The 176153-nt window shown below is 61.6% G+C and carries 187 protein-coding genes and 3 tRNA genes; 87 read left to right on the forward strand and 103 right to left on the reverse strand.

From position 1 onward, the window contains the following. Both DM826_RS04910 and DM826_RS04915 read right to left on the reverse strand, forming a co-directional pair. Positions 1 to 908 (reverse strand): NAD(P)H-hydrate epimerase (locus DM826_RS04910; protein WP_120102458.1); only part of this gene is annotated, 908 nt, incomplete at its 3' end. A gap of 282 nt (positions 909 to 1190) precedes the next feature. After that, positions 1191 to 2519 (reverse strand): sodium-dependent transporter, encoded by a 1329-nt coding sequence (locus DM826_RS04915; protein WP_120102093.1) that lies wholly within the window; start codon positions 2517 to 2519, stop codon positions 1191 to 1193. Between the two features lie 120 nt (positions 2520 to 2639). Between DM826_RS04915 and DM826_RS04920 the strand changes: the two genes are divergently transcribed. The 4 genes from DM826_RS04920 (at position 2640) to DM826_RS04935 (ending at position 7441) form a co-directional block, all read left to right on the forward strand. Beyond that, the gene (locus tag DM826_RS04920; RefSeq protein WP_120102459.1) at positions 2640 to 4184 is read left to right on the forward strand and encodes an acyl-CoA carboxylase subunit beta; all 1545 of its coding nucleotides are present in this window, start codon (positions 2640 to 2642) and stop codon (positions 4182 to 4184) included. Continuing rightward, entirely contained in the window at positions 4184 to 4465 is a 282-nt protein-coding gene (locus DM826_RS04925; RefSeq protein WP_120102095.1) for an acc operon protein, read from the forward strand. Before DM826_RS04920 ends, DM826_RS04925 begins: the two co-directional genes overlap by 1 nt. Positions 4466 to 4558: 93 nt before the next feature. Continuing rightward, positions 4559 to 5458: a methyl-accepting chemotaxis protein gene (locus tag DM826_RS04930; protein ID WP_120102097.1), complete on the forward strand. Its 900-nt coding sequence runs from the start codon at positions 4559 to 4561 to the stop codon at positions 5456 to 5458. 162 nt (positions 5459 to 5620) lie between these two features. Then, the gene (locus DM826_RS04935; protein ID WP_120102099.1) at positions 5621 to 7441 is read left to right on the forward strand and encodes an acetyl-CoA carboxylase biotin carboxylase subunit; all 1821 of its coding nucleotides are present in this window, start codon (positions 5621 to 5623) and stop codon (positions 7439 to 7441) included. A 31-nt stretch (positions 7442 to 7472) separates the two neighbouring features. Here DM826_RS04935 and DM826_RS04940 read toward each other — a convergent pair whose 3' ends face one another. After that, on the reverse strand, positions 7473 to 7805 hold the full coding sequence (locus DM826_RS04940) for a hypothetical protein (protein WP_120102101.1): 333 nt from the start codon (positions 7803 to 7805) through the stop codon (positions 7473 to 7475). Between the two features lie 36 nt (positions 7806 to 7841). Then, positions 7842 to 8351, reverse strand: a complete 510-nt coding sequence (locus DM826_RS04945) for a phosphate-starvation-inducible PsiE family protein (protein WP_120102104.1) — start codon at positions 8349 to 8351, stop codon at positions 7842 to 7844. Between the two features lie 143 nt (positions 8352 to 8494). Here DM826_RS04945 and DM826_RS04950 point away from each other — a divergent pair, with 143 nt between their 5' ends. The 7 genes from DM826_RS04950 (at position 8495) to DM826_RS04980 (ending at position 17278) form a co-directional block, all read left to right on the forward strand. Then, positions 8495 to 9718, forward strand: coding sequence for an HD domain-containing protein (locus DM826_RS04950; protein ID WP_120102108.1), 1224 nt, complete (start codon positions 8495 to 8497; stop codon positions 9716 to 9718). A gap of 61 nt (positions 9719 to 9779) precedes the next feature. Continuing rightward, positions 9780 to 10385, forward strand: coding sequence for a YIP1 family protein (locus DM826_RS04955; RefSeq protein WP_120102110.1), 606 nt, complete (start codon positions 9780 to 9782; stop codon positions 10383 to 10385). A 54-nt stretch (positions 10386 to 10439) separates the two neighbouring features. Beyond that, positions 10440 to 12767: an OB-fold nucleic acid binding domain-containing protein gene (locus DM826_RS04960; protein WP_120102112.1), complete on the forward strand. Its 2328-nt coding sequence runs from the start codon at positions 10440 to 10442 to the stop codon at positions 12765 to 12767. Between the two features lie 169 nt (positions 12768 to 12936). After that, positions 12937 to 13527: an archaellin/type IV pilin N-terminal domain-containing protein gene (locus DM826_RS04965; protein ID WP_120102114.1), complete on the forward strand. Its 591-nt coding sequence runs from the start codon at positions 12937 to 12939 to the stop codon at positions 13525 to 13527. Between the two features lie 142 nt (positions 13528 to 13669). Then, a complete protein-coding gene (locus tag DM826_RS04970; RefSeq protein WP_120102116.1) occupies positions 13670 to 13939 on the forward strand; it encodes a hypothetical protein in 270 nt (89 codons plus the stop codon). Between the two features lie 87 nt (positions 13940 to 14026). Continuing rightward, entirely contained in the window at positions 14027 to 16162 is a 2136-nt protein-coding gene (gene rqcH / locus DM826_RS04975; protein ID WP_120102118.1) for a ribosome rescue protein RqcH, read from the forward strand. A 69-nt stretch (positions 16163 to 16231) separates the two neighbouring features. Next, a complete protein-coding gene (locus tag DM826_RS04980; protein ID WP_120102120.1) occupies positions 16232 to 17278 on the forward strand; it encodes a DUF4013 domain-containing protein in 1047 nt (348 codons plus the stop codon). A 10-nt stretch (positions 17279 to 17288) separates the two neighbouring features. Here the strand turns inward: DM826_RS04980 and DM826_RS04985 are convergent, their stop codons facing one another. Further along, entirely contained in the window at positions 17289 to 17828 is a 540-nt protein-coding gene (locus tag DM826_RS04985; protein ID WP_120102122.1) for a CBS domain-containing protein, read from the reverse strand. Positions 17829 to 17887: 59 nt separating this feature from the next. Further along, a complete protein-coding gene (locus tag DM826_RS04990) occupies positions 17888 to 18256 on the reverse strand; it encodes a DUF555 domain-containing protein (protein ID WP_120102124.1) in 369 nt (122 codons plus the stop codon). A gap of 306 nt (positions 18257 to 18562) precedes the next feature. Between DM826_RS04990 and DM826_RS12990 the strand changes: the two genes are divergently transcribed. Further along, positions 18563 to 18727, forward strand: a complete 165-nt coding sequence (locus tag DM826_RS12990) for a hypothetical protein (RefSeq protein ID WP_165853252.1) — start codon at positions 18563 to 18565, stop codon at positions 18725 to 18727. Positions 18728 to 18777: 50 nt separating this feature from the next. Here the strand turns inward: DM826_RS12990 and DM826_RS04995 are convergent, their stop codons facing one another. Next, entirely contained in the window at positions 18778 to 19260 is a 483-nt protein-coding gene (locus DM826_RS04995) for a cupin domain-containing protein (RefSeq protein WP_120102126.1), read from the reverse strand. Between the two features lie 96 nt (positions 19261 to 19356). On the opposite strand from DM826_RS04995, the gene psmB reads away from it, so the two are divergent. Beyond that, on the forward strand, positions 19357 to 20088 hold the full coding sequence (psmB, locus tag DM826_RS05000) for an archaeal proteasome endopeptidase complex subunit beta (RefSeq protein WP_120102129.1): 732 nt from the start codon (positions 19357 to 19359) through the stop codon (positions 20086 to 20088). A gap of 123 nt (positions 20089 to 20211) precedes the next feature. Then, positions 20212 to 20484 (forward strand): DUF2061 domain-containing protein, encoded by a 273-nt coding sequence (locus tag DM826_RS05005; RefSeq protein ID WP_394338540.1) that lies wholly within the window; start codon positions 20212 to 20214, stop codon positions 20482 to 20484. 55 nt (positions 20485 to 20539) lie between these two features. On the opposite strand, the gene DM826_RS05010 is transcribed toward DM826_RS05005, so the two are convergent. After that, positions 20540 to 22690 carry a PAS domain S-box protein gene (locus tag DM826_RS05010; RefSeq protein WP_120102131.1) on the reverse strand — a complete coding sequence of 717 codons (2151 nt, stop codon included), beginning with the start codon at positions 22688 to 22690 and terminating at the stop codon, positions 20540 to 20542. Positions 22691 to 22790: 100 nt separating this feature from the next. Here DM826_RS05010 and DM826_RS05015 point away from each other — a divergent pair, with 100 nt between their 5' ends. Continuing rightward, positions 22791 to 23426 carry an IS6 family transposase gene (locus DM826_RS05015; RefSeq protein WP_120102134.1) on the forward strand — a complete coding sequence of 212 codons (636 nt, stop codon included), beginning with the start codon at positions 22791 to 22793 and terminating at the stop codon, positions 23424 to 23426. A 27-nt stretch (positions 23427 to 23453) separates the two neighbouring features. On the opposite strand, the gene DM826_RS05020 is transcribed toward DM826_RS05015, so the two are convergent. Continuing rightward, a complete protein-coding gene (locus DM826_RS05020) occupies positions 23454 to 24986 on the reverse strand; it encodes a hypothetical protein (protein ID WP_120102137.1) in 1533 nt (510 codons plus the stop codon). Between the two features lie 261 nt (positions 24987 to 25247). Then, complete coding sequence (locus DM826_RS05025) at positions 25248 to 26276, reverse strand: ATP-binding protein (RefSeq protein ID WP_120102140.1); 1029 nt, start codon at positions 26274 to 26276, stop codon at positions 25248 to 25250. Between the two features lie 426 nt (positions 26277 to 26702). Here DM826_RS05025 and DM826_RS05030 point away from each other — a divergent pair, with 426 nt between their 5' ends. Then, complete coding sequence (locus tag DM826_RS05030; RefSeq protein WP_133304636.1) at positions 26703 to 27329, forward strand: hypothetical protein; 627 nt, start codon at positions 26703 to 26705, stop codon at positions 27327 to 27329. 200 nt (positions 27330 to 27529) lie between these two features. Here the strand turns inward: DM826_RS05030 and DM826_RS05035 are convergent, their stop codons facing one another. The 8 genes from DM826_RS05035 to DM826_RS05070 all read right to left on the reverse strand — a co-directional run bounded on the left by DM826_RS05035 (position 27530) and on the right by DM826_RS05070 (position 33184). After that, positions 27530 to 28603, reverse strand: a complete 1074-nt coding sequence (locus DM826_RS05035) for a methionine synthase (protein ID WP_120102144.1) — start codon at positions 28601 to 28603, stop codon at positions 27530 to 27532. Further along, positions 28600 to 29619: a 5-methyltetrahydropteroyltriglutamate--homocysteine methyltransferase gene (locus DM826_RS05040; RefSeq protein ID WP_120102146.1), complete on the reverse strand. Its 1020-nt coding sequence runs from the start codon at positions 29617 to 29619 to the stop codon at positions 28600 to 28602. Before DM826_RS05040 ends, DM826_RS05035 begins: the two co-directional genes overlap by 4 nt. Before the next feature lie 75 nt (positions 29620 to 29694). Further along, positions 29695 to 30315: a HemK2/MTQ2 family protein methyltransferase gene (locus DM826_RS05045; RefSeq protein ID WP_120102148.1), complete on the reverse strand. Its 621-nt coding sequence runs from the start codon at positions 30313 to 30315 to the stop codon at positions 29695 to 29697. Further along, a complete protein-coding gene (locus DM826_RS05050; protein ID WP_120102150.1) occupies positions 30308 to 31177 on the reverse strand; it encodes a 16S ribosomal RNA methyltransferase A in 870 nt (289 codons plus the stop codon). Before DM826_RS05050 ends, DM826_RS05045 begins: the two co-directional genes overlap by 8 nt. A gap of 100 nt (positions 31178 to 31277) precedes the next feature. Beyond that, positions 31278 to 31874, reverse strand: coding sequence for a DUF655 domain-containing protein (locus DM826_RS05055; RefSeq protein ID WP_120102152.1), 597 nt, complete (start codon positions 31872 to 31874; stop codon positions 31278 to 31280). A gap of 75 nt (positions 31875 to 31949) precedes the next feature. Next, positions 31950 to 32306, reverse strand: a complete 357-nt coding sequence (locus tag DM826_RS05060) for an RNA polymerase Rpb4 family protein (protein WP_120102155.1) — start codon at positions 32304 to 32306, stop codon at positions 31950 to 31952. Further along, positions 32303 to 32596 carry a 50S ribosomal protein L21e gene (locus tag DM826_RS05065; RefSeq protein ID WP_120083275.1) on the reverse strand — a complete coding sequence of 98 codons (294 nt, stop codon included), beginning with the start codon at positions 32594 to 32596 and terminating at the stop codon, positions 32303 to 32305. Before DM826_RS05065 ends, DM826_RS05060 begins: the two co-directional genes overlap by 4 nt. A gap of 111 nt (positions 32597 to 32707) precedes the next feature. Further along, positions 32708 to 33184, reverse strand: coding sequence for a GNAT family N-acetyltransferase (locus DM826_RS05070; protein ID WP_120102157.1), 477 nt, complete (start codon positions 33182 to 33184; stop codon positions 32708 to 32710). 190 nt (positions 33185 to 33374) lie between these two features. Between DM826_RS05070 and DM826_RS05075 the strand changes: the two genes are divergently transcribed. Next, the gene (locus DM826_RS05075; RefSeq protein WP_233735683.1) at positions 33375 to 34520 is read left to right on the forward strand and encodes a DoxX family protein; all 1146 of its coding nucleotides are present in this window, start codon (positions 33375 to 33377) and stop codon (positions 34518 to 34520) included. 80 nt (positions 34521 to 34600) lie between these two features. Here the strand turns inward: DM826_RS05075 and DM826_RS05080 are convergent, their stop codons facing one another. Further along, a complete protein-coding gene (locus DM826_RS05080; RefSeq protein WP_120102161.1) occupies positions 34601 to 35272 on the reverse strand; it encodes a DUF4013 domain-containing protein in 672 nt (223 codons plus the stop codon). Positions 35273 to 35525: 253 nt separating this feature from the next. Here DM826_RS05080 and DM826_RS05085 point away from each other — a divergent pair, with 253 nt between their 5' ends. Next, on the forward strand, positions 35526 to 35852 hold the full coding sequence (locus DM826_RS05085; protein WP_120102163.1) for a DUF4870 domain-containing protein: 327 nt from the start codon (positions 35526 to 35528) through the stop codon (positions 35850 to 35852). Between the two features lie 64 nt (positions 35853 to 35916). On the opposite strand, the gene DM826_RS05090 is transcribed toward DM826_RS05085, so the two are convergent. The 4 genes from DM826_RS05090 to DM826_RS05105 are packed head-to-tail and all read right to left on the reverse strand — an operon-like array spanning position 35917 to position 39868. Further along, positions 35917 to 36723: an ABC transporter permease gene (locus tag DM826_RS05090; protein ID WP_165853253.1), complete on the reverse strand. Its 807-nt coding sequence runs from the start codon at positions 36721 to 36723 to the stop codon at positions 35917 to 35919. Next, complete coding sequence (locus tag DM826_RS05095; protein ID WP_165853254.1) at positions 36720 to 37637, reverse strand: ABC transporter permease; 918 nt, start codon at positions 37635 to 37637, stop codon at positions 36720 to 36722. Before DM826_RS05095 ends, DM826_RS05090 begins: the two co-directional genes overlap by 4 nt. Continuing rightward, positions 37637 to 38752: an ABC transporter ATP-binding protein gene (locus tag DM826_RS05100; protein WP_120102170.1), complete on the reverse strand. Its 1116-nt coding sequence runs from the start codon at positions 38750 to 38752 to the stop codon at positions 37637 to 37639. Before DM826_RS05100 ends, DM826_RS05095 begins: the two co-directional genes overlap by 1 nt. Beyond that, positions 38753 to 39868 carry an ABC transporter substrate-binding protein gene (locus DM826_RS05105; RefSeq protein ID WP_120102172.1) on the reverse strand — a complete coding sequence of 372 codons (1116 nt, stop codon included), beginning with the start codon at positions 39866 to 39868 and terminating at the stop codon, positions 38753 to 38755. It abuts the gene before it with no gap. 213 nt (positions 39869 to 40081) lie between these two features. On the opposite strand from DM826_RS05105, the gene ribH reads away from it, so the two are divergent. Together ribH and DM826_RS05115 are read left to right on the forward strand one after the other, a co-directional pair. After that, entirely contained in the window at positions 40082 to 40486 is a 405-nt protein-coding gene (gene ribH / locus DM826_RS05110) for a 6,7-dimethyl-8-ribityllumazine synthase (protein ID WP_120102174.1), read from the forward strand. Beyond that, on the forward strand, positions 40483 to 41634 hold the full coding sequence (locus DM826_RS05115; protein ID WP_120102177.1) for a pyridoxal phosphate-dependent aminotransferase: 1152 nt from the start codon (positions 40483 to 40485) through the stop codon (positions 41632 to 41634). Before ribH ends, DM826_RS05115 begins: the two co-directional genes overlap by 4 nt. A 93-nt stretch (positions 41635 to 41727) precedes the next feature. Here DM826_RS05115 and DM826_RS05120 read toward each other — a convergent pair whose 3' ends face one another. The 3 genes from DM826_RS05120 to DM826_RS05130 form a co-directional block, all read right to left on the reverse strand. After that, positions 41728 to 42693, reverse strand: a complete 966-nt coding sequence (locus tag DM826_RS05120; RefSeq protein WP_120102179.1) for a nucleotidyltransferase family protein — start codon at positions 42691 to 42693, stop codon at positions 41728 to 41730. Between the two features lie 82 nt (positions 42694 to 42775). Next, positions 42776 to 43549, reverse strand: a complete 774-nt coding sequence (locus DM826_RS05125; protein WP_120102181.1) for an Nmad3 family putative nucleotide modification protein — start codon at positions 43547 to 43549, stop codon at positions 42776 to 42778. 6 nt (positions 43550 to 43555) lie between these two features. Continuing rightward, positions 43556 to 44476 carry an acyltransferase gene (locus DM826_RS05130; protein WP_120102184.1) on the reverse strand — a complete coding sequence of 307 codons (921 nt, stop codon included), beginning with the start codon at positions 44474 to 44476 and terminating at the stop codon, positions 43556 to 43558. 122 nt (positions 44477 to 44598) lie between these two features. Here DM826_RS05130 and DM826_RS05135 point away from each other — a divergent pair, with 122 nt between their 5' ends. The 5 genes from DM826_RS05135 (at position 44599) to DM826_RS05150 (ending at position 47061) form a co-directional block, all read left to right on the forward strand. Beyond that, positions 44599 to 45045 (forward strand): CBS domain-containing protein, encoded by a 447-nt coding sequence (locus tag DM826_RS05135; RefSeq protein ID WP_120102186.1) that lies wholly within the window; start codon positions 44599 to 44601, stop codon positions 45043 to 45045. A gap of 105 nt (positions 45046 to 45150) precedes the next feature. Beyond that, a complete protein-coding gene (locus tag DM826_RS12995) occupies positions 45151 to 45318 on the forward strand; it encodes a hypothetical protein (protein ID WP_165853251.1) in 168 nt (55 codons plus the stop codon). Between the two features lie 167 nt (positions 45319 to 45485). Continuing rightward, complete coding sequence (gene srp19, locus DM826_RS05140; RefSeq protein ID WP_120102188.1) at positions 45486 to 45761, forward strand: signal recognition particle subunit SRP19; 276 nt, start codon at positions 45486 to 45488, stop codon at positions 45759 to 45761. 1 nt (position 45762) lies between these two features. Then, a complete protein-coding gene (locus DM826_RS05145; RefSeq protein WP_120102190.1) occupies positions 45763 to 45990 on the forward strand; it encodes an H/ACA ribonucleoprotein complex subunit GAR1 in 228 nt (75 codons plus the stop codon). 72 nt (positions 45991 to 46062) lie between these two features. Further along, positions 46063 to 47061, forward strand: coding sequence for a presenilin family intramembrane aspartyl protease PSH (locus DM826_RS05150; RefSeq protein WP_120102192.1), 999 nt, complete (start codon positions 46063 to 46065; stop codon positions 47059 to 47061). A gap of 18 nt (positions 47062 to 47079) precedes the next feature. Here DM826_RS05150 and DM826_RS05155 read toward each other — a convergent pair whose 3' ends face one another. The 6 genes from DM826_RS05155 to DM826_RS05175 all read right to left on the reverse strand — a co-directional run bounded on the left by DM826_RS05155 (position 47080) and on the right by DM826_RS05175 (position 52341). Beyond that, positions 47080 to 47610: a PUA domain-containing protein gene (locus DM826_RS05155; protein ID WP_120102194.1), complete on the reverse strand. Its 531-nt coding sequence runs from the start codon at positions 47608 to 47610 to the stop codon at positions 47080 to 47082. Positions 47611 to 47673: 63 nt separating this feature from the next. Next, positions 47674 to 47841, reverse strand: coding sequence for a hypothetical protein (locus DM826_RS13000; RefSeq protein ID WP_165853255.1), 168 nt, complete (start codon positions 47839 to 47841; stop codon positions 47674 to 47676). Then, the gene (locus DM826_RS05160) at positions 47842 to 48339 is read right to left on the reverse strand and encodes a LabA-like NYN domain-containing protein (RefSeq protein ID WP_120102196.1); all 498 of its coding nucleotides are present in this window, start codon (positions 48337 to 48339) and stop codon (positions 47842 to 47844) included. A gap of 75 nt (positions 48340 to 48414) precedes the next feature. Next, on the reverse strand, positions 48415 to 48930 hold the full coding sequence (locus DM826_RS05165) for a hypothetical protein (protein ID WP_120102198.1): 516 nt from the start codon (positions 48928 to 48930) through the stop codon (positions 48415 to 48417). Between the two features lie 135 nt (positions 48931 to 49065). Continuing rightward, positions 49066 to 51021 carry a DEAD/DEAH box helicase gene (locus tag DM826_RS05170; protein WP_120102200.1) on the reverse strand — a complete coding sequence of 652 codons (1956 nt, stop codon included), beginning with the start codon at positions 51019 to 51021 and terminating at the stop codon, positions 49066 to 49068. Between the two features lie 51 nt (positions 51022 to 51072). Then, a complete protein-coding gene (locus tag DM826_RS05175; RefSeq protein ID WP_120102203.1) occupies positions 51073 to 52341 on the reverse strand; it encodes a TIGR00341 family protein in 1269 nt (422 codons plus the stop codon). 188 nt (positions 52342 to 52529) lie between these two features. Between DM826_RS05175 and DM826_RS05180 the strand changes: the two genes are divergently transcribed. The 4 genes from DM826_RS05180 (at position 52530) to lwrS (ending at position 56096) form a co-directional block, all read left to right on the forward strand. Beyond that, positions 52530 to 53453, forward strand: coding sequence for a manganese-dependent inorganic pyrophosphatase (locus tag DM826_RS05180; protein ID WP_120102205.1), 924 nt, complete (start codon positions 52530 to 52532; stop codon positions 53451 to 53453). A gap of 139 nt (positions 53454 to 53592) precedes the next feature. Next, entirely contained in the window at positions 53593 to 54252 is a 660-nt protein-coding gene (locus DM826_RS05185) for a precorrin-2 dehydrogenase/sirohydrochlorin ferrochelatase family protein (protein WP_120102207.1), read from the forward strand. After that, complete coding sequence (gene hemA, locus DM826_RS05190; RefSeq protein WP_120102210.1) at positions 54249 to 55691, forward strand: glutamyl-tRNA reductase; 1443 nt, start codon at positions 54249 to 54251, stop codon at positions 55689 to 55691. Before DM826_RS05185 ends, hemA begins: the two co-directional genes overlap by 4 nt. An 18-nt stretch (positions 55692 to 55709) precedes the next feature. Further along, entirely contained in the window at positions 55710 to 56096 is a 387-nt protein-coding gene (gene lwrS / locus DM826_RS05195) for an LWR-salt protein (protein ID WP_120102212.1), read from the forward strand. A gap of 84 nt (positions 56097 to 56180) precedes the next feature. On the opposite strand, the gene DM826_RS05200 is transcribed toward lwrS, so the two are convergent. Then, the gene (locus DM826_RS05200; RefSeq protein WP_120102214.1) at positions 56181 to 56714 is read right to left on the reverse strand and encodes a type 1 glutamine amidotransferase domain-containing protein; all 534 of its coding nucleotides are present in this window, start codon (positions 56712 to 56714) and stop codon (positions 56181 to 56183) included. Between the two features lie 109 nt (positions 56715 to 56823). Here DM826_RS05200 and DM826_RS05205 point away from each other — a divergent pair, with 109 nt between their 5' ends. Then, the gene (locus tag DM826_RS05205; RefSeq protein WP_120102216.1) at positions 56824 to 57513 is read left to right on the forward strand and encodes an HAD family hydrolase; all 690 of its coding nucleotides are present in this window, start codon (positions 56824 to 56826) and stop codon (positions 57511 to 57513) included. A gap of 10 nt (positions 57514 to 57523) precedes the next feature. Here DM826_RS05205 and DM826_RS05210 read toward each other — a convergent pair whose 3' ends face one another. Then, positions 57524 to 58285 carry a Nif3-like dinuclear metal center hexameric protein gene (locus DM826_RS05210; protein ID WP_120102219.1) on the reverse strand — a complete coding sequence of 254 codons (762 nt, stop codon included), beginning with the start codon at positions 58283 to 58285 and terminating at the stop codon, positions 57524 to 57526. Positions 58286 to 58336: 51 nt separating this feature from the next. Further along, entirely contained in the window at positions 58337 to 58708 is a 372-nt protein-coding gene (locus DM826_RS05215; RefSeq protein WP_120102222.1) for a 30S ribosomal protein S8e, read from the reverse strand. An 89-nt stretch (positions 58709 to 58797) separates the two neighbouring features. On the opposite strand from DM826_RS05215, the gene DM826_RS05220 reads away from it, so the two are divergent. The 3 genes from DM826_RS05220 (at position 58798) to DM826_RS05230 (ending at position 60102) form a co-directional block, all read left to right on the forward strand. After that, positions 58798 to 59253 carry a DUF2240 family protein gene (locus DM826_RS05220; RefSeq protein WP_120102225.1) on the forward strand — a complete coding sequence of 152 codons (456 nt, stop codon included), beginning with the start codon at positions 58798 to 58800 and terminating at the stop codon, positions 59251 to 59253. A gap of 54 nt (positions 59254 to 59307) precedes the next feature. After that, positions 59308 to 59781, forward strand: a complete 474-nt coding sequence (locus DM826_RS05225) for a hypothetical protein (protein WP_120102228.1) — start codon at positions 59308 to 59310, stop codon at positions 59779 to 59781. A gap of 96 nt (positions 59782 to 59877) precedes the next feature. After that, positions 59878 to 60102 carry a hypothetical protein gene (locus DM826_RS05230; RefSeq protein WP_120102230.1) on the forward strand — a complete coding sequence of 75 codons (225 nt, stop codon included), beginning with the start codon at positions 59878 to 59880 and terminating at the stop codon, positions 60100 to 60102. Between the two features lie 250 nt (positions 60103 to 60352). Here DM826_RS05230 and DM826_RS05235 read toward each other — a convergent pair whose 3' ends face one another. Then, positions 60353 to 61012 carry an HAD family hydrolase gene (locus DM826_RS05235; RefSeq protein WP_120102233.1) on the reverse strand — a complete coding sequence of 220 codons (660 nt, stop codon included), beginning with the start codon at positions 61010 to 61012 and terminating at the stop codon, positions 60353 to 60355. An 89-nt stretch (positions 61013 to 61101) separates the two neighbouring features. On the opposite strand from DM826_RS05235, the gene DM826_RS05240 reads away from it, so the two are divergent. Beyond that, the gene (locus DM826_RS05240) at positions 61102 to 62382 is read left to right on the forward strand and encodes a DNA double-strand break repair nuclease NurA (RefSeq protein ID WP_120102236.1); all 1281 of its coding nucleotides are present in this window, start codon (positions 61102 to 61104) and stop codon (positions 62380 to 62382) included. Here the strand turns inward: DM826_RS05240 and DM826_RS05245 are convergent. From DM826_RS05245 to DM826_RS05260, 4 genes are all read right to left on the reverse strand, one after another. Continuing rightward, positions 62379 to 62720, reverse strand: a complete 342-nt coding sequence (locus DM826_RS05245; protein WP_120102238.1) for a DUF7113 family protein — start codon at positions 62718 to 62720, stop codon at positions 62379 to 62381. The two genes, DM826_RS05240 and DM826_RS05245, sit on opposite strands and share 4 nt — an antisense overlap. Positions 62721 to 62782: 62 nt before the next feature. Further along, positions 62783 to 63691 carry an alpha/beta fold hydrolase gene (locus DM826_RS05250; protein WP_120102241.1) on the reverse strand — a complete coding sequence of 303 codons (909 nt, stop codon included), beginning with the start codon at positions 63689 to 63691 and terminating at the stop codon, positions 62783 to 62785. A 54-nt stretch (positions 63692 to 63745) separates the two neighbouring features. Next, entirely contained in the window at positions 63746 to 64234 is a 489-nt protein-coding gene (locus tag DM826_RS05255) for a hypothetical protein (RefSeq protein ID WP_120102243.1), read from the reverse strand. A 90-nt stretch (positions 64235 to 64324) separates the two neighbouring features. Beyond that, positions 64325 to 64633: a hypothetical protein gene (locus DM826_RS05260; RefSeq protein ID WP_120102246.1), complete on the reverse strand. Its 309-nt coding sequence runs from the start codon at positions 64631 to 64633 to the stop codon at positions 64325 to 64327. Positions 64634 to 64727: 94 nt separating this feature from the next. On the opposite strand from DM826_RS05260, the gene ilvD reads away from it, so the two are divergent. Beyond that, the gene (gene ilvD, locus DM826_RS05265) at positions 64728 to 66473 is read left to right on the forward strand and encodes a dihydroxy-acid dehydratase (RefSeq protein ID WP_120102248.1); all 1746 of its coding nucleotides are present in this window, start codon (positions 64728 to 64730) and stop codon (positions 66471 to 66473) included. A gap of 26 nt (positions 66474 to 66499) precedes the next feature. Here the strand turns inward: ilvD and DM826_RS05270 are convergent, their stop codons facing one another. The 3 genes from DM826_RS05270 to DM826_RS05280 all read right to left on the reverse strand — a co-directional run bounded on the left by DM826_RS05270 (position 66500) and on the right by DM826_RS05280 (position 69430). After that, positions 66500 to 67408: a hypothetical protein gene (locus DM826_RS05270; RefSeq protein ID WP_120102251.1), complete on the reverse strand. Its 909-nt coding sequence runs from the start codon at positions 67406 to 67408 to the stop codon at positions 66500 to 66502. 93 nt (positions 67409 to 67501) lie between these two features. After that, positions 67502 to 69028: a hypothetical protein gene (locus tag DM826_RS05275; RefSeq protein WP_120102253.1), complete on the reverse strand. Its 1527-nt coding sequence runs from the start codon at positions 69026 to 69028 to the stop codon at positions 67502 to 67504. A gap of 24 nt (positions 69029 to 69052) precedes the next feature. Next, the gene (locus tag DM826_RS05280) at positions 69053 to 69430 is read right to left on the reverse strand and encodes a DUF7471 family protein (protein ID WP_205738801.1); all 378 of its coding nucleotides are present in this window, start codon (positions 69428 to 69430) and stop codon (positions 69053 to 69055) included. Between the two features lie 143 nt (positions 69431 to 69573). Between DM826_RS05280 and DM826_RS05285 the strand changes: the two genes are divergently transcribed. Next, positions 69574 to 70083 carry a winged helix-turn-helix transcriptional regulator gene (locus tag DM826_RS05285; RefSeq protein ID WP_120102258.1) on the forward strand — a complete coding sequence of 170 codons (510 nt, stop codon included), beginning with the start codon at positions 69574 to 69576 and terminating at the stop codon, positions 70081 to 70083. Here DM826_RS05285 and DM826_RS05290 read toward each other — a convergent pair whose 3' ends face one another. From DM826_RS05290 to DM826_RS05300, 3 genes are all read right to left on the reverse strand, one after another. After that, positions 70084 to 70347, reverse strand: a complete 264-nt coding sequence (locus DM826_RS05290) for a DUF7385 family protein (RefSeq protein ID WP_120102261.1) — start codon at positions 70345 to 70347, stop codon at positions 70084 to 70086. Between the two features lie 38 nt (positions 70348 to 70385). Further along, positions 70386 to 71318, reverse strand: a complete 933-nt coding sequence (locus DM826_RS05295; protein ID WP_120102263.1) for a thiamine-phosphate synthase family protein — start codon at positions 71316 to 71318, stop codon at positions 70386 to 70388. A 539-nt stretch (positions 71319 to 71857) separates the two neighbouring features. Next, on the reverse strand, positions 71858 to 72049 hold the full coding sequence (locus tag DM826_RS05300) for a DUF1922 domain-containing protein (RefSeq protein WP_120102266.1): 192 nt from the start codon (positions 72047 to 72049) through the stop codon (positions 71858 to 71860). A 338-nt stretch (positions 72050 to 72387) separates the two neighbouring features. Here DM826_RS05300 and DM826_RS05305 point away from each other — a divergent pair, with 338 nt between their 5' ends. Next, positions 72388 to 73803 carry a PQQ-binding-like beta-propeller repeat protein gene (locus DM826_RS05305; protein ID WP_120102268.1) on the forward strand — a complete coding sequence of 472 codons (1416 nt, stop codon included), beginning with the start codon at positions 72388 to 72390 and terminating at the stop codon, positions 73801 to 73803. A 68-nt stretch (positions 73804 to 73871) separates the two neighbouring features. Here DM826_RS05305 and DM826_RS12805 read toward each other — a convergent pair whose 3' ends face one another. From DM826_RS12805 to DM826_RS05315, 3 genes are all read right to left on the reverse strand, one after another. Further along, positions 73872 to 74225: a hypothetical protein gene (locus tag DM826_RS12805; protein WP_133304638.1), complete on the reverse strand. Its 354-nt coding sequence runs from the start codon at positions 74223 to 74225 to the stop codon at positions 73872 to 73874. 144 nt (positions 74226 to 74369) lie between these two features. Next, a complete protein-coding gene (locus tag DM826_RS05310) occupies positions 74370 to 75362 on the reverse strand; it encodes a GLUG motif-containing protein (protein WP_165853256.1) in 993 nt (330 codons plus the stop codon). A 318-nt stretch (positions 75363 to 75680) separates the two neighbouring features. Then, positions 75681 to 77048 (reverse strand): outer membrane protein assembly factor BamB family protein, encoded by a 1368-nt coding sequence (locus DM826_RS05315; protein WP_120102273.1) that lies wholly within the window; start codon positions 77046 to 77048, stop codon positions 75681 to 75683. 522 nt (positions 77049 to 77570) lie between these two features. On the opposite strand from DM826_RS05315, the gene DM826_RS05320 reads away from it, so the two are divergent. Beyond that, complete coding sequence (locus DM826_RS05320) at positions 77571 to 78914, forward strand: RNase J family beta-CASP ribonuclease (protein WP_120102275.1); 1344 nt, start codon at positions 77571 to 77573, stop codon at positions 78912 to 78914. A 29-nt stretch (positions 78915 to 78943) separates the two neighbouring features. Here the strand turns inward: DM826_RS05320 and DM826_RS05325 are convergent, their stop codons facing one another. Further along, positions 78944 to 82630 (reverse strand): PAS domain S-box protein, encoded by a 3687-nt coding sequence (locus DM826_RS05325; protein WP_120102277.1) that lies wholly within the window; start codon positions 82628 to 82630, stop codon positions 78944 to 78946. A gap of 107 nt (positions 82631 to 82737) precedes the next feature. On the opposite strand from DM826_RS05325, the gene mobB reads away from it, so the two are divergent. The 6 genes from mobB to DM826_RS05355 all read left to right on the forward strand — a co-directional run bounded on the left by mobB (position 82738) and on the right by DM826_RS05355 (position 85932). Then, entirely contained in the window at positions 82738 to 83214 is a 477-nt protein-coding gene (gene mobB / locus DM826_RS05330) for a molybdopterin-guanine dinucleotide biosynthesis protein B (protein ID WP_120102279.1), read from the forward strand. A 50-nt stretch (positions 83215 to 83264) separates the two neighbouring features. Next, positions 83265 to 83954, forward strand: a complete 690-nt coding sequence (locus DM826_RS05335; protein ID WP_120102282.1) for an RNase P subunit p30 family protein — start codon at positions 83265 to 83267, stop codon at positions 83952 to 83954. Beyond that, a complete protein-coding gene (locus tag DM826_RS05340) occupies positions 83951 to 84430 on the forward strand; it encodes an Rpp14/Pop5 family protein (RefSeq protein WP_120102285.1) in 480 nt (159 codons plus the stop codon). The genes DM826_RS05335 and DM826_RS05340 overlap by 4 nt, the downstream gene beginning before the upstream one ends. Position 84431: 1 nt before the next feature. Continuing rightward, entirely contained in the window at positions 84432 to 85166 is a 735-nt protein-coding gene (psmA, locus tag DM826_RS05345; protein ID WP_120102287.1) for an archaeal proteasome endopeptidase complex subunit alpha, read from the forward strand. 106 nt (positions 85167 to 85272) lie between these two features. Beyond that, positions 85273 to 85497 carry a DUF7543 family protein gene (locus tag DM826_RS05350; protein WP_120102289.1) on the forward strand — a complete coding sequence of 75 codons (225 nt, stop codon included), beginning with the start codon at positions 85273 to 85275 and terminating at the stop codon, positions 85495 to 85497. 39 nt (positions 85498 to 85536) lie between these two features. After that, a complete protein-coding gene (locus tag DM826_RS05355) occupies positions 85537 to 85932 on the forward strand; it encodes a hypothetical protein (RefSeq protein ID WP_120102292.1) in 396 nt (131 codons plus the stop codon). A gap of 15 nt (positions 85933 to 85947) precedes the next feature. Here DM826_RS05355 and DM826_RS05360 read toward each other — a convergent pair whose 3' ends face one another. Both DM826_RS05360 and DM826_RS05365 read right to left on the reverse strand, forming a co-directional pair. Continuing rightward, complete coding sequence (locus DM826_RS05360) at positions 85948 to 86343, reverse strand: PIN domain-containing protein (protein WP_120102294.1); 396 nt, start codon at positions 86341 to 86343, stop codon at positions 85948 to 85950. Further along, positions 86340 to 86624, reverse strand: coding sequence for an AbrB/MazE/SpoVT family DNA-binding domain-containing protein (locus DM826_RS05365; protein ID WP_120102297.1), 285 nt, complete (start codon positions 86622 to 86624; stop codon positions 86340 to 86342). Before DM826_RS05365 ends, DM826_RS05360 begins: the two co-directional genes overlap by 4 nt. A gap of 186 nt (positions 86625 to 86810) precedes the next feature. Between DM826_RS05365 and DM826_RS05370 the strand changes: the two genes are divergently transcribed. Continuing rightward, positions 86811 to 88181 (forward strand): geranylgeranyl reductase family protein, encoded by a 1371-nt coding sequence (locus DM826_RS05370; RefSeq protein ID WP_120102299.1) that lies wholly within the window; start codon positions 86811 to 86813, stop codon positions 88179 to 88181. Positions 88182 to 88203: 22 nt separating this feature from the next. Here DM826_RS05370 and DM826_RS05375 read toward each other — a convergent pair whose 3' ends face one another. After that, positions 88204 to 88836 (reverse strand): histidine phosphatase family protein, encoded by a 633-nt coding sequence (locus DM826_RS05375; protein ID WP_120102302.1) that lies wholly within the window; start codon positions 88834 to 88836, stop codon positions 88204 to 88206. A 60-nt stretch (positions 88837 to 88896) separates the two neighbouring features. Here DM826_RS05375 and DM826_RS05380 point away from each other — a divergent pair, with 60 nt between their 5' ends. Beyond that, positions 88897 to 89181: a glutaredoxin family protein gene (locus DM826_RS05380; RefSeq protein WP_120102305.1), complete on the forward strand. Its 285-nt coding sequence runs from the start codon at positions 88897 to 88899 to the stop codon at positions 89179 to 89181. A gap of 67 nt (positions 89182 to 89248) precedes the next feature. Then, a complete protein-coding gene (locus DM826_RS05385) occupies positions 89249 to 91141 on the forward strand; it encodes a hybrid sensor histidine kinase/response regulator (RefSeq protein ID WP_120102307.1) in 1893 nt (630 codons plus the stop codon). A gap of 23 nt (positions 91142 to 91164) precedes the next feature. Here the strand turns inward: DM826_RS05385 and tatC (DM826_RS05390) are convergent, their stop codons facing one another. Then, positions 91165 to 92175: a twin-arginine translocase subunit TatC gene (gene tatC, locus DM826_RS05390; protein ID WP_120102309.1), complete on the reverse strand. Its 1011-nt coding sequence runs from the start codon at positions 92173 to 92175 to the stop codon at positions 91165 to 91167. A 125-nt stretch (positions 92176 to 92300) separates the two neighbouring features. On the opposite strand from tatC (DM826_RS05390), the gene tatC (DM826_RS05395) reads away from it, so the two are divergent. Further along, on the forward strand, positions 92301 to 94517 hold the full coding sequence (gene tatC, locus DM826_RS05395; RefSeq protein WP_120102311.1) for a twin-arginine translocase subunit TatC: 2217 nt from the start codon (positions 92301 to 92303) through the stop codon (positions 94515 to 94517). Here the strand turns inward: tatC (DM826_RS05395) and DM826_RS13395 are convergent. The 6 genes from DM826_RS13395 to DM826_RS05425 are packed head-to-tail and all read right to left on the reverse strand — an operon-like array spanning position 94433 to position 99742. Continuing rightward, complete coding sequence (locus tag DM826_RS13395) at positions 94433 to 95413, reverse strand: EamA family transporter (RefSeq protein WP_449405069.1); 981 nt, start codon at positions 95411 to 95413, stop codon at positions 94433 to 94435. The two genes, tatC (DM826_RS05395) and DM826_RS13395, sit on opposite strands and share 85 nt — an antisense overlap. A gap of 33 nt (positions 95414 to 95446) precedes the next feature. Next, the gene (locus DM826_RS05405; protein WP_120102461.1) at positions 95447 to 96112 is read right to left on the reverse strand and encodes an HAD family hydrolase; all 666 of its coding nucleotides are present in this window, start codon (positions 96110 to 96112) and stop codon (positions 95447 to 95449) included. A 46-nt stretch (positions 96113 to 96158) separates the two neighbouring features. After that, on the reverse strand, positions 96159 to 96953 hold the full coding sequence (gene phnE, locus DM826_RS05410) for a phosphonate ABC transporter, permease protein PhnE (RefSeq protein ID WP_120102314.1): 795 nt from the start codon (positions 96951 to 96953) through the stop codon (positions 96159 to 96161). Next, the gene (phnE, locus tag DM826_RS05415; RefSeq protein ID WP_120102316.1) at positions 96953 to 97753 is read right to left on the reverse strand and encodes a phosphonate ABC transporter, permease protein PhnE; all 801 of its coding nucleotides are present in this window, start codon (positions 97751 to 97753) and stop codon (positions 96953 to 96955) included. Before phnE (DM826_RS05415) ends, phnE (DM826_RS05410) begins: the two co-directional genes overlap by 1 nt. A 1-nt stretch (position 97754) precedes the next feature. Beyond that, positions 97755 to 98588, reverse strand: a complete 834-nt coding sequence (phnC, locus tag DM826_RS05420) for a phosphonate ABC transporter ATP-binding protein (protein ID WP_120102319.1) — start codon at positions 98586 to 98588, stop codon at positions 97755 to 97757. Then, entirely contained in the window at positions 98588 to 99742 is a 1155-nt protein-coding gene (locus DM826_RS05425; RefSeq protein WP_120102322.1) for a substrate-binding domain-containing protein, read from the reverse strand. The genes phnC and DM826_RS05425 overlap by 1 nt, the downstream gene beginning before the upstream one ends. Positions 99743 to 100090: 348 nt before the next feature. Here DM826_RS05425 and DM826_RS05430 point away from each other — a divergent pair, with 348 nt between their 5' ends. Both DM826_RS05430 and DM826_RS05435 read left to right on the forward strand, forming a co-directional pair. Beyond that, complete coding sequence (locus DM826_RS05430) at positions 100091 to 100264, forward strand: ribbon-helix-helix domain-containing protein (RefSeq protein WP_120102325.1); 174 nt, start codon at positions 100091 to 100093, stop codon at positions 100262 to 100264. Continuing rightward, the gene (locus DM826_RS05435; RefSeq protein WP_120102328.1) at positions 100257 to 100997 is read left to right on the forward strand and encodes a queuosine precursor transporter; all 741 of its coding nucleotides are present in this window, start codon (positions 100257 to 100259) and stop codon (positions 100995 to 100997) included. The genes DM826_RS05430 and DM826_RS05435 overlap by 8 nt, the downstream gene beginning before the upstream one ends. Before the next feature lie 41 nt (positions 100998 to 101038). Here the strand turns inward: DM826_RS05435 and epsC are convergent, their stop codons facing one another. The 5 genes from epsC to DM826_RS13140 all read right to left on the reverse strand — a co-directional run bounded on the left by epsC (position 101039) and on the right by DM826_RS13140 (position 106141). After that, a complete protein-coding gene (gene epsC, locus DM826_RS05440; protein WP_120102331.1) occupies positions 101039 to 101914 on the reverse strand; it encodes a serine O-acetyltransferase EpsC in 876 nt (291 codons plus the stop codon). An 80-nt stretch (positions 101915 to 101994) separates the two neighbouring features. Then, positions 101995 to 103569, reverse strand: a complete 1575-nt coding sequence (locus DM826_RS05445) for a serine/threonine-protein kinase (RefSeq protein WP_120102333.1) — start codon at positions 103567 to 103569, stop codon at positions 101995 to 101997. Positions 103570 to 103619: 50 nt separating this feature from the next. Further along, positions 103620 to 104327 carry a hypothetical protein gene (locus DM826_RS05450; protein ID WP_120102335.1) on the reverse strand — a complete coding sequence of 236 codons (708 nt, stop codon included), beginning with the start codon at positions 104325 to 104327 and terminating at the stop codon, positions 103620 to 103622. After that, the gene (locus tag DM826_RS05455; RefSeq protein ID WP_120102338.1) at positions 104324 to 105481 is read right to left on the reverse strand and encodes an ATP-binding protein; all 1158 of its coding nucleotides are present in this window, start codon (positions 105479 to 105481) and stop codon (positions 104324 to 104326) included. The genes DM826_RS05450 and DM826_RS05455 overlap by 4 nt, the downstream gene beginning before the upstream one ends. 3 nt (positions 105482 to 105484) lie before the next feature. Beyond that, entirely contained in the window at positions 105485 to 106141 is a 657-nt protein-coding gene (locus DM826_RS13140) for a hypothetical protein (RefSeq protein ID WP_205738802.1), read from the reverse strand. 385 nt (positions 106142 to 106526) lie between these two features. On the opposite strand from DM826_RS13140, the gene DM826_RS05465 reads away from it, so the two are divergent. After that, a complete protein-coding gene (locus DM826_RS05465; protein WP_120102340.1) occupies positions 106527 to 108101 on the forward strand; it encodes a hypothetical protein in 1575 nt (524 codons plus the stop codon). 26 nt (positions 108102 to 108127) lie between these two features. Here DM826_RS05465 and DM826_RS05470 read toward each other — a convergent pair whose 3' ends face one another. Together DM826_RS05470 and DM826_RS05475 are read right to left on the reverse strand one after the other, a co-directional pair. Further along, positions 108128 to 110500: a sensor histidine kinase gene (locus tag DM826_RS05470; protein WP_120102343.1), complete on the reverse strand. Its 2373-nt coding sequence runs from the start codon at positions 110498 to 110500 to the stop codon at positions 108128 to 108130. A 139-nt stretch (positions 110501 to 110639) separates the two neighbouring features. Further along, positions 110640 to 110710 (reverse strand) — tRNA-Gly (locus DM826_RS05475). A gap of 212 nt (positions 110711 to 110922) precedes the next feature. Here DM826_RS05475 and DM826_RS05480 point away from each other — a divergent pair. From DM826_RS05480 to DM826_RS05495, 4 genes are all read left to right on the forward strand, one after another. Further along, complete coding sequence (locus DM826_RS05480) at positions 110923 to 111762, forward strand: NAD+ synthase (protein ID WP_120102346.1); 840 nt, start codon at positions 110923 to 110925, stop codon at positions 111760 to 111762. 108 nt (positions 111763 to 111870) lie between these two features. Then, on the forward strand, positions 111871 to 112254 hold the full coding sequence (locus DM826_RS05485; RefSeq protein ID WP_120102348.1) for a DUF5611 family protein: 384 nt from the start codon (positions 111871 to 111873) through the stop codon (positions 112252 to 112254). An 86-nt stretch (positions 112255 to 112340) separates the two neighbouring features. Beyond that, positions 112341 to 113309: an ROK family protein gene (locus DM826_RS05490; RefSeq protein ID WP_120102350.1), complete on the forward strand. Its 969-nt coding sequence runs from the start codon at positions 112341 to 112343 to the stop codon at positions 113307 to 113309. A gap of 83 nt (positions 113310 to 113392) precedes the next feature. Continuing rightward, entirely contained in the window at positions 113393 to 113719 is a 327-nt protein-coding gene (locus DM826_RS05495; protein ID WP_120102352.1) for a NifU family protein, read from the forward strand. A gap of 35 nt (positions 113720 to 113754) precedes the next feature. Here DM826_RS05495 and DM826_RS05500 read toward each other — a convergent pair whose 3' ends face one another. Next, complete coding sequence (locus DM826_RS05500) at positions 113755 to 115221, reverse strand: DUF402 domain-containing protein (RefSeq protein WP_120102355.1); 1467 nt, start codon at positions 115219 to 115221, stop codon at positions 113755 to 113757. Positions 115222 to 115354: 133 nt separating this feature from the next. Here DM826_RS05500 and DM826_RS05505 point away from each other — a divergent pair, with 133 nt between their 5' ends. The 14 genes from DM826_RS05505 (at position 115355) to DM826_RS13005 (ending at position 126174) form a co-directional block, all read left to right on the forward strand. After that, the gene (locus DM826_RS05505) at positions 115355 to 115786 is read left to right on the forward strand and encodes a universal stress protein (RefSeq protein ID WP_120102358.1); all 432 of its coding nucleotides are present in this window, start codon (positions 115355 to 115357) and stop codon (positions 115784 to 115786) included. 39 nt (positions 115787 to 115825) lie between these two features. Continuing rightward, complete coding sequence (menE, locus tag DM826_RS05510) at positions 115826 to 117604, forward strand: o-succinylbenzoate--CoA ligase (protein ID WP_120102360.1); 1779 nt, start codon at positions 115826 to 115828, stop codon at positions 117602 to 117604. Positions 117605 to 117655: 51 nt separating this feature from the next. Then, entirely contained in the window at positions 117656 to 118231 is a 576-nt protein-coding gene (locus DM826_RS05515) for a tRNA (cytidine(56)-2'-O)-methyltransferase (protein ID WP_120102363.1), read from the forward strand. A gap of 64 nt (positions 118232 to 118295) precedes the next feature. After that, on the forward strand, positions 118296 to 118829 hold the full coding sequence (locus DM826_RS05520) for a transcription factor (protein WP_120102365.1): 534 nt from the start codon (positions 118296 to 118298) through the stop codon (positions 118827 to 118829). Beyond that, positions 118830 to 119501, forward strand: coding sequence for a DUF2110 family protein (locus DM826_RS05525; protein ID WP_120102368.1), 672 nt, complete (start codon positions 118830 to 118832; stop codon positions 119499 to 119501). It begins immediately after the preceding gene. A gap of 1 nt (position 119502) precedes the next feature. Beyond that, a complete protein-coding gene (locus tag DM826_RS05530) occupies positions 119503 to 120252 on the forward strand; it encodes a DUF5803 family protein (RefSeq protein WP_120102370.1) in 750 nt (249 codons plus the stop codon). Continuing rightward, complete coding sequence (locus tag DM826_RS05535) at positions 120249 to 120959, forward strand: competence/damage-inducible protein A (RefSeq protein WP_120102372.1); 711 nt, start codon at positions 120249 to 120251, stop codon at positions 120957 to 120959. The genes DM826_RS05530 and DM826_RS05535 overlap by 4 nt, the downstream gene beginning before the upstream one ends. Positions 120960 to 121168: 209 nt before the next feature. Then, on the forward strand, positions 121169 to 122269 hold the full coding sequence (locus DM826_RS05540; RefSeq protein WP_120102375.1) for an ATP-NAD kinase family protein: 1101 nt from the start codon (positions 121169 to 121171) through the stop codon (positions 122267 to 122269). A gap of 114 nt (positions 122270 to 122383) precedes the next feature. After that, entirely contained in the window at positions 122384 to 123412 is a 1029-nt protein-coding gene (locus DM826_RS05545) for a phosphate signaling complex PhoU family protein (protein WP_120102377.1), read from the forward strand. A 75-nt stretch (positions 123413 to 123487) separates the two neighbouring features. Continuing rightward, positions 123488 to 123673, forward strand: a complete 186-nt coding sequence (locus tag DM826_RS05550) for a DUF7525 family protein (RefSeq protein ID WP_120102380.1) — start codon at positions 123488 to 123490, stop codon at positions 123671 to 123673. Between the two features lie 63 nt (positions 123674 to 123736). Then, complete coding sequence (locus tag DM826_RS05555) at positions 123737 to 123961, forward strand: DUF7123 family protein (RefSeq protein ID WP_120083382.1); 225 nt, start codon at positions 123737 to 123739, stop codon at positions 123959 to 123961. 54 nt (positions 123962 to 124015) lie between these two features. After that, positions 124016 to 124435, forward strand: a complete 420-nt coding sequence (locus DM826_RS05560) for a CoxG family protein (RefSeq protein ID WP_120102383.1) — start codon at positions 124016 to 124018, stop codon at positions 124433 to 124435. 2 nt (positions 124436 to 124437) lie between these two features. Further along, on the forward strand, positions 124438 to 125250 hold the full coding sequence (locus tag DM826_RS05565) for a nitrilase-related carbon-nitrogen hydrolase (RefSeq protein WP_120102386.1): 813 nt from the start codon (positions 124438 to 124440) through the stop codon (positions 125248 to 125250). A gap of 753 nt (positions 125251 to 126003) precedes the next feature. Continuing rightward, entirely contained in the window at positions 126004 to 126174 is a 171-nt protein-coding gene (locus DM826_RS13005; protein ID WP_165853257.1) for an HVO_0758 family zinc finger protein, read from the forward strand. Positions 126175 to 126178: 4 nt separating this feature from the next. Here DM826_RS13005 and DM826_RS05570 read toward each other — a convergent pair whose 3' ends face one another. Next, positions 126179 to 128104 (reverse strand): beta-CASP ribonuclease aCPSF1, encoded by a 1926-nt coding sequence (locus DM826_RS05570; protein WP_120102388.1) that lies wholly within the window; start codon positions 128102 to 128104, stop codon positions 126179 to 126181. 277 nt (positions 128105 to 128381) lie between these two features. On the opposite strand from DM826_RS05570, the gene DM826_RS05575 reads away from it, so the two are divergent. Next, positions 128382 to 128867 carry a hypothetical protein gene (locus DM826_RS05575; RefSeq protein WP_120102391.1) on the forward strand — a complete coding sequence of 162 codons (486 nt, stop codon included), beginning with the start codon at positions 128382 to 128384 and terminating at the stop codon, positions 128865 to 128867. Here the strand turns inward: DM826_RS05575 and DM826_RS05580 are convergent, their stop codons facing one another. Beyond that, positions 128868 to 129860: a VOC family protein gene (locus DM826_RS05580; RefSeq protein WP_120102393.1), complete on the reverse strand. Its 993-nt coding sequence runs from the start codon at positions 129858 to 129860 to the stop codon at positions 128868 to 128870. It abuts the gene before it with no gap. Between the two features lie 116 nt (positions 129861 to 129976). Here DM826_RS05580 and DM826_RS05585 point away from each other — a divergent pair, with 116 nt between their 5' ends. Next, positions 129977 to 130483, forward strand: a complete 507-nt coding sequence (locus DM826_RS05585; RefSeq protein ID WP_120102396.1) for a macro domain-containing protein — start codon at positions 129977 to 129979, stop codon at positions 130481 to 130483. Positions 130484 to 130745: 262 nt separating this feature from the next. On the opposite strand, the gene DM826_RS05590 is transcribed toward DM826_RS05585, so the two are convergent. Both DM826_RS05590 and DM826_RS05595 read right to left on the reverse strand, forming a co-directional pair. Next, a complete protein-coding gene (locus DM826_RS05590) occupies positions 130746 to 130940 on the reverse strand; it encodes a cold-shock protein (protein WP_021038510.1) in 195 nt (64 codons plus the stop codon). 77 nt (positions 130941 to 131017) lie between these two features. Then, the gene (locus DM826_RS05595; protein WP_165853258.1) at positions 131018 to 131764 is read right to left on the reverse strand and encodes an SHOCT domain-containing protein; all 747 of its coding nucleotides are present in this window, start codon (positions 131762 to 131764) and stop codon (positions 131018 to 131020) included. Between the two features lie 112 nt (positions 131765 to 131876). Here DM826_RS05595 and proS point away from each other — a divergent pair, with 112 nt between their 5' ends. Together proS and gltB are read left to right on the forward strand one after the other, a co-directional pair. Then, positions 131877 to 133340 (forward strand): proline--tRNA ligase, encoded by a 1464-nt coding sequence (gene proS / locus DM826_RS05600; RefSeq protein WP_120102398.1) that lies wholly within the window; start codon positions 131877 to 131879, stop codon positions 133338 to 133340. A gap of 242 nt (positions 133341 to 133582) precedes the next feature. After that, positions 133583 to 138130: a glutamate synthase large subunit gene (gene gltB / locus DM826_RS05605; RefSeq protein WP_120102400.1), complete on the forward strand. Its 4548-nt coding sequence runs from the start codon at positions 133583 to 133585 to the stop codon at positions 138128 to 138130. Here gltB and DM826_RS05610 read toward each other — a convergent pair. From DM826_RS05610 to DM826_RS05620, 3 genes are all read right to left on the reverse strand, one after another. Next, a complete protein-coding gene (locus DM826_RS05610; RefSeq protein ID WP_120102403.1) occupies positions 138127 to 138546 on the reverse strand; it encodes a GIY-YIG nuclease family protein in 420 nt (139 codons plus the stop codon). The two genes, gltB and DM826_RS05610, sit on opposite strands and share 4 nt — an antisense overlap. Beyond that, on the reverse strand, positions 138546 to 139847 hold the full coding sequence (locus DM826_RS05615) for a M48 family metallopeptidase (protein ID WP_120102405.1): 1302 nt from the start codon (positions 139845 to 139847) through the stop codon (positions 138546 to 138548). Before DM826_RS05615 ends, DM826_RS05610 begins: the two co-directional genes overlap by 1 nt. A 96-nt stretch (positions 139848 to 139943) precedes the next feature. Then, on the reverse strand, positions 139944 to 140657 hold the full coding sequence (locus tag DM826_RS05620) for an HD domain-containing protein (protein ID WP_120102408.1): 714 nt from the start codon (positions 140655 to 140657) through the stop codon (positions 139944 to 139946). Between the two features lie 204 nt (positions 140658 to 140861). On the opposite strand from DM826_RS05620, the gene DM826_RS05625 reads away from it, so the two are divergent. Continuing rightward, entirely contained in the window at positions 140862 to 141623 is a 762-nt protein-coding gene (locus DM826_RS05625; protein ID WP_120102411.1) for a hypothetical protein, read from the forward strand. An 8-nt stretch (positions 141624 to 141631) separates the two neighbouring features. Here the strand turns inward: DM826_RS05625 and DM826_RS05630 are convergent, their stop codons facing one another. From DM826_RS05630 to DM826_RS05655, 7 genes are all read right to left on the reverse strand, one after another. Next, positions 141632 to 142426, reverse strand: a complete 795-nt coding sequence (locus DM826_RS05630) for a hypothetical protein (RefSeq protein WP_120102413.1) — start codon at positions 142424 to 142426, stop codon at positions 141632 to 141634. A 172-nt stretch (positions 142427 to 142598) separates the two neighbouring features. After that, the gene (locus DM826_RS12810; protein WP_133304639.1) at positions 142599 to 143486 is read right to left on the reverse strand and encodes a hypothetical protein; all 888 of its coding nucleotides are present in this window, start codon (positions 143484 to 143486) and stop codon (positions 142599 to 142601) included. Then, entirely contained in the window at positions 143486 to 144358 is an 873-nt protein-coding gene (locus DM826_RS05635) for a hypothetical protein (protein ID WP_133304640.1), read from the reverse strand. The genes DM826_RS12810 and DM826_RS05635 overlap by 1 nt, the downstream gene beginning before the upstream one ends. Positions 144359 to 144422: 64 nt before the next feature. Beyond that, entirely contained in the window at positions 144423 to 144956 is a 534-nt protein-coding gene (locus tag DM826_RS05640) for a hypothetical protein (RefSeq protein ID WP_133304641.1), read from the reverse strand. A 111-nt stretch (positions 144957 to 145067) separates the two neighbouring features. Beyond that, a complete protein-coding gene (locus tag DM826_RS05645; RefSeq protein WP_120102419.1) occupies positions 145068 to 145667 on the reverse strand; it encodes a hypothetical protein in 600 nt (199 codons plus the stop codon). Between the two features lie 135 nt (positions 145668 to 145802). Further along, positions 145803 to 146276, reverse strand: a complete 474-nt coding sequence (locus tag DM826_RS05650; RefSeq protein WP_133304642.1) for a hypothetical protein — start codon at positions 146274 to 146276, stop codon at positions 145803 to 145805. Positions 146277 to 146365: 89 nt separating this feature from the next. Further along, complete coding sequence (locus DM826_RS05655; RefSeq protein WP_120102423.1) at positions 146366 to 147091, reverse strand: nucleoside phosphorylase; 726 nt, start codon at positions 147089 to 147091, stop codon at positions 146366 to 146368. A 57-nt stretch (positions 147092 to 147148) separates the two neighbouring features. Between DM826_RS05655 and DM826_RS05660 the strand changes: the two genes are divergently transcribed. After that, entirely contained in the window at positions 147149 to 147457 is a 309-nt protein-coding gene (locus tag DM826_RS05660; RefSeq protein WP_120102424.1) for a transcription initiation factor IIB family protein, read from the forward strand. Positions 147458 to 147465: 8 nt separating this feature from the next. On the opposite strand, the gene DM826_RS05665 is transcribed toward DM826_RS05660, so the two are convergent. From DM826_RS05665 to DM826_RS05700, 8 genes are all read right to left on the reverse strand, one after another. Then, positions 147466 to 147951, reverse strand: a complete 486-nt coding sequence (locus tag DM826_RS05665) for a phosphopantetheine adenylyltransferase (RefSeq protein WP_120102425.1) — start codon at positions 147949 to 147951, stop codon at positions 147466 to 147468. 24 nt (positions 147952 to 147975) lie between these two features. Beyond that, positions 147976 to 148605, reverse strand: coding sequence for a winged helix-turn-helix domain-containing protein (locus DM826_RS05670; protein ID WP_120102426.1), 630 nt, complete (start codon positions 148603 to 148605; stop codon positions 147976 to 147978). 64 nt (positions 148606 to 148669) lie between these two features. Then, on the reverse strand, positions 148670 to 149743 hold the full coding sequence (locus DM826_RS05675; protein ID WP_120102427.1) for a glutamate--cysteine ligase: 1074 nt from the start codon (positions 149741 to 149743) through the stop codon (positions 148670 to 148672). Between the two features lie 71 nt (positions 149744 to 149814). Beyond that, complete coding sequence (gene phnE, locus DM826_RS05680) at positions 149815 to 150711, reverse strand: phosphonate ABC transporter, permease protein PhnE (RefSeq protein WP_120102428.1); 897 nt, start codon at positions 150709 to 150711, stop codon at positions 149815 to 149817. Then, on the reverse strand, positions 150704 to 151408 hold the full coding sequence (locus tag DM826_RS05685) for a phosphonate ABC transporter ATP-binding protein (RefSeq protein WP_120102429.1): 705 nt from the start codon (positions 151406 to 151408) through the stop codon (positions 150704 to 150706). Before DM826_RS05685 ends, phnE (DM826_RS05680) begins: the two co-directional genes overlap by 8 nt. Positions 151409 to 151444: 36 nt before the next feature. Then, positions 151445 to 152452, reverse strand: a complete 1008-nt coding sequence (locus DM826_RS05690; protein ID WP_120102430.1) for a phosphate/phosphite/phosphonate ABC transporter substrate-binding protein — start codon at positions 152450 to 152452, stop codon at positions 151445 to 151447. A gap of 55 nt (positions 152453 to 152507) precedes the next feature. Then, positions 152508 to 153140 (reverse strand): fibrillarin-like rRNA/tRNA 2'-O-methyltransferase, encoded by a 633-nt coding sequence (locus DM826_RS05695; RefSeq protein WP_120102431.1) that lies wholly within the window; start codon positions 153138 to 153140, stop codon positions 152508 to 152510. Beyond that, complete coding sequence (locus DM826_RS05700) at positions 153137 to 154027, reverse strand: NOP5/NOP56 family protein (RefSeq protein WP_120102432.1); 891 nt, start codon at positions 154025 to 154027, stop codon at positions 153137 to 153139. Before DM826_RS05700 ends, DM826_RS05695 begins: the two co-directional genes overlap by 4 nt. Positions 154028 to 154231: 204 nt before the next feature. Here DM826_RS05700 and DM826_RS05705 point away from each other — a divergent pair, with 204 nt between their 5' ends. Then, complete coding sequence (locus DM826_RS05705) at positions 154232 to 154675, forward strand: RNA-binding protein (RefSeq protein ID WP_120102433.1); 444 nt, start codon at positions 154232 to 154234, stop codon at positions 154673 to 154675. Between the two features lie 16 nt (positions 154676 to 154691). Here the strand turns inward: DM826_RS05705 and DM826_RS05710 are convergent, their stop codons facing one another. Further along, entirely contained in the window at positions 154692 to 155255 is a 564-nt protein-coding gene (locus DM826_RS05710) for a thioredoxin family protein (RefSeq protein ID WP_120102434.1), read from the reverse strand. A 122-nt stretch (positions 155256 to 155377) separates the two neighbouring features. Here DM826_RS05710 and DM826_RS05715 point away from each other — a divergent pair, with 122 nt between their 5' ends. Beyond that, complete coding sequence (locus DM826_RS05715) at positions 155378 to 155638, forward strand: MarR family transcriptional regulator (protein WP_120083428.1); 261 nt, start codon at positions 155378 to 155380, stop codon at positions 155636 to 155638. 8 nt (positions 155639 to 155646) lie between these two features. Here the strand turns inward: DM826_RS05715 and DM826_RS05720 are convergent, their stop codons facing one another. Continuing rightward, positions 155647 to 157368: a glutamate--tRNA ligase gene (locus DM826_RS05720; RefSeq protein ID WP_120102435.1), complete on the reverse strand. Its 1722-nt coding sequence runs from the start codon at positions 157366 to 157368 to the stop codon at positions 155647 to 155649. A gap of 125 nt (positions 157369 to 157493) precedes the next feature. On the opposite strand from DM826_RS05720, the gene DM826_RS12815 reads away from it, so the two are divergent. The 5 genes from DM826_RS12815 to DM826_RS05750 all read left to right on the forward strand — a co-directional run bounded on the left by DM826_RS12815 (position 157494) and on the right by DM826_RS05750 (position 162499). Next, on the forward strand, positions 157494 to 158360 hold the full coding sequence (locus tag DM826_RS12815; RefSeq protein ID WP_133304643.1) for a hypothetical protein: 867 nt from the start codon (positions 157494 to 157496) through the stop codon (positions 158358 to 158360). A gap of 628 nt (positions 158361 to 158988) precedes the next feature. Beyond that, on the forward strand, positions 158989 to 159345 hold the full coding sequence (locus DM826_RS05735) for a MarR family transcriptional regulator (protein WP_120102437.1): 357 nt from the start codon (positions 158989 to 158991) through the stop codon (positions 159343 to 159345). Next, positions 159342 to 159683 carry a type II toxin-antitoxin system PemK/MazF family toxin gene (locus DM826_RS05740; RefSeq protein ID WP_120102438.1) on the forward strand — a complete coding sequence of 114 codons (342 nt, stop codon included), beginning with the start codon at positions 159342 to 159344 and terminating at the stop codon, positions 159681 to 159683. The genes DM826_RS05735 and DM826_RS05740 overlap by 4 nt, the downstream gene beginning before the upstream one ends. A 94-nt stretch (positions 159684 to 159777) precedes the next feature. Further along, a complete protein-coding gene (locus DM826_RS05745) occupies positions 159778 to 160935 on the forward strand; it encodes an MFS transporter (RefSeq protein WP_120102439.1) in 1158 nt (385 codons plus the stop codon). 121 nt (positions 160936 to 161056) lie between these two features. Then, the gene (locus tag DM826_RS05750) at positions 161057 to 162499 is read left to right on the forward strand and encodes an ATP-binding response regulator (protein WP_120102440.1); all 1443 of its coding nucleotides are present in this window, start codon (positions 161057 to 161059) and stop codon (positions 162497 to 162499) included. A 63-nt stretch (positions 162500 to 162562) separates the two neighbouring features. Here DM826_RS05750 and DM826_RS05755 read toward each other — a convergent pair whose 3' ends face one another. From DM826_RS05755 to panB, 3 genes are all read right to left on the reverse strand, one after another. Beyond that, positions 162563 to 164836 carry a CDC48 family AAA ATPase gene (locus DM826_RS05755; RefSeq protein ID WP_120102441.1) on the reverse strand — a complete coding sequence of 758 codons (2274 nt, stop codon included), beginning with the start codon at positions 164834 to 164836 and terminating at the stop codon, positions 162563 to 162565. Next, positions 164833 to 165081, reverse strand: coding sequence for a DUF7127 family protein (locus DM826_RS05760; protein WP_120102442.1), 249 nt, complete (start codon positions 165079 to 165081; stop codon positions 164833 to 164835). The genes DM826_RS05755 and DM826_RS05760 overlap by 4 nt, the downstream gene beginning before the upstream one ends. 151 nt (positions 165082 to 165232) lie before the next feature. After that, entirely contained in the window at positions 165233 to 166039 is an 807-nt protein-coding gene (gene panB / locus DM826_RS05765; protein ID WP_120102443.1) for a 3-methyl-2-oxobutanoate hydroxymethyltransferase, read from the reverse strand. A gap of 97 nt (positions 166040 to 166136) precedes the next feature. Between panB and DM826_RS05770 the strand changes: the two genes are divergently transcribed. Then, the gene (locus DM826_RS05770; protein ID WP_120102444.1) at positions 166137 to 166427 is read left to right on the forward strand and encodes a DUF5822 domain-containing protein; all 291 of its coding nucleotides are present in this window, start codon (positions 166137 to 166139) and stop codon (positions 166425 to 166427) included. A gap of 2 nt (positions 166428 to 166429) precedes the next feature. Here the strand turns inward: DM826_RS05770 and DM826_RS05775 are convergent, their stop codons facing one another. The 4 genes from DM826_RS05775 to DM826_RS05790 all read right to left on the reverse strand — a co-directional run bounded on the left by DM826_RS05775 (position 166430) and on the right by DM826_RS05790 (position 168789). Continuing rightward, on the reverse strand, positions 166430 to 166954 hold the full coding sequence (locus tag DM826_RS05775) for an HAD family hydrolase (RefSeq protein WP_120102445.1): 525 nt from the start codon (positions 166952 to 166954) through the stop codon (positions 166430 to 166432). Next, entirely contained in the window at positions 166951 to 167946 is a 996-nt protein-coding gene (locus DM826_RS05780; protein WP_120102446.1) for an AIR synthase family protein, read from the reverse strand. The genes DM826_RS05775 and DM826_RS05780 overlap by 4 nt, the downstream gene beginning before the upstream one ends. Positions 167947 to 167979: 33 nt before the next feature. Further along, positions 167980 to 168525, reverse strand: a complete 546-nt coding sequence (locus tag DM826_RS05785) for a helix-turn-helix domain-containing protein (RefSeq protein ID WP_120102447.1) — start codon at positions 168523 to 168525, stop codon at positions 167980 to 167982. Positions 168526 to 168704: 179 nt separating this feature from the next. After that, positions 168705 to 168789, reverse strand: a tRNA-Leu gene (locus tag DM826_RS05790). Between the two features lie 170 nt (positions 168790 to 168959). Between DM826_RS05790 and DM826_RS05795 the strand changes: the two genes are divergently transcribed. Next, positions 168960 to 169517 carry a DUF420 domain-containing protein gene (locus DM826_RS05795; RefSeq protein WP_120102448.1) on the forward strand — a complete coding sequence of 186 codons (558 nt, stop codon included), beginning with the start codon at positions 168960 to 168962 and terminating at the stop codon, positions 169515 to 169517. Between the two features lie 32 nt (positions 169518 to 169549). Here DM826_RS05795 and purF read toward each other — a convergent pair whose 3' ends face one another. The 3 genes from purF to DM826_RS05810 form a co-directional block, all read right to left on the reverse strand. After that, positions 169550 to 171067 carry an amidophosphoribosyltransferase gene (gene purF, locus DM826_RS05800; protein ID WP_120102449.1) on the reverse strand — a complete coding sequence of 506 codons (1518 nt, stop codon included), beginning with the start codon at positions 171065 to 171067 and terminating at the stop codon, positions 169550 to 169552. A gap of 285 nt (positions 171068 to 171352) precedes the next feature. Then, positions 171353 to 171529: a 50S ribosomal protein L37e gene (locus DM826_RS05805; protein ID WP_120102450.1), complete on the reverse strand. Its 177-nt coding sequence runs from the start codon at positions 171527 to 171529 to the stop codon at positions 171353 to 171355. Next, on the reverse strand, positions 171526 to 171774 hold the full coding sequence (locus DM826_RS05810) for an LSM domain-containing protein (RefSeq protein ID WP_120083446.1): 249 nt from the start codon (positions 171772 to 171774) through the stop codon (positions 171526 to 171528). Before DM826_RS05810 ends, DM826_RS05805 begins: the two co-directional genes overlap by 4 nt. 163 nt (positions 171775 to 171937) lie before the next feature. Here DM826_RS05810 and DM826_RS05815 point away from each other — a divergent pair, with 163 nt between their 5' ends. Then, positions 171938 to 172660 (forward strand): acyl-CoA synthetase family protein, encoded by a 723-nt coding sequence (locus tag DM826_RS05815; RefSeq protein WP_120102451.1) that lies wholly within the window; start codon positions 171938 to 171940, stop codon positions 172658 to 172660. 55 nt (positions 172661 to 172715) lie between these two features. Here DM826_RS05815 and DM826_RS05820 read toward each other — a convergent pair whose 3' ends face one another. Beyond that, positions 172716 to 174053, reverse strand: a complete 1338-nt coding sequence (locus DM826_RS05820) for a putative ATP-dependent zinc protease (protein ID WP_120102452.1) — start codon at positions 174051 to 174053, stop codon at positions 172716 to 172718. A gap of 96 nt (positions 174054 to 174149) precedes the next feature. Here DM826_RS05820 and DM826_RS05825 point away from each other — a divergent pair, with 96 nt between their 5' ends. Beyond that, entirely contained in the window at positions 174150 to 175154 is a 1005-nt protein-coding gene (locus DM826_RS05825) for a succinylglutamate desuccinylase/aspartoacylase family protein (RefSeq protein ID WP_120102453.1), read from the forward strand. Positions 175155 to 175263: 109 nt separating this feature from the next. Then, a tRNA-Leu gene (locus DM826_RS05830) sits at positions 175264 to 175348 on the forward strand. Positions 175349 to 176153: the final 805 nt, after the last annotated feature.

Here is a 176153-nt window from a genome sequence, read left to right on the forward strand (position 1 = left end):
CCCCCGGCAGCCCGTGTCAACAGGTCGTCGACAACACTTCGTGTTACCAACTCACCAGCGAGGGGGTGGACGATCAGGTTCTCGCTGTACCCCTGCACCTGCGGGGCGACCGACTCGGGGCAGGCAACATGGACGAGGTCGGCACCCGCTCGGAGAGCAGCCTGGCCGGCCAGCGCTGGCGCGCCGGTGTAGGGACCGCCACCGATCACGAGTAGTTCGCCGTGGTCGCCCTTGTGGCTCCCGGCGGCTCGTTCGCGGCCCAAGAGGTCGCCGGGGCCGACGAACCGCTCGGCGGCCGCCGGAATCCCGATATCGGCGACGGTCACAGCGGCATCGAGGGTGTCGAGACCGGGTTTTGTGTCGTGGAAGGTGACGACGTGATCGGCCGCGACCGTATTGCCGGCGGCTTTCCCGGTGTCGGCATCGACGCCGGAGGGGACGTCGACGGCAACGACCGGTGTGGCGGCATCAGTGATCGCGCTGGCCGCTGTCGCCGCCGGCTCTCGGAGCGCGCCGGTGACGCCGGTGCCGAGCATCGCGTCGACGATACAGTCGGCTGCTTCAAGATCGAGGTCGTCGATGGCGGTCGAATCGGTGACCGTTGTTGTCGTGATCTCGGCGGCTTGGAGGGCGGCCCAGTTTTCGCGGGCGATATCGCTGCCGATGCGATCGGGGTGACCGAGCAGGGCGACTTCGACATCGTAGTCTTTGAGGAACCGGGCGGCGACGAAGGCGTCGCCCCCGTTGTTCCCGCGGCCACAGACGAGGATCACGCGGTCGTCGGGATCAACGTACTCTCGGACGACGCGGGCGACGGCGTTGCCGCTTGACTCCATCAACTGCTTGCGTGGGACACCGAGGGCCGCCGCGTTCGCGTCGACGGCTGCCATGCGGTCGGCGGTGAGCATACGCTTGCTGGGTAGTCGAGGGAGTTAATCGTCGGGGTCAGTTACTAGATTATGCTCAGATACGGTGTTGTGTACGACGAATAGATATTGAAAGCCTCGACCCGCTCGGCTCCCGGGCCTCGCTGCGCGCTTCGTCGCTCACTGCGTTCACTCCTGCAGTGCTTACGTCGGCCGGGTTCGCCGAGCGCGCCTCGCCCTTTCAGTCCACCAGGTAAGCGGTTGATCGGCCAGTCTGCTCACCTGTTTGGCTGTTCGTCTCTAAAACCGGATTACTGGTTAGCGTCAGAGGAACGATTCCTGCAAGAACCCGATGTAGTCCCGCACCGACAGCGCGAGCGTGATCGCAAGCACGATCGGCACAACGTATCGCAGTGTCGTCAGCCAGATAGCTTCGATGCGGCCGTCGCTGGCTCGTCCCTTGCCAAGTTCTTCGACTGCCTCGCCGGCGTACACCCAGCCGATGAAAATCGACAACAGGAGTCCACTCAGAATCAGGAGGATGTTGTTAGCAAAGAGGTCGTAGGCATCGAGATAGGTCAGATCGAGGGCGGTCGGGATCCCAACGACGAACAGTACCGCCGCCATCCCGAGCGCTGTCGGCACGCGGTTGACATCGAATGTGTCGGTGATATAGGAGACGACGACCTCGAAGATGCTGAACGCACTGGTCAACGCGGCGACCAACAGCATGAGGAAGAAGACGCCACCGAGGAGCTCACCGCCGGGTAACTGTTGGAACGCGCCCGCGAGGCTGATAAAGATCGAACCAGCCCCACCCTCGCCGGGTTCGATCCCCTGGGTGAAGAGGAACGGAAAGACGACCAATCCAGCCAACAGCGCGATCGCCGTATCGAGGACGACGATGACGCCCGCGTCTTGCAGAAGATTGCGATCCTCGCCGATGTAGGAGGCGTAGGTGATCATGATCCCCATCCCCAGCGACAGCGTGTAGAACGCCTGGCCGGCCGCCGCCGGGAGGATCGAGACGGCGTCGCCGACGATCGTACTGAGATCCGGTGCGAGATAGTAACTGTAGGCGGCTCCCGCGCCGTCGAGCGTTGCTCCGTAGCCGGCCAGCCCGACGAGCAAGACGACGACTGTCGGCACCATCACCGTGGCCGCCTTTTCGAGTCCGTTGCGAATCCCAAGCGCGACGATGCCGGCGACCGTCGCCATGAACAGCCCGTGGTAGGCGATGGCGTTGGTGCCGGATGCCGTACTCAGGAAGAACGCCTCGGCGTCAGCACCGTAGCCGCCGGTGAAGCTGGCGACGACGTACTGGATCACCCAGCCGCCGACGACGCTGTAGTACGAGAAGATGATGAACGCGGCGATCGCGCCGACCGCGCCGGCAGCCTTCCAGCCGGGGTGGCCGAGTCGTTCGAAGGCCCCGATCGGGTTGCGATTCGATCGCCGACCGATAACAAACTCGACGAGCAACACCGGGACGCCGACCCCGACGACCAACAGCAGGTAGACGACGAGAAACGCCGCCCCACCCGACTCACCGGTCAGGAACGGGAATCGCCAGATGTTGCCCAGCCCGACCGCGCTGCCGGCCGCGGCGAGGATGAAGCCGATGCGTGTCGCCCAGGTTGCGCGTTCGTCCATTAGGTGCCTGTTTTGCGAACAGGCAAATAAGGCCGTTTGTTGCCGCCGACAATTGGTTGCGGAACCCTTTTTGCGCCCGTCGGTGTCGGAGATAGCAATGACTGGTGGTCGCCGATGACGATGGACGACCGCATCGATGAGCTGCGGGCCAAGCGTGCGGAGGCCCGCCAAGGCGGCGGTGAAGACCGCATCGCCAAACAGCACGACAAGGGCAAAAAGACCGCCCGCGAGCGGATCGATTATTTCCTTGATGACGGCAGCTTCCATGAGTTCGACCAGTTCCGCACCCACCGAAACCATACCTTTGGGATGGAGGAACAACAGCTCCTCACTGACGGCGTCGTCACCGGCTATGGCGAGGTCAACGGTCGCACCGTCTTCGTTTTCGCCCACGATTTCACCGTTTTCGGTGGCTCACTCGGTGAGGTGTTTGCCGAAAAGATCTGTAAGGTGATGGATAAGGCGATGGAGGTCGGCGCGCCCGTCGTCGGGCTCAACGACTCCGCAGGAGCCAGAATCCAGGAAGGCGTCGGCTCACTCGGCGGCTTCGGCGAGATCTTCCAGCGCAACGTTGACGCCAGCGGCGTCATCCCCCAGATATCAGGCATCTTCGGGCCGTGTGCCGGTGGCGCGGTCTACTCGCCGGCGATTACGGACTTCGTTTTCATGGTCAAAGAGACGAGTCACATGTTTATCACCGGCCCCGACGTGGTCGAGACGGTCACCGGCGAGGAGGTCAGCTTCGAGGAGCTCGGCGGCGCGGTCACCCATGCCTCGACCTCCGGGTCGGCCCACTTCGCCGAGGCAAGTGAGGAAGAAGCCCTCGACAACATCGCGCGTCTGCTGTCGTACCTACCGCAGAACAACGTCGAAGATCCACCACGGATCGATCCGTGGGACGATCCCGACCGCGACACCACGGCGGCCGGCGAGATCGTCCCCGACGCGCCGAAGAAACCCTATGATTCGACCGCGGTCATCGACGAGATCGTCGACGAGGGCTCGTTTTTCGAGGTACACGAGGACTTTGCGAAAAACCTCGTCGTCGGCTTCGCCCGCCTCGATGGCCGCTCGGTCGGCGTCGTCGCCAACCAACCCCGGGTCAACGCCGGCACGCTCGATATCGAAGCCAGCGAGAAGGGCGCACGATTTGTTCGGTTCTGTGATGCGTTCAACATCCCGATCGTCACCTTCGAGGACGTCCCCGGCTTCATGCCCGGTACCGACCAAGAGCACGGTGGGATCATCCGCCACGGTGCGAAGTTGCTGTATGCCTACGCCGAGGCGACCGTCCCGCTGTTGACCGTCATCACGCGGAAGGCCTACGGCGGGGCCTACTGTGTCATGGCCTCGAAACATATCGGCGGCGACGTGAACTACGCTTGGCCGACCGCCGAGATCGCCGTCATGGGGCCGAAAGGCGCGGTCAACATCCTCTATCGGGAGGAACTCGCCGACGCCGACGATACCGAGGCCCGCCGTCAAGAGCTGATCGACGAATACCGCGAGGAGTTCGCGAATCCCTACACCGCCGCCGACCGCGGCTTCATCGACGACGTGATCGAACCCGCTGAAACCCGCCAGCGACTGGTCGACGATCTGGAACTGTTGCTCTCGAAACGCGAGGAGAAACCGTCGAAGAAACACGGGAATCTCCCGATCTGATGTCGCCGGAAATTGAAATCGACGCCGACGCACTCGACGGGCTTGCCGCCGCCAGCGACGAGGAAGCCGCCGCCATCGTTGCCGCGATCAGTGCCCACATCCGAACCCAGGAAGCCGCCGCGGCCGCTGCCGCCGCAGCCGACGCCGATGGTGAAGACGCAAGCCAGCGGTCATGGCAGTTTGCCGGCCGGCTGTCCGGGTTGGGTGTCACCGCCAACCGGCCCCCGTCGTCGACGCCGTCGGATGGCTGGACAGCCGCGGATCGCGCCGATCGGTTCTGACGCCGATGCTGTTGGGATAGCCACCACGCCGCTTCTATCAGCTTCGAGACCGTTACCCCGAGCTATATTACGATAGCCTACGTTCGTCCAGCAATGACAGCGAACCAGCCTGACATCGATGCTGAGGGGGCCTTCGAGTTCGGTGCTGACACGAACGGGGCCAGCGATGCAACCGTTAGCGGTGATGTCGACGACACGATCGCCGACGTGTACACCGCCTCCCAAGATGTTGCCGACGGCGTCGAAGAGATCTCGAACCGAGCCCACAAACAGTCGAACAACATGCGGGAGGTCTCCGCGGAGGTCTCGGATCTCAGCGCGGCCGTCCAGGAGATCGCCTCCTCCGCCGAGGAGGTCGCCTCCGCTGCCGAACAGGCCGACGACCGCGCCCAGGAGGGCGAGGCAGCGACCCAGGAGGTCGTCGAGGCGATGTCCGAGATACAGGATGCGACCGAGGAGGCCGTTGATGAGATCCGGACAATCCGCGAGGGCGTCGAGGAGATTACCGCACTGGCCGACGTGATCGACGAGATCGCCGACCAGACGAACCTGCTGGCGCTCAACGCCTCCATCGAGGCCGCCCGGGTCGGCGAGGAGGGCGAAGGCTTTGCGGTCGTCGCCGACGAGATCAAATCCCTTGCCCAGGAGTCCCGCGAACAAGCAGAAGATATCGATGCGACCGTCCAGCGAGTCACCGAGGACGCCGCGGGCGCGGTCGACACGCTGGAATCCAGCGTCGACGAGGTCGAAACCGGGATGAGCCGCGCCAACGAGGCGAAATCCAGTCTCGATGAGATCACGGATGCTGTCGGCGAAGTGTCGGCCGGTGTCGACGAGATCGCCGCCGCGACCGACGAGCAGGCCCAAAGTGCAAGCACCGTTGCCTCGATGGTTGATGAGACCGCCAGCAACGCCGACAAGATCGACAGCGAGACCGAGACGATCAGCGACCGGATCGAAGAGCAGATCGCCATGCTCGATCGACTTCGGTAACCTCGCCGGGGTTTCGTCGACGTCGACAGATTCGTTCGACAGATTCGCTGTGTTGCGTTCGATCAGCAGTTTCACCCGCCGGTACCCTGTTTTCCACCAACTACATCGCGTCGGGATCGACCGATAGAATCAGGTAACCCTTCGGTCAATGGGGCGGTAAGAATGTTCAGGAAGGTGCTGGTTGCCAACCGCGGGGAGATCGCGGTTCGGGTGATGCGTGCCTGCGAGGAGTTGGGCGTCCGAACCGTGGCTGTCTACAGCGAGGCCGACAAACACGCCGGCCACGTTCGCTACGCCGACGAGGCCTACAATATCGGCCCGGCCCGCGCCGCTGACTCCTATCTCGACCAGGAAGCTGTGCTTGAGGCGGCCTCGAAAGCCGGCGTTGACGCGATCCACCCCGGCTATGGCTTTCTGGCCGAAAACGCCGAATTCGCCCAAAACGTCGTCGACAGCGGCTTTGTTTGGATCGGCCCGGATCCGGCGGCGATGGAAGCCCTCGGCGAGAAGACAAACGCTCGCACGCTCATGCAGGAAGCCGATGTCCCGGTCGTTCCCGGGACGACGGAGCCGGTCTCGTCGGTCGAGGAGATCACCGCTGTCGCCGACGACTACGGCTATCCCGTTGCGATCAAAGCGGAGGGCGGCGGTGGCGGTCGCGGGCTGAAGGTTGTCCACAGCGAGGATGAGGTCGAAGCCCAATTTGAAACCGCCCAACGAGAGGGCGAAGCTTACTTCGACAACAGCTCCGTCTACGTCGAGAAATATCTCGAAGCGCCCCACCATATCGAAGTCCAGATCCTCGCCGACGAACACGGCAATGTCCGCCATCTCGGCGAACGCGACTGTTCACTCCAGCGTCGCCACCAGAAGGTCATCGAGGAAGCGCCCTCCTCGATTCTCGACGACGGCCTCCGCGAAGAGATCGGTGAAGCCGCCAAACGCGGCGTCGACGCCGCCGGCTACACCAACGCCGGCACCGTCGAATTCCTCGTTGAGGACGGCGAGTTCTACTTCATGGAGGTCAACACGCGGATTCAGGTCGAACACACCGTCACCGAAGAGATCACCGGCCTCGACATCGTCAAATGGCAACTCCGCGTCGCCGCCGGCCAAGCGATCGATTTCACGCAGGACGACATCACCTTCGACGGCCATGCCATGGAGTTCCGGATCAACGCCGAGAACGCCGCCGCCGACTTTGAGCCCGCGACCGGCACGCTGGAAACCTACGACCCCGCCGGCGGCATCGGCGTCCGCATCGACGACGCGGTTCGGCAGGGCGACGCAATCGGCGGCGATTATGACTCGATGATCGCGAAGCTGATCGTCTCAGCGAGCGACCGCGAGGAGTGTCTCACCCGCTCGGAGCGCGCCCTTGCCGAATTCGAGATCGAGGGGTTCCACACGATCATCCCCTTCCACCGCCTCATGTTGACCGACGAGGCCTTTTCGAACAGCGAGCATACGACAAAATACCTCGATGAGGAACTGGATCACAGCCGCATCGAAGAAGCGGTCTCCCAGTGGGGCCCACGCAATGTCGGCGACAGCGACGACACCGATGGCGACGACAGCGACGGCGACGAGGAGCCAACCGAACGCGAGTACACCGTCGAGGTCAACGGCAAACGCTTCGATGTCAACCTGGAAGCACCCGACACGCCGGCGATCGACGTTGGCTCGGTCGCTGTCGACGACAGCGGGGGGATGGATCGCCCGCCGCAAGCCGACAGCGACGACGAGGACGAGGCGGTGAGCGTCGAGGGCGGCGACACCGTCACCGCTGAGATGCAGGGGACAATCCTCTCAGTCGACGTGGCGGCAGGCGATGAGATCGCCGCCGGCGATGTGGTCTGTGTGCTGGAGGCAATGAAGATGGAAAACGACGTGGTGACCGAACGCGGCGGCACCGTCACCGAGATCATGGTTGACGAGGGCGACAGCGTCGATATGGGCGACGTGCTGGTCGTCGTAGAATAGCTCGCTGCTGCGGTCGGCGTCGACGAACTACTTACGCGCTGTCGGGGAGTGGTTCGACGCGGAACACGTAGTCCTCATAGACGGCATCGAGATTAACTGGACTCTCTTCTGCGGTGTGAGTTTCACACAGTTCGACTCGGGCCTCGACAGCCCCGTGGCCGCCCTCTTCCTGATACCGTTCGAGGACGACAAACGCCGCGGGCTCGGCACAGTCACGGCGGTAACACGTCGCCGGCGCGTCGCCGTCCTCGGCGTCGGGTTCGGCCTCATCGCCTCGCTTGCGGGCCTCCTCTAAGTCGCGCTCGCGCTGTCGTTTGGCTTCGTCGTCGGCCTGTTTGTCTCGTCCTTGTTTGGTATCTGCCATACAGAGGGGAGGCGTGGCAGCGGCATAACGTTGTGGCTACCCGCTCTGGCTCCCGGTGGCATCGAGTTGTCGCGTCCGCCGCTCGACGATGAGCAGTGTCGCCAACCCCAGAATAATCAGCGTGTAGGAGCCGGCAGCCATCAGGGCCGCGCCCTCGTCGGCGTACTCGCCGGTACGGAAGATGATCGCTTTCCGCACCATGGCGATCACGCCCGTGTAGATCACCAGCCGGACGATCCGTCGGGTTTCGCTCTCTTGGGTGTAGGCGACGACTGTCTGATAGACCTCAACGATGATGAACAGCAGCAAAGCGGTGTCGATGAAGCCGACGACGACGAGTGGATCGGTGATGCTGCCGTCCAGCGCGCTGTTGAATATCTGGAGGCCCAGATCGAAAACGCCGATCGCAAATAGGATGACAAGCACCACCGCGGCGATCACCTCGACGTAGCGCAGGAGGTGCTCGCTGGTGCTCAACACTCGCTCGTCGAGCGACTCAGCCGGCGGGAGCGGGCCCCCGACCGGCTCTGTCTCCTCGTCGTCCATACCGTCCCATGGTGGTCACGCGGCATTAGTGTCGTCCCTAACGTGGCTTGTCCAGTCCAGCGATGTGACCCTCCAGATGCGACGACCGGTGCCGTCGGTTGCGCTGGCAACGATTTTTCACCCGAGCCGCAAATAGCTCGCCTATGGCCACAATCAAGGACAGCGTCCACGACCACATCGAGATCAGCGGCGTCGCCGAGGCCCTGCTCGATACGCCGACCGTCCAGCGGCTCCGCCACATCAGCCAACTCGGGACGGTGCAACTCGTCTACCCCTCCGCAAATCACACCCGCTTTGAACACAGCCTCGGTGTCTACCACCTTGCCGACCGCGCGCTCGCCGAACTCGGCATCGAGGGCCGAGAGGCCGAACGCATCCGGGCGGCCGCCTTGCTGCACGATGTTGGCCACGGCCCGTTCAGTCACAATATCGAGGAACTCACCTACCGCAAGACCGGCAAATACCACGACGACGTTGAGGAACTCCTCGCGTCGGGCGATGTCGGCGAGATCCTCCGTGAGCATGATCTCGATCCCACCCACATCGCCGGTCTCGTCGCTGGCGACGGCCAGTTTGGCCAACTCGTCTCCGGCGAACTCGATGTCGACCGGATGGACTACCTCGTCCGGGATGCCCACCATACCGGCGTCCCCTACGGCACCATCGACGCCGAGCGACTCCTTCGGGAGCTCACATTCGTTGACAATGAGTTGGTGCTCACGGAGGGCAACGTCCAGACCGCCGAGAGCCTGCTGCTCGCCCGCGCGCTGATGAACCCGACTGTCTACATGCATCCTGTCGCCCGCATCAGCAAGGCGATGTTGCGTCGGGCCAGCGAGCGACTGTTGGCGACAACCGATATCGACGCCCATGAGCTCCGGCGGATGGATGACCACGACCTGCTGGTCGCGCTTCGTACCACGCAAGCGACCGAGGCCTTCGCCGAGCGATACGACGAGCGCCGGCTGTTCAAACGCGCTATCTGGACGGAACTCCAACACGTCCCTGACGATCTGCTCGATCTCGACCACGACGAGCTCCGCGAGTTGGAGGCGACGATCGCCGACCGGGCCGACGTGCCCGAGACGAACGTGATCATCGAGATTCCCGACGAGCCCTCGATGCGGGAGTCCTCGACGCGTGTCGTCGTCAACGGCGAGATCCGGAACCTCGGCGCACAGTCGCCGCTGGTGAATGCGCTCCGAACCGCCCAGCGCGGCCAGTGGCGACTCGGCGTCTACACGACGCCGTCGGCCGCCGAGCGTGTCGGTCGGCTCGCCGCTGCGGAACTTGGCCTCGATATCCCCGGCGGGCTCGTGACTGAATCCCGGCAGGGAATCCACGCAACGCTGGACGAGTTCGAGTAACGGGGTCGACGACGACGCCGACTAGTAACAATCATACCGGCTCCAGCCCCTACAGTCGGGTGTGACTACATGGGTTGAGACGCCGACCGACGGTCGGGGTCGCGGACCGGTCGGGATCGCTCGTGCGTGGGCTGCGGTGCTCCGCAGCCCCCGGCAGTTTTTCACGAACGGTGTCGCCCCCGGTGATCAGGCCCCTGGCCTTGCCTTCGCGGTCGTCGTCGCCGTTGTCTATGTTGCTGGGCTGTTAGCCGTCCAACCCGAACTCATCCTCGGCACGTCGGTTGTACCGATTCTCGGCGGGAGTACCGCGGTGACGATGTTGTTAGTTCTGCTCGTGACCGCTGTCGTCGCTGCGCCCGCCGGACTGCATCTGATCGCGGCGATCCAGACGGTGTTGTTGATGCTGACAGTCGATGATCGTGCCGGCGTCAGCGAGACGGTACAGGTGGTCGCCTACGCGACCGCACCCTGTGCGCTGGCATGGATTCCGGTGCCGGCGGTGGCGGCGACCTGCACGCTGTATGGGGCCGGATTGTTGCTCTTTGGGCTCGCAACCGTTCACGAAACGTCGCTCCTGCGGGCGATTATAGCGGGCGGGATCCCGGCTGCCCTCGTTTTCGGGGTTGGCTTCCGTGGGTTCTGGCTGTTGGCGTCACTCGTGGGATAGCTGACAGCCGCGTTTCGACAACCGTTAAAGGGAGGCACCCTAGTTCGGGAACAAATGGGTACCTGTATCATCTGTGGCACGCCCGTCGACGGCGGCCACGTTTGTGCGAGTCATCAAGAAGACGTCCTTTTCGAGTTCCGTGGCAACAACGCCGCTCAACTCGTTCCAAGCCGTTTCTATGAGGGAACGGTCGACGGCTACGCCGATTTCGGTGTCTTCGTCGATATCGCTCCCGGCGTGACCGGCCTCCTGCACCGGAGCGAACTTGATCGGCGACTCGATAGCCTTGATTGGGAGCCCGGCGACACCGTCTGTGTCAAGGTGACCAACGTCCGGGACAACGGCAACATCGACCTCGCCAAATCGATCCGCCAGTCCGAACGCGAGTTCCGCGGGAAGATCATCCTCGATGGCGACGGCGAGACGCTTCCGAGCGACGAGGACGACGATGCCGACGCTGACGCCGACGAGGAGACCCCCGACCCGGAGTCGACACCGGCTGAGTCCGCCAGTGACTCAGCCGATACCGACGACACCGCTATCGACACCGACGACACCGCGATTGACACCGACGCCGACGAGTCATCACCGACGGAGAACGACCCATCGCCGACCGACGCGACGGCCGATCCGACACCGGCCGAGACCGATGGCGATGCGGCAGCCGTCACTGAATCAACCGGCGACGATGTCGCATCCGAATCCGTTGCCGACACGGCTGGTGGCACCGCAGACGCTGCTGTCGACGCCGAAGCTGTCACCGATACTGACGCCGACACGAACGGCACGGCGGCCGTCGCTGTCGCCGAGTCTGACGACGCCGACGCCGAAACCGTGGACGCAGACGATGCTGACCCCGCTCCCGACACCGTGAGCGCTGACGATGCCGACGCTGACAGCGACACAACGGTCGCAGCCCTCACCGATCAGGTCGGCGAGGCGGTTCGCCTCGACGGCGAGATCGTCAGCGTCCGCCAGACCGGCGGCCCAACCATCTTCGAACTCCGCGATGAGACCGGTGTCGTCGACTGTGCGGCCTTCGTTGAGGCTGGCGTTCGCGCCTATCCCGACATTGAGGTCGGCGATGTCGTCCGTCTCGACGGCGAGGTGGAACAACGGCGTGGTGAACTCCAGGTTGAAACCGAAGCACTCGTTGCGTTAGAGGGGTCGGCCCGCGATGCTGTAACCGATCGGCTGGCCGACGCGCTGACCGATCGCGCCCGACCCGATGAGCTCGATCCGATCGGCGATCACAACACTGTCGCCGAGATGGCCGAGTCGCTGCTGGATGTCGCCGAGGCGATCCGGCGAGCGATCTTGGAATCGCGGCCGGTCGTCATCCGCCACCCCGCGACCGCCGCAGGCTACGTTGCCGGGGCGGCCATCGAGCGCGCTGTGTTGCCCCTCGTTCGTGAGGAACACGCCCGCTCGGACGCCGAGTACCACTACATCGTCCGCCGCCCGCTGGAGAACGCGGTCTACGACATGGACGATGCGACTAACGACGCCACCCAGATGCTGCAGGATCGGGATCGACACGACGAGAAGCTACCCCTGTTCTGCTTCGTCGGCGCGGGCTCGACGGCTGACTCCGTCGACGGGCTTGGGCTGCTCGGTGTGTACGGTGCCGAACGGATCGTTCTTGACGCCATCGCCGCCGACCCCGAGATCAGCGACGTGGTCGAGCAGGTTGTCACCGGCGACGCCGCCGACCTCTCGATCGGCGCGCTGACGGCGACGCTTGCGGCCGCGCTCAACCCCGAGGTAAGCGAGGAGATGCAGCACCTCCCCGCGGTCAGCTACTGGGAGAACACGCCCGCAGCGTACACCGAGGCCGCCGAACAGGCTGGCTACGATGCCGAACAGGTGCGACACCTTCGGGAAGCCATCGCGCTTGAGGCCTACTACCAGTCCTACCAGGACAAACGTGAGTTGATTACGGATCTCCTGTTCGACGATGCTGGCGGGCTTGCGGGCCACATCGCTGAGCAGTTCCGACAGAAACTCGACGATGAGCTTGCAACCGCTCAAGCCAACCTCGACCGCCGAGAGCACGATGATGTTGGTGTTGCGGTACTCGATACCGACCAGTTCACCCACCGCTTTGATTTCCCACCGACGACGCTGCTGCTTGATGAGCTGCATTACGTCGAACGCGACGAGGGTGCGTTCCTCACCATCGGCGTTGGGATGGATGAACTGTATCTTCGGAGCAGCCAGTCTCTCGATGTTCGTGCGATCGCTGAGGCGGCCGCCGAGGCCGCGCCTGAAGCCGACGTCACCGCTCGCGGCATCCGCGAGGGCCGCATTGAGTTCCTCTCGGGCCGACGCGAGGCTGCCCGTGAGGCCGTTATCGACGCGGCTGTCGATCGTTTCGAGTAGCTGTCGCGTCTCGGCGTTTGCGACACCGGGTTCAACAGCGGTGTGTCACAGTGTCGCAAACGTATCGTGCCGCTGGTAAGTACATGAAACGTTTTATACCGTCATATCCATAGTTGTAGATAAGGTACCGGTGTCGTATCGGCTGCGGTGATCGCACCCCTCAACCACCATGTTCAGCACCAACGAGCGCGGTCAGGTCGGGATAGGAACCCTTATCGTTTTCATAGCTATGGTGCTCGTTGCCGCGATCGCCTCCGGTGTGCTGATTACGACCGCTGGACAACTGCAGTCTCAAGCCTCCCAGACCGGCGAGGAAACGACCTCACAGGTCAGTGACGTACTCCGGATTACAGATATTATCGGCACCGCCAATGCGAGCGGTGGGACGACAGAGATCGAAACCATCGAAGCGAAGATCCGCCTTGCCTCGGGTGCTGATTCTGTTGAGATGAATGAAACCTCGTACACAATTGCCACGATGGGGGACACAAACGCTGCGACGGTTGTTTCTGGCAATGAAAGCACCACTGGGGTCAGTTACAATCAGTCACAGGGATTGGCCGACGGCGAGACGACACTGACTGACCAAAGTCAGGTTATTATTGCGAAGTTTGATCTTACAAATATTTCTGGCGTGAACACGCTTGCTGCTGACGACCGTGTTTCGATCAGTGTCGAAGCCCCCGCCGGCGGTCGAACTGTCACCGAAAAGCAGGCACCTGGACAGCTTGAAGACGGCAGCTCCTACGTTCTCAGGTAACCGGCTCGCGGTGGTATTGGTCGTTGTTGCTGTCTAGCTTCGCGTAGACTACGATTTCTGTCGGTACACCTCTTGATTTCCATGGTGAGGTACAGTCTCACACCAGCGGTATCTTTTTGCGCTCTGACTATAATATATTATCATGAATGTTTCTCAGACCACACAGCAGGTTCGGGGAACCGTCGTGACCGAATTAAACCGGCACAGCGCGATGACACTCCGGTCTGAGGACGATCGCACGTATCAGATCGTCGACTGCGCGTCACCAGGGCTTGCCGACGAGCTCGCCGCACTGACGGTCGGCGACACTGTTTCGGTCACCCTCACCGAGGCCGCCTGCCGTGGCAACGGATGGCGGGTAACCGCTGTTGACACCGACTGTGCGGTCGTTGACGCATCGCTTGTCGCCTGAGCTCGTCGACGCAGTTGACGTCCACCCCACCCCTGGCGACGCATACCGGAACGACACCCCTTTTTCCCGTCGTCGTGAGAGGTCGGTATGAACGCCAAGCGGGAGCTCTCTAGCATTGATCTCGCCGCCCTCGTCACCGAGATGGGCCGCTACGAGGGCGCGAAGGTCGACAAGGCGTATCTCTACGGCGATGATCTGCTCCGGCTCAAATGCCGGGATTTCGACCGCGGTCGCGTCGAGTTGCTGCTTGAGGTCGGCGAGGTCAAACGCGCGCACATGGCCGACCCCGAGCACGTTGCTGACGCCCCCGGCCGGCCGCCAAACTTCGCGAAGATGCTGCGCAACCGCCTCGGCGGCGCGGATTTCGCTGGCGTCACCCAGTATGAGTTCGATCGGATTCTTGTCTTCGAGTTCGAACGCCCCGACGCCAATACGACCCTTGTCGTTGAGCTGTTCGGCGAAGGCAACATCGCCGCCCTCGATGAAACCGGCGAGGTCATCCAGAGCCTCCAGACCGTCCGGCTGAAATCTCGCACGATCGCTCCCGGCAGCCAGTATGAGTACCCCGACTCCCGGATCGATCCGCTTTCGATCGGCTACGATACCTTCGTCCGAGAGATGGAGGACTCCACCAGCGACGTGGTGCGCACCATCGCTACCCAACTCAACCTCGGCGGCCTCTACGCTGAGGAGGTCTGTACGCGGGCTGGCGTCCCGAAAGAGACCACAATCGACGAAGCCGACGAAGATGACTACCAAGCTCTCTACGACGCCCTCAACGAGCTGGCCACCCGTGTCGATACTGGCGATTTCGAGCCACGAATCTACCTCGATGACGACCGCGTTGTCGACGTGACACCGTTCCCGTTGGCCGAACGCGAAGCTGAGGGGCTTGACGAAGCCCACTACGACGATTTCACCACCGCCGTCGACGACTACTTTCACCGGTTTGATCGCTCCGATGACGACACCGACAGCTCCGAGCCACACGATGGCAAACCGGATTTCGAGGCCGAGATCGCCAAACAACAGCGCATCATCGACCAACAGGAGGGTGCTATCGAGGGGTTCGAGCAGCAGGCCGCCGCCGAACGCGCCAAAGCCGAAGCCCTCTACGAGCAGTACGACCGCGTTGATGAGATCCTCACAACGATCCAGGATGCCCGCGAGGATGGCGTCCCGTGGGACGAGATCGATACCACCCTCCAGGAGGCCGCCGACTCCGGCCTGCCGGCTGCTGAGGCCGTCGTTGAGGTCGATGGCTCCGAAGGAACGGTCACGGTCGATCTTGGTGAGACACAGACGACCTTAGACGCGACTGTTGGCGTCGAAAAGAACGCCGACCACCTGTATCAGGAAGCCAAACGTATCGAGGACAAAAAGGAGGGCGCGAAAGCCGCGATCGAAAACACCCGCGAGGAACTTGCGGCGATTAAAGCGCGCCGCGATGCGTGGGAAGCAGACGACGCAGACAGCGACGATGACGATAACGAGGGTGACGACAGCGATGCCGATACCGATGAGTTCGCCGAGACTGACTGGCTCGCGCGGTCGTCGATCCCGATCAAACGCGATGAGGGCTGGTACGAACGGTTCCGCTGGTTCCACACGACCGACGACTTCCTCGTTATCGGCGGCCGCAATGCGGATCAAAACGAGGCTCTCGTGAAAAAATATATGAGCAGCGGCGACCGCTTCTTCCACGCCCAAGCCCACGGCGGCCCGGTGACCATCCTGAAGGCAACCGGCCCGAGCGAACCCGCCAAATCGGTCGATTTCCCCGAGACAACCCTCCGACAGGCCGCACAGTTCGCTGTGTCGCACTCGTCGGTCTGGAAGGCTGGTCAACACGCCGGCGACGTGTACATGGTTGAGCCTGACCAGGTCTCGAAAACGCCGGAGAGCGGCGAGTATATCGAGAAGGGAAGCTTCGTGATCCGGGGCGACCGCACCTACTTTACCGATCTTGCCGTCGACCTCGCGGTTGGGATTCAGTGTGAGCCACAAACGCGCGTCGTCGGTGGGCCGACCGCCGCTGTCGCCGACAACGCCGCGACACACCTTGAACTGCAACCCGGCAAATACGCCCAAAACGATATGGCGAAACGCTGTTATCGCTCGCTCAAGGGTCGCTTCGCCGACGAAAGCTTCGTCCGCTCGGTTGCCAGCCCGGATCTGATTCAGGAACACCTGCCTGCAGGCGGTAGCGAAATCGTCGACTGATCGATCCCGCCGGGGTTGTCGTCGCCGCGACGCGCAGGTATAACTGCCCGGAGCGTCTGGGCTGAGGTGATGCTCAACGAGGCCCTCCGCGTCCCCTACCGCGCTGTCGACGCAACAGGGACGCTGCTTGTCGGGGCGGTGCTGACAGGACTCACCGTTGTTGCCGCCGCCGGCTGGTTCGCGTTGCTGGCGGTCGATCCCCTGATCGGTGCCGCGGTGACGCCGCTCATCTTCCTGTTGAGTCTGGTGGTGCGGGGGTATCTGGTTCGTGTTGTCGCCGCCGGGATCAGCGAGCGTTCCGACGCGCCTTCCTTTGTCCGGTGGGGGTCGCTGCTCCGTACTGGGACACAATCAACGTTTGTCTCGGTGATCTACGCGCTCCCGGCGGCGGTGTGTGTCGGCCTTGCTGGGGGAGCGGCCGCAGCCACGATCATTGACCCACCCGGCTTCGAGGGGATTCCGCAGGTGCTTGCGGCGGTCGCAATGCTGATCGGTGGGTTCGGGCTTCTCATCTATGGGCTCGTCTATCTGTATCTTCGCCCAGCCGCGCGGGCTGTCTTGGCGGCGACCGGGTCGCTGTGGGCGGCCGTCAACCCCCGCCGCGTGGTCGGCGTTTCGCTGTCGGGATCCTATCTCGCCGGCTGGCTGATCGCAATGGGATTGTTGACCGTCGGCCCGCTGTTGGTGACGCCGTTGGTCGTGATCTCGGTGCTCGCTGGACTGTACGATATCGCGTTGGCTGCCATCGGTGGCCTGCTCACCCTGCTTGTCACGGTGGTGCTGTTGTTTTCGTTGCGGATGTCGGCAGCGTGGGCGACAGGACGGGGGGCTGCCGACGCGTTGCGACCCGACACTGGCATCGGATTCGTTGCTGATGCGTTGCCGGATTCACCCACGGTCGTCGATACCGGGCTCCCGGATCGTCCGACCGAGGCGCCGCCGTCGGTACAGGTCGGGCGTGAGGTTGACGCCGGCACGGGCGGTGTCGCCCAGCACACCGACGGCGGTGCCGACCAGTCGATCGAGTTCGGGATGCCGGAGTCGACGACACCGACGACGGCCGTGGGCGACGACGAGCCCGGGGATTTCGACTGGGACGTTGCTGAGCGGGAGTAGTCGCCGCGGCTCAGGAAAACTGAGCGGCGATATCGGCTTCGGTGATGATGCCGACGGTCGCGCCACCCTGGGTGACCATCACGGCCTTGTAGTGTTCCAAGAGATTCCGGATCTCGTCGACGGTGGCGTCCTCGCTGACCGTCGGGAACGATTCGCTCATGACCTCGCTGACCGGGTAGTCGCTGACGTCCTCGCCGGCTTGGATCACGTCGTGTTGGCTGATCGAGCCGACCGGGACGCCGTTCTGCAACACCGGGAGTTGGGAGTAGGCTTCCGACTCCATCGTCTCGACGGCGTCGCCGACGGCGTCGTCAGGGGCAACGCTGATAACGGTCTCGTTCATCAGATCAGCAGCGCGAACGACCTCGCCTTCGGCCTCGTCTAAGGCGTTGACGATCCGGCGAAGCGTCGAGAGCCGTGGGTCGACATCGCCGCCCTCGATGCGGGCGATCAGCGGCTGTGAGACGCCGGCGGCCTCGGCGAGTGCACTCTGGGTAAGTTCCAAGGCGGTGCGGCGTTCCTTGAGATCCTGTGGCGTCGGCAGATCCATACAGGCCTATTACCCCAAGTTATTGAAAAGCTTTCGTCGGCAACGCCGGGTGGCGACAGTTATTCCGTAGCCTCTGGGTTGTCCTCGTCCTCGTCGATCACGTCGATAACCGTCAGCGGCACGTCCCGCAGCGCGCCGCCGACCTCGCTTTTGGCGATCCGGGAGGCGTGTTCGACGCTGTCGGCGTTGAACACATCGATCTCAAGCAGCAGGCCGACCAGCGCGGTGTCGGCGGCGATAAACGCCGAGTCGAAGGGCTCGCCGCAGGCCGGACAGCCGGTGACGCCGACCTCGACGTCGACGTACTCCTTGTCGGCCTCGTTGAGCCGCTTGCCGGCGGAGCTCACGGCGACGCCGATGGCGTCGTCGACATCCTCAACATCACGAACCAACCAAGCCGCTTCCATGGCGACGAGATAGTTGCTCATATACGTTCCTTGGGCCGGAGGGTTTCGTGTCTTGTGATTCGTTCCTGCTAGGAGAGCGGGGTCTACTGGTCGGCTATATCGAGGCTCACACACTGGTTTGGATAGGCGCAAGAGCCCTGTTGGTTTCCCATAAGTTACGACAATCAGGCCGGTTTGTCACACGGTTTACGTCGGATGAGCGGCCGTTCGACGGTCACGCGGCTCTGTTCGCGGCGACAACCCAAAACCGCACGACAGCGTTGATGTTGACGCAGATCTCGCCTCCAAACACTTATATACCGCTACTGGCCAGGGGTGAGTACGGACATGATCGAAACGGTTTCGCGGTTCACTGCGTTCGCGCTGTATCAGCTCACGGTGCTGCTCGGGATCGTCCTGCTGCCGGTCGCGTTGGCGACCCGTCGCCTTGGCGTCCAGCCGCCGGTTGCCTCACTTCTCGACCGTCTGGAAGCCACCTACAAGTCGATCTAATTACAAGTCGATCTAATTACAAGTCGATCTAATTTATTCGGCCGCAGCCGTTAGCGTTCATCCTGCCAGTAGTTGACGGCAGCGTCCTGCTCGAAATACCCTTCGAGGTCGCGTTCTTCGCGGCCACCGGGTGGAGAGCCCACGTAAACGCCGAATTTCTCCGAATCGGGATAGACAGTCACGTCCGGCTCGGTCATCGTTGAGACCGCCAGATACCGGAGCGGCTCGTCGGTGTCGTTGATGACGCGATGGCCGCCCTCGGCGTTGGCTGGGAAAGTGAGATAGTCGCCCTCGCTGATGGCGGTTTTCTCACCGTCACACCGCACCGTTCCCCCGCCCGACAGCACGAAGATGGCCTCCTCGTTGGCCGTGTGATAGTGGTAGGGCCACGACCGGCTGCCGGCCGGCAGTTCATAGAGGCTACAGCCGAGTTGGTCGCCGCCGGCGGCCTCGCCGAGGTGTTTGCGCTTGAAGTTGGTCTCGCCGTTTTCAGTCGTCGACCACTCCATGTCGTCGGCGTTGACGCGTCGCATAGGCTGCGTTGTGCCGGCGGTGCCATGGGCTCGCTGGGTTGCGGCGAGGGTTGCCGAATGGTTGCATTTATCCGCTCGCCGACCGAATAGGTAGTAATGCGAACTCCGACAAGCGGTTTTGCTGATGAGTTGGGTCAGCTTGATGGTGACAACAGCAACGTCTTCGGCCCGGAACTCGGCGAGTTCAGCGGTGAGGGCAACCAGCATGCGGGCGACGCTGACGACGCCGGGATGAAAACAGGGACGACGACGGTCGGCCTCAAAACTGACGAAGGCGTCGTGCTCGCCACAGACATGCGTGCGAGCCTGGGCAACATGGTCTCCAGCAAGGATGTCCAGAAGGTCGAGGAGATCCACCCGACGGGCGCGCTCACGATCGCGGGCTCGGTCTCAGCGGCCCAGAACCTGATCAGCTCGCTGCAGGCCGAGGTGCGACTCTATGAGGCGCGCCGCGGTGAGGACATGAGCATGCAGGCACTCTCGACGCTGACCGGGAACTTCCTCCGCTCGGGGGCGTTCCTCATCGTGAGTCCGATCCTCGGCGGCGTCGACGACGAGGGCAGCCACATCTACTCCATCGACGCGCTCGGTGGGACAACCGAAGAAGAATACACGGTCACTGGCTCCGGCAGCCAGTTCGCCCTCGGTGTGCTCGAACAGCACTACGAGGATGACCTCTCCTTGGACGAGGCCGAAGAAGTCGCCGCCCGCGCGATCAAGAGCGCGGTCGAGCGCGATCTGGCCTCCGGCAACGGGATCAACGTTGCCGTCGTCACCGAGGACGGCGTCGATGTCAGCAAGTACAAAGACATCGACCAGTTGTTGTAAGCGACGCTCTCAATCCTGATCCTACAGTTGGGTTTTCCGCACGACTCAGTGATATCAGTTTCGGTTGCATCCGCGAGCAACGCAACCGTGTGTTTTAGTAATCGCAGTCGCCAGCCTTCAGCAATGGCTGTCTTCGACCGATTGCGGGAGGCTGGGGCAGGCGTCTTCACGCGGGCTCCCCACCAGCAGATGTCACGGGCACTCGCCAAGACGCTTGGCTACCGTGCGTTGATGATCGTGATCACTGTCACCGTCGCCTTCTGGTTCACCGGCGACACCGGGCAAGCCCTCAGCATTGGCCTCGTTGCCAACGTCGTGAAAACGGGGACATACTACGGCTATGAACGGCTCTGGGATCGGATCTCGTGGGGAGTTCACCACGAAACCAGTGAGTGAGAGCCCTGTCAGATACCACTGATGGATCCCCCGACAGCACGCCGGATCGCTCTGTTCACGCCGCTGGGTGTGGCAGGCTCACTGCGATTGTGTTGCCGTCTTCGTCTGTCTCAACGAACTGAACGGTACCACCTGATCGAGACACAATCAGCTTCACGAGCCACAGCCCGAGTCCACTTCCGTGATAGAGCGGACTTCGATTCTCCGGATGTTGTATCACATCACGTTCCATCTCGGAGATACGCGGCCCGTTGTCGGCGACCGTTATCCGCACCTGTTCGGCGGTTTGTTCGACTGTCACGGTAACGCTTGGGTCGTCGCCGTCATTGTGAATAATCGCGTTCGTGATGAGTTCCTCCAGCGCATAGACAAACTTATCGCCTACCTGCAACCGAACTGGGGTCTCACAATCGACGCGTATCGTTGCCTCCGGATGGGTCGACTGGAGGCGTGACTGCACCTCATGCAGTATCGTCTGGAGGTCGATCTCAGATTGGGTCGGCGGCTCACGCAGTAGCTGGGTGATCTCCCGCTGTTTTTCGGTTGTTGCGAGCAGTTTATTACACATCTTTTGAATCTTCCCGGCGAGCCACGCGACATCCCCTGATCCCGTTTCCTGAATCGTATCAGCAGAGCCGCGGATGACGTTCATATCGTTGCGAAGGTTGTGCCGGAGGACGCGGTCGAATAGCGCCAACTGTTGTTGGCGTTCCTTGCGGGCGGTGATCTCTCGGCTGTTGATCAGATAGCCGCTGACACCAGGGGTTTCGGTATGGGCTCGTCCGCTGGCCTCCATCCACCGCCATGAGCCATCGGCGTGTCGTGCGCGATACTCGATCGACTCAAGGCTTGTTTGGTCGGTTGTTACCCACGACGTGAACGCTGTTTTCACCCCGTCCCTGTCGTCGGGGTGGATGTATTCCCAGGCGAGCTCGCCGATCGTGTCAGCCGGTGAGTGCCCCAAGATCCGTTCGATCGAGGGGCTCTGATACTGAAACCGGCCATCGGTGTCGACGACAGAGATGATATCGTTTGTCTCCTCGATCAGTGCTTGGAAGCGGTGCTCTCGTTGTCGCTGCTCGGTGATATCACGGAGCGTCCCAACCGAGCCCACAAACTCCTCGCCGTCGTACGGAAGCACCGCCATCTGATCCTCACAGAGGATCGTTTCGCCGTCTGCCCGCTGTATCGGAACCTCGAATGTCACCGTCTCCGGCCCCTCACTGGAGAGCAGTCGCCCGAGATGTTGTTCCGCTCGCTCAATTGCCTCCGCGTCTTTCAGCAATGAGGGGGTGCTTCCGATGATCGTCTCCCGGTCATAGCCGACCAACTCGACGAACTCGTCGTTGACAAAGGTAAATCGGCCGTCGGCGTCAAGGACATAGATCCCGTCGGTCAGTGCCTCGATGATCGTCTCGTTTTTTTCGAGTTCGGATTTCCGTTCGATACTTTCGGTGACATCATGAAACTTTGAGAAGATCGATTGTACGGTTCCATCGGGGTTCGTCACCGCCCGGTTGTGCCATTTGTAGATGCGCACCTCGCCGTCTTTGTGGACGTTTTTGTTTACGACGTGAACCCCGCCGTCGGCACTGAGTAGGTTCTCAACGGCCGCTCCAACGTGTTCTCGATCCTCTTCGGCGACAATGCGCTCCCATGATTCGCCTGTGAGCTCTGCTTCGGTGTAGCCGAGCATCGCTTCGGCTCGTTTGTTGATGCGTTCAAACCGAAACGACTCGTCCCACTGGACGGCACCGAGCGGTGACTCCTCGAAAAAGTGTTTGAGCGTCTGTTCCTGTTGGGCCGCAACTCGCTGTGCCCGGTCGGCTGCAACCGCGTTTTCGATCCGGTTCAACAGCACGCTCGTCGGCGGCTGCTCGCCGCTGGTATCGACATACTCTGTGACTCCGGCAGCGAGCAGTTCTTGGACGACTGATTCGCTTGGCTCCGACACGACACCGATCACCGGAAGCGTCGAATGCTGCGTGCGAACGCGTTCGATAAACGTTGTCGTCGCGTCCTCCGGGAGTGGTACCCCAACGAGAACGCAGTCAGGCCGGCGGTCGACAAGCGTCGCTAGTGCTGCGTCGGCGTCTGCGGCTGTTTCGACGCGACCGGCCGCTTCACCGTCTTCGACCGATGCGATGACCGCTCGCTGCACACCCACAGCGAGCATCGTGATCGGCGCATCGGCCGGGGTTGTCATACCTCAGCCTGGTGTTCCATGGATAAAACAATTGGTACGCACCCGCAGGCGGTGTTCAGATAAGGATTGAAAAGTGAGGCGTCGAGTTTTCTGAGTGCCTATGCTCGAAAACGGACGCCTCAGCGGTAGTATCAACCAGATTGAATTAGGTTTTGTGGAACGAGAAGCGACACCGGAGTTTCTGATGAAGCTCAGTATTCAGCTGTATCTGTCCGGTCTTTCACTTTCGAATACTGTTCGAGTGTGTGAGATATTCGGTGTCCAACGTGCTCGATCAACCGTTCATAATTGGGTTCACAAGGCCGATCTACAGCCGGAAGCTGGGAAGAATCCGGATCACGTTGCGGTTGATGAGACGGTGATCCAGCTCAACGATGAGAAGTACTGGCTGTATGCTGCAGTCGATGCCGAGACAAACGAATTACTCCATACAGCGCTTGAATCGACCAGAAACACAATGATCGCTCAGCAGTTTCTTACTGAGATTGGCGAGAAACATGACGTTTCTGAAGCGGTGTTTCTCATAGATGGAGCACAGTCGTTGCAAGCTGCGTGTCATCGAGGAGGCTACGATTTCAGATATGAAAAACATGGAAATCGGAATGCTATCGAACGTGTCTTCAGAGAGATAAAACGTCGAACTGTCTGCTTCTCGAATTGTTTCAGCAACGCCTCAGCAGAGACTGCCGATGACTGGATCAGATCACTCAGCTTCGCTTGGAACCAGCTTATCTGAACACTACCCACCCGCAGGGGCGTCGTGTTACCAGTCGCGGAAGTCGCCGTCGATCAGCGTCTCGGATTGTTGTTGGATATATGTTCGCTGCATCCCGTGGATCGCCTCCTCGAACCCCTCGCCGTCGTTGAGCCGCTGTCGCACCTGCTTTCGCTTCCAGCCGGCGGGTGTCAGTTCGTTGTCGACGCGCCACATCAGCGGTTGGAGGTAGGCATCGACCGCCTCATCGGTGAGGCCGACCGCGCGCAGCCCCTCGGCAGCGTGATCTAAGAGATCAGTGATCGCGGCGGTGCTGTCACTCGTCTCGGTGCCATCGGCGAGGATCCATTCGATATCGGCCTCAAGCCCGTTGCGCATCGCGGCGTAGAAATTGTCGCGGGCGGCGTCCCACGGGAGGTCGCCGACCGGGTGTTCGGTGCGGGTAAGGCCCTCCATCGCGCCGGCAAAGGCGACTGTCAGAGCCATCGAGTCCCGGACGGTCGGCTGAGCGGGCAGCGGTCGGAACTCGATTCTGGCGTTGGCCGCCGATCGGGAGGGGCCGCCGAACACCGGTCGCACCCACCGCCAGAAGGTGCCGTGCTTGCGGCGGAGCGTGGCAAAGTTGTCGTGGAAGCGGTCGCTGCGGTCGACATCCATCGGGACGATCACCTCGTCGTCGACGACGCGGCGAATCGCCGCCTCAAGGGTGTCGATATCCTCGGGGAAGGCCACCTTGTCGGTCTCGGTGGCAGTGTTGAGCACCGACTCGAAAACGGCGATCCGATTTTCGTGCCAGCCCTCAGCGAGGACCTCGTCGGGGTCGACACCGTCCTCGTAGAGATCCGGCGGGAAGAACGGCGCGTTGACGCCGAGGGCGAGCAGCGGCCCGGCAAGGCGGAGCGCGTAGGTGAAACACCGCGGGAGATCCATCGCCTGCTGCATCTGGTAGTGTGGCTGAATGGATGTGATCAGGCTCTCGGGCATCAGTGTCTCGGCGGCGATATCGACGTGCGGGGCCTCGACGCGGAACGTGTCCGCGAGATTCCCGTTGGCCATCGCGTGGTACCGGACGGCGTCGGTCATGTTGGTGGCGATTCGGACGCCGTCGTCGTCGACGCTGTCGGTGAGATACTCCCGGGCGGTTTCGCCGGTCGGTGGGATCGTCCACAGCCCGTCGCTGACCAGCCGCAGGCCCTCGGGGGCCGTACAGTCGAGGGCGGCTGTGAGCTGGCTGCGAACCTCCGATTCGATGGCGCGGACGCCGTCGGCGTTGAACGGTTGGGGGGTGGCGGTCATCTCGGCGTTATGCAGGCCGAGTTCCTTCTCGAAGCCGATCAACTCCAGCAGGCGGCGCGGGACGCGAGCCAGCCCGTAGGCCCCGTCGTCGCCGGGGTTCCAGCGATTCTCGGAGACGGCGTAGAACTCGTATTCGAGGCCGAGGATCGACTGGTGGTTGTCGAAGGTACCGTCGCTGAGCTCCGACAGCACGAAGTCGGCATCGGTCGCGGCGTCCGTCCGGTACGATTCGGGGTCGACGGCCAGCACGTCGCGGACGGCGGCGGCCAGCGAGGACTCTGTCATCGCACGGGTGTGTGTTTTCAAGCCTCTTGAAGGCATCTAGCTTCGTCGGCGTTGCTATCGAGGGTTGGGGTGTGTCGTCGGCGGGGTACTGGATCACGATCAGCGGGGATGGTCGTTGGTTGTCGCGTGATCGGTGTCGATTCCCGATCAGCGGCGGTCAATCGTTGAATCGTCGCACTCGCTGGCTTGTGGAAACTGCCATGTAGCAGCGGCCTAGATACAACATCGCTATCGAGGCGTCGATCCGCCACCGAACTCTGGTTATTTCGGATCGGCCAGTGGCAGTGTTATTTCGATCACCTTTCGGTCTGTGTTATTTTCCTTGAGTTTCAGGATTCCTTGATGCCGATTTACGATCGTTTGCACTTCCCACAAGCCGATTTTGTCGCCGTGTTTCAGCTGATTAGGTTCATCGCTATTTAGCAGGGGTGCGATCTCGATATCCGGGATCGGTTCGCCGGTATCGATGATCTGAATATCTATCTGTTGATCAGCGACGTTTTCGCTTGCAGACACCGTGATCGCCAAATCCTCGTGAGCATTGTGTCTCACCGCGTTATCAATGAGTTCGTGAAAGGCTTTCTGTAACAGCGGATTCGCATCGATATACAGGTTTTCGCTTGCAAGCTCCCAGTTGATATCAGGGTAGTTGGATCTGTATTTTTCCACCTCCGTTTCCAACAGCGTATGCACATTCACTCGGTCTGTGTTCTTCTCATCGCCGGTGAGTGATGTGATCTTGTTCACCCAGCTGGTTAGCCGCACCAATTCGGCGATGGCCCGTCGCATCTGGTCGAAGACCTTATTCCCATTCGATTGGTTGTCGATCTGTGAGAATCCGCCGCTCACGATTTGCAGCTTATTGCGGAAATTGTGGCGAATAATCCGATTTAGGAGATAGAAGTGCCGAAGCTTCATCTTGTAATCGTCGATATTCTGGATGACCGCGATAACGTACGACTGATCCTCTACCGAGAGTTCCGACAGGCGCATCTCGATCCACAGTATTTCGCCTGATGGGCGTGTCACGCGCCATTCGAACTGCTGGGGATGGCCCGCTGCTGCCGCCCGGATCTGTTTGATGAATTTTGATTTCGACAGCGAATCGGTGCTGACATCGACGATATCGATTGTCCTGAGTTTCTCCGCTGGATAGCCATACACGTCTTCAGCATACTCGTTCGCATAGCAGATGTCCCCGGTCGTCGAATCATGAACCGTCACACCGACCTCTAAGCTACTGTAGAACTGGTCGGCTTCGTCGTCAAATTCAAATGATGTGGTTGTCATCTGCGTTGCTGTTATCGTTTAAATACCGGCGGTCTGTGTAAATAATTAATGATAGCAAAGTGACTATAATCGGCCGTAGCGGCTGTGCAATGCCTGCTAGCACTCGCCGCTATTCTGCATTTCAATCGCCGCGTCAGAGTTGGCTCTGCTAGCCCGCCGGAGTCATCACCGCCTGCGCGCGTGGGTGCGGGAGCACGGCTACGACGGCGGCGACGTACTGCGATTCGGGTACTGATCACTGTGGTGTGAGAGCGACTATTTGCGTAGATATGAAATCTGACACTAAGGAGTTTAGAGTGATGAATATAGGGGATTGTAGTTAGCATCTGAGAAGCAGATACAGTAGCGGCGGGATAGAGAAGATGATAGAAAATCATAGCCACAGACTGGGAATATGTTAAGTATCCTGCCGATTGTCATACCATTATGTCAGACAAACAAATAAAATTACTTCCGTTAGGTGGATGGCACAATGGGGATTCAAGCGACCGATTTGAATTAACGAAGAAAACTTTTGATTCTGTTGACACTGTATACATTGAAAATATTGCAGGAAATGAGTCCCTCAACGCTAAAATTATTAATTTTTTCAGAGCACCACTCATTCTTCCCGTAGTATGGTTAGTTACGTACCTAATGAACAAATTAGCGAGCTTAACTGGAAAAGGAGACGGTAAATTAAAAGAGGATATTATTGAAGAGTATGATGCGGAAGTCGTGGAGATAGATAAGAGCCTTCACCCGACGATTAGTGCTTCAGCACGCTACTGGCTCCTCTCAAATTACGCACCTTTATTTGGTGTATACATTCTATTACGTGGGAACCTAATTATAGCCGTCATGTTTTTCGCTCTCGTTGAGGTGAGCATGTTTATTTTTTATTTGGCCGTTACGCTGTACGGGAGAGATTCGAAGATGGCACTTGACATTGAACAGCATGCGCAGAGTCACTCGGGGAATGCATGTGCAATTGTCGGCAAGCATCATGAAAAAGGTATAATTGACAAATTAGCGAATAGTTCTAACGTTCAAATCGTATCACAGGACAACTAAGTTTGGCAACATTATTCAAGCTTCTCTCGTACAGGTTCTATCAGTGGGATACGTTCTTTAACAACTACCAGCTGCGAGATCCGTGCCTGTATATTCAGCACAGATCGACTCATCAGATATATGACTTATACGCTGTTTCACCATGGTAAACAAAAGCGATCCAACGGAGCCACAAAGAACAAAAACCGCGATTCAACCGGTTAGTCGGCCGTCGGCACCGGCTCTTCGAGGTCGATCTCGCCGCTGTCGAGTTCGGCTTCGACCTGGCGGGTCGCCTCGACCATGTTCTCCATCTTGCCGTAGGCGACATCCCGCGGGAGGAGTTTCAGACCGCAGTCGGGGCTGATCGTGAGCCGTTCCGGCGGCACGACCTTCAGGCCCTGTTTGATGTTCTCCTTGATTTCGTCGACTGGCTCAACCTCGGCGGTGTGGACGTCGACGACGCCGAGTGCGAGATCCGGCACGAATTCGGGGTCAGTGAACACCTCGATTTGCTCGTAGTTGCCGTTGCAGAGTTCGAGATCGACCTCATCGACCGGGTAGTCGTTGAGTTCGGGGTAGATCCGCGAGTAGTCGCCGTAACAGACGTGCAGGCCGATGCGTACGTCCTCGTCGATCCCGCTGACGATCCGGTCGAGGGCTTCGCCGACGATGGCGTGGTCGTCCGGCGTCGTGGCGAGGGCGGGCTCGTCGATCTGGATGTACTGCGCGCCGGCGTCGACGAGGCGTTCGATCTCGATGTTGACGAGCTCGGCGAGCTCGTAGACGAGTTCCTCTTCTGTGTCGTAGGCCTCGTTGAACGCCCAGTTGCCCAGCGTGTAGGGCCCCGTGATCGGCACCTTGACCGGCTTGCTGGCGACGTTGTTCGTGAACTCGAACTCGTCGACGAGCCACGGTTCGTCGTAGGCGACCTCCGACGAGACGGAGGGTTTGTCGAAGTAGTTGTGGCCCCAGACTTTGACCGGCCCGTTGAACTCGTAGCCGTCGATCCGCTCGGCGAAGTACTCGACCATCTCGTTGCGCCGAACCTCGCCGTCGACGACGGTGTCGAGCCCGCAGCGTTCGTGTTCGTGGGTGATGACGCGGGCGGCGTCGTCGTGAGCCTCCTGGAGATTCTCCTCGTCGAACTTCGAGTCGGCGTCGTCGACGAGATCGTCAGCGCGGTTCAGCCACTTCGGCTTGGGGTAAGAGCCGACGACGGTCGTCAGCAGGAAGCTGTCGTTGGGGTGGTCGTCGGGACGGAACTGCGCGCGGTTGTCGGCGGGGCGGCTCATGCTGTCACCTCCTCGGCATCAACATTGCCAGCCGCGGCCGCAATCGCCGCCAGCTTGGCGCGGTGTTTGTTCACCGGCAGGTAGAACGGCTCCGTGTTGGTCGACAGATACAGGCGGTCGAACTCCTGAACCGGTATCTGATCCTCGAACCATTCGACGCGCTCTTCGAGCGTGTCGGCGGATTCGACGAGGGTGTTCTGGCCGTCGGCGATCCCGAGGGCGGCGGCGTCCTTCGTCCCGAACTCGGTGATATTCGACAGCGTCTCATCGCGGTCGCCGGCGACGAGATCGAAGCCGAGCGCCTCCACGTCGGCGTCCATCAGGTGCGCGTAGGTCGTCTCGTCGAGTGCGCCGAAGTAGGTGTGGACGACCACGTCGGCGTCGGTCTCGCTGGCGACGGTGTCGACGGCGTCGGCGAGTCGTTCGACGAGATCCTCGTTCGGCGGGTTCTCGACCAGCGAGGGCTCGTGCAGCGTGAGCGTCTTATGGGCCGGAAACGCCTCAACCTCGCCGGCGAGGAAGTCCGCGATCGCGCCGAAAAAGTCGGCGTCGTCGCCGTAGTGTTCGTCGGAGGCGAGATCGAACAGCGAGTACGGGCCCGGGAGGACGGCCTGCAGCGAGTCGGCCGGATCGTCGACGATCTCGGCAGCAGCGTCGAGTTCGTCGGCGACATCACCGGAGAAATCCAGGTCGCCACGAACCTGCGGATCGCGGTAGAAGTTGTTGTTGTCGTAATAGCGAACGATCCCGTTGGGGTCGACGTTGTCGTGGGTCGTCAGCGGATGGGCGAGCATATCGTCCCACCGGAGCTGGCCCTCCGTAATCCGGTCGAGGCCAGCGGACTGCTGGTCGTCGATTACTTCGCGGCGATACTCGGCGTAGGCACCCGCGATCTCCTCGCCTTCGGTGCCGGAGATCAGATCGTGCTTTTGGTGGCCTTTGAGGTCGGAGAGCTCCGATTTGGCCGGGTCAGGAAGGGGCAGTAGCCCCGTCGTCGTCGCAACGCGTTCAGTCATCTATCTGAACTTGGTGATTCGGCTGCTTAATATTTACTAATACAGAATATGTTTGAAGGTAATTTTAATGGCGGATCACGCCGTCAGTCGCAGCACCGACAGCACCTCGAACGGGTAGGATTCCTGTGTGATCTCCGTGGTCTCGAAGCCAGCGTCCTCCGCGATATCGACGACGATCTCATAGCCGGTGAGGCTGCTGACCAAGAGATAGACCGCGCCGTCGGTGGTCAACACGCGACCCACGTCGTCGAGAAACGGGACGATCAGCCGGCGGCCATCAGTTCCACCGGACAGGGCGTGTTCCATCCAATCGTCCCACTCGTTGTCCGGCTCGGTCGGCAGATACGGCGGATTGAACAGGATCGCATCGAAACTGTCGGCCGCAAACGGAGCGAGGAGATCAGCGCGAACAGTGTCGATCCCGCGCTCGCGGGCCTGCCGACAGGCATGGGGATTCAGGTCGCTGCCGACGACGCGTGCGGTGGTCTCGTCGGCGACCTGTTCGGCGACCCAGCCCGAGCCGGTACCGACCTCCAACACATGCTGTGGCGAGTCGAGATCGTCAATCGCTGCCTTCGCCAACAGCGCGGAGTCCTCAGCAGGCTGGTAGACGTGACCGTCAACGCCGCGCTGCTCGGCGAGCGACGGGCGGTCGTCGCTGTCGTCTGTCTCGCCGCCGTTGTCGGCGTCACCCATCGTCGGAGTCGTCAAAACCGTGTTTGACCGCGGTCTGTGCGAGGGCGGCGAACTCCGCGGGCGCGACGTTGCCGGCTCGTCGTCCCAACAGTTCCTCGTCGGCCGCGTCGACGACCGCGTCGGCATCGTCCAGCCCGGAGATATGCGCCGTGTTGCGGATCGCGTTGCGGATCGTTTTGCGGCGTTGGGTGAAGATCGCCTTGACGAACCGGAGGAAGAATTCTTCGTCGGCGACGCTGTACTCGGGGTCGCGGGGCGTCAGCCGGACAAGCGCGCTCTGGACAGCGGGCTGAGGGTCGAAGGCGGTGTTTGGGACTGATTCGACGATCTCGCAGTCGGCGTAGTGTTGGGCACTCACCGAGAGCCGGCCGTAGTCCTCGTCGCCAACGCCGGCGACCATGCGCTCGGCGAACTCCTGTTGGAACATCAAGACCAACGGAATATCGAGCGGCAACAGTCGAAAGGCGATCTCGCTGGACGCGCTGTACGGGAGGTTCGACACGCAAGCGGTCACATCCGGCAGCGCAACCTCGAGGGCGTCGTCTTCGATCACGGTCAAGCGGTCGGCATCGATGGCATCAGCGAACTCCGCGCGGAGATGCGCGGCGAACGTCGGATCGCGCTCGATCACGGTCACGCGGTCGGCGACTGCAAGCAGGCGGTCGGTGAGGACGCCCGGCCCGCCGCCGATTTCGAGAATGTGGCTGCGGTCAGCGTCGTCGGGCAGATAGCCGGGGATACGGTCGACGACGCGGTCATCGACGAGAAAGTGCTGGTCGAAATCCGGGTTGCCGCGGTCGCCGGCCCGCCGGATCAACGCGTCGGGATCGCGGCTTCCCGCGGGCGGTTCGAAACGAGTCATGCCACAGCGTTCGCCGCCGTCGGCCTAAACATCCCGTTTTGCTGTCGCTGTGGGGGACGGGGGCGGGAGTATCGGTGGTGTCGTTGCTGCAGGACTATCCCTATGCTTCGTCGTTGCGGACGAAGATCTTGTATTTCAGATCTTCATCGCGGAGCTCTTCCATGATCCGCTCGGCGATTACCTCCTTCGGATTGTGGAGGCCGCCGACGCGGTCGGCGAGATCCTCGAAGCTCTCGAAGGGCTGGCGTTTTCGCTTGTCGATGATCTTGTTGCGGAGTTTTTTCCCGATCCCGGGCAACAGATTCAGTTGGTGGAGCCGGAGACTGATCGGCTGGGCGCCGTTGTAGAAGTCGACGAATCGCTGTTCGTCGGCGTCGATGATCGCTTCGACAGCATATTCGAGCTCTGAGACCCCGGAGTTCGAGAGATCGTCGTACTCGATGTCGGTGACGTCCTCGATAACTGCGTCGTCGGCCGCCTCGTCGATTGGAATGCGGTCGACGATGTTGACGTCGGCATCCTCAGTGAGAGTCAACTCCAGCAGATCGAAGGTCTCAGTTTCGAGGGCGTAGGCCAGCGCCGCCTTCTGGTACTGCGGACGGGTGTCGTCGGGCCGGCCGTGGGGGAGGTAATCGACGATCACGGCCTCGCGGCTCGCAGCCTCGGGCTCGCTAGCATCGTCCTCGGTGTTGGACATATCAGTCCCTATGCAAACGAGCTATTTAAAAAATCGCCTCGACCGGCCGGCCGCGATACCGTCGACGGGTGTGGGTTAGACGTATTTCGCGACAACATCAAGGATGTCGTCGAGTTCCTCACCGTCGAGGGTAAACCGCTCGTTGGCGTAGATCGCCCGCAGCTCGGTGCGATCCTCGGGCAGCAGGTCGGCGATCCGGTGGGCGATCTCCTCGGAGACCTTATCGAGTTCAAGGAGATCGTCGACGAGTTCGCGGGATTCCTCGGCCTCCAAAACCGCGTGTCGGTTGACGTGCTCGATGGCACGGGCGAGTTCATACCGCAGGTCGCGATCCTCGTCGTCGGCACGCTCGTCTTCGACCTCGTTGAGGAGTGACTTCGCTTCGGAGATGGTGATGTACTCCTCGTCGAGTTTCTCCTTGAAGATCGTCATTCCTCTTGGGCGCGCAGGTGAGCCGGGCGGGCGATGATGGTCTTCTCTTTGCCGCCGTCGGTGATCGACACGGTGTAGGCACTGCCCTGAGTGCCGGTGACCTCACCGGTGTGGCCGTTAAATCGTGGGTGGAACCGACCCTCCGGCACGCTCGGATCCAGCGTCAGGTGGACGCTTTGGCCGACATCGAACTCTTCGATCGCTCGCTGCGGTGGTGAGGTGCCGCTTTCGCGGGGTGGATTTGAGAGTTTACCGCGCGTCGTGTTCAGGGGCCCGTTGGAACTTGGCATAGTAGTACCGGCGGTTGTCCGCGTCGGGGTATAAATGGTGCGTTCCGTCGCCCCCACGTGAGGTCGTCACACGGCGTCGCCACGGTGGTGTCACCCGCGGCGCTGCGACCACTACCGGCGCAAAAATTCCGAGAGTCGCTTACGAATTCCGTCTTGTTCGCCGAGTTTGAGATAGAAGGCGTCGCCGTTGTCCTCGTAGTAGCTGTCGATCCGCCGGTCGATCTCGAAGCCGAGATGCTGATAGAAGCCCAACGCCGACTCGTTGGTCGTGCGGGCGTGACAGGTGATCGTTGTGTGTTCCTCGGCGATCTCTGCGACCAACCGCTCGCCGTACCCCTGTCCGCGGGCTTCGGGGGCGACAGCCAAAAACAGAATATAGCCGTCACGCCGCACCGAGCCGAAGGCGACGAGTGTGCCATCCTCGAAGTACAGCAGCGTTGTCGCCCGGCGGTAGGCGTCGGTGAAAAAGCCGCGTCGCTGTTTGAGTACACCCTCTTTGCGGTGGATGCGCTCTTTGAGTTGCCACGCGCGGTCGACGTGGTCGGTCTCACCCGGCCCGTCACGCCGCCGTTCGAGATTGACACTCACTACCTGTGGTATGCACCACGAGAGTATTAATTCCACCGTCCCGGCAGCCGATGGGGGTGACCGGCCTGGTGGGTTCCGACATACTGCGTGGACTGACGGCCCCCAGCGCGACGAGTGCTCGGGTAGTGTAAGGACTGATCAGTGCATCATCGACCGGTGGTATTAGGAGGTTCACGCCCATATGAGACGTATGCACTACCGCTTGCGTCGCGTGGTTGGAGCGCTGACCGCCCTCCTTGTCGCCGCCCAGGTTCTTATTGGGTCGGCAGCCGCCCACATCGAGTACGTCACGCCTGGCGGCGAGCCACAGGACGTCGTCGCCTTCCTGACTGATGCGCTGACAACGCCGTTTATCGTCGCCGTCTTGCTCGGTGGCTTTCTCGTCATCGTTGCCGGTCTGGCCGCCTATCTCTATGTCCGGCCATTCCCGGCCGACATTGCTGCGTTTCGGGCGATCATGGACGACTACGAGGATCTGTTGCCGTGGCTCTTCCGGCTGAGCATGGGGATGCCGATGATCGGCGCGGGCTTCGGCGGCTACTTCTTCAGTCCCGCTGTTGAGTTGCCCTATCCGACCGCACTCCGGCTGTTCGGGATCAGCGTCGGCTTTCTGCTGTTGTTCGGGCTGGCGACCCGCGTTGTTGCCGTCGGCACACTCCTGCTCTATCTGGCTGTGTTGCCATCGGAGCCGGGACTGCTGTTGGCGTTTGAGTACATTCCCGGCCTCTTGGCGATCGCCTTACTCGGTGGCGGCCGGCCGAGTGCTGACGCGATGATCGCCCGGATGGCCGATGACGACCGCACCGTCTACTCCGATATCGACCCCTTCTACCGGCGGGTTGCGGTGCCGTTCGCCGAGCGGATCGAGCCCTACACCGCGATGGTACCGACGCTGCTGCGGGGCGGGATCGGTGTCGCCTTTATCTATCTCGGCATCACCCAGAAACTGCTGCGCCCCGGCCAGTCGTTGGCCGTGGTCGCGAAATATGATCTCACGGCTGTCGTCTCCGTCGCTCCAGAGCTCTGGGTGATCGGGGCTGGGTTGACCGAAGCCCTCGTCGGGGTGATGTTCATCCTTGGGGCGTTCACGCGCGGGTTCTCGCTGGTCGCCTTCGGGCTGTTCGTGACGACGCTGTTCGGGCTGCCGGACGATCCGGTCGTCGCCCACATCTCGCTGTTCGGGCTGGTGTCGGCCCTGCTGATCACCGGGGCTGGCCCGTACTCGGTTGACGAGTGGCTCAAATCGAAGTTCGGGGCTGCCGCCGATTTCGTCGGCCCTGACGACAGCGACCGACGCGAGCCGCCGACAGCAGAGGAACCTGTTGGCGACGATTAGATCTGAATAACTGATTTTGATTTTCCGATCCGAGGCTTTGCCGTGATCCTCAACTTACTCGGTAAACAGCCGTAACGATATTATATTGTTGATGTCGCTGATCCTGTTGCTACATCTCTGTACGCGAGTCCAAACATTCGGAAGATTGCAACTTGTCCGTAGAACTGAAGGAATGGAACAAGTAGTAATCCGATAACCGTTATAGCAAGCACGGTCGTCGCTATCCAAATAACGACTGCAACGAGAACCGGTGTCAGTACTGCGATGAAATAACTCCCATTCAGCAGAATCGGTTTGAGAATACTAAAACTGAACGCCGCACTGATCTTATCTTCCGTTGCATATGCTGTGATCGCGGCTGGAACGATGTAATAGATAACAAAAACGAGCGGGATGAGCAATAATAATGTGAGAAATCCGAGTCCTGCAAGTGCTCCCCCACCGTCTCCGCCGAGGGCAGCCCCGCCACCCAAGAACACGGTTGAGATTATCCCAACGATTCCGAACGGAATGATCGCATATACGATGGAAATAACGAGTCCGATAACCCCATCTTTGATCATTTCGCCCCAATCATCAAACTCTGGGGCTTCGTCTCGTCCTCGTGCTGTTGTTCGTAGCACTTCCACAAAGTAGCCATACAAGATAATCGCTGGTAGGATTAGAACCGAAAAGTAGCCAAGTATTCCACCGATTATTGTTCTCCCGACCCATTCTCCTCGTAGTGGATATGAGAATCCATCTTCTAACATTGTAATCGGCGCAAATCAATGGTGTCATAAATAAATAAATAACTAAACAGTGTTTGACATTTCTTATTAATAAATTAATACATATGCTCGCGGATTACAATTTTCATATATTCGTCCAGCATTAACCATCAATTAAACCATCTAAGCTTCATCACCTTTTCGGCTGATGTTGCCTCTGATGAGGTTTCGACACGAGTTTCTTGATCTGAAACGTGGATAGGGGTTTAACGTGCTTCCGATATAATAAACTGGTATGACAACACAAGCAGACGATGATACCACCCTCGCAGCCTTAGCGCATGCGTCCGCCCTCGTCGCAGCGTTTTTCGGGCCGCTGTTGTTCCTGATTCTCGCTGATGACGACGACGAACTGGTTCGTGAGAACGCAACAAACGCCCTGAACTTTCAGATCGTGCTCTTCATCGCTACGGTGATTGCGGCCATCTTGGTGTTCGCATTCATCGGTATTCTGCTGCTCCCGATTCTCGGCATAATCGATATCGTCCTCGTCATCATCGGAACGGTCAAAGCCAGCAACGGCGAGATCTACACCTACCCATTGACGCCAGATATCATCTGAGCAGTCTCAATGGTCGGTGGTCGTTCGTTGCCCGCGATCCTTCGGCACGCTAGTTCCCGGCTGGCTACAACAATCGCGCCAATCGATCAACCCCAAACACGACCACAACAGGCACCGCAAGCGCCAGTGCAGCCAAAATAAGCAGCGTCGAGACAACACTGACCATCGGATCAACGAAGTTTCGCAGGGCTGTCCACTCTAACACCGGCAGCGTTCGGGTGCCGAAATCGGAGAGAAACAGCGCGATCAGAAACTCATGGAGGCTGAGGATCGCGGCAACGAAGGCCGCAGCGATCACACCGCTCCGAATCTGTGGGAACACAACCTCCCGAAACGTCTGCCAGCGCGTCGCCCCAAGGTCGCGGGCGGCCTCATGGGTCTGCCAGTCGACACGGGTCAACACCGCCCGAACGACGATGAAGACGAACGGCACGGTCACCAGCGTGTGCCCAAGGATGAGCGCGAGATAGCTCCCACGAATCCCCAATCGAGCGAAATACACCGACAGCGCAAGCGCGAGCACAATGAGTGGTGTCGGCAACGGCAACACGAGTAGCGTCGTGATGGCTTTCCGGAAGCGGCCCGCGGATAGCGTCCACGTTCCGTATGCGCCGGCTGTCCCAAGTGCTGTCGCCAGTATCGCTGTTCCGGTCGCGACAATCGCACTGTTGAGGAAGGCCGCCTGCCATTTTGCCTCCTCCAAAAAGAAGGCCCGATAATACCGCACCGACAGCTGTTCCGGTGGAAACACCACGTCGGGTGTCGCTGAGATCGAGGTGGCCACCACCACCACAATCGGGAGGAGCACGAACCCAAGTAACAACCAGATGCTCGCCCGAAACAGGCCGGTACCGAGCTGTCGCCGTCTCACAGCACCCCCTCCGTTGTGTCGGCTGGGCCGAACCGCCGAACGAGTGCAACCGCCAGACCGATGACGAGGACGACGACAACGACAGCCTCGATGCCGAGGGCGGCCGCCCGCGGCCAGTCAAACGTGGTGTTGACGAACCGCCCCGCCTCGCTGGCGACGGTTCGCTCACTCGGCGAGCCAAGGATGCTCGGTGCGGCAAACGCGACCGTGCTCCACGAAAAGGCGGTGATCCCACCCGCAAGCAATCCAGGCACCGCCTGTGGCACCACGACCTCTAGCACCGACCGTGGCCGCGAGGCCCCGAGATCGCGGGCGGCCTCGACGTGTGACCAATCGAGGGATGTCAACACGGCGTACACAGCAAGCACAACGTACGGCAGCATCGAGTACACCAGCCCGATGACGACGCCGACCCCATTGCCAAGCAGTGCGACTGGCGATTCCGCGAGTCCACTCCCGACGAGCAGGCTATTGAACGTGCCATTCGGGGCGAGCAACGGCACCCATGCGTACACCTTGATGACGATCGAGATGAGCAACTCGACGAGCACCGCCCCGAGCAACACCGCCCGGAACCGGCCGCTGGCCCGCCAGGCGGCGTACGCGTAGATGAACCCAACCACGAGCGTGATCGCAGTAACAACCGCCCCCAGTTGGAGACTGAACAGCAGCCGCCCTTGGAGATAGCTGTCAGTCAACAGCTGGGTGTAGTTGGTGACCGTCCATGTTCCGGGCTGGTAGAGGCCGTCTGGGGTTGACGCATAGAAGCTCATGCGGAGGAGATAGCCCAGTGCGCCGGCGAAGACGACCAACTCGAACCCAACCACCGGAAGCACTAACAGCCCGGTTCGGGTACCGACGCGGTCACGTGCCATCGATAGCGCCGCCGCCAACCGTGTGCGTGCCTGCGCCATTATCCGATGCGATCTCCACTGTTGTCGAAGTAACGGAGGGCAGCCGGTGGCCATCGAAGCACGACCGACGCCCCGCGGTCAAAGCCCGGATCTGCGCGGCTGCTGTACTCGACGAATGGATTTGCCTCACCGACGGCAACGTAGTACCGCACCATCGATCCACGGTATAGCACGTCGGTCACCTCGCCGTGCACCTGTTGGGTGCCGTTGCCATCTGCCTGGATCTCTCCTGGCGGTTCGGGCTGGTCGGCTGCGACCAACTCGGCGTCTTCCGGGCGCAACGAGACGGCGATCGGGCCGGAGAGCTCACCCGCGTCTGCTTCGTCCGGTAACCGAAGCGACCCCAGCGGCGTCTGGACGGCTGGCGGCTCACCAGCAATCGGCCCCGAAACTATGGTCACCTCGCCAAGGAACGCTTCGACAAATCGCGTGGCTGGATTCTGATAGACCGCACGGGGAGTTCCAACCTGTACGACGCGACCATCGCGCATGATCCCGATCCGATCAGCCAAGGTGAACGCCTCATCCTGATCGTGTGTTACGTGTACCATCGTCGTCGCCACGCGCTCGTGGATCCGTTTGAGCTCCAACTGCATCTGCTGTCGGAGCCCCTTGTCGAGATTCGACAGCGGCTCATCGAGCAACAACACGCCGGGATCGACCGCCAGCGCGCGCGCCAGCGCGATCCGCTGTTTCTGGCCGCCGCTGAGTTCGGCTGGCCGCTTGTCGGCGTGGGCGGTCATATCAACTGTCGCCAGCAGCTCACGCGCTCGTTCGCGACGCGTGTCCGCATCGACGCCCGCCATCCGTGGCCCAAAGACGACGTTTTCCAGCGCGGTTCGCCGCGGAAACAGCGCCCAGTCTTGGAACACCATCGCCGTCTCTCGGTCGGCGGCTGGGCGGTCGGTCACATCGTGGCCGCCGAGTTCGATCCGCCCGCTCGTTGGCGTGGTGAGCCCACCGATCATCCGGAGGGTTGTCGTTTTGCCACAGCCCGACGGCCCGAGCAGGCAGAACAGCTCGCCGGGCTCGATGGTGAGGTCGACCCCATCGACGGCGGTGGTGTCGCCGTAGGTCTTCCGTAGCTCCGAGAGGACGATCGGCTCGGCGGACATCTATGCGGTGGTAATCTCCGTAAATCGATCTGAGAGGTCGCTTTGATACGGCGATAGCTCTTCGGCGTTGCCGATGACGAAAAACGACTCCATCTCTGCGTTCGTCTCGGGGTAGACGCCTTGGAGCCGCTCGGCGTAGTTGCCGGCGACCTCCTTGTTTGCGGGCACGTAGTAGCCGTTCTGATTCCACGCGGTCTGGATGTCGGTTCGAAGCATGAAATCTAAAAACCGCTCGGCCTCGTCGCGTTTCTTCGTGTTGGTGACACAGAAGTTGGTAAAGTATCCCGGCGATGTTTCCGGCAGTACCATCTGATAGTTTGAATCTGGGCGGTTGTCGATTCCAGCGAGCCCGGAGGCATAGTAGAACGCACCGTAGTCGATTGTTCCGCCGCTTAGTGCTGACCAGACATCGGCCCCACCACGATACCAGGTGGCGATATTTTGGGCCAACGCCTCCAGCGTGGTGAACATCGCATCGTGCATCGACGGATCGTAGATCTCCTCGACACCGTCGGCTTCGTCGGTCAGCAACGCGGCGATAAGCAGCGGGTTCTTCCAGTAGCCGCCGTTCATCCCAGCGGGGGCATCGACCTCCATGAACTCCGACCAGGTGGTCGCATGCGGGCTATCCTCTTTGTAGACAATACCAAGCACGCCACCCTCACCGGGAACGCCGTACTCGTCGGATCGGTACTCCCGGAAGAACGGCCACACTTTCTCCGCATTGGGGACGTTCTCGTAGCGAACAGGCGTCAAGAGGTCTTCGTTGCGGGCGGTCAGATAGTTGAACCCTGACAGGCCAATAATATCGTATGGCGGCCCGCCGTTGCCCTGACTGGCCGAGCGCAGTTTGCTGACGCGGTTGCTCCACGCCTTCGAGACGTTGACTGTCGTCCCGGTTTCTTCCTCGTAGGCGGCGGCAACGGTCTCCTCGAAGACGTTGCCGTAGGCACCACCGTACACCGAGACGGTGAGTGAGTCCTCAGTAGAACTACTGCTGCCGCCAAGACAGCCAGCAACAGCGGCGACAGATCCCCCGACCGTGCCAAGCATGGTTCGTCGGCTGACCCCCCGTCGGTTTGGGGGTGTTGTCGACCGCCCCTCGTTGTCGGACATGAATACCAATGCAAGGGCACGCGCAAACCTAAACCTCACGTCCCGACCCCGCTCGGTCGTTACTGTACCGATCGTGTGTCTCCCTGTATGGGCCAGCGAGGAGTCTGTGATCAACAGTGTCGAACGCACCTCCCGCGAACGCCGCAGGACACAGCGTGGTGTGTCAGCACTCCCGAACGGTAGTTCTTTTGCCGAACCGAGTGACCTCCCTTCATGCCCAGTTTAGGACTGGTGGTCGCCCAATTCAACAGCGCGGTCACCACCGAGATGCAGGCGGCCGCTGAAGACGCCGCCGCCGAGCGTGACGCCGAGCTCAGTGAGGTACTGGAAGTGCCAGGGGCCTACGACGCGCCGCTGGCGGCCGACCGCCTCGCTCGCCGCGAGGACATCGACGCTGTCGCTGTCATCGGTGCGATCGTCACCGGCGACACCGACCACGATCAGGTCATCGCCGACGCCGCCGCACAGGGATTGACCGACGTGAGCCTTGACCGGGATACGCCGGTGACCTTCGGCGTCAGCGGCCCGGGGATGAGCGGCGCGGAAGCCCGCGAGCGCGAACAGAAAGGAGCGGAAGCGGTAAACGCCGCCGTGGACATGGTCAAGGTACTACCATGAACATGGAGTTCGCAGACCGCGTTCAGCGGGTTGAACCGAGCGCGACGCTGGCGATCAGCAACCTCTCCAGTGAGCTTGAAGCCGAGGGGATCGACGTCGTCGATCTCTCGGTCGGCGAGCCTGACTTCCCGACCCCCGAGAACATCGTCGAGGCCGGCAAGGAAGCGATGGACGCCGGCCACACCGGCTACACGTCCTCGAACGGGATTCTCGAACTCCGAGAAGCCCTCGCCGACAAACTCACCGGCCAGGGCGTCGACGCCGACGCCGACGAGATCATCGTCACCCCTGGCGGAAAACAAGGCCTCTATGAGGCGATCAACACCCTGATCGACGATGGCGACGAGGTCGTTTTGCTTGATCCGGCGTGGGTGTCCTATGAGGCGATGGTGAAACTCTCCGGTGGCTCGCTCAACCGCGTCGATCTCTCACCGTACGACTTCCAACTCGAACCAGGCCTCGACGACCTCGCCGACGCCGTTTCCGACGACACCGAGCTCCTCGTCGTCAACTCGCCGTCGAATCCCACTGGAGCCGTGTACTCCGACGAAGCCCTCGAAGGCGTCCGCGATCTCGCGGTCGAACACGACTTTGCGGTCATTTCGGATGAGATCTACGAGCGGATCACCTACGGCGTCGAACAGACCGCGCTGGGCTCCCTTTCGGGGATGGAAGACCGCACGATCACGCTCAACGGCTTCTCGAAGGCGTTCTCGATGACTGGGTGGCGGCTCGGCTACATCCACGCCCCACAGGATCTCATCGATCAGGCCGGCAAACTCCATTCGCACTCGGTGTCCTGTGCGGTCAACTTCGTCCAGCGCGCCGGGATCGAAGCGCTCTCGGAGCGCACCGATGATTCGGTCGTCGAGATGCGTGAGGCCTTCCGCGAGCGACGCGACATGCTGGCCGACCTCTTCGCCGAGCACGGCGTCGATGTCCCGGTCGGCGACGGCGCGTTCTACATGATGATCCCCGTCGATGACGACGATCAGACGTGGTGTGAGGAGGCGATTCAGGAGGCCCACGTCGCCACCGTCCCGGGCAGTGCCTTCGGCGCGCCGGGCTACGCCCGCATCTCCTACGCTGCCAGCGAAGAGCGACTCCGTGAAGCGGTCGACCGCCTCGTCGAAGGCGGCTTCCTGTAAGCCGGGTTCGTACCACGATCGCCGCCAGCGGTTGTCGCTTCTTTCTGCTCGCTACGCTTCTCGCCTCGAAAAAATCGGAAAACGGGAGCCGCGTTACTCGTCGGCGACGACGCTGTAGGAGCCGATCAGGCTCTCGGTGAGGTCGATCCCCTCGACGGTTGCCTTCTCGTCGAAGACCGTGTCGGTAAGTTCGGCGTCCTCGACGTGGGCGTCGGGGAAGACGAGCGTATCCGTCAGCGTCGCGTTCTTGACGGTCGCGCCGTCCATGACGTGCGTTGAGCCGTTGAGATCGCTGTTTTCGACGGTCGCGCTGTCGGCGATCTTCGGCTCGCCACCGAGCTTCCAGTCGACGGCATCGAGGTAGGCCGCGGCTTCGCCGATGTCGAACCACACGTCCTCGAAGGTGAAGGCGTAGACGGATTGGCGATCCTGCAGCCACTGGAGGAACCAACCGGGCTCGTCGGGGTTCTCGTCGTTGGCGAGGTAGGTATCGAATTTCGGCAGTACGTCCGCCGGGAAGGCGTAGCAGGCGATCGAGGCCAGCGTCGTGTTCGGCTCGTCGGGCTTCTCCTGGAAGTTGATGACCTCGTCGCCGTCGAGTTCGACCAGTCCGTAGGATTTTGCGCGTTCGCGGTCGCCGACATCGTAGGCCGCCAGCACCGGCGACTCCTTGTCCTCGAAGAAGCCGACGAAGTCCTCGATATCGAAGCCGACCATGTTGTCGCCGGCGATGATGAGCAGGTCGTCGTCGAGGCCTTCGCGGTCGATCAGTTGGGCGAGCGCGCCGACGACGCCGAACTTCTCGTCCTCGTCGCTGGTGTCCTCGACGGAGAGTTCGGGCTTCTCGTAGCCCTGCTCGTCGACGTAGTTCTTGAAGTCGGCGGCGAACCGCTCGTTGGTGCTGATATACACGTCCTCGACATCGTCGTTGTCGTCGAGTTGGGCGAGCGTTTTGTCGATCACCGTGGTGTCGCCGACCGGCAGCAGCATCTTTGGTCGGTTCCGCGTGATCGGCCACATTCGCGTTGCATAGCCACCTGCAAGAACAATTGCGTCCATAAACTGACAAGCTACCGCCGGTGACTTATACTCTGTTATTGTCATGGTATGCCGTAACACTCACCGCTGCCGGCTGTTCGTCTCAGCGGTCGAGCCGGTCGGCGATCGGTCGGCTGTCGTCGCCTGTGGCGGTGATCGATCTCAGCCTCGTCGTTGCCTCGGTGTCGAACCACAGCCGTCGTCGCCACCACGGCCCGGCCCCGGAGTCGTTTGAGAGCTCGGTGACGATCCGATTGGCTGTTGCCCCGGCGTCGGGCGTGCTCAGCGGCACCGCCCGATCGAAAAGTCGTGACTCGTCGCCCCCACGAACCAACACCTTCGCGTCGAACTCGGCACGCTTGTAGTGGGCGTTGCTGGCGAACGCCGCCTTCTCGGCTGGCGACAACGATCCGCAGGCGTCGCTATCGAGCACCTCGGCGACCCGAAATTCGCCGATCAGATACGCCCCCCACTCCGGGGCGACCCACTCAACAGCCGGGGCGGTGTCGACCTCTGCGGGCGGCTCGTGGCGCGTCAGCGTCGCATAGAAGAACAACGAGTCGCCCGGCTGCAACTCGCTGATCGGGCCGGCCTTGACCCCATGTTCGTCGCCGTAGGTATAGCTTTCACAGCAGGGATAGCCCGCAAACTCGGGGTCGAGATGCACCGAGGTATCGCGGCTCTCACTCGGCAACTCGAACGGGAGCGGTGAAAGCTCGGCCTGCAGGTCGTCGTAGGTTGGCACCTCTGCGGCCGGATCAATCGGTTCGCGTTCGGGAATCGGGAGGTAGACAAAGCTTCCATCGGGATAGATCGGCCCTCTCACGCCCGGAAGGTTCGTGTTGGCGGCGACGTTGATGGCGAGGGCACGGGCCATGACTACCTACTCACGCGCCGGCGGCGCGTCCGGCGGCGACAGCGTCCGCTGGAACTCATCAAAGATCTCGACCTCGTCGTCGATCTCGTGATCGATCTCGCGGTCGTCCTGTCGGTTCGGGAGTCGGCCATCATCGATCGGCTCAGCGACCGCCTCCCAGCCGGGTTTGATCTTGACGCTGTTGGCAGGGGTGCCGACGACGACGTGGTGGGCCGGCACGTCGCCTTGTACCATTGCTCGCGCGCCGACCACTGCGTTCTCGCCGACCCGGCAGCCGGCCCGCACCATCGCATCGTAGGTGACGCGGGCGTCGTCGTCGATGATTGTATGGTAGTTGTCAATATGTGTCTGGTCGACCAGATCGTGATCGTGGCTGTAGATGTGGACGCCATCGGAGATGGAGACGCGGTCGCCGACGGTCAGTTTCCCGCGGTCGTCGAGGTGGACATCGTCGTGGATGACGACGTTGTCACCGATCGAGATGTTGTGGCCGTAGGTGAACGTGATCCCCTTGAAGAATCGGCAGTTGTCGCCACACTCATCGAAGAGGTGGTTGGCGAGCATCTGGCGGAACTGCAGCGCGAAGGCGACGTTGTCGGCCATCGGCGTCGCGTCGAACTGTCGCCAGAGCCACTGGAGATGTTTTGATTCCTCGAATCGGTCTTCGTCTTTCTCGGCATAGTATTCCGATTCCAGTGTCGCGTTACAGGGGTCATACCCTTGGAGCCGAACCCGGGTTGCTGGCGAGACGTCCTCGCCACGCTGCCATGCCTCGTAGGCCTCCCGATCGCCGAACAGATCGACGAGTACGTCGGTGACGACCTCGCAGGTATCTTCCGGCCCCGAGAGCCGTTCATCCACCGACTCGATAAAGCGATCAACCCCGTCGGCCGCCGCGGCCGGCAGGGAGACGTGTCGCTTGGTCATTGGCGTGCGTTGCCTACGAGTAAATAAATGGATTCGGTTGTGTGGGTGTTACCGGCTCCACCATCCGAGTCACCGAGAGAGACGGCGAATCAGTTTTCTACCTTGCGATATAATATCACACAATGCTCGTCCGTGAGTTGATGACAACTAACCTCGTGACTGCCCCGATCGAGGCCGATATGCGGACCGTCGCCAAGCGCATGCTTGAGGAGCGGGTCGGGAGTGTCATCATCACGAACGACGGGACGCCAACCGGGATCGTCACCGAATCCGACGCGCTACTGGTCGGCTATGCCGCCGACAAACCCTTTTCGGCGGTGTCGGCACAAGCGGCGATGAGCCACCCGCTTGCCACTATCGAGCCGACGACGACGATCAGAACTGCCACCGACCGGATGGTCGATGATGGGGTGAAGAAGCTCCCCGTCGTCTCGGAGTTGGAGCTTCAGGGGATTCTCACGATGACCGACATTGTTCGTGCCCACAGCGACCTCCTCAAGGAGGTTCGACAGATCGAACGTGGACGGGGCCTCCACGATCCTGACGATTGGCAACTCTCCGAAGAGTAGCCCCAGCAGCCAAAACAGACCGGCTAACTGTCTCGACCGATATCGATTGGGCATGTACTCGCACCCCACAATTGAAACACTGCACGTCAACCGCGGAGGCGGTCGATGATATCACTGCCACCCGTTCTTGGCATCACCGTTGTCGCCCACACGTTGCTTGCGGTCGGTGTGGTCATCCATGGCCGTCGCACCGACACTGATCCCGGCTACTGGACGCTGGCGACGCTGTTGGTCGGCGTTATTGGTGTCGCCGGCTACCTGTGGCGCCGCTAACACACCCACTGCACCCCTCTCTCATCTGGCCTCTGAACCCCTCAGCTTCTGCTCGAAATCGCCAGCCAACGAGCCGACGGGCCGACGCAACACCACTTTCACTCCGCCGTCAGACACGCGGCACAGTAGTCGTAACGGTATTACCCTCGGCCCCGTCTTGATTGGGTATGGTCGAAAACGTACTCTGGCCGGCGTATTTTGACGCCGACCTGACGCGATCCGAGGGGCGGCGGGTCGCAACCGATCTCGCGGTCGACGAACCCGCTGTTGACGAGATCGCCACCGCCGTCCAGCAGATCGGCTACGACGCCGTGATCGAACGCGACAAGACGTATCCCCGAGCCATCGAGCAACGCGGTCGCGTACTCGTCACGGGCGCAGAGGATACGAAAAACGATCTTGTCCAGGCCGTCGGTGCCTATCTCGGCGTCCTCCGGGAGTAAGATGCAGCGGATCGGCACTGTCGACAAAACCGCCCAAGGTCTCGGGATCGTCGCCCTCGATACTGAGGATACGCCCGACATCGGGCTGATGGTAATCGACGAGTCGCTGTCGACGGTCGGCCGGATCGTCGACATCTTTGGCCCGGTTGCCAGCCCGTATGCGGCGATCACACCGACCGATAGCGCGTCGCTGACGGATCTGGTCGGGACGACGCTGTACGCAGAGTAGCACCACCAACCCCGTTTTCTCAGGTCGGGCTGCAAACACAACGGCCAAACCCCCCACCGTCCAAAGGCGACCATGTTCCCCCGGGAGTATCGCGGCGTCGCCGTCGCCGTCGTGTTGTTCCTCCTCGTCCAGCTCGGCGCGCTCGCGTTGGTGGAGACGTTTTTCCAGCAGGGCTATCAGCCGGTCGAGGATCCGAGCGACCCGACCAACAGCCTGTTTTATATCGGGGCGGTGTTGGTCGCGACGGTCTTCTTTCTGGCGGCGTTCAAGTATGATCTCGACTGGGTCGTCCGCGTCGTCATTGTCGCCACCAGCGGGATGCTCTCGTGGTACGTCTTCAGCGCGATTGTTCCGCCCGGCGTTGCCGCAGTTCTCGGTGCCGGCATCGCCGTCGGGCTGTGGGTCTACCCTGAGTGGTACGTCGTCGACACCGCCGGGGTGTTGATGGGTGCGGGCGCGGCAGGCCTGTTCGGTATTACCTTTGGACTCCTGCCGGCGATCGTCCTGCTGTCGGTGCTGGCGGTCTACGACGCCATCAGCGTCTACAAAACCGAACACATGCTGGATCTCGCAGATGGCGTCATGGATCTCAGAATCCCTGTCATCCTCGTGATCCCACTATCGTGGTCGTACTCACTGTTGGACGACGTTGGCGACGACGCGGACGGCGATAGCGACGACGTTGGTGAGCATGATGCCAACGAGGCTGACGACACAGACGACGAAAATACCGATCCGAGCGATGACATCGCCCCCGGCGACGACGAGCGCGAGGCCTTTTTTATCGGCCTCGGCGACGCCGTGATCCCTGGTGTGATGGTCGCCAGCGCGGCCTTTTTCTCGTCGGCCCCGCAGTACGCCGTGCCTGTTATCGAACTCAACACGCCTGCGCTGTTCTCGTTGGTCGGCACGCTCGCTGGACTGTTCGTGCTCATGTCGATGGTAATGAAAGGGAAACCGCATGCCGGCCTACCCTTGCTCAACGGCGGCGCGATCGGTGGCTATCTACTTGGCGCGCTGTGGGTCGGCATCCCGCTTGCTGAAGCGGTCGGGATCACTGGATTCCTCTGACTCGCGGTTAGCACCCCATCAGTTGTCGACGCCTTCCCGCACTTTGACCGCCATCCCGCTGTCGAAATCAGCCATCGCGTCCGCCGAGAGTTCGGCCCGCCCAACCGCCAGCAGGTCGCCGCGCTCGTGGACAACAAGTACCTCGTCGCCGGGTCGGATCTCGGGGTCGACTTCGCTGACGAACTTGGCGAAGGCGTTCTTGCCCTCCCGCACAAACGGCTCGGAGTCGTCGCCGACGACGACACGGCATCGCGGTCGATCGAAGGCCGCCGCCAGTCGCCGACCGCCGGCGATGCCGAGCGTGAATCGGCCGTCGACACCGTAAGAAACGAGGCGGTTGCCGTCGGCAACAAGTTGCCGCGGGCGACCGCTGCTGGAGCGGCGGATCTCGATGGCCTCGCCGGGTGGGAACAGTACCGCGCCCGCGCCGGCACCGAACTGGTAGTCGGCAATCGTCCGGAGTTCATCGAGGCCGCGGTCGTGAGTGCTGTCGTCGGGTGTCTCGTCGCTTGGGGGTGTCGCCCCCCGGCTGGCTGCCTCATCGCTCATACAGTTGGTGTCTCGTCGGGCGTACAAAAGCGGGGTTGTCTGTGGCGACGATACCGGGTGTAGCTATGAAACGAGTCGCTGCCGAACCCACGCCAACAGCGCGAACAGGACAAGCCCGATGGCGACGCCGGCGAGCGTGCTCTGGAGCAGGGTTCGGCCGAGTGCAAGGCCGATCGCCACGCCGAACGTAAACGGGAGGGCAAGCCCCTCAATCTGGGTGCTTGTGGGCATCTACAGGAGGAACTGCTCTTTGTTGTCGGCGAGATCGGTGAACTCATCTGTCGCGTCGATCAGCTCCTCAGCTGTCGAGGAGCCAAAGGCCATCACCTCAACGCGGACGCCCTCATGACGGAGGTGCGAACAGAGCCGCGAGAAGTCGCCATCGCCGGTACACAACACAACCGTGTCGACGTGGTCGGCCAGCGTGATCGCATCGAGGCTCATCCCGACATCCCAGTCGGCCTTCTTGCTGCCGTCACCAAACGTCTTGATCGCCTTGATCTTGGTCTCGAAGCCGATGTCGACGAGCGCGTCGAAGAAATCCTCCTCGTTGGGTGCGTCCGCCCGGATCACATAGGCGATCGCCCGGGTCAACTCGCGGCCGGCGACCGCCTCGGTCAACAGCCCCTCGTAGTCGATGTTCCGTGAGTAGTCGCTGTGGGCCGTATGATACAGGTTCTGGGAGTCAGCGAGCACGGCAACCCGCTGATCAGGGTGAATGTCGGTCATATCGATCCACGACCGGCCGGCGTGTTGAGCCTGTCGCACCGCTGGTCGGTCGGCTCCCCTCGGCCGCTCTCGGGCTCAGCGATTGAATTTCACGTTCGCGTCGGTGATCGACTCTCGAAGAAACGGGTGTTCAACGGTTTTCTCGATCGACCCGTCTCGTGCGTGCACCGCCAATTCCTTAAAATCAAACTGCTCTTGGGCCTGTTTGCCGTACTCGTAGGCCTGTTTGACCGCGCTTGCGGAGCCGAACACGTAGCGTTCGCCCTCGGGGACGACGAGCCATTTTTTCAACAGCTGGCTGTAGGTGACCCGCAGCGTGCTAAACAGATCGTTCCAGTAGACATCGCCGACGCTTGTTGCTGAATCCCACCGCAGCGTACAGGGGTGGCGGTCGGCCTCCAACCGATCTGAGGCGGCCGCCATCGCCTCCATCCGCCGGCGGTGAACCGAAAAGATCGTCGCCTCCTCGGGGGTGCGCCGGAACTCACGACAGACATAGCCCTGCTCGGTCTCGATGACCTCTAAGGGCTGCTTGCAGGGCGGAGCGTCCCCGCCGCCGAGATGCCCAACGGCGGATCGGTTGTTCGACACGGATACAGATAGCTCCGCTGGAACGCATAAATAAGTTCCCAAGAACTGATCGATCGGGCTGCAGTCTGCCGGATCGTCAAAGAAATAGTATTGAGATACTACTCTCCTCGTCTTCCCGACGGCGACTCACCAAGCTTAGAGCTGTGTGCGGACGCGGCTGATCGCCGGCAACGAGACCCCAAGCACGTCGGCAACGGCGTCGGCCGCGCTCAACAGCCAGTCGGCGCGCTCGATCCGTGAATCAAGATCACCGGGCCCGAGGCGATACCGTTCGACGAGCGTCTCGATCGTGGCGCCCTCGCTCCACTCCGCGAGGATCCGGGCGGTTTTGACCGCCTCAAGCCATCGCTCGAAGTCCTCGGCGTCGCCCATCGCCGTCGTGAACTCGTCGGCGTGCTGGCGGGCGTACTCGTAGATCGCCGCCCGCTCCTCGTTGCCGAGATAGGTATCGTGCATATCCGGCGTGTCACAGATGATCTCCAAGGCGGTGAGCGCGGTCGGCTCGGCCATTTCTCCGGCTGTCCGCAGTCCCTCAACGATCCGCACCCCGGTTTCGGGGGTGATGTACTGCGTTGAGACGGTCGCGCCGATCTCGGTCGCCGCCAGGACGTTACCGTCCGTTGGTTCGTTGTCGCCCGAATCACGGACGACCAGCCCCATCTCGATCAACTCCTCGATGACGGCGGCGACGATGCCAGCGAGGTCGTCGACGGGTGTCTGGTGGGCGTAAAACGTCGCCGCCAGTACGTCCAAGATTCCGGATTCGGTCTCCGCGAAGCCGGAGGCGATAATCGACAGCACGTGGGTTCGCAGCGCGGCCTCGCTCGCCAGCTTCGATTCGACGGCTTCGGGGTCGGTACCGAGATACCGCTCGGCCAACGCCTCAGGGTCGTCGGTATCGACGAGGATCGCCTCGCCGTAGGGGTCGAGATGCGGTCGACCGGCCCGCCCGCACATCTGGTGGATTTCGAGGACGGGCAGCCACTCCGTTCCCGAGCCGGTGTAGCGTTGCTGGTCGCGGACGACGACCCGGCGGGCAGGGACGTTGACACCGGCGGCCAGCGTCGGCGTCGCACAGATGGCATCCAGCGTCCGCTTCCGGAATGCCGACTCGACAAGCGCGCGGTGGCCGCTTCGGAGCCCGGCGTGGTGGAAGGCGACGCCATCGCGCACACAGTCGGCGAGCCGCTGACCGGTGACGGTGCCGTCGAGGGTTTCGATCTCGTCGGCGACGGCCTCGCGGTCGGCCTGCGTGGTGTCGCTGGTATCGTCAGCGTCGCCGCGCAGTCGCTCGGCGAGCGATTCGGCTTCCCGCCGGGAGCGGACAAACGCCAGCGACTGGCCGCCGTCGGCGAGGGCGTCGTCGACAAGCTGGGCGGTCGTTTCGGTGTCGAGATCCGCATCCGGTGGTAGTTCCGCGGCGTCGATCCCGAGCGGGTCGGACGTCTCGTCATCGTATGTGATGGCGTCGCTGTCGGCAACGCCGGTGCGGAGATCGACGGGTCGCCAGTCGGATTCGACGAGTTTCGCGCCGAGCCAGTCGGCGATCTCGTCGGCGTTGGCCACGGTTGCCGACAGCGCGACCAGTTGGACACCCGGTGTGAGACGCCGGAGATGGGCCAGCGTGACCTCCAGTGTCGGCCCGCGATCCGCCTGGCCGAGCAGGTGGACTTCGTCGACGACGACACAGCCGATGTCGTCGACCCAGGAGGCACCGTTGCGAATGGCGGAGTCAACTTTCTCGCTTGTGGCGACGACGATATCGTGATCGGCGAGTTCCGCGGCCGGCGAATCATAATCGCCGGTGGCGATGCCGACATCGACGCCCGGCAGCTCGCTGAAGGTTGCGTGTTTTTCTGTGGCGAGGGCGCGCAGCGGGACGATATACAGCCCCGGCCCGTCGGCGGTGAGCATGGCGAGTTGGGCGATTAGGGTCTTGCCGCTGGCGGTCGGGATCGCGGCCATGACGTTCTCGCCATCGCAGATCCCAGCCTCAACCGTCTCGGCTTGCGGTGGGTACAGCTCTTCGATCCCCTGTCGCTGGAAGTGGGCGACGTGTGGCATCGCAAGCGGCAACGCATCGACCTGCATCTATCGCTTCCTGCGGCCTACTGCCCTAAAAGCCTATGCGGGCCAACCGGCTCAGGCGCGGCTGATCTGCTCGGTGACAACGCGCACGCCGACATCGACGCCGGTTCGCTCCCGGATACGCTCCCTGAGTGCGGCTGCTGTCGGTGGATTCTCACCGTAGACACGCACTGTCACGGTGTCGGGCTGTTGGGTCAGGAGGTTTGGCTCGTAGGTGAACTCCACAGCAAGCAGGTTCTCGGTTGCATCGTCGGCGATCGTCTCAACCTCGGTCTCGAACTGGGCGTTTTCGCGGGCTGCCAGCGAACTGGTCGCCAGAAACGACGTGAGAATCAGGATCGACACCCCAAAGATCAGGAGCCGTCGTCCGGTGAGCCGGCGGGCCTCTTTCTCATCGTACCAGTGGGTCGGTTTGTACCGCCGCACCCAGATTGTCGTCACGCCGGCGACGTTGATCGACAACAGATTGACCGACACCAACACACCCGCGCCGACCGCAAGCGTCGGATCGACGTAGGCGATCCCGAGGCCGACCGCCGCCGCCGGCGGCATCAACGCGACGGCGATCATGACGCCGACCAACGCCTCGTCGGCTCCGGAAGTCAGCGACAGCGCGCCGGCGATCCCCGCGCCCAGCGCGATCGCCAACGAGAGCAGGCCGGGGTGGGCGCGCTCGGCGACCTGCTGAATAAGAAGTAGTTCAAGCTCCGGGGCGAGGACGGCCCGATAGCCAGCGGCAAACAGTGTCGCGCTGCCGACCGCGACCGCGAGGCCGATCGCCTGCGAGCGCATCCCCTCCCAGAACAGCGCGTCGTCGCTGACGACGGTGCCGACACAGGAGGCCATCGCGGGTCCGATCAGCGGCGCGATCACCATCGAGCCGACGACAACCGCCGCGCTGTCTTGCAGCAGCCCGGCGGTGGCGACGATCGCGCTGATCAGCGTCAATGCGATGTAGTTGGTGGTGCTCCGGGAGAGATTTCGCGCCTTCGTCTGGAGTTCCTCTCTGGAGATCCGTTCGTCCTCGGCGACGCCGTTTGTCTCCTCGTCGTCCTCATCGTCGGCCTGCTGCTCTTCGAAGCGGTCGGAGACGATGGTCTCGACATCGGAGACGATCATGTAGCCGTCGCGCTCGACGCCGACATCCCGGAGCTCATCGAGGATCCCCTCGACGCTGTCGACATCGGTCGGGATGTAGACGATGTCGCTGTAATCGCTCCGGGAGGTCTCGCTTGTCATCGCGTAATCGATCTCCGCGTCCTCCAGATACTCGATGACAAGCTGCCGTTTCCCCTCCGGGACGAGTGTTTGGATCAGGCGCATGGCTGATGGCTGGTTGGTGGCGGCCCTCTCGATCGACTCGGTGTGAACACTACAGGCTCGTTTCGGAGCCGGGAGTAAAACAGTCGTGGGTGTTGGTGTCGACGCCACCGGCGGCCGGGCTGGATCTACGTAGCTCGCGGCGCGGTCGTTTGGGAACGTTCTTACAACTGTAGTGCCGTCACTCGGGCATGTCACAATCCACCTACGCTATCGGCCACCAACAGCCCGACACGGATACGGTCATTTCTGCGATCGCCCTCGCCCGCCTGAAACAGGCCCAGGGCACCGATGTCGTTGCCGCCCGCGCCGGCGAACTCAACCCTGAAACCGAATTCGTCCTTGATCGGTGGAGCGTCGACTCGCCGACGCTGCTGGAGGACGCAACCGACGAGGAACTGCTGCTCGTCGATCACAACGAATACAGCCAGACTGTCGCGGGCGCACGCGAGGCGACGATCACCCAGGTTGTCGACCACCACCGCATCGGCGACGTGACGACCGGCGATCCGATCTCCTTCCGTGCCGAACCGGTCGGCTCGACGGGGACGATCCTCACCGGGCTCTACGATGAGGCCGGCGTCGATATCGACGAAGAAACCGCCGGACTGCTGCTCAGCGGCCTCCTCAGCGACACCGTCGTGCTCCGGTCGCCGACGACGACCGACACCGACCGTGAGGTCGCCGAGCGACTGGCCGACATCGCTGGCGTCGACTACGAGGAGTACGGCAAGGAACTGTTGGCCCAAAAGAGCAAACTCGGCGAGAAAAGCCCCCGCGAGATGGTGCTTGGGGATTTCAAGGAGTACGACATCGGCGACGACGTGCTTGGAATTGGTCAGATCGAGACCGTCGAACCCGAAACCGTCCTCGACCAGCGCGATGCGGTCATCGAGGCGATGGACGAGGTTGTCGCCGAGCGCGGCTACGCCGTGTTACTCGTGCTCGTCACCGACCTGCTCGAAGAGGAGTCGACGGCCTTCATCGCCGGCGATCACACCGAGGCCGTCGGCGACGCCCTCGATTCGACATTCACCGACCGGGAGGCGTTCCTGCCGGGCGTGATGTCCCGCAAAAAACAGGTCGTCCCGCCGGTCGAAGACGCCCTGAAATAAGCGGATTTCGACGGGCCTACCAGCACACTCATCCGCTGTCATCCCCGACCTATGGCCAGTTGTGAGCCAGACCGTCCGGCAGCCGACCAGCGGGCTGACAGCAGTCTGTGGGGTGTCAACTCCCCCACGCCAGCGCACAATGATTCCACTCTATCACGATTTCACTGACGCGACGGTGCTCATCTTCGGCGGCGGCAGCGTCGGCGCGCGGAAAGCCAAGCGGTTCGCCGCCGAGGCCGACGTGGTCGTCGTCAGCCCAACATTCGACGGTCGGTTCGATGACGCCGACTTCCCGACGGTTGAGCGGATTCGAGCCGCACCAACGTCGGCGACTGTCGCCGACTGGTTCGACCGCGTCGACCCCGCGTTGGCTGTTGCGGCCACCGACGACAGCGAGCTCAACGCCGCTGTCGCCGAGACAGCTGCCGACCGCGACGTACTTGTCAACCGCACCGATCGCGCTGGCGAGCGGTCGGTCGGCAGCGTCGTCGTCCCTGCCACTGTCGACGACGGGCCGGTTTCGGTGGCGATCTCGACCGGCGGGCAGAGCCCCGCGCTCGCCCGTTACCTCCGCGAGCAGATCGACAGCGAGATCGACGAGGCAGGGAACATGGCCGAGCTGACGGGTCGGCTTCGGGCTGAGTTGAAGGAAACTGAGTCCCCCGAGACGCGGCGGGCGATGCTCCGTGCGGTCGTCCGCTCGCCGGCGGTTTGGAAGGCTTTACATACGGGAATCGCCAACGCTGAAAAAGAGGCAGCACGCGTAATGCAGGATCACCGCACAGGGGAGGATACATGATACGCAACGGCGTCATCACCGGCGTTCGGGTTGCCCACGATACGGCGACCGTCGACGAGATCGAGGCCGCCAGCGCGGACGATGTTGCCGATCGGATCGCCGACCTGCTGGCGACGCCGGGCGTCCGGGAAGCGTTCGCTATCCAGACGTGCAACCGCGCGGAGGCCTACGTCGTCACCGACCGTGCCGATCAGGGCCGAGACGCCCTCGCGGAGATCGCCGACCCGGTTCGCTCCGGGGCGGTCGTCACGATGGCCCACGAGGCGAGCCTGCGCCATCTGATGCGACTGGCCGCCGGGCTCGAATCGCTCGTCCTCGGCGAGGATCAGATCATCGGGCAGCTGAAAGACGCTATCGAGCTCGCCCGCCGCGCTGAGGGGCTCGGGCCGATGTTAGAGGACGCGCTGATGAAGGCCGTCCACGTCGGCGAGCGCGCCCGCACCGAGACCGCGATCAACGAGGGTGTCGTCTCGCTTGGCTCGGCCGCCGTCACGCTCGCCGACCGCGAAATCGATCTCGACGGCGCGACCGCCCTGATTCTCGGGGCCGGTGAGATGGGGACGATCGCCGCCGAAGCGATCGCCGAAACCGCGGTTGATCGCCTGTTGATCGCCAACCGAACGATCCCCCATGCAACCCACGTCGCCGACACCGTGTCGACCGACGCAAGTGCGATCGGGCTGTCGGCAGCACCGGCTGCCGCCGACCGAGCCGATGTTGTGATCGCCGCAACCGGGAGCCCAGACCACGTCCTCGCAGCCGAGGAACTGGCGAGTGCCGGCGAGACACTCTGTATCGACCTCGCCCAACCGCGGGATATCGATCCCGCCGCCGACGCCGAGGCCGGGGTGACGATCCACGATATCGACGCCCTGGAGGCGATCACCGCCGAAACCCACGCTCGCCGGGAGGACGCCGCCGCCGAGGTTGAGGCGATGATCGACGAGGAGTTCGACCGCCTGCTCGCGTTGTTCAAACGCAAGCGCGCCGATGAGGCGATCAGTACGATGTATGAGAGCGCCGAACGCGTCAAAAACCGAGAGGTCGGCACTGCGATGGCCAAGCTCGATGCCAACGCCGAGCTGACCGAGACCCACCGCGAGGTGATCGAGTCGTTGGCGGACTCGCTGGTCAGCCAACTGCTGGCCGCGCCGACGAAGAGCCTCCGTGAGGCCGCCGCCGAGGACGATTGGACGACGATCCAGACGGCGATGCAGCTGTTCAATCCTGAGTTTGACGGCCCGGTTCCGACAGACGACGCTGTCGACGAGTTGGACGTCGACAACGCTGACACCGAGGCCGATGACAACGACGAGACGCCTGCTGGCAGTGACAGCGAGACACCGGCTGGCCCGCCGGAGTCACCTGCGGGACTTCCTGACGGCGTCGATCCCGAAGAAATCCCTCAGCACGTGCTCGAACAGCTCTCTGATAACTGAGCCTGCGGGGAAGCCAGTATGCAGGCGAACTACGTGTTTCGGGTAACGGTTCAGCTTGATCCACCGACAGCACATCTCGATCCTGATCGCTTTGAGACAGTGTGTCGACTCCCGGCTGCGACGCCGGGAACCGATGGCTGGCTGTTTTTCCAGTACAATCTCTGGCGCGGCGATATCGCCGACGCCGACCATATGCAATCTCTCTTGATGGAGAAACTCGGCGTGGAGGTTATTGAGGCCAGCTTCAGCGAACTCGAAACCGATTCGGCCTACCGGGCAGCACTTGAGAGCGAAATCGAGACCGATCTCTCGCGGTTCAACGCCGACTCAGTCGATGCCGTCGTCCACCAACATCTCGGCAGTTCGATCCACGTCCGGGATGCCGAGGCGATTCCCGACGCCTAACGAATGGGGCTGTCGCCTGTCAACTGTCGCGCGAAGCGAGCGAGCATGCTATCAGAAGTCACGATGGCCTCGTTGCCATCGCCTCTATGATGAGTGCTCGGCCAGTGTCTCAACCAGCACGCGGTTGTAATCGGGGATGTCCGCGACGACGCGGCCCCAGACGATGTTGCCGTCCCGAAACGCCGGTTCGTCGACCCAGTTCGCGCCGGCGTTGATGAGGTCGTCTTTGATGCCCTGCGACCCTGTCGCGTCCGAGCCTTCGACGATGCCGGCGGAGATCCCGACCAGTCCGGCGTGACAGATCAGCCCGATGATCTTGCCGGCCTCGTGGGCTTCCCGGACAAGCGCACACACCGACTCATCGCGGCGGATCTTGTCAGGTGTCCAGCCGCCGGGCACCAGTACCGCATCAACAGCCGTCGGGTCGACATCCGCGGCAGCGAGCTCGGTTTCGGCGGTGAGCCCGCCGCTTTTGCCTGTATACTCGACGCCGGCCTCTGTGCCGACAACATCGATCGTTGCGCCTTCCTCTTGCATGCGCATGTAGACGGCCCAAAATTCGAGGTCTTCGAAGCCCGGCCCGACCAACATGGCGATATGTGTGTCATCAAGTTTCATCTGTGACCACTGTCCCGATATAGCTCCTATCTCGGGATAACGTTTTGTCCCGATTCGATTCCTGGCTCGCCACAACACAAATATAGCTGCCCGCCGTAGCTTTCGGTCGATGGTCACCGACGAGTACGACTTCTGGCTGTTCGACCTCGATGGCACGATCATCGACGCGGAGTGGGGGTATATCCGCGATATCTTCGATCGTGTTGGCCAGCGACTCGACCGTCGGTTCACCGATCGGGAAGCCGAGATCCTCTGGCATGGCCTCGGTGGCCCACGAAACGCAACGCTGCAGGAGTTCGGTGTCGACCCTGATCCGTTCTGGGCGGCCTTCCACGAGATCGAAGAGCCACAGCAGCGCGCGGAAGCGACCTACCTCCACGACGACGCTGCCACGCTGCTCCGGACGATCACTGACCGATCAACACCGGTCGGTCTCGTCACCCACTGCCAGGAGTTTTTGACGACCCCTGTGTTGCAGCATCTCGATATCGCCGACTGGTTCGATGTGGTTGTCTGCTGTACTGACGAGCTGGGCTGGAAGCCCGATCCCGACCCGGTACGGCAGGCGATGGCTGGATTGGGCGTCGACGACGACGACCACCACGGCGCACTCGTCGGCGATGCGGCTGTCGACATCGGCGCGGCGTGGAACGCCGGCCTTGATGGTGTCCATGTCGAACGCCACGGCCACGACACCCGCGGGCGGTGTGTCCTCGGCGACTATCGCGTCAGAACGCTTGAGTCCTTGCTGGCCGCACCGGCGACTGATGGCGGTGTCGACAACGTGGCCGACGAGTAAGCGCCGTCAGTCAGAGCCCTGTTGGGTGGCTGTGATAGCTTGTCGTTAGTCCCCACTCCTCGGCGAGGGCCTGGAGTCGCTGGACGCCGCCGGTCTCGGTGGCGTAGTGGCCGGCCAAGATGACGTTGATGCCGGTCTCTCTCGCGCGATGGTAGACCTGCTGTTTGCCCTCGCCCGTAATCAGCGTGTCCGCGCCGACCTCGCGGGCTTCATCTAGCCAGTCCGTCCCGCTGCCGGTGACGATGGCGACTTGGTCGATATCCTCGGGACCAAAATCCAGCACCTGCAGGTCGTCGCCTTCGAGTTCGGCTTCGAGCGTCGCCGTCAACTCCGCCCGCGTCAACGATGCTGGCGCGGCCCCCTGCTGGCCGACGGTGACCGGCCCCATCGAGCCGAAGGGCTCGGTCTCATCGAGATCGAGCAGCTCGGCGAGGACGGCCGCGTTCCCCAGCGTCTGGTGGCCGTCAAGCGGGAGATGCGAGACGTACAGCGCGATGTCGTTGTCGACGAGGCCGGCGATCCGGTCATACTGGCGGTCGGTGACGCGCTCGATCCCGCCCCACGAGAGCCCGTGGTGGACGACGAGGACATCGCTGTCAGCGTCGGCCGCGGCGCTGATCGTCGCCTCGGCGGCATCGACAGCAAAGGCCGCATGCTCGACGGTCGCGTCGGTCGGGCCGACCTGCAGGCCGTTCGCGCTGGCGTCGACATCGCTGTAGGCATCGGTGGCAAGACGGTCGTCAAGTCGGCTGACGAACTCGGCGAGTTCCATACCAGTTTCTCGACGTGGGTCGGCTTGTAAGCGGCGAAAGAAGAAACCCCGTCAGTCGAGGGCGACGGCGTTGACCTGGCCGACTTGGCCGGGCCGGGAGGTGACACGGGCCTGGCCCTCGCTGGTCTCGATAATTGCGCCCTTGGTGATGATGTTTCGGCGGGCGTAGTTGACGTTCGCCGGGTTCTCGACGACATCCTCGATTTCGACCTCGGTCGTCTCGCCGCCATCAGCGAGCTGGGCGACATTCGTCGAGAGGGCTCGCAGTTTGTCATCGGTGCCACGGGCGTCGATGACGCGGAACCGGGGGTCGTCGACGGTTGTCTCGGCTGGTTCGCGTCCGAGCTGGTGTCGTTTCTTCTTGCTGGCGTGCTTGAGTCGGCCGCCGGTGCGTTTCCGCGCCGAGCGTCCCTGATCTTTCATACCCATCACAACCCCCAGCAGCTACTTGAATCGCTCGGAACGCCCCCGGAGTCGCAAGCGTTAGGTTCCTCTCGCTGTCTCCCTTCGCTATGAGCCTGCAGGTCGCTGTCGCGGTGCCGTTTCGGCAGGAGGGAACCGACCGGCTGGGCGAGGGGGCCTTTGTCGTCGCGCTCTCGCTTGACCGGGAGTGGTTCTCGCCGGATCAGGCCAAACGGCTGGTCGATGTGGCGGTCGGCCGTGGCCTCTTGGAGAAGGCCGATGGTGATCTCGTGGCCACGTTTGATCTCGATGCCGTCGATATCCCGGCGGACTACACGCCCGACACCGATATTTTCCGTGAGCAGTCGACCTTCGAGCAACTCTTAGATCGCATGACCGACGCTGGGATGGCCAAACAGGAGGCTGTTGCCGCCGCCAATGAAACCCAACGCCGCCTTGGGATCACACTTGAGGCGGCGGCGGTGCTTGTCGCCACCCGCGAGGGGATCGATGTTGCTGCCGCCGCCAACGCGGTTCGGACAGAGCTGGCGACCGACGATGAGTAAGCCTCGCGGCCAGCAAACACGACCCATTTGCGTGTGGATCACGCATTCGCAGCTATGGTACAGGATCGCCTCCGCGACGGCAAACGCATCGCGCAACTACTGGCCAGCGAACTGACCGGCGACCAGTCCGCCCTCGCCCATGTTGTTGTCGCCGACGCCGACCCGGATGTCGAGGCGACCGACGAGGGAGCGTTCGCCTACCGTGTCGTCCATGTCGCTGACAACGACGCCCTCACAACCGACGATCGCGGTCGACCGACGCTCGCCGCCGACTCCGCAAGCGATGTCGACGCCGAAACGACTGAGATTGCGACTGTCTCCGTCCAGCCAGCACGTGCCCAAGTCGAGTTCAGTGTCGCGGCTGATCGCGCTGCCGAGGCCGCGACGACGGCTGCTCTCGATGTTGGATCGACTGTCGATGCTGACGACGACACCGCACTGATCAGTATTACCGACGGCGTGGACGCAAAACGGGTGATTCCGGTGTTTGAGGCTGTCGTCGTCGCAGTCCCGACGACCGCAGAGTAAGTGGCGGCTGTGCGTCACCTGCCCCCAACCGCAGTACATACAAATCGAATGGGTCGCATCGTTTGGCCAGCGGTGCGGACTACCCAGTGGTGAGCTATGACACGATACATTCGGACTGCCGACGACGGGCGAATCACCGACACACAAACCGACCAACCCGCGGGCGACGACTGGATCGAGATCTCTGAGTTGGCGTATCTCAGCGATGCCGCGCCCGATGGCCACGAGGCGATCCGGTACTACAAGCCCGAGGCCGAGGAACCGGATGACGGGTGGGGGATCGAATCCGAGACGCTGGGCAAGCAGTTTGTTGAAGCTTAGGTGGCTGACGCTGGTAGATCACACCCGCGAGTGCTGTCGCTCTGCGTGTTGAAACCGCCCGGACGTGGATTATGGCAACACCGGCGTGTGCCGATGTGGGTTCGTCCTCCGGGCAGACAGGACGACCACCATAACAATTCGAAACCGGTTATATAAACCCTGTAGGCGATGACACGACTTGCCAGTAGTATCTGTCGTCAGCTGAACAATACTGTTGCCGTCGCCGATCGGCTGACTGGTTACGATGCTCTCAGAAGGCGGCGAGTAGTCCCGGAAGATCGGCGGCAAGCCGGTCGCGTTCGATGTAGGCATCGGCTCGTGTATCCTTCTGTGGCCCGCCGTCGAACAGCACCTGGACGGTGTGAATCCCAACAGCGTCGGCACCGGAGATATCCTCATCGGGTGTGTCGCCTATAAACACCGTCTCTTGGGGAGTTGTTCCGAGTGCGTCCAACAGCGCGTCGAAGGCGGCCGCGTCGGGCTTGCCGGCGTCGAGTTCGCCGGTCACGAGTGTCGTATCAAACAGCGGCTCCCAGTCGAGATACTCGATCTTCGATCGTTGCGCGCGAACCGGCCCATTCGTGAGGAGGCCAACACGGTAGTCAGCCCGAAGCTCACGCAACAGGGCTTCGGCATCGGGGATCGGCACGAGGGCGTTGGTGACAGCATCACGGTAGGCGGCGGCCAACTGGTCGGGATCGGTCTCTGTGGTGTCGTCGGCCAGCAACTCGGCGAAGATCGGCGCGCGGCTGTCTGTCGTGAGGTGATTGCGGTGGGCTTGAATGTACTCGCCTCGGGAGATCGGCGGCGCGTCGGCTTGCTCGACAGCCTCCGCCAGTAGCGTCTCCCGGTCGCGATCAGGCACCGCGAGCGTATAATCGAGGTCGAAGGCGACCCCGCGTATCGACATGGATGGTCGTTCTGGCTCCAACGGTATGAGGCTAGCGACACCGGGGGCTGACCACCGTTCTTTTCACGATCCCTCACCCCGGTAGGGGTATGACACTTGATCCGATCCACGTCGACGCCATCGCCCGGCTTGCGGGATCGGTCGCCGACTCGGTCGACGACAGCGACCACGACGATGTCGCCGAAACCGTCTGGGAGTCGTGGCTCGATCCGCTTACCGACGCCCGCGGCCGCACCGTCGTCGAACCGCTCGGCGAGCAACAGCGGGCCCGTGTCGCTATCGACGATATCGCACTGGCGGAGCGACCGTTTCCGACCGTCCACGGCATCGACTCGGGGACGATCAACCCGACCTCGTTCAAAAATGGGCTCGTGCTGGATCTCGCCCACGCCGCGATGGCGGTCGATCCGTCGGATCTTTCGATCCATCGTGCTCGGACGATTGTCGCAACTGTCCACACGAACGACCGAACTGAGCCACTGGGATCCGACTGGGTATCGATAGACGGGGGCCACAGTCAGCGACGCGTGATCCGCGCGCCACAGGTCAACCGATATGCGGAGGCGGTCGTCCACGCACTCTCGCTGTATCTCGCGGAGGGACACCACGCCAGAAAACACGCTAACACGGTTGAGGATCTCCTCTTACTCGATGGGCCACTGTATCCAAAAGAGATCCTGACGTGGCGAGATCGCAACCCGGAACTCGACGCGTTGACCTATGAGGCGCGTCCGAAAAACGTCCTCAAAAACTACGTTCGGCTTGTCGAACGGTTTGTTGCGGAAGGAACCCCGATTGCAGGGTTCGTCAAGAACCCCTCGGCTCGTGTGATCACCGGTGCGCTCGCCGACAAAGAGGTCGGCTTTGACGCGCCGTGGCCTGACGATACCGGCTTCTTCACCCGGTTGCTCGAACAGCAGGTTGACGACACTGGATCGGCTGTCGAAGCCGAACCCGGAGCGAACCGCCGCACAGACGAACTCACCGTCACCTCATGGTTCATCTCTCGCGGCGGGCCTGATGGCGCAATGGCGGCTGACGGCGACGCCCTTGGTGTTGAGAGAACACTTGAGCCCGAATGCTACGAGGTGACGTTCTTTGTGATCTACGATCCCCGAACCGACCTTTGTTACAAGGTCGAAGCCCCCTACGCGGTCAGTCGTGACCCGGAGACGCGCCAGCAGCTTCAAACGCAGATTCTTTCGGAGGTAGCCGCTGAACGCGGGCCGCCGACGGCCGTGGATAAAGCCGACGAACTCGCCAAAATCAGTGCCTCGGAGAAGGCAGCCCTCCGCAGGAAGTTCGAAACCATCCTCCACAGCGAACAACAGGCAACCCACGACAAACGCCGCTGGGGAGACGAATATTAGTCGACTGTTGGTTCGGCGGATTCGACCTCGACATCGACGGTGTCGCTGTCGACGCCGATGCGGACGAACTGCGTGACGACGTGTTCTTTGGCCGCCTCGACGGCCTGCTCTTTTGTCTCGAAGCCGCGCGGCATCGGCGACTCGAAGGCGATCCGCACCTCCTCGCCGTCGACCTCGATCGGCGAGCCACCGCTCTCGACCGCATAAAAGGAGTCACAGACCCAGACGTAGGGCGCGTCGGCGTTGGGGGTGCCCTTGTAGCTCGGTGGCTCCTCGCCGCGCTCGAAGACCGTGCCCGTGAGATCCGTCCCGCCGCCGTGACCGCGCACGAGTAGCATACCCGATGTTACGGGCTCAACTGTAAAAAGCAGGCCGTCGGCGACTGTGTTCACACCGACCGCTACATCGTCGCATCGAGATGTGCCAGCAACGCTTCGGTCGTTTCTTCAGGTCGCTCATGCAGTACCCAATGCGTCGCCGACGGAAACGTCACCAACTGCCCCGAATCACAGTAGTTCAGACTCTCCTCGGCCATCGTCGATTCCAGAAACTCGTCTTGCTGTCCCCACATGACGAGCGTCGGCACCGACACCTGCTGCTGTGGCGGCCGCGGTCGATACCGCCCCATCGCCCGATACCAGTTGATCATCGCGGTTACCGCCCCCGACTGTGTCCACGCCTCGCGGTATCGCCGAAGATCCGTCGCCGAGAACGTGCCGGGGCGACTGCTTTCTGTCAGTCCGCGCTGCAGTGCCCGACAGTCGTTGGCCGTCGCAATCGTCTCCGGCAGCACCGGGAGCTGAAACGCAAACATGTACCAGCTTTTCCGCAGTTGTGAGAGACTGCGCCGGAGTGTGTCCTCCATCACCGTCGGGTGCGGTACGTTGACCGCGGTCAGCGACGCGATCCGCGCAGGATAGCTGAGCGCGAGCCACCAGGCGACGGCCGCCCCCCAGTCGTGGCCCGCGACCGCCGCAGTCTCACGGTCGGCATCGTCGATAAGGCCGATCACATCGGCGGCCAGCTCCTCGATGTGGTAGCTGGCGACGCCGTCAGGTTTGTCGCTGCGGTTGTAGCCGCGCTGGTCGGGGACGATAACACGGTAGCCGGCATCGGCCAGCGGCTCGATCTGGCGGTGCCAGCCGTCCCAAAACTCCGGAAACCCATGGAGCAAAATCACGAGCGGCCCGTCTTCGGGGCCGGCCTGTCGTGTGTGGAGCCGAATCCCGTTGGTCTCGACGACGACCGATTCGCCCGGCCGGTCGTCACCTCTGGCGGTTGCTGCGTCCGACGGTACAGAAGCGTCCATACGATACCAACGGGCTGGACTGCGTAATACCTGCTGCCGGCGTGCGTCAGTGACTCACTCCGACGATGGCGTCAACAGTTCCTCGGCATCGAACTTCTGTTTCTCATAGAAGCCGCGACCCTTCAGCCGCGGGACGGTGTGGGTGTGCAGCGTTTCGCTGTCGAGATCATACAGCAGCGGAAAGACGTTTGTTCGTCGGTTGGCGACAGTGAACTCCTCGGTGGCAAACTCGATCAACTCCGCGTCGGGTGAGGCCCGTGGGTAGACGATGTAGCCAAAGAGATTCTGGAAGGAGCCGTCGGTCGGCGGCGAGGCCGAGCCGACAAGCGTTCGGAAGGATTCGGTCGTCGTCTCGACGGTCTCAGGATCAAGCTCAAGATCCTCGTTGATCGTCACGTAGACCTTTGTTCGGCCGATCGTCGGATCTTCGTCTTCCTTGTACCATACCGGATCGAACGGGTTTGCCTCTTCGGGCGGCAGTGGGTCGTACTCGTGATCTACCACCTGCGCTTCGACGTGATCACGATACTCGTCGATGTCCATGTGACGTACTCTGTGGGTCGTTGTATATGTTATTCGGTATCCGAGTGCGGCCCACCCAGATGCGGATTAGCTCACGTCCCCCTCGCGTGTTCAGGCGGCCGCCCGCATCGACCATACAGCCAACAACCCGAGTAGTACCGCCGGTACCAGCGGGAGGATCAGAAATGTCGCAAAGAACGGCAACCCCGCGGCAGCCGGGATGGCTGGCCGGAGATAGATGAGTCCAGGTACAACTAAGAAACAGGCCACGACACCGGCGACCAGCACCCAGCCGTGTCGATCGAACCCCTCGCCGTCTGGTTCTTCGTCTGCGCCTACCTGCGTCACATCGCCATCGGGCGCATCCGACTGGCGGACTGGATCGTCGGCCGTGTCGTCCCCACCGGCTTCGGAACTCACTGTTTGTCGTTTTTGCCCGGCGGGCAAAGCCCTCACGGTTCGACACCACACCGCATGCGAGCAGTTTTAACACATCCAGGGGCTACGAGAGCGTATGAGCAAACAGGAACCCAAAGCAGAGTCGGGGAAAGACCCTGAGTTGCGGAGCAGCGAAGTCACCGAGGGCGTCGATCAGGCTCCCTCGCGGGCGATGTTCCGCGCGATGGGATACGACGACGCGGATCTCTCCTCGCCGATGGTCGGCATCGCCAACCCGGCCGCCGACATCACGCCCTGTAACGTCCACCTCGATGATGTCGCCGACGCAGCCTACGAGGGTGTCGACGACGGCGACGGCATGCCGATCGAGTTCGGGACGATCACGATCTCTGATGCCGTCTCGATGGGGACTGAGGGCATGAAGGCCTCGCTCATCTCCCGGGAGATGATCGCCGACAGCGTCGAACTCGTCTCCTTCGGCGAGCGGATGGACGGCCTCGTCACCATCGGTGGCTGTGACAAGAACATGCCGGGGATGATGATGGCCTCGATCCGAACCGACCTCCCGAGTGTCTTCCTCTACGGCGGGTCGATCATGCCCGGCGAGCATGACGGTCGGGAGATTACCATCCAGAACGTCTTCGAGGGCGTCGGCGCGGTTGCCCAAGGCGAGATGGAGGAAGACGAACTCGACGAGATGGAACGCCACGCCTGTCCCGGTGCGGGCTCCTGTGGCGGCATGTTCACCGCCAACACGATGGCATCGGTTTCCGAAGCCTTGGGCCTCGCGCCGCTCGGCTCGGCCGCGGCCCCCGCCGAACACGAGGAACGCTACGAGATCGCCGAACGCGCCGGCGAGATCGCCGTCGACGCCATCGAAAACGACCGCCGACCCTCCGACATCCTCTCGAAGAAGAGCTTCGAGAACGCCATCGCCCTGCAGGTCGCCACCGGCGGCTCGACGAACGCGGTGCTGCACATCCTGGCGATGGCCGCCGAGGCTGGCATCGACCTCGACATCACGGAGTTCGACGAGATCTCCCGGCGCACACCAAAGATCGCCAACCTCCAGCCCGGCGGCGAGCGCGTCATGAACGATCTCTTCGAGATCGGCGGCGTCCCGGTCGTCCTCCGTCGCCTGCTTGAAGCCGATCTGATCCACGGCGACGCGATGACCGTCACCGGTCGCACGATCGCCGAGGAACTCGCCCATCTTGAAGAGGAAGGACGAATTCCCGACGACGACGAGATAGAGGCCGACTACCTCTACACCGTCGACGACCCTTATCAGGAGGAGGGCGCGATCAAGATCCTGACGGGCAATCTCGCCCCCGACGGCGGCGTCCTCAAGGTGACCGGCGACGACAAGTTCCACCACGAAGGCCCCGCTCGCGTCTTCGAAAACGAGGAAGACGCGATGGCCTACGTCCAGGAGGGCCACATCGAATCTGGCGACGTGATCGTCATCCGCAACGAGGGGCCGAGCGGCGGCCCCGGCATGCGGGAGATGCTCGGCGTCACCGCCGCGGTCGTCGGCGCGGGCCACGAGGACGACGTGGCCCTGCTGACCGATGGTCGTTTCTCGGGTGCGACTCGCGGCCCGATGATCGGCCACGTCGCGCCCGAAGCCGCCGACGGCGGCCCCATCGCGCTGCTCGAAGAGGGTGACACTGTCACCGTCGATATCCCCGAACGAGAGCTGTCAGTCGACTGCTCTGAGGAGGAACTCGACGCCCGCCGCGAGGCGTGGGAACCACGCGATCCAGCTTACACCAGCGGCGTTCTCGGCAAGTACGCTCGCGACTTCGGCTCAGCCGCGAAGGGTGCAGTGACGAACCCCGGACTCGTCGACAACGACTGAGTCGGTCGTTGTGTTTGCTGGATCGATCAGGCACGGTGGGCGTGCATGAGCGCGAAGTGTGCGACGATCGCGGAGGGGCCAACAGCGATCGCCAGAAGCGCACCTTCCCCAAGCAGGATGTACAGCAGTGGGCCCATCAACAACATCGACGCGCCAACCCCACCGATAATGAGCCGCTCGCTGCGATCGATCCGATCGGGGGTGCCGTTCTCCGCAGCCATCCTTCGGAGCCGCGGTGCAACTTCCGGAGCGACCGCCGCGGGCACGGCAAGCAGATGTGGGCCTTTGTACCACTGTTTTCCCCGGTTTGCGAAGACAAACAGGCTTCGACCGAACAGCTCACCCCTCCGAATCTTCACCGTGTTGTCGAGTGAACGACGCTTCGTTCGGTTCGGTTGCTCCCGTTCGATAACGCCAGCTTCCGGATCGACTGTCGTGGTCGTCCCCCGGTTGTTCTGGACGAGCAGCGATGCAAACACCACCGTCAGCTGTATCGCGTAGAGTCGTTCTTGTATACCGGTGAAGACCCACAGGACTCCGCCACCGATGGCAGCACCACATCCGACCCAGCCAAGCCGAACCGACGACCACTCCAACTGTTGACGTAGTTGATGGGTATCGGGATCGACTTCCTCAGCAGCCCAGTCCCGCGCGTGAATGATAAACGGCGTCAACACGAACAGCACCACTCCAAGGGTCAACACGACATCAACCGATATTTCGCCAACGAGAGCTGGCAGCGATCGGCCAATCAGCAGACATCCGACGCCACCGAGCCCGAGTAGTCCCCCGATCCCGACTGATCGGAGACGATTCCAGTTGCCGGCCGTCGTTTCCCACGAGATCGCGCTGTCGGCTTCGGCGTGTCGGTCGGCCGGCTGCTCATCCGCTGTGGTAATTGTGCTCTCGCCGGAGTCCGACGCGACTGAACGCATTCGCGGTATGCTATCGTGTTATCCGTCAAGTAAGTTCGGTTGGCGACCGTTGCTGCAGACGGGTCGCCGTCACCATGCGGCTACTCGTTGCCCTCACCACGTTGCAAACGAGTCGTGTTGGTGAGACAGCCGGTTGTACGTCGTCTGCATTTCGGTAATCGCCGCGGCCAGCGACGCGCCGTCTGATAGTGCGTCCGCCACCTGTGTTTTTTTCCACTGGCTCGGTGTCATCTGTTGCTCCCAGCGAGCCCGAATCGGTGCGATGCGGTCGGCGGCCTCGGTATCGCTGAGCCCCTGTTCGCGAAGCCCACGCTCGGCGAGTGTGAATACCTCACTGTAGATCACATCGTGGTCGGTCGTTTTCTCGCCGTCGGCGGTCACCCAGTGTAACTCGGCATCGAGCCCATTGTCAACCGCATCGTAGAAGCTGGTTTCTGCCGCGTCCCACTGCAACGTCGTCAGTGGGTGGTCGGCGGCAACGAGTCCGCGCAGCAGGCCGACGACCAGCCAGTGCAGCGCGAGGGTGTCCTCGACGGTCGGTTGTGTTGGCAGCGGGCGGTATTCGATCCGAAGCGTCCCCTCGCTGGCCGAACTCTCGCCGGTCTGCGTGCTGGCGTCGTCGCCAACGATCCCACGCACCCACCGCCAGTAGGTGCCGTATTTGTGTTGAAACTCCCAGTAGGGGTCATCACGGGTCGTATGCTCCCATTCGTGGAGAAACGGCCCACATGTCCAGTCGTCGACAACGCGATCGATGATGTCGGTCGGTGTGTCAATATCGGCTGGACAGCCGGCCTTCTGATAGCCGGCACTGTTGACTGTTCCCTCGAAGACCGGCACCCGGAGTTCGTGTGGTGTGGTTTCGATCAGTTCCTCGGGGTCGTCGACCGCGGTGTACAGATCGGCTGGGAGAAACGGTGAGTTGGTTGCCAGTGCCACTACCGGCCCGAGCGTCCGGATGGCGGCGTTGAAATACGCTGGAAACGCTGCCGCCGCGGGAATCTGAAGATGCGGCTGGATCGAGGTCGTCAGCGATTCGACGAGGATTGTTGGAAATGACGCGTCGGTGCCGGGGACGGACAGCGGGATTGTACCGCCAGCCTGCTCGATGAGTGCGTTATCGATCGCCTGGTACCGTGGCTTTGGCTGCATATTCTCAGCAATAACCAGTCCGTCGTCTTCGCTGACAGCGCCAAGATACGCTTGACTCCCTTCGATCGGTGGGATCGTCCACATCCCATCGAGTATAATTTGATGGTCGGCGTCGCCAGCGGCCGCCTCGTCGCGAATGTCGTCGATAGCTGTCCGCAACTCGGTGGCCTGTGCGGTGAGTCCTGCGGGATCGAATGGCTGTGGTGTGCTGTTGAGTTCGATGTTGTGCCGGCCGATCTCCCGGGTGCGACCCGAAGTCGCAAACAGCGTTTCGGGCACCGTTGTTAGCTTTCCGTCATCATCGACGGCGTAGCATTCCACCTCAAGCCCGACTGCGAACCCCTCGCCATCGAAGTCGCCATCGTGGATCGCCGCCCGGAGCGCCGCCGCCTGCTCGTCTACCCGCCGGTCGAACGTCTCGCGGGTGTCGGCAGCAAGTGCCTGTCGAACCATCGCCCGGTCGTCCATACCCGGTGGTTCGTGGCTCGACTGTTAGGTGTTTGGTCGCCGCTCCGCGCTCGTCGTTGTCGTGCTATCGTAGACTGCTGCCAACAGCAGGATGGCGATCAGGGCGTCAAGCCCGTGTTCGAGAAAATGATGGCTGCCGGGCGACAGCAGTCCGCGAAGGGTCAGCAATCCGGCGATCGATCGGGAGAGCAACGCCGCTAGCGTCGCACTCACAAGGAAGTACCGGCGGCTTCGACGGCGGTATGCGACGATCAGACTCAGTCCGAACAGCACGGTCGTCACCCCTGCGGCGGTGAGCAAGACCCACGAGAGCACCTGCTCGCCACTACCAGCATGCAACAGCGGTGGCGACGCCAGCGACGGGGTCGATGCAGGCGACACACCCACCGGTATCCAACCCATTAGGGTCGTTTACCGTTGCTGTCTTCAAATCGGTTGTGGCTGGATCATGAAATGTTGGTGGCGATCGCTGTTCTCACTCAGTGGGAAGCTATCTGGTATACTTGTAGTCGTACCAACTACAGTGTTGTGAGGCGAACACACCCATGACAACCACGCGGGAGCAGATCAAAACCCACGTCACCGAGCATCCCGGCGTCCACTTCAATGAGATCGGCCGGGCCCTCGACATCGCAACCGGACAGACACAGTATCACCTCCGCCGGCTGATGAATGATGACGCGATCGACTCCCAGTCACTTGTGGGACGCACCCACTACTATCCTGCCGGCTACGAGCCTTGGGAGCAACGCGCCCTCGCATTGCTGCGCCGGGAGACGGCCCGCGAGATTCTCCTGACACTGCTGGAAACCGGGACGCAATCCGCCCCAGCACTCACCGACGAGATCGGGATCGCCCGCAGCACGCTCTCGTGGCATCTCTCAAATCTTGAGGACGCCGACCTGATCGAAACTGAGACCGTCGACGGCGAGGTTCGCGTCACCCCGCGTCGCCCGGAGCGACTCGCCGACCTTGCTCGCACTGTCTCGCCGTCGCTGCCGAGTCGGTTTGTCGATCGGTTCGAACGCCTTGTCGACGACGCCCTGGTCGGCTGACTACTCGTGGGTAAAGAGGAACGCCCGATCGTCGTCGCTGACGGAGACACAGAGATCCATCACCTCATCCAACGACAGACTGCTCTCGGGGCCTTTTGAGGCGATGAGGTAATCGAAGGGCTCCTCACAGACGGGACAGGCGATCGCGGTGGTGTTCTGGTAGGTGGCGATCATCTCGTTGTCCCGCCGCGGCGTGAGGTAGTTGACGAGTTCGGTCAGTGGTTCGTCGGACGGATCGTCTGGATCGGCGGGCTCACTGTCCATGCGAGTACTAGCCACGGCCGCGAAAATAAAGACTCCGCTCACTCCGATGAATCGGGAGTTGCTGTTACCACCGCACGTAGCGTCGTCACCGCATCGGTCGCGTCGTCGCCGAAGACGTAGGTGATCGGTTCGATCCCGAAGGCCCCCTCGTGGTAGAGCACCTCGGGGGTCGGCTCCGTCGACGCTAACAGATCGGTGAGTCGCTCGTATCGATCCTCGTAGCCGGCCTCAAATTCGGCTGTCGACAGCCCGGCCGCGGTGAGGGCATCCAACAGCGCGTCACTCGTTTTGAGGTTGAGCGCGCCCCGTCGCTCGGGGGCGACGGTGCCCATCGCCAACACAGTGGTCGCAACGTGTTCCGAGGCGCCGAACTCTGGGTCGGCTGGGACGTTCGCCTGCCCACCCATGGCGTGAATCCGGCCTGGGACGGCCGCCACATCTGTTGTTCCCTCAGCGTCGGGCATCGCCATGGCGATGTTGGTGCCGACGTTTGGGATGTGGTCGACGACCGCCGCCGTGTTGGCAAACGTTCGCACCGCGCCCCGGACGTTTCGCAACACCTCGCGTTCGGTTTCGACGCGGGGATCCTGACCGCGCACACAGAGATCACAGCCCAGTCCTTGGAGGGCTGGCATCTCCTCCTCGTGCACTGCACAGATCGGGCCGCGATCCTCGAAGGATTCGATCAGTTCGAGCAGCTCGGCGAGGGCCTCGTACTCATCGACGCTGCCGTCGGCGAAGCCGCTGGCGATATACTCGATGGTCGCCTGCATCTCGGCGTTGTCGGCGAACCGCGGGTCGCCGGACTGCTCGCCGCTGAGATACTTGCTGACGGCCGCCTGTGAGAGGCCGAGCTTGTCGGCGATCGTCTGCTGGGAGCAGCCCTCAGCGGCGAGTTCTCTTGCCAACATCGCGCGGGCGGTCGGCAGAAACCGCTCGACGACGATCTCGCTGGGCAGCTGCAGCGTCACGGCGGCCCCACCCGCCGATCGGCGTCATCTCTGCGTATCATAGCTAACCATTCCGGGCAACGGCGTATGTAGCTTTGGCGATCATGACATGGCGTCGATGTCTGTTGCTGTGGTTGTGTCCGATCCGAATCTTGGTACCGTTCACTCTGTCTGGGTGTCGAGACCGCGTATAACGCACCTGTCACACCACGCAATACAATATTCCTGTCCGAGGGGTATTACTACATGTTCCGCGACACAGACACCCCATACTGTCTACGCGGGACGTATCATAGTCATCACACCGTCTGGATCACTGGCCACCGTTCCACCGTGGCCTTTCAGGTAACTCCGATAGCGACTGCTCTTCGTCGGTGGACTGCTGGCGATGTCAACATGGATACGGTACCGACACACAGCTCCCAGTAAATCGTCAATCCTGCTTGTCAGGCCTCATACAACCGCATACCCGACAGACTGGCATCGATTCACAAGCGGGTGTGGAGAATCAGCAGTCGAGCCACTAGTTTGCGCGATGAACCTCTGAAACTGATAGGTGGCTACTCAACCAGTATCGGGGCTACTGTCTCGCCTTCATCGGTTTCAGTAACTGCCAGCACCCTCCCGCACTCACAGCTCACCCGTTTGTGTTGTGTATCTGCGTCGAGCCACCTGCCACAGCCGCACTGTACGTGGATCGTCGTCGCCGCAGATTCGGGATCGGCTTCGGATTGTGGCTGTTCTGTTCCCATACTAGTACCACTAACCGTTCACAGGGATGAGACTATGCGCTTGTCTACCAAGCTGCTTATGTCACCTGAGCCGAGGGCGGAAACGTCGATAGCAAACGCGTCTGAATCGCGCTCACATCCTCTTGAGGCTCTTGCCTAGCTGAGCAACAAGGGTCAGATAAGCGATATTGTGACTAATTAGCGTGCAAGATGGAGCGCGCATATCTTGCACAGAAGCTTTTTTGAAAACCAGTTGGCTGTGTCGGTCAATACAGTGGACTCACGTATCGCTACGTACGAGCGATGAATACAGCACTCTATACCAATGGTTAATTAGCTTAGTAACAGTATGATTAGATATGAAAAATGATTCAACGGAGAACTATTCGAAAATCAGTAGACGGCGGGCTTTGCGGGGGGTCGGGGGTCTTACTGCGCTCGGTGTTACCAGTATTGTGTCCTCCAATACGGCTGCTGCTGCTGATCCCGGTACCCAACTGTGGTCTTTCGAAACTGAAGGTAGTATTGAATCATCGCCGACGATAGTTGATGGGACTGTCTTTGTTGGGTGCAATGGGAGTGCGTACCATAGTGAGAGTTCGTTCAAGAGTGGGAGTTTCTACGCGGTGAACGCAGAGACAGGCCAAGAGGAGTGGAGTTTTGAAGCTGGACAAGGGTTTGACTCGTCGGCAACGGTAGCCGATGGAAGAGTATTTTTTGGTAGTTTCGACGACAACCTGTATGCCTTAGATACTGAAACTGGCCGAAAAGAGTGGGTCTTCGATGCTCACGGTATTGGTTCATCCCCCACGGTGTTTGAAGGTACAGTCTTCATTGGGAGTTATAATAATCTGTATGCGGTGGATGCTGAAACAGGCGATCAAGAGTGGGTTTTTGAGACCGACATTGCTTCCTCACCTACAGTGAGTAGCGGGACAGTCTTCGTTGGAAGTGGTGATAATAATTTGTATGCGGTGGATGCTGAAACAGGTGATCAGCAGTGGGTTTTTGAGACCGGTGATAGCGTTTATTCGTCACCCACCGTAGCTAATGGAACCGTCTTTGTCGGGAGTAGAGATAATAATCTCTACGCCGTCGATACAGAGACAGGCCAAGAGGAGTGGGCTTTCGAGACTGGGGGAGTTGTTGACTGTTCGCCGACCGTATCTGATAATGTAGTCTTTTTCGGTAGTGGAGATGAAAGATTCTATGCATTGGATGCGGAGACAGGTCAAGAGGAGTGGGTTTCATATGTCCCATATCCTGTTCGTTCGTCGCCAACAGTGGCCGATGGGACTCTCTTCATAGCTGCCGACAACGAGCCTAATAGCTTGACACTGGCTGAAACTAGTGATGACGGCATCATAGGCGCACTAGATCTCGAGACAGGCGAACCGAAATGGAGTTTGAACATAGGAATTGATTTTTCGTCGCCGACAGTGGCCAACGGGACGCTCTTTATTGGTAGTAGTAATGATACTGACGGCAATATCGAAGGTGGAAAGCTAGTTGCGGTGGATACGGACGTTACCGGTTCTAGTGATGGGTCTCGTGCGAAGTTAGGAACACTTGGTCATCACGGTGACCGAAAAAATGCTGGTCAGGCAACAACTACACTCGAAAATTTGGGATTACCTGAAAGTCTTTCCTTATCTGGGGTGCCCACACCTGCAGTAATCGCAGCCGGAGGTGGAACCATTGGAGTAGGGATATATGCTTACCGCCGCTGGCGTCGATCAGACGATACAGAATCAAACGATACCGAAGAAAACTGACACCAATCCAACGGCATACACCTGACAATCTGATTGGATTGCATACGAGTGCGAGTGTCGTTGGCAATCTAGTCTCTATTCAGCTGCCGTTTAAGTACGTAACCAGCAGCACCGATTGCAGCAATACTACCTGTTATTACGAATCCAGGGGTTGAGTCACTAGATGTATCATCTGTTGCCTCCTGTTGGGTGGACTCATTTACAGTCCCAGATCGCTGATTTCCTGACCCGTTGAGTTCCTCTGAATCTAGCCCGGAAGATTGACTGTTATCATCTGCTTGCTGTTCGGTTGATTCATCGTCCATATAGGATTGATCTTGTAGGTATTGAATTTCTCTGTTATCCATTAAGACCGATAACACGGGATAGTCAGCCGGATCCGTAACGACCTCCCATGTCCCGTCGAAATCAAGTGCCGACATATTGTCCTCGGCCCCTTCACCCTGCATTTTTGTAGTTGTCAACCCAGTAATATCGTTACTGTCGCCATTCTGTCGACCAATACTTTCAGATTGATCATTGACGGTTGAGTCCCAGTAGCTCGCTGTTACCTGCCCAGAATTACTTCATATGAACCCGCCAATCTGTTGGTCTCCAGTGACGTTACCACACGAGAAGGAGGTGCGTATTGTATTTCTGTTATATCCAGCAAAGCCGCCCACATATTCCGTACCAGTGACCTGACCAAGAGCCACAGAATTTGTAATTATTGTACTGGCACCAATTGAGCCGATAAGCCCCCCGACCTCAGATTCACCAGTTATCGCACCGCTTGCTGCTGACTTCATAATTTCACCGTTCAAATCGTTATGGAAGCTATCACCCACAAGACCGCCAACGGCACTGTCTCCGTCAACATCACCACTGGCCCATGACTCTATTATCGTCCCCGGCGTGAAACCTGTATAATTGAGGAGTCCAACAAGACCACCAACACTTGATTCGCCAGTGACCTTACCAGTAGCCCACGAATTTCTGATTTTATTATCGTTTTTGCCTACAAGCCCGCCGACATTTGATTCACCAGTGATCGTGACACCAGCTGCTGAGTCTCTTATTATGGCCTTCCTATTTCTGCCAACAATACCACCGACATTACGCCTGCCAGAAACGGCACCAGTAACCGCTGAGGTGTTAATAGTACCATTGCTACCACCGATGAGAGCTCCGACATCGTAATCGCCAGTGATTTCGACATCGACAAGTGTGATATTTTCTATAATTGCCCCGTCACCAGCTAACCCGAACAGACCGACGAGTTCGCTATCTGGTTTTTCGATTACTAAGTCTCGAATTTCATTTCCTTGGCCGTCGAATGTTCCGGTGAACTCTGTCTGAGTTTTCCCAATCGGTTCGAACCCAGTTTCGGGATCAGCGACGTACTCCTCATATCCGGCAGTGCTCTCGTCAAGATCGGTGGTCAATATATATTCACCGTCGAGACCATCCCGTATCGCATGGAGATCATTCCAATCGGTGATTTGTTGTGTTTCTGATTGGGCATTAACTGTCCCAGTTCCGAGGCCTCCTACGATCCCAATCGTACCAATCGTCTTCACGACTCCTCGCCGACCCGGTTTTAGTAGATTTTGTCTTCCGTTACCCATAACATGAATTTAATTTACCATTTGAAAACAACTTTGCAATCGACTCGGGGCAGTCCCGCGGCAGCTGTACACACCGATGTCGAGGATGCACTTCAAGTCCGTGTCAATGGCTGAGGAGAGACATTTTGCTTCGCCAGTAACCTCGGTTTGTATCTTGCCAACAGCGATTCGGGGCGGTTCCACCGTTGGCGGGTCGAGTTGTATTTCGGCAAGATCGTGTGTCCAGTTTCACACAGCCTCACCAGAAATAATTAGTGTGAGTCGGGGCTCTCAATCATCCGATTGTCGTCGTCGGTTGAGCATGTAACCAGCCCCACCAAGTGTGGCGATCGCTCCACCAATTCCGAGCCAAGGTAGCGTTTCGTTATTCTGGGTTTCACTGGATTGGTCTTGAGTGTCTTGTGCCTCCGTCGGGTCAGTACTACTTTGTTCTTCAGGAAGTTGAATATCGAGCTCTTGATCGGCATACTCCCAATTTGCGTGATGCCCAAGCGTTCCAAGCGTAGTGCGAGATCCATCACTGGAGCCCTCGTTAGTAGTAGTAATCGCATAGAGATTTCCATCACCACTACCAACGAAGATGGTTCCATCTATGACCGTTGGGGAAGAATATATTTCGCCATCTGTCTCAAAGACCCACTGTTCAGTTCCTGTGTCAGCATCGAGTGCATACAGATTGTTGTCATTACTTCCTACGAAGACAGTATTCCCGACAGTGGTTGGCGATGATTGAATCCCATCGTTTGTTTCGAATGTCCATACTTCTTCACCACTTTCTGCATCTACAGCATAAAACGTACTATTAGTACTGCCGACAAAGACTGTCCCATCAGATACTGTGGGAGATGATTCGATCTCAGAACCCGGACCAAAATCAGCCGCATTTGAGAAAACCCATCGTTCTGTTCCATCTTCGGTATTCAGAGCAGACAAAGAGCCATCATCACTGCCGATGAAAACCGTGTCGTCGACGACGGTAGGAGAAGATTTGATATAAAATCCGGTGCGATAATCCCACAGTTTGTCTCCAGTTTCAGCATCAAATGCGAATATTTTATCATTGTGATTACCCACAAAAACCGTCCCATCAACTACAGTTGGAGAAGATTCTACACGAGTTGCGGTATCGTAAGCCCATTTTTGTTCACCCGTTTCAGCATTGAGAGCATATAGATTGTTATAGTTTTCCCCAACAAACACAGTTCCATTAACCACCGTTGGTGAGGATTTAATCGACGAATTCCCCTCGAACTTCCAGAGTTCCTCACCTGTAGTCATATCAATCGCATAGACGAAATTATCTAAACTGCCGACGAAAACCACTCCATCGACAACTGTTGGTGACGAAACAACACGGCCATTGGTTTCAAATGCCCACTTTTCAGTCCCAGTTGAAGCATCAATTGCGTAGAGTGAGTTGTCATCGCTTCCAACATAGACTGTCTCATTTACAACGGTTGGTGATGATTGCACGCTGTCTCCTGTTTCAAAGACCCACTCTTCATTGGAATCTTGTTGGCTGGTTACAGGGGCAGTAAAAGCGTTTGCCGCCACAATACCAGTTAGACTCAATTTGAGTGCTGTTCGTCGAGTAACACTGGACTCATCTCCTTGAAAACAACCATAGTCAAACGGCATAGCCAATAACAATAATTAACCAATAAAAGCATATTGATATGTAAGTAAGATCGTCGATACGCTTTTGTTTTATATAATACCGTTTTCGATAACTGGGTAAGTGAGTCCGATTGTTACCATCGACGACTCCTCATGCAGAATTCTAACTTTCTGATTGAAAATCGGTGTCGCTAGTTCACTGAGTGGATAACTTGTAGGGAAATATACGAAGCAAAGGTTGCTGTGCTGCATACAATCTCTATATCTTGCACAGCGTGATCTCCCAGCTTCGAGATAGATCCCGCTGTTTCACTGTTTTCAGGAGGAGCCATCCGTCATTGTCGCCGCAGGGCTCGTTGTCGACGACAAGTCATCGGCTATTTATATCTCGGGCCCAGCTATTCGGATAACCAACGCGCTGTTCCCTGTGCGTCGGTGCGTTCGCTTCGGCTGTCGCTCCCTGCGGTGCGGACGGTTCCGCTGGTTTGACACGGCCGGGCGTCGCCCGCGCCACCGGCGGAACAGCTCTTGTTTGGACTACCTATGGAAATCGAAATTGCAACCGTCGGCGGCTACGAAGAGGTTGGACGACAGATGACGGCCGTGCGGATGGACGACGAGATCGTCGTCTTCGATATGGGCCTCAACCTCTCGCAGGTACTGATTCACGACAACGTCCAGACCGAGACCATGCACAGTCTCGATCTGATCGATATGGGTGCGATCCCCGACGACCGCATCATGAGCGAGCTTGATGGCGAGGTCACGGCCATCGTCCCCACCCACGGCCACCTCGACCACATCGGCGCGATCCCGAAGCTCGCCCACCGCTACGACGCGCCGGTCGTCGCCACGCCGTTCACGATCGAACTCGTTCGCGACCAGATCGCCGACGAGGACAAGTTCGATGTCGACATCGACCTGCAGGTCATGAACGCCGGCGAGCAGATGCGGATCAGCGATCAGGTGCAGATGGAGTTTGTCAACGTGACGCACTCCACGATCGACGCCATCAACCCGGTGCTGCACACGCCGGAGGGCGCGATCGTCTACGGGCTGGACAAACGCCTCGATCACGACCCCGTCCTCGGCGACCCGATCGATATGAAACGGTTCCGCGAGATCGGCCGCGAGGGCGACGGCGTCCTCTGTTACATCGAGGACTGTACGAACGCCAACCAGAAGGGCCGAACCCCCTCGGAGTCGGTCGCCCGCAAAGAGCTCCACGACACAATGTTGAGCCTCGAAGATTACGACGGCGGGATGGTGGCGACGACGTTCGCGAGCCACATCGCCCGCGTGTCGAGTCTGCTTGAGTTCGCCGAGGAGATCGGCCGCGAGCCGATTCTACTGGGTCGCTCGATGGAGAAATACACCGGTACTGCGACCAATCTCGATGTCGCGCTGCCGGACAACATCGAGATGTATGGCCACCGGCGCGCCATTGACCAGAGCCTCGAACGGATCATGGAGGACGGCAAGGAAAACTTCCTGCCGATCGTGACGGGCCACCAGGGCGAGCCGCGCGCGCTGCTCACCCGGATGGGCCGCGGCGAGACCAACTACGACTTCGACAACGGCGATAAGGTGATCTTCTCGGCCGGCATCATCCCCGAGCCGACCAACGAGGGCAACCGGTATCAGTCCGAACGCCTCCTCAAAATGCAGGGTGCCCGCATCTACGACGACATCCACGTCTCCGGCCACCTGAGCCAGGAGGGTCACTACCAGATGCTTGAGGCACTTCAGCCCCAGCAGGTCATTCCGGCTCACCAGGATCTGAAAGGGCTGTCGGGCTACGTCAACACGGCCAACGCCTTCGGCTACGAGGTCGGCCGCGACCTCCATCTCACCCGGAACGGAAACATCATCCAGCTGACCGAGTAACGCCCGCAGTTCTCCCCCAGGGCTCGCTGTTATTCTGCTGTTTCGTCACTGTCGACAGCGATAGCACCCTCATTCTCACTGTCGACAGCGAGATCATCCTTGTCGACCGCGGTAGCGTCAGCCTCGCTGTTGGTGTCGACGAGCGGCAGTTCGATCACGACGCTCGCGCCGTCGCCGTCGACCTGGCGATCAAGCGTCCCGCCGTAGCCTTCGACCACCCAGCGGACGAGCCACAGCCCGAGGCCGCTGCCGTGTTCCAGCTGTGAGATCTCGGCGTCGCCGGTGACGATCGCCCACTCCGCGGCCGGCACTCCCGCGCCGTTGTCGCTGACGGTGATCGAGGCCGTGTCTGCGTCGGCCGCGACGGTAATCTCGACGCTCGGGGTCGCTGCCGTGGTGTGTTCGATCCCGTTTTCGATTAGTTCGCCGACGGCGGTTGCGAGGTGGTCGCCCGCCTCGACCGTGATCGGTGTCGACTGCGAGAGCGTGACTGTTGCCTCGGGATTGTCGGCTTGGTAGTCCGTGATTGTCGGCTCCAAGAGCGCGCCCAACTCGACCGAGGTGCGATCGAGACTCCCATGGCCTGCAACGGCCTCGATCGTTTTTGCGGTCTCGCTGAGCTCGATCAGCGCGCTGGTGTTTGTGACGATCCGGTCGGCGAAATCGCGGTGTCGCTCTCCCTCAAGTTCGGCCGCAAGGATCTCCGCGAACCCGGAGACCACGTTGAGATCGTTTCGAAGATTGTGTCGCAGCAAGCGATGGAGCACCTGCAGCTGAAGCTCCCGCTGTTTGAGCGTCGTGATATCGGTGTACAGCTCGAAGCGACGGCGCTCATCGTTGAGTTCGTAGGGCACCTGTCGGAAGAGGAAGTATCGGATCCCATCCTCTGTCCGCAGTTTGAGCTCCCGGTCGCCATCCTGTCGTTGCCCCGGCGTGTCGGTGTCGACGATCCGGTCGGCGTCGATCGCCAGCGGCTGTGGCGTCTCGCTGTCCGGGATCGCCCCCTCAACCGTCGGCTCGCCGAACAGCCGCCGGAACGCGCCGTTGACGGTCTCGACCCTCGGCTCTCGACCCCCGATATCGATCTCGTTGATCGGATCGGTGAGATTCTCGAACAGATAGCTGAACCGCTCGCGTTCGGCGGCGGCCGCCTGCTTGGCCGACAACAGCTCCGAGCGGTCGTGAATCGTAATGATGACCTCGCCCTCCCCACCGGCTTGGGTGAGTCGAGCCGCCTCGATCGTCACCGGAAGCGATTCGCCGTCGCTCGGTGTCAGCGTCGTATCGATGGTGATCGTTTCGTCGTCGCCGAGTTCCTGGAAGGCATCGGTCACACGCTGTTGTTCTTCGTCGGCAACGAACTCGATGGCGGGCTCACCGAGCAGCCCAGCCCGGCTGTGACCGAGGCGATCGGCCAGCGGCTCGGTGAGCAGCTTAAACCGGCCGTCGGCGTCGATGACACACAGCATCTCCCGGACGGTTTCGACGATCGACTCGTAGCGACGCAGGCTCTGTTGGCGGTCGGTACGGGCGAAGGCGGCCTCGGCGTTGGTCGTCACCAGTTGGATCAGCTGTCGTGTCTGCTGGGAACACTCCTCGGGATCTGGGACACCAACGACGAGGACGGCCGTTTCGCCGATCGGCACCGCCGACAGCGTTGCGGCCTCGCCGGCGTCAGTGCCTTCGCCGACGGGCTCACAGACGGTGGCCTCGCCACTTGCAAACGCCTTCCCGACCAGCCCGTCGCCGGGGGCGATCGGCTCACGCGGGTCGGTTTCGGCTGCTAGCCGTTCCGATGTGGCTGCCGGCACCAACTGCTCGGTCTCGTCGTCGTACCACCGAACCATCGCCCGCTCGAAGCCGAGGGCTTCGGTCACCGTCTCAACGACCGTTTCAGCGACCGACGCCGGCGTTTCGGCGACCATCAGCTCCTGAGTTCTGGTCAGCAGTTCGTTGAGCGTTGCCTCGCGTTCGACCTGGTCGCTCACATCTCGGATCGTCCCGACACTGCCGCGGAACTCCTCCTCAAACGGCAGCAGTGCGATGTGATCCTGACACGGCACCTCCCGATCGTCAGCGGTCTCGACGGTGAGGTCGATCTCGGTTTCGCCGTCACCGTCGCCGGTTCGTTGCTCGTGGAACGCCTCGGTGACCGCTTCGCGGGCACTCTCGATGGTTGATTCGCTTTTGAATATCCCGATATGGGAGCCAACCAACTCCTCGCGGTCGTAGCCGGTGAGATCGGCCAGTCCATCGTTAACGTAGGTGAACTGTTCGTCCTCGTTGAGCGCGTAGACGCCATCGGAGACGGTATCAAGGATCTGCTCGTAGCGTTCGAGTTCGTCACGCCGCTGTTTGCGGTCGGTGACATCCCGAAAGTACACTGACAGCCCGTCGTCGTCGGGGTAGGCGGTGACCTCGAACCACGCATCCAGCGGCTCGAAGGGGGCCTCAAAGGAGACCGACTCCTGGCTGTCGACGGCGCGGGTGTATTGCTCCTCGAAGATGCTGCCCTTGGCGGCCGGGAAGGCATCCCAGACGATCTCGCCGACAACCGCCTCAGCGTCGATACCGAGCAGTGATTCCGCCCGATCGTTGACGTAGACAAATCGCCAGTCGTCATCAAGCGCGAAGAAGGCGTCGTCGACCCGGCTGAACACCGCTTGAAGCTCGTTCTGTGTCGCCCGAAGCTCCTCTTTCTGGAGGTGGTGTTGGAGCTCGTAGGTCACTAACTGGGCCATAAACTCAACGAGCAGTTGATCGTCGTCGGTGAGCGATGGGCCGTCGGTGTCGGTGCCGTGGAAACACAGCGTTCCGTACGTTGCGCCGTCGATCTGGATCGGGGTGCCGATATACTGGACGCTGCCGTAGGTCTCGGCGGCCGCGAGATCAGTCAACTCCGGGGCGTCGACGTGGACGTTGTCGATCCGGTAGGTCGCCTCCCGATCCAGCGTCCGGTCGCAGTAGGTCTCCGACAGCGGGATCGCTGTCCCGGTGGGGATCGAGCCGAACAGTTCGTCGTCGCTGTCGATGATCTCGACGCGGTAGCTGTCGTCGCTCACCGAGGCGACGATGCCGGCGTCCATCCCAAGATACGTTTGGCCGACATCGAGCATCGCCTCGACGCGATCCTCGAAGGTGCCGCTGGTCTCGGTCAGGGTTCGGTGGAGCGCAGCAAACGGATCGGTGTCTGCGTCTGTCACCGGTGGTGTCGCATCGTCGGGGGCGGCGGCCTCAGTCGAGTTGCTGGTCGCCGCCTCGTGGCTTGCGCCTTGTTCATCGGTCGACTCTCGCTCACTGACTGCTCGAAGCCGATCCAGGAGGGCGACCGTGTCGTCTTCGGTGGCTGCATGGCGGAGATGAGCGTCGACGACGCCGCGATCACGCGCCGCTGACAGTGCCGTCGCCGACTCACAGTAAGCCACACAGGGAGCACCCGCGTCAGTGGCGACGCGCTCACAGGCGGTCGCGGCTGCCTCGGATTCCCCGTAGGGCACGACGACGCAGTCGACGCCCGCCGCGTTTGCGGCTGCTATGAGTTCTTCGGGGTCGGTGATCACGGTGAGATCGACGGTCGCTGTTGCGGCGAGGTGATCGAACACGTCGGGGCTTCCGTGGTCGTCGTCGGCACCGCTTGCTGCATACCCGAGGACAGCGAGTGGCGCTCCTGTTGTCTCGGTGGCCGCATTCTGCCCGGTCATGTCGCTTCCCTCCATCTACACGTGTCACGTAGTTAAACTTCGCTCTGAATATCACGGGTGGGAATCGGTGGCCGCTGATCTCTCGCCACAGCGGTTTTGGGAGTCTGGGTGCCACCCTTGGTATGCATCCCCCACTCTGTATCGTCGGCCCCAGCGATGCCGGCAAGACCACGCTGCTGGAATCGCTGGTCGCCGAACTCGCCGACGCCGGCCGGGTCGGAACGATCAAATCCATCCACCACGACATCGAGATCGACACGCCCGGAAAGGACACCCACCGCCACCGCACCGCCGGGGCCGACACGGTCGTCGGGCTGACGCCGTCGCTGTCGTTCGAGATCACCCCCGGTGGAAAGGACGCCGCCGACAGCGAGGTCGATCTGCTGGAATCGACAGTCGACGATCTCCGAGCGGCCGGCTACGAGTTCGTTCTCATCGAGGGCTTCCACAGTGCACCCTACCCAAAACTCGTCGTCGGCGACCGCCCGGTTGCTCCGCCGGTCGTCGCTCGCGGCCCGCCGACGGCCTTCGACGTCGCGGCGCTTGCGACCGCGATGATCGAGGGGACGCTCGTCGACGTCGACGCCGACTCGGTGTGACCGCGGCCCCGACCGGAACGCCCAAACCACCCAGCCGCCAACACGGGCGCATGTACGAGGCGGTCGCGGCCTATCCTGCGGGTGACAGCACCGTCAGCCGGCAGGCGCGGACGGCCGCCGACTACGGCTACGACGGCCTTGTCGTCCGCACCCGCGAAGCCGACTTCGATGCCGAGGCGATCAGCGACCGCTACGGGATCGAGGTCGTCCGCGGGATCGAGGTCGACGCCGCCGATCCCCAATCCGCGGCGGGGGCGGTCGGCAACTACCGCCCGGAGTGTTCCGTTCTCCTCGTTCGCGGCGGCACCGACGTGCTCAACAGATACGCTGTCGAAACCGACCGAATCGACGTGTTAACGCGCCCGATGGTTGGTGACGGCGATTTTAATCATGTGCTCGCTCGCGCCGCGAAGACCCACCGCGTTCACGTGGAGTTCGATTTTGGCCCGGTGCTGCGAGCGAGTGGCGGCCCCCGCGTGCAGGCCCTCCAGGAGCTCCGGAAGCTTCGTGAACTCGTCGAGCAGTACGACGTACCCTTCGTCGTCAGCGTGACCGCCGACTCCCACCGGCAGCTTCGTGCCCCACGCGAGCTGCGGGCGGTCGGCGAACAGATCGGGTTTAGTCCCGACCAGCTCACCGCGGGCCTCGACGCGTGGGGTGAGATCGTCGCTCGCAACCGTGAGCGCGCCGATGAGCGCTTCATCGAACCCGGCGTTCGGCGGGGGCCATATGAGCAATGAAGCATCTTCCAAAACACATCCGGCCGCGGTGGCGGTATCTCGCTGTCGAGATCGAGGCCGCACCCGACGCCGACATCGACCGTGGGGCGTTTCAGCGCGCGCTGTGGTATGCCGCCGGCAATCTGCTTGGCGACGCCGGGAGTGCCGACGCCGACCTGACGGTGTTCGGCTTCGAGTACGCCGACGGTATCGGCGAGGCGATCGTCCGCGCTCGCCGCGAGGAGACGGCTGCCGCCCGAGCCGCTCTGGCCTGTATCGACAGTGTCGACGGTGACTCGATTGGGCTTGTCGTTCGCGGGATCTCCGGGACGGTACGTGCCTGTGAAGAAAGCTATTTACGCGACCGGAGCCCAGATTTGACAGAGGAATCCGTCGCGTTTGCGGACGACCAACGGCCGGCGATTCGCCGTGACGATGTCGCCGAACTCTCGCTGCCCGAGGGGTTCGTGGCGGCGACGGAACTCGATTTCCACTAGTATGCAGGGACAACAACAGCAGGCCTACGACCGTGGCACCACGATCTTCTCGCCGGACGGCCGGCTCTACCAAGTCGAATACGCCCGCGAAGCCGTCAAACGCGGGTCGGCATCGATCGGCGTCCGAACGCCGGAGGGCGTCGTGTTGCTCGCCGACAAACAGAGTCACTCGCCGCTCCTTGAGCCGTCCAGCGTCGAAAAGCTGCATAAGGCCGACGACCACGTCGGGATGGCCTCTGCGGGCCACGTTGCCGACGCCCGCCAACTCATCGATTTTGCCCGCCGACAAGCACAGGTCAACCGCCTCCGGTTCGGCGAGGTGATGGGCGTTGAGACGTTGACGAAGACGGTTACCGACTTCATCCAGCGATACACGCAGGTCGGCGGAGCCCGCCCGTTCGGTGTCGCCCTCGTTGTCGGTGGGATCGAAAACGGTGAACCGCGGCTCTTCGAGACCGACCCCTCGGGAACACCCTACGAGTGGGAGGCCCTCGCTATCGGCGAGAGTCGGGATACGATTCAGGACTACTTCGAGGAGCACTACGAGCCGGATCTCTCGCTGGAGGAGGGGATCGAACTCGCGCTTCGCGCACTGGCGTCTGTTAGCGACGATGGAATCGAGGCTGCTGGCCTGGGCTTGGCGACGATCGATGTCGACACCGAACAGTACCACCAGTACTCACTCGACGAACTTGACGACGTCCTCGCTGAACACGAGCTGTTAGCCGACGACTAATATCGCCCGGCTCCGTTTGCTCACCGTCTGTTGTTTTTCGCTGTCTGCTCCCGTGTGAGTCGCCGTCGAAGCGAATCCTGAAAGGAGCCGCCGACCACGTTGCGGTATGGACTACGAGCAGACGACCGACACCGACGAGTTCACCGAATGGGAGCGCGACGACGGCCATGCCACGATCCGCCTCCGCAAGCGCGCTGATGGCCAGTTTGCGGTGCGATACGATCAGTTGCATCAGGCCGACGCTGGGCGGGCCTACGCCTACGAAACCGTCGAGAGCCGCGAGGCCGCCGAGGCGTTGGTCGCCGAGTGGCGGAACGATTCCCCTGCCTAACTCCCGGGAGTTTTACTTGTCGCCGTTGTCGCCATCTGTATGACCAGATTTGACGCCACCGAGGCCGAGAGCCGCAAAGAGTTGTTCGCGGCGACCGTCACGGCCCACCGTGAGCGCGGCAGCGAATTCTGTACGCTCGAACCCGATGAAACACCACCTGACAGCGACGACGACCTGGTGCCGTGGATTCAGTTCGGCGGCACCACAGTTGCTCTTGATTGCACTGACTGCGAACTTGATCGCCTGAAAGAACTCCTCGGTGAGTATCCCGATTTTCGTATCGACGATCTCGAAAGTCCCGAGGAAGCTGAGGGCACCCACGTCAACATCACGACCCATTCCGACGCAGAGCGGCTGGCTGAGTTTTTCGATGCTGTGTTTCAGCAAGCCTTCGGCTACCCCGCGGACTACCGAGCCTGGGCGGTGTCGATATAGCAGTCAGCTGCTTGCTTACCCATCGGATTCGGCGTTGTCCGGTTCCAGTGGTCGTCGGTCGGGATCGACTTCCTCGTAGGCACCGTCGGATGACTGAATCGGAAGCCCGCGTGTTTCGGCGGTCGCAGCGTGGAACGCATCAAACGGTGTCAGCCCCTCCTCGAAGTACGTCACTGCCTTCAGCACCACCTGTCGCTCCTCGTCATCACTAACAGGAACAAGATCAAGGAGGTTGGCGAACAGCCGTGCGTAGTCGAACTGATGGCGTTCCAACACGAGAAGCAATTCGAGATACGCCAACGGCGACGTAACGACTTCTTTGGACGCCAAAACTGACTCGGCGCTTTGCTGTAACCAATCATCGTCCTTTGCGAGCGCGAGCAGGAAATCGGTCTCAACGAAGACCGTCATTTAGTGGGCTCCGTCGCACCCTCAGAAACGTCCCGAGCATCGCCGACATCGTCGATGGCTTCGGCTTTTGCTGCACTGTGTGCAGCCTCACGAAGGTCAGCTCTCGACTGGCCGTCGAGGGCATCCCCGATCTCCTCGCGGATCGCAGCCAACGGGTCATCCGCAATCGGGATGAGTTCGATCCGATCCTCGTATTCGACGACGTGAAACTTCTCGCCGTACTTTTGGCGCAGTGTCGCCGGTAAATAGAGCCGACCGTTGGCGTCCGTTTCGACTGACATAGCAGTTCGTTTGTATGGAACGAACAAAGATATTTCCCATAGATATCAAATTCATACCACAACACTGTCGCCGAACCCGACGCTGGAACTGTTTCGGAACGACCTGGCTGACGCTGCTGACAGTGCTGTGGACTGACCAGTCTGTCGAAATAAAGAGTTTTCGCCCTCGGGTGTTCAGTCGTCACAATGACGACTCACGAGTACGACGTTGCCATCGTCGGCGCGGGTACCTCCGGCTGTTATGCGGCGGCGACCATCGCCAACGCAGGCCTCGATGCCGTTATCATCGAGCGTAAAGACGCCGAGGAGGCCGGCCATATCGCCTGTGGTGACGCGCTGAAAGGGGCGGATAAGTTCCCGAGTGCGATCCCGAAATCAAAGATCGAACCCGCCTTCACGAACACGGGCGTCGATCACGGTCGCTTCGAGATCCCGAGCCACGACACGGTACTGGAGATCCCTGTCCCGGGTGAACTCGCGGTTATCGACCGCCTCAAATACGGCAAGCTCCTGATCGAAGGCGCTGAGGAGGCCGGCGCGGAGCTCCACTACGACACCGTCGTCAACGATGTGAAACAGACCGACGACGGCCAGGTCACGGGCGTCGTCGGCAAGCGAAAAGGCGACCCCGTCGAGTACGACGCCGAGGTCATCATCGACGGCGCGGGCGCGCTTTCACTCTTGCAAGACAAAGCCGACTTTGAGGACGCCACCTTCGACACCAACGTCCGGTACTCGCAGTTCTGTTCGGCCTACCGAGAGATCGTCGAGGTCGACGAGGAAGTTGAGTGGGACGACGCCCTCGTGTTCAAACCGACCGAGCGCGCCGCGGGCTACCTCTGGTATTTCCCGCGTACGTCGACGGAGATCAACGCCGGACTGGGCTTCCAGATGAACGAGGAGCCGATGCAGATGATCGACGACCTCAAAGACGACCTCCGCGACCGCGAGGAGTTCGAAAACGCCGAGGTCACCGACAAACTCGGCGCGGCCCTGCCGACCCGCCGCACCTACGACTCGGCGGTCGCACCGGGCTACATGGCCGTCGGCGACGCCGCCGCCCACGTCAACCCGACGACCGGCGGTGGGATCGCCGGCGCAGCCTACGCCGGCCAGTACGCCGCCGAGCAGGCCGTCGAGGCCATCGAAGACGGCGACGTGAGCGAGGACGCGCTCTGGCACTACAACGAGCGCGTTATGGAGCACTTCGGCGCGCGCTACGCCGGCCTCGACGTGTACAACATCCTCTCGACGGCGGTCGATGTCGACGACCTGATGGGCCTCCTTGCCGCGCTGCCGGGCAAGAAACTGGCCGAGGCGCTCTACGATGGCAAGACCTCAATGGGCCCGCTGCTGGCAGCCCGAACCGCGATCAACAGCTTTGGCTACTGGCGACAGATTCTCGATTTCTACAAGGTCAAACAGGTCGCCGAGCAGGTGATCGATCACTACGAGCGATACCCATCCAGCCCTGACGCGCTCGAAGCCTGGCAACGACAGCGCGACGAACTCATGGAGACAGTCTACGACGTGACGGGCGCGGAGCCGAAGTACTGAGATCGACCGGCTATTTTCTGATCTACGTGTCGTTGTCGACGTGCCGAGTATCGTTCTCGCGTTGAACCGCTAACCTCCCGCTCTCTGTATCGACCTCGATCTCGTTGATCGCGCAGTTGCCCTGTTCTTGTTCCATGATCGTCGCCACGATATCGAGGTTTTTGATCCATCCCAGTAGCAGATACAGCGGCCCGCCGTGGGTGACAACGACGACGGTTTCGTCGCTGTCCATATCGTCGACGAGAGTGGTCAGCGCGTCGATGATGCGGTCGCGCTGCTCGATGAGACTCTCGCCGCCCTCAGGGCGTGCCTCTGCGGCTGTGTACCCAACCTCAGTGAGGGCAAACTCAGGATAGCCGAGAAACAGTTCGCCGTAGCTGAGCCCTTGGAGAACGCCAAAATCCCGCTCTCGCCAGCGACGATCCGGCGTCGGTTCACAGTCGACGGCTCGACCCAGTGGCCGCGCGGTCTCTAGTGTTCGCCGGAGATCAGAGCTTATCAGCCGGTCGACCGCGTACTGATCGGTAACAGTTGCCGCGAGCGCGTCGGCTTGACGGCGACCCGTCTCTGTTAGGGCGACCGGTGCCCATCCTTGCACCCGCTGTTCGCGGTTCCACATCGTCTCGCCGTGCCGAACGGCAACCAGCGTCGCCATACCACCGCTCGCGGCCGACGAGTCGTAACGTTTGCTACCCTCCCTGCCCTCTGGGTCGCTATGAGCGATCCGGTCGAGATGACGGTCTACAGCCGCGAGAACTGTCACCTTTGTGCGTCAGCCATGGAGACGATCGACCGCGTCGTCGACGATACCGATGTCGCCGTGACGGTCGAGGAGATCGATGTCGACGCCGATGCGGAGCTAGCCGACACCTACGGCGACCGCGTACCACACATTCTGATCGACGGCGAGGACGCCTTCAGCTATCGTGTCCACGCCGCTGAACTCCGAACGAAACTCCGGGCGGCCGCAGACTCTGTTGATTCATCACCAACAGAATAGTGAATTCATAGGTCAGCTCGCTTACGACCTGCTTTATGTGGATGGTGGTGTAATCCTTGGCTGTCTGATGTTTCGTCCGATCCGGGTGCTCCATGTTGATGACAGACCGGAGTACGGTGAGATCGTCACCGCCTATCTTGCGGAGCACGACGAGCCGTTTACCGTCGTCACCAAGACCACCCCGAACGCCGCCCTGGAAACTCTCGCCGAGGAGCCCTTTGACTGTCTGGTGACTGATTATGAGATGCCGGAGATGGACGGGCTTGAACTGCTTTCGGTGGTACAACGCCGCTATCCCGACCTGCCGGTGATACTGCTGACCGCAAAGGGCAACGAATCGATCGCCAGCGACGCGATCGCCGCCGGCGTCACAGACTACATTCCGAAAGACGACCTCACTGAGAGCCCCGCTGTCTTGGCGAAACGCATCACCAACGCGGTCGAACGGCAAGCCTACAGCCGCCAGTTTGAGACGCTTGTCGAGACGCTACCCGGGGTTGTCTACCGCACCCGGGAGACCCCCGAGTGGGACACTGAGTTTGTCGGCGGCAACTGCGAATCCTTGATCGGCTACCCGGCTGACGCGCTCGTCGCCGGGGAGGTCACCTGGGGCTCGGACATCATCCACCCTGACGACCGGGCGGCTGTCCGCGAGGCGGTCGATTCCCAACTCGAAGATGGTGACACCTTCGAGTTGACCTACCGGATTGTCACCGCTGACGGCGACGAGAAGTGGGTCAACGAGCACGGCCAGCAGGTCGCCATCGAGGACGGCGAGGGCATCTTCGAGGGGTTCATCACCGATGTGACCGCCCTCAAAGAGAATGAACGCCGGTTGGCGAAGTACACCGTCACCCTCGAAGGACTCCAGCGAACCACCCGGCGGCTGTTGGAGGCGACGACGTCGGAAGCCGCCGCGGAGATTGTCGTCGACGGCCTTGAGTCTGCCTTCGCGTTCGATACCGCCGGCGTCTGGCTGGCGACTGACGACCAGCTTGAACCGATCGCACAGACCGAACGCGGCCAGTCATTGATCGACGAGCCACCGACGTACTCGCCGGATACGGAGTCGCTGTCGTGGACGGCCTTCGAGGAGGGGGCGACCAAGCGGATCACCACGATGGCCGACCACCCCGACCGGGCGAACCCGGAGACACCGATCAGCAGCGAACTGATCGTCCCGCTGGGTGAGTACGCGCTGATAAATATCGGCTCGACGGAGCCCGACGCGTTCAGCGAGGCCGACGCCGAGCGCGTCCAACTGTGGGCCGACACCGTCACCGAGGCCTTCACCCGGATCGACCAACTCCAGCGGCTCAAAGCCCGCGAGGACGAACTCACTCGCCAACGGGATCGCCTCGACCAGTTCGCCAGCGTCGTCTCCCATGACCTCCGCAATCCGATCAACGTTGCCAGCGGGCGGCTCAAACTCGCTGCCGACGACTGCGACAGCGATCAACTCGACGTCATCGACCGCGCACTCACCCGCATGGAGGAACTCATCGACGACGCGCTACTGTTGGCGCGGCAGGGCCAGACCGTCGGTGAGACCGAACCTGTCGCCCTGGCTGACCTCGTCAGCCAGTGTTGGGGAACGGTTGCGACTGCCGACGCGACAATCGAGGCGGATTGTGACGTCACGTTTCAGGCCGATCCCAGCCGGCTGGCTGATGTCTTCGAGAATCTGTTTCGGAACGCGGTCGAACACGGTGACGAGAACGCGTCGATCACCGTCGCGACGACCGACGACGGCTTCTACATCGCCGACGATGGCTCGGGGATCCCCGAAGACAAACGCGAGCAGATCTTCGAAACCGGTTACTCGACCAACCGGGATGGCACCGGCTTCGGGCTAGCGATCGTCCGGGAGATCATCGAAGCCCACGGCTGGGAGATCAGCGTCGGCGACAGTGAGACTGGTGGTGCCCGATTCGATATTACCGGCGTCGCGTTCGAGTGAGCGCTGACACGTCCGGTCGCCGCTCAGTTGCCCGTCCACCGGAGCAACGCCAGGGTGCCCTCAAACAGGACAACCATCGTGAGCGCGACGATGATCGGTGCCATCCCGGTCGGATCTGGGCTGAAGAGGAACGCGATCCCGAGGAACGAGCCCCAAAATATGAGTCGCTTGGCCTCAAGCCACTGTCGAGTCACGAGGTTCATCATGATCGCCAACATGATAAACAGCGGAATCTGGAAGATGATCGCCATCCACCCCATCAACACCAAGATCAGGTTGAACGTCTCTTGGAGTCCGAAGGCGATGACGGCGGCCTCGGCGGTGTAGGTCGTAAAGTACGCGAAGACGAACGGAAGGACGACAAAGTGGGCGAACAACACGCCGAGTGTTCCTAACACGAGGCTCGTCGGCACGGCTGCGAGGTAGTAGCGTCGCTCAGTCGGATACAGCCCGGGCCGCATGAAGCGGTAGGTCTGATAGACAAACATCGGGAGTCCGACGATCAACCCGGCGAGCCCGGCGACCTTGAGCTTCGTGAGGATGAACTCCAGTGGCCCATACAGCCGCGGGCGATTTGTCACCGGTTCGGGGATATGCACCGACCACAGATAGTTGACGAGATCGCCCGCAAACGGGTAGGCGATCGCCAAGGCGATGCCGCCGATGAGGAACACGAGCCCCAACCGCCGCATCATCTCTTCGATGTGGTCGGCCAGCGGCATCTCCTCGTCGGTGGCCGGCCCCTCACCGGTGAGGCCCTCCTCGACGGTCGCATCGCCGGCCGTGGCTGGCGGCTGGTCGGCGGCAACCGAGTTGCCGGTGCCGCCGTCGGCGGCCGGGTTCGCTGGTGGTGTCGCCTCAGCAGTCGACGCTGCAGCCGCCTCGTCGGTGGTTTCTACCTCGTCGCCCTCGGCGGTAGCATCGGCAGTATCGGCAGCGTTGCCGTCAGCCGCGGGCGCCGACGGCTCACCGTCCGCTGGTGGTGACTCCTCGCGGTCGGGTGGATCATCGCTGCCATCCGGCGACTCGGCCATACGACTAGGCAAGGCTTCCCTGTGGGTATATGCCTTTTCGGATTCGGCTGGCGGTGGTTGTTGTCGCTGACCACTGCTCGCGCCGAGAGACAACGTTGATAACGCCGACCCGACTGGGTTCCGGTATGGCAAGCGCGCTCGACGACGACACCCAACGCGCGCTCGGCGAGGCGACCGCAACCGGGCGGGCGATGTTGCGGTCGGCCCAGAAGGATCTCCAGAAGGTCTTTATCGTCTTCCTTCTCGGCTTCCTCGGCACGTTCTATGCCCTGCGGCTCTACATCTGGGATTTTCTCCGCACCGTCACCGAATCCCGCATGCGGGCAGAGGTCGGTGAGAGCTTCGAGATCATCGCCCAAACCCCGTTTGATGTGATTCTCCTGCAGGCGAAGATCGGCCTTGTTGTCGGGTTGATCGTCGCCCTACCAGCATTTTTGTACTTCGCCCGCGACGCGCTCAAGCGACGGGGTGTTTGGCGACAACTGCCGGCGGCCCGCTGGAAGGTGGCCACGGTTGTTGGCTTTGCGGCCGCGTTGTTCATTGGCGGGGCAGCCTACGGCTACGCTGTCTTCTTCCCGGTGATGTTCAGCTTTCTGGCGGAGTTTGGCTTCGAGGCCGGCTTCGCGCCGCGGTACTCGATCGTGTTGTGGACGGAGTTTATCGTCCTGTTGACGCTGTCGTTTGGCCTCGCGGCGCAGATGCCGCTGGCGATCACTGGCCTCTCCTACGCCGAGATCGTTCGATATGAGACGTTCCGCGACAAGTGGCGACACGCCGTCGTCGGCATCTTCGTCTTCGGAGCGGTCTTCTCGCCGCCTGACCCGTTCACCCAGATCATGTGGGCGATCCCGCTGGTCATTCTCTACGGACTCAGCCTCTATCTAGCGAAGGTGATTGTCACGACCAAACGCGGCAGCGACCAGATCGACATCCGAGCGACGCTTCGTGCCCATTGGAACGTCCTTGCCGGGCTCGCTGTCGTCGGCGCGATCCTGCCGTATGCGTTCTACATCTACGGCGGCCGCGGCGCGGTCAACGCCGTGTTATCGTATCCGCTGATCGACAGCCGCTACCGGGTTCTCCCGCCTGGCGCGGGCCTCGGCGTCGACCCACAGACAGCGATGGCGATCTACGGGGGAATCGTCGCCGTGCTCCTCGCGGTCGGCGGTCTCGCCGCCCTGATCTACGCCGGGCTTGAGGTTGATCCCGATGGCGAGTTCGGCGATCCGACCGCGATAGATCTGACGACGCTGGATGCTGGTGGGATCAAGGCGGCCCCGCCTGAGGCGTTTATCGAACTCAGCGAAGACGAGGCGATGCGGTACGCCAGCGAGGCCATCGACGAGGGCGACGAGGCCAAAGCCCAGGCGATCCTCGATCGCTTCGACGAAACGGCAGAGGCCCGACAGGCAGCCCAGGACGACGGCGAGGGTAGTGGCGATGCGGACGGCGGCGATGGGGCGGATGACGCTGCCGCTGAACCGGGACTAGGTGATCGCGCCAGCCGCGCCGGCGATTCGTTCCTCAGTGAACTCACCGACGGCGAGCAGGACGCCGACGACATCGGCGGCTACTACACCGATATCGCCTTCGTCGCCGGCAGCTTGCGATCAAAATCCTTCCGGCTGGTAGCGACGTTTATGATCGTGCTGGTGGCGACGTTTACCTGGTTCTACATCGGCGGACTGGGGGCCGTCCGCGAGAACTTCCTGAGTCGACTCCCGCCGGAACTTGTCGGCGAAACTGCCTTAGAGATCATCACGCTCCATCCGGTCGAAGCCCTGCTGTTCATGGTGAAGTTCTCGGTGCTGGCCGGGGCCGTTGCCGTAGTGCCGATGGTCGCCTACTACGCCTGGCCCGCACTGCGGGAAATCGGTGCGGTGCGCGGCCGCCAATCGGTGGTCTTCCTGTGGGTTGGCTCGTTGACCGCCGGTCTGCTCGGCGGTCTCGCGCTCGGGTACTTCTACATCGCGCCGGCGATCATCTCCTATCTTGTCGCCGATGCGCGGGCCTACGACATGCTGCTTACCTACCGCATCAACGACTTCTTTTGGCTCATCTTGTTCACGACCGTCGGGATCGGGCTGCTGGCTGACGTACCGATTCTGATGCTCCTGCTCAATCGAGCCGGTATCCCCTACCGGGCGATGCGAACGCGCTGGCGGGAGGTCACCGTCGGGATGCTCACCGTCGGCGCGCTCATGACTCCGGCCGACATCGTGACGATGTTCCTTGTGACGGTGCCGCTGATGGCGGCCTACGGCGTTGGCCTGCTCGTGTTGTTCCTGGTGACGGGTGGCGGCCGGCGGAACCTCGCGCCGCCGGCTGATATCGTCAGCTGATCGGTGGCGTCGATTCGGTTGATCAGCCGATCGAGACGAGCACCACACCTACAACCGCCAACCCGCCGGCCAGCAGCCGTAGTCTCGGATGTGGTTCTCCGAGTAGCAGGCTTCCGAGCACGACCGCGATGACGGCCTGGGTGTTCACGACCGGCGAGACAACGCTGGCCGGCAGCGCGACGAAGGCCACCGAAACGAGGTGTTGACCCGCTGCGAGGACGCCACCAGCAAGGAGGAGTTTCCAGCGGTCGCCGCGAAGGCCCCCCGCCTCGCCGGCGGAGAGCCCACGGCAGCAACGCGATCGGGACGATCGCCAGCGTCAGGATCACAAACGCACGGGCGGGGACGGCCAACTCCTGCATGCTTACCCGTTTACCGACATCGACAACGCCGAAAACGGCCGCGCTGGCGAGCGCAAGCAGCGCGTCACGCCGCCGAACCACCGTTCGAAGCGGTGCCAGCAGCGACCCGCCGCGGTAGTTAGCAACATACACCGCAGTCGTGGCGACGAGGACGCCGATGACCTGTACCCCCGAGAGGCGCTGGCCGAGCAACAGCACCTCAAGCGGCAGCACAAAGACGGGGACGATCTTGCTGATCGGCGCGACATACGACACGTCGCCGATCGCTAAGGCGTGATAAAAGGCCGCCAGCGCGACCGCAATGAGGCCGACCGTGCCGACGACCAACCCCGTCTCGGCTGCCGTCAGAGGCGGCAAAAGGTCGTCGACACCGCCCGTTGCGACGACGATCGGAAGATACCAACAGAGCCCGACAGCATGAACGACAGCGAGATACAGTGTTGGCGGATAGTGACTGAAATACCGCTTGACGCCGACGAGATAGCTGCCCAGCAGCACCGCCGCGGCGACGGCGGCGACGAGACCGCCCGTCATCGGGGCGGCGACCTGCGACTCCGGGTCACGTGATTACAGGTGCTCGCCCAGCGCGGTCAACGAGTCGATCGTGGCGCGTGGCTCGACCGGCAGCGACACGTCGCCGTTGTGCGGTCGGCGAATAAAGATCGCGTCCAACCCCGCCCGCCGTGCGGCCATCACATCGGTCGCGCGGTCGCCAACATAGACGCCGTCGGTGCCGCCGAGAGCTTCCCGGCCGGCCAGCAGATAGTGCGGATTCGGTTTACGCCGATAGAAACCACCGACGCCGGGTTCGCGGCCGCGGGCGTAGGCAAACCCATCGAGGTCGTAGTGGTCGACGACGAATTCGACGACGGCGTCGTAGTTGTTGCTGATGAGCCCGAGGGTGTAGTCGTCGGTGAACCCATCGAGCGCGTCGCTGTCGGGATACAGCGTTCGATCGCCGGCCGCAAGCCGATCGATCGTGTGGCTCGCGCTGTGACGCTCCCGCCGGCGATAGAAGGCGACGGGATCAATCCCGAGACGCTCACAGCCGCGGACAAACTCGGTGTCGTACTTGTAGCCGGCCAACAGCGATCGCGTATCGTCGTCGACGCCGAGTCCGGCTTCGGCGATCGCCTCGTCGAGTGCGTCGTCGTGGACAGCCGGATCGGTGCCGTGGCCCTCCAGGATGACGCCATCCATATCGAACAACAGGAGCTGGTCGCCGTCGGTCATATCGGGTGCTGGGGTGGCGGCCGCATCTACCTGTCGGTGGGCCATCTCAGCGCACCAACCCCCGCGTGTAGGCTGACAGCCCCTCGGTGACGACGACAACGCCGAGGATGATCAGGAGGATCATGGCGGTCGACTGCCAGGCGAAGGCGTTGACCGACTGGAACAGCTGGACGCCGATCCCGCCGGCACCGACGAAGCCAAGCACCGTCGAATCCCGGATGTTGATATCCCACCGGTAGATCGCCAGACCGATCAGCGCAGGCTTGACCTGCGGTAAGATGCCGTACAAGAGGAGTTGCAGCGACGAGGCCCCGGTCGCCCGGACGGCTTCAACTTGGCCAAAGTCGATCTCCTCGATCTCCTCGCCGAGCAGTTTGCCGAGGAAGCCGACCGATCGGAAGGCGATGGCGACCGCGCCGGCCAGCGGCCCGGAGCCAAATGTTACCACGAAGATCAACGCCCAGATGATCGTGTTGACCGAGCGGCTGACGGTGACGATCAGCTTTCCCAGCCAGAAGGTCGCCGCGTTCGGCGTGGTGTTTTCGGCGGCCAACAGCGCGACCGGGATCGACAACACCAGCGCGCCGACCGTTCCGAGCGCGGCGATATGGATCGTCTCGATCAGCGGCCCGATGATCTGGGGTGTGTATGCGACATCCGGTGGATACATCCGCGTCAGGAGGTCGGCGATCTCCCGTGGGACGGTGTTGGGGTCGACGACACCGATATCCATGAACTGCCAGGAGGCGATCACGACGACGGCGGCGGTAAGCACCGCAATGAACCGGCCGAGTCGGCGGCGACGGTCGAACCGTTCCCAACTGGGTTGTTCCGTCGACATTATTGGTACCTCCGTCTGACAACCGCGCTGACGCCCTCAGCGAACAACACGACGACGATGATCGACAGCAGGATCGCCGAGACGTACTGGTAGTCATAGCGGTTGAACGCTGTCAACAGCACCGAGCCGATGCCGCCCGCGCCGACGATGCCGATCACCGTTGAGGTGCGGATGTTGATATCCCAGCGGTACACAGACAAACCGGCAAACCGCGGGATGATCTGGGGCACAACACCGTACAGCAGCGTTTGGATCGGCGACGACCCCGTGGCTCGCACGGCGTCGACCGCGCCCATATCGATATCCTCGATATCCTCGGCCAACAGCTTCGAGAAGAAGCCGACTGTTTTGAATGTGATCGTGATAATGCCGGCCAGCGGGCCGAAGCCGACGGCCTTGACCGCGAGGATGGCGACGATGATCGCGTTGAACGCCCGGGAGATCGAGATGAAGCCGCGGTTGAGCGCGTACAGCGGTTTCGGCGAGATGTTCTCGGCAGCCATGAACGCGATGGGGATGCTGACGGCGATCCCGGTGACGGTAGCGACCATCGCCATCGCCACGCTTTCGAGCATCTTGGCGATGATGCGGTCGAACTCGCGGGCGGTCGCATCCGGCGGCAGGAAGTCGCCGATGAGTACCGCCGTGTTACCGATCCCCTGCAGCACCCGGCTTGGGTCGAACCCGATGCCAACCGCTGACCACGCGAAAAACGCGAGCAAGCCGGCGTAGACGGCCCACTTGACGCGCCGGGTGCGGAAGATCGTCGGCCGCTGCCACGTCCGTTCACCCGTCGCCACGTCAGACGCCTCCCGCCGCCGATCCGGTGGTCGTCAGCGGCACCTCTTGATCGTCTGTCTCAGTTGGCTTCTCGCCATCAGTTGTCGTATCGGGGACATCCGCTCCGCGGTAGACGCGATCCAGAGCTTCCTCATCAAGATCGTCGGGTGTCCCCTCGAAGACGAGTTCGCCGTCATGGAGGCCGACGATGCGGTCGGCGTGATCGAGCGCAAGGTTCACCTCATGGATGTTGATCAACACCGGGATCGACCGATCGGCGGCGATGTCGGTCAGCAGCTGCATGACGGTGTTTGAGGTTTCGGGATCGAGACTGGAGGTCGGCTCATCGACCAGCAGGATCTTCGGCTCTTGGATCACCGCGCGTGCGATGCCGACCCGCTGGCGTTGGCCTCCAGAGAGCTCATCGACGCGTTTGTCGGCCATCTCACCGAGGCCAACCTGCTCAAGGATCTCGTAGGCGCGCTCGATATCCGCCGGCGGGAACGACCGCCGAAACGCCTGCCACGCCGAAACGTAGCCCAGTCGGCCCGAAAGCACGTTTTCCATAACGGTGAGCCGCTCGATGAGATTGTACTCCTGGAAGATCATCCCGATATCCCGGCGGGCGGCTCGCAGGTCGTCGGTGTCGAGCGCCGTTAGCTCCGTGCCGTCGAGGTCGATCTCGCCACCGCTGGGCTCGGTGAGTCGATTGACACAGCGGATGAAGGTGCTTTTACCGGCTCCGCTTGGGCCGATCATCGCGACGGTTTCGCTGCCTTCGACCGATGTGGTGACACCGCGCAGCGCCTCGTCGCCGGTGTCGTAGGTCTTCTGTAGGTTGGTGACGTGGAGCATTATTCTCCCAGCGCGCTTTGGGTGTAGTTGACGTCGTTGTACCGCTGGATGACCATGATGTCCTTCCAGTGTTTGCGGTAGGTGATCGGGACGAACTGATTGTACCCCGTCCGGTCGGCATAGGCGGTTCCGGAGTAATCAGTGTCGAGCCATGCCGCTTCGATCCCCTCGACGATGTCTGGATGGAGGTTGTATCGGTAGGCGATGGGGCCGTTCGGGAACGGTGCAGAAGCCCACACAACCTTGAAATCGTCGTACGAGAGGCTGCTGTTCGCATCGACTGTGTCCTTGAAACAGGTCGAACAGATCGGGCCGGCGTCGTAGTCGCCGTTGGCGATCCCACGGGTCGTGTTGCCGTGCCCGCCCGAGAAGTTCACCTCATAATCCTCGGTAGGTGTCACATCGAAGTACTGATCGAACAGTGCCGACGGGGCTTGATGGCCGGAGTTTGAGGCCGGCTCGGAGTGGCCGATTGTCACGTCGTCGCGGCCGAAGTCCTCCACACTCTGGATGCTGTTGGCGTCGGCTCGGGTCGTCGCAAACAGCCGATAGCCGAAGGCTCCGTCAGCGGTGAGCCCGGCCGCAAACGGGACGGCGCCGGCGAGGTTGACCGCAAACGCCGTTGTCCCCGTCGAGAAGTTGGCGATATGGGCGCGCTCCGAGCGCATCGCCTCGACGGAGGCGGCGTAGCTGTTGACCTTGTTGAACTCGACTTCCTTGCCGGTCTCCTCGCGGATGCTCTCGAACAGCGCCGCGAAATCATCCTCGTAGCGCCCCTGGACGTCCTCGCTTGGGCTGACGGTGAACACGAGGGTGTCGGGATCGAGGAACTCGCCCTCGTCGCTGGGGGCCTCCCGAACCGGATCGCCGTGCGGTACTTCCTCGACCTCACGGTTCCCCATGTTTTCGAGATCGGCTTCCGAACCGCGTTCATACCCCTTGTCGACCAACGGCGTCGAGAGGTAGTTGTTCTCCTCCCATTGGGGGTTTGCAGGGTCGAACGAGCTGGCGTCTGCCAGTAACGGATCCTCGCCACCACCACTCGATCCGTCATCGGTACTTGTCGATTGGGAGCCGGTACAGCCGGCAACAGCGATCGTCAGTGCGGCGGCCGAACCTTTCAGGAACTGTCGTCGTCGATCGTTGGGTGCCATCAGGTGGGGTAAACAGCTTCTCGCCCTTGAACTATCGTAATAGTTATATGTTGGCCGATAGAGTGATTTCAACCGCTGGGTAGCGATAGCTACCGCTACAGCAACGCTATAGTGGACTAGCTATCACAATAGATCTATATACGGGACAGCGACGGGTGGGCGTGTCGTGGCACGTCTGGAAGACGACGGACAGCGGGAGCAAGCGGTGAGATGACACGCCCACTGACGCCGTTCAGCAGTGAGAGACAAAAACGTCGCTATGAGTGATATATACTGATCTATTGTGGTTCTGGCACTGACGCGCCGAGGTCGGAACGTACAAATATGTTCTTGGGATATTACCCAGCGATGACCAAGATAAGCGTGGAGGTGCCAGATGAGCTGCTTGCGGATCTCGACGCCCATGTCGGTGAGGGCAAGAAGTTCGTCAATCGGAGTGAAGCGGTACGGGCCTCGATCCGAAAGACGCTGGATCAGCTTGATGAGATTGACGCCAGACAGGGGCGGATCGACGATGAGTAATGCTGCTGCGCCCGGCGGTGGCACCGACCGGCAAGCAGTCGGCCAGGTTGCCTTGCTTGGGTTGTTCGTCACCGCATTGGTGACCGCACAGGTGACTGCCGCGAAGCTGTTAGCCCTCCCGCTGCCGTTTGGGCTGGAGCTACCGGTCGTCGGAGCTTCTATTACCCTTCCTGGCGCGGCACTTGCGTATGCATTGACATTCTTTGCCTCGGACTGCTACTCAGAGCTCTATGGTCGCCGGGCCGCCCAGATCATGGTCAATGTTGGCTTCGCACTCAACTTTGTCGTCCTGCTGTTGGTGTTTTCAACGCTTGAAGCACCCGGGGTCATTCCGAAGGTGAACCAAGCGTTCAGTACCGCTCTCGCCCCTAGTGCCAACATCGTCTTGGGGAGCCTGCTAGCGTATCTTGTTAGTCAAAATTGGGACGTGATCCTCTTTCATAAGATACGTGAGTTCACCGGACAGGGGCATCTCTGGCTGCGAAATATTGCCTCAACGGCGAGCAGTCAGGCCATCGATACCGTGATTTTCATCGGGATCGCTTTCTATCTCGCGCCTATGCTACTGGGGATCGGCCGCGTGGAGGATCCGAATTTCTTGATTGGACTCATCGTCGGTCAATACCTGCTGAAACTGCTGATCGCCCTGCTCGACACGCCGGTCGTCTATCTGGTCGTTCGGCTGGTCGGCCGCGTGAGGGATAAACCGAACCCCGCTGCGTTCGGGAACTGATCGACACCGGCAGAGCAAAACAGCGATCGGCTCGCTGCCGACTACCGCTGTTCCGGCGGTCGTGTTTTCCGCTCCTGTTCAGGATGCTTGATGAAGACCGTCGTGTGATCTGGCACGTCATCGGTCACCCACGCGTTGGCCTCGATGCTCACGTGATCACCGATGGTGATCGGGCCGAGGAGCTTGCTTCCGGCCCCAAGGACGACGTTGTCGCCGATCGTCGGATGACGTTTGTACCCTTTCTTGAGTGCGTGTTCGTCGTTTTCATCCTCCTCAAAGTGAAGCGCCCCGAGGGTTACCTCCTGATAGATGCGCGCCCAGTCGCCAACCTCGGCGGTTTCGCCGATGACGACGCCGCTGCCGTGATCGATAAAGAAGTACTCGCCGAGCTCCGCACCGGGATGGATGTCGATCCCGCTGACGCTTTTGGCGGCCTCCGAGAGCTCCCGAGCGTAGACGCCCTCGCCTTCCTCGTAGATCGCATGCGCAACGCGGTGTACCATCGTTGCATGAAAGCCCGGGTACGAGCGGATGATCTCGACGTAGCTCTTGGCGGCGGGATCGCCCTTGTAGGCGGCCTCGACGTCGCGTTTGAGGAGCTCCCGGATCGTCGGCAATTGATCGAGGACGTTGGTGACGACCGTTGCCAGACACTGGTTGGCATACGGCTGAATCCCCTGACAGAACCGTTGGCCTAACTGATCGAGCGTTTCGCTGACCGCGTCGGCGTCGCCAACGAGCTCTGACCCGTTCCAACAGCCCGGAAACAGCAGCTGGCGGAGCAAACCGATCTCCTCGACTGTCGCCGCTCGCTCGGGAAACGCTGACTGCTGGTGTGTCCGGAACCGGTCGTCATCGTCGGCCGCGTAGGCCTCAACCAACGACTCGTGGGCGGTACCGGTATACGTGTACTCCATTGGCTGATAGTTGCGCTCTGAGAACTTTAGTACCTCGCGTTCGTGCGACAGCCGAGCACAGCGAGTCGCCCGCCGCGATGTTATCGATTGAACTTCACGCCGGATTTTGTCAGCGAGTGCCTGATAAATCGGTGTTCGACAACCTTCTCGACCTCACCGCGGCGTGAACAGACCTCAAGTTCCTTGAAATCGTATTCCTGTTGGATTCGTTTGCCGTACTTGTAGGCCTTTTTCGCGCTTGGCGCGGAGGCGAAGGCGAACCGGTCGGTCGACGGCACGACGAGCCACGACGAAAGGAAATCGCTGTACTCGACCCGCAGGGACTCGAAGTGCTCGTTCCAGTAGATGTCGCCGACGCTGTTTGGGGTATCCCACCGCAGCGTGCAGGGATGGTGGTCGCTGGTCAGCTGTTTCGAGGCGGTTCGCATTGCCATCATCCGCCGGTCATGGCGGGAAAACACCGTTGCCTCGCTTGGATTCCGGCGGTACTCTCGGACGAGATAGCCATCGTCGCTGGCGATAACCTCAAGCGGCTGTCTCGATGGCGGCAGATCGATCGTCCCGATCGCCTTCGGGATCGGCCCGGTTCGTTCCTCAAGCTCACCCTCGGACTCGCCGCCGGGCACTGTCGGCCCCGATGGCCCGGTTGGGCCGCCGATGCCGCCGGGCTGACCCCCGCCGACCGGCGACGCGCGATCGGTTGTCACACCGGTATCGGCTGGCCGGCCGCCGTCGGCTGGCTGTACCGTTGGATCCGGGACATCGGCGATCGCGGCAGCAAGATCACGGATGGTTCTGAATCGATCCTGTTTGTCCGGGGCCATCGCCCGTTCGATCACCTGATCGAGTTCGGTCGGAAGCTCGGGACGGTGCTCGCTTGGCGGGGTCGGTCCGTCGACGACCGCCTGTGAGATCTCGATTTGGCTCCCCTCGTAGGGTGGCTCGCCGACCGCTAGCGTGTAGATGATCGCCCCGACCTGGTAGATGTCAGTCATCGAGTCCGGCTCGCCGAACTGGTCGGGATGGAACTGCTCGGGTGCGCTGAAGGCGACCGAGACGCCGCTGTCGGTGCTGCCCTCTAAGGGCCGCGAGGAGGTGCCCCAGTCGGCGATCTTAGCGACATCCCACATGCCGGCCTCGGTCGTCCGGAACAACACGTTCTCCGGCTTGAGATCGAGATGCGAGATCCCCTCGTAGTGGGCGAGTTCAACCCCGCGGGCAATGCAGTCGATGATCCACTGCAACTCTGGGATCTCGTATGGCTCGCTTCGGCTCGCCAGCCGGTCGCCGAGCGAGCCGCCGTCCATGTACTCCATGGCGATCCACGGCAACTCCTCGCCGGTGTCGATAACGCCGACAAGGTGTTCGTAGTCGGTGTAGAGCTGTTTTTCACGCTCTCGGGTATCGAGCTTCCGCCACGTCTGGGCCTCGCGAATAAACTCCTTGGCAGCCGACGCCGGCAGTGTTCGCTCCTCGTGGGTCGGCTCCTTGACCGCGACCACCCGCGGCTCAGCGTGTGTCGTCACCCTCGCCTTGTAGACGGTGGCGTGGCCGCCGCCACCAAGCCGGTCGACGATCTGGAGATCGTCGTACGTCAGCGACCGGCGTGGCGGACTCGCCACGGACGAGACATCCGGGCGACGCGACGGTGGCATGCCTCAACCTTAGGACTGGATTCGTATAGAGGTTAGCACTCCGACAGTGTTCAGCCCGACGCTCGGGCATAGAGCCCCTCGATCCGGTCGCTGAGAGCAGCCAGTTCCGCCTGCCACTCTTCGTCTAACTCCTCTGTGTGGTGGAGGCCGCCCGCCTTGCTGTCGAGGCGTCGCTCGATTTGTTCGACACGGGCGTTGATCTCCTTGTAGTCTGACGAGTCCAGCGGGTGTGAGGCAAGAAACGACTGGAGTTCGGCGATAACGCTCCGGCTTTCGGCAACCGAGTCCGTGCTGGCGGCTCGCAACGCGTTGGCTAGCGTTCTGGCGTGGGCGGCCGGGCTGACGCCAGCGGCCTGCTCGGCTGCTGGACTGCGTTGAGAGCCCTCACGCTCGACAGTAGCCTGCAGCGTGAGACTGATGCCGATTGTCAGCCGACAGTCGTCGGTGATCGCGGCGGCGTCACCCGCCGTCAGCGTGTGGGTTCGGAGATTGGTGCTGAGGCTGACCGGATTCGTGCTCCCGTGGTTGCGGACGCTGATCCCGCGTGAGATCGGCGAGAGTTCAACCGGGGGTCGGCCCTCCGTCTTTCGTGAGACGGTTGCATCACGGACGCCGAGGTCGACGCGCTGGCCGTCGGTTTCGGCTACGATCGTCTTACTGCCGTCGCCGAGCCGGTAGATCCCCACCCGCGAGTCGATCGGCACGCGGGTCGGGGTTGCGTCCTCGCTGGCCGGATCCGACAACAGATATCGCTTCATCCCCCATCCCACGCGTCCAAACTCGGGTCGGTTGCCTCGATGGCGGCTGTCAGGTGGGCCTGTGAGATCGGGACGACCGAGTCGGCATCCCGGGCCTGCTTCAGGGCGTTGCGTGCGGCTGTCGAGGCGATGATCTCGAGGTCGCTGGCAACGTAGCCATCGGTCTGTACTTTGATCTCCTCCCAATCGATCTCGTCGGTGACGACCGGTCGATCCCGGAGGTGAATCCGCAGGATGGCCGCCCGCGCCGTCGCATCCGGCGGTGGCACCTCGATGCGCTCGTCGAACCGCCGCCAGGCCGCGCCGTCGAGTTCCTCCGGCAGGTTTGTTGCGCCAACGACCACCACATCCTCGCCTTTCGTTTCAGACATCTCGGTGAGGAACTGGGTGATCATCTGGCTCTCGCTCATCGTTTTGTTTGTCGATCCACTGCGTTCGGCGGCGATGGCGTCGATCTCATCGAGAAAGAGCAGACAGGGCTGGTTGTCGCGGGCGACCGCGAACAGGTCGGCCATGTTGTCGGCGGCCTCCCCGACCAGCGAGCTGGTGATATCTGAGGCTTGGGCGATGACAACGTTGTACCCCAACTCGCCAGCCAGTGCCTCCGTGATGTACGTCTTGCCGGTGCCCGGCGGGCCGTGTAGGAGGACGCCGTTGACGACGCCGAGATCGTACTCCTCGTACAACTCAGGCCGTTGCAGCGGGTCGATGACCTGATCTTTCAGCGTCTCCTTGAGGTCGGTCATCCCGCCAACGTCGCTGAAATCCATCTCCGGTGGGGGTTCGAGAAACGTTTCGGGATCGGTGCCGGTGTCGTCGGCGTCGCCCCGTTGGTCGGCTGTGGTGCCGTCGCCGGTGGCTGTCGTCGTGGTCGCCGAACCACCGGTGCTGCCACCGCCCTCGTCGACAAGCGGCTTGTCGCTTTCGAGCCGTTCGGCCGCGGTTGCAAGATTGGCCGCCAACTCCTTGCGCTCGGTGGCCAGCCGTGGGTTGGTTTCGAGGTCAGCGAGATCCTCAAGCACGCCGACACACTGCCGGTAGTAGCGGGCGGCCGCCGACGGCTGGCCCTCCTCGCGGGCGGCCTCGGCGTGGCTCCGGTAGCGCTCGTACTCGGATTCGAGATGGCTCTTCTGGGCACTCCGCTTCAGCGACATGGGTTAGAGGCTTGGCTCGCCGTCCTCGATGTCGACATCGAAGTCATCCGGTTCGACCTCGACGGTGTCGTCGATATCGACCTGTTCGTGGTTGATGTCGCCGGCGGCCATCTCCTCCATGAGCTCTAGTTCCTCGTCGGCTCCGGTCTCCAGATCTTGATCGAGGATTTCCACGTCGAGGGCCTCCTGCACCTGCTTCATATCCTCGATCTCAAGCCCGAATTCGGCCATCTGATCCATCACCTCTCGTTGGAGTTCTTGGGCGTTGAGTTCGTCATCGAAGAGGTGATCGAGTTCGTATGACTCGCCGTCGCCGTTGTGCATCGCCAATACCTCACGCATCCCCTCGATAGAGATGACGGTGCCGAGCTTGATGCTGTTGGTTTTGTGTTTTTTCTTTTTGACCTCGTATTTTTTCTTCTCGAATTTGGCCTTCTGGGCGTACTGCTGGCGGCGGAACTCATCGGCCTCCGCGCCCTTCTGGAGCAGCTTTTGATACCGCTCGGCGTGTTTGTCCATCTCGGATTCGATCTGTCTGAGGCTCTGTTCGAGTTTCGTCTTATCCTTCCGGAGCTCAGTCCGACTGTAGACGCTTTCATCGAGTAGCGTTGCCGTGTCGGCGGTGCCGAACCGCTCTTGTACCCACGATCGAATGTCCATTATCTTCCTCTATGGATTCGAGGTATAATGCCTTTTGCCCATGGGTAAGGGGTTAGCGGGTCGCGCATGCTGCTATATCGGGATCTCAGTCGTTGTGATGGCGTGATGGCCAGCTCATGGCACACCTGGAGTATCGTCTGGCATCCGCAACTGGTTGGAGCGCTCCAACAGTGAACCTATTAGTGAGGAAAACATACATTTATGAGACTATCAGGCGTCTCATGATCTTCCCCTCGACTCCCCTGTTGGTTCAGGGACGGCCGTCGTCGCCGCCATCGACAGCGGCGCGTGGGGGATCGTCGGCGACACCGCCGGCGGGGACGCCCCAAGCTACCCTCCATTCGCGGCTGCTGGTCGTCCGGCCGGCCGCTCCTACCGCTTTCGTATGACCGACTGTCAAGACTGGCTCACCGAGCTCACTCACGCCGCCGATCGCATCCTCAACGAGGATCTCGCCGCCCTCCAGCGGATGCCGGAGCTTGCCAGACTCGACCGGTATGAATCGATCACACGCGACGAGGAGGCTCTCCGCTGGGAGTTCACCAAGGAGTGCAACGGGTTTCTGACCAGCAGCGAAGAGGATCGATTGCGCGGCGAACTCCGCCTCGCGCGGTTGCTGTTGGCGGCGAGCTTCTACGCCGAGGGCGAGGTGCCGGAATCGATCGCTGACGACTTCATCGAGCCGGAACTCCAGGCTGTCGTCGACTTCGATCGCTTCAAACGGTTCGATACGCTGGATGAATCGCAACTCGAAGCGCGTATCCAGCGATTAGACGGGGAGGTGACCGAGTTGCTGGAGACGTACGCCGACTCGACGGTCGCCAACATCGACGCCCTGCTGGAAAACCCGGATGTCCAACAGGATGTGATCGACCGCCTGCTCGACCGGTATGAGGAACGTCGCGAGCGTGTTCGCCAGGCGATCTTCCTCTATGCTGAGACTCACGGCCTCGACACCCTTGGCGGTGACCTCGCACTCGACGACGTCGAGCAACCCGCGGAACCCGGCGGTCGCCCGACCGATGCCGCCGGCGGGGCAGGCGCTGCTGCCCTCGCTGCCGACGCCAGTGATCAATCAGCCGACAGCACCGGTAGTTCGCCGACTGACACCCGGACTGCGGCTACGGCCGCCGACAGCGATACCGTCACCGCCGCGACCGCCCGGCTTTTCGAGTTGGATTATCTCGGCCGCTTCGAGACCTCGATGCAGGAGGCAGACGTGATCCACTTGCCTGATGGGTCGTTTTCGGTTCCTGATGGCTACTGGGCGGGTCGTTGTAGCCGCCGAAACGAACGTGATCGCATGGCTGACCTCCTCGATACGAACGGTGGCGACGTGGCGGCCCATCCGGTCAACCCGACGGCGCGCTACGCGATCACCGACTCGAAGTACTTCGGCCTCACCAGCGAGACGCGGATGGTCATCGAGGCGACGGTCTACTCCCACCTCACCCAGCACGCCAGCGAAGGCGTCGATGCAACCCCGGCCGGCGTCGATGACCTCGTCGCCATCGTCGGTGAGACGGTCGATGAGGCAGCCGACCGCGCAGCCCCGTCCCTGCTTGGGATCGCCTCGCCAACCGGCTGGACAGATCGTGTTATTAGCCACGTGCAGGACGATGATCTCAGCCGAACACATTACGGCCCCCACGTGAGCGTCTGCCTGATCGATCTCCAGCGCGGCGACCTCATCTACGATTCGACCGATTCTGTCGTCAGCGAAAACGCCGATCTGTTTGAGCGCGCGGTTCAGGCAGACGCTGTCGCCGACTGCGTTGACACTCTCCGGGCCCAGTATCTGGAGGGACTTGGCCGAGAAACGCTTCTACTTACTGCTGCCACCGAGGAGACGGGGTATGACCGCCACGTCGTCAGACAGGCTTTCTCCCGGTTGGAAGCCGACGACGAGGGCGAAGTGTTCTCGATCGACGAGGACGGCGTTGCCTTCGAGTTCCGGTAGCGGTCAGCGTACCCTCCGTCGAACGACTACGCTTCGCTATCAGTGTCGTCGTTGTTCTCGGTATCGTTGTTGCTGTCCGTGCTGTCGTCATCGACTCCATCAGCTGGGTCGCTGTCGTCGATCCCGTTGTTGTCGCTGTCAGCGTCCGCGATACGCTCGTCGCTGTTGTCGCCGAGTGTCGGTAGCTCGATCCGCACGGTCGTTCCGGCGTCGGTCTCGAAGGCAAGGTCGCCGTTGAGCGCGTCAACACCCCATTTGAGCTGCCACAGTCCCAGCCCCCGACCGTGCTGGAGGTCGGTTTCGGTGCCGGCCGCAAGCGAGTCGAGTTCTGCCGCCGGGATGCCCGGGCCATCGTCGCTGATGACGACACGACACCCCGCCGGCGTCGATGTGACCGACACCTGAACCGTCGAATCGGCGTACTTGACCGCGTTTTCCAGCGGACTCACCAGCGTCGTTCGGAGCGTTTCGGCGTCTGTTCGGAGCTCCGCGGTGGCTGGCAGCGTAGTTTCGATGGTGGTCTCATTCTCTTCGGTGTCTACACTCTCAAGCAACTCGTTGATGACGGCGACCACATCAACGGTGGTCGGATTGGGATCGCGTGCCACCAACTGATCGATTCGTCGGGCGCGACTTCCGAGGGTCGCCAGCCGATCGGCTGCGGTCAACACTGCCTCGGCGTGGTCGCCCTCGGTGTGGTCGGCCAGCCGCTCGGCGTGGCCCTTGATCACATCAAGCCGGTTCCGGAAGTTATGCCGGAGCAGTCGGTTAAACACCGTCAGCCGTTGCTCACGACGCTGTCGCTCGGTGATGTCGCGAGCGTTGATCAACACTGCCGGTTCGCCGTCGTGGATGATCTTTGAGCCGGTGGCTTCGATGCGGCGTCGCTGGCCGGTCTTCGTTTCGATATCGTGGACGTACTGATCGGCCGGGTTTGCATCGGTGAGCACGCGCTGGGCCTGCTCGTGGGCCCCAGCGAGATCCTCCTCGACAACGAGATTGGCATACGACATGCCAACCAACTCTTCGCGGCTGTAGCCGGTGATGTCGGCCAATCGATCGTTGACGAAGACGAGTGATTCGCCGTGGACGACCGCGATCCCGTCTTTGCTTTGTTCGACCAGCGTGGAGTATCGCTGGCGTTCAGTCTCCAGTTCGTCGATAAACCGCCGGAGATCGCCGCGCATGTCGGCCATCGCTGTCCCGATCCGGCCGGGGATCGCCGCCTCGAAGGCGTCGTCGTCGAACGCCTGCCGGGAGAGGGCGTCGGCTTGGCTGGCGATCGTTTCGATGTAGGCTTTCGTGTTGCGGAATGCTGTCCGGAGATCACCGATCTCATCAACGCGGCCCTCGTCTTCGATCTCGACAGCCAATTCCCCGTCGGCGATGGTGTCGGCCTGCCTCGCCAGCCGCTGGATCGAGCGGATCGGCCCGCGTTGGATCACCACGCCGATCAGCAGAAATCCAAGCAGGGTGATGCCGACGAGCGTCGTCAGATCGCCACGGATCGACTCGCTGACCGCAAGCGCGTTCTGCCGTGGGGCTTCCTTGACAACGACCCAATCGACAGCTTCGCCGGGAACACTGTGGTAGCCTTTAACGCTGTTTTCGGTTAGTACAGAGCCGTTTAATTCGGCACCGGGGTCGGTATCGAGGATGCGGTTCCCGATCGTCGTATTCGCGCGGTCGCCCTCGTAGGGGGTGATGACGTTCGTCTCGTTTTCGTCAAACAGGACAAAGGCGGTAAAGCCACCCAGCACCTGCGTTTTGGTTCCGTCGATGACGCTGGTAAACGATTCGGCCTGTATGTCGGTTCGGTACTCGCCGACAAGGACGTGGTCGCCGTCGGGTGTTGGCGATGCGACGGCGACGAGTGCCGCATCATCCTCGTTGGTGTACACCCACGAAAGGATCACGTCATCAGTACTGTCGAAATTGAAGCCGACCGTCGGCTTCCAGTTGACATCGGTCACAGACAGCGATCGGCCGACGTAGGTCGGCTCCGTGCTGGCAAGGATCTGTTCGTCGGTGCCTTCCGAAAACGTCGCTGGGCTGCGTTCGACCACCGACAGCGTTGCCACCTCCGCCGACAACGCCTCGCGTTCACGCGCTAGGACGGCCGCCGTCTCCTCGGGTGCCGCCGGGTCGAGTCCCCGGTGACTTGAGAGGGCTCGAATCGTCTGTTGGTTGCCCTCGATCCACTGGGCGAGGGCGTTGGCCTCTAGTTCCGCGTTCGTCTCCATCGAGTACAGTTGCTCGTCTCTGACGTTGTCGGTCACGTCGATGACGGTCGTTGCACTGAACGCGGTAATCAGCAGGCCGATGAGTAGCGCGCCGCCAAGCAGTTTCAGCGCGTATCGCGAGCGGATTGACTCGGGGAGCAACGATTCGATAGCCATGCGGGGTTACGCGCCGGGTGGGGTGGATCTCCCCTCGGCGTCCATACGTCGTGTATCCGAACCCCACATCTTAACGCTTGGTCATGCCGACTCACTCGGCACTACGCACTCATCGGTCTTAACTCGCTCACGACAGCAATGCGCCGTCCGGGAATTGAACCCGGGCTAGAGCCTTGGGAAGGCTCTGTCCTACCACTGGACCAACGGCGCGCTCGCTCCATCGCTACTGTGCGACGACTCATAAATCTCTTCTTTCACCGCTTCTGTGATCGCCTTCGAGCGGCGTGTAGAATAACGCAATCTCGGCGGTCGCTGCGTTGCATTCGGCAGAAATTCTCCTGGAATCGATTGCCAGCAGCACACGTGTCCACAAACTGGGGGTAGTACAAGCCTATTTGACGATGCCGACCAATACGTCTGATATGTCTACCACTCCCGCCCCTGTTTTGTCCGAGAGTGCGCCGCTCGACCTCCGGTTTTCGGCATCCGAACTCGACACCGTCAGCGAGACGCTCACCTCGTTTATCGAAGATACCGTCGACGACGCCAACGCCGAGGGTGCGACCCTCGGCCTCTCGGGTGGGATCGACTCGACGACAACCGCCTACCTCGCGGTCGAAGCACTCGGAACTGATGGCCTCCACGGACTCGTTATGCCCAGTGAGGTCAACGACCCAGACAACATGAGCGACGCCGAGCGCGTCGCCGAGGAGTTGGGTATCGAATACGATGTCATCGAGATCCAACCGATCGCCGAGCAGGTCTTTGAGGCTGTGCCGACCGCGACCGAGGATCGGATGGCGATGGGCAACGTCTACGTTCGCACGCGAGCCGTACTCAACTATTTTGTCGCCAACGCCAACGATCGGGTTGTCCTCGGCACCGGCAACCGCGCGGAGGCGATGACCGGCTACTTCACGAAGTACGGCGACCAGGCCGTCGACTGTAATCCGATCGGCGGGCTCTACAAACAACAGGTGCGACAGCTCGCTGACTCCCTGGGTGTCCCCGCGGATCTCGTCGCGCAGACGCCAACCGCCGGCATGTGGGACGGCCAGACCGATGAGGAGGAACTCGGGATCGATTACGACACCGTGGACGCAATTCTTGCACTCCACATCGATGGCCCGCTGTCGACGGCGGCGACGCTCCGCGCACTCGACGGCGTCGATCACGACCAGATCCGGCGTGTCAAATCGCTCGTCGAAGGCAGCAAACACAAGCGTTCCATGCCGCCGGCCCCCGATCCGCTTGGGGAGTAATCGCGCTGTTGGCGCCCCATGACGACTGCTGACGCACCGAACGTCCCAACGCGCTGGTAGATAGCGACGACGAAAGCGGTAAACCATCCCCTTGCTAATCGGCGGGCAATGAAGGAGTACAAGATGCGCCGCGGGGAGCATCTCGATGATCGCATCCCCGACCTCAAGGCAACGATCGAATCGTACTTCGGCACCGTCGCCGGCACCGAAGAGCACAATGGCCACGAACTGTACGTTGTCGAGGAGCCAGACAACGCCGTCTTCGAGCGTATTCTCGCGGGGGCCGCCGAATACAGCAGCAAGAAGGACAAGATCGCCGTCCACTTCGAGGAGCGACCGGCCGAGGAGGTCATTGCTGCCGGTGAGGCCGACGCCGCCGAGGAGGCCGTCTCGCTGAAAAACGAGTTCCTGCTTGAGGCGACTGGCCGTGACGCGAAATCCCGGCGTGAGTCGCTGAAACGAGAGGTCGAAGACGACGCCCCTGACTACTGATCGCGCTTTGATGTGACGCGGCAGCGACCGACCCGCACAGAGCAAAAACACCCTAATTAAGTGCGGTCGCTCCCCGAAGTCAGGTGATGGCCGTCTACGTGGGTGTCGACCTCGGGGCGACGAATATCCGGGCTGTTGTCGCCGACGGCTCGGCGACTATCCTTGGGAGTGCCATGACCGAAACGCCGCGCGGGCCAACAGGCATCGCGGTCACCGAGGCGATTCTGGAGTTGATCCGGGAGGCCTGCGGGCAAGCCGGCGTCACACCCGGCACCGCGACCGCCTGCGGGATCGGCTCGATCGGGCCGCTTGATCTCGCCGCGGGCGTCGTCGAAAACCCGGCAAACCTCCCGGATCGGATCGACCGCATTCCGCTCACCGGTCCGATCTCGAAACTGTTGGCGACCGACGACGTGTATCTTCACAATGACACGATCGCGGGTGTCATCGGCGAGCGATTCCACAGCGAGCGCAACCCCGATGATATGGTGTATCTCACCATCTCTTCGGGGATCGGCGCGGGCGTCTGTGTCGACGGCACCGTCATCGCCGGCTGGGACGGCAACGCCGGCGAGGTCGGACACATGACACTCGACCCGCAGGGATTCATGACCTGTGGCTGTGGCCACGACGGCCACTGGGAAGCCTACTGCTCAGGCAACAACATCCCTCGCTATGCCGAGCGCCTCCACGCCGAGGATCCGATCGAGACCGCTCTCCCGCTGGATGACCCTGATTTTTCCGCGGCTGAGCTCTTTGACCACGCTGGCGAGGACGAATTTGCCGATCACGTCATCGACCAACTTGGTCACTGGAACGCGATGGGCGTCGCCAACATCATCCACGCCTACGCGCCGCTGGTGATCAACGTCGGCGGCGCAGTCGCGCTCAACAACCCCGAGTTGGTGTTAGATCCTATCCGCGACCGCCTCGATGAGATGGTGATGACGAACATCCCCGAGGTCAATCTCACCGATCTCGGCGACGATGTCGTTGTCAAGGGCGCGGTCGCAAGCGCGCTCACCGGCGGGACAGGCGACCGCTCGAAGCTCTGAGCCGGAGTCGTTCACGATTATTCGCCGGTGTTGGAACTGCTGGAACCGCAACTTACCCATACATTGAGCCCATAGACGAAGCTATGTCCGACGAGAGCCTCAAATCCCGCGTTGAAACCTGGATGGTCAAACAGATGCCGATCATCCAGATGCATGGGGGGACAAGCATGGTTCGAGAGGCCGACCCCGAGACCGGCCAGGTCGTCGTTGAACTCGGCGGCACCTGCTCTGGCTGTGGCATCTCGAATGTCACCGCCCAAAACATCAAACGCGATATGTATATGGAGTTCGAGGAGATCGAGGATGTGCAGGTCAAAGTCCCCTCCACCGGCGACACCGGTGCCGACACAGTCGAAGGCGGCCGCGGCGGCGACGTGCAGTACTCCAACGAGTCAGCCGGCCACTTCTGAGTCCTCTGCGGGTCGCCAGCAACTCCTCCAGATAGCTACGACAGCGATGTTTCCAACGCGGTCGCAACGGCTCTCGCTTTCTCAGCCAGTTCCTTGCTAATCTCCCCCGCGTCGACAGCCCCGTCGAGTTCGTCGTCGTCGACGCGCTCGACAGTGCCATCAGGGTATTTCAGCACGTCGACATGGAGGTCGATGTAGCGAACGCCGTCCGGAAAACATTCCAGCGGCGTACAGACGTTGACATAGGTGCCGATGAGATCGTCCTCGCGGTCGCGATAGACGGTCGGATACCACCAGCGGCCCTCTTGGAACGTTGTCGTCGCGGTGTCGCCGTCGGATCGCGGCACGTCGAGCCCATCGTAGCGGCCGCCGCCGGAAAGCTCGCGGACGAGCGTGATCGAGTCGGCGTCCCGTTCGGTCACGGTGCCAGAGCCGAGGCTAAACAGCCGCCCGTCGGGTTTGCCATGGTTGATGTCAATCTCGTCGCCGACGGCTGGCCCGAAGTTGTCGGCGACGACCCCAAAGGGAAATTCGGCGTCAGCGTCGCCGATATCGTCGGCCGAACAGAGCGATTCGACGAAGTCGACCGCCGCGCTCGCGCCGTCGCTGCCGGCTTTGATCCGGTGGTGGCCGGCCATCGTGTCGGTCACCTCGCGGCGAATCCCATCGAGGGCAAACCGTGACTCACGGCCGAACCAACACCACGTGCCGGCTCGCTGGCTGAACACTTCCTGCGGTGTAGCATTTCTATCTGCACCTCCAGCATCGCCACCAGTGTCGCCAGCCAGCTCCTCGGCGACTGTTTCGGCCTGTGCGGTCGCTGTCTCCAGTGCCGCCCGTAGCTCGTCCATCGACGCCTCGGTCGCGGCGTGCTGCCACTGAATCCGCCAGCCCTCGGGCGCGTCGATCTCCAGCAACTCGGCCATCCCGAGGAGTTCGCGGGCGGCAGCGTCGTCATGGCTGTCGACGGTCGGTGAGCCGTCCTCAGGAAGCAGGGTCACGAGATCAGTCGAGACCCGAATCCCGCCGCCAAGTTGGCGGCGACTGTCGCCCCACGGTGGTGTCGACTCCCGAACCTGTACCCGAACCGTGTCACCGGTGTCGATGTGGTTTTCGACCGTCCCAAAGGGGAGATAGCCCTCGGTGGAACCAAGGTCGACGATCGCTCCACGACCTGTTGTATCGGTGACCTGCCCGTCGAAGACCGCGCCAACCGGGGCCGGATCGCGCCACCAGCAGGTGTCGATACCGATGTCGGCGAGGCGGCTGGTTAGCGTCTCAACCGCCGCGGGCGCGCCGGCAACGCCGACGCCCTGTCGGTCGGCTGTTGTCTCGATGGCGACATCGTGACCGCCGGCCTCGAAATCGGCGTCAAACCGACGTTCGATCGGTGCCGAGGCGTCGACGACCGTCCAGCCGGCATCGAGCGCCAGCTTCGTCAGTGCTGTCGTGTAGATCCCGCGAATCCGGACGCGGAGGTCGTCTCCGGTCGCCTCACTCATCGCTGCCTCCGGACGTGTGCATACCTGGCTTGTAGGTCGTGACGCCGTTTGAAATGTTGTTGGTTCCTGCCCGGTTCTCACGGGGCGACACCACGGCCAAGTTATTATGTCCCGGCGTGGCGAACATTGAGGTATGTACGACACAATCCTTGTTCCGACCGATGGCAGCGAGCCAGCCGGCGCGGCTGTCGATCACGCCGTCGATCTCGCCGCCAACTCCGGGGCAACGCTGCACGCGCTCTCGGTCGTCGATAGCTCGGCGTACGCCTCACTCGATGTGAGCTCCGAGCAGGTACTCGACAGTCTGGAAACGCGTGCTGGGGAGGCAACCGAAACCATCGCCGAGACCGCCGCCGACGCCGGTGTTGAGACCGTCACGGAGGTTTCGATCGGCTCGCCACACGAGCAGATCACCGATTACGCCGAGGCTGTCGATGCGGATCTCATCGTCATGGGCACCCACGGTCGCACCGGCCTTGATCGCTTTCTGCTTGGAAGCGTGACCGAACGCGTCGTCCGCGCCGGGCCGTGTCCGGTGTTGACCGTGCGAGCCGCGGAGTCTTGAGGATGCGGCTGTTCCCCGCTAGCCGATCGGTGATCAGTGATGCGTGACTGGCTCTCCCACCGCGCGGCGGCAACCCCCGATGATCTCGCGGTGATCGACGCTGACACCGACACCCGGTGGTCATACAGCGGCCTTGACGCCGCTGTCGACGAAACCGCCGGCCGACTGGCCAACCTCGGGGTCGACGCCGGCGATCAGGTGGGTACCCTGCTGCCGCGCACCTTTCTTGGCGTCTGTCTCCTCCATGCGGCCCAGCGGCTGGGCGTCACACTTGTGCCGCTGAACCACCGGTTGACAGCCGAGGAGCTTGCCGCCCAAATCGACCAACTGGAGCTCACGCTCGTCGTCTGTGATATCGACACCGAACCGGCTGCCGTTGAGGCCGTTGAGGAGGTGCCGATCGCCTCGGTCGATGAGCCACAGTGGGCGGCCGTCAAATCATTCAAGGATGTCGAGCCCGCGGCGATCGAGCCCGTCGAGTGGCAACGCGAGGAGCCACAGCTGATCGTTTTTACCTCCGGTTCGACCGGTCGACCAAAGCCGGTCGTGTTAACCATGGGGAATCTGCTTTCGAGTGCGATCGCCTCGGCGTTCCGGCTCGGCGTCGACCCGGCCGATCGCTGGCTGCTGACGCTGTCGCTGTATCACGTCGGCGGGATCGCCCCGATCTTCCGGTCGACGCTGTACGGGACGGCCGTCGTGGTTCGCTCCGACTTCGATCCCGGGCAGGCGGCCGACGATCTCGATCGCTACGACGTGACGGTGGTGTCGTTGGTTCCGACAATGCTCAAGCAAATGTTGGATCGTCGCGGGACGCTCTCGGATTCCCTGCGGGTCGTCCTCCTTGGCGGCGCGCCGGCCGATGACGCGCTGTTGCAGCGGTGTGAGAACTACTCGGTGCCGGTGCATCCGACCTACGGGATGACCGAAACCGCCTCCCAAGTAGCGACCGCTCGGCCAACCGACGCCTTCGACCGACCGGGGACTGTTGGCCGCCCGCTGCTGTGGACGGAGGTGACGGTGCTCGGTGACAACGACGAGCCAGTTGCGCCCGGCGAGTCGGGCGAACTCGTTGTTAGCGGGCCGACGGTGACCCCCGGCTACTACGGCGAGGATGGCGAGGCATTCTGCCCGTATGGGCTCCGCACCGGCGATATCGGCTACCGAACCGAGGACGGCTCACTGTTCGTCGTCAACCGGATCGACGACCGGATCACCAGCGGCGGCGAAACGATCGACCCCGGTGCGATCGTCGCTGTGCTCACCGACCACGCTGCGATCGAGGCGGCGGCGGTCGTCGGGGTTCCCGACGAGCAGTGGGGTGAACGCGTGACCGCACTTGTCGTATCCACTGACGACGACCTGTCCGCCGAGGCCGTCGACAGCCACTGCCGCGAACATCTTGCAGGGTTCAAATGTCCGAAAACGAGCGTCTTTGCCGACGAACTTCCCCGAACCGCCTCGGGATCGGTTGATCGGCCGGCTGTCCGCGAGGCCGTGACTGCAGCCATCGAGGATGCGTCGGTCGCAGCCGAACCGGATACTGATGTGGACGACGCCGATGAGACGGAACCCCCGATCGAGTCAGTAGATGCGGCCGCTGTCGACGATGACGACGATGGCGAGCCAGGGATCGCCGATCGCCGGCCACCGTCGCCGATGTCACCAGCCGAGGAGCCGACCACGACACCAACCGACACCGAGCCTATCCCTGACGCCGAATCCGATGCTGTCAACGACGATGCTGCATCCGGTGCCGACGACGACGCCGCACCCGATGTCGACGACGATGCTACTGACAACAGCGACGGCGAGTAACCGCCAGCAGAAACCGAAACCCACACCCGCGGTCACCGACTGCGGTGGGACATGCAGGGTTCACAGGAGGTCGTCGTGCTCCGGTATGGACACCGCCCCGGCCGCGACGACCGGATGACGACACACGTCGGGTTGACTGCCCGCGCCCTCGGTGCGGATCGCGTGATCTTCCCCGACAACGCCACCCAGGGAGCCGAAACCGTCGCCGACATCACTGACCGCTTCGGTGGCCCCTTTGAGATCGAGCAAACCGACAGCCAGGCGGCGGTCGTCCGCAATTGGGATGGCCCGATTGTTCATCTCACGATGTACGGGCTGCCGATCCAGGATGTTGAGGGTGAGATCCGAGCGGCTGTCGACACCGACCCGTTGCTCGTCGTTGTCGGCGGCGAGAAAGTCCCCTTCGATCTCTATGAACACGCCGACTGGAACGTTGGGGTGACCAATCAGCCCCACTCGGAGGTCGCCGGGCTGGCGGTGTTTTTGGATCGGTTCTTCGAGGGCCGAGAGTTAGACGCCGAGTGGGCCGATGCCGAGCGCACGGTGATCCCGAAAGCGACGGGCAAAACGGTCGTTTCTGACGACGACGTGGCTCCTGACGCGACCGACACCGACGGCGAGTCGTAGCCGCGATCCCGGCGGGCTTCGATAGTCGGAGCTTTTAACCGAGTTCACCGCCGATCATTCCCCAATGGCTTTTGAGGAGTTACTGAACGATCCAGTCATCCAAAAATACCTCCACGAGCTGGTCGGCCCGGAAGGGATGCCGGTCGCCGCCGCGCCGCCGGAGGGTGAGGTGACCGACGAGGAGCTCGCCGAGGAACTCGATCTCGAACTCAACGACGTGCGCCGCGCGCTGTTTATTCTCTACGAGAACGACCTTGCTTCCTACCGCCGCGTCCGCGATGAGGACTCCGGCTGGCTCACCTATCTGTGGACCTTCCACTACGACAATATCCCCGAAAATCTCGAAGAGGAGATGGAACGCCTCCTGACCGCAATCGAGGAACGCGAGGAGTACGAGCGCACCCACGAGTTCTACCTCTGTGAGGTCTGTTCGATCCGCTTTGAGTTCGGCGAGGCGATGGATCAGGGGTTCCAGTGTCCGGAGTGTGCCTCCCCGCTTGAATCGATGGACAACGACGCGCTTGTCGAGGCGATGGAGGAACGCGGCGCGGCCCTCCGTGAGGAACTGAATGTCGACATCCACGCGGACGCCGACTAAATGGTCGTCTTAGCTACCAAATGCTACGTCGAGGGCGACGCCCGCCAGCGAGCCCTGAAGAGCCTCGGCTCACTGCTCGACAACACTGTCGGCGACCTGCATGTCGATTACGAGATCGGCGTCCGCAGCGACGAGTTCGTCACGGTGACGGTCACCGGCGACGACGCGACCGCCGCCCGCAACGCCTTGCGGGCGGAGTGGGGTGAGATTACCGACCACTTCGAGGTCGGTGAAACCTACACCGGCACGCTCGAATCCTGGGACGACGATGGGATCACCCTCGACGCCGGCGAGCAGATCCACATCCCGGCCAGCGAACTCGGCCTCGGTCAGGGAACCCCCACTCAGATCCGCGAGCGGTTCGGTCTGGTTCAACATCTCCCAATGGAATTCGTCTACGGCGATCCCTCGCGGCTCGCCGACGATGAACGCGACCGCCTCTACGAGTGGCCGCGCGGCCCCGGTCGCGTCAACGTCAACAGCGCGACCCGCGGCGAGGTACGAGCAACCGTCAACCGCGCCGGCCACGCGCAAGATATCGTCACTGTCGAACGTCTCGGTCTGTTAGAGCAGTCAATCATCTGCGGTGAGGGCACCGATCCGCCAGGACTGCTGGCGGCGATCGGTGACTACCTCCCGGCGGAACTCCGGGCTGTGATCGGCGACGACTAACATGAATCGACGCCTCGGCCTTGCCGTCCTCGCGGTGCTCACCCTCACGCTCACGGCCGGCTGTCTCGATTACGTTACCGATGGCGGCGAGATCAGCGACGATGTCCTCGACGCCGAACCGGCTGACGCCTACGACTGGGAGACTGACCGCAACGTCAGCCTGACGCTGGATACCGGTTCGGAACTCCAAGCCGTCTACAACGTCTCGGCCGGCCAGCGACTCCGGCTGTATCAGCCGACCAGCATCGGCCAAGAGGGGCCGCTCGATATCTCGGCCGTTCGGTTCCGCTATGCGAACGGCACCGTCATCTCCGGCACCGAACTTCGGGCCCGCGGCGAGATCGACCAGACGCCGGATGAGGTGTACGTCACCACCCCCGCCGACGGCCGACTCGCGTTTACCGCGGGGGCAACCCCCCGACGGCTGACGCTGCCCGTCTACATCGAGGGCTCCTACGAGGTTGTGCTCCCGGAGGGCAGCCGGATGGACTTCTTCCTCTTTAGCAACACCGTCCCCGCGGGGGCGACGACCGAACGGGTTGACAACCGCGTCCACGTAACCTGGGAGAACGTGGAGTCGAGTTCGATCCTGGTGCAGTACTACAAGCAGAATGATCTCACGATCTTCGGGGCCATCATCGGGATTCTCTCGGCGATCGCCGTCGGTGGGCTCTACTACTACCGCCGGCAGATCGACCGGTTACACGAGACACGCGTCGAGATGGGGCTTGACGACGAGGACGAGCAATGAACGTCGCCATCGTCACGGTCGGCGATGAACTGCTGGCCGGCGAGACCGTCGATACGAACAGCACGTGGCTGGCCTCGGAGTTGACTGATCGCGGCTGTACTGTCACCCGAATCACGACCGTTCCCGATCAGATCGAGGTGATCGCCGCCGTCGTCAACGAGTACCGGGCCGCCGCCGACGCGGTCATCGTCACCGGCGGGCTGGGGCCGACTCACGACGATCGCACGATGGAAGCGGTCGCCGCGGCGGTTGGCCGCGATCTTGAACACCACCCTGAGGCGGAAGCATGGCTCACCAGCGAGGGCGGCTACAGTGCCGACGAACTCGATGCAGGCACCACCGATCTGCCGGCTGGCGCGCGAATGTTACCCAACGAAGCCGGTGTCGCCCCCGGTGCGGTCATCGAGTCGATCTACGTGCTCCCGGGGGTGCCCACAGAGATGAAAGCGATGTTTGAGCACGTTGCCGCGGAGTTCAGCGGCGAGCCGATCTACACCGAGGTGGTCGTCGCCGACGAACCCGAAAGCGCGCTGCTCGACCGGCTTGAGACGGTACAACAGCGGTTCGCTGTCGAGGTCGGCAGCTATCCGGGTGAGCACGTTCGCGTCAAGTTCCGCGGCGGCGACCTCGAGGCTGTCACGGCGGCGGCTGACTGGTTTGGCCAGCAGGTGACCGTCGCCGACAGCGACACCAGCGAGGAACCGTAGCCCGGACGGCTACGACCGGAAAAGATGTGCCAGCCAGCCGAGGGTCAAGGCGATACTCGCAACCAACACGACGGCGGCCGTCTCGAAGATCGGCAGCGGCGCGGTCTCCAGTGGGGTCATTACTCGCCGGTAGCGTGCCGACCGGCTTAATTCTTTGAGTCTTCGCGTCGGTGCAGGCCACTTTTTACCGCGCCCGCCGTCCGGTTGGTATGCGCCTTGGGTTCCTCGTTAATCCGATCGCCGGTATGGGCGGGCGGGTCGGCCTGAAAGGAACCGACGGGAAGGTTGCCGATGCTGTCGCTCGTGGGGCTGAACCCCGCTCGCCGGCGCGTGCCCGTCGGGCACTGACGCGGCTGGCCGATCGCAACGTCGATATCGATCTCGTTACCGCTGGCGAGCCGATGGGGGCAGCCGAAGCGCGGGCTGCTGGATTTGAGCCAACGATTGTGTGTGAGCCGGCTGTTGGTGGCAGTGAGACGGCGACCAATGGCGACAACGACGACGTGTCCACCACAACCGCCAGCGACACCGCCAGCAGCGTCGCCGCCTTCGTCGATCACGGGGTTGATCTCGTGGTCTTCGTCGGCGGCGACGGGACGGCGGTTGATGTCGCTGAGGGGTTGGCCGACACCCAGATTCCGATGCTCGGTGTGCCCGCCGGCGTCAAGGTCTACTCCTCGGTGTTTGCGGTCTCTCCCGAGGCGGCCGCCGATATCGTCGCCGAATTCGACCGGACTGAACAGCGGGAGGTCATGGATATCGACGAGGATGACTACCGGGCCGGCGAGGTCAGCCCCGAACTCCGAGCGATTGCGACAGTGCCGGTCGCCGATGGCCTCCAGTCGGCCAAACAGCGCGGTGGCGGAACGGTTGCGGCCCTTGCCGAAGGGATCGCCAGCAGCGTTGACCCCGAGACAACCTACGTGCTTGGCCCCGGGTCGACGCTTGGGGCGATCAAAACGGCCCTCGGCTTCGAGGGCTCACCGCTTGGGGTTGATGTCTGGCGAGACGGACAGGTGCTCGCAGCCGACGCGAGCGAAGCCGAGATCTTAGATTCTCTCGGCGAAACCAACACCATCATCGTCTCGCCGATCGGCGGACAGGGGTTCGTTTTCGGACGCGGGAATCCCCAACTCTCACCGGCGGTCATCCGACAGGCGAGCGTTGCGATCGTCGCCTCGGGGGCAAAAATCGATGATTTGCGGGTGTTGCGTGTCGACACCGACGATCCGGAACTTGACGCTGAACTTCGCGGCTGGCGGGAGGTTCGCGTCGGCCGATTCGAAACACGTATGCTCCGAATCGTCTAGCGTGGTACACAACCACATATTAATATATGCTGTAGTCAGCATATCAGTTCAACATTTGTTGTTCAATACACTGTGTATGCATACAATTAAGATGTCGCCACCCTGAGGAAGGGTATGGAAACACGGAAGGTACAGCGGTTAGGGCCCTCAACGCTAGCGATGACGCTGCCGGCGGAGTGGACGAAGGAACACTACGTCGAGAAAGGCGATGAGGTCTCGATTCGGATGGGTGGGAAGGGAACGCTCACCGTGCTCCCGGAGTCCGCCAGCACCGGCGAAAGCGAGGCGGTGATCCACGCCGACAATCTCGATGCTGGCTCTGTCGAGCGGGCGATCGTCGCCCAGTACGTGCTGGGCCGGCGGGTGATCCATGTTCAGATGGAATCTGACGCCCTCGATTCCGAACACATCAACGCGGTCTATCAGGCCGAAACGCAGCTGATGGGGCTGGGCGTCATCGAGGAGACCCCCGAACGCATTGCGATCCGGTGTTCGGCTGACCCCGAGGATTTCACCCTGGACAACCTCTTGGAGCGACTCGAAAACACCGGCAGCACCATGCGCGGGGAGGCTGTCAAGGCGTTGGCCCACGGCAACCGCGATCTCGCCGAGCGCGCGCTCAACCGCGAGCGACAGGCCAACAAGATCTTTGTCCTCCTGCTCCGACTCATCTTCACCGCCTACCAGAACCCAAACCTCTGTCGGGCGGTTGGCCTTGATTCGAGCTTCCCGCTGATCGGTTACCGATCGGTGGCGAAAAATCTCGAACTCACCGCCGACAACGCCGAGGATATCGCCGAGATCGTCGCCTCAGCCGACGAGCTGCCGGACGTCGACAGCTCGACGATCCGCCGGATCCGGGAGTTTACCGACCAGATCGATGAGTTGACCGCGATGGCTGTCCGCTCGGTCGTCGAACGCGACTATGATCTGACGATCCGGTGTCGACACCTCTTCGGTGAGATCTCTGATCGCGAACAGGAGATTCTCAACGATCTCGAAGAGATGCCAAACGAGGAACTGCTCCAGATCCGAGAGGTACTCGTCAGTCTCCAGCATACCGCCGAGTACGCGATGCGAAACGCCGAGATCGCCGCGAACCTCGCGCTCAACGAGGAGTCAGAACACGTCGATATCACCTGAGGCGGTCACCGACGCCGCTGTTGGCCTGTTCCGGCGTTCGAATGAACTAAGCCATCCGGCAGGGAACACACTCGTATGGCTACTCACGGAACGACGACGGACAAAGGACTCGGCGTTGCGATCGCCTGCGGGACGGTTGCGGTGCTTGGCGCCGGACTCATGTTTGCTGGCGGCACCCAACTCACGAAGGCCTGGGGCTTTGCGGCGGCTGTCATCGCTGCCGGGCTCTCGGTGGCTGCACTCCAACTGTACGACGCCTGAGCCCCGCCCGATTCGAGCGAGCCGACGTAATCATTAAGCCGGTCAGTCCCCTAGCTGTCGTAGATGACACAGTATACCGAGGAGGAACAACGGATCGTCGCCTATCTCCGTGACAGCGTCGCCCGCGGTGAGCGATATTTCCGGGCGAAGACCATCGCCGAGGCGATCGGCCTCTCCTCGAAGCAGGTTGGTGTCCGCCTGCCGCAGCTCGCCGAGAAATCCGACGATGTTGATATCGAAAAATGGAGTCGTGCCCGCTCGACGACGTGGCGTGTCACCCCTGAGTAACGATCGACCGCCGCTTCCGCGCCCTTTTTTACCCTGCCACCCCACTACTCTGTAATGACTGTCCGTGTCTCACGGACCTTCGAGTTCGACGTTCCCGGCGAGCAGATCTGGGCGTTTATCGCCGATCCCGAGCAACGCGCCGGCGCGATCAGCGTCGTCGACTCCTTCACGATTCACGACGACAACCGCGCGACGTGGCAGGTACGGCTGCCGATCCCCTTGCTCAACTCGACGGTCACCGTCGAAACCGAGGAGTTGATCCGCGAGCCGCCAACCAGAGTGAAATTTGAGGGTCGCTCACGTGCCCTCCGGGTGACCGGCGAACACACGATCACCGACACCGAGGGCGGCTGTCAACTCCACAATGAGTTCGTCGTCGACGGTCAACTCCCCGGCGTCGAGCGATTCTTCAAGCGCAACCTCGATGCCGAACTCGACAATCTTGAGGCCGCCCTCCGAGCGGATATCGACTGACGATGCAGGTCGCTGCGATCCAACTCGACATCGAACCCGAGGCCGTCGAGGCAAATCTTGACCGCGCCCACGAGGCGGTCGCCGATGCCGCAGCAGCGGGTGCCGATCTCGCTGTCCTGCCCGAACAGTTCTACGTCGGCTTCTTTGCTTTCGACGCCTATCCGACCCACGCCGCCGGGCTTGACGACCCTCTCTTCGATCGCCTTGCTGATCTGGCTGCCGACAACGATATTGCGCTTGTGGCGGGGAGCGTCGTTGAATCCCTTGCCGATAGCGCGGCTGCCGGCTACGACGTGCCGGCGACGGAGGGGTACGCCAACACGTCAGTCTTCTTTGACCGCGACGGCACGCGGCGCGGCATCTACCGAAAACACCATCTCTTCGGCTACGAATCCGCGGAATCCGAGCTGTTGGTGCCCGGTGACTCGCTGTCAGTCGTCGACTTTGAGGGGTTGACGATCGGCACAACGACCTGCTATGACCTCCGGTTTCCGTCGTTATACCGCCGGCTGCTTGACCGCGGTGTCGACTGTCTGGTCGTCCCGAGTGCGTGGCCCTATCCGCGGATCGAACACTGGGAAACACTGGGCCGGGCCCGGGCGATCGAAAACCTCAGCTACGTGATCGCGGTCAACGGCTCGGGCTCGTTCCCCGCGGCGGATGCAACGCTCTGTGGCCGCTCGACGATCTACGATCCGTGGGGGACGGCCCGGGCCGCCGCTGGCGACGAGCCGACGACGCTCACCGCGACCGTCGAGCCCGCGGTCGTCGACCGAGTTCGATCCTCTTTCCCGGCGCTCGATGACCGCCGGTAGGAACTCACGTCGTGCATCTGGGGGTCTGGCTGTACGCCGAGACGACGCGGACGGTGGGTTTATACGCCGCACTGACATACGTTTCTCTGCCGACGTATTGACGCTTTTCTCGTCACTGTCGGCACACACAACTCGCCGCCACGCCCGTCGGCCGCCACGCGGCACGATCCACTCCGGGGATCGGGGGCGTCCTCGATCGGATCATCCGCCGCGCTCCTCGCCTTGTTGCAGTCAGTGAGTTTCCAACGAGACACGTGTCGACCCTTCTATGGCGCTGTGGAGCTATACAGTTGCCAACAACACGCCGCCATACCCCGAGAGTATCACACAATATCAGCGAAAATTGATTTTTATGTAGCAAATATCAGGCTATTGCCGGGCACCGTACAGTATATATACATTCCAGCCCGTTAATTAAGGTAATGTTAATATCGGAGGTGACAGCCAACGGCGGTTGAGGCGGGACGCTGGGCTGTGAGCCAACAGTGTGCTCCGCCCGGCGTATCGTGGTTGGTCACCCCCACACTGCCAGTGGCTGTCGCTGTGACGGTCACTCTCCCACCGGGTGATGGATGTGCAACCACGGTGCCCAACGTACTGACGACCACCACACTCCACCCGCCTTCCACATCCAGGCGGCCACTCGTTTTCAGCGACCTACGTATTGTCGACAGCGGCGCCTCTCAGGTATGCGGAGACTGTCGCACGCTCGTCACACGGGATGCTTTTAGGCTACAGCACAAAATGGGGGGTATGAAATCAACACGAAAGGGGCTCCGCAACGACGATCTCTATAAGGACAACTACGAGCGGATCGCCTGCAGCGAGTGCGAAGAGACGCTCCAACGAGAGAACGATCCCGACGAAGTGTTCGATATTCGAACCTGTCCAAACTGCGGGAAACAGTGGAAGGAACTGCCCTGATCGGTTAGCGGAACCGGAACGTTTCGAGGTTTTTCGGGGCGAACGTCCGGATGTCGAACTCGTGGTAGAGGGCCGATGAGAGGTCTTGAACGGAGCGTTCATCGCCGTGCACACAGAGGATCTTTTCTGGCCGGGGGTTCATCGTGCGGACGAAATCCATCAACCCCTTGCGGTCGGCGTGTCCGGAGAACCCATCAACGGTTTCGACGCCCATGTTCAGGGTGAGGGTGTCGCCGCGGCCGCCGTTGTAGTCGTTGTTGACCGGGATCTCATCCCACCCGTTCTGGATCCGATTGCCCAGCGTCCCCTGTGCCTGATAGCCAACGAAGACGAGGCGAGAGTCCGAATCGCTGCCGAGATGCCGGAGCCACGACATGATCGGCCCACCGGTGATCATCCCCGAGGTTGAGAGGATAATCGCCTGCTCGTCGTCGGTGACTTCCTGGCGTTCGTCCTCGCCGGCGTCGATGTGGTTGAACTGATCGGCGAGGAACGGGTTTTTGTCCTCATGGAAGATCCGATCCTGCAGGTCATCTCGCAGATATTCCGGGTAGGTCGTGTGGATCGCTGTTGCCTCCCAGATCATCCCGTCGAGGTGGATCGGCATCTCGGGGATCTTTCCGGTGCGCATCGCCTCCTCTAAGACGAGCATGATCTCTTGGGAGCGGCCGACGGCGAACGCCGGGATCAACACCTTTCCGCCGTCGTCGTAGGTCTCGTTGATGACCTCCAAGAGCTTCTCCTCGGAATCCTCTTGGTCGGTCTGGTAGTCGTTGCGGCCGCCGTAGGTCGATTCAAGCACGAGTGTTTCGACCCGCGGGAAGTCGTTGACCGCGCCGTTGAACAGCCGCGTGTCGGTGTAGTGGATATCGCCGGAGAAGGCGACGTTGTAGAGCCCATCGCCGATGTGGAAGTGAGTCACCGCCGAGCCGAGAATGTGACCTGCGTTGTGGAAGGTGACCTTGATGTCGGGGGCGATGTCGGTCACGTCACCGTATTCGAGCGGGATCGCGTGTTTGATCGCCTCTCTGACCTGTTCGGACTCATACGGCGGCGTGCGGCCCTCTTTTGAGGCGACATCGAGATAATCGAGTTGGAGCAGCCCCATCAGATCCCGTGTCGGCTCTGTACAGTAGATCGGGCCGTCGTAGCCGTATTTGAACAGCAGCGGAATGAGCGCGGAGTGATCGAGGTGGGCGTGGGTGAGCACGACGGCATCAATCGAGTTCGGCCCCGAGCCGAGGGCTTCCGGTACTTGGAGGTATGGGACTTCGCCCTCCGCGCCCGGTTTGTCGCCACAGTCGATCAAGACCCGCGTCTCCGCGGTTTGGAGGAGAAATGCCGCTCGGCCGACCTCTCGACAGCACCCAAGCGTTGAGATCCTCACCCACTGGTCGCGGCCGATCTCCTCGCGGTGGATTTGTCGGCCGACGCGTTCGAGGACGTCGCGCCGCTCGTCGCGTTCCTGCTTGAGGAAGTTCCGAACGTTCGAGACGGTCGAGGATTCGATCGGCGGCGTGCGGACGACTTCGGGTGTCCACCCGACTTCTCGGGTGATCTCCCGGAGCGTTGAGCCGTGGCGGCCGATCACCATGCCGGGTTTTTGTGCTTCGATGACGACTTCGCCGGTGTCCTCGTGGAAATCGAGATCGGTGACGCCAGCGTCATCGGGGATGACTGACCGAATTTTCGCGTCGGCACTGGCTGGATCCGAGAGTGCTTCCGGGTCGGGACGGACGGTGATCCGCTTTCGGAGCTTGCTGGCGAGGTTGCGGACGAGATCGCCGTCCTCCGCGAACTCCTTGGGGTGTGGCGTATAGATCACCAGCTCCGGCCCCTCGTATTTCACATCCGAGACGGTAATGTCGGGTGGAACTTCTTCGTCGATCTCCGCTTTCAGGTCGTCGAGTTGCTTATCTACTGAGCTCATACGTCAAAGAAACCTGCGCTGATCGCCGCCTCGCCGGGTGTTCGCTCGCCGGACTGCACCCCTGGGTAGTCGGGACGCCGTGGGGTACTGCCGGTCGAACTGGAACATACTGAATACGGTCTGACAACTCCGCATGCGGGAACAGGCAGCGAAAACCCGCTTAACCCAACTTACGAAACTCTCGTTATAAAACCTCTTCGCAACGGCCTGTGGACGCCCGCTCGTTTCGGCCGAAATCACCCACACATCCAAGCCGATTCGTTGCCTCCGCCCGTGTATGCACATTACGCCGGATCGGGTGGCCGCCGAACATGACTGGGTTCGCCGGCGCGCCGATGTCGTCGTGCCGATTCTCAACGAGACTCGGGGTCGCCTTGGAGAGCTTTTCGAGACTGAGGTCGACACCGTGCGCGAACCCACCTACCAACAGGAGGTCGATCGTGTGTTCGCCGACGGCGAGGTTGCGGTTAATCTCGCTGGCTACGTCGCGCTGCTCCGGGAACTCGATGTCGACGGTGACTATCCGGGCTTCGTTGTCGATGAGGTGCTGGGTCGCCAGCTTGCGGCGACGATCGCCGGCGGGCAACCGCTGTCGGTGCTCGCGCAGGCAACCTTCCACGTCGCGGATGTCCACACCCACGGCGACGCCGACGAGGTGGCTGGCGCCGACGATCTCGACGCCGCGTTGGCCGCGGGGTTTCAGACGCGACTGCCGGGGTGGGACTGGCGAGCAGCCGAGAGTCCGTTCAGTGTTGATTCCTAGTCAGTCAGCATCGGCATCAACCGCTTCGGCGCGCGGGATCGTCACGTCGCTGAGGTCAGCTTCGATCTGCTCGCGTTGGTTGGCGAAGTTCCCAGGCAGGATTAGTTCCTCGCCTAACTCGTCGAGAGGTTCGTCGCTGGTGTAGCCCGGCCCGCTGGTGGCGAGTTCGAAGAGCACCCCATTTGGCTCACGGAAGTACACCGATCGGAACCAGTGGCGGTCGATCTGTTGGGTCGGGCGAACGCCGTGGGTGGAGACTGCTTTCCGCATCGCGGTTTGATCCGCGTCGCTTGGCGTCTGGAAGGCGACGTGGTGGACGGTGCCGTGGCCCTGCCGTGCGCCCTCAATCGTCGGTAACACGTCGACGTACTGGCCGACGGTACCGGCTGCCTCGAAGCGCGTGCGCTCATCGCCCGGTGTATCGCCCGGTGAGTCCTCAGTGCCGGTTTCTTCGAGGCCCATCGTTCGCAGCACTTCCTCTGTTTGATGCGGGTCAGCCAGCCACAGCGTCACCGAGTGGAAGCCGCGGATCGCGGCCGTCTCGGGGACGAATTCGGTCCATGGAACCGTGGGGTCGTCCGCTGGGATCTCGACGGCGACGAGTTCGACCGGGAGACCGTCTGGATCGTAAAACGGCAGGACGGTCTCGCCGAACCGCTCGATGCGATCCTCGTAGTCGACACCGTAGTCGTCGAACCGCTCTTCCCAGAACTCAAGGCTGCCCTCAGGAACCCGGAACGCGGTGCGGGAGACCTGTCCGGAGCCGACCTTGCCCTGGCGGAGATTTTCCCACGGGAAGAACGTCATACTGGTGCCGGGGGTGCCCTCGGCGTCGGCGAAAAAGAAATGATAGGTGCTGGGATCGTCCTGGTTGATCGACCGCTTGACGAGGCGGAGGCCGAGCGTTTCGACCCAGAAATCCATGTTCTGCTGGGGATCGCCCGCGATGCAGGTCACGTGGTGAATCCCCGGTGTTGGTGGTGCGTCTGTCATTGTAATCTGTACGTGCTGGAGGTACTTGACTTCGCGCTGACACGGGGGTTACCGCTTTCAGACAGCATGGTCATTGCGGAGGAAGAATATACAGGCCGAAGCACATACTATTGGCTATGAAATTCACCGTTATCCAAGGCGATATCGCCACCCAGTCAGCCGACGCGCTGGTGAACGCGGCGGGAACGAGCCTCAAGATGGGTAGCGGCGTCGCCGGCGCACTCCGCCGCGGTGCGGGCGGCGACATCAACGCCGAAGCGATGTCGAAGGGCCCGGTTGCCCTCGGCGAAGTCGCTATCACCGACGCCTACGATCTTGATGCCGAGTACGTGATTCACGCCGCGGCGATGCCGCACTACGGCGACGGGCAGGCGACCGCGGATAGTATTCGGGATGCAACGCGAAACACCTTGGCAAAAGCAGACGAATTGGGATGTGAGTCGGTTGTGATTCCGATTCTCGGCACCGGCGTTGCTGGCTTCGACTTCGAGCGCGGGGCGGAACTGATCTGCTCGGTGATTGCGGAGTACGAGCCGTCGTCTCTGACTGACGTTCAGGTGATCGCGTATTCTGACGAGCAGTATGAGATGTTGCAGTCGGTTGCTGCTGAGATTCAGGACTAGTCGATTTCTTCTTCGGCGACTACGAAAACAGATAGAAAGCCCTCAACGCTCCCGGCTCCCGGGACTCGCTGCGCTCCTCGTCGTTCGCGTTGCTCACTCCTGCGGTGCTTGCGTCGTCCGGGTTCGCCGAGAGCGTTTCGCCCTTTCAGTCCGCCAGGGCTTCGGCTGCTGGGCTTGTCGTATGTATGCGATTACCGAGTGATTCGACTCGGCGGTTGATAAGAACGAAAATTGCAGTATCGCCGTGAGGCGAGGACTGTAGTTAGTTGCGAACGACGTTCGTCGCGCGCGGGCCTTTCGGGGACTGTTCGATATCGAAGTCGATCTCTTCGCCCTCAGTGAGATCCTCGCCGCCGACATCCTCCATGTGGAAGAAAACGTCGTCGTCAGCATCGTCCGTGTCGATAAATCCGTAGCCGCCAGTGTCGTTGAAGAAGTCAACTTTGCCGTGTGCCATTGCAATCAAACGTACAGTCCACCGGGGGATAACCCTTCCGAGAGTCGTGGTACCACGACCGTCGGCAGCGGTTTTGCTTATGTTTCCTCGCTTGCGGTCTCTCGAAGCGTCGTGAGCCGCTGTTTGTACTCCTCGTGGCTCACCTCGCCGTCGGCGTATCGTCGGCGTAGTCGCGCTGTTGGGCTCGACTGCTCGGTATCCGATGCGGCCGCGCCGTGGGTGTCCTGTCGGTCGAGTGCAGCCGCGCTTTCGACGACGGTTTCGGTATCGACCGCGCCAACCGAATCGTCCGCCGATCGCAGTCGTTCGAGCTGGCCGGTGAGCGTCTCGCGGTTGATCTCGCCGCGGGCGTACTGGATCGCCAGCCGACTGACCCGTGGGTGGCTGTCGCCGTCGGCATCGAGATCGAAGAGCTTGCCGAGCCGCGTTTCGTACTCCGCGAGATCGATCTCGTCGTCGAGATATCGTGCTTCGAGTATCTCCAAGGGGTCGGCTGTCGCCTCCGCGTCAGTCGGCGTCGACCCCGACTGACTCCGTCGCTGGAGCGTATAGAGGAGCACAGCGAACCCGACGATCGGGGGGACAAACAGCGGCAGCCAGAGCCATGGGCTGGCAACCATCCCACCGCCCATGCCGCCGCCCATCATACCGCCGCCCATCATGCCGCCACCGAGCCCGGACAGTGCTGTGAGCAAGCCGAAAAACACCAGCACCACCAAAACCAGGAGGCCACCGAGCACCGGCGTGGTCGTCGGCAGCCAGGCGTCGCGTGCTGGCGTGGGCGTATCGCCGTCCGAATCAGTGCGGCGATCTGTGGAACTCATATCGCCGACTACGTCCCCTGGTGCAACAAGGTTGTCGCCGCGGCTGTAGCGGGAGACGCGGGCTGATCCGAAACACACTGCGTTTATTTGTCCCGGTTGCGGAGTGCCGGCAATGAGTAGCGAGCAAGATCTGGGGATCACCGAGAGCAAACAGCACAACACGGGCGAGTGGTACGCCGAGGTCGTCATAAAGGCCGGCCTCGCAAACTACGGCCCCGACGGGATGAGCGGCTTCATCGTCACGCGCCCGCGTGGCTACGCCCTCTGGGAGGCGATCCAGCAGGAACTCGATAGCAAATTCAAGGCCACGGGCGTCCAGAACGCCTACTTCCCGATGTTCATCCCCGAGAGCTATCTCGAACGGGAAAAGGACATCGTGGAGGGCTTCGATCCCGAAGTGGCGTGGGTCACCCACGGCGGCCACGACGAACTCGAAGAGCGACTCGCCGTCCGCCCAACCAGCGAGTCGATCATCGCGCCCTACATGGCCCAGTGGGTGCGCAGCCACCGCGACCTCCCGCTGCGGGTCAATCAGTGGTGTTCGGTCGTCCGGTGGGAAGCAACGGAGACGAAACCGTTCTTCCGAACCAAGGAGTTCCTCTGGCAGGAGGGTCACACCGCCCACGAAACCCACGACGAGGCGTGGGACGAAACAATGACTCGACTCGATCAGTACGCCGAGCTCTACGAGGATCTGCTTGCGATCCCTGTGCTGAAGGGCCAGAAACCGGATCACGACAAGTTCCCGGGTGCACACAAAACCACGACCGTCGAAGCGCTGATGCCGGACGGCAAATCGGTACAGGCCGGCACGAGTCACCACCTCGGCACCTCATTCGCTGAGGCGTTCGACATCACCTTCTCCGATGAAGACGAGGAAACCCAGCCCGCCCATACGACCTCGTGGGGGCTCTCGTGGCGCGCGCTCGGCGCGCTCATCATGACACACTCCGACGATCAGGGGCTTGTGCTCCCGCCGACAATCGCCCCCGAGCAGGTCGTCGTCGTCCCAATCTGGCAGGAGGATACGAAAGATGACGTACTCGACTACGCCGATGAAGTCGCCGACGATCTCGCCGACAGCGGCGTCCGCGTCGAACTTGACGACCGCGACGAGCGGAATCCCGGATTCAAGTTCAACGAGTGGGAATTAAAAGGCGTCCCCGTCCGGATTGAGATCGGCCCCCACGAAGTCGAGGACGACGAGGTGACGATCGTTCACCGCCCCGACGGCGAGTCGATCACCGCCGACCGCGACGATATCGGCGAGACGATCCAAGAACACTTCGATGAGGTGTACGCCAAACTCTACGCGGCTGCCGAAGAAAATCTCGACGACAGCGTCCGCGAGGCCGACTCACGAGAGGAGATCCTCGGCACGCTGGGCCAACACGGCGGCTACGTCAAAGCCCCGTGGTGTGGCGACGAAGAGTGTGAGGAACCGATCAAGGAGCCGCTGGCCGCCGAGATCGTGATGTGTCCCTTCGATGACGAAGAGACCGTTGGCGATGACGAAACGTGTGCGATCTGTGGCGACGACGCCACCCAAACCGCCTACTTCGCGAAGAACTACTGACCGAACGGCGCGAGCGTCGGCTGGTAGTTTCGCTGATCGCTGTCTCGGAGTTGACGATTGCTGCGCTTTTCATCCAACTGTGGCCGTGCTCACAGCCCAGATCGTACATGATTGTTGGGACTAATTACGTGTGATCGTTTCAACCTGCTAACTATCAATTCTTAATACCTCCTAATATGGGACTTAGGAACCCTTATTTTCGCATCAGTAGGCATTTATTTAGGCGATTGCTCGGTTCGTGTATGGCCAAGTATCACAGTGAGTCGCATGCGCAAGCGGACGATGCGCATGGTGACCCTGTCGGGCTCGCCGACCCGACCGATACCAAATCCAACTGCGGCGTTGGCGCGGTCGTCGATCTCGACGGCGGCGCCTCACACGATGTTGTCGCCGACGGCATCGAACTACTTTGCAACCTCGAACACCGCGGCACGACCGGCGCCGAAGAGGGCACCGGCGATGGGGCCGGCATCATGATCCAACGCCCCGATACGTTCTTCGAGGCGGTCGTCGGCGACCTCCCGGAGACCTACGCCGTCGGCTCGGTGTTCATGCCACAGGACGACGCGGTTCGAGACCGACTCGTCGACCTCTTTGAGTCAACGCTCGCCGAGTACGATCTTGATGTCTTCCACTGGCGGGATGTCCCGACCGATAACAGCGACCTCGGTCAGACCGCACTCGATTCTGAGCCCGATGTGTGGCAGGTCTTCGTCACGCCGTCGGAGTCGATGGCTGACGATGCCTTCGATCGCGCGCTGTTCCTTGCCCGCCGCGAGCTTGAAGCGGCCGCCGAGGATGTCGCCGGCGCGGGCCGGTTCTACGTCTGCTCGCTGCACCGCAAAACGCTGGTCTACAAGGGGCTGCTGAAGGGCGAACAGCTCGCCGGCTACTACCCGGATCTCGAAGATGAGCGACTGCAGACGACGCTGACGCTCGTCCACGCGCGGTTTTCGACCAACACACTCGGCGCGTGGCATCTCGCCCACCCCTACCGGCGGATCATCCACAACGGTGAGATCAACACGATCCGCGGCAACATCAACTGGATGCGCGCCCGCGAAAACCAGCTGGCCCACGAGGATTTCGGCGACGACATGGAGACGCTCAAGCCCGTCACCGAGGCCGGCCAGTCCGATACCGCCAGCGTCGACAACGCCATCGAGCTGTTGATGCACTCCGACCGCGACCTGCCGCACATCCTCCGCATGCTGATCCCGGAGGCCCACGAGAACGACGACTCGATGGATCCTGACCGCCAGGATTTCTACGATTACCACGCCAGCCTCGTCGAGCCATGGGACGGCCCCGCCCTCGTCGCAGCCACCGACGGCGACAAGATCGCCGCCGTCCTCGACCGCAACGGCCTGCGGCCCTGCCGGTACGATATCACCGAGGACAACACCCTGATCGCCGCTAGCGAGGTCGGCGCGATCGAGACCGATCCCAGCGAGATCCGCGAACGCGGTCGGCTCCAGCCCGGCCAGATCTTCGTTGCCGACCCCGAGAAGGGCGAAGTCATCCCCGACGCTGAGGTTTTCGACGAGCTCACCGACGACAAGTACGGCGAGTGGGTCGACGAACACCAACAGGAGCTTGACGAGATCGCCGGCGACAGCCTCGAACCACACGGCGATGTCGACTCCCTGCGGGCTCACCAAGCGGCCTTCGGCTATACGGAAGATCAACTGACGCACCTCCTAGAACCGATGGCCAACCAGGGGATGGATCCGGTCGGCTCGATGGGCGACGACACGCCGCTGTCGGTACTCGGTGAGTTCAACCGCCCGCTGTTCACCTACTTCAAGCAGCTGTTCGCCCAGGTGTCGAACCCGCCGATCGACTACATCCGCGAGGAGCTAGTCACGAGTCTCCAGTCCCGACTCGGCAAGCAACGAAACCTGATGACCGAGTCGCCGGAACACGCCCACCAGCTTGTGCTTGACTCGCCGGTGCTCTCCGACGAGCAGACGGCGAGTATCAAGGATCTCGACCGCGACGCGGACGGCTTCGAGACCACGACGCTGGATATGACGTACGATCCAGACACGGAGCTCGAAGCCGCCATCGAACGCCTGCGGGATGATGCTCGCGCGGCCATCGACGACGGCGCGGATATCATCGTGCTGTCGGATCGCGGTACCAACGAGGAGCGGATTCCGATCCCGAGTCTGCTGGCAACGGGTGGCGTCCACCACGATCTTGTCCGCCACGGGCTCCGCACCGATGTTGGCCTCGTCGTCGAATCCGGCGACCCACGTGAGGTGCACCACCTCGCCACGCTGGTCGGCTACGGCGCGGGCGCGGTCAACCCGTATCTCGCCTACCAGACGATCTCCGATCTGTGTGCCGGCCCCGACGGTGCCGACGAGGCAGAGGCCATTGAGGGCTACATCCACGCCCTCGAACACGGGCTGCTGAAGATCATGGCGAAGATGGGGATCTCGACGGTTGAATCCTACCAGGGCGCCCAGATCTTCGAGGCCGTCGGCCTCAGCTCCGATCTCATCGCCGAATACTTCGAGGGCACCGAGATCCGGACGGAGGGGATCGGCCTCGACGTGATCGAAGACGACGTGCGGACGCGACACGCCGTCGGCTTCGGGAGCGATCCTGAACTGGAGACCCAAGGCGAGTACGAACACCGTTCCTCGGGGATCTACCACCAGTGGAACCCCGAGACGGTCGGCACGCTCCAGCAGGCCGTCCGCAGCGGCGACTACGACCGGTATCTGGAGTTCGCCGAACTGATCAACGATCAAAACGAGAACCTCCAGACGCTCCGGGGGCTACTCGAATTCGACGCCGACCGCGAGTCCGTCGATATCGAGGAGGTACAACCGATCCACGAGATCGTCGAGAACTTCTCGACGGCTGCGATGAGTCTCGGCAGCCTCTCGCCGGAGGCCCATGAAACGAACTCCATCGCCATGAACCGCCTCGGCGGCAAATCGAATACTGGTGAGGGCGGCGAACCGCCGGAACGGTTCGACACCGAAAAGGAGTGTAACGTCAAGCAGGTCGCCTCCGGCCGCTTCGGCGTCACCTCGCACTATCTGACCTCCGCTGAGGAGATCCAGATCAAGATGGCCCAGGGCTCGAAACCCGGTGAGGGCGGTCATCTACCCGGCAAGAAGGTCAACGAGATGATCGCTCACGTCCGGTATGCAACACCGGGCGTTGGCCTCATCTCGCCGCCGCCGCTGCACGACATCTACTCCATCGAGGATCTCAAACAGCTGATCCACGATCTCAAGGCAGCCAACCCGGACGCCGACATCAACGTCAAACTCGTCTCCGAGGCGGGAATTGGCACCATCGCGGCGGGCGTCGCCAAGGCCAACGCCGACGTGGTGCACGTCTCCGGTGACTCCGGTGGCACCGGTGCCTCTCCCAAGACGTCGATCAAAAACGCCGGCCTGCCGTGGGAACTCGGCGTCGCCGAAGCCAACCAGATGCTGTGTGCTACGGGGCTGCGCGACCGGATCAAGATCACCGCCGACGGCGGGATGAAAACCGGCCGCGACGTGGCGATCGCCGCCCTGCTCGGCGCGGAAGAGTACACTTTCGGCACCGCCTCGCTCGTCACCGCGGGCTGTGTGATGGCCCGGCAGTGTCACGCCAACACCTGCCCGGTCGGTGTGGCAACGCAGGACGAAAACCTCCGCGAGCGGTTCCCCGGCGAGCCACAGCACGTCATCAACTACATGACGTTCATGGCCCAGGAGCTCCGGGAGATCATGGCCGAGCTCGGCTTTACCTCCCTCGATGAGATGATCGGCCGACCGGAACTTCTCAGCCAGCGCGAAACCGACCACGAGAAGGCCAAACATCTCGATCTCTCGACGGTGATCGCGCCGACGGCGGGCGATCAGCGACACAAGACCCGCGAACAGCAACACGCCGACATCGAAGAGCAACTCGACTGGGAGCTGATCGACGAGGCCGAGCCCGCGCTTGAATCCGGCCAGCCAGTCACCCTCGACAAGGAGATCTCCAACGTCGACCGGGCGGTCGGCGCGACGCTCTCCCATGAGATATCGACGGAGTACGGCGGTGCGGGGCTGGCCGATGACACGATCACCATCGACTTCGATGGGATCGCCGGCCAGAGCTTTGGGGCGTTCCTCGCCGACGGCGTGACGATGCAACTCACCGGTGCGGCAAACGACTACCTCGGCAAGGGGCTCTCGGGCGGCAAACTCGTCGTCCAGACCCCACCAACAGCAGCGTACAACGCCGACGAGAACATCCTCATCGGCAACGTCGCCCTCTACGGGGCGACCCAGGGTGAGGCCTACATCAACGGCGTCGCCGGCGAGCGGTTTGGCGTGCGCAACTCCGGTGTGAAGGCTGTCGTCGAGGGCGTCGGCGACCACGGCTGTGAGTATATGACCGGCGGCGTTGTCGCCGTCTTGGGTGAGACGGGCCGCAACTTCGCAGCCGGGATGTCCGGCGGCGTCGCCTACGTCTACGATCCTGACGGCGAGTTCGAATCAAAGCTTAACACAGAGATGGTCACGTTCTCTGAGGAGCTGACCCAGAAAGACGAGCGCATGTTGACCCGGATGGTTGAAAACCACGCCGAGTACACCGACAGCGAGCGCGCCGCTGAGCTACTCGATGATTGGGCCGCTGAACTCAGCAACTTTGCCCGGGTCTTCCCGGATGCCTACCGCAACTCCATCGAGAACAAGGGTGCCGACGACGTGCGCGAGGATCTCCCGGAGACGCCGGCCGCCGCAGCCGAGGTCGAACCCGACACCGGGGCTGTCTCAAGCGACGACTAATCTGTTCCCTCGGATACTGTTTTGACAGCTTTCGGGAGTGAGAGATCGTCAAGCTCCCACAGATGACTGTTGCAGTCGCAGTCTGACGCCCCGAACGCAGCCACCGGTTTACACCCGGCGTCAGCGAACGCCGTTGCCAGCGCGCATTCGATGTCCTCGTTGGGATACGTTTCGTCGCTCGCAAGCCGGGTCGAATCGGCACTGAGCAGATAGTCGATATGCCAGTGGCGGGTGTCGTGGTCGCCGCTGGCGACCCGGCGGTGCCGATCGACCCGCGAGAGCCCGCCAGGGCCGAACGCGCTGCCGACGTAGGCGTACCCTTCCGCTGTAAATTCGCGGTCGCCGAGCGCGCCAACCTCGATTGTTGTCGGTTGGTCGACAGCGACGATGAGGATGTAGCTGCCGGGGGCGGCCATCAATCGTCCCCGGTCGCCGGCGGCTGTGGTGTCGGGTCTGTCGCATCGCCGTCGGTGGCTCGCTCCTGTAGCAGTCGAATCCGCTCCGGGATCGGCGGATGACTGTAGTGGAACGTCGCATACCACGGATGCGGGAAGGGGTTGGCGAGATTCTCGCCGGCCAGCCGCCCCAGCGCGTCGATCATCGGCTGGGGGCCCATCACCTCGGCGGCGTAGGCGTCGGCCTCGCGTTCGTGTTTCAGCGAGAGCGCGTTCGATAGCGGCGCGGTAACCTGCAGCAGCGGGCTAACGATGAGGACGGCCAGCAACAGGCCGGCGTACGTTGCCGACGCGGGAATCCCGAAGGCGGCATACAGCGGCTCGAAATCGACCAGCCAGCCGAGGGCGGCGACAACCACGGCCATCTGGATCGCCCCGGCGGCGAACTGCTTCCAGATGTGGGCTTCCTTCCAGTGGGCCAACTCGTGGGCGAGGACGCTCTGTAGTTCGGCCCGTTCCATCTTTTCGACAAGGGTATCGAACAGCACGACCCGCTTTGTTCGGCCAAAGCCGATGAAGTAGGCGTTGAGTTGGGTGGATCGACGGCTGGCATCCATGGTGTAGATATCACTGGTCTCGAAGCCGGCACGTTCGAAGACAGCTTCGACGGACTCGCGCAACTCGCCGTCCGCGACCGGCTCGAAATCGTTGAACAGCGGCGCGATCACCCGCGGATAGAGGATCTGCATCACCAACGAGACGACAACGAACAAGCCCCACGCCGCCGCGGGCCACAGCGTCGGCAGTCGCTCGATAGCAGTCAGCACCGCGCCACTGAGGATCGCCACGAACCCGACAGACAAGCCGAGTTGCACTAGGGTATCCCGGATGAACAGCGTTGGCGTTTGGTTGTTGAAGCCGAATATCTCCTCGACGCCAAACGTTGAGACAAGGCTGAACGGGATCGACGCCAGTTGGGCGGCGACCGCGAGCCCGACAAAGAAGACCACACCTTGCAACACGACCGAGCGGCTGATCGTTGCGACGATATCGACACCCCACGAGAGACCGCCGCTATAGATGATGACCACTACGGCGACGAGACCGATCCAAGACTCCAGTTCGTCGATCGCCGTGGTGAGTCGGTGGTAGTCCCGGAGTTCGTCGCTGTCGTCGATACCGAGGGTCGATTCGAGCCAGTCGCGGTGCTGGCCTACCAACTGGTCGGCATACTGGACGTTTCGGATCGAGAGGTACGAGAAGATCGCCCGCGTTGTGACCAACAGCACGAACACGCCAAGGGCAATCGCTGACAGTTGCATTATCGGTGTCAACGCGATCGATCGGCTAAACGGTGACGCGCTGCGGTCGGGCTGTCGTCGTCTCCGCGCTGATCGACGATTGATCGACGGTGTGTGTCAGTCCTCGCTCACACCGGGTGGCTTGTCCTCGGGTCGGTCGGCGTCCATCTCGGCGACCTCACTTTCCAGCCAGTCGCGGAACCACTTCACGCGCTTGAGTCGCTTGTGGCCGATGCTTTCGGCGGTATCGGACTCGACGCGATCAAGGTGGTCTTTCCCGCGTTCGAGCACGCGGTCGACCATCCGGGCGGCATCCATGTGGGTGCGTGACTCATACCCCATCCGCAACAGCATCAGCGCGGTGCCGTTGGCCCCGACCTTATCGAGCACATCGGCTTCCATCAGACAGCGGGACTCCAGCGATACCTCCGAGAGCGGCCCCTGAAAGGAGTGGTCGGCGACGGACTGACAGACGGCGTCGATAAACGACGGCGGGTACTCCCCGCGGCTTTCGAGGAACTCACGGGCGACGTGGGCGCCTTCCTCGGCGTGTCGATCCTGTGGGGCGTCGAGCTTTGCGACATCGTGAAACAGCGCGGCGACAACGACGATATCGACATCGGCACCCTCCTTTTCCGCGATCGTTTCGGCGAGGTCGGCAACGTTGAGGATGTGATTAAATCGGTACTCCGCGCTGTGCCATGGATACCACCGCATGCGTCCGCCGTCGTCTTCGGTTTCGACGCTGGCAGCCAGATAGTCGTAGACAAACTGCTCCATCTCCGCGCGGGCGTCGTCGCTGACCGCTGACTCCTTGATCTCAACACCCATGGAGCCACCTCCGATCGCAACGTCGTAACTGATTCATTGTGGAGAGACAGGGTCGTTTGACTCTTAGGCGTTACGACACCCTGCCCGCAGGTGGACGGATTTCGGCGTTTCGCGCAATGACGCCGTCGATCAGTCGCTCCGGGCGGCTCTCAGATCTGAGAACCAAAGCAGTGAACTTACGGGATGGGGGTGTCTGCGGCCTGTATGGAACGAAGACAGTATCTCGCGGCCGCGGCGGCCGGCGGTGCCATCGGTGTTGGCGGGGTCGGTGGCTACGTCATGTTGAGTGATGATGTGGGGTTCGGCCCACCCGGAGTGCCAACAGCGCCATATCCGCCCTATCCGACCGCCGACGGCGATGGTGCAATCGAGCCGATTTCGCTTTCTGGCTCGGGACAGGCGACCACCGACACCTTCGCGTTACAACGCGATGGCCCGACGATCATCGACACCGATGCCGGTGATGCGGCCCCCGACGATCGGTTTCAGGTCACGCTGGTCTCAGCAACCGATGGCACCGAATACCGAGTAATTGAGGTGCTCGGTCCGTTTACCGGGCGGAATCTGATCAACCCGCCTCCCGGAGAGTACCGACTGGCTGTTAAACAGGCAAGTGCCGACTGGACGGCAACTGTCTACGACGTGCCGGCCTACGACACCGACAGCGGGGTTGCCCTCGAAATGGAACCGCCGGTTGTGTTCAGCGACGGCCTTGATGCGGTATTCGGGCCGATCAATTTCGGCACACAGCAACCGATCGAGTTCAGCCTCTCTGTCGACGCGGATGTCGATTACAACCTCTCGCTTATCGACAGCAACGGTGAGCGAGTCGAACTTTTGATCCAGAGCATTGTCGGCCAAACCGACCCACAGGTTCGGGATGTCGGTGGGATCGGCTATCTCGCCGTCGACACCAACACCACATGGACGCTCCGCGCTGAACCCGTCGACGACACGGGATCGTAGCGCGCCAGTTAGGCCGTGGCGATGGCGATGAGATTTGAGGCCGTCAAAATCGCCCCAAGCAGTGCGACAAACGCCGGCGGGCCGTAGTAGCCAAGCCAGTCTGTCCGCTTTCGGCCGTACAGATTGATCGTGATTGCGATCAGGAAAACGAGTATCTTCAGGCCGAAGAGCCCTCGAATCCCGAACTCGGCCAACAGTACGGCGACCAGCGGATTGCCCTCACCAAGCCCATCGACCAGATACACCGCGATGATCGTTGAGACGGAGTCGCCGACCCCGTAGGTTGCCACCGCGATCACCCACAGCACCCAGAGGCCGAGGCGGTGTGTCATCGGCCGCGTGTCGTCGGCTGTGTCCTCGGTGGCGTCGGTATCAGCGGCTGAAAGCGGGCGAGCCGCCAGCCGCTTACACCGCGCCGACACCAACGCGGTCGGGATCCCGGTCTCCGTTCGGGGAACGTGGGCAACGTCCTCGGCAGTCTCCAATCGCTCGATAAACGCCGTGTCGCCGCCCGTGGTGATCACGACCAGCGGTTTGGCCGGATACAGCTCGCGTATCTGCTCGTAGACCGTCGCTGATGCTACCTCCGGGGCTGAACAATCAGCCAGTAGACAGTCGACTGCGTGTATTTCGAGCGGATTGGCGTCGCGGCCGACGACGCGCAACTCGGCGTCAGGGAGTCCACGCTCCAGTTCGGATTTGATGGGTGTTGTACTGGGCTCCCAGAGGCCGATGGTGAGCGCGCGCGTCGGCTGCTCACCTGTGTCCGGTGGCGACCCAGGAGGCTTCTCACCGTCGGGCATTTAGATCACCGCGGCTCCCTGTCGGGAAGCGGGTGAGTCGTCAGTGTCGACGCCGCAGTCCACGTCTGGTGGTAGAGATCAATACAAATAGTCCTGCGGATCGCTACGTTGCTTGTTCTACTGAACTTGACAGGTGGCTGTTGAGCGGTTGAGCCTATTTGATACTATATCTTTAGTTTCCATTGATACTCACGCTACCATTTTGGTTCTTAGTGATATTGGGGTTTTTATCTGATATCGTGCCACATATAGTAACAGATCCACCCTGAAGTGCTTTGATTGAGACCTTATCAGAGTTAACATCTCCCCCGATTGTGATAGTACCGCCTTGTGCTTTGATATCTATTTTCTTACTACTACTTACGTTACCTTTGATGCTGACTGTGCTACCGTCACCCTTTGCTCTGATTGTAAGTTTGCTGTTTGATTCGATATCGCCATCAACGTTCTCGTTTTCTACACTCTTACTGACATTTTCTCCTTTTATTGCATTGGAGTCAGTAAACGTAACGGGACAGGTTCCAGGCTCGTAGCCAGAAGCAGCTACGCTAATATACACCGTTCGGGTGGTTTCGATAACAATTCCTTCCTCGTCGCTACTAGCGGTAATAGTCAACTTGATCGGTATCGATGAAGTTGTACTCTTTTTTCCTGATATTGTACTCGGGATGGTTACCGAAGTTTCTGGAGCCAGGCCGCCATCTAGTTTTTCAGTATTGATTCCCAAATATACGTATCTATTGTAATCTGGCGCTTCTATTTTAACCGAATTGAACTCTATTTTTGAATCTTCGGAAGATTCTGTGCTATCTGAGGATCGGTTTTCTATTTTCAACAGATCACGCCTTATTTCTGCACCCTCCGATACTTCGAATGACTCTTCTAACAGTGTTACGCCAAGTAAGGCGTCGTTGTCATCAACTGAGATATCAAAAGCTCGGTCAGCCCCAACCTGATCGAACGCGCCAGTGGAACTAATTCCTAACAGTCCGCCGCCACTGATCAGGGCTAACGCTGCTCGACGGCTGAGTCCACCGCTGCCACCGCGTCCACGAGCCATTAGCTTCCCACCTCTGATGCGGTGAACCGGATGGTATCAAGCTGTTCGAGCTCATCCGAACCGGAGTTGGTGTCGATGACGATCACAACCTCGATGACGTGGCCATCGGCCAGCGTGACACCGCCGGCAGCAAACAGATTCTCGCCACGAGAAACTGTCGTCCCGCTACCGTCGACAACTCTGTATGGGAACCGAAGTTGTTCGGTTTCCAGCACGTCCTCGTCAGCTAACAGTGTCGCGTTCACGCTCACTGACCCGGTGGGGGCCCCGCTTTCGTCTGGCCCAACATTGGCAATGATGAATGCAGCATCACCGTTTGGATAGCCGTCTTGTAATCGACCAACTATTGATGTGGCATTCATATTGGTATTGGGAGCTCTCATGCCGCGGAAGAACCCATCTTCAGTCCCACGAACCACATTGGATGGGACGACCGTTCCATTCCACGTGGCCGTACCGCTGCCGTTGACTGCGTTGTCGTTGTTGTCCGGATCAGTGACGACCTGCACACGGATGGATACCTCATCATCTTCACTGGTTCCTCCGTCATCGCCACCGCCAGTTCCGTCGTCGGTGTTTGTCCCGTCATCGACACTGGTGGTTTCATCTCCATCTGTTCCGTCACCGCCGGTATCGCTCGTCCCTTCACTACCGGACTCTTCTTCACCGCTACCGTCACTTCCTTCTAATCCATCCAATTGCTGTGGCGACGCGAAGCTCACTGCTTCGTTCGTTCCAGCGACCTGTACCCACCCAGCACCAAGGCTGCCCTGTGACCCCGTTGTGAACGCACCGCTGGCGACGAATCCGCTGGCCCCGAATACCAGCGTGGCGATCCCGATCAGTGTCCGCCGGCGGTTCATACGTGGCATAGTTTTGTCCTGGTTTTGTTGTGGTTATTTGCTGGAAGTATTACGTTGTCTGGATGGTCAATCTTTATTCGACAGCCGCAGCTCGAATTGTGATTTGATGGGCTTCATCTGCCGCTGGTTCTTCGTACCCGTCTGTGCCAGTCATAATCCACAGATCTACTGACTCTGATTCCCCCTGCGCTAAATTGACGCTATCTACTGTCAAGTCCGTTGGATTCGCAGCATCTCGCTCGTCAGAGAGGATGAATCTGAGTCCGTTTAGGTTTTCAGGAGTGATAACTCTCACACTGACGGTCTGATCTGGCCCATTGTTTGTGATTTTAAATGCATTTTTGAACTTTGTGGTTGCATTGTCGTTGACCGAAGCACTTTCGCCCAATTCCTCATTCAACTGGAAATAAATGATACCATTCTTCATCTGGGCGACCGTGCTATTCGTGGCGTCGAGTTTGAGGAGCGCACTAGCGTCGCCAGCAACACTAATTTCGACTGAGCGGTCAGCCTCAACTGAGTCGAATGCGCCGCTACCGCCGATAACGCCGGCACCCGCGGCGAGCGTTCCCAGTCCAATGATCATGTTTCGTCGTGTGAGTTGCATGTATGGTACCTCGGTGTGTTGCTGCGCTGTGACTCTTTGTTGGTCAAGTGTAAAAATCAGAGTTTTGTTGGATAACCCTCAGCGGTTATCTCAGTCAAACTATGACTGATACTAGGCTTGTGCTCTGATGACCAACTCAAGATCGAATGTGTCCTGATTGGTAGCTTCTGGGATATCAAGTTCGAGTCCGAACGCTGGGCTAGCGCCTCCTTGGCCCAACGAGATAGCTGTTCCCGGAACCCAACTATCGGTCGCAAGCTCGTAGTCGCTGTCTCCGCTCACAGTGAGGCTAATGGAGCCATCGGTACCTACGAGATCGCTGAAGCTACTTCCTGCGATTTGGAAGTCAAGATTAACAGCTTGCGGCCCGTTATTGACGACTACGAAGAGATCCTCTATCCGTGTCTCGGCGTCAAGATTCACCGAATCAAGTGAGATCGAAAGTGTATCCCCGTCTAGTGTATTTACACCAGTGGCATTCGTGTATTCATCCGCATTCACAGTGAGGTTTCCCTCACTAGGGGTAGCACCGTCGGTTGCGGGTGAAATCTGGAGTGCTGCGTCGCTGTCACCAGTCGTAGTAACACTCACAGATCGGTCTGCTTGGACAGATGTGAACGCGCCTGTGCCGCCGATTACGCCCGCGCCTGCCGCGACCGTGCCGAGTCCGATGAGTGCGTTGCGTCGTGTTAGTCTCATGGTGTACTTCATAGTAGGCGACCCATAGGCTTTGTATTACGCTGCCTGATGTGCCGGCTGGCCGTGCCTGACCATCGACTGGCACCGCCTGAGTGGGGCGCAGGCAGTGCCTGAAGTCGACGGATTCATGCGATTCACAAAAATTGCCTATTCACGCCATGTGTCAGCAATTACCGCGAGATACTCGTTGTCACTGAGGTCGTCGCTGAGGAACTGCCGGGCCCACGCGGCCTCGATCCGGAACCGGCCTTGGTCGAGGCCGCGATCCTCGACGCGCACCCGCAGGTCGCGGTCGACAGCTGGCTCGCTGTTGAGTAATGTCGCAAACGCACTGGCGGCAATTTGGATGTCGCTGTCGGTGTCGCCGGTCGTCTGTACAGTAAGTTTGATCGCCGCATCGGTCGTTGTCGTCGACTGGACGGTCAGGCCACGCTCATCGAGATTATCGACTAACTGCTGGGTCGTCGCCGAGCGTTCAGTGTCGCTGTCGTCGTCGGTGTCGGAGTCGTCGGTTCCCTCATCGCCCCCGAATCCGGTTCCCGGCTCGCCGGTGAGACAGCCGGCCATCCCAACGGTTACCCCCACTGTCGTCGCACCGAACTGCCGCCGGGTAGGTATCATACCGCCCGTAACGCCACCCGACAGCCTAAGCACTCCGGTTGGTGTGGTTTTTTTCACAGCTGGTCACATCTGTGATCGAGTCCCAATGCTCACAGACTCGCAGCGGCCTCTAGCGTGATCGTGATCGCGCGTTCAACGTTGTTTCGCGCTTTTGGTGGGAGCTCCTCGTCGCCGTCGGCTCCCTTCTGGGTGCCTTCGACAAGGTTGCCGTCGACCGTACAGATCGCCCCAGCCCGCATCCCCTTCCGGCGGGCCAGTGAGAAGACGGCGGCAGCCTCCATCTCGATTGCCAGCAGATTCGCCGCTTCCCAATCGTCGACATACTCCTCGTTTTCGGCGTAGAAAGCGTCGTCGGAGACGATCGGCCCAATGTGGACGTCCTCGTCGTTTGCTTCGGCGGTGTCAACGAGCGCGCTCAGGACAGCATAGTCCGGCGCGGCCGGGTAGACAGCCGACTCATAGCGTTTCGTTGTGCCTTCTTCCTTGGCTGCCGCGGTGGCAACGACCATATCGCCGATCTCGATATCGGACTGGAGTGCGCCGGTCGTCCCACAGCGGATGACGGTCTCGACGCCGACCGCGTTGAGCTCCTCGATAGCGATGGCGGCGGAGGGACAGCCGATCCCTGTCGAGCAGATCGTCACCGGTGTGTCCTCATACTCAGCGTTTACGAGCTTGTACTCGCGGTTTTCCGCAACCGGCTCGACGTTTGTACACTGCTCGGCGATGCGATCGACGCGGCCCGGATCGCCGGGGATGAGTGCGATATCGTGGCAGTCGCCCGGTTCGACCAAGAGATGCGGCTGGGTCGCCATACCGGCGGTTGCCCACCAGGGGGCAAAGCTTTGTTGTGTAGCCCCCAACCAGCAGATATGTACAGTGCGCGCGAACAGGTCGAAAACCAGCCGTGGCTCGACCGCATCGAGTCGGCGGCCGACGAGCTCGATATCGGGCACGCGGGCCGTACCACCGCGGGCGACCTCTTTTTATCGCACATCCCAGACGACGACCGCTCGAAGCCGGCGGTCGCCGCTGCAAGCTTGTACGCCGGCGCGCTCATCGCCGGTGAGGAACGCTCTCAGCAGGCTGTCGCCGACGCGATGGATGTCTCCCGGCTCAGCGTCCACTCACGGTGGAAATCGCTGCTGGAGTCCGCTGGGTTTCAGGCTCCGACGTGGTAGCGAGGATTTTACTCGGACTGCCGCCCACTTGCTGCCGGCGTCAGATTGCCGTGGCGGTCAATCTCACCGTTCAAGATCCGTGTTGAGGAGATCCGGTCGCCATCCTCGGCCATCACGTGGTCGACAACCTCAATCTGGAGCGGGTCAAGCCCATCCTCAACGCGCAGTTCGTTGATTCGCTCGGCTCCGTCGACGGTTTCCGGTGAAACAACGAGGGCATCGAACCGTGGTTCGGTGGCGATCCCGGTCGGCTCATGGAGGGTGCGTATATCGAACTCGCGGTCGTGGGCGGCCGCCAGTGGTTCGAGTTCGTCGGCAAGTGCGGCCTTTCGTGTCTCGTAGTCCCGAACCGGTCGATCGACGGCTCTGGTTTTCGGCGCGAGGGAATCCGAGGTCAGCCCGACAGTCACATCGCCCAGCGAGAACGCCCGCTCGAACAACGCGTGATGGCCGTCGTGGACGGGATCAAACGTCCCGCCCAAAGCCACGTTCATACCACCGCCTGCAGGCGTGTAGACTTAAACGTCCTCTCTCTCGGCGTCGTCGCTGCTATCGGTGTCTGCATCGTCGGCATCATCGTCATCGGTAGCAGCATCGCTTTCAGCGTCGTCTGGGCTGTCGATCGTGATCGTGACCGGGCCATCGTCGGTTGTGGCCTCCGCGTCGCCGGATTCTAGTGTGAAAACGGTATTGAGCTCCTCCTGTACCTCGCCGACGACGCCGCGAACGAGGCTGCTTGGGGCGATCGCCTTGTATTCGTAGGGGTTGTTGCCCGCACCGTCGCTGTCGCGTTTTCGGCGTTTGAGGGCGTCCTCGTCGTGAAGATCGGCCAGTGCCTCTCGGACGGTACTCGGGTACAAGCCTGTCCCCTCGGCGATCTCGTCGCTCGTGCTGTGGGGGTGTTGGCGGAGATAGACATAGATCCGCGCGCGGGTCTCCGTATCTAACAACCACGCCAACAGATCAACGATCCCCTCGTCGAACTCCGAGACCGCCCGGTCGGCCTCGGCTTCGAGCCGTTCTTTCGTCTTTCGGAGTTCAGCCCGCGGCCCCTCGTTGTCGGCTGCTGGCTCCGTTATGTCGTCGCCGATGCTTTCGCTTTCTGTGTCGTCGTTGCTGTCGTCGTTGATATCTGTCTCGTCGCTCATAGCTACTATTGTGTTGGGTCTGAGCCAACAAAAGGGTTCGTGTCGTCGTCAAAACGACGAAATCTCACAGACGGAGATCGGCACACAGCGCGTCCATTCCTTCTTCCTCCATCAGTCGTCGCTGTCGCTGGCTGCCGCTTTCACGCTCGAAGACGGCCCGGAGCCCGTCGACACCGAGGCGGTCACACTCCTGGTCGACGACCTCGGCGAGACCGATGGTTCCCTCACCGTCGCGGGTGATGAAACTCGCTTCGTGGCCGTGCCGAATCGCCCGCCACTTGTTTTCATCGAGGAGTTCTCGGCGCAACGCTGGGGACGGCTCGCCGTCCTCGTAGCGTGCTGTGAGATCCTCGACGAGCGCGTGGATGTATTCGACGAACGCGAGGACGACATCCGGATCTGACTGGGCGTCGGGAGCCCGGATCTCGACAGTGCCGTGGCCGGTGTGGGGGCGGACATCGAACCAGAGTTCCCCGCGGTCGTTGATCGATCCCTGCTCGACCATCCGCCGCTCATACTGATCGTACGCCTCGAAATCCTCGAAACGGCCCGGGATTCCGGTGTTTGGGAGGTTCTCGAAGATCTTCGCCCGCGCTGAGGCTAGCCCGGTATCAAACCCGTTCCAGTACGGCGAGTTCGCCGACAGCGCGAGCAGCGGCGGAAGATACCATCGTAGCTCGTTTGCGATCCACACGGCTGCGTCGGCATCGTCAACCCCGATATGAATATGGAGGCCGGATGTCGTATTGCGATGTTGGGGGTACTGAATCCGCTCCAGTTGGGCTTGATACCTGGGTTTGGTCGCGTGTTCCTGCTCGCGCCATTTCGCGGCCGGATGCAACCCGGCGGCGGCGATCCGAAAGCCGTGGGTCTCGGCGTGATCCGTCAGCGCCTCACGGATCGTCGTCAACGCCGCGTCCGCCTCACTCGGTGATTCGATAATCGGCGTTTGGGTCTCGATCGTGAACTGAAACAGCTCGTGGTCGAGTCGGCCCTGAAGCGCTGCTGGCGGCTCGGAATCGTAGATCAGCTCTTGGATGCCCGACACCGGGCGACCGGCCTCGTTGACGATGAAAAACTCCTCCTCAATACCGATCGTCCCCGACTGGCTGAATACGTCCGCCGAGCCTGTCTCCATCAGCCTGCCGTATGCAACCGACTCCTAAATACCTCCTGAAGCCGGCGACCCGCTGCCGATTGTTGGTCTCCTTACTGGTCGACCCGCCGCTCGGAGCCGAGCCGTCCCCGCAGCCGATTGGCCGCGGTTTCGACGCCTACGATCAGCACGAGAATAGCGACGATGACGGCCATCACGCGGGTGTAGTTGCGCGCCCGGAACGCCATGATCAGCGGGAACCCGAGCCCGCCCGCGCCGACGATGCCGAGCACCGAACTCTTCCGGGCGTTAATTTCCAGATAGAAGAGCGTCCAGGCGATGTAGGCGGTCGTCACCTGTGGGAGTCGAGCGGCGGCTGTCGTCGCTACCGCGCCCGCGCCGGTCGACTGGACGGCCTCAACGGGTCGCTCGTCGATCTCCTCCATCTCGTCGGCGAACAGCCGTCCGAGATCGCCGATCGTTCCGACGGCGATCGCCAACGCGCCGGCAACGGGGCCAAGCCCAGCGAGGATGACGAACAACAGCGCGTAGACCATACTCGGGACGGCGCGGATGCCCCCGAGCAGCAAGCGAACCGGCGTGTGGATCCGCCGCGGCGTTACGGTGTTCGCCGCAAGCGTTCCGAAAACGAGCGCGACCGGCAGGCCGAGTGCGGTGCCGACGGCGGCGATAGCAATCGTTTCGGCCGCGGCCGGCACCAACATCCCAGCGTCGCCCTGCAGTTGCGCCCACAGTGCCCGCGGTACGAGCATTTCTTCGATCAGCACCGACCACAGATTCATTCGGTGGGCGTAGAGATAGCCGAGATCGAAGCCCAGCCACCATGCGGCGACGGCGACGCTCACCACGAAGCCGACGGCGATGGTGACCCGGCCGCCGAACCGGCGTCGCCACCGCTGTTGGTGCTGCTGAAACTCGGTATCGACGCTCAGCGAGTCGTCGCTGGCTGCTGTGTGTCCGCCGCTATCGCTCGCGGCCCGGTCACCCATTGGCGTACACCCCCTCGATGTCGTCGCTGTCAACCTCAGCAGCCGGCCGATCAAGCACTAATCGTCCGTCGGCCATCCCAAGATAGTGGCCGGCAACGGTATCCGCTAATTCTGGCTGGTGGAGGCTCACCAAGCCGAACAGGTCGTGTTCGCTGACGGCACGGGCCAGTACCGCCAGCACCGACCGCCCGGTTTCGGGGTCGAGCGACGCGACTGGCTCATCTGCCAACAGCACGTCCGGCTGCTGTTGGAGTGCGCGAGCGATCCCGACTCGCTGCTGCTGGCCGCCAGAAAGGGCCTCAACCGGTCGGTCGGCGTAGCCTGCCAGCCCTACGTCGTGGAGGCGTTCGATGGCGACGCGCTTCTCGTCCGGCGAGTGCCAGCCGATCAGCTCACGCCACGCGGGTTCGCGGCTGAGCGCGCCGTCAAGAACGTTTTCGACCGCGGATTTCCCGTCGACGAGCGCGCCCGCCTGAAAGACAAGGGCGGCATCGGTCGCCGCAAGCGGTGCGTCGTCGACGTTGATCGTCCCCGTATCCGGCTGTTCCAACCCGTTGAGACACCGTAACAACGTCGTCTTGCCCGCCCCGGAGCGACCGATGAGAACGGTGAGCTCGCCGCGAGCCAGCCGTGTCGAGAGCCCATCGACTGCGGTTTCAGTCCCGTAGTGTCGGGTGAGGCCCTCGATATCAAGCATGGTGTGGTAGTTGATCGCCGATCCTGTGAAGCGCGGTTACGTGTCGCTCTCGTTGGTCGTGGTTGATTCGTTGGTGCTGGTCGACACGTTTGTGGTCGACTCGTTGGTTTCGCTGGTGCTGTTCGTTGTGCTGTCGTCTTCGGACTCACTCTCGGGGTCGAGCGTCTCGATCTCGACACCCATCTCCTCGGCGACGCCGCGAACAGGGTCGTAGGTGCCCTCGGCGATCTCGCCGAAGCGGTCGATCCGGTGGGCTTCGAGAGCCGATTCGGGCGTGTTGAGGAGCCGTTCGATCAGTGCCTGCTGGATCGCATCCGGGGTGTCGGGTTTGGCGACGAGCGGATCGAACGGGATGGGGTCGCTTTCGGCGACTTTGACGATGCTGTCGTCGTCGGGATGCTGGAAATCGCCGTAGGCCGCCGCGTCGACGTGGCCGTTCTGGAGTGCTGCCAGCGAGGCGTCGTGGCCGCCGGCCCACTGGATGTCGAAATCTTCCGGCGGGGAGTTCACGGTGCCGGCGTCGAGACCGGCCTGTGCGAGCATATATCGGGGGAAGAGCCCGCCGCTGCTCGACAGCGGGTCGACCATTGCAATCGTCGAGCCAGCGATGTCTTCGAGGGTTTCGATGTCCGACTCAGCGTGGGTCGCGATGTAGGAGAAGTAGTGCTCCGCGCCGTGTGACCAGTTGATCACGAGCGGGTTGACGCCGTCCTCACGGGCCAACACGGCGATGATCGGCGAGAGATTCGCCATCTCGGTGTGGCCGTTGACGACGCTTTCGACGGTCGCGCTGTAGCTCGTCGTCTGGACGCCTTTGACGGTGTCGACGCCGTCGAAGCCGTCGGCAAGCCACTCGAAGACCGGTGCGTACTGTTCGTTGAGCTGTTCGGCATCCTGGAACGGCGGCAGACCGAACTCGATGGTGCCATCGCTGGCCCACTCGCCGACCGTCTCAGGGGTGTCGCTTTCGCTCTCGCCGGTACAGCCGGCGACTGCCACCGCGCTTGTGCTCCCAACCGCCTGCAGGAACGTCCGTCTGTCCATACCCAGCGTACTGATTACTGAGGGATAACACCCTCGAATCACCCCCGACTGTCGGCTATCGCTTGCGAGCAACGACGCCGAGATGGTCGTCGTGAGAGGGTTCGAGCCGCTGGCGGTCGATAATCTCGTAGGCCTCGGTCAACTCCTCGCAAACCGAATCGAAGACGGTCTCTGGGTCGGCGGTTACGTCCTCGCTGCGGGCCTTGATCGCCAACAGGAGCTGGCCGTCGTCGGCGAGAAACCGAGCGTTGTCGACGGCGACGCTCGCCTGCCCGCGGGTGGCGACATCTTGGACGAGCACCTCGAGATTGCTCTCGACGACGTGGCTGTAGGCCTCTGGCTTGCGGGCGTCTTTGAGCAGCGGAAAGAGGTTGTGGCGGGCCTCGGCCACGTCGAGCAGGTCACCCATCGGGCGCGGCGCGAACTCGACGGCGTAGGTCGGCCCCGCGAAGTCGGCGACGTGGCTGACGGTCGTCCCGCTGGCCGCGCCGAGATACAGCACACCCTCACCGCCGGTGAGATCGACTTCCATCCCGCTTTCGAGCATCGCGCCGAGTTTCGAGCGGCCGGCATCCCAACACCGCCACTCGCCGTCAGTCGGCTCGCCGTATACTGGTTCGCCGCGCGTCGCCAGCCGCGTTCGGCCGTCGAATTCGCGTCGCTGGATGCCGTCGGGGAGGTCGGTCATTGGCCCGCCTCCGTGTCGCCGTCGACGTTGCCGCCGCCGTCGCCATCGCCTGCTCGCGCGCGGATCGTCGCCATCCGGTCGTCGAGTTCGTCGTGGATTTCCGGCCGGAAGTCGCCGCTGTAGTGGTCGATTCGAGCCGCGATGGAGAGCTTGCCGGCAAGTGCGCGAGCGGCCGAGCCGCGATCCTCTGGGCGGATGCCGTTGACCGCGGGGTGGGTGTAGATGATCCCGTGTTTTGGCGAAGGGCCACGGCCAGCCAGATGGGCGAACAGTGCGTCCTCCGCGCCGAGGACTTGCACGGTGCCGCTGGGTTTTTTGGCCAGCGCGTCGAGGCCGCCGGCCAGCGAGATGAGCCGCGCCGCGAGCACGGGGCCAGCCATCTCGGCGAGGTTGGGGGCGACATCAGGGGCGAGTCGCTCGATGAAGTCGCGGAGTTCCTCAGCCTCGGTTGCGAGATCGTCAATTCGCTCGGCCAGCGAGACGACGCGTTCCTCGAGCGGGTCGGTTGGCTCGCGGCTGGCGACATCGCGGGCTCCGTCGATGCCGCTGTCGATGTCGTCGAACTGCGTGGCCGCCCACTCGTGGCATCGTTCGGCGAGTTCGTTGGCTGTCCGGGTGGCGTCGTCCATCGCGCGAACGGCGTGGAGGAGTTGCTGGTCGTCGGCTTGCTGGCGCTCGGCGACGGCCTCGCGGGCTGCCTCGATGGTGGCGTCCCGCAGTGTGGCGTAGTAGTCGTCGGTGTCGTCGGCGAACCCGGCGTCGATAGCTTGTGCAGGCCACTCAGATGGTGCATTGGCGGAGCCGTGCGCAATAGCGTCGGCCGCGCCGGTGAGATCACCGCTGTCAACTGATTCAAACCACCCTGAATCAGCGGTGTTGGGAGTCATATCTCATACGAACGCAGGGATTCGTATATTTAGCCCGGTATTGTGGTGGAATCGTTATTGCAACCTGTATCGCTAAGCGTTACGTGTAACGTCTACCGAGACAATAACTGTCGGAGAAGCTACTGCGAATCCGTTTCGGCTCAACCGGAATCGCTCCTCGCGCCGGATGAGTGTCCTTTTTCCGGCCGCTCTCGAAGGATCACCATGCCCCGAGTCCCGTTTCACTATATCGATCTGCGAACGTTCTGTTATGCGACCGAGGACGAAAAGCGGGTCGAGGAGGCCTTGCAGCAGTTCCTCCCCGAGGAGTTCGAGATCGACCGCGTCGAGAACACGGGCCACCACGGCGACCGGATCGTCATCCTCTCGGCGCGGGTCGAAACCGCCGACGGGATGCGGGTCGTCCTCGATCAGTTGGCCGCACTCGATTCTATCGACCGCGTGCTGGAGGAACTCGACGAGCGCGTCGACGACAACTGCTCGTTTTTCCTTCGGCTCGACAAGCAGGCCGCGTTCAATGGCCTCGTTCGGTTGGGCGAGGGGATCACGCTGCGGGCGAAAGTCGAGGCCTACCCGGCCAAACACGAGAAAGCGGTAGCCAACGCTCGCGAAGCAATCGAGCTGGCCGGTGGCGACGCTGATGAGTAACGACGACGCCGGGTAGTTATTCTTCGCGCCACTTGATTGAACAGCCCCGAGAGGGTCGATCCGGATGCTCAACCTCCTCGCCGGCGAGAATCGACTCGATCGCCTCCTCGACGTAGAATTCCGTCGGCTCCGAGTCGGGGTCGAGCGCGTCGTCAAGGCGGCCGTGGTAGGCGAGTTGCCAGTCGTCGCCGTCACGGCGGAAGAGGAATGGATCGGGCGTACAGACCGCGCCGTACTCGCGGGCGACGTTCTGCGTCTCGTCGTAGAGGTAGGCGTCATAATTGATAGTACCGTCGGCGACGAGTTCGACCATGTTCTCGTAGGAGTCGTCCGGATACTCCGCGTTCGCGTTGGGGTTGATGCCGACGATTGCAGCATCGTCGAATTCGTCGCTGAGTTCGTTGAGGTGGTCGAACTTGGCTTGGGCGTACGGACAGTGATTACAGGTAAAGACGACCAGCAGGGCGTCGTTGTCGGCGAACTCGTCGGGGCTGTAGTCGTTGCCGTCGGTGCCACGAAGCTCAAAATCGGGGGCGGTGTCGCCGCGGGCGAGTTCCGAGTCGGACTCTTTGAGTACCATACTGACCCTTGCGGAGCGACGAGCAAATCCATTACGGCTATGCGGCCTACAGCAAAATATGTCTAAAAGTTATATTCAAAGTAGAAAGTATTATTATAGAGAATCCGTTATCGGCAACTACGATGAGTGCAACTGTCGCTGCGAGTACACAGGAATCGTCTGATCGCTGGGAGCCCGTCCGCGAGCTGCCGCCGAGCGCGAAGCTCGTCGCCAAGGAATTAGACCGTCACGAGCAACTCACCCAAACCCAACTGGCCGACGCAACGCTGTTGTCGACTCGAACGGTGCGACAGGCCGTCAGCCGGCTTGAAGATGTTGGGGCCGTCGAGTCCCGTGTCTCCTTCCGCGATGCCAGAAAACAGCTCTACACGCTGACCCTCTAACCGCCGACTCAGTCGTGGGCGTAGTAGACAACTGAGTCGTCGACGGCGTGGTCGTCGACCCGAACGAAGCCGATCCGCTCGAACTGGATGATCTCATCAACGTCGGTCTCAGCAAAGCCTGGTTCGGCCTCGCCCGTCAGATCGCCGTCGGGCGTTCGCATTGTGACCGACACTGTGTTGTCGGCTGGCACCCAGTGGATCACGTCGACGCCCTCCTCACGCACTGCGTCGATATCGTCACCGGTGGCGACGAACGCGCCGTCGTCGTACCGCACGCAGCCGTAGCCTTTCAGCCAGATTCGCTCGCCGTCGTTCGGCAGGTCGTCCGGCTCGACGAGTACCGCGTCGTCGACGGGGATCTCCCGGCGGCCGCGATCCTCGTGGTTCGGATGCAGCGGTGGGCTGCCGGCAGCCGGTTTCTCGTCGCCGCCGACGGGCACGCGCTCGCCGTTGCGGACGAGGAAGTAGCGGTTGGCCCCCTCGTCGACGAGATCACGGTTGTTGGCGTAGATCGACGACATGGCGAGATCGACATCCGAGGTCGACATCCCGAGGCCGATCATCGACTCGACGACCGCCTCGCCGCGAATCCCGCGACGGCGGATCGATTGGAGGGTAGGTGCGCGTGGGTCGTCCCAGCCGTCGAGGTCGCCGGCGTCGATGAGTTCCTTGATTGTTGAGGTCGAGATGTCGATGTCGTAGGCGTCGATCTGGACGTGCCCCCAGTGGAGCACCTCGGGATACTCCCAGTCGAAGTAGTCGTAGACGAACTGCTGTCGCTTGGCGGAGTCCTGCAGGTCGATGCCGCGAATGATGTGGGTGATGCCGGTCAGGTGGTCGTCGATCCCGGACTGAAAATCGAGCATCGGCCAGCAGCGGTAGTCGGCGGCTTCCTCCCGAGGATGCGGCCTGTCGATCATCCGGAAGGCGACCCAGTCGCGCAGTGCGGGATTTTTGTGTTCGATATCGGTTTTGACGCGGAGCACCATCTCGCCCGCGCTGTACTCGCCGTTTACCATGCCTTCGAACTGTTCGAGGACGGTTTCGGGGTCTTTGTCGCGGTTCGGCGAGGGCGTCCCCTCGCGTTTGAGCTCGGAGAACTCCTCAGCCGGCAGATCGCAGGTGTAAGCCCCGCCCATCTCGATCAGCTCGCGGGCGTACTCGTAGTAGGTTTCGACGCGGTTCGACGCGCGAAGCACCTCGTCGGGCTCGAAACCGAGATAGGAAATATCGTCGAGAATCGCGTCGTACGCGGAGAGATCCGGTCGCTTCGTCTCGGGATCGGTGTCGTCGAAGCGGACGACGAACTCGCCGTCGTAGCGGTCGCAGTAGGTGCCGATGACCGCGGGCATGCGGGCGTGGCCGAGATGCCACGGGCCGTTTGGGTTCGGCGCGGCGCGCAACCGAACGGTCTCGTACTCATCGGCGTTCGGCAGATCGGGCAGCGTGTGGTCGTCGCCTTCGTCCTCAGCGTCGAGTTCATCGACGAGGTCGGGATCGAGTTCGGCGAGTCGCTCGCGGCGGGCCTCGCGGTCAAGATTTCCTACCTTGCCGACGACCTGCCCGACAACGCCCGGGATCTCGTCGCCGTGAGGACGGAAATCAGGATTCTCGCCCATCAGTGGGCCCATGATCGCGCCCACGTCGGGCTCGCTGTCGTGTTTGAGCGCGTTGAACAGGGCGTGCTTCTCGGCTTCCTGTTTCACGCGTTCGCGGAGTTCGTCATCCATTGGGAGTTGCTTTCGTGTGACTCGTCAAAAGCGGCGTGGATTGGGCAATCGAAATATGATATGAATCGATTCCAGAATAGAGGTCACGGTGAGTTTATATTCAGTTATTCTTCACAGTAACGTATATGAGCGCGCAATTGTCGGATCTGATTCGTCCAGTCGATAGATCCGCAGGATCATCTCTCTTACCACAACAAGTGTTGAATGAATTTTACGAGAATGAACCTCTCACGCCACGAGATATTGCTCAAAATCGTCTTCGTGAGAGTGCCATTAGGCTAGACTGCTTCCGCTTTGTTCGTCTGGGTCTCGTCCGCGAAATTGGAGAAGAGATGTATATTATCACAGATACTGGCAAAAATACTATTAAGGAAGGATCTGACCCTCTCGGTGACTACTCGGAAGTTGTGAAAGATAGTAATAAGAATTTCGATAGGATAACAGATATCTCTGTATTTGATTCTCGGAGCGTTAAGCAAGCTAATTTGGATATGCTGGAAAACGAGAAGCAAACGTATGGTCTTATATTAGATGACAGACATAAAACTAAAAGAAGAATATTGAATGTGAGTGGAAATCGAATCTACCGAATTCTTCGTGAGTTCCCGTTTGATGAGCCATTCCTCACGCAATGTGCTCACTGGATGCGTGCATTTACTGGACTCCACCTATTCCCCGATGGGAATCATCGAACCGGAATGTATCTATTACAAATCCTTTTGAAATATAACAATATAGACGATAATCCACTACCAGGAGATGACATCTCACTCTATCGGACAATATTACGCTCAAAATTGATTCGATTATTGCAGTTAGATTCGGTAGGACTTCGAGACTTATGGAAGAAAGATGAGTATTTTGCACACTGGCATCGATATTTCAGGAATTTGTTTTTAGATGTTCGGAATACAGCGCATACTACCTGTTCAACAGCTAAGCTTGAAAGAGCTTTAAGAGAAGCAAAAAGTAAAAATAAAGTCCGGCTTTAATTATCCGGATCAGCTTGGCTCATTACCACATACTTATCTTCATTTTCTTCCATGGTCTGTTGAGCAAGTTGCTTGAAACGTTCAGTCATATCTGTCTATCCGTGGACAAGCATATTAGGTGTTTCGCCTCTCTCTGTGAGTCACATTTAGATGGAAAACATCGATTCATAAGCTACACAACGGATCTATATACATCTGAGACAACATTTGACACGAGTACCCATATCGAGAACCACCCTCATTCCCTCTCTCCGCGCCTCGTGAACCAGTCCATCAATGTCCCTCGATAGCTCGACAGCTCCTGCACGCTGTTGAACCCGCTGCTGAAACTCCTCGACGGATGGAAGTTCGACCTTTTTCAACATGAGGCCGTACTCCGTAGGAACGACCATCAGTTTCGTTCCCTGTTCAAGCCAGAAATCGACTCGGGATCGTGATCTGTCCTTTCGAGGTCACGGTTGTTATTCGGGGGTCTCGGTGCTCATTCTGTGTAAGAATTCCTTACGCAGTGGGTTGAACCTACGGTCTGATTTTCGCCAAACCCCGGCTTCGGTGGCTACGCTTCGAAAAGTATCAATAGTTACCGTGTACCAATATATCTAATACACAAAATGACAAAGAAATACATATGCCAATCGACATCGAGACGTTCGAATCAGCACCCGACGACCGCCTCCAGCACGATGGCGAGACCAACGCCGACCGCGTCATGGAGTTTCTGGCGGCTCATCCGGACAAAGCATTCACTCAGAGCGAGATCCGCGACGCGACCGGCGTCAAAACCGGGAGCATCAGCGTCGTCCTCTCGCGGCTCGAAGACCGCGGGCTCGTTCGGCATCGGGGCACCTACTGGGCACTGGGTGAGGCCGACGATGTGGCGGCCTACACCAGCTTCGCCGAAAGTACGCGAACCGCAAACGATCGCTTTGGTAGCGAATCGATGGACGAATGGTTGGAACACGCTGTCGAGGAGGAGCCTGAATGAGCTACCGGCGTGGCGATGTTGTCTGGGGCCCAGATCCGTTCAAATCAGTCGAAAACCCCCGCCCGTGGCTCATTCTGAACAACGACCGCCACCCGTTCGGCGACGAGGAGTACGTGACCGTTACGTTGACGACGACCGCACACGATGCGGGGATTCCGATCGACGACACCGACTGGATCGAGGGTGGAATGCCACGCCAGAGCTACGCCTCCCCGTGGACGGTTGCCTCGCCGAAACACGCCGCACTCGTCCGTCGACAGGGCCGACTCACCGAATCGTTCGTCCAGCGCGTTGTTGCCGCGGTAGAGACCTATCTCGAACCGCCGACTGAAGGCTGACAGCAGCTATCTCTGTGGCGAAACTCCGACTGGCCGCTACGATGACGTATCCCGCATCCGGAACGCTTGAAACCCTCACGAGCAAAGCCTAGCTGTGAGTCGCCGACGCCTCTTCGGCTCGCTGTGTGGGCTCGTCTTCTTCCTCAATCTCGCCAGAATCGTCTTTGCGCCGCTGTTGGACGTGTTTATCGCCGAGTTCGGGATCGGCGAGGCGACCGCTGGTCTCATCGTGACACTCGCGTGGGTCGGCAGCGCGTCGCTGCGGCTGCCGGCGGGCTGGCTGCTCACCAAAGTCCCACGGCACTACCTGGTCATCATCTCGGGGACGATCCTTTCGCTGTCGGCCGCCGCGGCCGGCGCGGCGGTGACCGTCCGCCAACTGATGGTTGGGGCGTTTTTCATGGGCACCGCCTCCGGCGTCTACTTCGTGTCGGCGAACCCGCTGTTGAGCGAGTTGTTCCCGGATCGCGTTGGCCGCGTGATGGGGATTCACGGCGCTGCTACCCAGATTGCTGCTGTTGCGGCCGCCCCGTTGGTCGCCGTTTCGCTGTGGGTCGACTGGCGGTTCGCACTGTGGGCTATTGCTGTTGGTACCGCCGTCGTGACCATCGTTACGGTGATCGTTGCCCGGCAGACAGCGATGCCCGCGGCGGGCGAAGACGACCGATCGCTGCTGGCCGGCGCGCGCTCGGAGTGGCCGATCATCCTTGCTGCCCTCGGTTTGGCCGGCGTCGCCGTCTTCGTCTGGCAGGGCGTGTTCAACTTCTATGAGCTGTACATGCAGTCCCGGGGGCTCTCACCGAATGAGGCCTCGACGATGCTGACGATCGTGTTTGCCGCGGGCGTCCCCGCCTTCTTCATCGCCGGCGAGTTGGCCGACGACCTTCCCTCGGTACCGCTGTTGCTCGGCATCGTCGCCTCCTTTGCCGGCTGCCTGCTGTTGGTCGTTGCCTTCGATGGGCTCGTCGCCTTAGCGATCAGCTCCGCGCTGATCGGCTTTGTGATCCACGCGCTGTTTCCGGCGACTGACGCCTACATTCTGACCGCGCTGCCGGATTCGTCCCGTGGGAGTGCCTATGCCGTTTTCAGTTCCGTCTGGATGCTATCCCAATCGGGCGGCTCCTCGGTTGTTGGTGAGTTGATCGAACGTGGGTTCGCCTACGGGACGGTCTTCACCGCCGCGGCACTCGTGCTTGTGGTGACGGTCATTGTGCTCGGTGGGCTCGAACGCGCTGGCCGACTACCGGCGTAGCTGTCAAGTGACTGACGCCCGTTCCCCGTGTTTTCACCAGAGCCTATCCCCTAGAGATATGTGCCCTGTCGTTCAACTCGGTTGCAACACTGCAATTCCACAGTGAGCAAGCGAGCCCAGTATGACCGATCTTTCATCGAGCACCCCCACAGAGGAAATCCACATTCTTCATGTCGACGACGAACCCGATTTCGCTCGGCTGGTAACCGACAATCTCAGGGCTGAACGCGACCGGTTTACCGTCGAGTGGACAACCGACCCCGACGAGGTTGCGACCATCGTCGCTGACCGCACCGTCGACTGCGTCATCAGCGACTACATGATGCCGGAGATGACGGGCCTGGACGTCTTTGAGGAGGTTCGCGCGGTCGATCCCGATCTCCCATTTATCCTTTTTACCGATACCGGCAGTGAATCCGTCGCCAGCGAGGCCATCTCCGCCGGCGTCTCCGATTACGTGATCAAACGGCGAATCACGGAACAGTACGCGCTGTTGGCCACCAAGATCGCCACCCACGTCGATCGGCGACGCGCCGAGGTTGTCGCCGCCAGCACCGAACAGCAACTCCACGAGCTCGCTGAGAACACCAACGACGTGCTGTGGATCTTCTCGGCCGACTGGTCGGAACTGGAGTATGTTAACTCCCGATATGAAACCATGTTTGGGCGATCAGTCGACAGCCTCTCTGCGAACCCAGACTCGTTTCTTGAAGCGACTCATCCCGACGATGTTGACGACCTCACGCGGGCGATGCAGCGGTGCTCGGCGGGACAGACCCAAGAGCTTGAGTACCGGATTCAGGCCGGCGACGACGACTGGACGTGGGTCGAATCTCACGCCGAACCGATCGTCGAAGACGGCGCTGTGGTTCGGATCGCCGGCTTCACCCACGACATCACTGAGCGCAAGCAGCGTGAACTCGAACTCCGCGCAAAAAACGAGCGGCTCGAACGCTTCGCCTCAATCGTCTCCCACGACCTCCGAAACCCTCTGAGCGTCGCCGACGGCTACCTTACGATGGCGCGCGAGGAGGCCGACAGCGACTATCTCGAAACCGTCGCCAGCGCGCTCGACCGGATGGAGACGCTGATCAGCGAGATCCTTGTGCTCGCACAGGAGGGCCAAGAGCTGACCGAGCTAGAGCCCGTTGTCCTCGACAATATCGTCCAATCGAGTTGGAGCAACATCGACCAGGGGGCCGCCACCCTGCGATCGGATACGAACGTCCGCATCGAGGCCGACAAGATTCGGTTGGGCCAAGTGTTTGAGAATCTGTTTCGGAACGCAATCGAACACGGGGGAAGCGACGTCACGATCACCGTCGGTGTCCTCGACGACGACGCGGGCTTTTACGTCGAAAACGACGGCGAGCCGATCCCCGAGGCGAAGCGAGAACAGATCTTCGAAACCGGGTATACAACCAACAAACAGGGCACCGGGTTCGGGTTGGCGATCATCAAGCGGATCGTCGATGCCCACGGCTGGGAGATTCAGGCGACCGACGGCTCCGCTGGCGGCGCGCGCTTCGAGATCACCGGCGTCGAACTCACGGCACAGATCTAAGCCGCAAAACAGCACTGAAAAACAACAGCTAAAAATCCGAAAAATCACCCCCCAGCGAGGTGCTTACTGGAACGCTTCGCCGACGACCGGGTCGTCAGCATCGTCGACATCGCTGCGGTTGAACTTGCGTTCGATCTCCTCGTAGTGGCGTTTCGTCTCCTCGGTGACGCTGGGTTGAACCTCGTCGAGTGCCTGCTCGAAGTGCTCCATCGTCACCCGGACGTTGCTGACGGATTCGCCAACCTCCTCGCGGGGGACGCTGCCGATGAACTCCCGGCTGGCAGCCATCGAGGCCTCCCGGCTGACGGCTTCGATATCCGCACCGACGTAGCCATCGGTTTTGCGGGCGAGTTTGTCGAGGTCGACATCGTCGGCCAGCGGTTTGGCCTCGGTGTGCACCTCGAAGATCTTCCGGCGAGCGTCTTCGTCCGGCACCGGAACGTGGACGTGGCGATCCAGTCGACCGGGTCGCAGCAGCGCGGAGTCGATCAGGTCGGGCCGGTTTGAGGTGGCGATGACGACCACGTCCTCCAGCGATTCGAGGCCGTCAAGCTCGGTCAGCAGCTGGCTGACCATGCGCTCGCCGACACCGGAGTCACCGGAGTTTTGGCCGCGTTCGCTGGCGATCGAGTCGATCTCATCGAAGAACACCACGGTCGGGGCGTTCTCGCGGGCCTTGCTGAAGACCTCTCGAATCCCTTTTTCGCTTTCGCCGACGAACTTGTTGAGGAGTTCGGGGCCTTTGATCGAGATGAAGTTCGATTCGGCCTCGTTGGCGACGGCCTTGGCGAGCAGCGTCTTGCCGGTGCCCGGCGGCCCGTACAGCATGACGCCTTTCGCGGCGGCCATGTCGAGTTCCTCGAAGACCTCAGGGTACTCAAGGGGCCACTGGATCGTCTCGCGAAGCCGTTCTTTGGTATCCTCTAAGCCCCCAACGTCCTCCCAGGTGACATCGGGCACTTCGACGAAGACCTCACGGAGTGCGCTCGGCTCGATGCCTTTGAGCGCGGCCTTGAGGTCGGATTCCAACACCTCGATGGATTCCAGCACCTCGGCGTCGATCTCGTCGCTTTCAAGGTCGAGCCGCGGGCGGATCCGTCGGAGCGCCGACATTGCGGCCTCCTTGGCCAGCGATTCGAGATCCGCGCCGACGAAGCCGTGTGTGTTCTCGGCGTAGACATCGAGATCGATGTCCTCAGCCAGCGGCATGTTCCGGGTGTGGACTTGGAGGATCTCCTTGCGACCCTCGCGGTCTGGGACGCCGATCTCGATCTCGCGATCGAAGCGGCCACCGCGGCGGAGCGCGGGATCGATGGCGTCGACACGGTTGGTCGCGCCGATGACGACAACCTCGCCGCGCTCTTCGAGCCCATCCATCAGCGAGAGGAGTTGGGCGACCACACGGCGCTCAACGTCGCCGCCGGCCTCCTCGCGTTTGGCGGCGATGGAGTCGAGTTCGTCCATGAAGATGATCGCAGGGGCCTCCTCGGAGGCCTCCTCGAAGATGTCACGGAGTTGCTCCTCGCTTTCGCCGTAGTATTTTGACATGATCTCCGGGCCGGAGACCGTGTGGAAGGAGGCGTCGATCTCGTTGGCGACGGCCTTCGCGATGAGGGTCTTCCCGGTGCCCGGCGGCCCGTGGAGCAGAACGCCCTTCGGCGGGTCGATGCCGAGGCGTTTGAACAGCTCTGGGTGTCGCATCGGCAGCTCGATCATCTCTCGAACCTGTTCGAGCTCCTCGTCGAGGCCGCCGATGTCCTCGTAGGCGACATTCGGTGCCTCGGACGATCCCTCGGCGGCCTCCGGCGGCGCGTCGGCGATCTGCTCGGCGGGCTGTTCGGAGATCTGCACCTGCGTCGAATCGGTGATGACGACTGTCCCGGAGGGCGTCGTCGAGGCGATCTTCAGCGGGACGGCCTGTGATTGCCCGCCCATGAAGCCAAAGCCAAGCGGAAGCCGGATGCTTTGACCTTGGGTGACCGGCTGGCCGCCGAGTTCGCGGTGGATCAGCGAATCGATGTTGCCGCGGATCCCGAGCCGCTGGGGGAGGGCGACAGTGATCGTTTCGGCGGGCTGGAGATCGGCCTTTTCAACCTCGACTTTGTCGTCGATGCCGACACCGGCCGCACTGCGGAGGCGGCCGTCGATCCGGACGACGCCGGTGCCGTCATCTTCCGGGTAGCCGGGCCAGACGCGGGCGATGGCGGTGCCATCGTCGCTGTCGAGACGGATGAAGTCGCCACCGGAGAGGTCGAGCTCATCGGCAGCAACGCGGTCGATCGCGGCCAGTCGGCGGCCGGCGTCCTTCTGTTTGATTGGTTTGACTGTGAGTTTCATTGGTTCACCTGCACGGTGAGTACACCGTTGTTCACTGTGACAGCTGCATCGGGGCCGGGGAGGTCGAGTTCGGTCTCGGTGACCTGCCCGTCGGCGTCGATCACGAGGATCAGGGTGTCGCCGACGGTGTCGTACTGCACGCTGTCGTCATCGACAGGGAGGTCGGCGGCGAGTACCCACTCGTCCTCGTAGTCGTACTCTCGGAGCAACCGGTCGTCACGGTTTGCTAACTGGGTATTATTCATCACTCTATTACATGAATAGATGCGCTTCTATATAAACCTTTGCCTGCAAAACCGCAAGACGGCAGTATGCGACGGGATAGCGATGGTGTTGCGGTTCACACCCTCGCCGGATTCGGATTCCGGCGGCAACCGTGGGCCAAAAGCGGGCGGCTCAGCCGAGGTCATCGAGGCCGTCTTCGATATGGCTGTGTTCGTCGGCCGGGAACGAGCCGGCTTCGACAGCGGCCTTGTAGTCTTCGATGGCGTCTGCCATCGCCGCCCGTAGGTCACCGAACTGCTCGGCAAACGGCGGGGCGTTCTCGCTGAGGCCCAACACATCGCTGATCACCAGTACCTGGCCGTCGCAGTCGCCACCGGCACCGATCCCGATCGTTGGGATATCGAGGGCGTCGGTCACCTGGGCGGCGACGTTGGCCGGAACGTGTTCGACGACGAGTGCGAACGCGCCGGCGTCCTCGTGTGCGCGGGCAAGCGAGAGAATCTCCTCGGCGGCGGCCTCGGTCGTCCCCTGTCGGGTGTAGCCACCGAGTTGGTTGACATGTTGGGGGGTCAAGCCGAGGTGCGCCATCACCGGAATCCCAAGCTGGGTGAGCCGTTCGGTCATCTCGACAGTGTGGGGGCCGCTTTCGAGTTTGACCGCGTCGGCACCGGCTTCTTTCAGCATGCGACCGGCATTGCGGACGGTTTCAGCCTCGTCGACACCAACTGAGAGGAAGGGCATATCAGCGACGACAAGCGCGTCATCGCTCCCGCGGGCGACGGCGGCGGTGTGGCGTTCGACATCATCGACGGTGACCGGCAGCGTCGAGTCATACCCCAACGCCTCGGTGCCCATGCTGTCGCCGACCAGCAGGATGTCGATCCCGCAGTCGTCGATGACGCTGGCAGTGTGGGCGTCGTAGGCCGTCAGCATCGTAATTGGCTCAGCTTGTTGGCGGAGCTCCCGCGTCGTGGTCATACCCCTGTTTGGATCGCCAGCCGTTAAATCGGCTGTGTCCGACGGTGGCGCCGCGTGGAACCGTCACATCTTAGCGCGCCGAGTCGAACGCCCCAGTGTGGCAGATCCCGTCGCAACGACCACCCCCGACGGCGTCGATTTCGGCTGGGTGATGCAGGTCACCTTCGTCGTGACGATTCTCGTCGGCGCGCCGCTGGTCGCGCTGCTGTCGACGACCGTCGAGCTTTCGACATGGGGAGCCCGCGCCAACTTTGCGATCCGGGTTGGTGCGCCGATCTGGCTGACGACGAACGTGGCGGCATACCTGTACGCGAAATACAAACGCGAGGATGCAGCTGATGACGAGCAGCCCGACAGCGCGGAATCGACGGCGACTGACGACGAGTAATCTCAGACGTATTCGAAGGCGACGCCAGCCCGCTCGGCGGTCTCCTTATCGCGTGGCGAATCGCCGACGAACAGTGCGTTTGTGGGTTCGACACCAAGATCCTCCAGCGTCGCTAACAGCGGTTCGGGATCGGGTTTGTGTGTTGCCACCGAGTCGCGACCGACGACCGTCGCCACGTCATCAGCGAGCCCGTGGGTTTCAAGCGCGATCCGGCAGGCGGCCTCGCAGTTCAGCGAGCAGACACCGACCGGGACGGTTTGCTTGGCGAGTTCGTCAGCCAGTCCACAGCGACGGGAGCGGCGGGCTCCCTCGCGTTCGTGGCGGCTGATCGCCGCTTCAACATCCGCCGTGATACCGTGGTCGTCGGCGTCTTCCAGCAGCGACCACAGACTCGCACCGGCGGCGTCGATGCCGGCGTCGGCGTAGACCTGAATCACATCGTCGGCGACAGCCTCCCAGTTGACAGCGAGCGTCAGTAGCGTGCCGTCAAGGTCGTAGACGATGCCGGCGTATTGCTTGTCGCTCACGAATCGTCCTCCCAGAGCGGATAGAGTTGGTCGGTTGGCGCCGTCGTGATTCGCTCGCCGTCCAGCACCAACGCGCCGTCGTCGTTGTCGTCGCCGCTCGATTCTCTGACCTCGCCGATGACTGCCGCGTCGATGTCGGCTCTATCGAGCGCGTCGAGCGCGGTATCGACGGCTTCGGACGGTACCGTCGCCAACAGCGCCCCGGAGCCGAAGATCCGCACCGGATCGACACCAATCGCCTCACAGATCGCGGCTGTCTCAGGCCGGATCGGAATCGACTCACGCTCAACGACGAGATCGACACCGGAAGCCGCTGCCAACTCGACACACCCGGTGACAACGCCGCCCTCCGTGGGATCGTGCATCGCCGTCGCCGCCGAGCGCAGCCGTTCGGCCTCCGGATGAACAGAAATCTCCTCGAAGAAGTCGGCCGCGCGGTCGAGGGTCGCCTGCTCGATCTTGGCCTCGCGTGCCTCGTCGGCGAAATCGGTCGCTAAGATGCCGGTACCCTCGATGGCCGCGCCCTTCGTGAGGAGCAGTGTGTCGCCCGGCTGGGCACCGCCGGTCGGAATATGGTGGTCGGTGCGGCCGAACGCTGTCAAACTCAACAAGGGTCGGTCTAAGGCGGGCACGTACTCGGTGTGGCCGCCGACGATGGTGACACCGAGGTCGTCGGCTGCGGCGTCTAACTGGTCGGTCAGTGTTGCCAGTGTCTCCTCGCTCTCCTCGGGGAGAAAAATCACGTTCGTCAGGAACTCCGGGGTAGCACCCGAGGCGGCTACATCGTTGCAGGCAACGTAGACGCCGAGCGTCCCGGCGCGGTCGGCCGCCAGCGATATCGGATCGCTACTCACGACCAGCGTTTCGCCGTCCCCGAGATCGATGGCGGCGGCGTCCTCACCGTAGGCCGCGCCGGTCAGCAGATCCGCACTCGACGCGCCCGTGCGGTCGAGGACGCGGCCGAGCGTGTCGGGATCGAGTTTGCCGATCATCGTGCGGTGGGTCTAGGCGGCCTCAACGCAGGGCTACTCATCGACGAGGTCGATATCGAATTTCTCTTCGAGTGCCCGAACAACAGAGCCGCCGACGCCGGCTCGGGTCGCCCGGTCGTCCTCGATGGCTTCGAGATCAGCTTCCTCGACGTCGAGTTCGTCGGCGAGGTCGGCAATCGAGCGGTCGGCGTCCTTCCTGGCGTCGCTGACGCGGTCACCGTAATCGGACACGAGATACGGGAGGCGGTCGCCCTCGTAGTTGGTGCCCTCCTTTTCCCAGTGAGTCGAGTCACCTTTCGCGGCGTCGTAGACCTCGGCTTGTCGCTGGGCGGCGCGTTTCTTGCGGTCTTTTGGGCCGTCGCTGCCCTCACCGCTGGAGCCGCTGGAGCTATCGCCAGAACTCCCGCTCTCGTCGCTCGTCGTCTTCCGGTTGTCGTCGTGGGGGGCACAGTCCGGACAGACCAACAGCACCGCGCCTTCGACGTTGGCTTTGCTGAGCCGACTGCTGGCGGTGCCACACAGCTCACAGCTGTCGCCGTCACCACCGCCGCTGCTGTCGCCGGTCGAATATTTCGCCATGTCTCCCGGTTAGGCCGTCGATGGTTTAACTCTTCACGCGAGGGTCGCGGGCTGCTGTGTCGAGTGCTGTCGATTCGGGAGCCACGGAGTCGGTGCTCATCGATCAAGGTTGTCGGTAGAATGTGCGTGGGTGCTGTCGTAGAGACAACACCACATCGTGGCGGCTGAACCGCCTGCGATGCGTGGGAAGAGATTTGAACTCTCGGACCTCTACAGGACAGCGCCCTCAACGCTGCGCCGTTGGCCTAGCTTGGCTACCCACGCTCGCGGGTGTTTTGTACGCTTTCGCGCACTCGGTTGTTCACCGGGGTTGAATAAAAGCCCTTTCTTTTCGGGGTCGCCGCTGTCGGATCGACCCCGGTGCCGACGCTCGATTTGTCCATGGCGGCGACAGACAAACAAACGGTTTTGATTGTCGCTCTCAAAACGGAGATATGCAACTGCAGGCCCGTGACAATGTGCCGTTGCTGACCGTCGTGTTGTCCGCCCTCGCCCTCGGGGCGGTGTTTGCCGCTGTCGGTGGCGTGATCCCGACCAGCCTCATCCCCCGGATCGACGGGTTGATCGCGGTGATTCCGGAGCTCAATGCCATTATCAGCATCACCGCTATCGGGACGATCATCGCCGGCTGGCGAGCGATCCGCCGCAAGGATGTCTCCAGCCATCGAAACTATATGCTGGCCTCGACGGTGTTGTTTGCCGCGTTTCTTGTGTTCTATCTCTATCGCATCACACTTGCGGGGACGACAGATTTTGGCGGCCCAGTAGCGATCGAGCAGTTCGTCTACCTGCCGATCCTCGCGGTGCACATCCTGCTGGCGATCATCTGTGTGCCGTTGGTGATCTACACCCTATTGCTTGCGGTTACTCGCCCGATTGAGGATATCTACACCAGCCGGCACCGAAGTGTCGGCCAGATTGCGGCCGTCCTCTGGCTGATCTCGTTTAGCCTCGGGATCGTCGTCTACGCGATGCTGTACGTGGTGTACTAACTGAGTGGGATCGTCGACCGCGATCGTAGGGATTAGTCGTCGGCCGCGAACGCTTCCTGCCCGCCGATAACCGGACGATTGACCTCTCGGTCGGTTGTTTCGCCTTCGATATCGTAGGGGTATTCGCCGGTCACACAGCCCAAACAGAGATCGAGCTGTTGACTGTCGAGGCTCTCGGCAATAGCATCGATCGACAGATAGGCGAGGCTGTCGGCGTTGATCTCCTCGCGGATCTCCTCGATTGATTTGTCGGCGGCGATCAGCTCCTCGCGGGTCGCCATGTTGATGCCCATATAGCACGGTGCGACGATCGGCGGGGAGCCAACGCGCATGTGGACTTCCTCTGCGCCAGCGTCTTTCAGCAGATCGACCAGTTGGTTTGAGGTTGTTCCCCGGACAATCGAGTCGTCGATGATGGTGACGGTTTTGCCCTCGATCGTTGATTTGATCGGGTTGAGCTTCAGGCGGACGGCGCGTTCGCGTTCGTCTTGGGTCGGCATGATGAACGTCCGGCCGACGTAGCGGTTTTTCATCAGACCCTCGGCGAACCGCACGCCGCTGTCGTCCTCGGCGCGGGGCTCGCCGTCGGCGGTTGTCTCGCTGGCGGCGTCGGCGTATCCCGACGCAAACGCGCGCCCCGAGTCCGGTACCGGAAGGACGACATCGCTTTCGATGCCGCTTTCCTCCCAGAGTTTGCGGCCGAGTTCCCGCCGAACTTCATAGACAAGGTTGCCGTCGATCTTCGAGTCAGGGCGGGCGAAATAGACGTGTTCGAAAAAGCAGTGGGCCGTGGTGTCGCGGTCGACGAGCTGATAGGAGTCATAGCCGGTGCCGTCGGTATCGAGGACGATGAGTTCACCCGGCCGCACGTCCCGGATCAACTCCCCACCAAGCGTGTCGATGACGGTCGACTCCGACGCCAGCACGTAGCCATCATCGAGGCGGCCGATACACAGCGGGCGGTTGCCCTGGGGGTCGCGGACGCCGATGACGCTCTCGTCGTGCATGATCGTCAGCGAATAGGAGCCATGCAGTCGCTCCATCGTGTGTTTGACCGCCTGGATGAGATCTTCATCGAGGAGGTTGCGGGCGATGTCGTGGGCGATGACTTCGGTGTCGCCGTCGGAGGTAAAGGCGTGGCCGAGATTGGCGAGTTCGTCGCGGATCTCGTCGGCGTTGACGAGGTTGCCGTTGTGCGAGAGCCCCAGCGAGCCGGATTTGAACGAGACCGAAAACGGCTGGGCACAGCAGGTGCCGATCGAGCCCTCGGTCGGGTAGCGAACGTGGCCGATGCCGGTCGCGCCGTTCAGGGAGTTGAGATCGCCCTCGTCGAAGGCGTCGCCAACGAGGCCCATGTCGACGTGGCTGTACTGCTGGAAGCCATCGTGGGTGACGATGCCGGCGGACTCCTGGCCGCGGTGTTGGAGTGCGTACAGCGAGTAATAGAGTGGTCGTGCGACGGGTCGATCTTCCAATGCGATCCCGACGACCCCGCATTTCTCGGTTGGGCCCTCGGTGGCATGGTGGGTCGACTCCCGGCCGTGTTCCATACCAGCCATACCGTGCTCAGCCGCTAAAAAGCCCCGTGTTTGTGCTGTCTCGGCGTTGTATAGATTCAAATATATCCACGATCGTGGATATGTGTTGGACGGCGGGCTGACGCACTTTTCTCTGGTAGCCATCTCGGTACGGTCTCACTCGGGCGGAATCGTGTTCAAACCACTAACGACTGGCCGTCAACGCCCTGCCTGTGTCAGGCGGTCACCTGCGGATAATTTGAGATACCGGTGGCTGTGTGGTGTGGTCAACAGAGACAGTCCGCGAAAATCAGCCGCTTAGTTGTCGCCGGACTTCGACTGCCATTCGTAGTCGCGCCGTTTCGCCGATTTGCCGAAGCCACACGAGGAGCAGACCTTCTTTTTGCTGTGGTAGGACTTCTCGCCGCAGCGGCGGCATTTGACGTGTGTCGTGGTGTTCTTCTTGCCTTGCGTTGGGGTTCCTGCACCGGTCATAGATTGATCGAAACGACGTTGTCGCCGCGTATAATGGTTGTGTCTTCGACTTCCTCGACGGCGATCTCGTCGACGCCGCCCTCGTCGATCGGCTCGTCGTCGACCCCGGTCGATGGGTCAAGCACGACGTTCATATGTTGGTCGTAGCCCGCCAGCGTGCCGGTGAATGCCGTTCCGTCTTTCAGCCTGACGGTCACGGCCTCCTCCAGTGACGCTTCAAGCACATCGAGGGGTCGTCCACTCATACACGAACAGGGTTGTGTTTCGGTCTTAAACGTACCGGAACCGCTATTGCGTCGGTGGTTTGTCGCCCCCGCGCCGGCTGTCGGCGGCTTGGGCGTCTCACTGCTGGCGACACCGGCGGCTGGTGAGCGACGAGGCTTTGGCGCCGCCGGGCCAACACCGGGTATGGAGGCGTCTGTCATCGGTGACCTGCTGCCGCGAGATCGCCGTCGGGAGCAGCCCGCGATCGTCGTTCCGGCCACCGACCGCGCGATGAGCTATCACGATTTCTTTACCAACGCCTACAAATCCGGTAATGTCCTGCGGTTTCTCGGAGTTCGAGAGGCGGCGACGGTCGCCGTCGACATTACGCCGGCCCCCGAGCCACTCCTGGCGTTTCTCGGGGCGGCCCAACTCGGCGCGGTGACGACGTTCGAGCCGACCAGCGAGGCGCGGGTGACGCTGGTGCCGGTCGCCGAGGAGGCCGCCTACGACCTCCCGCCGGGCGCGAAGCTCGCGGTCTACGGCGGCCCGCCGGAGTCGCCGGCGACGACCCACTGGGAGCAGGAGGTCTGGAGCGAAAACCCCGGGTTCCCGGAGACGCCCGTCGATCCTAACTCGCCGGTGGTGCGTGCCGACGGCAAGACCTACAGCCACCGCGACCTGCTCGCCGCAGGCGACGACGTTGTCGACGCCCTCGCCCTCGATGGCGATTCGCGGCTGGCGATTCGGACGCCGCTTGCGGCCCCTGCCACGCTTGTTGGCCTCGTGGCCGCGCTCGCTGCTGAGGCGACCGCAGTGCTCGTTGGCGACTCGGAGCAACCGGTCGATGCCGACGCCGCACTCGTCGCTGCGGATGTAACTGCGCCCGAACCGGTGTTGGTTTCGGTCGACGCCGTCTCGTTGTGATCGCCGGTTGCGGCCGATTGGCCTCTGTGACCGCACGGTGACTGTGGCAGTAGTCTCACTCCTCAGGCCGATCGTCGGCCGAATCGGCGCGGCGCGTCACGTCGACGTGGTAGTGTTCGAGAATATCCCGCCCGAGCAGGAGCGGGAAATCCATGTGGCTCCGGTCTTCGACGCTGGCGGTGACGGTGTGTTGGGTGCCGCCGACGCCGACGACGATGTCGACGACCGGGCGGGATTTTCCCTGTTTGAGACTGCCCGACCGGACGGTGATAATATCCTTGATCGGCCCGGAGCCGATGTCTGTTGCGAGGTGGGAGTCGATGCTTGTCCGGGTCGCGCCGGTGTCGGATTTCGCCATCACCAGCCGCGAGCCGCGGGTTCCGCTGACGACGACCTCCTCGATGTAGCCGATGACAGCGGGCTCGTTCGGCTCTAGGGATGGTTGTCTCGGCATGCAGGCCGGTTTTGAGTCGTCAAGCGTCTCGGCGAGTTCTGCAACGCGGTCGGGATCGACGCTGCCGCCGCCGCGCTCGATGGCGAGGGCGGCGATGTACGGGGCCGGACTCCGACCGGTCGCCTTGAACAGGCCGCGGAAGCCGGCTGTCGGATTAATTTCGAGTACCTGCCACTCGCCGTCGGTTTCGATGAGGTCGACACCGGCGTAATCGAGGCCGATCACATCCGCCGCGCGGCGGGCGGTCTCGACGGCGGCCGCCGGTAGGTCGTCAGTTGCGTCCTCAACCTTGCCGCCGAAAGAGACGTTCGTCCGCCACTCGCCGTCCGGGGCGTAGCGGTACATCGAGCCGATGTGTTCGCCGTCGACGATGTAGACGCGTGTGTCGCGGGGGCGGCCATCGCGCTCGATGAACTGCTGGAGGAACGCCTGCCGGTCGCCCACGCGCGGATTGACCGGTTCGGCGAGATCGACGACCCACGCGCCGCCGCCGTGGGTTCCGATGGCGGTTTTGTAAACGCCCTGTTCGCCGAACCGCTCGCGGCCGGTGTTGAGCCGTTCACTCGACAGTGCGAGGAGGGCATCCGGCACCGGGATGTCGGCGTCGGCGAGGGCCGCCGCAGTAGCGAACTTATGCATCGCAGTCGTCACCGGGGCCGGACGGTTTAACATCGGATACAGATTTTCGAAGAGGCGCGCGAGCCCAATCTCGTCGGCCGGATGCGTGCTCGTCGATAACAGCAGTCGATTCGCGATGACATCGATGTCTGGTTCGACTGTGAGTTCGCCGTCGGTGATCGAGACAGCGATGTTCTCACGGCGGAGCCACTCGGCATCGTAGCCCAGTGCCTTGATGGCATTCAGAATCGCCTTGGTTTCCTTGCTACTGTGGAGGCCTAGGACACCGACGGTGAGGTCGGCGTGGGAGTCGGCTGGCATATCTGCCTCTTCGGTGTCGACGCATTAGTCACTATGGGCAGTCGGTGTGCGTTCACCGCCGGTAGATGTAAACCCGTTCGTCGCCCAGGTCGTCCAATGTCGGACGCTGAGCCGTTCACGTTCAACGGCGGACGGGTTGAGCCGGGGGAAACCCAGCGGTTCCGGTATACGATCTCCGAAACCTACCTTGGCGATCCTGTGCGCATGCCAGTCATGATCATCAACGGCGTTGCGTCGGGGCCGACGGTGTTTCTCTCGGCGGCCGGCCACGGCGACGAACTCAACGGCGTTGAGGTGGTTCGAGAGGTCTCCGATGAGTGGGATCACAACGACCTCTGTGGCACGCTGGTCTGTCTGCCGGTGTTGAACGTCCCGGGATTTATCGCCCAACAGCGGTATCTTCCGATCTACGACCGCGACCTGAACCGGTCGTTTCCCGGCGATCCCGATAGCACGAGCGCCAAACGCATGGCCGACAGCATCTTTCGGAACTTCATCGAACCCTGTGATATCGGGATCGACTTCCACACCTCAACCCGAGGGCGGACGAACATGCTCCACGTTCGCGCCGAGATGGGCAACGACACTACCGCTCGCGTCGCCAACGCGTTCGCGTCGAACGTCATCATCGACAGCGAGGGGCCGTCAGGGACGCTGCGCCGTGAGGCGACCGAGGCCGGTGTCCCGACGGTGACCGTCGAGATGGGCGAAGCCCACCGGTTTCAACGCGAGTTCATCGACCGCGCGCTGGCGGGGACGAAAAGCGTCCTCGCGGAGTTTGGCGCGAAGCCGACCGCAGCGGTCGATTGGCCCGGCTGGCGAACCGTCATCCAAGGATCGGAAGAAAAAACGTGGATTCGGGCCGACGCCGGCGGGATGGTCGAAATGCACGCCGACCGCGGCGATGTGGTCCAGGAGGGCAATCGGATCGCCACGATCGCCAGTCCGTTTAAGACCGATACCAGTATGGTCGAGGCCCCGTTTACCGGGCTGCTCGTCGGGGTCTTGGAGAATCCGGTGGTGTATCCGGGCAATCCGCTCTGTCATCTTGTCGAGGTGAGCGAGCGGCGACGCCGGGTGATCGAATCCCACCGCGGGTGAGGGCTGCCGGTCGGCGGTGTCCGGCCCCACCGCTGTCGCTTGATAGGAGCGTTTTTATTGTTTGATCGGTTGACTCAATCTGTCGGACGGCACAGTCCGTGTGACATGCGCGCGGGTAGCCAAGCTAGGCCAACGGCGCAGCGCTTAGGACGCTGTCTCGTAGGAGTCCGCCGGTTCGAATCCGGTCCCGCGCATACCGTCTCGAACGAACGTGAGAGACGTGTCTGCGCGACGAGGATTCGAAGCAGGGAACGGAGCGACGCGGAGTGACAGTGGTTCGAATCCGGTTCCACGCAGCTTGTCATTTTAATAATCAGTCCCTCTGTCTATAGAACTTAATGATGTCTTAATACGTGATAGCTTACTGCGGACGTGCTGAATACAGCGCGCGTATCAGGTATCGAGAAATACAACAGAAATGATTATGACAATAAGACGTAATCAACGCAAACATCTATATCCTATTAAAACAAACATCAAGAATGGATGTATGTATAACTAAATGTGTCAAATGTGGGCGAATATACAATGTGGATGTAAACGTGCGCTGTCCGCGTTGTAAGGAAGCAAAAAAACCACTATCAGATAGGAGCCTGATAGGACTAAAATAACTGACTGACTCGATCTCTGTAACGGTCACTCCGCTATATATTTGATAAGATGATTCTCCAACCGTTGAATTAACCGCGGCATTTCCTCCAACAGAGGGGGTTTTGCCGCAGAGGATGATTTTTTCTATGTTTTTGCATACATAATATTATGATTACTGGAGGCAACTTCGAAAGCAGTCGGATACGAGTGCTTCACGTCGATGATGATACGCACTTTACCGAATTAATTAAAAATCGTCTGGAACACAAGGCTGATCAAATTACCGTTCAGACTCAGTCGATCACATCGAGCAGCTCACCACTGCCGATAGCCGATGCTGAATCGGTGGTTTCGGTGACTATCTGAGCGTTCAGGTGTCGTGAACAGGATCTTCCAGCTTCTACAGTC

The sequence above is a fragment of the Halonotius aquaticus genome (assembly GCF_003605575.1).
Lineage (GTDB): Archaea > Halobacteriota > Halobacteria > Halobacteriales > Haloferacaceae > Halonotius > Halonotius aquaticus.

Coding starts and splice junctions, on each gene's coding strand:
- DM826_RS04915 (WP_120102093.1), bottom strand. CDS start 2,519: ATGGACGAACGCGCAACCTGGGCGACACGCATCGGCTTCATCCTCGCC.
- DM826_RS04920 (WP_120102459.1), top strand. CDS start 2,640: ATGGACGACCGCATCGATGAGCTGCGGGCCAAGCGTGCGGAGGCCCGC.
- DM826_RS04925 (WP_120102095.1), top strand. CDS start 4,184: ATGTCGCCGGAAATTGAAATCGACGCCGACGCACTCGACGGGCTTGCC.
- DM826_RS04930 (WP_120102097.1), top strand. CDS start 4,559: ATGACAGCGAACCAGCCTGACATCGATGCTGAGGGGGCCTTCGAGTTC.
- DM826_RS04935 (WP_120102099.1), top strand. CDS start 5,621: ATGTTCAGGAAGGTGCTGGTTGCCAACCGCGGGGAGATCGCGGTTCGG.
- DM826_RS04940 (WP_120102101.1), bottom strand. CDS start 7,805: ATGGCAGATACCAAACAAGGACGAGACAAACAGGCCGACGACGAAGCC.
- DM826_RS04945 (WP_120102104.1), bottom strand. CDS start 8,351: ATGGACGACGAGGAGACAGAGCCGGTCGGGGGCCCGCTCCCGCCGGCT.
- DM826_RS04950 (WP_120102108.1), top strand. CDS start 8,495: ATGGCCACAATCAAGGACAGCGTCCACGACCACATCGAGATCAGCGGC.
- DM826_RS04960 (WP_120102112.1), top strand. CDS start 10,440: ATGGGTACCTGTATCATCTGTGGCACGCCCGTCGACGGCGGCCACGTT.
- DM826_RS04965 (WP_120102114.1), top strand. CDS start 12,937: ATGTTCAGCACCAACGAGCGCGGTCAGGTCGGGATAGGAACCCTTATC.
- DM826_RS04970 (WP_120102116.1), top strand. CDS start 13,670: ATGAATGTTTCTCAGACCACACAGCAGGTTCGGGGAACCGTCGTGACC.
- rqcH (WP_120102118.1), top strand. CDS start 14,027: ATGAACGCCAAGCGGGAGCTCTCTAGCATTGATCTCGCCGCCCTCGTC.
- DM826_RS04980 (WP_120102120.1), top strand. CDS start 16,232: ATGCTCAACGAGGCCCTCCGCGTCCCCTACCGCGCTGTCGACGCAACA.
- DM826_RS04985 (WP_120102122.1), bottom strand. CDS start 17,828: ATGGATCTGCCGACGCCACAGGATCTCAAGGAACGCCGCACCGCCTTG.
- DM826_RS04990 (WP_120102124.1), bottom strand. CDS start 18,256: ATGAGCAACTATCTCGTCGCCATGGAAGCGGCTTGGTTGGTTCGTGAT.
- DM826_RS12990 (WP_165853252.1), top strand. CDS start 18,563: ATGATCGAAACGGTTTCGCGGTTCACTGCGTTCGCGCTGTATCAGCTC.
- DM826_RS04995 (WP_120102126.1), bottom strand. CDS start 19,260: ATGCGACGCGTCAACGCCGACGACATGGAGTGGTCGACGACTGAAAAC.
- psmB (WP_120102129.1), top strand. CDS start 19,357: ATGCGAACTCCGACAAGCGGTTTTGCTGATGAGTTGGGTCAGCTTGAT.
- DM826_RS05005 (WP_394338540.1), top strand. CDS start 20,212: ATGGCTGTCTTCGACCGATTGCGGGAGGCTGGGGCAGGCGTCTTCACG.
- DM826_RS05010 (WP_120102131.1), bottom strand. CDS start 22,690: ATGACAACCCCGGCCGATGCGCCGATCACGATGCTCGCTGTGGGTGTG.
- DM826_RS05015 (WP_120102134.1), top strand. CDS start 22,791: ATGCTCGAAAACGGACGCCTCAGCGGTAGTATCAACCAGATTGAATTA.
- DM826_RS05020 (WP_120102137.1), bottom strand. CDS start 24,986: ATGACAGAGTCCTCGCTGGCCGCCGCCGTCCGCGACGTGCTGGCCGTC.
- DM826_RS05025 (WP_120102140.1), bottom strand. CDS start 26,276: ATGACAACCACATCATTTGAATTTGACGACGAAGCCGACCAGTTCTAC.
- DM826_RS05030 (WP_133304636.1), top strand. CDS start 26,703: ATGTCAGACAAACAAATAAAATTACTTCCGTTAGGTGGATGGCACAAT.
- DM826_RS05035 (WP_120102144.1), bottom strand. CDS start 28,603: ATGAGCCGCCCCGCCGACAACCGCGCGCAGTTCCGTCCCGACGACCAC.
- DM826_RS05040 (WP_120102146.1), bottom strand. CDS start 29,619: ATGACTGAACGCGTTGCGACGACGACGGGGCTACTGCCCCTTCCTGAC.
- DM826_RS05045 (WP_120102148.1), bottom strand. CDS start 30,315: ATGGGTGACGCCGACAACGGCGGCGAGACAGACGACAGCGACGACCGC.
- DM826_RS05050 (WP_120102150.1), bottom strand. CDS start 31,177: ATGACTCGTTTCGAACCGCCCGCGGGAAGCCGCGATCCCGACGCGTTG.
- DM826_RS05055 (WP_120102152.1), bottom strand. CDS start 31,874: ATGTCCAACACCGAGGACGATGCTAGCGAGCCCGAGGCTGCGAGCCGC.
- DM826_RS05060 (WP_120102155.1), bottom strand. CDS start 32,306: ATGACGATCTTCAAGGAGAAACTCGACGAGGAGTACATCACCATCTCC.
- DM826_RS05065 (WP_120083275.1), bottom strand. CDS start 32,596: ATGCCAAGTTCCAACGGGCCCCTGAACACGACGCGCGGTAAACTCTCA.
- DM826_RS05075 (WP_233735683.1), top strand. CDS start 33,375: ATGCACTACCGCTTGCGTCGCGTGGTTGGAGCGCTGACCGCCCTCCTT.
- DM826_RS05080 (WP_120102161.1), bottom strand. CDS start 35,272: ATGTTAGAAGATGGATTCTCATATCCACTACGAGGAGAATGGGTCGGG.
- DM826_RS05085 (WP_120102163.1), top strand. CDS start 35,526: ATGACAACACAAGCAGACGATGATACCACCCTCGCAGCCTTAGCGCAT.
- DM826_RS05095 (WP_165853254.1), bottom strand. CDS start 37,637: ATGGCGCAGGCACGCACACGGTTGGCGGCGGCGCTATCGATGGCACGT.
- DM826_RS05100 (WP_120102170.1), bottom strand. CDS start 38,752: ATGTCCGCCGAGCCGATCGTCCTCTCGGAGCTACGGAAGACCTACGGC.
- DM826_RS05105 (WP_120102172.1), bottom strand. CDS start 39,868: ATGTCCGACAACGAGGGGCGGTCGACAACACCCCCAAACCGACGGGGG.
- ribH (WP_120102174.1), top strand. CDS start 40,082: ATGCCCAGTTTAGGACTGGTGGTCGCCCAATTCAACAGCGCGGTCACC.
- DM826_RS05115 (WP_120102177.1), top strand. CDS start 40,483: ATGAACATGGAGTTCGCAGACCGCGTTCAGCGGGTTGAACCGAGCGCG.
- DM826_RS05120 (WP_120102179.1), bottom strand. CDS start 42,693: ATGGACGCAATTGTTCTTGCAGGTGGCTATGCAACGCGAATGTGGCCG.
- DM826_RS05125 (WP_120102181.1), bottom strand. CDS start 43,549: ATGGCCCGTGCCCTCGCCATCAACGTCGCCGCCAACACGAACCTTCCG.
- DM826_RS05130 (WP_120102184.1), bottom strand. CDS start 44,476: ATGACCAAGCGACACGTCTCCCTGCCGGCCGCGGCGGCCGACGGGGTT.
- DM826_RS05135 (WP_120102186.1), top strand. CDS start 44,599: ATGCTCGTCCGTGAGTTGATGACAACTAACCTCGTGACTGCCCCGATC.
- DM826_RS12995 (WP_165853251.1), top strand. CDS start 45,151: ATGATATCACTGCCACCCGTTCTTGGCATCACCGTTGTCGCCCACACG.
- srp19 (WP_120102188.1), top strand. CDS start 45,486: ATGGTCGAAAACGTACTCTGGCCGGCGTATTTTGACGCCGACCTGACG.
- DM826_RS05145 (WP_120102190.1), top strand. CDS start 45,763: ATGCAGCGGATCGGCACTGTCGACAAAACCGCCCAAGGTCTCGGGATC.
- DM826_RS05150 (WP_120102192.1), top strand. CDS start 46,063: ATGTTCCCCCGGGAGTATCGCGGCGTCGCCGTCGCCGTCGTGTTGTTC.
- DM826_RS05155 (WP_120102194.1), bottom strand. CDS start 47,610: ATGAGCGATGAGGCAGCCAGCCGGGGGGCGACACCCCCAAGCGACGAG.
- DM826_RS13000 (WP_165853255.1), bottom strand. CDS start 47,841: ATGCCCACAAGCACCCAGATTGAGGGGCTTGCCCTCCCGTTTACGTTC.
- DM826_RS05160 (WP_120102196.1), bottom strand. CDS start 48,339: ATGACCGACATTCACCCTGATCAGCGGGTTGCCGTGCTCGCTGACTCC.
- DM826_RS05170 (WP_120102200.1), bottom strand. CDS start 51,021: ATGCAGGTCGATGCGTTGCCGCTTGCGATGCCACACGTCGCCCACTTC.
- DM826_RS05175 (WP_120102203.1), bottom strand. CDS start 52,341: ATGCGCCTGATCCAAACACTCGTCCCGGAGGGGAAACGGCAGCTTGTC.
- DM826_RS05180 (WP_120102205.1), top strand. CDS start 52,530: ATGTCACAATCCACCTACGCTATCGGCCACCAACAGCCCGACACGGAT.
- DM826_RS05185 (WP_120102207.1), top strand. CDS start 53,593: ATGATTCCACTCTATCACGATTTCACTGACGCGACGGTGCTCATCTTC.
- hemA (WP_120102210.1), top strand. CDS start 54,249: ATGATACGCAACGGCGTCATCACCGGCGTTCGGGTTGCCCACGATACG.
- lwrS (WP_120102212.1), top strand. CDS start 55,710: ATGCAGGCGAACTACGTGTTTCGGGTAACGGTTCAGCTTGATCCACCG.
- DM826_RS05200 (WP_120102214.1), bottom strand. CDS start 56,714: ATGAAACTTGATGACACACATATCGCCATGTTGGTCGGGCCGGGCTTC.
- DM826_RS05205 (WP_120102216.1), top strand. CDS start 56,824: ATGGTCACCGACGAGTACGACTTCTGGCTGTTCGACCTCGATGGCACG.
- DM826_RS05210 (WP_120102219.1), bottom strand. CDS start 58,285: ATGGAACTCGCCGAGTTCGTCAGCCGACTTGACGACCGTCTTGCCACC.
- DM826_RS05215 (WP_120102222.1), bottom strand. CDS start 58,708: ATGAAAGATCAGGGACGCTCGGCGCGGAAACGCACCGGCGGCCGACTC.
- DM826_RS05220 (WP_120102225.1), top strand. CDS start 58,798: ATGAGCCTGCAGGTCGCTGTCGCGGTGCCGTTTCGGCAGGAGGGAACC.
- DM826_RS05225 (WP_120102228.1), top strand. CDS start 59,308: ATGGTACAGGATCGCCTCCGCGACGGCAAACGCATCGCGCAACTACTG.
- DM826_RS05230 (WP_120102230.1), top strand. CDS start 59,878: ATGACACGATACATTCGGACTGCCGACGACGGGCGAATCACCGACACA.
- DM826_RS05235 (WP_120102233.1), bottom strand. CDS start 61,012: ATGTCGATACGCGGGGTCGCCTTCGACCTCGATTATACGCTCGCGGTG.
- DM826_RS05240 (WP_120102236.1), top strand. CDS start 61,102: ATGACACTTGATCCGATCCACGTCGACGCCATCGCCCGGCTTGCGGGA.
- DM826_RS05245 (WP_120102238.1), bottom strand. CDS start 62,720: ATGCTACTCGTGCGCGGTCACGGCGGCGGGACGGATCTCACGGGCACG.
- DM826_RS05250 (WP_120102241.1), bottom strand. CDS start 63,691: ATGGACGCTTCTGTACCGTCGGACGCAGCAACCGCCAGAGGTGACGAC.
- DM826_RS05255 (WP_120102243.1), bottom strand. CDS start 64,234: ATGGACATCGACGAGTATCGTGATCACGTCGAAGCGCAGGTGGTAGAT.
- ilvD (WP_120102248.1), top strand. CDS start 64,728: ATGAGCAAACAGGAACCCAAAGCAGAGTCGGGGAAAGACCCTGAGTTG.
- DM826_RS05270 (WP_120102251.1), bottom strand. CDS start 67,408: ATGCGTTCAGTCGCGTCGGACTCCGGCGAGAGCACAATTACCACAGCG.
- DM826_RS05275 (WP_120102253.1), bottom strand. CDS start 69,028: ATGGACGACCGGGCGATGGTTCGACAGGCACTTGCTGCCGACACCCGC.
- DM826_RS05280 (WP_205738801.1), bottom strand. CDS start 69,430: ATGGGTTGGATACCGGTGGGTGTGTCGCCTGCATCGACCCCGTCGCTG.
- DM826_RS05285 (WP_120102258.1), top strand. CDS start 69,574: ATGACAACCACGCGGGAGCAGATCAAAACCCACGTCACCGAGCATCCC.
- DM826_RS05290 (WP_120102261.1), bottom strand. CDS start 70,347: ATGGACAGTGAGCCCGCCGATCCAGACGATCCGTCCGACGAACCACTG.
- DM826_RS05300 (WP_120102266.1), bottom strand. CDS start 72,049: ATGGGAACAGAACAGCCACAATCCGAAGCCGATCCCGAATCTGCGGCG.
- DM826_RS05305 (WP_120102268.1), top strand. CDS start 72,388: ATGAAAAATGATTCAACGGAGAACTATTCGAAAATCAGTAGACGGCGG.
- DM826_RS12805 (WP_133304638.1), bottom strand. CDS start 74,225: ATGTCGGCACTTGATTTCGACGGGACATGGGAGGTCGTTACGGATCCG.
- DM826_RS05315 (WP_120102273.1), bottom strand. CDS start 77,048: ATGCCGTTTGACTATGGTTGTTTTCAAGGAGATGAGTCCAGTGTTACT.
- DM826_RS05320 (WP_120102275.1), top strand. CDS start 77,571: ATGGAAATCGAAATTGCAACCGTCGGCGGCTACGAAGAGGTTGGACGA.
- DM826_RS05325 (WP_120102277.1), bottom strand. CDS start 82,630: ATGGAGGGAAGCGACATGACCGGGCAGAATGCGGCCACCGAGACAACA.
- mobB (WP_120102279.1), top strand. CDS start 82,738: ATGCATCCCCCACTCTGTATCGTCGGCCCCAGCGATGCCGGCAAGACC.
- DM826_RS05335 (WP_120102282.1), top strand. CDS start 83,265: ATGTACGAGGCGGTCGCGGCCTATCCTGCGGGTGACAGCACCGTCAGC.
- DM826_RS05340 (WP_120102285.1), top strand. CDS start 83,951: ATGAAGCATCTTCCAAAACACATCCGGCCGCGGTGGCGGTATCTCGCT.
- psmA (WP_120102287.1), top strand. CDS start 84,432: ATGCAGGGACAACAACAGCAGGCCTACGACCGTGGCACCACGATCTTC.
- DM826_RS05350 (WP_120102289.1), top strand. CDS start 85,273: ATGGACTACGAGCAGACGACCGACACCGACGAGTTCACCGAATGGGAG.
- DM826_RS05355 (WP_120102292.1), top strand. CDS start 85,537: ATGACCAGATTTGACGCCACCGAGGCCGAGAGCCGCAAAGAGTTGTTC.
- DM826_RS05360 (WP_120102294.1), bottom strand. CDS start 86,343: ATGACGGTCTTCGTTGAGACCGATTTCCTGCTCGCGCTCGCAAAGGAC.
- DM826_RS05365 (WP_120102297.1), bottom strand. CDS start 86,624: ATGTCAGTCGAAACGGACGCCAACGGTCGGCTCTATTTACCGGCGACA.
- DM826_RS05370 (WP_120102299.1), top strand. CDS start 86,811: ATGACGACTCACGAGTACGACGTTGCCATCGTCGGCGCGGGTACCTCC.
- DM826_RS05375 (WP_120102302.1), bottom strand. CDS start 88,836: ATGGCGACGCTGGTTGCCGTTCGGCACGGCGAGACGATGTGGAACCGC.
- DM826_RS05380 (WP_120102305.1), top strand. CDS start 88,897: ATGAGCGATCCGGTCGAGATGACGGTCTACAGCCGCGAGAACTGTCAC.
- DM826_RS05385 (WP_120102307.1), top strand. CDS start 89,249: ATGTTTCGTCCGATCCGGGTGCTCCATGTTGATGACAGACCGGAGTAC.
- tatC (WP_120102309.1), bottom strand. CDS start 92,175: ATGGCCGAGTCGCCGGATGGCAGCGATGATCCACCCGACCGCGAGGAG.
- tatC (WP_120102311.1), top strand. CDS start 92,301: ATGGCAAGCGCGCTCGACGACGACACCCAACGCGCGCTCGGCGAGGCG.
- DM826_RS13395 (WP_449405069.1), bottom strand. CDS start 95,413: ATGACGGGCGGTCTCGTCGCCGCCGTCGCCGCGGCGGTGCTGCTGGGC.
- DM826_RS05405 (WP_120102461.1), bottom strand. CDS start 96,112: ATGACCGACGGCGACCAGCTCCTGTTGTTCGATATGGATGGCGTCATC.
- phnE (WP_120102314.1), bottom strand. CDS start 96,953: ATGTCGACGGAACAACCCAGTTGGGAACGGTTCGACCGTCGCCGCCGA.
- phnC (WP_120102319.1), bottom strand. CDS start 98,588: ATGCTCCACGTCACCAACCTACAGAAGACCTACGACACCGGCGACGAG.
- DM826_RS05425 (WP_120102322.1), bottom strand. CDS start 99,742: ATGGCACCCAACGATCGACGACGACAGTTCCTGAAAGGTTCGGCCGCC.
- DM826_RS05430 (WP_120102325.1), top strand. CDS start 100,091: ATGACCAAGATAAGCGTGGAGGTGCCAGATGAGCTGCTTGCGGATCTC.
- DM826_RS05435 (WP_120102328.1), top strand. CDS start 100,257: ATGAGTAATGCTGCTGCGCCCGGCGGTGGCACCGACCGGCAAGCAGTC.
- epsC (WP_120102331.1), bottom strand. CDS start 101,914: ATGGAGTACACGTATACCGGTACCGCCCACGAGTCGTTGGTTGAGGCC.
- DM826_RS05445 (WP_120102333.1), bottom strand. CDS start 103,569: ATGCCACCGTCGCGTCGCCCGGATGTCTCGTCCGTGGCGAGTCCGCCA.
- DM826_RS05450 (WP_120102335.1), bottom strand. CDS start 104,327: ATGAAGCGATATCTGTTGTCGGATCCGGCCAGCGAGGACGCAACCCCG.
- DM826_RS05455 (WP_120102338.1), bottom strand. CDS start 105,481: ATGTCGCTGAAGCGGAGTGCCCAGAAGAGCCATCTCGAATCCGAGTAC.
- DM826_RS13140 (WP_205738802.1), bottom strand. CDS start 106,141: ATGGACATTCGATCGTGGGTACAAGAGCGGTTCGGCACCGCCGACACG.
- DM826_RS05465 (WP_120102340.1), top strand. CDS start 106,527: ATGACCGACTGTCAAGACTGGCTCACCGAGCTCACTCACGCCGCCGAT.
- DM826_RS05470 (WP_120102343.1), bottom strand. CDS start 110,500: ATGGCTATCGAATCGTTGCTCCCCGAGTCAATCCGCTCGCGATACGCG.
- DM826_RS05480 (WP_120102346.1), top strand. CDS start 110,923: ATGTCTACCACTCCCGCCCCTGTTTTGTCCGAGAGTGCGCCGCTCGAC.
- DM826_RS05485 (WP_120102348.1), top strand. CDS start 111,871: ATGAAGGAGTACAAGATGCGCCGCGGGGAGCATCTCGATGATCGCATC.
- DM826_RS05490 (WP_120102350.1), top strand. CDS start 112,341: ATGGCCGTCTACGTGGGTGTCGACCTCGGGGCGACGAATATCCGGGCT.
- DM826_RS05495 (WP_120102352.1), top strand. CDS start 113,393: ATGTCCGACGAGAGCCTCAAATCCCGCGTTGAAACCTGGATGGTCAAA.
- DM826_RS05500 (WP_120102355.1), bottom strand. CDS start 115,221: ATGAGTGAGGCGACCGGAGACGACCTCCGCGTCCGGATTCGCGGGATC.
- DM826_RS05505 (WP_120102358.1), top strand. CDS start 115,355: ATGTACGACACAATCCTTGTTCCGACCGATGGCAGCGAGCCAGCCGGC.
- menE (WP_120102360.1), top strand. CDS start 115,826: ATGCGTGACTGGCTCTCCCACCGCGCGGCGGCAACCCCCGATGATCTC.
- DM826_RS05515 (WP_120102363.1), top strand. CDS start 117,656: ATGCAGGGTTCACAGGAGGTCGTCGTGCTCCGGTATGGACACCGCCCC.
- DM826_RS05520 (WP_120102365.1), top strand. CDS start 118,296: ATGGCTTTTGAGGAGTTACTGAACGATCCAGTCATCCAAAAATACCTC.
- DM826_RS05525 (WP_120102368.1), top strand. CDS start 118,830: ATGGTCGTCTTAGCTACCAAATGCTACGTCGAGGGCGACGCCCGCCAG.
- DM826_RS05530 (WP_120102370.1), top strand. CDS start 119,503: ATGAATCGACGCCTCGGCCTTGCCGTCCTCGCGGTGCTCACCCTCACG.
- DM826_RS05535 (WP_120102372.1), top strand. CDS start 120,249: ATGAACGTCGCCATCGTCACGGTCGGCGATGAACTGCTGGCCGGCGAG.
- DM826_RS05540 (WP_120102375.1), top strand. CDS start 121,169: ATGCGCCTTGGGTTCCTCGTTAATCCGATCGCCGGTATGGGCGGGCGG.
- DM826_RS05545 (WP_120102377.1), top strand. CDS start 122,384: ATGGAAACACGGAAGGTACAGCGGTTAGGGCCCTCAACGCTAGCGATG.
- DM826_RS05550 (WP_120102380.1), top strand. CDS start 123,488: ATGGCTACTCACGGAACGACGACGGACAAAGGACTCGGCGTTGCGATC.
- DM826_RS05555 (WP_120083382.1), top strand. CDS start 123,737: ATGACACAGTATACCGAGGAGGAACAACGGATCGTCGCCTATCTCCGT.
- DM826_RS05560 (WP_120102383.1), top strand. CDS start 124,016: ATGACTGTCCGTGTCTCACGGACCTTCGAGTTCGACGTTCCCGGCGAG.
- DM826_RS05565 (WP_120102386.1), top strand. CDS start 124,438: ATGCAGGTCGCTGCGATCCAACTCGACATCGAACCCGAGGCCGTCGAG.
- DM826_RS13005 (WP_165853257.1), top strand. CDS start 126,004: ATGAAATCAACACGAAAGGGGCTCCGCAACGACGATCTCTATAAGGAC.
- DM826_RS05570 (WP_120102388.1), bottom strand. CDS start 128,104: ATGAGCTCAGTAGATAAGCAACTCGACGACCTGAAAGCGGAGATCGAC.
- DM826_RS05575 (WP_120102391.1), top strand. CDS start 128,382: ATGCACATTACGCCGGATCGGGTGGCCGCCGAACATGACTGGGTTCGC.
- DM826_RS05580 (WP_120102393.1), bottom strand. CDS start 129,860: ATGACAGACGCACCACCAACACCGGGGATTCACCACGTGACCTGCATC.
- DM826_RS05585 (WP_120102396.1), top strand. CDS start 129,977: ATGAAATTCACCGTTATCCAAGGCGATATCGCCACCCAGTCAGCCGAC.
- DM826_RS05590 (WP_021038510.1), bottom strand. CDS start 130,940: ATGGCACACGGCAAAGTTGACTTCTTCAACGACACTGGCGGCTACGGA.
- DM826_RS05595 (WP_165853258.1), bottom strand. CDS start 131,764: ATGAGTTCCACAGATCGCCGCACTGATTCGGACGGCGATACGCCCACG.
- proS (WP_120102398.1), top strand. CDS start 131,877: ATGAGTAGCGAGCAAGATCTGGGGATCACCGAGAGCAAACAGCACAAC.
- gltB (WP_120102400.1), top strand. CDS start 133,583: ATGGCCAAGTATCACAGTGAGTCGCATGCGCAAGCGGACGATGCGCAT.
- DM826_RS05610 (WP_120102403.1), bottom strand. CDS start 138,546: ATGGCCGCCCCCGGCAGCTACATCCTCATCGTCGCTGTCGACCAACCG.
- DM826_RS05615 (WP_120102405.1), bottom strand. CDS start 139,847: ATGCAACTGTCAGCGATTGCCCTTGGCGTGTTCGTGCTGTTGGTCACA.
- DM826_RS05620 (WP_120102408.1), bottom strand. CDS start 140,657: ATGGGTGTTGAGATCAAGGAGTCAGCGGTCAGCGACGACGCCCGCGCG.
- DM826_RS05625 (WP_120102411.1), top strand. CDS start 140,862: ATGGAACGAAGACAGTATCTCGCGGCCGCGGCGGCCGGCGGTGCCATC.
- DM826_RS05630 (WP_120102413.1), bottom strand. CDS start 142,426: ATGCCCGACGGTGAGAAGCCTCCTGGGTCGCCACCGGACACAGGTGAG.
- DM826_RS12810 (WP_133304639.1), bottom strand. CDS start 143,486: ATGGCTCGTGGACGCGGTGGCAGCGGTGGACTCAGCCGTCGAGCAGCG.
- DM826_RS05635 (WP_133304640.1), bottom strand. CDS start 144,358: ATGCCACGTATGAACCGCCGGCGGACACTGATCGGGATCGCCACGCTG.
- DM826_RS05640 (WP_133304641.1), bottom strand. CDS start 144,956: ATGCAACTCACACGACGAAACATGATCATTGGACTGGGAACGCTCGCC.
- DM826_RS05645 (WP_120102419.1), bottom strand. CDS start 145,667: ATGAAGTACACCATGAGACTAACACGACGCAACGCACTCATCGGACTC.
- DM826_RS05650 (WP_133304642.1), bottom strand. CDS start 146,276: ATGATACCTACCCGGCGGCAGTTCGGTGCGACGACAGTGGGGGTAACC.
- DM826_RS05655 (WP_120102423.1), bottom strand. CDS start 147,091: ATGGCGACCCAGCCGCATCTCTTGGTCGAACCGGGCGACTGCCACGAT.
- DM826_RS05660 (WP_120102424.1), top strand. CDS start 147,149: ATGTACAGTGCGCGCGAACAGGTCGAAAACCAGCCGTGGCTCGACCGC.
- DM826_RS05665 (WP_120102425.1), bottom strand. CDS start 147,951: ATGAACGTGGCTTTGGGCGGGACGTTTGATCCCGTCCACGACGGCCAT.
- DM826_RS05670 (WP_120102426.1), bottom strand. CDS start 148,605: ATGAGCGACGAGACAGATATCAACGACGACAGCAACGACGACACAGAA.
- DM826_RS05675 (WP_120102427.1), bottom strand. CDS start 149,743: ATGGAGACAGGCTCGGCGGACGTATTCAGCCAGTCGGGGACGATCGGT.
- phnE (WP_120102428.1), bottom strand. CDS start 150,711: ATGGGTGACCGGGCCGCGAGCGATAGCGGCGGACACACAGCAGCCAGC.
- DM826_RS05685 (WP_120102429.1), bottom strand. CDS start 151,408: ATGCTTGATATCGAGGGCCTCACCCGACACTACGGGACTGAAACCGCA.
- DM826_RS05690 (WP_120102430.1), bottom strand. CDS start 152,452: ATGGACAGACGGACGTTCCTGCAGGCGGTTGGGAGCACAAGCGCGGTG.
- DM826_RS05695 (WP_120102431.1), bottom strand. CDS start 153,140: ATGACCGACCTCCCCGACGGCATCCAGCGACGCGAATTCGACGGCCGA.
- DM826_RS05700 (WP_120102432.1), bottom strand. CDS start 154,027: ATGACTCCCAACACCGCTGATTCAGGGTGGTTTGAATCAGTTGACAGC.
- DM826_RS05705 (WP_120102433.1), top strand. CDS start 154,232: ATGCCCCGAGTCCCGTTTCACTATATCGATCTGCGAACGTTCTGTTAT.
- DM826_RS05710 (WP_120102434.1), bottom strand. CDS start 155,255: ATGGTACTCAAAGAGTCCGACTCGGAACTCGCCCGCGGCGACACCGCC.
- DM826_RS05715 (WP_120083428.1), top strand. CDS start 155,378: ATGAGTGCAACTGTCGCTGCGAGTACACAGGAATCGTCTGATCGCTGG.
- DM826_RS05720 (WP_120102435.1), bottom strand. CDS start 157,368: ATGGATGACGAACTCCGCGAACGCGTGAAACAGGAAGCCGAGAAGCAC.
- DM826_RS12815 (WP_133304643.1), top strand. CDS start 157,494: ATGAGCGCGCAATTGTCGGATCTGATTCGTCCAGTCGATAGATCCGCA.
- DM826_RS05735 (WP_120102437.1), top strand. CDS start 158,989: ATGCCAATCGACATCGAGACGTTCGAATCAGCACCCGACGACCGCCTC.
- DM826_RS05740 (WP_120102438.1), top strand. CDS start 159,342: ATGAGCTACCGGCGTGGCGATGTTGTCTGGGGCCCAGATCCGTTCAAA.
- DM826_RS05750 (WP_120102440.1), top strand. CDS start 161,057: ATGACCGATCTTTCATCGAGCACCCCCACAGAGGAAATCCACATTCTT.
- DM826_RS05755 (WP_120102441.1), bottom strand. CDS start 164,836: ATGAAACTCACAGTCAAACCAATCAAACAGAAGGACGCCGGCCGCCGA.
- DM826_RS05760 (WP_120102442.1), bottom strand. CDS start 165,081: ATGAATAATACCCAGTTAGCAAACCGTGACGACCGGTTGCTCCGAGAG.
- panB (WP_120102443.1), bottom strand. CDS start 166,039: ATGACCACGACGCGGGAGCTCCGCCAACAAGCTGAGCCAATTACGATG.
- DM826_RS05780 (WP_120102446.1), bottom strand. CDS start 167,946: ATGATCGGCAAACTCGATCCCGACACGCTCGGCCGCGTCCTCGACCGC.
- DM826_RS05785 (WP_120102447.1), bottom strand. CDS start 168,525: ATGGCGAAATATTCGACCGGCGACAGCAGCGGCGGTGGTGACGGCGAC.
- DM826_RS05795 (WP_120102448.1), top strand. CDS start 168,960: ATGCAACTGCAGGCCCGTGACAATGTGCCGTTGCTGACCGTCGTGTTG.
- purF (WP_120102449.1), bottom strand. CDS start 171,067: ATGGAACACGGCCGGGAGTCGACCCACCATGCCACCGAGGGCCCAACC.
- DM826_RS05805 (WP_120102450.1), bottom strand. CDS start 171,529: ATGACCGGTGCAGGAACCCCAACGCAAGGCAAGAAGAACACCACGACA.
- DM826_RS05810 (WP_120083446.1), bottom strand. CDS start 171,774: ATGAGTGGACGACCCCTCGATGTGCTTGAAGCGTCACTGGAGGAGGCC.
- DM826_RS05815 (WP_120102451.1), top strand. CDS start 171,938: ATGGAGGCGTCTGTCATCGGTGACCTGCTGCCGCGAGATCGCCGTCGG.
- DM826_RS05820 (WP_120102452.1), bottom strand. CDS start 174,053: ATGCCAGCCGACTCCCACGCCGACCTCACCGTCGGTGTCCTAGGCCTC.
- DM826_RS05825 (WP_120102453.1), top strand. CDS start 174,150: ATGTCGGACGCTGAGCCGTTCACGTTCAACGGCGGACGGGTTGAGCCG.